The organism is Chryseobacterium sp. CP-77, from assembly GCF_036362765.1.
GTDB lineage: Bacteria > Bacteroidota > Bacteroidia > Flavobacteriales > Weeksellaceae > Chryseobacterium > Chryseobacterium cupriresistens.
In genome coordinates, this window is record NZ_CP143637.1 from 57,672 (window position 1) to 288,357 (window position 230,686).

A 230,686-nucleotide genomic window follows, 5' to 3' on the forward strand; every position below is an offset into this window, starting at 1 on the left:
TTGTAATCAATCTGCACAATCTGAGGGAAATAAAAAATTACTCTTTTAAGAATTTTTCGTAGAAAACCTTGTCCTTCATCTGAATCTTCAGATAATAAGTTCCTTTGGAAAAATCTTCCACTTTTATTGATTTCTGGTTGTTGCTTTTTCTGATGAGTCTTCCCAGGTTATCATATATTTCTAACGTCTGAACTTCTTGCTCTGACGCAATATTCAGGATGTTTTTTGCAGGATTCGGGAATATGGAGAACCTGTCTTTTTTTACAGTTTCAGAAGTATTCAGAACAAGATTATATAAACTTCCGAAATTAAGAATACCATATCCCATCTGATCGGTATGGGAAGGATATAGTGAAGCCGTTTGTCTCAGCTTTGCTCTCATCTGCTCTCTGTTCATCGCTGGAAATGCCTGAATAAGACATGCAACACCGCCGGCAGCAATAGGAGTAGCAATTGAAGTTCCATTCACAATTAAGGTAGCATTATCATAAACGGTTGTCGTACCGGTTCCCTGGGTACTTCCGTCCGGTTTTACCACCCCGAGAGCATTAGGTCCGAAAGAAGAAATAGCTGAAGCATTTCCGGCTGAATCTACAGATCCGATAGAAAATACTTTAGCGTTATCAGCCGGAGTCATAAGGTAATGCCACGGCTGTTGTCCGGCGTTACCGGCAGCGGCAAGGACAAAAATACCCTTTTCAGCAGCAATACCGGCTCCGCGGGCAATGAAGGACGTGTTACCATCCATATTGGCATACGTATAATTGTAACGGCTTTCATCAAAAACATTATATCCCAATGATGAGGTGATAATGTCAACCCCTTTACGGTCTGCTTCCTCAGCTGCCTCAATCCAGTATAGCTCTTCTTCGGGAATTTCTACAGCCGCATTTTCACTGCGGTAAAGATAAAAATCAGCATCCGGTGCCGCTCCTACAAAAACATTCTGTAGATATCCTCCTATAACTCCTAACACAACAGAGCCATGTGTGCTGAGTGAAGTATTATAAATATCTCCGGTTTTGGTAACAAAATCATAGGAAGCTTTGATGTGATTATTGGTCCATAATCTTGCAAAAGCAGTTCCTGTATTCACCGTTGGGAATCCGGCATCAATCACCGCTATGGAAACTCCTGTTCCTGTATAGCCTGCCAGATGAAGCGGGCGGATATTCACCTGGTCTATTTGTCCGGCTCCGGAACCGTAATTAAAATTGGTAAGTGTTTTATTGATGCTGGCATCGTCCTTCCATTTTCCTGGTGTTGTTTTCACAGTAGTAGAGCTGTTTCTAGCAAAACTTTCAACAGATGAAACATAAGTTTGAGCCTGAAGTAATGTTTTTTGTACAGGAGTGGCATTGACTGCCGCACCATTAAGCCATTTTGAATAATCGGTCACAACAAATCCTAGATTTTGAAGATTCTGAAGGTAAGACTGTTCAATAGGGGCATCCTGATCATTAAGCGGAATTCCCAGCGCAGTGCGTCTGTTGAGTGATTTCTGGCTGAGTTCTGACAGCGGATTGGCGTAAAAAGCAGTTTTATTAGGCTTATCCGTGAAGTAAACAAAAACGAGCTCCGTTTGTGCGGAAATGGTTAGGTAACCTGTTAGGAAACAAAAGAGTAAAAGTTTTTTCATAAAATTTATTTGTATAAAGATAAAAACAAAATCAATAAAATTTTTGATAGGATTTTAAATTCCTTATTTTTACAGAAATATTTAGTATATGAAAAAAATTCAGATGGTTGATTTGCAAAGTCAGTATTACAAAATAAAGAATGATGTAGACAATGCAGTTTTGAATGTAATGGATTCTGCGGCATTTATTAACGGTCCTGAAGTAAAGTCTTTCCAGAATGAATTGGAGTCTTATTTAGACGTAAAACATGTGATTCCGTGTGCCAATGGTACAGATGCATTACAGATTGCCCTGATGGCTTTGGACCTGAAAGAAGGAGACGAAATTATCACGGCTGATTTTACTTTTGCTGCAACAGTAGAAGTAATTCATTTGCTTAAATTAAAGTCTGTATTGGTAGATGTAGATTATGATACATTCACAATCTCTACAGAACAGATTAAAAAAGCAATTACGCCCAAAACAAAAGCAATTATTCCGGTACATATTTTCGGACAGTGTGCCAATATGGAAGAAATTTTAAAAATTGCTGAAGAGCATAATTTATATGTTATTGAAGATAATGCCCAGGCAATCGGTTCAGAATATACTTTCTCCGACGGAACAGTAAAACAGGCAGGAACAATGGCAACAGTGGGAACAACTTCTTTCTTTCCTTCCAAAAACCTGGGATGCTACGGAGACGGAGGTGCCATTTTTACCAATAATGATGAATTAGCTCACCGTTTAAGAGGAATTGTAAACCACGGAATGTATGAAAGATATTACCATGACGAGGTAGGGGTAAACTCACGTCTGGACAGCATTCAGGCCGCAGTTTTAAGAAAAAAACTTCCTCACCTGGATTCTTACAACGAAGCAAGAAGAAAAGCAGCAGATTTCTATGATGAAGCATTTGCTGGTCATCCGAATATCCTGACTCCAAAAAGAGCGGAAAACTCTACTCACGTATTCCACCAGTATACGTTAAGAATTCTGAACGGAAAGCGTAATGAGCTTCAGAAGTTTTTATCAGAAAAAGATATTCCTGCAATGATCTATTATCCGGTAGCATTAAGAAAGCAAAAAGCGTACTTCCAGGAAAGTAATGCTGCAGATTTTGTGAATACAGATAAGCTTTTGGATCAGGTAATTTCTTTACCAATGCATACGGAATTAGACGAAGAGCAGCTGAAGTATATTACGGATGCAGTGCTTGAGTTTATGGGATAATTAATGAAAAGAAAGATATTTAAATATAAGCTGGTATACTATATAGCGGTAATAACCAGCTTACTACTTTTTATAATATCTGCATTTTGGATTCTTGATATATTTAATGACTTTAGCCTATTTAAAATATTATTTATTGTTATTTCGTTAGTTATTAATGCATTTGCATTTGTTAATCTGATTGAAAAATATGATAAAGCAATTTTGTTTCTGAATCTCAGTTTATTATTATCCATAATTGTTTTAGGTTATCCTTTATTGTTTGGATTTTTAAACGGATATTCTGTTTTAAAACATTTTACTTTTAGATTGTTAATCATATTTATATTGTGTTTATTAATTGTAAATGTATTTAAGGTGAAAAAAAATGACGGAGTAAAGGAAATAGAACACATAGGAAAACACGAAGATTAAAAAATAAAAATGGCAATACTTGTTACCGGCGGACTTGGATATATTGGTTCTCACACAGTGGTAGAACTTATTAATAACGGCTTTGAAGTGGTTATTGTTGATGATTTATCCAATACAGAAAGGTTTATTTTAAATAATATTGAGGAAATTACGGGTAAGAAACCTGTTTTTTATCCTTTTGATCTGAGAAGAAAAGAGCTTCTTACTCAGGTTTTTGATGCTCACCAGATTGATGGTTGTATCAATTTTGCTGCCTCTAAAGCAGTAGGAGAGAGTCAGATAATACCTGTAGATTATTATGAGAATAATCTGTTTTCCTTGATTAATATTCTTCAGGAATTTAAAACAAGAAAGATCTCCAACTTTATTTTCAGCTCATCATGTACGGTATACGGACAGGCAGATGTAATGCCGATCGATGAAGATACCCCGTTGAAAACCCCTGAAAGTGTCTATGGGAAAACAAAACAAATGGGCGAACAGATCCTTATTGATTTTGCCAAAGCCTATCAAAGTAAAATATCACTGTTAAGGTATTTTAATCCAATCGGAGCACATCCTTCCGGAAAGCTGGGGGAATTGCCAATCGGGATTCCTAATAATTTAGTGCCTTATGTAATGCAGACGGCTTCAGGAGTGCGTGAGAAACTGAATATCTGGGGCGATGATTACCCTACAGAGGATGGAACTGCTGTTCGAGATTATATCTATGTTGTTGACCTGGCAAAAGCGCACGTTGCAGCATTAAAGAAACTGATAGAAGATTCTTCATCTGATGCGGTGATTGATACCTACAACCTGGGAACAGGAAAAGGTTCATCCGTACTGGAGGTGGTAAAAGCATTTGAAAAAGCCAATAATGTAGAAGTGCCCTATCAGATCTGTGCGAGAAGAGAGGGGGATATTACTATAGCATACGCCAACCCCGGAAAAGCAGAGAAAGAACTCAACTGGAAGTCTGAAACGTCTCTGGAAGAGGCTTTGAGAACAGTTTGGGAATGGCAGAAATATCTGAATACCAGAAATTCGTAAATTAGCATTGAGAAATAATTGCATCAAAACAACAATTTAAACGATCATAAAACAAATTACAAAACATTTTCCTGAAGAGTAAGTGTTATCCTAAAACATTGAATTCAGTGAAGCTTTAATTTTAAATTAGTATGAAGACACAGAGAATAGGTATTACATTTTCGTCATTTGACTTATTACATGCGGGTCACATCAAAATGCTTGAAGAAGCTAAAACGGTATGTGACTATTTAATCGTCGGACTTCAAATTGATCCGTCCCACGACCGTCCTACTAAAAATAAGCCAAGCCAGACTATTGTTGAAAGATATATTCAACTGAAAGCTGTGAATGCTGTGGATGAGATCATTCCTTATTACACGGAAGAAGACCTTTTGGATATTCTTAAATCATTTGTAATTGATGTAAGAATCATAGGAGATGATTATATGGACAAAGACTTTACAGGTAAAAAATACTGTGAAGAAAAAGGAATTGAAATTTTTTTCAACAAGAGAGACCATAGGTTTTCCACCAGTGATCTGAGAAGAAGGATCTATGAAGCTGAAAAAGAAAAATATTCGAAAGCAGAACCTGTAAAATAACAGAAATAAAAAATCCCGAAAGTAACTTTCGGGATTTTTGTTGTATTACATTGGGCCGCCTTGTTCTTCGTCGCCTTTTGTATTGGAATTAATATCTTTTTTAATTTTAGGTTTGGCATCAATTTTTTCACCTTGCTTGAATTTATAAGTGAAGGATAAAGCAAATTGTCTTGGCTGCCATTGCATTTCCATTTCTCGGGTAAACTGAGCATTATCGGAGAAGTTTTTCATTTTTCTGGTATTAAAGATATCTCTGATATTGAATCCTATAATTCCATTACCTTTCCAGATGGTCTGGCTTACACCTAAATCTATACCATACATTGCCTTTCTGTTATTCATAGCCGTTTTCTCAGCAGCTCTGTAGAAACTTTGGACTTGAAGACTTAAGTTTTTTGTCGGTTTAAATGTATTGTTAAAACGAATTCTGTATGAGAAGCCGGAACCCGAGAAATCATTTACAGTTCGCGGATTGTCAGGGAATAGGTTAAAGCTTCCTGTATTTTTATATCCGTAAAGGTCAGCAGAAAGCATTATTTTCCACCAGCTGTAAGGATCATAAGTTCCGTTCAGATCCAAACCATAGTTGGTCTCTGTTCCTACGTTGAAAGGAATTGTGTTGACAGCTCCGGTCTCATCGATGTATTGATATCTGTTTTGTTCGTCTTCAGACTTTTTATAATACAAAGTTGGATTAAACGTGATCTTTTTGTTTGAAAGATTGTATCCAATTTCGAAAGAGTTTTCATACGTCGGATTAAGATCTGGGTTTCCTCTGAAGTAGTTTCTGTCATCATCAAAAGACATAAAAGGTATCAGTGAGAAAGCTCTCGGACGGTTAATTCTTCTTGAATAGTTTAACAAGATCTGATTGTTCTTGGCAAGGTCATAGCTTAAAAATACAGATGGGAAGAACTTTGTATAGTTTTTATTAACTTCCGGAGTATTGGCCGGATTTCCGTTAACATCAAAATTCTGAAAGTTAACGTCAATTTTTGAAGTCTCACTTCTTAATCCTAACTGATAAGCAAATTTTTCTCCAATCTTACTTTTAAACTGTGCGTACACTCCAAGAATATTTTCAGAATATACCGTGTTACTTGTAAAATCAAATCTTGTAAAGTAAGGCTGTCCGTTATTACTTTGGTCTACAAAATAATCGTATGTGTTTCTGTTATAATCATAACGTGCTCCGGCTTCTAATTTTGACTTTTCACCTATAGGAAGTTCGTAATCAATTTTTCCAATGAAGGTATCCGTTTTAGAATCTGTACTTACATTATTAATAACATTACCATTAGGCTGTAAAAGATTATTGATAAAAGTTCTCTGTATAATCTGATTGGTTCCGTCTGTCTTATTCGTCTGATAACTTGCAGATGCGGATAATAACTGTCCATTATCTCCAATTTTCTGATCAAGCCCAAGATCAAACTGAGTGGCCAGGTTTTTGTTATTTCCGTAGCTGTTTCTTTCTCTTACAACATCATTTACAGTAGAGGCATCTTTATAAACCCTTTCATTGTAAGCGTTGATTCCGGTTTGATCCGTATCAAAACTTCTGATCATTCCCGAGAAATTAATGGAAGTTTTATCGTTGAAGTCATGAGTAAAACCAGCAGTCACATTATAAGTATCACTTTCTCTGGTTGTTTTACCATTTTGTTGCGAATACTGAGTAAAAGGGAATGCGGTTGAGGCCAGGCTGCTAATATCATCCTTTCTGGTGGTTGTATTCTTCATAGTACTTTCATTCTTCTGATAACCACCTCCGCCATTTAAAAACCAGGTCCAGTTACCTTTTCTCCAGTTTAAGTTAGCGTTAAGGTTGGTTCTTGGAAGATAACCTATAGTTCCGGTTACGCTACCATTGAATCCCATTTTTTTATCCTTTTTAAGAATGATATTCAGAATACCGGCAGTTCCACTTGCCTCAAATTTAGAAGAAGGATTGGTAATTACTTCGATTCTTTCAATTTGATCAGCGGGAATACTTTGTAAAGCATTGGCGCCATCATCTATTCCAAGAAGAGAAGATGGCTTTCCGTTGATAAGAAATTTTACATTTGAATTTCCTCTCATCGAAACTGTTCCGTCCGTATCCACAGACACTGAAGGAACATTGGTTAAAACATCCTGAAGATTTCCTCCTTTGCTCACAATGTCCTGCGAAGGATCATATGTTTTCTTGTCAAGCTCTACTTTATAAGGTTTTGCTGCTGAAGCAGTAATAACAACACCCTGAATTTCTTTTGTTTTGCCATCAACCGTAGAAGAGGGCTCTGCTTCAATAGATAATGCACCGATGTTACCTGCTGTTGCAATATTTTTGCTGACTACACTTTTTTTGTAATCAATAGCTTCCACTGTAATTTCGTAATCGCCGGGCATAAGTTGCAGCTGATACTGTCCTTTTTCATCAGTCAGCACCGCATCACTTAAAGTTTTGTTGGTCTTATTGCTGAAAGTTACAGAAGCGTAAGGAACGGGTTGATTTTTTTTGTTGACAATGATTCCCGAAACTCCAGCCTTCTCCTGTGCAAAAGCCATTGCTGCCGCTGAAAGTACTAATGTAAGTCCTAAAGTTTTTCTGGTGAAAATAGTGACAATTTCTGTCTTATTCTTCATAGGTTATTTTTTTGTATAAGATCGTGAGAGAATAACCCTTAATATTTTGAATATCCATATCAATTTGATAGCCAAAACATTATGGTTGTTTATTGTTTTCTAACTGTATAAGTTTCCTGGTGCTTTCTAAGCTTATTTTATATTTTTCGAGTTAAGCCAATCCTGATAAGCCTTCGCATTTACAGCGTGTTCTTCTGCACTTGCCGTAAACTTGTGGTATCCAAATCTTGCCGGATCAGCACACATAAATATATAATTGTTGTTTTCAGCATTTAAAACAGCATCTATCGAGTTTTTATCCACTACACAGATGGGCCCCGGAGGAATACCTGCATTGGCATAAGTGTTATAAGGTGAAGGTGTCGATAAATGCTTATATAATACTCTTTTTATAGGTTCTTTAAAATTCGTCTGTTTATTAATCGCATAGATCACCGTAGGATCGGACTGAAGCTTCATTCCTTTTCTGTAACGGTTTAAATATAATCCTGCAATGGTTTTCATTTCATCCTTTTTCCCTCCTGATTCTTTATAAACAATGGAAGCTAAAGCATAGATCTGATCTCTTGTAAGCCCGGACTGCTGCTCCTTGTTCTTTCTTTCACTCGTCCAGAAATCATTATACTGATTTTCGAACTTCGCAAAAAATTCTCTCGGACTTACTGTCCAGAAAAAATTATACGTGTCGATGAAAAAATATTTTTTTAAATCTTCAACATTTTTATAGCCTTTCTCCTGTGCCACGGCATCCAGATCATTCACAAAATGTAATGAATCAATTTCCGTTTTTTTGGTCACCTTACCAATCATCTGATACATATCTCCAAAATCCCCGATTCTGTAAGAGTTGGCTGTCTGGTTACCTGCTTTGATCATATTGACAAGGTTTTTATTGCCTGTTCCGCTCTGGATGTGATAACGTCCTGCTTTGAAATTGGTATCAAGACCTTTTTCTTTAGCCACAGCTTCAAAAGATTCCCTGTCTTTAATATAAGGAGCAATAGAATCCAGGATCTGTTTAAAACCTGCTCTATGAGGAATCAGAACATAACCATCTTTTTCTACGTTGTTTCCTAAATATTTATTATAAAATCTCAAACCAAAAAATCCTGCCACTACAAAAACCAGCAGAATGATAATGAGAATAGCTTTTTTCATTCTTAAATGTTGATTAAAAGTTTTTTGTTTTAAAGAAGATCTGTTTTACCTCTAAAAACTTGCTTTGCAGGACCTTCCAGCCAAATATTCTGGAATGCATCACCGCTTTTTTCAGCATATACCTTAAGGTTACCGCCTAAAGTTTTAACTTTTACAGAGGTTAGATTATGTTTTTGCAGAAAAGTTAAAGCGGAAGCTGTAACTCCTGTTCCACAACTGTAAGTTTCGTCCTCAACGCCTCGTTCATAGGTTCTTACAAAAATTTCATTATCTGAAATTTTTTCTACAAAATTCACATTGATTCCTTTTTCTTTATATTTTTCAGAATTTCTGATGCCATATCCTTCGTCATAAACATCATAATCTTTCAGATTGTCTACATATTTTACGTAGTGTGGAGATCCGGTATTCAGCACAAAGTCATTTCCGTCCTGTGAAACGGTGTTTACATTAATCATTTTTAATTTAATGATTCCGTTATGGATTTCAGCTTCATGTTCACCATCTGTCGCAATGAATTTGCATTTGTCTTCAAAGATGTCAAGGAAAAAAGCAAAAGCGACAAGGCATCTTCCTCCGTTTCCACACATCGTACTTTCTCCGCCATCAGAATTGTAGTACACCATTTTGAAGTCATAATGAGGATCGTTTTCCAATAGAATAAGACCGTCAGCACCTATTCCGAAACGTCTGTCGCATAATTTTTCAATACTGTCTTTATCTTTGGTAAACTGCAGATCCCGGTTATCTACCATTACAAAATCATTCCCTGTTCCCTGATATTTATAAAATTCCATATTTTTTTGTTAAATGAAGAAGCAAAATTACTATATTTAAAATAAAAAACGAACAGTGTTAGCTGTTCGTTTTCTTATTTATAATCGTTTTATCTAAAGCCGCCTCCGCTGCTCTGCTGTCTGCTTGAACTGCTGCTTTGGCTGCCTGAACTATTCCTGAATCCACCGCCGGAAGATTCTGATCTGCCGCTGTTACCATTGGAGTTTCTGAACCCGCTGTTATTCTGGTTTCTCTGGCTGTTCTGATTACCATTGTTCTGGTTTCTGAATCCGCTGTTACCATTGGAATTTCTGAACCCGCTGTTATTTTGGTTACCCTGATTGTTTTGATTACCATTATTCTGGTTTCTGAATCCACTGTTGCTGTTGGAGTTTCTGTTGTTATTAAATCCTCCGTTATTGTTGTATGAACCGTTACTGTTCGTTGTACGCGTATTCTGGAATCCGTTTTCAGGTCTCGACGATGAAGAAGATCTTCTTTCTACGTATACTTTTCTTCTGGAGTTATTATAGCTATCATAGTAATAAGGAATACCATTATCATAGTAATAATTAATATTGTTTCTATAATAGTAGCCGTCATTACCCCAATATCCACCACTTCCGTAATATCCTGACGGAGCATAGTAATATCCGTTGTTATAATACGGATCTCCATACCCATAGCTTCCGTTGCTTCCGTATCCGTCGGTATATGCTAAACAAGAGGTTAAACTGGTAATAGCAAAAATACTGAATGCTATTTTAAATAAATTTTTCATGACTTTATTGTACTTTTTTTTCTTTAAAACTTTTTTTCCAATTGACATATCCTAAGATCGCCATTATAGTAAATACCAAATATTGAACCGAAGTGATTCCAAGTCCCTTAAAAATCATCATTGGGATGCAAATCAAATCTCCGATAATCCAGAAAATCCAGCTCTCAATGCGCTGTTTAGCCATCAACCACATGCCCACTAAAAATATTGAAGTTGTGAAAACATCCATCCAGTTGGCCCAATCCAGATGATACAATCCAAAACTGGTTCCTTCCATCGAAAACTGATTATCAATATAAGGTTTATAATAATAGATAAGGGTAACAAGAGCCAGACTCAGTATAAAAAGCAGGCTGGCGTAAATCCACTCTTTTTTGAAGGCCCAGGTAACATCTACATGAATATGATCTTCAGAGTTTCTGGCCCATAAAATCCATCCGTAGATACTCATTACAGTATAATAAACGTTGATCAGGCAGTCCCCGAGTAACCCGAAGTTGAAAAGAATATAAACATAGATCAGCGTAGAAACAATGCCGGTAGGATATACCCAGATATTTTTTTTAATCGAAAAATAAACACTCAGAGTTCCTAAGACGGCACCCGAAGTTTCCAGCATAATCTGTAAAGTATCATAGCCTTCATAGGGCTTTATGAAAAGATCATATAAATTCATACCATCAAAAATAGAGAAATCTTACTTTTTTTAAAGAACTTCGTTACAGTTTATCAAAAAATAGCAATGTTCCTGTAAAGTTTCCCGGTTTTTGAAGATCCAAAGGGAAGCGCTGTCTGATCAAATAATCTGCTTGTTCCTGATTCTAAGGCTATTGTCAAATCATCATCAGAACGATGTAGTTTTTTAACTATAAGCGTCATTATTTATCCCTACAAATATTTTTTTTATAAAACTACGGATTACGGCATATTTGTATTATTACTGACTTCCTGATTTTGTGGATCAAAATCAGAACGGGAAAACTTCATGTCTGTAGAATACTATGAATAAGGTGCTGGTCAGGTTTTTAAAGTCTTTAATGTAAAATAAATGATGAAATTTTAACGATTAACGTGAGAGTTTCTAAATTTTTTATATTTTCGTAAATCCTTAATAAATAAAAAAACATGTCGAAAATTTGGGTTAAAAAGCCACTAAGTGCCTATGAGGCAGATATGAAGAAAAGTGAGCTGAAAAAAGTCCTTGGAAAATGGAGTTTAACAGCAATTGGAGTAGGTGCTATCATCGGTGGTGGAATCTTTGTTCTGACCGGAACAGGAGCCTATTATCATGCAGGGCCAGCACTTGCAATTTCCTTTATTATCGCAGGGATCGCCTGCGTTTTTGCTGCATTATGCTATGCAGAGTTTGCATCCATTATTCCTGTAGAGGGTTCAGCATATGCTTATGCATACGGAACTGTAGGAGAAATTTTTGCGTGGGCCATGGGATGGTGTCTCATCCTCGAGTATGCCATGGCAAGTATGGCCGTTTCCGTGAGCTGGTCCGGATATTTTAATAAATTTTTGAAAATATTTAATATTCATCTCCCTGCTTATCTTACTTCAGATCCTGCAAGTTATACCGGAGACGGATTTTCAATGAACCTGCCTGCATTTATTCTTGTTCTTTTGATTACTGCATTATTGGTAAAAGGAACTAAAGAAGCTGCAGGAGCAAATAACCTGATCGTTTTAATGAAAACTTCAGCGGTTATCTTTGTAATTATCGCCGGAGTATATATCATTTTCTCTAATACAGATCTTTATAATGCTGTAGATGGGGTTAAAAACTGGAAACCTTTTATTCCGGATCCGATAAAGATCAAGAATTCCGAGGGCGATATGGTCTCCGCATATGGTATTAAAGGGATCATTTCCGGAGCAGCAGCTATTTTCTTTGCCTATATCGGTTTTGATGCTGTCTCTACTCAGGCAGGAGAAGCTATTAATCCTAAAAAAGATGTACCTTTCGCCATCATCGCTTCACTATTGATCTGTACAGCTTTATATATCTGTGTATCCCTTGTATTGACAGGGATGATGCATTATACAGATTTTAATCCTGAAGGAAGATATCCGGATGCCATCAAAGCGCCTGTAGCATATGCTTTTGAAATTGCAGGAAAGCACTGGGCGAGTAATATCGTAACGATTGCTGCTACTGTAGGGTTGATTTCTGTTGTAATGGTAATGATGATGGGGCAGTCCAGAATCTTCATCGGTATGGCAAAAGACGGCTTGATTCCTAAATTCTTCGGACAGCTTCACCCAAAAACAAAAACACCTTACAAAGGAATTATCCTGTTGGGAATTGTGGTGGCTTTAATCGCTGCATTTACACCAATTTCTACATTGGCAGATATGACAAGTTTCGGAACCCTGTTTGCATTTACACTGGTTTGTATCGCAGTTTGGGTAATGAGAAAGAAAGAACCTAATCTGATCAGACCTTTCAAAGTTCCTGCTTATAAAATCGTGGTGGCATTAGGGGTAATTATCAACCTATATTTGATCTTTAACCTAAGTGCTCATGCATTGGAACTTTCTGCAGTATGGTTATTCTTAGGAGGTTTGGTATACTTCCTTTACGGAAAATCAAACAGTAAGCTTAACAACCCTGAAAAATATCAGAATCAGGATTAATAATATTATAAACCGCTTCGGCGGTTTTTTTTGTCCCAATATCAGTATATGAAAAAACTTTTTTCCATTTTATTCCTATCCGTAGGTCTTGCCGCGTTTTCCCAGCAGGTAGAAAGCCTTGAAACCATTCTTAATGATAAAATCAGTATCAGAGCGCTGGAATTATATGATAACAAGGTCTGGTACAGCGGTACGGATTCCAAATTCGGGTTTGTAGATCTTAAAGACTATAAAAAACAGAAACAGATCAGGCTGTCTGAGGAAAAACTTCAGTTCAGAACATTAGCCCAGGACAAAACGTCTTTTTATGCAATCAATATTGAAAGTCCGGCACGTTTTTTCAAAATTGATAAAAAAGATCTGAAATCAGAGGTGATTTTTAAAGATACTGCAAAAACAGCGTTTTATGATGCTTTGCATTTCGTGAATGATAAACTTGCCTATACCTTCAGTGACGCAGATAAAGATCACCTGCTTAAACTGGCAGTGTATAAGGATGGGAAATGGAACATGTTTAAAAATAATGTAACGTTAAATGATGGCGAAGCTGCTTTTGCCGCCAGCAATACCAATATTTCATCCTCTAAAAAATACTTATGGATTGCGACTGGAGGAAAAGCTTCAAGAATTTTAAGAATGAATCTGAAAGATGATAAAATAGAAGTGTTCAATACCCCAATCATACAAGGAGAATCTTCTCAGGGAATGTATTCCATAGATTTTTATGAAGACCGTTTCGGAATAGCAGCAGGAGGAGATTATACCAAACAGGATGCTAATATCAATAATATCGCAACCACAATTGATGCCGGCCAGACCTGGCAGATTCAGGCTTCAGGGCAGAACGCAGGATATACAACCTGTGTGAAAATTAAACCGGGATCAAAAGGAAAAGAAATCATTGCCGTAGGAGATAAGCATATCAGCTATTCTTCAGATTTTGGAAAAACATGGACTACAATTTCTGATGAAAAAGGATTCTTTGTCTGCCAGTGGATTGATGCTAATAAAGTGGTTCTTGCAGGAAATAGCAAAATTGCGGTGATGAAATTAAAATTTTAAATATCAGGAATAGAATTTATCACTATTGGCCAAAAGCCTGATCATACGTATTTAGACTCATTATAAAATAGAACCTAATATAATTCATAGGTTAAAATTCATAACTAATGGTTAATTTTGTAAGATGAATTTTAATTATGTTAAATTTCATACCCTTATAAAATTTAATTTTCACAATGAATTCTTTAATAGATAAGTATAATATTCCCGGACCGCGTTACACTTCTTATCCTACCGTTCCGTATTGGGATGAATCAACATTTTCACCGGAAAAATGGAAGGAAACCGTAATCAGGTCTTTTCATGAAAGCAATGCAGAGGAGGGAATTTCTATTTATATCCATTTGCCATTCTGTGAGGCATTGTGTACATTTTGTGCATGCCATAAGCGTATCACCAAACAGCACAGTGTTGAAGTTCCTTATCTTGAAAGTGTTTTAAAAGAATGGAAATTATATCTTGATCTTTTCAGTGAAAGACCTAAACTGAAAGAACTACACCTTGGAGGAGGAACCCCTACGTTCTTCTCTCCTGAAAATTTAAGGACATTGCTGGAAGGTATCTTTTCATCAGTGGATATTGCAGAGCATCCTGAATTTTCTTTTGAGGGACATCCAAACAATACAACGAAAGAACATCTTCAGACTTTATACGACCTTGGTTTCAGAAGAGTGAGCTTTGGAGTTCAGGATTATGATCCTAAAGTTCAGAAAGCCATCAACAGAATCCAGCCTTTTGAAAATGTGAAAAACGTTACGGAATGGGCAAAGGAAATAGGGTACAGAGGAATCAGTCATGATCTGGTTTTCGGATTGCCACACCAGAATTGGGAAGCAATGGAACATACCATCAGAAAAACAATGGAACTGAAGCCGGACAGGTTAGCATTCTATTCTTACGCCCACGTTCCATGGGTGAAAGGTGTCGGACAAAGAGGATTTGATGAAAATGATCTTCCAAGCGGTGAAGAAAAACGCCGTTTGTATGAAGATGGGAAAAAGCTTCTTCAGGATTTAGGATATATTGAGGTTGGGATGGATCACTTCTCTCTTGAGCATGATGATCTGTATCAGTCTCTGATTCATAAAAAACTTCACAGAAATTTCATGGGATATACATCAAGCAAAACCCAGCTGATGGTAGGACTTGGAATGTCTGCTATTTCAGATTCATGGTATGCTTTTGCCCAGAATGTAAAAACAGTGGAAGAATACCAGAAAATGGTTGAAGAAGGTGAAATTCCTGTAGTAAAAGGACATGTTCTGAGCGATGAGGATCTTACGGTAAGAAGACATATTCTGAATCTGATGTGCCAGCTTGAAACCACTTTTGATATCAACAACTCTTTCCCTGAGCTTGAAAATGCACTGGAAATGCTGAAAGAGATGGAAAATGACGGTTTGGTTGAAATCAATGGAACTGAAGTTAAAATCACAGAAGCCGGAAGAGCATTCACAAGGAATGTAGCCATGGTTTTTGACCTGAGAATGATGAGAAATAAACCTGAAACAAGGATTTTCTCCATGACAATATAAGCAAAAGCGGTTCAGTTCTGAACCGCTTTTTTATTGACCCGTGGGCTTATTTTGAACTTGTTTAAATTTTTTTGAAACATTAAGATTGTCGTAAGGTGTTTAGAGTATTAAGATGAGCTTCGCTTTAAGCTTAAAAATCAGAATGATTTATCTTAACTTAACGATGCTTTACTCCTTAAATCCTTCTTAATGGTTTAAAAAATATTCAATGTTTTTGCTTAGTGAAACGCCTTTGCCACCCTTTTTTATAGAATTTAAAAGCCTTAGCGTTTCGTCTGCGCTTAAAACCTGCTATTACTATTTGATAATCAATTTCTGACTATATGATTTCAGTTCCCCGGATTTCAGATTAATATAATACACTCCGGCAGGAATCCCTGAAATATTGATGTCTTTACCATTAGAGACTTTATCCGTTTCCATCACTTTTCTTCCCTCTGCACTGATGATTTCCAGGGTTGCTTTTTTATCTTTCACCCCATCAATGAAAATTTCTTTGGAAGCCGGATTTGGATAAACTTTTATGGTTCCCGGACTACTTTCCTGGGTTCCCAAAGTACCTGTGGTTATTTTAAAAATCTTTCCACTGTTTACGGCAGCTACGTACAATCCTTTTTGGTAATCTTCTCCGAAAGTGGAAAAGTTATTTCCGGAATAAGGAGTTGTCCATGTGATGGCATTATTGCTATCCAGAATTCCGATCTGGGTAGAGCAGTAATCGGCAAAAAAATATTTTCCCTGAAGTGACGGGTACTGCGTTCCTCTGTAGACATAACCACCCGTGATGGAACATTTGCCACCGGAATGGTCGTATACGGCAACCGGGAAGGTCATGGTGGACTGTGCGGCACATCCTGCAGTATTGTACGCATTATTCCCTTCATAACATCGCCAGCCATAATTTAATCCGGCTGTAGTAATGGGCATTTTGTTGATTTCTTCTATGGCTCCCTGCCCAACATCAGCAATCATGGCGTTCCCCGTTGTAAGATCAAACGAAAACTTCCAGGCATTTCTCAGTCCGTAAGCCCAGATCTCGTCTGCACCATCCACTCCGGCTCCTGCAAAAGGATTGTCAGGGGGAATGTTATAGGGGCCTGTAGCATCTACATCTATTCTAAGCATTTTCCCCAGCAGTGAATTTTTGTTTTGAGCATTGTTATTCGGGTCACCACCGCTTCCTCCGTCTCCGGTGATAATCCAGAGTTTTCCGTCAGGGGCAAAATGGATACTTCCTCCATTGTGATTGTCGAATGGCTTGGGAATGTTCAGCAGAATTTTTTCAGAAGCGGGATCCGCTACATCCGGATTTGTTGAACTTACACTGTATCTTGCAACAATAATATTCCCAGAAGGATTGTTGTAGTACACAAAAAAATACCCGTTAGCAGAGTATTGAGGATGAAATGCAAGACCAAGAAGGCCTCTTTCGCCGCCAAAAATAATCTTTGTTCCGATATTGAGGAAATTGGTAGCGTTAATTGTCCCATTGGGTTGAATAATTTTAATGATACCGTTCTGTTGAACCACAAAAAGACGGCTGTCATTGGCATTCGTAATCTCTACAGGACTCGTCAGTCCTGTGGCAAATTCTTCCAAATTAATGCTTTGAGAATTAACAATTAAGGAAGAAAAAATACTGATGCAAAAAAGTAATTTTTTCATAATATTTTGAGAGTTAGTGTGTTGGGAAAGTAAATGAAAATTTTATACCAATCGATTTTGAAGACTTCATTATAATCGTATGAAAAAATTGTTAAATCTTAAATAGAAATCACCACACCAATATATCTGGAAATAAACCATTTCTGTTGTTAAAAATTCATAAAATACAAGAAAATCATTATATTTGCCGACTTAATTTAACGTAGTTATAACAAAATGCAAGGAAAAGGACTTATTACAATTGTCGCTATTGTACTAGGGTTGATTTGCTTAAACGAGCTATTACCAACATGGTACGCCAGCAAAATTGAAAAGCAGGCGACTGCTTTTGCAGGAGACAATCCGGAGAAGTATCAGAAAGAAATCGCAAGACTTTCTAAGGATACTTTGAACTTAGGATTCACAAAACTTTATTACACTAAAGCCAAAGACAAGGAAATGAAACTTGGTCTTGACCTGAAAGGAGGGATCAACGTTCTTTTGGAAATTAACCAAAGAGATCTTGTGAATGATTTAACCAATTATTCTACAAATCCTATCCTTATTGAGGCTTTAAACAAAACTGATGAAGCACAGAAGAATTCTACTAAACCTTATATCGACAACTTCTTCGAGCAGTTCGATGTAATTAACAAAGCTAAAGGTACCAACCTGAAGTTGGCTGATCCGGAAATTTTCGGAAATACAACGCTTACTGAAGTGAAGTACAACACGCCTGATGATCAGGTAAAAAGCATTGTTAAAAGAAAAATCGATGCATCTGTAGGAACCGCTTTCGAGGTAATCAGAACGAGAATTGATAAGCTTGGAGCGATCCAGCCAAACGTTCAGAGAGTACCTGGTACTGCGAGAATTTCTGTAGAAATGCCTGGTATGAAGGACATCGATAAAGTGAAGAAAATGCTTCAGACTTCTGCAAAACTTCAGTTCTGGGAAGTACAGCAGGTTCCTGAAATTGCACCTTATTTCCAGACTTTGACAACTATGGTTGCTACAAAAGGAGATTCTATGGGAGTTGCAAAGAATGTGAACTTCATGAGCCTTTTACAGCTTGACAAATTAAGAACAAATGGTGTTGCCAATGTAAAATTATCCGATACTGCTGTTGTAAACAAAATCTTAAACAGCAAAGTAGGTCAGTCTTTACGTCCAGCTAACATTAAATATACACAGTTTATGTGGGGTTACAAGCCTGAAGCTACCGATACTGAAAGTTTAGTATTGTATGCGATCAGAGGTAACATCAACCAAAAAGCTCCGGTAGACGGTGCTGTAGAAACTGCAAACATCAGCTACGATGAACTAAGCAGAGTAGTGGTAGATATGCAGATGGATTCTAAAGGGGCAAAAGAGTGGAAAACATTAACTGAGAAAAACGTTGGAAAACCAGTTGCCGTAACTCTTGATAACAGAGTATACACAGCTCCTAACGTTGTTAATGCTATCCCTAACGGTAGAACTCAGATCTCTGGTAATTTCTCTCAGGAAGAAGCTAAAGAACTGGTAGACGTGTTAGGTGCCGGTAAATTGCCTGCAGGTGCAAAAGTAGTTCAGGCTACCGTTGTAGGTCCGTCTTTAGGACAAGAGGCTATTGATTCTGGTTTAATGTCGTTCATCATTGCATTTGCGATTATCATTGTTTATATCATTTTCTACTACGGTGGAGCTGGGGTTTACGCGGTAATTGCGATGGTGATCAACTTATTCTATATTTTCGGTATCATGGATTCGGGAGACTTTACGCTTACGCTTCCAGGTATCGCGGGTATCGTTCTTACGATGGCAGTAGCGGTCGATACGAACGTTATCATTTATGAAAGAACCAAAGAAGAATTATTCGCCGGGAAAAGTATTCTTGAAGCTTACAAAGATGGTTTCAAACATGCATTAAATGCGATTATTGACGGTCACACTACGACTTTCCTAACCGCAGTTGTATTGTTCTTCTTCGGAACAGGACCTATCAAAGGTTTTGCATTGACGTTGATGATCGGTATCTTAATGACATTATTCACGTCTGTATTGCTTTCAAGAGTAATGATTTTCTCAAGATTAAATAAAGGAAAAGGACTTTCTGTTTGGACTCCGGCAACGAAGAACCTGTTCAGAAATACATGGATCGATTTCATCGGAAAGAGAAAATATGCTTACATCATTTCTGCTGTTCTTACAGTTGTATGTATTATTTCTATCGCAACACACGGTTTCAAATACGGTATCGACTTTACCGGTGGTAGAAACTATGTCGTTAGATTTGATAAAGATGTAAAAGCTGAAGATGTTGAAGAAAAATTAGTAGCATTATTCAAAACTGAAGATGGTAAAAACTCTTCTGTAGAAGCTAAAACTTTCGGAAACAACAAACAATTAAAGATCTCTACAGATTACCTTATCGAAGACGAATCTTTAAAAGCTGACCAGATTATCGAACAGAAATTATTTGAAGGTTTGAAATCAAACTTACCGGCAGGAACTACATTGAAAGATTTCAAATCTGCTGATAAAGACCACGCAGGAATCATTTCTTCCGAGAAAGTAGGACCTTCGGTTGCTGATGATATCCAGACTCATGGTATCTATGCGGTATTAGCAGCATTAGCAATGATCTTTATTTACATTCTTGTAAGATTTAGAAAATGGCAGTTCTCTCTTGGAGCGGTTGCTGCTCTATTCCACGATGCGGTAATTATTTTAGGAGCCTATTCATTGCTTCACAAATATATGCCGTTCAACATGGAGATCAACCAGGATTTCATCGCTGCTATTCTTACTGTGTTGGGTTACTCGATTAACGATACGGTAATTATCTTTGACAGAATCAGAGAATACCTGAGAGAGAAAAAATCTTTAACATTGGCAGGTCTGTTTGATGACTCTATTTCAAGTACATTGGGTAGAACATTCAACACCTCATTCACTACGATTCTGGTGATCCTTGCGATCTTCATTTTCGGTGGTGATAACTTAAGAGGATTCATGTTTGCGATGTTAATCGGTATTGGATTCGGTACTTACTCATCCATCTTTATTGCGTCTGCAATTGCTTACGACTTCCTTAAAACAGGAAAAGAAGAAGAGGTACATGGAAAATCCACTTCTGCTAAAGAAGAGCTTGCTTCAAAGTAATACAAACTACAATAAATTAGTAAGGGCCGTTTCGAAAGAGACGGCCTTTTTTTAAGTCAAAGTCAGAAAACAATGGTTACCTATCATGATCATGTTGGCTTTACCTTTTTTTAATAATCATATTAACTATTCATATCATAATTTAGAATCATTATTTTTCAGATTTGATTAATTTTGCACCATCATGGAAAATTCAAAGAAAAAAGCGGCTATAGGCTTCATATTTATTACTTTACTGATCGATATTACGGGATGGGGGATTATCATTCCTGTTGTTCCCAAATTAATTGAGGAACTTATTCACGCAGATATCAGTGAGGCAGCAAAATATGGAGGCTGGCTGGGATTTGCCTATGCATTTACCCAATTTATTTTCTCTCCGTTAGTAGGAAACCTCAGTGACAAATACGGACGAAGGCCCATCATTCTGATCTCTCTTTTCGGATTTGCAGTAGATTATATTTTCCTTGCATTGGCACCCACGATCTGGTGGCTGTTTTTAGGAAGAATCATTGCAGGGATTACAGGAGCAAGTGTCACTACGGCCAGTGCTTATATTGCCGATATTTCCACTGATGAAGACCGTGCCAAGAATTTCGGACTGATAGGTGCTGCTTTTGGGCTCGGATTTATCATAGGACCTGTTCTGGGTGGAGTTCTAGGACATTATGGAGCCAGAGTTCCTTTCTATGCCGCAGCAGGTCTTTGTCTGCTTAACTTCTTGTATGGATATTTCATCCTTCCTGAAAGTTTGGATAAAGATAAAAGAAGAGAATTTGATTGGAAACGTGCCAACCCTATTGGTTCATTTAAGTTTTTAGGTAAGCACCCTGAAATTTCAGGTTTGATTGTTTCGTTGATATTGATCTATATTGCAGGCCATGCGGTACAGAGTAACTGGAGCTTCTTTACAATGTATAAATTCAGCTGGACAGAAAGAATGGTAGGAATCTCATTGGGAGTAGTAGGTTTGCTGGTAGGTCTTGTACAGGGCGGGCTTATCAGATATACAACACCCAGGCTGGGCGAGCAGAAAAGTATTTATTACGGATTGGCTTTCTATGCAGTAGGAATGTTGTTGTTTGCCTTTGCTTCAGAAGGCTGGATGATGTTTGTGTTTCTGGTTCCTTACTGTTTAGGAGGAATCTGTGGACCGGCTTTACAATCGGTTATCACGAAAAGTGTTCCCTCTAATGAACAGGGAGAACTTCAGGGAGCATTAACGAGCTTAATGAGTGCTACATCCATTATCGGACCTCCGATGATGACGAACTTGTTTTACTATTTCACGCATGATGAAGCACCGTTCAAATTTTCCGGTGCGCCTTTCTTTTTAGCATTTATTTTAATGGCGGTCAGTGTTGTGATTACGTATTCTGCTTTTCAGAAAAAAAATAAAAATTTAGTTGATGTAACCTCGGAAAAGGATTTTCATAAGTCATAGTTCTATTGATGAGCTATAATTGATTTTCGGGTTATCTTTCAATAATTTTACAAGTCTTTTTTATGTATTTTGAAACAAAAAACCAAATTATGAATACATCAGATCTGGAAAAGTATTTGGAACGGATTCATTTCTCCGGAACTCCTGAATTGAGCATGGAAACATTAAAAAGGATCCATCAGCTCCATCCAAAACATATACCCTTTGAGAATATTGATCCTTATACAGGGACGGTTCCTTCTTTAAAGTTAGATGATGTTTTCAGAAAACTGGTGATCGAATCCAGAGGCGGATATTGCTATGAACAGAATCTGCTTTTAAGTGAAGTTTTGAAAACATTAGGTTTCAATGTAAAGCTTCAGCTTGGAAGGGTAGTGTGGGGAAGACAAGAAGACAGTATGGCGGCACAGACTCATCTTTTACTTATTGTGGATTTTGATGGTGATCAATATGTGGTAGATTGCGGATTTGGAACAGCTACGCTTACTTCACCCATACTTTTAAATAAAGAAGATCAGCAGCAAACACCCAACGGAATATTTAAAATTTCCCACAAGGAAGAAACCTATACACTTTGGATGTGGAAAGAGCAGTGGCTTCCGGTGTACCGGTTTATTCCTGAGCATGTAGAACTTATTGATCTGGATATTTCGAACTGGTATCTGTCTACCCATCCGGATTCCCATTTTAAAAACAGACTGATTCTTTCAAAAGTAGATGAAAATGCCCGCTATACCTATACGGATCACGTGCTGAATATACGCTCCGGCGATGGTGAAAAAGAAGCTGTAAAGATAGAAAATGATGTACAGCTTTATGAAATACTGATGAATACTTTCGGCCTTAAAGAAAATGCAATAGAAGCATTGAAATCTAAAGTCAGAATCTGGTAGAATTTATTAATACAATAAACGGGAAGCTCACTGAGCTTCCCGTTTTGATTAAAATCTGATTTTTATGAAAATAACTATGGATAAAGGGATTTTGTCCCGTTACTTACAATATTGCTGCCCAATCCGGAGAATGACACAGAGAAATTAGTGGAATTAAAGCTTAAAGAACCTGTAGGAGTACAAAGTCCAAGGGCATAACGGCATTGTCCGTAGGCACCTGTTCTTTTTATAATTTTACTCTCACTTTTCGCTTTTCCTAAGCTGATGTACCCCCAATCGCTTACATCTGCATTGGAAACGATGGATCCTGAATAATAAATGGTAATCTTATATCCGGCTTCACCTCGTTTAGAACCCCAAAGCCAATTGGCTGTCCACCACTGTTTATACCATGTAGAAGCTACTTTTGAAGCTTCGCTGTCAGATGTTTCTGAATTTCCCCGGGTATCCATCATCACAAGACCACCGAAGATATTGTCCCAGATAATTCCTGAGTCCCCATAAAAACACAAAGTGGTAAATTTTCCGCTTTTTCCGGTCCATGTTACTTCCATAACTTGAGTGCCCGGTTTTACTTCTTCGGTGATGGCTTCTTTTAATCCCTGTTGTGCAGTTGTCAGATCCTCTCCGGTATACAAATCTCCGATTTTTCCGATTTTTACAGAGGATGGATCCATTATGTTCCCGGAAGCAATGAACTGATTTTTATCCGTAATAAGGCTTTTAGAAAGTTCAACACCCTGTTGGGTCGAAATTTTTCCCAACACCGTTACTCCGGTAATCTGTAAATCATTTTTTAAATAGGTGTCGAGATTTTTGCCGGACTCATTCAACTGATGTTGTACTGCTTCAGGAACCATCTGGGAAGAAGCAGGAGTGATCTCTTTTTTCAGATCGTCTACGGTTACCTTAGCCTGAATGGTTTCCTGCTGGTTCACCTCATTGTTTTCATTCCGGCAGCTTTGAAGTACCAACACCGACAACACGGCAAAAACTTTAAAAGTAGTTACTAGTTTTTTCATAATTAATATTGATTTGGTTGTGTATTATAAATATACATAAATATTAATTAATTCTCACTTTTTTGAATTAAATATTTGTTAATTAATAAGTGGAGGTTGCAGATGTTAGGAGCTAAGTTTGAGAGTTTGAGAGTGGAAGAGTCTGAGGGTTCAGGGTTCTAAGTTTAACTTTGTGGTAACAGGAATAAAAAGAACCCGTCGTAATAACACCAAAACTCGCTACCAAGGAACCTGCACCAAAATAATCGCGAAACCCGCAACCCGTCTACAAAACATTAAACTTTGAACCTTGAATCCTGAACTTCATTATAAAATCTTAAAATTTGTTTAAATTTTTAGTTTACAGTCCATAAATGCAATAATCTTTCGTAATTTTACGCCATGGAATTAAGCATTGGAGAAATGGCACTCATTGCCATTGCAATCGTTGTATTATTCGGTCCGGATAAGCTGCCCCAGATTGCGCGTGACTTAGGTGCAGGCGTAAGAAAGATGCGTGGAGCAGTGGAAGATATTAAAACTGAAATTATGAAAGAAACAGATAATCCTGTTTCGGAAATCAAACGTGAGATTGAGAAGGTAAAAGATGCTGCAAAAGATTTCAATCCGATGAATGATATTCAAAAAGATATTCTGACGGAACCTTCTTCTTCTGTTGCTTCCAATGAGCCGCCAAAACCGAAGCCTGCAGATGATGAGACTTATGAAGGACCTGTAAGCAGATAATCATGGAGGAAATCATTCAGGAAGATAAGAAGGTATTTCTTTACCTTAATAATTTGGGGGATTCATCTTTTGATCAGTTTTGGATGCTGATTTCAAGTACCTGGATCTGGGTACCTCTTTATATTATATTTCTTTATTTTTTATACAAAAACCATCAACTAAGATCATTAGTTTTTATCCTTATATTTCTGGCCATCGGTGCGACGGTTTCTGATCAGCTGGCCAGTGTTTTCAAATATGGTGTAGCAAGGTTGAGACCTTGTCATGATCCTACGCTGGAACATCATATGAGAATCGTGAAATGCGGTGGGCAATATGGTTTTTATTCTGCTCATGCTTCCAATACATTCTTTTTGGCATCCTTTTTAAGTATTTTATTAAAAAATAAGCTTAAATGGTTTCCATATGCTATATTTGTATGGGCTCTGGTGGTTTCCTACAGCCGGATATATTTAGGAGTGCATTTCCCGATAGATATTTTGGTGGGGGCGTTTGTTGGATCTTTATTGGGAGTGATATTTGGTGCACTCGCCAAAAAAGTGATCAACAAACAAACTATAAACTCATGAAAAAAACTTTACCAGCAGTAATTTCCCTCTTTTTCGCTCTTCATTTCTATGCCCAGAATAAAAAACTGGCGGAAGAATGTTTCCAAAAAGCTGATTATAAATGTGCAGAAGAACAATATTTAAAACTGGCCGAAAAAGAACAGATCCAAAAATTTCAATCAGAATATTACGATTATCTGGGAACGGCCCAAAGAAGGCTTGGAAAAACGACTCAGGCTTTTAAGTCTTATGATTCTGCTTTAAAAGCAAACCCTTTGTCAATTTCTGTATATATGAATCTGTCATCGCTTTACAGCCAGAAGGGAAACAAAGTAAAGGCATTGGAATATGTAGAAAAAGGACTCAAAGTAAATCCTGAAACAGCTGATTTGTATCTTACCCGTTCCAAAATTTACGACAGCCAGGGGAAAAAAGATCTTGCCATTAAAGATCTTAATCAGATTCTCACTTTTGCTCCGGACAACATTTTTGCAAAAACAGGGCTTGCCAATCTGAAAAAAAATAATGGTGACCTGGATGGAGCGTTGAAAGATTATAATCAACTTCTTGCTGAAAAACCGGAATCATTACTTTATAATGGAAGATCAGACGTCTATTTTAAAATGAAAAAATATAAGGAAGCGCTGGCAGATGCTAATAAAGCAATTTCCATAGATCCGAAATTTGCCCAGTCTTATGTAAGCAAAGCTATGATTCTGATGGACACTTCCAAACTTAAGGAAGCCTGCGAAAATCTGGATAAAGCAGTGGCTTTAGGCTATGAAAAAGCAGTCCTTACTGATTATAATGCTAAATGTCAAAAAAAAATAAATTAAAAAATATTCTGCCAAATCATTAAATAAATCCACACTAAAACAAATAAAGAGATAGAAAGAGATGTTGAATATTGTTCTTGTAGAGCCCGAAATACCCAATAATACAGGAAATATCGGAAGATTGTGTGTAGGAACCGAAAGCAGATTACACCTGGTTCATCCGTTTGGATTTGTCATTAATGATAAAAACCTGAAACGTTCCGGATTGGACTATTGGGTGCATTTGGATGTTTCTGAGTATGCAGATGTGGATGAATGGATCAGTACAATCCCTGACAGGTCACGGGTTTTTTTAATGAGCTCCCATGCCGAAAAGTCATATCTTGAAACTGATTTTCAGGACGGAGACTGGCTGGTTTTCGGAAAGGAGAGTGTAGGATTGAGTAAAGAGGTTCTGGACCGTTTTGAAAATCATCTGACCATTCCTATGTCTAAACTCATCAGGAGCTTTAATATTGCCAATTCCGTTGCTTTTGTGGTGGGTGAAGCCAAGAGGCAGATCAGTCTGAAATAAAAGAGATTGTTTCGGGAATGTCATTCTGGACACAGACTGAAAGTCTGCGAACGTAGTTCAGAAATGTAATAAAGAATCTCATGCTTCTGTTTGTCAATGAGATTCTTACTTTGTCAGAATTACAAAAAACAATTATTTGACTTTTGAGATAATACCTTTTGTTTTAATCGTTATGATAAGGTTTGCCCTGCAAAATCTGATCAGCGCGATACAGCTGTTCTACAATAAACAGGCGGATCATCTGGTGGGTAAAAGTCATTTTGGATAAAGACATTTTTTCATTGGCTCTGCTATAGATCTCTTCTGCGAAGCCATAAGCGCCTCCGATCAGAATATGTACTTTCTTGACAGAAGAATTCATCCAGGTGTCAATTTTCTGTGAAAACTCGCGGCTGGTAAACTGTTTTCCTTTTTCATCAAGAATCACCACCAGATCGTTTTTGTCGATATGGTTTAAAAATAACTTGGCTTCTTCCTTCTTAAGAAGGTCAGGGGATAGGTTTTTGGCATTTTTCACATCCGGAATTTCTGTAATTTCAAAATTCCAGTGTTTGGGTAAACGGTTGAGATAATAATTGATTAAAGAGGTAATTTCCTTATCATCCGTTTTTCCGATACAAAGTAAGCTGATTCGCATTGTAAGAAGTTTCAGAGGGCAAAGATAGGGCTTCGCAGGGGAAAGTTCAAAGTTCAGGGGTTTAAAGTTTAGAGTTATTGTTGTTGATTGTTTTGCGGGTTATGGGTTACGGGATACGGGATACGGGATACGGGATACGGGATACGGGATACGGGATTAGGTGATAAAGAATTGCAGGTGATTACTTTCTCATTAACTTTAAGCCTTAAACTTTAAACTCTCAAATTCCTGCTACCTGCCACCTATCACCTTATATCTTTTCCCATTTAATTTAATTCCCCTACCTTTGTATAAAGACAAACAGATCGATGAGTGTAAAGGTTCCTAAATTTATTTTAAAGATTCAAGATTTTTTTGACAGCATCCATATTCCTGTTTTGGGAATATCACTTTGGCAGATGTTTCAGATTTATATCTCCGGGATTTTTAAAGGCAAAATAGGGAGAAAAGCGGCGGCTATTTCGTGGAGTTTTACCATAAGTCTGTTTCCGTTTATTCTGTTTTTGCTTTCTGTACTGCCCCATATGCCGCTGTATGATGAGCTTCAGTTTTATATTTTTGATGTGCTGATGCACAATGTTTTTCCATCCAACATGGAAGGCGACGTAAAAGGATACATTGTAAGCAATATCATCCCGAATATGAAAGGAATCAGTAACCTGACGATTCTTCTGGCTCTTGTTTTTGCAACGAACGGTACGTTTTCCCTGATCAACGGATTTAATGAAAATACAGATGAAAAATTAAGCGACGTAAAAGAGTTTATCCTGTCATTTTTTATTACGATAGGCTTTATTACCATCGTTTTTTTAACGCTGTTCGGGGTGTATTATGCCGAGGTCGTGATGAAACTTTTTACGCCCGCTTATGATGTAACCTGGCTGGTAGATAACCTTTCTAAAATTATCGGGTTTGTTTCTTTTCCGCTTTTTTATTTTATACTTCTGACCTTGTTTTACTGGTTGGGCACCGTGAAGATTACAAGGTTCCGACAAGCGGTTCCGGGAGCTATTCTGACTACAGTATTGTTTGTGGTTACAACGTATATTTTTGCCATTTATGTAAAGGATATCGCCCGATATAATGTTCTTTACGGATCCATTGGCAGTATGATTCTACTGATGGTTTGGGTAAATGTCAATGTATATCTCCTTTTATTCGGGAATGAGCTGAATATGGCAATCCGAAAACTCAGAATAGAAAAGCTGCTGTCTGATGAGATAAAGAAAGAGGCCTCAGAATATCATGCTCAGGTTACTGAACCTGACTTTGATAGTGATGAGGAACACAAAAGAAAATTGGAGAACCGGAAGAAAGATTAATTCTCTTCCAGTTCAGGGTTTTCTTTTGAGCTTATGCTCAGTATGGTAAATCCGGCAATAGCAGCAATAAAAGATGCAATAAGAATCGCAAACTTCGCTTCGTCCTGGATCGGAATTTCTCCTTTGAAAGAAAGCAATGCAATAAAAATAGACATGGTAAACCCGATTCCGGCTAACAATCCTACACCAATCATCTGAAGCCAGTTACTGTTTTGAGGCAGGGAACTGAGTTTTAATTTAATAGCAATCAATGAAAACAGATTAATCCCGATCAGTTTACCTAGAACCAGTCCACAGATAATTCCCAGTCCTAAAGTACTTGTAACTCCTGCCACCATCTCACTGGAAAAAGTGATATTCGTATTCGTTAAAGCAAATATTGGCATGATCAGAAAACTTACCGGAATATGAAGCTGATGCTCCAGTTTTTCCAGGGGTGAAATTTCTACATTCGAAGCATTGGTAGGAATGGAGAACGCCAGCAAAACACCTGCGATGGTTGCATGAATTCCGGAATGATGAAGGAAATACCATAAAAACAGTCCCGGAATGATGTAAAATATTGTTTTAGTTACTTTTAAAAAGTTTAAAATAAAAAGTAAGGCTGTTACCCCAAAAGATAGCAGGAGATAGCTCCAGTGAATTTGCTCGGTATAGAAAATAGCAATCACTAGGATCGCTCCCAGATCATCTACAATAGCTAATGCCGCTAAAAATATCTTGATAGAATTGGGAATCTTTTTACCTAGCATCGAAATGATAGCCAGAGAAAAGGCAATATCGGTTGCCATAGGAATTCCCCAGCCATTGCTGTATTCCGTTCCTGTATTGAAAATGCTGTAGATAACAGCGGGAATAAGCATTCCGCCTACTGCTGCAAAAATAGGAAGAGAGGCATTTTTAAAAGAAGAAAGTTCACCTTCTACCAATTCCCGTTTTATTTCAAGGCCAACCAGAAGGAAGAAAACTGCCATCAGACCATCATTGATCCAGATGCTGACAGGATATTCCAATCCAAAAAGATGCGTTCCCACCACTTTGTCTAAAAAATGCTGAAAGTTCTCTGCAGCCGACGAATTGGCAATAAGCAATGAAATAAGGACACAGAAAATAAGAATAATTCCTGAGGACTGACTGTTGTTGAAAAATTTTTTAAAATAAAGAGATAAATTCATGTTTACGATTGTACCCGTCTCACTCTGGAAACACCATTAATATTTTTAAGTTTTTTAAAGGTCTCTTCCAACTGACCTTTATTTTTGACTTCGAGGTTGATATTTCCTGTGAAAACACCATTGTTGGATTCAATAGACATACTTTTCATATCCATCCCCATACTTCCGCTGATGACAGTCGTGATATCATTGATCATCCCCATTCTGTCCAGCCCTTCAATTTCAATTTTTACTCTGTTTTTGAAGCTTTCCGCATTCACCCACTTGGCCGGAATGACACGGTAATCGTACTGTGCCCTCAGATTGATCGCATTCGGACAGTTATCACTGTGTACCTTGATTCCGTCTGAAATCGTTATGAATCCGAAGATTTTGTCTCCCGGAATCACTGTACAACATTTTGCATACGTGTAGTTAAGTTTCTCTTCATCCTTCCCAAACACAATCATGTCCAGGTTTTCCTCTTTCGGCTCGTCAAAATGCAGATTTTTATTGGGCGATTTTCTGAATCTTGAAAGTAAGTTGTTGAATACGTTTTTACTTTCTATATATTTTCTCAGGCTGCTTACATCCAGTTCATTACTTTGGAATTTAAGGAAGAGCTCCTGGGAAGATTTTAAATTAAAGAACTTCTGAAGTTTATTAATTTCGTCATCATTAAAATTGATTTTGGCGTGACGAAGTTTTCGCTGCAGAATTTCTTTTCCTTCTTCTACCAGCTGGTTTTTCTGAGAGTTCAGATAACTTTTAATCTTGGATTTGGCCTTAGAGGTCACAACAAATTCCAGCCAGTCTGATTTAGGTTTCTGGTTCTGAGAAGACAGGATGTCTACCTGATCTCCGTTTTGAAGGATGTAGGAGATAGGAACCAGTTTTCCATTGATCTTGGCACCTAAGCATTTCATTCCCAGATCGGAGTGAACAGAGAAAGCAAAATCCAGAGCGGTAGCATTAGTCGGAAGGATTTTAATTTCTCCTTTTGGCGTAAAGACAAATACTTCTTTGGAATATAAGTTAAGCTTAATATTATCCAGAAGTTCCGAGGTGGAAAGATTCTGCTGCTGTTCCAGTACTTCACGGATCTCGGTTACCCATTTTTCAAAATTTCTGTCATCAGAACTCTGTTTGTAACCTTCTTTGTATTTATAGTGTGCAGCAACCCCTTTCTCAGCAATTTCATCCATTCTTTCGGAACGGATCTGTACTTCAATCCACTTTTTATCAGGGCCTAAAACCGTTAAATGTAAACTTTCATATCCTGTAGAGCGGGGCTGGGTAATCCAGTCACGCATTCTGGAAGGGTTACTGTGGTATACATCCGTAACGATAGAGTAAATTTTCCAGGCCAGGAATTTTTCATTTTTCGCATCCGATTTATAAATAATTCTGATAGCATAGTTATCAAAAACCTCTTCAAAGGAAACTCCCTGTTTCAGCATTTTCCTGTAAATGGAAGAAATAGCTTTCGCGCGGCCTTTGATTTTAAAGTTTAAGCCTTCTTCATGAAGCCTTTCGGATACTTCCTTCTTAAATTCTTCAATGTACCTTTCACGGCTTTCCTTGGCCAGTTCCAATTTCTCCGTGATCTCGTTATAGACTTCGGGATTATTATACTTTAAAGAAAGATCTTCCAGCTCAGATTTGATATTATACAATCCAAGACGGTGAGCCATCGGAGCATAGATATATACTGTTTCCGAAGCAATTTTTTTCTGCTTATCCGGAGCCATGCTTTCCAGAGTCCTCATATTATGGAGACGGTCTGCAATTTTAATCAGAATCACTCTGAAATCCTCAGATAATGTCAGTAAGAGTTTTCTGTAGTTTTCAGACTGCACAGAGATATTCTGGTGGTTCATGATGGAAATTTTCGTCAGTCCATTCACGATATTGGCAATCTTTTCTCCGAATATTTTTTTCAGGTCTTCGTAAGTATAATCAGAATCTTCAATCACATCGTGCAGAAGTGCACAGGCAATAGAAGTAGCACCCAGACCAATCTCTGTTGCTACAATTTTAGCAACAGCAATAGGGTGGTAGATGTAAGGTTCTCCGGATTTTCTCCTTTGATCCTTGTGGGCATCCAGCGCGATATCGAATGCCTTTCGGATGAGCTTATTGTTTTCCTCATCCAATGTTCTGTATGTATTAGAGATCAGGTCCTTATATCTGGCAAGGATCTCTTTATTCTCTTGTTCTAAATCGTAGCTCATTTGTGCACATGCCTATAATTAGACGAAAATACGAAATTTTTTAGTTTTTTCAAACATAAAAGATCCGCAGTATAACACTACGGATCTCCGGCTATTAGATTTTATATCGATTAGAATTTCACTTCAGAATTCATACCGTCACTTGACGTTTTGATTTTAATATCAGGGCTGCTGTGGATTTCAGCTCTGTTTCTTGCATCAATATACCTTTTGATGGTATCATAATTGGTTTCATTGATCTTCATGTTTTCAAATAAATAGGATTTCAATGCTGCATTCTGAATAAATGCATTCCGTGCAAGATCAATCTGATTAAGGTCATTTACGGTAACACTTGCCAGATATTGAGAATTACCGGAACCATCAGTAAGGTATACAATATAATCTGAGTTTTCAAATCCTGAATTTTCCAGATCACTTTCCAGTTTTTTGTAGTCGCTGTGATGACCAAATACTCCAGCTAATATATGTGACATAGTTAATTGGTTTTAAGTTCCCATTAAAGTTACTAATAATTTTCTGATTATCATTGAATTTAAGCCAATATAATTTGTTAATTAATATTTGGTTTTCAATAGATAGGGGTAATGTTTAAGAATAATTATTGAACAGGTGTTTAATTTTAGTGATTGGATAATGTATGTCTTTTTGAAACCTTGATGCCTCTTCCTTTTTGTTTTCCATTTGAAGACAGAAGACCATAAACAAAAAACTTCACAAATTGCGGGTCTTTTTATTATCTGCCACACGAAAGGATTCGTGCGGGAGCGCAGGTGAGGAAGTAAAACGATCTATTGAGATGGCCACGCAACTGGCAGAAGCACTGGAAGTGTCTCTGGATTATCTTGTAGGTTCTACGGATATTCTACTGGATAAAAATATTATCGCTAAAATTTTAGATATACAAAAACTAAAAGAGAACGATAGACAGCATGTCTTCGCTCTCCTAGATGCTTTTCTTAAACAAACTAAATTGCAATCTATTATGTAAAACAAACCCCACCGCATTGCGGTGGGGTTTTTGTTATAATTGTATAGAGTATTAATGTGTAAGCGTCGAGCAATCAGCAGAAGGATTAGAAAATGTAATATCTTCGTATGTATCAGAGAATTTTAATTTTCTATTCATTAAAATTGATTTCATACACCCCGAAATCGGAACTGGTGATAAAAAAGTTATTTCATTTTTTTTGTTTAAAACAATATGCCAATTTTCAAAATCATCATTAATCATTGTTTTCTTTTGATTGAAATTTTCATATTTGGTTTTTTTTAACATTTTCTCTATGCTTTTACACTCATTATCAGGTAGTATAAGTTTATAACCTTCAAATATATAAACATTCTTATATTGAATACCTTCCATAAATTCAGGTTTGAAAAAAGCTACATCAATTGAATATTCACTTTTCTCTTTTGTTTGGTCGTGAAAACTCACTGCTAATATTTCATTCCTATTATCAACTTTTCGTTTTTTAGAAATATATTCTATATATCCTTTGATAATATTATGTAAATCTTGTTTTTTAATAGCACTTTTATTAAATGTAAAAAAGAAAACAAGAGTAATTAAAAGTATTTTTTTCATAGATTTAGATTGATTTATTTTTTCTTTCCTGTATATACTGCTTCATTATAATTATATTTTTACATACCCATCATTTGCACCGTTATTTTTTAGCCATGTATTATAAACATACTTAGATATTGCATTATTGCTTTTTGAACGTCCCTTATCACCACCATCTTTATATGCTACGCCAAATGTTGGATTTCCTTTGTTCCAATTTCCTTCACTAAATCCAGAAGGATAATAATTACTCTCTTCAATGATCTCTAATCCTGCTCCATTTTTAGCATAACTTAATCTAACCTTTCCAAGGTGGTCAGTATAATTATATACATACTTTCCGGTCTCCATATTAAAATATCCATCCGTCGTTGGGAAGAATTTCGATACAGAATTGGTATACCGGAAGCCATCCAGATAATCGGTTGTTTCTGTTCCGAAAACCTTTCTTACCTTCACTCCGTCTGCTCTGTAAATATAATCCGTTACTTTTGAGTTCTGGGTAATCTTTTGTGGTAAATTTAGATAATTATATTGATGGAGGAATATAATTATTTGAACCTGTTTATAAACACAAAAACCACTGCTATTTTGCATTGCAATGGCTTTATTATATGCCATGAGAGACGAGTGAGACGCTCGCGTTAACCGGGTAAATTTATTTAACAATCTCACAAAGTCTGAAGACTTTGCACAGCTGGGATCATTATATATCAATACAGCTTCTTAAGACAAAATAAATCAAAACCTCCGCTGTTGCAGAGGTTCTGATTTATTCGTAGGCACGAGCGAGGGTTACGGCAAATCTTTCGTAACTTTAGAAAGACAAGAGTTTTCCATATAATTTGAAAATAATTGTTCGATATACCAAATAGTTTTTTCAGAACATATATTTTTATTTTCTCCAAATAAAATTATTTCTTGAATTGATTTAATGAATGATTCATCTGAATCCATTTTCAAAAACTTAATATCATTTCCATTTAGGATAAAATAACTATTATTAGAAACACTAGAATTTATATTAACATAACTATAAATTCCTTCTTCCAATTTTTCTTTCTCATTAATACCAAAATATACACTTAACTCACTAACTGCAATGTTTTCAATTTTTTCAGGTTGCAAATTTTCTTCTTTTAAATCCTCTTTCTGCGCAATTTCGGTAACAATTTTACTCTTAATTTCATTTAAATAAAATGTACTTGATATTCTTTTTTCTGGAAATTCACAATTTTTATTAATCAGATCTCTTGGATTTCTATTAAAACTGTAATGTGCTCTAATCAATCTTTTTACATAATCAACAACAATTTCTCTACAATATCTTTGTTCAAATAAATAAATCATTTGTGTTCTCATTGATTCTAAAAAATTCTTGAAAGAATAAATATCTAAAAAAATAATTTTATTTCGCTCGTAAATAAATTTGAATTGAGGACTATGATTTCCTAAATAAAGATCATATATACCATTTCGTAACTTTGTTTCATCAACTTTTCTTTGATAAGTTCCATAAATAGTAAAACCTTTTTTTTGAGAATACGAATTTTGTGTTATATAACCTTTTTGAAAAAGAACTTCTCTAATATTGTTTTCTAATTGAGAAAACGTGGTAATATTTTGAGATTTACAACAAGTAGCTAAAAAGAGTAAGGCAATAATAAAGTACTTATTCATAATTATTTATTTTTAATTTTATTATCTCTCAATTCTTTAAGAATCTGTTCTCCTATAGCTGTTGGCATTGTTTCGCTGTTATTTTTAGCGTCAACAATACCAGTTTCTTCTTGTTTCTTATGTAATTGGTGATTTTTTTCATTTGCATGACCAATCTCGTGACCAAAAGTTGAAGTTGATATATCAAAAGCACTTAAATTTCCCTTCTTCACATTATCTGCCTCGTCAGAATTTAAAACTTTGTCTGGATTTTTAAAGGCATCTTCACTAGATCCCTCATAAATTGTAATCTCAAAACCTACAAGTTTGCCATCTTTCTCAATTGGATGCGTTTCTCCCATTGAAAAAGGGTGGTTTTCTTTACTATATTCTACAGTAGTGGGTAACTTTGAAGTTACTAATTGATCAAATTGTTTGGCACCTGTATTACCTGAATTTTTCAAACCATCTCCATATGCTTTGTCTTTATCAGTAGCAAACTTTGTATACGCTCCTTTTCCATCGTTAGCTTTGGGGTCATAAACTAACTGTCCATTTTTGTTTCGCCAATCATCTGCTTGTCTTCCATCCGGATCAATAAATCTAATAGGATTATTAAACGCATAATTGTAAGGACTGTGTCTTCTCATTTTCTCCGCGAGCGGATCTACGACTCCCCATCTTCCAATATCAGGCATATAGAATCTTGCTCCGTAATCATACATACCCGTCTCTTGGAGCTCCTTCCCATTGTACTTATAATTATAAGGAACTCCTCCAAAAGGAGCAGGAACTATCAGACCCTCCTGATGTTTTAATCCAAAAGGATAATAGTTGTTGGCATCAATAACCTCAAGTCCAGTACCATTATTCTTATAACTCACCCTTACATTTCCTAAATGATCCGTATAATTGTAAATATACTTATTTTCCGTAAAATCATAATACCCTTCGGAAGTCGGTACAAATTTTAATACCGGAACGGTATAAAGAGATGCTGAGGTATCATAGGCATGCCTGTTATCATACTGGAAACCGTCTAGATAATTGGTTTCTATGGACCCATTCATACCGTATGTTTTAGAAACTTTCGTTCCGTCTGCCCTGTAGGTGTAGCTGGTGTTGGAAATACCTATCAACCCTTCGTTAACTGAAATATAACTAGGCAAATTCAGGTAATTATAACTGATCTTCATTTTTTTATCAGGATGATCTGTCATATTTCCATTAAGATTATAAGCCATCGTTCCCTGCAAAGCATTGTATCCTGAACGGTTGTTAATAACCCCTGAAGGAAGAGTAATTTTATCCAGTGTATTACTTTTGTCCCCATTCTGATAATTATAGACCAGATCATCAATCTTCTCTGCAGTAGTTCCTCCTGAAACAGGCCATGAAAATCTTTTTAAGGTTTTAATATTTCCATTGAGATCATAGCTCAGCTCTTCGTTAAAATAATTATTCTGGGCTACAGAAGAATTGGGTTCGGAATATACTCCTTTTAACATCCTGTTTAAAGCATCATACTGATAATTGTATCTTTTCAGCCCTTCATTACTGGAAATATTCCAATCAATCTCAGCAATATTTCCATTAAACCTTCCTGTTGACGTAGTGGTATACACAGGATTGTTATACTTCATTTCATATCCAAATAATTTTCCATTGAGGTTTGCCGGATCATTAACCTTAGTCATCCAGCCCCGGATATTGTATTGATAAGCAATGGTCTGTAATGGAGATGCAGCTGTTCCTCCTACTTTCTTGGATTCCAGCTGGGAAATTTCATTATACTTATTCTGGGCAAGGTATTCAACAGGATTGCTGCCTACCTGATGGGTATGGGTCAGAAGCCTGTTCTGGGGATCATAGGTGAATTTTTCTACAATGGTCTTTTCAGGATCTGCAGCAAGTCTTTTATGATAGGTATTGGTCTGAAGGATAACCCCGGTATAATCAAGCTTATTGTTTACCACAGTATAGCCTCCTAAATGATTGTTGCTTCTTGAACCGATGTTTCTTCCTTTGGTATCATACCAGATAAAGTTCCTTGTCCACTGATCATCTTCTATATTTTTGATATAGGAAGCGGTAAGGAGTCCTTTGGTAGTTTGTTCATTAGCCGGATTGTCCGTAAGAAGAGGCTGGGCAAACACATTGGTCACTGCAGATGAACCCGGAGGATAGGTGTCGTAATAATTGACACTTAGTATCTGGCTAACACTGGAAGGAGTGGAAAGTTTGGTATAATATACAGCCATACCATTTAAGGTAAATCCGGCTGCAGCGGTCCTGGTTTCATATAAATTAGCATTGACATTGGCACTATTTTGCATTGAAGCCCTGCTGGCAGTATTATTTGTAATTCCCGTGTAAACGGTTCTTCCAAATTGGTCATATTTGGTAAAGAGCCATTGTCCTTTTCCTTTAAGCTCAGTATCCTGAGTCAGAATAAGCTGGTCAGCTTTATTATACACCATATATTCCCAGCCTTTACCAGGCAGTTTCTTTTCTATCAGACGATTTCTCCCGTCATATTTATACTGATAGCATAAATCATTCAGTACGGTATTGGGATCTGTTTCTACAGAAGCCTTGGGAGGAATCACATAAGCCAGCTGGTTATAATCATTGTAAACATAATAAGTATCTGCGTTTTCTGTAGCACTGATTACTTTTCTGACCAATACAACCTGTCCCTGCCCGTTTTTAAACTCAATGGTTGGGTTTCCGTCTTCATCGGTAACCGTATTTTTATACAGCTGCCCTGTTCCGTAGGTTCCAGATAAGGTGAGTTGGGAAGTAAAATTGGTATAGTTAAAAGTGGCGGTGTATTTTTTAACCTCGCCATCTGTATTGGCATCATATCCAAACTGTACAGGCTTGTTGTCCCAGGCAGTTCCGACCTGTTTTTGCGCTAAAATACGGTCTAATGGCGAATTTTCCAGAATCTTCTCTGAGTAGATCTTTTCATTGCCATAGGTTGTTGGATAAACCCCCAAAGGACCTGAATAGTAACTTCCGTTGGCTGTAGAAAGCTGCGGAACAGGAAGATAATCTTTCACCTGTCTTCCAAACGGATCATATTCGATATGGGTCACAACATCTCTTCCCAGGGGTGAGGCTTTTACATTAACGATTTGTTTAGGTCTTCCCAATCCGTCAAAATACTGGACTGTTTCCGAGCTTTTAACATTAGCAAGGGTAGGATCTGACAAATACGTCTTTGAGTATACATAATTTTCTGTATTGGTAAGCTGCCCCTGAGCAGTTCCCATGATGAGAATTCCTATTGGAATTAATATTCTTTTCATCGGTTTTAGTTTTTATAGTTGTATTTCATTTCTTTCAGCACTTTGCCATTCACATCAATCACTTTTTCAAGCCGGTTAGCTGAATCATAAACATAGCTTTCAGTAATTCCTGATGGCGGGGTGATGCTTCTTACTCCTACTAAAGGATCATAGGTGTAAGTCGTGATCTGATAACCGGATAATGCGGTATTACTTCTGAAGGTATTCAATGCTGATAAGAAGGTTGTTTCATCATTGTTCACGCCTGCTGATGCATCTGTATTTGAGGCTGTCACAATAGAATCAATGAATGACTGCTGGATATCTGATAATTTAGCTCCTTCTATCTTTGCTATTGGCTGGGTTTGGTTATACCCCCAAATGATGACTGTGGAAAGGCCGTCCTTGGTGGTGTATTGCTGAAGGTTACCTTTACTATCATATTTATCGTAAGTCACTTCGGTAGAAACAACATTCTGTAAATCAGTAGAGACAAAAGAGCTTGGAAGTAAATTCAAAGGGCTGTCATATTTGGTTTCCGTATTTGACACAATTACATTATCTTTTTTTGTTATAGTCTGCAGCGGAATACCTATTATATTGGCGTTTATCAGCTTCTGATTATTTTTCTCATGAGCATAGCTGGAGGTAGTTTCCAAGGTTGTATTATTGGCAAAAGTTGCTTTTTGTTTTATAGGATAGTCTCTGATATTATATGTAACATCTTCAATTGTTTTCAAAGTCTTTCCGTTAAAATATTCTATAGTCTCAGAATGCGTTGGGTTTGCTTTTCCTATAATCTCCTCCACCGGAAGAATACGCATCATGCTGCTAACGTTGCTTCTGTTATCACAAAATACATTTAAGTCCTGGTTTTGTATACAGCCTGCATAATAATTTTCATAGGAATTGAAATGCCCCGCATACAAATACTCTGAGTAAGGCGAATTGATATAGCTTATATTGAGCCCTGTAAGAATCCTTGAATCATAGATATTATATTCTGTATCTTTTTTATACAGACTTACATTCATATTATCCTTTTTTTCATCCTTTGTTAATAATCCCCTTTTGTAATCGTAGTTATCTACAGGAAGAAATGGAGGCAACTCAAAGTTGATATAATGTGAATCAGGATTAGGCTTATCAATAGGTGAAGTGTAAGAATATTCTGTTCTACCTTTATCTGTTTCCGAAACCGTTATATTCTGATATCCCACATCAGAACCCTGTGTTTTCTGAACAGGAAGAAAACTCTAAGATGAATATATTGCAAATTCATTGGCATAAGGGTATTGACAGTATCCTACCGACATTCCCCCACAAGTTGAAACAAATTTATTACCATATCCATACTTATAAGTCAGCAAAGGTTTTGGAAATACCAAGGCACCGCTGCTTTTTCCTGAATCCGCAAATTTGTTATAAGAAAATGTAACTTTCTTTTGAGGAGCAGCATCATTTGGATTGTTATAATAACTGATCATATTAATTCTTATTCCACCTCCGTTAAGCCATTGTTTTTGTACAGGATTTTTGGTCTTAAATGAATAATTAACAATGGCAGTTCCCTGATCATTTGAATTAGTCCATGTAAATTTAAATCTATAAAAATAGCCACCTTCTAAATTAATTTCTTTATCTGTAGTATTTATACCATATGATTGTACCAACTCTTGATTCAGGTTTAATTTTTCTAAGAATAGAAATCCGATATTATCGGCATTGTTTAAAATTTCGCCACTTTCCAGAACTAATATTTTATTCTGAAGAACTTTTCCTAAACTGTAAGTGGCAGAATTAAAAAAGGTACTCTGTAAGGTAACATTATTCATATTACTGTAAGTCCAATTTTCAATATTATCATCAAAATTGGTAATTGGCATTCCCAGATGATCAGATGAATATGTATTGGATCCAAAATCAAAAGTTCTTACGCCTCCTGAAGGAAGTTTCATGCTTTTGAGGATATTCACATTAATACAATCCGGTGAAACGTATTTTGCCAAAAGGGGATTTGCATTAGGACGAGGACAGTTAAACCACCCCCATTGATCTGTTCCCAACTTACGATCCTGTGGATTGGATGTATAATTTAATATATAATCATATTCTTTATTGGAAGAAGAATCAAACTTTGTTACTTGGGAGAGTGTTAATGTTATATTAGGTATATTTTCTCCTACTAAATTATAAGTAAAATTGCTGTAAGATAACTGATATGTTTCCAGTAGTTTTCCTGATACATCAAAAACTTTAACCTTATCTAATTTTTGAAGCTGCTGAGGCAGACTATAGCCTGAATCATTTCTTCCCTGCAGGTATGTAAAATTAATTTTTCCTTTTCCTGGTATTTCGATCTCTTTTAAACTTCGAACAAATGTATTATTTGTTATGGTGTTCGTTTCGTAAGAAGCCGGCATTTGGCTATCGAAAGTTGTTGCAACAGGCAAAGAGTTCGCATCTTCACTTGCCAACTTATTTCTGGTTATATTAGAATAATTTGTATACTGGATCTCAGAAGCAGGATAGTAGTCCAGCTTTACCAATTCTGTGTTGGATGTGTTGGCAACTCTGCTCAGGTGGAAAGCAGTAGTACTTTCACCGGAATCTTTTGAATTGGTTTGATAAGAGTCATAGTATCCTACTTTATTAGATATACTGGATCTTTGAGTTCTCTCTAATACATCAAAAGTAAAACTATTTCCATATTCGTCAAGAATTACAAAAGAAGCCACTTCTAATGCGTTATTAGGGTTGGTAGAGCCTATGGTAATTTTTAGATTATTTTTATCTAACTTTTCAACATATAAATTATTGTCGGATGACTTTTTAATGATAAACCTTCCGGTATAGCCCATGAAATTATATTGGTAAAGATCATACTCAGTATCATAACGGTTAAAAAATAGTGCATCAAATAAAAGTTTTTTATATTGATCCGTATGATATACACCACCTACGGCTAACTCATCCAAATATTTTCTTGTGTAATTAGTATGCGCGCCTGCATAATTATATTCATCATAAAGAATTCCTACTCTTTGCTCCACCCCCTCATAATTACGGTCATCTGCACTCCCTCGTATAGTTTTGGTAATGGTTCCTCCTGCCAATAGGCTCCAGCCTAACCCTTCTTCTCCGGATTTATCAAGAGGTTTTGCATTAAGGGGATGATAATTTAATGAAACGTTCATGGAAATTTTAGAATCATTTGTTGGGATACTTGCAATTGGAATTTTAATATCAGGGATTCCCGTATAGTAGCTTACAGGAACCTCTTCAAATTTCATTAAATTATTGGCAGTGGGAGCAGCCGGATAAATTTGTTTTATATTGTCCATAGGGCTGCTTGCAGAGGTCGGATTTGAAATTGTAACCTGTGAGTGCAAATACTGCATGAAAAATAATGTTAGTATTAAATATTGTTTTCTCATTGTGTTTTATTTCTTAATTAGTTTAGCATTCGCAGTTTTATTTGTATCCGTTTTGATCGTCACCAGATAAGCCCCTTGAACCAAAGCCTGGGTGTTGATCTTAGTCACTCTATTCTTCGTTTTAATACTCTGGAGCTGTCTTCCACTCATATCATACAAAAGAATATCTGCATCCTTGAAATCGAAACCGATTTCTACGTAAGCATAATCAGAGACAGGGTTTGGATAGATCTTGATGTCATATTTTTCAATTAACTGATCAACCTGCTTGTCTCCCAGCTTGACAATCTTCCAGTTTTCTTTGCCCAATTCTTCAGCACTGGTTCCAGCCAGAATAATAGAACCATCTTTGTTGAGTTTTAAATCAGAAAGCCTTTCTTCCTTTTGTCTGGATTCTCCTTTCACATGTTTTCTCCACTGTTCATTTCCGTTTTGGTCAAGATAGAGCATCCAGAATGTTTCATCATCAGTTTCTATTCTTCCTTCTGCCTGAGTATAACCACCCAATAAAATTCCTTTGGATGATTTGTCATCTGCTGAATGAAGAACACTCATTCCCATTAGGATATCTCTGTTTTTAAAATTGTAAGATTTCTGCCACTGTTCATCGCCTCTTTCATTGAGAGCAATCAGCCAAAGATCTGTTCCTTTTTCCAATCCGACAGTTTTGTTTCCCGATCTTTCTGATCTCGATTCCCCGCCAATGATAAAACCATTTGAAGTTAAAGCCAGTGTTCTGATATGATCATCACCTTTTCCTCCAAAGTTCTTTTCCCATTCTACTTTTCCGTTTTTATCGAGTTTTACGATCCAGTAATCACCTTCACCGAAATTTTCAGTTTGTTTCGAGTTTCGGGATACGGGATTCGAGTTTTGAACGTTTGATACAGAACCCGCATCCCGCATCCCGGAACCTTTGTCAGATCCCGAAACACGGACCTCGGAACTCCTCGAATAAATTCCTAATAAAGCTCCTCCGTCTCTCGTTGGAATCATCTTCTCTACTTCGTCCAATCCTTTTCCTCCTAAGATTAATTGGGAAAGTTCTTTTCCGTCTTTATCCAGTTTTGTGATCAAAATATCTTTGGAACCATAGCCTTTTGATGAGTTTTGCACATTTCCTGCAACAAAGAATCCTAAATCGGTAGTTTGGATAACAGCTCTTGCTTCTTCATCAGAAGAACTTCCTAAGGTTTTTTGCCATAGTTCATCTCCGAATTCATTGATTCTGATCAGCCAGATATCTGAGCTTCCTTTGGAATCTTCTTTTTTATCGAATCCTTTTCCTGAATAAGAAGTTCCTGCCAGAAGAAATCCGCCATCCTGCGTGGTAACAGTAGCAGATAAATAATCATGGTTTGGCCCTGAGAAATATTTTTCCCAGATTTCTTGACCCTGTTGATTGAGTTTTACTAAATGAAAATCGTAACAGTTGTTTTGCTTACTGCCTGAAGCTTGTTGCTTATTGCTTTGAATAGAACTTCCTGTGATAAGATACTGCCCGTCGATGGTTGTGGTAACCTGGCTTAGAAAATCCTGGGTAGAGGATTTGATGTCTTTCTGCCATAGCACTTCCTGGGCAGATACGTCCAGAACCATGCACAAAGTAAGTGCACTGAGATAAAACTTTCTCATTCTAATGTTTTTTTGAGTTAGTAATTAGCTTTTTAAAACTTTGCGAATTTAACACTTTTTAATATGCAAAAATCACATTAATGCGATTTAATGTAAAACCTGCTATTAAATGTTTAATTTCCTAATTTATATTTAGTTTTATTTTATTCTGAGGCAAAAATATATACACACAACGACAAAACTTGTCGTAATTTTTTAATTACAAAAATAAAAACAAAAAGCCCCGGAAATAACTCCCAGGGCCCACTATTGGTTAAATAATGATTAATTAAATTCTTTCGTTTTTGATTTCTTCAACAATTTCAGGATTTAAAAGCGTACTGATGTCTCCAAAATTACTGAAGTCACCTTCTGCAATTTTTCTCAGAATTCTACGCATGATCTTTCCGGAACGTGTTTTCGGAAGCCCAGAAACAAACTGTATCTTGTCCAGTTTCGCAATGGGTCCGATCTGATCCGAAATTAACTGATTGATCTCCTTTTTAAGATTTTCCTTATCACGTCCTTCTCCGGTTTCTTTAAGCATTACATAGCCATACAGCGCATTTCCTTTGATGTCATGAGGGTAACCTACAATGGCGGATTCTGCAACAGCCGGGTGCTGGTTGATACTGTCCTCAATAGGTGCTGTCCCAAGGTTGTGCCCTGAAACGATAATTACATCATCTACACGCCCGGTAATTCTGTAATAGCCCACTTCATCCCTCAAAGCTCCGTCTCCTGTAAAATATTTTCCAGGGAAAGCTGTGAAATAAGTTTCTTTATATCTTTGGTGGTCACCCCAGATGGTTCTTGCGATTCCGGGCCATGGAAAACGGATACAAAGATTTCCTGTCACTTGATTTCCTGTGATTTCATTGCGTTTATCATCCATCAGAACAGGTTGTACACCTGGTAAAGGAAGGGTAGCGTAAGTAGGTTTTGTAGGCGTTACAAAAGGAAGCGGTGAAATCATGATTCCTCCTGTTTCCGTTTGCCACCATGTGTCTACAATCGGACATTTTTTCTTCCCGACATGGTCATTGAACCAGTGCCATGCTTCATCATTGATAGGTTCACCTACTGAGCCAATGACCTTCAGAGAACTCAGGTCATGTTTGTCTACCCATTCCGTACTTTCTTTTGCTAAAGAACGGATCGCAGTAGGTGCCGTATAAAACTGAGTAATCTTGTGTTTTTCAATCACTTCCCAGAAACGGTCCGGTTCCGGATAAGTAGGAACTCCTTCAAAAATCACTGTAGTTGCGCCGTTCAGCAGCGGCCCGTAAAGAATATAGGAATGTCCGGTAATCCATCCGATATCTGCTGTACACCAGTAAATATCATTTTCTTTATAGTTGAATACATTTTTAAAAGTATATGCGGTGTACACCATATACCCGGCGCAGGTGTGCAGCATTCCTTTTGGTTTTCCTGTAGATCCGGAAGTATATAAAATGAAAAGAGGATCTTCAGAATCCATAATGACAGTAACGAAATCAGGAGAAGCTTTTTCATACAGATCGGCCATCCAGTAATCTCTTCCTTCTTTCATTTTAATTTCGTTGTGGGTTCTTTTTACAACAAGAACTTTCTCCACGGTCGGCGTTTTTTCCAGCGCATCGTCTACAATGCTTTTCAGATCCAGAACTTTATTACCTCTGTAGCTTCCGTCCGATGTGATGACCATTTTGGCTTCACAGTCATTGACCCTTGAAGCCACTGCTGAAGCTGAGAATCCTGCAAAAATAACAGAATGTACAGCTCCCAGTTTTGCACAGGCAAGCATCGTAATAGCCAGTTCGGGGATCATAGGAAGATAAATGCAGACCCTGTCTCCTTTTTCAATACCCATATCGCGCAAAACATTGGCCGTTTTATTCACCCGGGTGTATAATTCGTTGTAAGAAATATGCTGTGCTTCTTCCTTAGGATCATTGGGTTCCCAGATGATTGCTGTTTTTTCTCCTCTTATGGTAAGATGTCTGTCGAGACAGTTTTTGGTAATATTGAGTTTCGCATTTTTAAACCAGGTGATCTTCGCTTCATTCATGTCGTACTTAACAACCTTGCTCCATCTCTGATACCACACGAAGTTTTGATCTGCAACTTTATCCCAGAATTTTTTAGGATTTTTGATAGACTTCTTATAGTCTTCAAAATATTGTGGTAAATCTTCTATTAAGTAATTTCTCATATCCCTTTTGTTTTTTGAAATTTGAATTTATTATATTTTTAAATTTATGTTTAATTTCCCGTTTAAGCTCTATAAACCTGGATTTTTTCCTGGATTTCCTCAATGATTTTTTCGTCATCAATAGTGGATGGAATCTGAAAATCTTTACCATCCAGCAGTGTCCGGATCAGCTTTCTTAAAATTTTTCCGGATCTCGTTTTGGGTAAACGTTTGACAACCATTACATTTTTTAAAAAAGCAACTGCCCCGATTTTGTTGCGAACCATCTGAACGATGTCTTTTTCAATATCTTCTTCAGAAATCGCCGAGCCGTTTTTCAAAACTACCGTGGCAAAAGGAACCTGTCCTTTTAAATCATCATCAATGCCTACCACTGCACATTCTGCAACATCAGGATGTGAGGAAACAATTTCTTCCATTTCGGAGGTCGAAAGCCTGTGTCCTGCTACATTGATCACGTCATCCACTCTTCCTGTAATGAAAATATAACCATCCTCATCCTGAATAGCTCCATCTCCCGAAAAATAATACCCTTTATACTGAGACAGGTAACTGCTTTCAAAACGGGCGTAGTCTTTCCATATTCCAAGCATGGCGCCAGGTGGGAGGGGAAGTTTGATCACCAGATAACCTTCATGGTGAGGATTGAGTTCGTAACCGTTTTCATCAAATATTTTAATATCATATCCCGGAACAGGTTTTCCTGCAGAGGCCCTTTTGATCTGATAATTTTCATCATGAGTCAACAACCCCAGCATTGGCCAGCCGGATTCTGTCTGCCACCAATGGTCTATTGCCGGAACACCAATATGTTCTGCAAACCAGTCCAAAGTGGCAACATCGCATCTTTCACCAGCGAGAAACTGTTTTTTAAAATGGGTTAAATCGTATTTTTTTACCAGTTCTCCGTTCGGATCTTCTTTTTTAATAGCTCTGATAGCAGTAGGGGCTGTAAACATCACCGAAACTTTATATTCTGAGATAATTCTCCAGAAAGTTCCTGCATCAGGAGTCATGATGGGTTTCCCCTCAAAAATAATAGTCGTGTTTCTGTTGATTAAGGGGCCGTACACAGAAAAGCTATGGCCAACCGCCCATCCGAAGTCTGAAGCGGCCCAATACGTTTCTCCCGGTTCTACACCATAGACATAAGTCATTGAGAATTGTAATGCCGTGGCATAACCTCCTGTATCACGAACGATCCCTTTAGGTTTTCCGGTAGTTCCTGAGGTGTAAAGCAGGTAAAGCGGATGAGTAGATTCTACAGAAACGCAGTCCGCAGGAGCTGATTTTTCTAACAGTTCTTCATAATCAATAAGTCCGTCAAACATCTCATCCTGATTATCTACTAATTTTCTGTTGTATACAACGATATTGTCTACTTTGTCCTGAGCCAGCTCGATTGCTTTTTCTACCAGTGGCAGATAGGGAATTCTCTTTGCAATTTCCACACCGGCCGTGGCTGTGATTAAAACTTTCGGTTTGCAGTCATCAATTCTAACTACAAGCTCATGAGGAGCAAAGCCTCCGAAAACCACATTGTGAATCACCCCGATTCTTGCGCATGCCAGCATGGCAAAAAGTGTCTGAGGAATCATAGGCATATAAATAACAGCTGTGTCTCCTTTTTTTAATCCTAAAGAAACCAATCCTCCTGCCAGCTTTGCTATTTCCTCTTTTGCCTGATGAAATGTGTAGGTTTTCTTCTGATGGGTTACAGGAGAATCATAAACGATTGCAATCTGATCACCAAAACCGTCTTCAATGTGTCTGTCAATGCATAAGTAACACATATTGAGCTTTCCGTCAGAAAACCACTGTGGGTAATCGTTTTCACCATTGGAAAGAATCTGCTGCGGAAATTCAAACCATTGTATTTTCCCGGCCTGTTCCTTCCAGAAGTCTTCTTTGTTTTCTATACTTTGTTTAAATAAGGTATCTGTATTCATATCAATATCAAGGTCAATAGTTGTGTTTAGTGTCTGCGTGTCATTGCGAGCCGCAGGCGAAGCAATCTCTTAAAACATCTCCTCAATCTGCTGCATCAGTTTCTTAATCGAGTAGGGTTTTGTAACGTAAGCGTCAGCTCCCATTTCCAATCCTTTTTCAATATCTCTTGGATTGTTTTTGGCACTCAGAAAGATGACTTTAGTATCCTTTAGTTTTTCGTCCTGCTTAATGAGATCGAGCGTGCTGTAGCCGTCCAGATTGGGCATCATGATATCGAGAAGAATCACATCCGGAACCATGGTTTTCAGAAAGTCAAGGACTTCCATTCCGTCACGGGCAATATAAACATCATATCCGTTTTTCTTAAAACTGTATTCCAACGACATCAATATTTTGTGTTCGTCATCTGCAATAATTATCTTTCTCATAAGAAGGTTTTAATGGTGTTCAACTTCATCTGTAATCTCTTTTTTAGTTTTTTTGGGAATGTTGATGGTGAAAGTTACGCCCAGTCCGCTGTTTTCTGCTTTTATACTTCCTCCGTGTGCCTCTACAATTTTTTTGGAAATGGCCAGTCCCAGTCCGCTTCCTGTAGGCTTTAATATGTTTTGGTTTTTTGATTGATAAAATTTATCAAAAATCATTTCCAGATCCTCTTCCGGGATATGCTTTCCCGTATTGAAAATGGTAATGATCAGCTGCTGGTCTTTTTCAAACAATTTGGTCTGAATGGTGCCGTGTTCTTCCGTAAATTTTAAGGCGTTTCCCCAGATATTCTGAAACAGCTGAATCATTCTTGCTTCATCATATTCAAATATAGACTGATTCAGGAGATTAACTTCACTCAAATGAATATTTTTCTGCTGTATCAGGTGAAGAAGCGGATTCAATGCTTTTTTATACGTGTCAACAATATTGTTTTCCTGAATATGCAAAGAGATTTCACCATGCTGCAGTTTGTCCAGATAAAGAATATCATTGATGATTTCGCTTAATCTGTCGGATTCTGTGATGATGTTGTTTAAAAACTCCTGTTTGATGTCAAAAGGAATATCATCGTCATCCGCTAAAATTTCTCCTGCTGAACGGATGGCCGTAATCGGAGTTCTTAGCTCATGAGCGACAGAATCCAGAAAATCGTCTTTTTGGCGGTCTTTAATAATCAGACTTTCGTTGGCAGTTCTCAGATCATTAGACAATTTCTGAAGTTCTGCAGACTGTTCGGTAAGCTTTTTATTTAAGCTGATATTTTCCTGTGATTCTTCGAGAATATTTAAAACTTCTTTTAACGATATTTTATCTTCTTTGGTTACTCCTTCAATCAATATTTTTGCGGAAGCTGTACCGATTCTTCCTGCCAAAAGGTTTTCTGAGAATTTGATAAACCTTGAATCGGCAGTCTCAGTATTGGAGTCGATGTTATATTTTAAATTAAAAATCCTTAAGGCCTGTTCCGTTTTATTCTTACCTAAGAAACGTTCCAGAATATTCTGAATGTCTGAAATATAGGCGGTTCCACGCCAGATAAAAGCATTCTCATGATTCTGAATGTACTTATCAATGTCTACGTAAAGCTCAGCAAAGTTTCTTTCGCGGTAATTTCCTTTTGAACTTACGGAAACAATGGTAAACAGGCTTGTATTGACCAGCATCGACCAGAAAAAGATCTGTGGAATTCTTCCTAAATAAGGAATGGTAAAAAAACCGAAAGCATTATACATATCCCTCAAGACCCCTTTAAATTCCTGATTGTACGAAAAATAATACTGGGGAATAATCAGTCCGAAATAGCAGATTACCAATCCGGCTAAAAGTCCTGTAACAGCACCTTTATAACTTCCTCTTCTCCAGAATAAAGCTCCGAAAAATGCAGGTGCCAGCTGTGCAATCACGACAAATGAGATTAATCCTACCGAATCAAGCGAGGTCTTCAGAATGAAATATTTATAGAAGGCAAAAGCCATAATGATCAATGCGAAAATACTGAACTTCCTGATATTGGTGATGATTCTTGTATTTTGCTCCTCGCTTTCAGATTTTAATTTTCCCAGTAATCCGTATGGAATGATGAGATTGTTGGAAAGCATGATGGATAAGGTAATGGCAGAGATAATGATCATGGAAATACATGAGCTCAATCCTCCAAGAAAGACGAATACTGTGATCAAAGTATTGTCGAAATGCTGTGGAATCAGGATAGAGTAGAACTCGGGATTTACTTTCTGTCCGTCAAAAATTAATCTTCCTCCCCAGGCTATCGGGAAAATAAATACAGTGAAGATTAGAAGGTAAAGCGGAAAAAACCAAATAGCTGTTCTGATGTGTTTTTCCTGCCTGTTTTCAACAATGGCAGTGTGGAACTGTCTTGGGAGAATGCAGATCGCTGTTGCAGAAATCATGCAGAGAACCATCCAGTTCAGGGCACCTTCAATTCCGTTGAAGGTGTTTTTTTCTTTAAAGTCTTCAAATTTACTGGCTTTCTCATAAATATCAGAGAAACCATCAAAAACATAATAAATGACAAAAAATCCGAGAATGATAATGAAAAATAGCTTTAAAAAACTCTCCAGAGCAATGGCGGAGATAATTCCAAGCCTTTTTTCTGAAGCATCCACATATCGTGTTCCATAATAAGAAGAAAATAAGGCGATTAAAACTACCACGAAAGTTGCATTATCAGTAAGGATATCTTTCGACATCGGAGTTTCAGTTACCAAATGAAATGTTTCAGAAATAGCTTTGATCTGAAGTCCGATATAAGGAACGATCGCCAGAAGGCAGACTATCGTGATAATGGCACTCAGGCTTCTGCTGTTACCATACCTTAATGAAATGAAATCAGCTAAGCTGCTTATCTTATTGACTCTTGAAATTCTTACAATCCGGGTGTTGATGTATATCCATGCCGGAATAATCATAATAGGTCCAATGTAGATTGGTAAATAGTTTAATCCGCTTGTCGCTGCCACTCCGATACTTCCATAATACGTCCAGGCGGTACAATATACAGCAAGGGATAAAGCATAGATGTATGGATTATTGATCCAAAGCTTGCTTCTTTTCTTCTCTGCCAGGTAGGCAACTAAGAAAAGGAGGGCCAGATAAAACAGAACGACAAAAAATAATGCGAAACTACTCATCATGTCTTTTTACAATTACAAAAGAAATCACAATGGAAATCATCCAGACCACGAACAGGTAAATAAGGATCATAGGATAGCCCAAAATTTCCCTGTCACTGTTGAAAAGCAGTGAAATAGGAATGCTGAAAGCAATCATAAGCCCTACGCTCAGTATGATAAGTTTTTGTTCGTGTCTTTTTTTCATAAATGATTTTTGATAAAAGATAATTGATGAATGACTACATTCATCAATTATCCATATTGCTTTTAAATTTTATTGTCAGAATATTCTCCTTTTAAGGCGTAATAACCGAAAACTGCCATTCCGCCTGAGATAATCGGCATCAGTACAAAAAGAATGATGATGCCAAAAACCAGATCTTCCTGTTTTCCGGAAGTTATTTTTGGGATTCCCAGTACGGTAATTCCGAAGTAACCCACAATTACTGCTATTGCGATCCAGAGAATGCCTAATATTTTTTTTAGTCCGTTCATTTTAGTAGTTTTAAAATTAATAAAAATTTAAGTGATTCAGTACCTAATCGTGAAGATTATTGTTCTTATTTTTAAGATAAAATAATCCGATGACCAAACATACGGCAGCGACTCCAATCGGGTACCAGAGTCCTTCCAGATACCATGTTGCATGTCCTGCTTCTTTTCCTGTGGTTACCAGATAAGTGGCTACTGCCGGAAGAAGTCCTCCAAATACCCCGTTTCCAATGTGATAAGGTAATGACATTGAGGTGTAACGGATTCTCACAGGGAACATTTCAACAAGGAAAGCAGCGATAGGCCCGTAAACCATGGTTACAAAGATCACCTGGATGAAAACAAGGAATACCAGATACCATTTGGTGTTGTCACTTAATTTTAAACTTTGAGAAACTTTGGCTTCCTCCGGTTTTCCATCTTTCATAACAACTCCTGAGGGTGACCAATGAACTACGCTGTCTTTTTTAATTAAAGTTCCGTCCGTATAAAGTGTTTCTTTGTGAAAAGTCACCAGGCTGTCTGTCGCAATATCATTGTGGATTTTCGCCGTTCTTTTTTCTGTAATTCCATTGACTGCAATTGTTTTGTTTTCGAGGTTGACACTCTTAAACATACTGTCGTAAATAGGCCTGTACGCTAAAATAGCGATCAGCATTCCGGTCATCATCACTGCTTTTCTGCCGATTTTGTCAGAAAGCCATCCGAAGAATACAAAGAAAGGTGTTCCTAAAAATAAAGCCGTAGCCATCAATGAATCTACCTGTGCCGATTCTACATTCATGACCTTTTGAAGGAAACTCATGGCATAGAATTGTCCCGTATACCAGATCACACCTTGCCCCATCGCAGCTCCGAATAAAGCAAGCAAAACAAACTTGAAATTGTATTTATTCCCGAAGCTTTCCTTTAAAGGGTTTTTGGATGTTTTACCCTCACTTTTGGCTTTCGCAAAAAGGGGAGATTCTTTCATGTTCTTTCTGATAATATAAGATACGGCCACCATCAGAATGGAGATCCAGAATGGAACTCTCCATCCCCAGGTATCAAATTCTTCTGCAGAAAGAGTGGTCTTGGTGATCAGAATAACGATCAGTGAAATGAAAAGTCCGGCTGTTGCTGTAGTCTGGATCCAGGAGGTCCAGTATCCGCGGCGATGAGGTTGTGCGTATTCTGCGACATACGTGGCAGCGCCTCCGTATTCACCTCCTAAAGCAAGTCCCTGAAGTAATCTTAAAATTAAAACTAAAACCGGTGCCAGAAATCCAATGGTTTCATAACTTGGAATACATCCGATCAGGAAAGTGGAAAATCCCATAATCAGTAACGTAACCAGGAAGGTATATTTTCTTCCGATAAGATCTCCCAGTCTCCCGAAAAATAATGCCCCGAAAGGTCTTACTACAAATCCGGCAGCAAAAGTAGCCAGGGTTGATAAAAATGCGGCAGTAGGATTATCCGCAGGGAAAAATTTGGTGGCTAAAACAACGGCCAGACTTCCAAAGATATAGAAGTCATACCATTCTATCAATGTTCCGAGAGATGAGGCAGTGATCACACTCCAGATGGTGCGGTTTTTCTGCCTGTCGGTCATATTTTCGTAGCTTTCGTGATGATTTTCGCTCATATTGATTAGTTTTTGATGTTAGTGGAATAGGATGTTAATTTGATTTTTTTTAGCCATTAAGGATTTTATGATTAAGTTCATTGCTTTGGGATTATTTCAAAGTTTCATTCTGAATGAAATGTAATGAAGAATCTCATGTAGTTCTGGTTGTTAATAAGATTCTTCCTTCGTCAGAAATCAAAGATTCGACGTAGTCAATGACAAAAAGTCAAATTATTTGAATCTTGAGAAAGTATCCCTGATCTATCTTAATTTATGGTTCTTAATGGTTTAAATTTTATAGGTAGATCTGAAATTGTACAATAAATTCCCCTTTAGAAGAAGGACTTTCCGTAGGATTTGTATAAACAGGTCTTGTTGAATATTGTGTTGTTATTTTTGCGTGATGTCCGTCTATGAACCAGTTGGCGCCTACATCAAACTGTGATGAAGATTTATCGAAAGCCTCAAAGCTTTTGTGGGTATAAGCTGCAAAAGGCTGTATTCTGATCTTTGGCTTTTCTGCCTGACTTGGTAATAGTAAACCCGCCTGAGCGTAGATAATATTACCTGTTCCGATGGTTGGCTGCAGATTTCCTGGCCCTGCAATGGCTTTATTCCCGATGAAATTAGGATCAGAGGCGCCAATATTCATCGTTCCAAGGTTTCTTACATAGTTCGGTCCGAAATTGTAATTATAATATCCGGCATAGGCAGAAACGGCCATTTTGTTTTTTGCCTCACCCAAAGGTATATCTGCAAACGCATCTACCGCGAAAAGAGTGATGTCGTGTTTTTCAATATTTGAATTGATGGAAGTTCTTGTTCCATCAGCCTGATGATAAAAACCTGCGCCTACATTGAAAACTTTCTTTGTTCCAAGGTAAGATCCCACTTTGAAAGGAAGGGTGTTGGATTCTTCATCAAGGAATTGATATTCAACATATCCTGCCTTTGAAAAACTGGGATTTCCGTTATTATCAACAGCGACTGCTTTTGAAGGATCTGTCACATTCACAGGAACGAGGTCCGTAGCAAATGGTTTATTTAAGCTAAAACGGTATTCGAGTTTTCCATATTTTCCTTTGGCAAACATTCCGAGCTGTCTTGCAAACTGATCTGAATTATCAATTAACGGCCATGAGAAAACAGGCGAATCTAATGTAAGGAAGTTAAGCGTGGAAGCCATGGTCATACGGGATAGTCCCATATAATAGTGAAGCCCGGCCCCTAAAGTTAAACTGAATTTTCCCGCTTCTCCAGGTAAAATAACTGCATATTCGTTCCAGGCATCATGAAAAAACAGCTGGGTTTTCTTTCCGTTTCCATAGCCTCCTGTTCCTGAGGTGCCTGAAGCGCCGCCATTGATGAAAGTCTGATTATTAATTCCAAAATGGAGCAGGATCATATACCTCTTAGAGATCTGTGCGTACGTTAATGCACGTAACCTTCTGTTTCCCAGGCTCCATGAGTTGTCAGCAGGTTCACCGCCTACCATGGTTCCGGGGTTCATAGATGTATTTCTTACCCAAAACTGGTCCCATAAAATAAATCTGACGAATTTATCCCCGTTTTGGTTGAGGTTAATTTTTAAGCCACTGCCATAATCAGGAGAACCTTGTGAGTATACGGAACTACTGATTAAAGCTAATCCAATGAATGTAAGTAATTTCTTCATAAATTATCAATTTTTGGCGTTGTTTTTTGTGAATGCCAAATTGTAATTAATAATTTATTTATGAAAATTTAATATATATTAGTGGTAATAGTATAGTTTATGTTGGTGAGGCTTTGAGTTTTGAGGTGAGGGATTCGGGTTTCGGGTTTCGGGGTTTTGTGATTCGGGATGCGGGTTTCGAGGTTCGAGGTTTGGGGTTCGATATTTTAAAAATATAATTTTTTAAAGATTTGATATACAGTTTTTTGCAAGAGTATTTTCACCTCGGTTTTTAAACCTCGTAACTCGCATCCCGAAACCGCGCATCCCGTAACTCGTACCCCGTACTACTTCTTAAACCGTTCCCATTTAATCAGCATATACTTATCAGCAAATTGGGTGATGATAATTCCTGAGTTTTTAATATTCTCTTCATGAGCGATATACTCAATCAGTTCGCTTTGTTTTAATATTTTATAAACAGGATGGAATTCAGAATGGGGAGGTCTTGTGATATTGTATTTTTTAATCCATGAGCTTATGGTAACATGGGAAACCCCGATGATTCTTTCAATTTCACGGTAACTTAAACCTTCCAGATAAAGCTGAAGAGCTTTGGTTACGTAGTAATCGTCAATTTGTTTTCCCAGTTTTTTAACGGTAAAATAATAATTGCAGTCTTTGCAGTGGAACCGCTGTTTATTGTTGATAATGCCGCTTTTTACTATTTTGATACTCTTGCATTTAGGACAGGTTTTTTCCATAACTATATTATTTTAGCAAATATATAATAAATTAGCAAATGTATATTTTTCAATAAAGATAATTTTACCTGTTTAAAATTTTAAAACAAAAAAAATATCTTTTTTATTTGGATTTAAAAGAAATTATATTTTAAATTTGCCAAAAAATTTAGATAAATAAATGGAAATAGAAATTTCCTCATGCGAACATCTAATGTATGTGAGTGAAATACAGCAGGAAATGTACGATTCTGCACAGCGTAGAGGAACGGGTATCGCAAAACGTTCCATAGAATATTTGAGTAAGAAGATTTCAGAAGGCAATGCTGTGGTAGCCACTGAAAACGGTGAGTGGGTAGGTTTCTGTTATATAGAGACCTGGTCGCACGGGAAGTTTGTGGCCAATTCGGGGCTGATTGTGTCACCGAAATTCAGGAACGGGGGAGTAGCGACTCAGATCAAGCAGAAAGTTTTCCAGTTATCTAGAGACAAATATCCGGATGCGAAAGTATTTGGATTAACAACAGGTTTGGCGGTGATGAAAATCAATAGTGATTTGGGATATAAACCCGTGATCTATTCTGAACTGACTCAGGATGAAGAATTCTGGAACGGCTGCAAAAACTGTGTAAACTATGAGATTTTAATGATGAAGGAACGTAAAAACTGTCTGTGTACAGCCATGTTGTTTGTTCCTGAAAACGATAAAAAAAAAGAGGAGGTAGTGAATAATCTGCCTGAAAATAAATATGATGGAATGATTCAGAAAGATTTTGATGAATTTCATATGACCATTAATAAAAATAAAAAGAGTCCAGATGAAAAAGAAAGTCATCTTAGCGTTTAGCGGAGGTTTAGATACTTCCTATTGTGCTAAATATCTTAGTGAAACACTGGGATATGATGTGTATGCTGTTACTGTAAATACCGGAGGTTTTTCAAAAGAAGAGGAAAAAGAACTGGAGAAAAAAGCCTTAAACCTTGGAGTAAAAGAATACAGGTGCGTAGACGCTCAGGAAGATTACTATAATTCATGTGTGAAATATTTGATTTTCGGGAATGTATTGAAAAATAATACGTATCCGCTTTCTGTAAGTGCTGAGCGTACTATTCAGGCGCAGGAAATTGCAAAATATGCCATTGAAGTACAGGCAGATGCTATTGCTCACGGAAGTACAGGAGCTGGGAATGACCAGGTGCGTTTTGATCTGATCTTCCAGGTAATGTGCCCGAATATCGAAATCATTACGCCTATCCGTGATATGGCTTTGTCCCGTGAGGAAGAAATTGAGTTTTTGAAAGAACACGGTTATGAAATGGAATTCCAGAAAGCGCAGTATTCTGTCAATAAAGGCCTTTGGGGAACTTCAGTAGGTGGTAAAGAAACACTGACATCCAGAAATTACCTGCCGGAAGAAGCTTTTCCATCCCAGATTAAAGAAACTCAGCCTTCAGAACTTGAAATTGAGTTTAAAAACGGAGAAGTTATAGCTGTCAATGGAGAAAGCTTTGAGCACTCTGTATATGCCATTCAAAAAATAGAAGAATTGGCTTCAGCATATGGAATTGGCCGTGATATTCATGTAGGTGATACTATTGTTGGAATTAAAGGACGGGTAGGATTTGAAGCAGCTGCAGCATCGGTGATTATCAAAGCACATCATTTATTGGAAAAACATACGCTTTCAAAATATCAGCAAATGATGAAGTCGCAGTTATCCGACTGGTATGGAAACTGGCTTCATGAAGCACTTTTCTTAGATCCTGTCATGAGAAATATTGAGTCTTTCCTGACAGATTCTCAGAAAACAGTAACCGGGAAAGTATTTGTAACTCTTCATCCTTACAGATTTATTTTGAATGGAATTGAATCTGCTCATGATCTGATGTCTGACAAATTCGGAAGCTATGGAGAAGCGAACAGAGCATGGACAGGCAATGATGTGAAAGGATATACTAAGATTGTAAGCAATTCTCTCAATATATACCACCAGATTAACCAGAATATCAACTAGTTCCGCAAGGATGTAATGAAAGGCAGAACAAAAATCTGTCAGAATCAAAATGAAGAAAACAGTAGGAATAATTGGTGCCAACGGTTATACAGGCAGCGAGCTGATACGCTTACTGGCTTTTCATCCCCATGTGACATTGAGTTTTTTATATAGTCGTTCGAATTCGGGAACAAAAATTTCAGATCTGTACCCGGATTTAACGACGGTTTGTGAAATGGTTTTGACGGATAAATCTGAAGACGTAGATATTCTTTTTCTGTGTCTTCCGCATAAAGAAAGTCAAAACTGGTTAACTCAAAACCCTGTCAAAGATGAAACGCTGGTGATTGATCTTGGAAACGATTTTCGTTTAGAAGGAAATTTCGGAAAAAGAGATTTTATTTACGGATTGCCTGAAATTAATAAAAAACAACTAACGGGTGCTAAGAGTATTGCCAACCCGGGATGTTTTGCTACGGCTATTCAGTTGGCCTTGCTGCCATTGGCGGAAAAAGGAGTGTTGAATGAAGTCTTTACCACAGGGATTACGGGTTCTACAGGAGCCGGGCAGTCTCTGCAGGCAACGACTCATTTTACCTGGAGAAATGATAATGTATCAGCTTATAAAACCTTAACACATCAACATGTGGATGAGATTTTACAACAGCTGATTTCATTCAATAATAAAGAAGTAAACCTGAACTTTGTTCCTTGGAGAGGAGATTTTGCAAGAGGGATTTTTACAAGTTCCACCATGAAGACGGATCTGGAGCTGGAGGAAATAGAACAGTTGTATCAGGATTTTTATGCAGAGGAGCCTTTTGTTACAGTAAGCAGGAAGGCAGTGGATTTAAAGCAGGTTGTCAATACCAATCGCTGTGTGATTCAAATCGAAAAGAGTGGAAATGTGGTCGTTATTCACTCAGCGATTGACAATTTGTTGAAAGGTGCTTCGGGGCAGGCCGTACAGAATATGAATCTGGCTATGAACTGGGAAGAAAATGCAGGATTAAACCTGAAACCGATAGCATTTTAAATTGACGGTAAGTAATTGAGAATTTTAACAGAAAGTAAATCCGACTTAGGGAAAATGGAGCGTTAAGAAAATTAATTCTATGAACGTTAAGAAAATTCTACTGTTCGAAGTGCGAGGAAAATAGAGAACCGAAGAACCAATTCGGATTTCGCACAAGTTTTAGAATTTTTAGTGAATAGAACTAATTTTTAGCGGAAGTTTCCAGGTCTTGAACTTTTGTTTCTTTTGTTTTAAGACAAAAGAAAAATAAAAAATAAAAAAATGAATTTATTCAACGTATATCCATTATTCAACATCAATCCGGTAAAAGCTCAGGGATCTTTTCTTTGGGACGATAAGGGAGAACAATATCTTGATTTTTACGGAGGTCATGCTGTAATCTCTATCGGGCACAACCATCCACACTATCAGAATAAGCTGAAAGATCAGCTTGAAAAAATTTCCTTCTATTCCAATTCTGTTCAGAATGAATTACAGACTGAACTGGCAGAAAAATTAGGAAAGCTTTCAGGATATGAAGATTATAACCTTTTCCTGTGTAATTCCGGAGCAGAAGCGAATGAAAATGCATTGAAGCTGGCTTCTTTTCATAACGGGAAAAGCAAAGTGCTTTACTTTTCAGGTTCATTCCACGGCAGAACTTCTGCAGCGGTTTCAGTGACTGATAATCCGAAAATTGTAGCTCCGGTTAATTTTTCTGAAAGATTTATCAAATCAGAATGGAATGATGTACAACAGCTTGAAGAAACCTTTGAAAAATATGGAAATGAAATCTCTTCTGTGATCATCGAGGGAATTCAGGGAGTAGGAGGTATTATGATTCCGACACCGGAATTTTTATCTAAAATCAAAGAACTGTGTGAAAAATATGATACTGTTCTTATTTTGGATGAAGTGCAGTCCGGATACGGGCGAAGCGGATATTTCTTTGCGCATCAGGAATTTGGTGTAGAAGCAGATATTATTACGACGGCTAAAGGAATGGGAAATGGCTTCCCTGTGGGTGGAGTTTTGATCCATCCTAAATTCCAGGCAAGCAACGGTTTGCTGGGAACGACATTTGGAGGAAACCACCTTGCCTGTGCCGCTTCTATTGCTGTTCTGGATGTTATGAAAGATGAAAATCTTATCGAAAATGCGCAGAAAATGGGTGAGTATATTGAAAATGAAATTAAAGATTTACCACATATTAAATCCATCCGAAGGAAAGGATTGATGATCGGAATAGAACTCGACAGAGACTGTTCAGAAGTAAGGAAAGAGCTCCTTTTTGATCATCATATTTTCACAGGAAACTCTAATGATAAAACCGTGTTGAGGATTCTTCCGGCACTGAATATCAAAAAAGAGGAAACGGATCTTTTCATCAATGCTTTGAAAGCAGTGCTTGGAAATATTTAAACCATAAAAGTCACAAAAGAATTTAAACACTTAAGTGATTTTAAGAAAATACTAAAGGCTTAAGAAGTGCACTTAAGTTTTCGAAAATCTTTGATTTTCTTCCTATGTGAGCTTATATATTTTCAAAATAATCAACTTTTAAAACTTAAGTGTTCTAAAGTGTTTTAGTAAAAACTTTTGTGCCTTTTGTGGTTAGATCAACAATCAATGTGTAAACACAATCTTTAAAATCAATTCAAAATGAAAAAATTTACCTCTGTAAGTGATGTAGAAAACTTACAGGAAATCATAAAAAAAGCTTTACAGATAAAAGCAGACCCCCTTACTGAAACAGAAAAAGGAAAGGGAAAAACAATCGGACTTGTATTTTTAAATTCAAGTTTAAGAACCCGTCTGAGCAGTCAGATTGCAGCTCAGAATCTTGGGTTGAATGTATTGACGTTAAACGCAGCACAGGAAGCCTGGAATCTTGAATTTGCTGATGGAGCGGTAATGAACGGCGACACGGTAGAACATATCAAAGACGCTATTGAAGTTTTAAATCAATATTGTGATATCATTGCGGTACGTTGTTTTGCAGGGATGAAGAGCAAAGAAGATGATGTGAATGAAAGCATATTAAGCCAGTTTGAAAAGCATGCAAAAGTACCTGTCATTTCTCTGGAATCAGCTACACGCCATCCTTTACAAAGTCTTGCAGACTGCATCACCATTACAGAAAACTGGAAAAAAGACCATAAACCAAAAGTAGTATTAACATGGGCGCCGCACATCAAGCCTATCGCTCATGCTGTTGGAAATTCTTTCGCAGAATGGATGCAGGAAATGGATGTGGAATTGGTGATTGCTAATCCCGAAGGGTATGATTTAGATAAAAACTTTACCAAAGATGTGAAAGTAATCCATGATCAGGATGAAGCTTTGAAAGATGCAGACTTTATCTATGTGAAGAACTGGTCTTCTTTTGATGATTATGCTGCAATGCCCGAAGTGAAGGGAAACTGGATGCTGACGAATGAAAAATTAGCCCATACCAATAATGCGAAAGTAATGCACTGCCTTCCGGTTCGCCGTAATGTAGAATTGAGTGATGAGGTGATGGATGGAGACCATTCTATCATATATCAGCAGGCAAAAAACCGGATTTTCTCAGCACAAGCCGTATTCAGTGAAATTTTAGATGAATTAAAAGCTTAAAATAATCCTTGTTAAGGTTCAAAACCTTGACAAGGATAGAAAAGATCAAGTATCCCAAAATGTTTACAATGAAAGAAAAGTTATACATCATAAAAATTGGCGGAGCTTTAATAGATGATGAGGAATTATTAAACCAATTTTTAGAACAGTTTTCTGAAATTACTGAAAAGAAAATCCTTGTTCATGGCGGTGGCAAGTTGGCAACAACGCTGGCTGATAAACTGGGCATTGAACAGAAAATGATCAATGGCAGGAGGATTACGGATAAAGAAACTTTGGACATTGTAACGATGGTGTATGCGGGAGGAATTAATAAAAATATTGTTGAAAAGCTGCAGCAGAAAAAATGCAATGCCATAGGATTCTCGGGGGCAGACGGAAATTTAATTAAAGCTAAGAAAAGAGAACATCCTGAAATCGATTTTGGATTTGTGGGGGATATTACAAAAAAAAGTGTGAACAGGAAGCTCGTATCAAAATTAATCAAGCTGGATCTTGTTCCTGTGTTTTCTGCGATTACCCACGACAGAAAAGGAAATCTTTTCAATACCAATGCTGATACCATTGCCTCTGTGATGGCTCAGGCTTTGTCTGAGAAATATGAAGTTGAACTGTTGTATTGTTTTGATAAAGAAGGTGTTTTAGGAGATGTAAACGATCCGGAATCTGTGATCAAAACTGTCAATGAAGAAGAATTCACGGTATTAAAAGAAGAAGGAAAACTTCATAAAGGGATTTTACCCAAACTTGAAAATGCTCTTGGAGCGATAAAAAATAATGTAAATAAAGTGTTTCTGATTAAAGAAACAGAACTGAAAAACCATATAGAAAATCATCATGCAGGAACTGAAATCTGTTTATAATAAAGAAGAACTGTTGAATAACGCGGTCGGATTGCTTAAAAATTTGATTGAGATTCCTTCATTCAGTAAAGATGAATTCAATACGTCGGTAGAGATTGAAAATTTTTTCAAAAAACATCAGATTCCTACCAAACGTTTTAAAAACAATATCTGGGCGGTGAACAAACACTTTGATGTGTTTAAGCCTTCTGTTTTACTGAATACCCATCATGATACGGTAAAGCCTAATAAAGCTTATACACTTGATCCATTTGTACCGATCGAAAAAGAAGGTAAACTGTTCGGATTGGGTAGCAATGATGCAGGAGCTTCTCTGGTTTCTATGGCACAGGTTTTTTTACATTTTTATGATAAAGAAGATTTAAAATATAATTTAGTTATTGCTTTGACGGCAGAGGAGGAGATTTCAGGATTTGATGGAATCGAAGCCTTATTTCCGCAGCTACCCAACGTAGAACTCGCCATTGTAGGAGAACCCACGCAGATGAACCTGGCGATTGCAGAAAAAGGACTTCTTGTGATTGATGGAGAAATGAAAGGTACTCCTTCTCACGCCGCTCATCCTAATGATGATAACTCAATTGTAAAATGTATGCAGGATCTGCAGAATATTCTTTCCTTTAAATTTCCGAAGGTTTCAGAATATCTGGGCGAAGTTAAAGTGACTTTATCAGGAATCCATGCAGGAGTACAGCATAATGTGGTTCCGGAATCGTGCAATTTTACATTGGATGTGAGGGTAACGGATGAATATTCCAATCATGAAGCATTTGAAATCATCCAGTCTCAGATGAAATCTACATTGACGGCAAGATCGTTCAGGCTGAATTCCTCCAAGATTGAAATGGATCATCCGTTTGTAAAAGCAGGAATTGAAATCGGAAGGACAACCTACGGTTCTCCTACTTCCTCAGATCAGGCGATTATTCCATGTACATCAGTGAAAATAGGTCCTGGAGACAGCAGGCGCTCTCACACAGCAGATGAATTTATCTATATCCATGAAATAGAAGAAGGAATAGAAATCTACATCAGCATTTTAGAAAAAGTGTTATAAAAATGGAAGATGGGTGTAGGAAGAGGGAAGTTATTGCAGTATGTTATTAGCTTCCTGCCTCCAGCCTCAGGCTTTCAGCTCAATATATGTTTTGACTCCGTCCGGCAGGCTCTAGAAGTTCAGTTTTTAATAAGATTTATGCAAAAAGAAAATTAAAAATGAAAGCTTTACATAAGGAAATGTTTTTTTATAGTTATTAGTAATAAGGATTGCCTTGCCGGGCATGTCAAAACCAACAAATATTTAAATCAAATATTATCATGAAAAAAATATGGCAGAAGGATGACCTTGCCACCAATATATTAGTCAATCAATTTACAGTCGGTAAAGATCTTGACTTCGACGAGCGTTTAGCCAAATATGACGTTAAAGGTTCTATGGCACATTGTAAAATGCTGGCAGAAACCGGCATTATTACAAAAGAAGAATCAGAGCAGATGTTATCTGTTTTAAGTAGTATTTTAAATCAAATTGAGGATGGGACTTTTGAAATTGATAAAGAAGCTGAGGATATCCATTCTCAGGTAGAAGCGATCCTGATTGAAGAATTAGGAGATACGGGAAAGAAAATCCATACGGCACGATCAAGAAATGATCAGGTTTTACTGGATATCAAACTGTATTTATTGGATGAAATCCGTGAAATTACAGCCCTTACAGACGAGTTTTTTCAGATTTTAATTCAGCTGGCAGATCAGCATAAAAATGTTCTGCTTCCGGGATACACCCATTTCCAGATTGCGATGCCTTCATCATTTGGGTTGTGGTTCGGAGCTTATGCAGAAGCGCTTTTGGATGATGTGGAAATGCTGTTTTCAGTGAAGAATATCATTAATAAAAATCCACTGGGATCAGCTGCTGGTTATGGTTCGTCTTTTCCGATCAATCGTGAAAGTACCACCTATAACTTAGGCTTCCAGTCCATGAATTACAATTCTGTTTACGCTCAGATGACCCGTGGAAAGTCAGAAAAAATGCTGGCCATGGCGATGGCTACTTTAGCGGGAACGCTTGGCAAGTTCGCTTATGATGTATGTCTTTATCTGAGCCAGAACTTTGATTTTATCAGCTTTCCAAAAGAATTTACTACGGGAAGCAGTATCATGCCGCACAAAAAAAATCCGGATATCTTTGAGCTGGTTCGTGCACGATGCAACAGAATTCAGTCACTTCCAAACGAACTGATCCTTCTAACAAGCAATCTGCCTTCAGGATATCACAGAGATGTACAGCTGACAAAAGAAATTCTTTTCCCGGCGATAGATTCTTTAAAGGAATGTCTGGAAATCTTAAGCTATACTTTACCGAATATTAAGGTGAAAGACGGGATTCTGGAGGACGAGAAATACAAATACCTTTTCAGTGTGGAAAAGATCAATGAAGAGGTGAAAAGCGGAAGTTCTTTCCGTGATGCTTATGTAAAAGTAGGGCAGGAGATTGAAAACAATACGTTTGAATTTGAACCCGGCAACCTTGAACATACCCATCAGGGAAGTATAGGAAATCTTTGTCTGGATAAAATAGAATATCAGTTCAATAAACTGAAAAATAAATTATTGGGTTAGAATCTAAGCCATTAGGATCATCAAAACTTAGGCAAAAATCAGTAGAATTTCTAAAATTATTTTAGCCTGCTGTCTTTTCGTTGTGGAAGCCTTAATCTTAAATCTTATCTGCTTAAGTGATCTTAATGGTTGGATTTTACTCTGCTCTTTGAATTTGATGATTGATAAATTGAACCATTAAGGTAGTTGAAGATTTCAAGGTTAATTAAGGAAATCTGCTGCATAAAATTTTATCGGAGATAAAATCTTTGCTCCTTATTACATAAAGTTTATAAATTTCTTTTGCGTCTTTGCGTTTTCTAACAAAATAAGAGATTATAAAAATCGAAAAATGTTGGTATACGCAAAGGCGCAAGGAATTGTATGATAAATATTACTTTTAAGACACAAGAAAATCCAAAGATTTTCAGCAAGTGAAATAGAAATAAATAATGAGTTTAAAATAGAAGGATTATTCCAGATCAATTTTGAATTTGGTAGATTTTTTTACCTCATGAAGGACAATGGAACTGTGGTACTGCCCGATATTGGGAATGTTTGAAATAACATTAACCGCAAATTCGTTATAAGAATTGATGTCCTTGGCAATAATCTTCAACATATAGTCGTACTCTCCGGAAAGGCTGATGATTTCCTGTACTTCATCATATTTTCCGATATGGTTCTCAAAAGTTTCCAAAACTTTCTTGGATTGTTCCTTGAGACGGACATTACAATAGACTACAATATTTAACCCCAGTTTTTCACGGTTTAAAAGTCCCACATACTTCTGAATGATCCCCTGCTTCTCCAGTTGTTTGATTCGCTCATACGTAGGAGTAAAGGTAAGACCTATCTTTTCGGAAATTTCTTTAACCGATAGCGTAGAGTCTTCCTGAATAATGCTGAGAATCATTTTGTCTTTTAAATCCATAGAATAAATTTGAGTGTTAACAAAAATATTAATTTTAAATGAGAATAAGGAAAGACTGAAGTTTTTAATTTATTTTAAACATAATTTTTGCCAGTTCATAAAATTGTTGTATCTTTGCACCTAATGAATAAAAAAGCATTTATATCATTAGATTTACCGGGCGAAAGCGCCCTTTACGATATTTATTGTTATTAGCGAAGATTGTTGTCTTCGCTTTTTTTATGCCCAAAAATTAGAATTATGTTTACGATTACAGAACTAAGCACCGAGAGAATCAACAGTATACTGACAGAAGCACTGGCTTTTGCAAACGGTAAAACTGCTAAAATTGAAGGAGAAGTTTTTTGCTCAAATCTTTTCTTCGAAGACAGTACAAGAACGAAAACAAGTTTTGATCTTGCAGAAAGAAAACTGGGACTTCAGGTAGTTCCTTTTGATGCATCACACAGTTCGGTAAACAAAGGTGAGAGTCTTTATGACACCGTAAAGACTATTGAAAGTATAGGAGTAAACCTTGTAGTGATCCGCGATAAGAAAGACAGATACTTCGAAGAACTGAAAAATATTAACATTCCGGTGATCAACGGAGGAGACGGAACAGGAAACCACCCTTCACAATGTATGCTGGATTTGCTGACTATTTATCAGGAATTCGGAAAGTTTGAAGGATTGAAAGTAGGAATTGTAGGAGATGTAAAACACAGCCGCGTAGCAAACTCAAATGCAGAGGCACTACGAAGACTGGGAGCAAAAGTTTACTTCTCAGGACCGGAACAGTGGTTTGACGAGGGAGCCCTGATCAACGGAACTTATATGTCGGTAGATGAACTGATCGGCGAAGTGGATGTGTTAATGCTATTAAGAATCCAGCACGAAAGACACGATTCCGCAATGAGTTTCACCGCTTCAGAATACCATAAAAGATATGGTCTGACGAAAGAAAGAGAAAAGGCCATGAAAAAAGAAGCAATCATCATGCATCCCGCTCCCATCAACAGAGGAGTGGAAATAGATTCGGATCTTGTAGAATGCGAAAGATCAAGAGTCTTCAAACAAATGCAAAACGGAGTATTCGCAAGAATGGCCATCTTAAAAGGAGCATTGGAAAGCAAAGGGTATACTTTCAAATAAGAGCCAAGGTGAAAGTAAGAAGTAAAAAGGTAAAGAGCCCTGTAAGGGCGACCTGTTAATGACGTATAATAAAATAATAAGAGATAAAAGTTTAAAATGAAGAAAAAATTAATACTGGAGTCCGGTGAAGTGTTTCATGGAGAAGGTTTCGGAGCAGAATTGGAAACTGCAGGGGAAGTAGTTTTCAATACCGGAATGACAGGGTATCAGGAATTGATTTCTGACCCATCGTATTGCGGTCAGATAGTTTGTATGACCTATCCGCTTATCGGGAATTATGGTATTAACCGTGATGATTATGAAAGTATCGAGCCGGCAATCAAAGGACTTATCGTAAAAGAACTTTGCGATCTTCCTTCCAACTTCCGTACTCAGATCACTTTAGATGAATTATTTAAAAAGAAAAACCTTTCAGGAATTTCAGGAATCGACACCAGAAGACTGACAAGAGTTCTTCGTAACCATGGAGTGGTAAAAGGAAAAATTGTAAATGCTGATGCTGATGAAACAGCAGTAGCTTCTGAATTGAAATCAACAACTTTCCCTACCAATCAGGTTGAGGAGGTTTCTACAAAAACACCTTATGCTAATCCAAACAGAGGTTTCAAAGTAGTATTGGTAGACTTCGGTGCCAAGCTGGGAATTATCAGAGAATTGTCTCAGAGAAACTGTGACATCATCGTGGTTTCTCAGGATACCACAGCAGAAGAAATCCTGTTGATGAATCCTGACGGAATTATGTTGTCAAACGGTCCTGGTGACCCTGAAGATGTACCCCATGCTTTAGACATGATCAGAGGATTATTAGGAAAAGTCCCAATCTTCGGAATCTGCTTAGGACACCAGTTAATTGGTCTTGCTTGTGGAGCAAAAACTTTCAAACTGAAATTCGGACACAGAGGAGGAAACCACCCGGTATTGGATCTGGAGAAAAATACAGTAGCCATTACTTCTCAAAACCACGGATATGCGGTAGATCAGGAAAGTTTAAAAGGAACAGACCTTATCGAAACGCACATCGCCCTGAATGACAGAACCAACGAAGGATTAAAACACAAAATCCACCCTTGTTTCTCCGTTCAGTATCACCCTGAAGCAAGCCCGGGTCCTGAAGATGCAAACTACCTGTTTGATGAGTTCATTCAAATGATGGAGGACTTTAAGAAATAAGAGAGACTTCAGATATTAGACATCAGATAGCAGACTTTATCATGCATAATTTTGAAAAATTGGTCTTTTGGCAGAAATCTATTGAACTTGCAAAACAGGTTTATATCATTTGTGCGGAGTTACCTAAAGATGAAAAGTTTGGTTTGATTTCTCAAATTAAAAGATCTGTAATCTCTATTCCTTCAAATATAGCTGAAGGTGCAGGAAGAAATAATGATAGAGAATTTTATCATTTTCTCGGTATAGCAAATGCATCCTCCTTTGAGTTACAGACCCAGTTAATTTTAACTAGAGAATTAAATTTACTTGAAGCAGAAAAAGTTAATGGTTTAATATCAAATCTAAATGAAATTCAAAGAATGATTTATACATTCAAATCTAATTTAAAAAAGTAAATCAACCTGTTGGAAGTCTGAAATCTGACATCTAACATCTGGTATCTAAAAAAAGAAAAATGGCAAAACGTACAGATATAAAAACAATTTTAGTAATCGGTTCAGGACCTATCATCATCGGTCAGGCAGCTGAATTTGATTACGCAGGAACGCAGGCTTGTCTGTCTCTTAAAGAAGAAGGCTACAAGGTAATTTTGATCAACTCGAACCCTGCAACGATCATGACGGATGTGGAAATCGCTGATAAAGTATATATCGAGCCGATTTCATTACAGTTTGTAAGCCACATCATCAGAAAAGAACGTCCGGATGCTTTATTACCAACTCTTGGAGGGCAGACAGGTCTGAATATGGCGGTAGAACTGGAGAAATCAGGAATTCTTGAAGAGTGCAAAGTGGAAGTATTGGGAACAAAACTTTCTGCCATCAACAGAGCAGAAGACAGAGACCTTTTCCGTGAGCTGATGAGAGAACTGAACGAGCCGGTACCGGAATCTGATATCGTCAATACGGTAGAAGGAGCGCTTGCTTTCGCAGATGAAATCGGATATCCTGTAATTGTTCGTCCTGCCTTTACAATGGGAGGAACCGGAGGTGGTATCGCTTCCACAGAAGCTGAATTGAAAGAAATCGCTGAATTGGGATTAAAGCACAGCCCGGTTACACAGTGTCTTATTGAAAAATCAATCGCAGGTTTCAAAGAAATTGAATACGAAGTAATGCGTGATGCAAACGACAACGCCATTGTGGTTTGTAACATGGAAAATATAGACCCGGTAGGTGTTCATACAGGAGATTCAATCGTAGTAGCACCTTCTCAGACGCTTTCAGACAGAGAATATCAGTTACTGAGAAATGCTTCACTGAAAATCATCAGAGCATTAGGAATTGAAGGTGGATGTAACGTACAGTTAGCTTTAGATCCGCATTCATTCGATTACTATATCATCGAAGTAAACCCTAGAGTTTCCCGTTCATCAGCGTTAGCAAGTAAAGCAACAGGTTACCCGATTGCAAAGATTGCTGCGAAGATCGCAGTTGGATTAACTCTGGATGAAATCATGAACCCGGTAACAGGAAAAACATACGCATGTTTTGAGCCGGCTCTTGACTATGTGGTAACGAAATTCCCAAGATTCCCATTCGATAAATTCGAAACGGCAGACAGAAGACTTTCTACTCAGATGAAAGCTACCGGAGAAGTAATGGCGATCGGAAGAAACCTGGAAGAATCTTTACAAAAAGCGATCCGTTCATTAGAAACAGGAATCAAACATTTAGGATTAAAAACAAAGCAGGCTCAGGCACTTACTGCTGAAGAAATCGAAAGAAGAATCAGAGTATGTGATGACGAAAGATTATTCATCATCGGGGATGCTTTAAGAAGAGGTTACGACTGGGAGCAGATTGTAGAATGGAGTAAAATCGACAAGTTCTTTATCTGGAAACTGAAAAAACTGGTTGACTTCGAAAAAGTAATCGCTGACAACAAATTTGATAAAGAAACCCTGATTGAAGCTAAGAGATTAGGTTTCGCAGACATCAATATCGCTGTTCTTTGGGATGTAAAAGAGCGTGAGGTTTTCAACTTCAGAAAAGAAAACGGAATCATGCCGGTTTACAAAATGGTAGACACTTGTGCCGCTGAGTTTGAAAGTGAAACACCTTACTTCTATGGAACCTACGAAGAAGAAAACGAAAGTGTTGTTTCAGATAAAGAAAAAATCATTGTACTAGGTTCAGGACCTATCAGAATCGGACAAGGTGTTGAGTTTGATTACGCAACCGTTCACTCAGTATGGGCAATCAAAGAAATGGGGTACGAAGCGATTATCATCAACAACAACCCTGAGACAGTTTCTACAGACTTCTCAATTTCAGATAAACTTTACTTCGAGCCGCTTACAGAAGAAGATGTGATGAACATCATCGAGCTTGAAAAGCCTAAAGGAGTAGTGGTACAGTTCGGAGGGCAGACAGCGATCAACCTTGCAGATAAACTAGCCGCTCACGGAGTACAGATCTTAGGAACTTCATTAGAAGATCTTGACAGAGCTGAAAACAGAGATAAATTCGAAAAAGCACTTCAGGAGCTTGGAATTCCTCAGCCAAAAGGAAGAACTTCAACTTCCAAAGAAGAAGCGATAAAAATTGCCAACGAAATCGGATATCCGGTATTGGTTCGTCCAAGCTATGTTCTTGGAGGTAGAGCAATGGAAATTGTATACGCTGAAACAGAATTGGCTCACTACATGGAGCACGCAGTAGATGCGAGTCCTGAACACCCTGTTTTGGTAGACAAGTACATGGTAGGAAAAGAAATCGAAGTAGATGCCATCTGCGACGGTGAAACGGTAGTGATCCCGGGAATTATGGAGCACATCGAAAGAGCAGGGGTTCACTCCGGAGACTCTATCGCAGTGTATCCGCCGCAAAATATCTCTCAGAGCGAGATAGATACTTTGGTAGACTACACTCAGAGACTGGCAAAAGGATTAAACGTTATCGGATTAATGAATATCCAGTATGTTCTTTTCGAAGGAAATGTTTATGTAATTGAAGTAAATCCACGTTCTTCAAGAACAGTTCCTTTCTTATCTAAAATCACAGAGGTTCCTATGGCGAACCTTGCAACAAAGGCAATCTTAGGACAAAAACTGAAAGATTTAGGTTACGAAAACGGATTGGTTCCAAACAAAGAAGGCGTATTTGTAAAAGTACCCGTATTCTCTTTCTCTAAATTAACGAAAGTTGATATCTCTTTAGGCCCTGAAATGAAGTCTACAGGAGAAGTTATGGGGAAAGATACAACCCTTGAAAAAGCATTGTACAAAGGATTGGTTGCAGCAGGAAGAAAAGTTCCTATGCACGGATCTATCCTGTTCACAGTGGCAGATAAGCACAAAGATGAAGCAGCAGCTCTTGCCGCAAGATTCCATGAAGTAGGATTCAGAATCTGGGCTACAGAAGGTACTGCGAAGTTCTTCGAAGAAAAAGGAATCCCTTGCAAAATCGGATACAAAATAGGAGAGGAAGATGTAAACCTTATCGACCTGATCCAGAAAGGAAAAGTTCAGTATGTTGTGAATACCACTACAAAAGGTAAGCAGGCAGAAAGAGACGGATTCCAGATCAGAAGAATGAGTGTGGAAAACGGTGTTCCTTGTTTAACTTCAATGGATACGGTAGAAGCCATCTTAAAAGTAATCGAAAGCATGAGCTTCAAAATGGAGACGATGTAATTTCGAGCTATAATAAATATTAAAATCCCACAAGTTTTCTTGTGGGATTTTTTTATCAATTAATCCAGGAAAAATAAAGGATTCTGTTTACTTTTGCAAAAGCCATTTAAACTTCAGTACAATGAATATAAAATCAATTACGATAGGATTTCTATGTTGTATTTTCGTAGCAGTGCTTTCAGGATGTTCCTGGATAACTGATTTCTATATTCAAAACCTGACTGACTCCAAAAAAATAATTAAGATCAATTACAGTTATCCCATCTCAAAAGCAATTGATAATGAAGCCGACAGCTTTGCATTTAATTATGAAAGTGGAATATTGTCACCTCGGTCTTTCTATAAAATCAAAAATCCAAAGTCTCTTGAAAAAATAGAAGTGAAAGACTCTTCCATTGTCCTTGAACTTTATCCAAATTCAACAACAAAAATTTACACAAGCCATAATGGAAGCTGGAGATATAGGATTAAAAGTGTTGAGATTAATGGAACCATTTTTTATCCTTCAGAATTAATAAATAAAAGCAGATATATCAGTAAGAGTTATGTTTATAAAATTAATTAAAAGTTTACTATGAATTTTTATTTGAAAATAAAACAGACTTTTCTAAAAAGCGTAGTAGCGTTTATACTTATTATTGGTTTTCAGGCCAAAGCTCAAAAATCCCAGTTTAATATTATTGGAAACTGGGAATCCATTGATTACTGGAAGAGTAAAGGCAAAGCAGGCTTTACAAAAGATGGATATGTATCTATTACAATTAACGGGGAAGAAATTGACGGCAAGAATTTTATCATCCACGGAGGTCCTAATAATGGACAAAAGGGTGAACTCAAATATAAAATTGATATGGAAAAGACACCAATTCATATTGATTTTATTGCACTAAAAGATAATCAGGAAAAAGGAAGACTGCTAGGAATTATTGTTCCTATTAACGATTCAAAATTCCTTATGCTGATCAACATGAATGGGAAACGGCCTGAAAGTATAGATCATAATGAAACAATGACACTTACAAAGATTGAATAAAATTGATCTGAAAACAATTCAAACCTCATAGATTTCAAAAATCTATGAGGTTTTTTTTAGTCCCTATTAAAAATGTTTGTAGATCAATATAAAATCTATATTTTCGGATGAGGTAACCCATAATATATTAATGATCTTAAAAATATGTCGAGATTAATTTTGCTTCTCTTTTTTCTAACCTCTTTAATTTCCTGCAATGGAGATCTTAAAGAGTTTAAACTATTGAGGTATTCAGATAAAAATAAAAAATATGAATTTGAAATTTGGGAAAGAAATTATGGTCAAAATGACTCTTTAGATTTTGTAAAGACCTATTTCAGAGTTATTAATTCTGAAAACCAGATAATAAATAAGAACAATACGGAATTTTTATTTTATAATAATCAGCATAAAATTGATGAATTAATCTCTGTTTATCATCGAGGTTGGAGAACTCATATTCTATCCTATAAGTATCTTTATACCACTAATGGTAAACTTAATTTTGTAATACAAAGAGACGATAACAAAACTGACACTATTGAGCATTATTTATATAATCATTTCAATCAATTAATCGAAAAGAGAAATGGTCTTTATAAAGTAAAGTATACTTATGAAAAAGATAAATTGATTGAAGTCACTGAATTTGAAAATGATGAAGTTTCCAAGCATTCAAAATTTATTTATGATGACAGAAGAAATAAATCAATTGAAAACTGGGTTTTTAGTGGTGATCAAAAAATGAGAACTTATTTTAAGTACAATTCTAAAAACAAATTAATAAGTAAAAGAGACAGTTCTATAACCGTTCATGGCAATCCTAATGAATATGTTGAATTCCTTACGCTATATCAATATAACCACAACGATTCTTTAGTAGAAGAAAAAAACTTTGGAAGAGTTCTCAGTGAAAAAGATTTTAAATATCGTGGAAAAACAACGTATGAGTATAAAAAACTGTGACGTTAAAGCATTGAAATATTTTCAACGATGTAACCAAGTTTAACAACCAATGAAGAATGGATAAAAAAGCAATACAAATTTTACTCAACACTATAAAAACTTCCCAGAACGAAAGTGTAAGGGATTGGTTTTATTGGGAAACCTATATGCAGTATATCTCCGAAGATGATTTTGAGTATGCAAAGAAACAGTCTGTAATGTATGATCAGGAAGACATAAGCCATGATGAAATTTGCAGGAGAATTAAAAGTGCTGTGGCTGGTATTGAAAAGCAGAAAGTTGTGGATGCTTTCGTATATAGTTTAAGTACCAGGCAATTAGAATATCGTTCATTTTTATCCAGCTATTGTATTGCAGAAAGTCTGGAAGAACATAGCTTTACGCCAAGCCCGGAACCTAATGAAGACATCTGTGCCATATGCGGGCTTCATACCTTTGAGTTTGAAGATCCTATCGAATTCAATACCATCAATTATTTCAAATACAAGGATGGATGTTGTTTTGATAATTTAATTCAGGTTTTATTTGATGTAGAACAGTTTCCAAAACTTCCGGTCGTTAAACCCATCGAAAATGACTACAGGATTCTTAATGAACTGAAAGAAATTATTGAAACATCAGAACCCGGCGACAGAATTTCTCAACTTAAAAAGAGAATCGCCAAAACAGTAAAATCAAATGATGAAGAACGATTAGGATTGTTGGAAATTTTAGGAGTTATCGGAATTTTACATGATGATACTCATTTTGGGTATGCAGATCAATATGTTACCTATCCGGAAAGAGAACACAGACCCATTAGGAATGATGATGTTGGTTATCCCGCAAGATGGTGGCAGGGAAAATTTGGAATTGATGATGAGAAATGGAAGTACTGGTTTGAAAGCAATTAAGTGATTTTTTATCATGCTATCGTACATTTAAAAGCAAATTTTCAATACAAAAAACAGGGTTAAAATGAATTCGGAAGTGTTTTTATCGGATTAGCTTAAAAGTAGATTATGTTTGCCGAATTATTTATAAATTAGAGCGTTAAAATTCAAGCTGTTAATATTATTTAAAAACTAATACAATTCCACCAAATCAAAATATAACCATGGCAGAATATTACGCAAAATCAAGCAATTCTTTAACTTTTGAAATCACAAAAGAGGAAAAATTAATTGGGAAACTTGCCTACACAAGTTGGTTTAAATTTAATGCTGTCATTGAAATTGCAGATGGTAAAATCTATCAGGTGGAGCCGAAAGGTTTTTGGGGAACTACGATTGAGCTTAAAGACCATGAAAGGGTACTTCTTAAATTCAGAATGAACTGGAACGGGGAAATTGTGGTGCAAACTTATTTTGACGGCGTGAAAAATGGTTATCTTTTTAAACACAGAGGCATTTTTAAAGAATCATTTGTCCTTACAGATCAGGACGGCATCGAGCTGATGATTATAAAACCCCACCTGAAATGGACGTCTATGAATTACGAATACCAGATCACCACCTCTGATGCCTATGAAACCTTTCCGGAAAAAGAAATCGTTTTAATTAATGCACTGCATTGCGCCAATTACTATATGTCGATGATGGCAGCTGCGGTGGTGTAAACTAAAGAAGTACTTTAGTATATACTTAGCCCTATTAAAGTGTCTTACATACCCATTTCTCCCTTGCAGAAACGTAGTGAGGATATTATTTATTTCTTATTAATAATAAAGCTATACCTTTAACAAACTTAAATAAATAAATAAATAAATGATAATATCTGAAAATATATTGCTGCAGAATGGTGGAGAGGTTTTAGACTTTCACTCTAACGATCTTATCTTTAAACAGGATACACGTGCAAAGCATTACTTGCAAATAATAAAAGGGACTGTTAAAATGAATACCACCAATTGCGGTGGCAAAGAATTTTTGTACGGTTTACCTTTTGATGGCCATTGCATTGCTGAATCCTACATGTTTTGTGACAAAAAGTACCCGTTTAACGCTACTGCTACTTCAAAATGTGAAATAATAAGGTTGGAAAAAGATAAATTCCTTGATTTAATGAGCAAAACACCAGCTCTTTTGCTGAATGTTTTTGCCTATAGTGCAGAAAGGATTCATTACAAAAATCTGCTGCTTTCAACCTTAGATATGACCAGTTCCTTAGAACGGTTAACCCTTCTACTGAATTATATTAAAGAATTTTATATGCTTGATAATCTTAAGCCCTTTATTATTCCTTTTACAAGACAGCAGCTGGCTTCATTATCAGGTCTTTGCCTTGAGACCATTATCAGGACTGTAAAAAAAATGGAGTCTCTCAAATTACTGGTTATTGTTAATGGAAAAATTTCTTACTAGATATTGAGGATATCCACTCAATAGAAGGAGGATGATGCATATAAGGGTTTCTGATTTTTCAGAAATCCTTTATTTATGGGGTATTTCATTAAGTAAGTTTTATGATTTGTATCATGTTTTTATTTAGAATTAATAAAAATAAGGTAGTTTTGCAGAACTAACTTAATTATAAACATGAAAAAAACTATTATTTCTGCAGCTCTGTTAGCCGTAACGATGCTGAGTGCCCAGGAAACGGATACCATTAAAGTGGCTGAAATCCAGTCTGTATCACTCCAGGGAACTCACAATTACAGAACCAAAAAATCTGAATCTATCGCAAGACTTCCTCTTGAAAACCTTGAAAATCCCACTGTTTATAACCTTGTTCCCAAAGAAATCATCAGTGAAATGGGAGCAATGGACTTCAATACAGCCATGGCTTCTGCTCCGGGAGTTGTTGTCAGCAACAGTGTCAATGACAGTGGAAACGATATTTTCATGAGAAGTTTCAGTTCCAATGCCAGTTTCAGAAACGGATTGATTCAAAACCCAAGGGTACAATCCGAGATCGCTAATATCGAGAGAGTAGAAGTAATAAAAGGCCCATCCGGAACTTTATTCGGAGGAACATTAGCCAATTATGGCGGTGTGGTGAATATCGTTACGAAAAAACCACAGGAAAATTTCGGAGGAATTATCAATTATACCACTGGAAGCTGGGGAATGAACAGAATCACAGCCGATGTAAACACCCCTTTGAACAAAGAAAAAACAGCATTGGCAAGATTCAATGTGGCAGCCTATTCTCAGGATTCTTTCCAGGATGCAGGGTATAATAAAGGACTATTTTTCTCAGGAAGTGTTTTGTACAAAGTAAGCGACAAAACCACGGTGACACTTGATACCGAGTTCCATGCTCCGGATAAAACATTGAATGCCTATGTAAGAAATTCAGAAAAGCTGACCTTACACTCTATGAAAGACCTGGAAGTGGCTTACAAAAGAGCATTCACAAGTAATGACATCGGTTCCAAAAGAACCAATTTTGTAACAATGGCTGAGGTTACCCATAAATTCAATGATCAATGGACGTCAAGAACATCTTACCAAAGAGGAGAAGCCAATGAAAATGAGTCGATCTTTTTGGTGTTAAGATATCTGAATAATAATCAGGTAGAAAGAATGATCCGTCCTTTTGACAGCTTTAAAGTGACCACAGATAATATCCAGCAGAATTTCACAGGAGATTTTAAAATAGCAGGTCTTCGAAACCGTCTGGTAGTGGGAATAGATTACTTCCAGCAAAGAACAAAATATCAGTTTCCATATTATGAAGCCAATGGATACAGTAATGTTTTCATGCCTTATGACAAGGTAAATCTTGACAGCTCTTCTCCATGGGATCCTATCTCAAGAAACAAATTCATGAATAAGGAAAGAAAATCCACAGAATCTGATATCACAACATTCAGAACGATAAGCGGTTATATTTCCAATGTTTTGAATGTCACAGATAACTTACTGGTAATGGCCAGTTTGAGAGTAGACCACTATAAAAATGATGACACAGTAGTAAACGGTGTAGAGATTTCTACCAAAAACGGATATCCTGAAAATAAAGTGACCGGATACAGCCAGACCCAGTTTTCACCAAAATTCGGATTGGTGTATGAAATTGTAAAAGATCAGATCTCATTCTTTGCCAATTATGTGAACGGATTTAAAAACTATGCACCATCATTGAATGAAGTAGGTGTTTTGACAAAATGGGATCCTGAGCAGGGAAATCAGATTGAAACTGGTTTTAAAGTAGATCTTTTCCATAAAAAATTACTGACAACCGTAAGCTATTATAATATTAATGTTAAAAATAGACTGGTTGCAGATCCGGGCGGAATAGGAAGTATTCAGGATGGGAATATCAAAAGTCAGGGACTGGAAATAGGGATCATTGCCAACCCTTTTAGAGGATGGAATATCGTTGCCGGATATGGTTATAACGATAATAAGTATGATGACCGGAGCAAAGACAGCGGAAAAAGAATCGCCTGGACTCCAAAACATGTAGCCAATCTATGGACAAGCTATAAAATCATGGACGGAGCTTATGAAGGACTTGGTTTCGGGGCCGGATTTAATTTTGTAGACCAAACCTATATCAATATTGTTAACCATTTTCTAGCTCCTTCTTACACTACTGTAGGTGCAACCATTTTCTACGACAAGAAAAAATACAGAATCGGTCTGAAAATGAATAATGCTCTGAATGAAAACTACTGGAACTTCTACGGACAGCCACAGAAGCCTAGAGAAATCCTTGCCAATTTTGCATTCAAATTTTAATACCTGAAAACAAAAAATATCAACGAAAATATAAGGATGAAAACCGCAAAGGTGCAACACTTAGATTTATAATACTCCCTATTTCTGAAGCCTTCAAATATGCTAAAGTAAACGGCAGCAGGAATAACTCTTTTCACTTTACATACACGCCATTATAAACTCTATTGCGCCTTTGCATTTTCTGCTCTTATATTTTGAATAGATAAAAAACAGATATGGAGAATAAAAAAACTAATCCTAAAAAAAAGCAGGGTAAATCCCTCACCAAAAGGATCACCGGCTGGCTGCATCTGTGGCTGGGGCTGGTTTCGGGAATCATTGTTCTTACAGTGACTCTTTCAGGAACGGTATTTGTCTTTTGTGACGAAATCATTGATCTGTGCGGCGGAAGCGCAAAATATGTCCAGGCTCCGGCTCATACTAAAAAAATGACCCCTGAAGAATTGCTTGTTCAGTTTCACCAGCAGGTTCCGGACAGAAAAGCGTTCTATTTTGATACATACAAAGATGCTGACAGAACCTTCAGAGTAGCTTCAGCAACGAAACCGCCTAAAAACAAAAATGCGGACAAAGCAGAAAAATCAAAGAAAAAAGAGCGTGGACCAAGAGGTGTATTTGCCTATCATTATCTCAACCCTTACACCGGAAAAGTAATCGGTTCTACAAAAAGCTATGAGTTTTTCTATATTGTGGCCCATATTCATGCGCAATTACTGGCTGGGAAGTTCGGGAAAACGGTAGTTGGCGTTGCTTCCATCATATTTTTTATCCAGCTCATCGGCGGACTGATTCTCTGGTGGCCTAAAAAATGGAACAAAACCACAAGAACAACCGCTTTTAAAATCAAATCCGGAACAAAATGGCGCAGGAAAAACTATGATTTTCATAATGTTTTTGGATTTTATTCATTGCTTCCTGCAGTGTTTATTACTATTACCGGACTGATCATGGCATACAAGATCTTAACCGATCTTACCCAGCAGGCCTTCGGAGGGGCTGTGGATGCCCATACCATTGCAGAAAAATATGAACCCAAGTTTGAGCCGGAGAAAAAAGCTCTGACCTATACTGATTTTGTTGATAGAAAATTCAAAGAATTTCCTGATGCAAAACAGTTCAGAATGAGTATTCCGAGAAATGATTCCGCAACGGTCTATCATGTGGTGGCCGCTCAGTTTATTGGTCTGAAAAGCCTTATCAACGGGAAAAGAATGGAAACCAACAAATACACCGGAAAGGAAATTGATTATCCTGAAGAAGTACAGAGGCATGAAGCGATTGAGCATATGAATTTTGACCTTCATGTAGGGTATTGGGGCGGAATGTTTGGTAAAATATTCACCTTCATTATCGGAATCATCTGTACAAGTCTGCCGGTTACCGGATTCCTGATCTGGTGGGGCAGAAGAAACAAATCGCCCAAAAAAAATAAAGAAATTAAGAACATTCATCAACACAGAAAAGATTCACACCATGAACAATTGGTTTAAAATTATTGCCCTCTCATTACTTTTAGTATTTACCTCCGGAAAAGCTCAGGACAAACTGATGATAGGAGAGAAACAAAACCTATTTTCAAAAGTTTTAAACGAAAACAGAGAAATCTGGATACATCTTCCTAAAACCTATAACGACAATACTATCAATCCTGCAAAATACCCGGTGATCTATCTTCTGGATGGAGAAATCAATTTTGAATATTACACAGGATTAACGGATTTCATTGCCAGAACTCCTTATGCAGATATTCCGGAATGTATTGTTGTCGGGATTAAAAACACAGAAAGAACAAGAGATCTTACCCCGACAAAGTCTCAAAAGAAAAGTCCTGTAAACCCTAATATCACTCTTTTTGCAGATAGTGGCGGAAGTGAAGACTTTCTGAAATTCATGCAGGAAGAATTGAAGCCGTTCGTTAATAAAAACTACAGAACACAGGATTATTCCGTGTTGGTAGGGCACTCTTTCGGAGGATTGTTTGCCATTAATACCTTCCTTTTACATCCGGATTATTTCAATGCTTATGTTGCGAATGATCCCAGTTTATGGTGGGACAATAAAGTAACCATCAAAAGAACGAAAGAGTATCTGGAAAAAAATAAAAACTTTCCTGCAAAAAAATCTTTGTATGTTTCTCAGGCAGACAATGAAGAACAGCAGAAAAACTGGAACTCCGATATGACTCAGGCTATTGAAGAATTTAAAGGCATGATAGAAAAAAACGGATCTTTGAACTATAAACATCGCTTTTTTGAAGGGGAAACCCACGGAACTGTTTCCTATCCCGGAAATTATGAAGCCTTGAAATTTATATTTAAAGGTTTCAGAACGGATATAAAACAGTTAGCTAAAAATCCCAAACTGCTTGAAGAAGAGTATCAAAAGTTTTCCGAAAAACTGGGAGTAGAATTTATCCCTTCAGAAACTTATCTGAATGTAGTCATCAAATTCATGAAGAGTAATGGTTTTAAAGAGTCCGAAACTTATTTTATGAATCTGAAAGACAAGTATTATCCTGAGAAATAATGCACTGAAAAAAAACCAAATCCGTTTACCAACAGATTTGGTTTTTTTATATCTTGATTCTAAAGTAAGCTTTGGCTAAAGCAGATTTATTCTAAAAAACGATCCGCACAGTTTATCATTCCGATTTCTTTTATTTAGATGATAAGAGTATAGATTCCTACGGAATGGACAACTGAGTGTATAATGGATTATTCCGGTAGAAATCTGAATAATTTTTCAGTGAATTAATGCCTGTTATCACAATTAATCGGGAAATCCTTCTCCTTTTGATCTAAAAAGCTGATGGAAGGACAACCAAAAGACTGTGCCATGAATCCAAAAATAACAGGAGGCTTTCCTTTGAACAGGTGGCCGGTATATTGGAAAACATTGGCTTCATCAGCATCTATTCCATACAGAGGAAGAAACTCTCCGCCATCACTTCCAGCAAGACTGAATGTTTTCTCCGCCATTTTTTCTTCGCGTTCATTGATGGCTACAAGTCTGCGTTCTGTGATATTCCCTTCTTCAAGATAATCCTGCAGGTAATAGGTCAGATTTTCATACTGTGCCTGGTAGGTTTTTCCCGGGGTAAGCTTTGATGGACTGAAATATTTTTTTGCAATAGCGGCATCAGCTTTTTGCCATTTCACAGCTTTCATTTTATGATCTACGAAAGGATTTTTATTCCCAAAATACGCGATGGCATTAATGTAACGGTCGTAGTCTGTTGTCTTTTGATGAGTGGCTACCTGAAACCCCATCATGTAAGAGTCCGGATCTAAATCTTCATCATCTGAATAAGGACTTAAATAAGCCACGGCCTTTAATTGGCTGACAGGCATTTTTTGAAGATGATTAGATCCATACTCATAGATGTACAAAGAATCATTTTCTTTGAGATGAATTCCATCAAGCAGTTTTTTTCTGCTCGGAGCATCCAGTTCAAAATGCTGGCGTTCCTCATAAGTCATCTGCTTCCGGTTTTTCATAATAGCTTCCGGTACAGGCTGTACTCCTTTATAGATATCCGAAACAGAAATGAAAATATCAATATCGGAATCTTTTTCTGCGGATGAAATGACAGACAGACTGAAAATATTAAAATCTGTATAATCTATTTTCTCTTCAGTTTTTACTGTTTTTACAGAATCATTTGTTGTTTTTATTTCTGTAGCCACTGTTTTTTTCTCTTCTTTCTTACAGCTGACGATAGCCAATGGCAAAAGTAAAAGAGCAGCGGCAGTTTTGGGTTTCATGATTTTTTTTAGCATTAAAGTGTTTATCATAGTCTAATTCATTTTGTAATAAGGTTCCGAAAAGTATTTGCTGGGTTTGATATAAGCCATTTTCCTTTCTGCATCAAAGATCCAGATAAACCTGCGGAGCATATCAGCACCGAGATAACTTACATTTTGTGTTTTCAGTTCCCCGGAGAAAAATCCTACGGAAACATCTTTAAATACACTGTTTCCCAACTTGAAATACGGCAAAACCGCTTGTTTGGTAGTTAAAGTTTTACCTTCAGAGTTCCTGAGGGTTTTCTCTCCTGTTATCTTCAGTTTTTTTTCAAGATGTTGTTTTTCAGCGAATTCGTTGCTGTAGAGTATTGCTCCCGAAAATCCGGATTGCAAAACAAAATAGGTTTCCTGCTGCGGTCCGTCATCCATAATATTATCTGCTGCAAGATAAAAGCCCTCATGATCCTGAATAATGTTAATGGGTTGATAATCTTTCAGATCCGGCATTTTGTCGTAGATCACAAACTGGTTGTTATCATAATCAATTTTAAAGGCTTTCCCTTCAAAAATTCCGGTTCCGATTTTTCCGTCCGCTTCATGACCTGTCAGCTGATTGTCAAAAAAACGCACATTTTCCTGGACGATCTTTCCGATCTCAACAGTATTATTATCGCTGATTTCTTCTTTATTAAAAATAAGATGACCTGCTTTGCGCTTGCTGTCGGGAGAAATTGAATAATCCTTCATGGCGATCTGAAACATCAGATCCAGAGAATCCTTTTTGTTGACAAGGGTCTTTACAATGATATTATTGTGTTTTGTGATCCGGAAGGGGATGGTCTGCTGTGCTTTCATACCATACAATCCGGCAGAAAGCAGTATGAAAAGTACTGTTCTTTTGAGCATTATCAGTGATTAGTGTTTTAAAACTTTAAAATTACCTATTATCTTTGGAAAAGCAAATAATAAAATGAAATGGTTGAAAAATTGCTTCAGAGCGGAATCCATTGGGAAAAGAAAGCATTCAGACGGAATGAGTTTCTGAAGATTTCAGGCAGTACAGATACCTCTATTTATTTTATAGAAAAGGGAAGTGTCCGGATCTTTATGATGGATGAAGATGAAGAAAGGATCATTCGTTTCGGATACACAGGAAATATTATTGTCAGCCTGGATTCCTTTTTGTCGGGAAAGCCTTCGGAACTTTACATTCAGGCGATTAAGAAAACAACGGTGAAAGTAGCTTCCAAAAAGGATTTCTATGCATTTATACAATCAAATGAAGAACACATGAAATTCTGGATGAGTGTTCTGGAAGATCTTGTACTACAACAGCTTGAAAGAGAAAAAGATCTGCTGATCAATGCTCCCGGAGAACGTTTTGAAAGAGTTTTAAAACGAAGCCCAAAGCTATTTCAGGAAGTTCCCAATAAATATATCGCCAATTATCTGAGAATGTCACCGGAAACCTTGTCCAGACTGAAAAAATCTTGAGTTCAGTCAAGATTTAAGAACAACCAGATCAGCATATTTGCATAAAAAACGTAATGAAAATTTCAACCTCAGAATTACTGGATGAATTAAAAAACAGGACAAAGCAGCATTTAGAGTTTGCTGAAATGTTGTCTTCAAAGACGGAACATGATCTGAATTTCAGAACTTCCGCAGACAGCTGGAGTACCTTGGAATGTCTGGAACATCTCAACCGCTATGGAAACTTTTATATTCCTGAAATCAACCGCACTATTTCTTCAGCAAAGAAGTCTTCTCAACTCTATTTTAAACCCGGAATTCTTGGAAATTATTTTGCTAAAAGTATGCTTCCCAAAGAGAAATTGAATACAATGAAAACGCTTAAACCCATGAATCCTATCCACAGCAATCTGGATAAAAGGGTAGTGGAAACATTCATAAAACAGCAGCAGAAAATGCTTGAGTTACTGGAAGAAGCACAATATATTGATCTGGAAAAAACAAAAACAAGTATTAGTATTTCAAAGCTGATCAAACTGAAGCTGGGAGATACTTTTCGTTTTGTTATTTATCACAATCAAAGGCATGTTGAACAGATAAAAAGAATTTTAACGGATTAAAAACAAGTTATGACTTCCAAAAAGCTTACTTTTAAACTAATGGAAATGATACACAAAAAAAATATATCAACTCCTTTGGGTGAAATGATCGCCTGTGCCGTGGATCAGGGAATTTGTCTGCTTGAATTTACAGACCGGAAGAATATCGAAAAACAGCTGAAGGCACTGTCAAAAGTTTTAAAAGCGGATATTGTAGAAAGAGAACATTTTCATTTTGTACAGCTGGAGAAGGAACTGAAAGAATATTTTGAGGGAAGAAGAACCCGTTTTGAAGTTCCGTTGTTTACCACGGGAACAGAATTTCAGGAGAAGGTCTGGCAGTTGCTGCGTGAAATTCCGATGGGAGAGATAAGAACCTACAAGCAGCAGTCAGAAATACTGGGAAACCCTAAAGCGATACGTGCCGTAGGAACAGCCAACGGAATCAATAAAATTGCGATTTTGATTCCCTGTCATCGTGTGATAGGCTCAAACGGTGAATTGGTTGGATATGCCGGTGGAATCTGGAGAAAACAAAAACTGCTGGAGCTTGAAAAGGCCATCTTATTTTAAACCAAAATTTACATTCGGAGAATTATAAAAAATAGGTGTCCATTTTTCGGTTGTAGAACAGGCAGTAATCTTTCTACTTTTGAATAAAAAAATTATGATCAGTTTTAAACAGTTACATCATGGTGAAGAACCGTTACTTTTGGGTAATGTATGGAATGTAGAAAGCGCAAAGGCATATGAAAAGCTGGGGTATAAAGCATTGGCAACCTCAAGTTCGGCAGTCGCGCTGAGTTTGGGATATGAAGATGGAGAGCAGATGACCTTTGAAGAATATTTTTATATTATCAAGAGGATCAGAGCTTCCGTTTCAATTCCTCTGTCGGTAGATCTGGAATCCGGATATGGTCTTGAAAATGATATGGTAGTTTCGAATATCCTGAAACTTATAGAAATTGGAATATCAGGGATTAATATCGAAGATACCAATGTTATTGACGGAATACGAGAACTGGTAAACAGAGATGTTTTCTATGAAAAATTAAAAGATATTTTTATCAAATTAGGAGAAAACAGAGGTAAGGTATTTATTAATGTACGCACAGATCCTTTTTTACTGAATATTGAAAATGCGCTGGAGGAAACTTTAGAGAGAATTAAACTGTGTGAAGAACTTAAAGCCGATGGCGTTTTCATTCCGGGCATGACAGCTGAAAACGACATCAGAACCATTACAGAAGCTACTTTTCTTCCCGTGAATGTTATGGCTCTTGCTGATTTACCCGATTTTGATACGCTTAAAGCATTAGGTGTAAAAAGAGTTACTTCAGGTGCTTTTATGTACAGACATATTTACAGGGAGCTTGAAAAAGCAAGTCAGAAAATTACAAACGTAAGAAGTTTTTCACCTCTTTTTATTTCATGATGGAACTTACAGAAAAAATAATGTACGAGGCATCTTATATCAAAGATGTTTCATTTGAAGGGATATTCTGGATGGGCGTAAAAACCACAGGGATATTCTGCAGACCGACCTGCACCGCAAGGAAACCGAAATTTGAAAATGTAGAATTTTTTTCCAATACCAAAGATGCAATGCTCAAAGGATATCGCCCATGTAAAGTGTGCAGACCTTTGGAAAATCTCAACGCTACTCCTCCATATATCAAAGATTTATTGAAAGAAATTGCCGACGACCCCGCGTTAAAGCTTAAAGATTATGATCTTGTAAAAAGAGGATTGGAACCCGCAACAGTCCGAAGATGGTTTCTGAAACACCATGGGATTACGTTTCATGCTTTCCAGAGAATGTCAAAACTCAATACAGCATTTAAAAAACTTCAACAGGGAGAATCGGTTACAGAGGTAGCATTTGACACAGGATATGAAAGTCTGAGCGGTTTTAATGAGAGTTTTAAAAATATTTTTGGAGTATCACCTAAGAATAATTCCATGGAAAAGATCATTGATCTGAAGAGAATAGAAACCATGCTGGGAACAATGATAGCCTGTGCCGATGAACATGGAATCTGTCTTTTAGAGTTTTCCGACAGAAAAGCACTTCCGACAGAATTAAAAAGTGTTGCGGAATATTTTAAAGCAAATATTATACAAGGGGAAAATCCTCATTTTGTTACGCTGGAAGAAGAATTGAAAGAGTATTTTGAAGGAAAAAGAACCGCATTTACAGTTCCTATTTCCCCTGTAGGAACAGCTTTTCAGAAAGAAGTCTGGACTATTCTTCAGGAAATTCCTTATGGTGCAACAAGAAGCTATCAGGAACAGGCAGATAGTATGGGAAATCCTAAATCCGTAAGAGCTGTAGCCAATGCGAATGGTCTGAATAAGATATCTATTATCATCCCTTGTCATCGCGTAATTGGCAGCAACGGACAATTAACGGGCTATGGAGGTGGAATCTGGAGAAAACAAAAGCTGTTGGAATTGGAAAAAGCTATTTTATTTTAGAATATATATAAAATATCCTTATATTTCGGAATTTATAATAAACCTGCCCACTTTTTATGAAATCAAAAATTCCGGATATCTTGATTTTTTCCAGACTGATTATTGGATTTGTCATCGTTTATTTAAGCTTTATTAAAGTAGAAAATTATCAGACAATTGCTGTTGTTCTTTTATCCATAGGCTTACTGACTGATATCTTTGATGGGATTATAGCAAGATATCTCGATGTCTCCACTCAGAAACTCAGACGTCTGGATTCTTCGGTTGATCAGATATTTTTTATATCAGTGGGAGTGGCTACGTATATCCAGTGCCCTGTTTTCTTTGAAACCAATGTTTACAAAATAAGTATTCTTGCAGGGGCTGAAGCTCTTATTTACGTGGTAAGCTTTTTAAAATTCAGAAAAGAAGTTGCTACCCATTCTATTGGTGCCAAGATCTGGGCTTTATTGCTTTTTGGAACATTGGTACAGGTAATTTTAGAATGCCGGTCCGTCGTTCTGTTTAATCTTTGCTTCTGGGTAGGGCTGCTAACCAGGGCAGAAATTATTGCTATTCTTTTATTATTAAAAACATGGACAAATGATGTTCCTTCTGTTTTTCATTCAATACAACTTAGAAAAGGGAAAACTATTAAGAAAAGTAAAATTTTTAATAGTTGATTATTTACTTTTTAAAAGGATTTGGTTAAAAATACCCGCATAGAAAAATATCGGTAAAACAAATTTTAACGAAGTTTATGAAAGCTATTTCGCTCTGAATTTTGTAATTTTAAACAAAAATTTACACGTGAAAAAGTTACTAGCAGCAGTTTGCATTTCAGTTTCAGCATTCAGTTTTGCTCAGGATTATTCTGTGCCGGCAGCAAGTCCGCGCCAGAAGGTTGAGCAGCAGTTTTCAATGTCTAAAATTACCATTGATTATGGAAGACCGGGAGTGAAGGGACGTAAGATTTTCGGAGAACTGGTTCCTTATGGCCAGGTTTGGAGAGCAGGAGCTAACTCGTCTACGAAAATTACTTTCGGGCAGGCCGTTAACTTCGGAGGAAAAACAGTACCTGCAGGAACTTACGGTTTATTTATCGTTCCTACAGAAAAAGAGTGGAAAGTAATCCTGAATAAAGATTTCCAGCAATGGGGAGCGTATACGTATGATCCTAAGCAGGATGTAGTAGACGTTACGGTACCGGTGAATAAATTGACAGATAAACAGGAATGGTTTGAAATCACTTTAAATCCTACAGATGAAAACTCAGGAAACCTGGTGATCAAATGGGATATGGCTCAGGCGGAAGTTCCTTTGAAACCATCCAAATTAGACACTGTCATCAAGATTTCCGACAAGTTGAAAGAAATCAAGAAAATAGAATCAGACTCTACTAAAAAAGGCTAAGCAATGAATTTTTCTGTTCAACCTGTTTTAGAGAATGAAGAATTTCAATTAATCCCCTTACAGCAAGGGGATTTTGAATCTTTATATGAAGTAGCTTCCGATCCTAAAGTATGGGAACAGCATCCCAACAAAGATCGTTACAAGAGAGAAGTTTTCGAAAACTTTTTCAAAGGAGCTATGGAAAGTAAGGGTGCTTTCAAAATTATGGAGAAAGCAACCGGAGATGTACTGGGAAGCAGCCGTTATTATGATTTTAATGAGGAGGAGAACCATATTTTCATCGGCTACACTTTCTACGGAACAAAATCATGGGGAAAAGGAATTAATCCTCAGGTTAAAAAGCTGATGCTGGATTATATCTTCCGGTTTGTAGATAAGGTTCATTTTCATATCGGAAAAGAGAATTTCCGTTCGCAGACCGCTTTGGAAAGACTGGGAGGACAAAAAATAGCTGAAGAAGAAGTGGCTTATTTTGCAGAACCTACAAGAACCAATTTCGTATATGAAATTAAAAAAGAAGATTGGGTATGAAAAAATACAAAATCCAGCAGTCACCATTTATCGTTCCCACAACAGATGGAAAACTGATTGAAGAACATTGGGGAAATTCTACAGGGAATTCTACTATTTCTATTGCTCACATGGTAGCCCCTCCGGATTGGAGTGAGCCCCACCAGACTCCTGAATTTGATGAATTCACCTACATTATTTCAGGAAAAAAGCAATTTGAAATAGACGGAGAAATTGTTACATTGGAAAAAGGACAAAGTATCCTTATTGAAAAAGGAGCTAGAATCCGTTACAGCAATCCGTTTTCAGAACCTTGCGAATATCTTGCCATCTGCCTTCCTGCATTTTCTATGGAGCTGGTGCACAGGGAAGAAGAAGGTGTAGACTAAAAAAGCTGTTAAAAATAGAAAAAAGCAAATCTGCATACCAGTGGGTTTGCTTTTTTTATGCCCAATTTTCAAAAGACGATGCAACTTTATGGTATTGAGTCTTTTGAGACCAGATTTCAGGATGAAGGTACTGAAAACATTTGTCAATACTATATTTTTTAAAATATTTGCTCTGATTGATAGTACTGATTTTTGAATTATTTTGTAAGTTCGCGGACTTAAAAAAAATGAACAACTAAGATCTATGAAAAACAAATTATCAATTGTGCTGTCCCTGAGTATTGCGCTTTCTACCACTTCATGTGCAACCATTTTTACAGGAACTCAGGATCCAATAGCTTTTACTTCAAACCCTGAAGGGGCAAAAGTGTTTCACAAGGGAATAGAAAAATGTACAACACCTTGTACAACCAAAATTCTAAGAGGTTTGGGTAAGCAGATGGTTACATTTGAAAAAGAAGGATTCGAGAAGAAAGAAGTGAAGCTGACAAAAACTTTTAATGCCGTGACTTTACTGAATATTATTCTTGGAGGAGCAATAGGAGTGGGAATTGATGCTGCAACAGGTTCTCTTACCAAATATTCTCCCAAAAAATATGACGTGGAGCTTCAGGCTAAACCGTAATTAAGCTAACACTATAAAAGTAAAAAGGCAAATTCATTGATTCACGAATTTGCCTTTTTTATGTTTATTTCAAAATTTCTTTCAGGAACAGTAATGTGTGGTTCCATGCTCTTTTAGCCATTGTCGGATTATAATCCGGTGATTTCGGATCTGTGAAAGTATGTTTGGAATGGGCATACGTGATGATCTGCCAGTCGGCATTTCCATCGTTCATTTCTTTGATGAGGTTATTGTAATCTTCAGGCGTCACGCTTTTATCATCTGCCGGATTTTCAACAAGAATTTTAGCCGTCAAAGTTTCATTTTTTCTGCTCTGATCTCTGCCCAGGCTTCCGTGGATAGAAACAACACCCGCTACAGGAAGATGGCCTCTTGCCGATTCCAATGCTCCTGTACCGCCGAAACAGTAGCCGATTACCGCTACCTTATCAGAAATTGCTCCGTTTTTCTTCAGTTGTTCCAACGCCAGCGAAATTCTTTTCTGGTACTCCTGGTAATTCTGTTTGTAATACCCTGAGCTTTTTGCAGCAGATTCGTTATCTGCAGGAATTTTTCCTTCACCGTAAATATCAGCGATAAAAGCAATATACCCTTGCTTTTCGAGTTCAATAGCAGCTGCTTTAGCTTCTTCGTCTATACCTTTCCAGGCTGGGAGAATCAGTACTCCGGGAAGTTTTTTTCCTGCATTGGAAGTGATGAGACCATTAAGTTTCTGGGGACCGTCCTGGTAGGAAACAGGTTTAAGTTTTTGACTGAAAAGGGTTCCTGAAGCCATAATCATTGCGGTTAATAAGATGGAACGTATCATATTTTGTAATTTATTTTAATATAAACTACACTAATCCTTTCACAAATACAACCAATAACAATTGTGCAATTCGTGTAAAAATTTGTGATATTAGTGTTGAAAAGAAATCTTATCGAAATTAATAAAAATAACCCAGAAAGAATATTAATAGAATATTTTTTAAATCCTTTTCAGAAATTATCTGATGTGATAAGCCTTACTCAGGTCTGTAAAACTGATACTGTCCGTCTTCATAATAAGCATTGATGTGCTGCAAACCGTTTGTTAAAATAATTTCCCTGGCACCGATAATAGAATTGTATCGGGCAGTCTGTTCAAAAGTTTTTTCCGTTAATTTGATCTGGGGAGCTTTACATTCAATCAGAATTATAGGTTCTGTTTTTTCGGTAACCAGAAGGTCAATCCTTTTGGTAAGACCATTCAGGATAATTTTTTTTTCGGTAATCAGAGCCGATGTGGAGTAGGATTTTACAGTAAGATAATAATGTACCCAGTGTTGTCTGACCCATTCCTCAGGAGTGAGCAGAAGATAAGTTTTGCGGACCAAATCATAAATAAAAAACTTATCTTTGTCTTTCTTGAATTTAAAATCAAAAGTTTCCTGAAAATTCAGTTTTGGAAGTTCCATTAATAAGATGAAAGAATTAGATTTAATCCTCAAAAATATTAAAAATAAAGAAGTTTTACCTATTTATTTTTTCCACGGAGAAGAAGCTTACTTCATTGATGTCGCTGTAAAGGCTCTTGAACATAACTTTTTGGAAGAAGATGAAAAAGCTTTTAACCAAACAGTTACTTACGGAAAAGATACTTCTTATCAGGAAGTTCTTTCCCTGGCAAGACAGTTTCCGATGATGGGAGACAAGCAGGTGATTATTGTGAAAGAAGCTCAGGATTTACGATTCAATGAAGAGGAAAACAGAATTCTGGAATCCTATGTAGAGAACCCGGTGCCTTCAACGGTATTAGTTTTTGCCCATAAACACAAAAAACTGGACAGCAGAAAAAAAGCGGCCAAAGCTCTGGATAAAGCCAAAGCCCTTTTCCTTAGCGAATCTGTAAAGGAAAGCAACTTACCGAAATGGATTTCGGATGAATGTGCAAAGCTTAAAATCAATACAGCTCCCAATATTTCCCATCTACTGGCAGAATATCTGGGAAATGACCTGTCCAGAATTGCCAACGAGCTGAACAAGCTGAAGATGATCCTTAAAGAAGGAGAAATCCTTGATGGAACTATCGTTGAGAATCACATCGGGATCAGCAAAGAATATAATATTTTTGAGCTCCAGAAGGCGTTAGGAACTAAAAATGCCAATGCAGCTTTTAAAATTGCCCATTTTATGGGTAAAAACCCGAAGAATAATCCTTTTGTCATGATGCTGGCAAGCCTTTACAATTATTTTTCAAATGTTATTATTTATCAGACGATGGCGGGGCAATCTCCACAGACGATTGCTTCACAGATGGGAGTGAACCCTTATTTTATCAAAGACTACGCGGAAAGTGCCAGGCTTTATCCTCTGAAGCATGCCACAAGAGTGATTTCTATTCTTCGTGAATTCGATATGAAAGGGAAAGGACTGGGAGCGGTGAATATGGGAGAAGCTGAGCTGATCCGGGAACTTGTGTATAAGATCATCAATGTAGATAAGATTAAGATGAAGGTGTGAGGCGAGTTGCGAGATGCGAGATGCGAGGTAGCGAGTTGCGTGATGCGAGGTAGCGTGTTGCGGGATAGTGAGATTCGGGATATGATGGATAAAGGACATTAAAAAGTTTTAAATTTTCTGCCAATCTAAATTCCGTAACACAATAACCCGCATCCCGAAATCCCGAATCCCGCACCTCGCTACCCCGAATCCCGAATCCCGAACCCCGGAACTCACCCCACAACAGTTACCATCGAAATACAACATATCAGATATTGACAAGTATCATTAAAATAACTTTAAAAAGAAATTAAAAATTCCGAAATTAGCGGTCTAATTCAAATTAAATCTTTTCGAACAAAGCAAATTATGGAGCAAAACATTTTAGATTGTGTGATCGTTGGATCTGGGCCTTCTGGTTTCACAGCTGCTATCTACGCAGCAAGAGCAGACTTAAAACCTGAATTGTATACAGGTTTGGAGCCGGGCGGACAATTAACAACCACTACTGAAGTGGATAACTTCCCAGGGTATCCAGCCGGGATTACAGGTCCTGAAATGATGATGGATCTGCAAAAACAGGCAGAAAGATTTGATACCAAAGTTCATTACGAAATGATCACCAAAGCTGAATTCTCCAAAGAAGCAGGCGGTGTTCACAAATTATATGCAGGAAACAAAGAGATCCTAGCCAGAACAGTTATTATCTCTACAGGAGCTACAGCAAAGTATTTAGGTCTTGAAGATGAGAAAAAATATGCAGGAGGCGGTGTATCAGCTTGTGCTACGTGTGATGGTTTCTTCTACAGAGGAAAAGACGTGGTAGTAGTAGGCGCAGGAGATACAGCAGCTGAAGAGGCTACTTACCTTGCCAAACTTTGTAAAAAAGTAACGCTGTTGGTGAGAAAAGATGTTTTCAGAGCGTCAAAAGCAATGGTTCACAGAGTGGAAAATACGCCGAATATCGAAGTGAAATTCCACCATGAATTAATCGGGATTGAAGGAGAAAACAGCCTTGTAGAAAGAGCGGTAATCATCAACAATCAGACTCAGGAGAAATCTACAGTGGATGTGGAAGGGATTTTTATCGCCATCGGTCACAAACCCAATACAGATATCTTTGTGGGGCAGGTAGATCTTGATGAAAACGGATATATCGTGACTGAAAAAGGGTCTTCAAGAACCAATCTTCCGGGTGTATTTGCTGCGGGAGATGTTCAGGATCATATCTACAGACAGGCTATTACAGCTGCGGGAAGCGGATGTATGGCGGCAATGGATGCAGAGAAATATTTAGCTGAATTACACGGATAGTATTCAGTATTATACAATATAAAGCGTACCCACCGGGTGCGCTTTTTTGTTCCTATATCCCTGAGTTTTATTGGGTAATCGTAACGTCGCAAAGTTTTTTTCACTTTATGTATAATTTTAAAGCGTATGAATACTTCGACTTCGCTCAATATGAGATTTTCACCAAAGAATATATGTTATCAATTTTATCGGAGATAAAATCTTCCTATGTTTGTATAAGTTATAATTTTCCTTATCTCAATTATTATCTTAGCAATAAAGTGAATAAGGATGAGAGTTGAATAAAAATCCAATAGTTCAAAGAAACATATTCGGCGCAAGAAATCACCTCATCCTTTTTTATCTTTTAGAGTCAGAACAGAATGTAAGGAATTAAAAACAACTTTTAATATCCAGAATATCCAATTAGGAGAAAAGACGAAGGAAGATTCCTCACTTAAACAGAATAAAATATGAGAGTATTAAAACAAGTGGCAGGTATAGATGTAGCTCAACAAGAATTAGTAGTTACTTTAGGTTTTCTATATGAAGATCAGACTATAAAATTTATAGCTTATAAGGTATTTACAAATACAGATACAGGAATCCAATTATTGATTAATTGGGTTGAAAAACAAATTGTTGAAGGGCTGGAAATTCACTATATTATGGAAGCCACAGGGATTTATCATCAAAAATTTGCTTATTATCTGGCTGACAATAACAAAAATGTCTATATCGTTTTGCCTAATAAAATAAGCAGTTATATAAGAACTCTTGATATTAAAACGATAACTGATAAGAGTTGTTCTCAGGCTATTACTCAGTTCGGTCTTGAAAGAAAATTAAGTGTCTGGAAAAAGCCTGATCAGACTTATAATGAGCTGCAACAGCTGACCAGAGAGCGAGATCAAATTGTTCAGGAGCGGAGTGTAATAAAAAATCAACTCCATGCGGAAACTGTTCAAGCTCGTCCTCATTTAAAAAGTATAGAAAGAATGCAAGCTCGCCTGAATTTACTCAACGCTCAAGAAAAAGAAATAAAGAAAGATATCGATACTATTATCAATACTAATGCTGTAGTAAAACAATCGATAGAACGACTTACAACGATACCTGGAGTTGGTGTTTTAACTGCCGCTACTGTTTTGGGAGAGACCAATGGTTTTGAACTGATTAGAAATAAGTCTCAATTATCAAGTTATGCGGGTTTAGACGTTAGGGAAAAGCAATCTGGAACATCAGTAAAAGGTAAATCACGAATATCCAAAAAAGGAAATAGAAGCTTAAGAAAATGTTTGTTTTTACCTGCTCTAACAATTGTGAAGTGGGATGATAATTTTAAAGAAATTTACATAAGGCTGACCTCAAAACATGGAATAAAAATGAAGGCTCTAGTAGCGATCCAAAGAAAAATATTAGAATTGATCTATATTCTTTTTAAAAATGAAACGGTCTATGACAGTAAGTATAAATCAAAAAATAGCGTGAAAACTGAGATAGTATAGCACGCTACAGAGTCTAGCTCTGGGCCGACTTAAGAAACAAATTTACAAAAAAATAAATTTTATTTGCAGGTTAACACAGAATCTTGCGACTTACAACAGTATTTTTTAATATTACTTGCGCCTTTGCGCTTACAACATTCAACATTTCTCCATACCCAATATTCGATAAGAAATTAGATAAATAGCTTTATTTTCCAGAAATATTTCCAAAATCCTCATGACCATCTATATAACAACTGAAGACGTACACATTCCCTTCCTTTGGAGGGGTGTCAAAAATTCTTTGAATTTTTGACGGGGTGGTTAAAACTATACAATTGAGTAAAAGTGATAGATAAGTTATTATGATCATCTTGTTTTGCGTAAAGTAAAATCCCTAAATTAGCCCATAATCAAAAACAAAATGGAAACAAAAGTCATAAAAGTTAAACACGTTACCGGAACCTATATCATTGAAGTTCCCAATGGAGCCCTTAATGACATGAAAACACAGCTGGACAAATGCCTTAACGATGAACAGGGTGCTATTGTAGTAAAGGGAGAAGATGGAGATCAGTTTGTATATCCGTCCGATTTTTTAAAAAACAGTTTTATTTCCATTGTTGATCGGGAATAGGGAAGATTTTTAAAAAATAATTCCCCTGATTCCTAGTCTATTATTAAGTTTTGTTAAAATTTGTGTGGGAAAAGTTTTGCAGAAATTAAAAATCGTTCTATATTTGCACCACTGAAAACAACGGTATAGCCGGAGTTTAGGGAGAGTTGGCAGAGTGGTCGATTGCGGCAGTCTTGAAAACTGTTGACTGTAACAGGTCCGGGGGTTCGAATCCCTCACTCTCCGCAAGATGCGCAAACGTAAGTTTTCAAAAAGCATCAAAAAATATTTAAATCCTGCAAAATCAATGATTTGCAGGATTTTTTATTTATTGCAATTGCTGTAATTTTCAAAAATACTCCAAAAGTTTGTGGCAATTGAGTGGCAATTTTTAAATTGATCGAAAATTGCCATAGAAAGCAGCCTCAAAAAGCTGTAAAAATGCATTTAAACAATGTGTAATGAACACGTTGCAAATCTAAACATCTTGATTCAAGGAACTTTTAGTTTGACATTTATAACCTTAAAAAATGTTGAATTATGTTAGTAGAACAAAGCTATGGGCTCACTTTCTTTTTAAAGAGCTCAAAAAATGAAAAGATCCGCCATATTTATGTGCGGATAACTGTAGATGGTATTCCAAAAGAAACCTCTACGAAAAGAAAATGGTATCCCAACCGATGGGATCAGAAAGAAGGCAAAGCTGTGGGTACGAAAGAAGATGCAAAGATTATTAACCTTTTCCTGGAATCTTTAATGACTAAGATTAACAGCCACAGAACTGAGCTTATGAACAATGGTATTCCCATTACCTCTATTGATCTTATAAACTTCATAAACGGAAAATATAAACCAAGAAATAAGGTTCTTGAAGAATTTCAGGAACATAATGATGAGATGGGTAAATTGGTAGAGACCGGAGAATATGCCAAAGGTACACATGACCGTTATATCACCGCAAGGTCCCATGTTCAAGAATTTATCAAGTATCAATATAATAAAGAAGACATAGAGTTCAGAGCACTGAATTACGAATTTGTAAAGGATTATGATTTGTACTTAAAAACAGTAAGGAAATGTTCTAACAATACTTCATTGAAGTATATTAGCAATTTTAAGAAAATAGTATTAAGAGCTGTTGCAAAAGAAATTATTCCTAAAGATCCGTTTAAGCTATTTATTGGAAAGAAAACCAAGGTTAAAAAGAAGCCGCTGACAAAAGCTGAACTAAAACGAATTGAAGAAAAAGAATTTAGCTCAGAAAGATTGTCGGTAGTGCGGGATATCTTTGTTTTTCAGTGTTACACAGGACTGTCCTATATAGATGCTTTCCAACTCAAATGGGAAGATATTAAAGAAGCTAATGATGGAAGTGCCTGGATTATGTCCAGCAGGCAAAAATCAAAATCTGACACTGATATCCCACTCTTGCCTAAAGCGTTGGAAATTATATCGAAATATAAAGATAATCCATTATGCATAAAAAGAGGCACCGTATTGCCGGGTCGCTCAAATCAGAAAAATGAATGAGTATCTAAAGGAGATAGCGGTTTTATGTAATGTTAATGTAATACTTAATACTCATAAAGCACGACGTACCTTTGCCAGTACAGTTACCTTAAACAACGGTGTATCAATACACGTTGTTAAAGAAATGCTGGGTCATCATTCAGTGAAACAGACAGAGGATTATGCAATCACTGAACAGGAATCAATTGCTAGAGAAATGAAAAATCTTGAAGCCAAGCTAAGTGGTAAGAATAATTTCAATAGGGATCTGGTTAAACTTCTCGAAAAGCTCGAAAAAGAATTCCATGATTTAAAAAATACTCGGAACGCTTATTCAGAACTTTTTCTTGAAGAGAGATGTAATGCTTTTGAAAATATGCTCATTCAGGCGAAGGCTATTATTTAATAGAAACAATCCCCTCAATGCATAAAGTTTTGAGGGGATTGTTTTTCTGTGTCACCTTTTCTGTATAGACAGAATTTCTACTGTGCTGCGATAATCTGGATGATAAGATGGAATGTACTTAATGTATCCAAACTGCTGAAGCTGCTTAAAATATTTATGATAACTGGTTATTGTAGTGATATGCGAAAACTCCATAAGCTTTCTCCTGCTCACTCTGATAATCCATTTTTCATTTTGCTTGCAAGCAAGGCGGGCAATTGCCGTTAACAAAGCAATATGCCAAACATTCAATTTTGGATCACTTTGAATTTCATCAAGGAAATCAAACCAGTGCTGTATATCATTCCTTTTCATAATCAAATAGATGTTGAAGGTCGTCACAATTGTAATAATACGAGCCCAATAATTTCTTGAATCGAATTTTGCCAGTGATCCTGAGATTTTGTAATGTCGAAGCAGAAATATTCAGTTTTCTGCGAATTACCTTACTCCGCATCCAGCCAAATTCTTCATCCTCTCTTGAATTAGCTAGCTTAGATTTTAGTAGGTTCTCAATATCCGAAACTATTAGGTTTCTTAATGCTGTTAAATCATTTTTCGTTATTGTATCCATTTTTATAAATTTTGATTTAATTCAAAATTTAAACTTTGGATTTACAGATATTCTAAAAGAGGAAGTTACAGGCATATTTTTTCTTTGTATTTCTTATTGCCTGTGCAGGAAATTTAGAAAAGTGAGTTTTAAGTAGTCCAAGATGAACAAATGTCGAACCAGTTAGTTGCTGATTTGGAAATGTTGGCAGAATTAAATTCCTGATCTAAGTAAATTTTTTCTACTATTAATAAGCTTATATTAAGATTATTTCCCGTTGTAATATGTCATAAATAATTCGGTAGTATTTTGAGATTTTATAAGTGATCAGAGCTGATCACTTTATTTTTTCTTTTTATTTTCTCAAAATCTCATATCATAAAACAAAGTTTCATAAATTTATAGAGTATGAGTTTAATATAACAAAATATGAAAATAGGATATGCCCGGGTTTCAACCAAAGACCAAAATTTAGATTTGCAAATTGAAGCATTAGAAAAAGCAGGATGCGAGAGAATTTTTCAGGAGAAAATTTCTGGTGCATCAAAGAATCGTCCCGAACTTGATAAGATGATTGAGCAATTTAGAGAAGGTGATGAATTGTATGTTTGGAGATTGGACAGATTAGGTAGAAGTTTAAAAAACATTATTGATCTTGTATTAAGTCTAAGTGATAAAGGAATTATAATAAAAGGTCTTGTAGATGGAGTAGATACATCGACAATTAATGGGCGTCTATTTTTAAATCTTATGGCTTCTTTGGCTGAATACGAAAGAGAATTAATCAGAGAGAGAACTAATGCTGGATTGCAATCTGCAAGAGCAAGAGGAAGACTTGGGGGAAGACCTAAGGGGTATACTGCAGAAACAATTTCAAAGCTACTACTTCTACGTTCAATTTATAAAGATCCTACACTACGTCCGGAAGATATATACAAGCCATTTGGATTAACCAGAGCAACATTTTACAGATATGCTAAGATTTTAGACAATAATACCGATGAAGAAATAAAAAAGATGGGAGTTAAAAAGTAAATATTATAAAAATAATACTCTAACTAAAAATTTCTTTTTTTGTCATTTACGGTATGCCGTAATTTGTTATCAGATAGAATATTTATCTTTGAATTCTATATTCTTATAAGAAATAATTATTACATTAGTGAAAAAATAAGTGTCTGTATAACAGTGCATATAAATAATTTTATGACAAAGCTAAATGTCATATTGAACCAAAATAAAAACTAAATGCCAGAAAAGAGAAATCCTTTATTTGAAGCTCAAAGAGAAAAATCCGGTTCAACAACTTTGAGTAAGTATTTATTTCAATATCATTGGGCTTTATATAAAATAATTACAGAACACAGTAATATTCCCGAATATGCTGTTTTTCTTGAATTACATGAAGATGTTATAATATGTAATTCTTTAGATGCTAATAAAGCAAAGTTTGATTTTAATCAAGTCAAAACAACAAATGTTACATTTAACACTAACCAACTCGTAAAAAGTAAAAAGAATGGAAGTTCTGTTTTAGGAAAACTTGTAAAAAGTGGTTCTGAAAAGCCATTTACAAAGTATATTAATAAAATAAACTTGATAGCAGTTAAAGACTATGGATTAGAATTAAAAAAAGAAGGCGCTACACTTAAAACAATTACTAAAGACGACTTGTCAACAAAACAGTTAGATGAATTAGAGCTCGAACTAAAAAAAGAAATAGGTGTAAATGGGCTTCCCGATAATTTACAGTTTATTGTTACAAATCTTCCTGAGACAAATTATCAATTAATAACAATTGGAGCGATTGCCGAATTAATTAATTCTCTCTTTCCACATTCTTATACAGACGCTAAAAATATTTATACCACACTTATAGATGAGTTAATTCGAAAAGGAAAAGAAACATATGATTTCACACTTTGGGAAGAAGTTCTCAAAAACAAAGCACTAACTTCTGTACAAGTAGTAAATGTAATCGCCCAATTTACAAATATTAAGAATGAATCAAATATTGATATAGAGTTCAATGATATCTGTAAAGAACTTAACTTAAAGACTGTTCAATCAAAGCAACTACGACAACAGTTTAATAGATATAGAACACAAAAATTAAGTAATAGAAGCACACTGCAGTTGGACACAACAAAAAATGTAATTAAGCTGATAAATGAAAACTTCTCTAACGGAGTAACTGACATCAAAGATTTAATAAATAATGTTAGTAAATCACTGCCTCAAAATATCAAAAAGCAGTTCACAAACGAACAAGAAACAACATCTGCAATTATATGTGAATTTATAATGATGAACTAATGAATAAAGAAAATTTTAAAATACTAATTAGAAACCTTAGAACAAAGAAAAATGCAAAGCTTAAAATTCAGTCGTCTTCTAGTACTATCGAATTCCGAAAAATTAGCAAATCAATTCGAGTTCAGCAAAACACTGAATCTGATAACGGCAACTGATAACAGTGTTGGTAAATCTACGTTGTTAAAATTGATTTTCTGGACTTTTGGCTGTGAACCGGAGTTTGATACTAGTTGGAAATCAAAAGATTGCACAACTTTAGTGGAGTTTGAGATTTCTAATAAGTTATATAAACTTAAGAGGTATAAAAATCAGGTTACTTTACTTGCACCAAATTCTAAGGCTGTATCTTATGAAAAGATAACTGGAGATTTTTCTAAAGACATTGCTGACCTGCTTCAGTTTAGAGCTTTACTACCTAATCAGAGTACTAACGAACTTGAAATCCCACCCCCAGCATATTATTTCATCCCATTTTATATCGACCAAAAAAGAAGTTGGTCTACTGCTTGGAACAATTTTGAAAATTTAGGACAATATAGAAATTGGAAGGAAACAATTGTTAAATATCACATAGGACTTTTAACTGCAGAACATTTTGAAATTGAGATTGAAAAATCAGAAAAAAAGTTTAGTCAAAATATCGTAAAAAAAGAAATTGATAAAATTGAAACAGCTATTGATATTGTTTCTAATTACATCCCTGAACCATTAACTACTGTAACTACTGTTGATCAATTAGAAATACTTACAGAGAATATTAAAAATGATTTACTTAATTTGCAAGAAGAACAAGAACAGCTGCTTGAAAATTTAGCTCTTAACAATGCAGAATTATCACATCTAAATCATCAAAAAGAGATTACAGAGAAAATTATTGTGGAGTTAGATTCTGATTATCGATTTACTGTCGAAAATATTCCTGATGACGAAATAGAATGTCCACTATGTGGTACAATGCACGAAAATTCTATCGTTAATAGAGCATCAATCCTAGTTGACAAATCGCAGGCAGAAATACAATTATTCGAAATAGGAAAAGCACTCGATAAGTTCGAAAACAAAATTTCTGCTAATAATAATAAGCTAAATGAAGTTAAAAATAGAATTGATGAAATTAACTCAAAATACATCATCGAAGACAGAAATGAAAATAAAATAAATTTCAATCAAATAATCGAAAGTATTGCAGGTAATGCAATAAAACAAAATGTTGAGAAAACAAAAATTGAAAAAGTAAATCAGGTTCATGAAATTGAAAATGAAATAAAAAATCTAAAAAGAGAGCAAAAAGAGCTTGTAACGAAAGAAATTATAGAAGATAGAAATGATACTTTTATCTCTCTCTTTACGGATTATCTTAGTGAGCTCGCTTACGATTCAATCAATTTATCTGAAATAAATTCTCCGTTAGACTATAATAAAGTAATTAGGGAAGGCGGAGCTGCTGAAGGAACAAGAGGAATTCTTGCATATTATCTGTCAGTATATAAAATGGTTGAAAAATATCAAAACGAAGTTCTTGCTCCATTGGTAATTGATACTCCAAATCAACAAGAACAATCAGGAAAAAATTATGAAAAAATTGTAAAACTTTTATTGAATAAGTTTGGAAATGGGCAGGTAATAATAAGTGCTATGGAAAACGATTATTTAAAACCATTAAAATTAAAATCTAAAGTTATTACACTGAATTCTGCACGACTACTAATTAAAAAAGATTACGAAAAGATAAAGAAAGAATTAGATTCAATATAAGCACGGCAATAAAAATAAACCATTCGATGAAATATAAAAAGCTACTCTATGTAACATCTTTTCTATACTTAATAGTGTTTCTTTTGTGTTTTATTTTAATACAAATAGAAGTGAGAAATACATATATTGATATTATTTACTCAGCGGTTATCTTATCAACTATGGTTACTATTGTAGCTTTATATTTTAATCTAATACTAAAGCTAAAAGATAAATCTAAAAAAATAATCAAATGCAAGAAAAGCAAATACTTATAGATTATTTATCTCAATCAAAAAACAGTATGATACCAAATAATCTCAAATAACGATCTTACGGCCATCTAATTGCAAAAGACCTTGTTCTGCCATTTTCTTGATAGATCTGATTACCGTTTCAACTCTCAACCCAGTTAAATTAGCAATTTGTTGTCTTGTGTATGGTATGATGCATTTGCTCCCCTGTAACTTAGATTGTGTTGATTTTAAGAATTCCAAAATATTTTTAATTTTAACTTGAGGATCGGTACTAGACATTGTTAACAACATCATGTACTTATGAAATAATCTGCTTGAAAGCAAATGAAATATCTCCAACATTACATCATTATTTTCATTTAACAGTTTTTTGAAATCCTCTTTTGGTAATTTTATTATTTCGCAATCTTCCCTGGCAATTCCATTCATAGGGTAGGGCTGATCGATGAAAAGAAGAGATTCGCCAAAACTTTGACCATCAGAAACAATATTGTGCGTAAACTCTTTACCATCATCGAGGTAATTATTCAATTCAACTGTTCCGTGCACTATTTGATAATAGAATAAAGGCACGGCGCCCTCTGAGAAAATTACATCTTTAGAATTGTAATTTTGACATATCGCACCATATGAGAATAAGAGATCTTTACTAATTATCATATTACAAATTTTTAAAATTTTATAATTCTTCCTTTAGTGAAATTGGTATTACTTCCCATATCAAAAAGAAAGCCAATTTATTAGTAAATGAACGTAAATAAACAATTATAAATATAATATTTTATAAATTATTGATTAATAAATAATAATTAGAGTTTATAACTTGAGTCATAATACTCGTAGTTCTTATAAAGTAAATTTGATATACCATAATAGTTGTACAATCTCTATGTACAGTTGGCTCTCCCCTAAAGGGAGAGTTTTTGCTAAAAAACCTTTCATATAGGAGACTAAGTTAGTTTTAGTCATAAGGATGAATCCTTTCATAAATGTTTTGATTCTTTAATATATCCAATTCTACCATTACCTTGTTCTTGGAGCTACTAATGAATAAGTGGTCAAATTGTATATTTGAATTTCTAAATAAGGATATTGTTAAGATATTTTAACCTCCTTTAGTCCTGGGTGGTTTTTTATGATTATGCTCCTTTTAGACATTATCAAAATTTTAAAAATTTGATGAATATTATGAATTAATTTAATTTGTGGTTATCAAATCTAACAGTTAGATTATTGAGATTTATTATAATAACTATAATGAAAATTAATCTCGTAAAACGATTACATGAAAATATTAGGATTAATTTTAATTTCATATTTGATGGGAATTGTAACCCAAAGAATAATTAGCTATTACAATTACAAAAAAGAGAGTAAAAAATCTTTAGAAGGTCTAAAAGATCTACAAAAACGTTTGGAGGAAAATATTAGGCAGGTTGAAACAAGTACGTTTGATGGAGTAATCACCTTAATTACAGGAGAAAAAATTGAAAGTGAATTTTTTCATAGAATTTCTGATGATGTTTTTATTGATAGAAAGAACAAAACTGAATTTATTCGAGATAAAATTGTGAGTATAAAATATATTGATGATAGAAGAAAGCATTAATCTCAAAAAAAACCATCTTGAGGTTAACTAAATTATACACAGTAAATTTTGTAATTTTGGTAAATGATAGAAAAAACACCAGAATTTAATCAAGACCTTTACAGTTCTATTGCAAAAATTATTGTTGATGCCAAAGACCAAGTTTATAGAAACAGTAATACTATATTGCTGAAAATGTATTGGGAGATTGGGCAGCTTATTATTGAGGATGAACAAAATGGTGAACTTCGTGCGAAGTATGGAAAGTCAGTCTTAAAGAATCTTGCTAATCATCTATCATTGGAATTTGGAAAGGGATTTAATGAAAGAAATCTTAATAACATGCGAGCTTTTTTCATTGCATTTCCAATTTGGAACGCAGTGCGTACCGAATTGAGCTGGACTCACTACCGAATTATTAGTAGAATTGAAAATCCTGAACACCGAATACAGTATATAGAACATTCTATTGAAGGAAACTGGAATACCAGGACACTTCAAAGAAACATTGACAGCCAGTATTTAGGTAGATTAGTAAAATTTCCGGAAGCAGAAAACAAAGAAATATCCAATTATATTAAAGACCCCTACATATTTGAATTCTTAGGACTTCCTTCAGACATATCACAAACTGAAACTCAAATAGAATCAGCTCTAATTACACACCTTCAGCAATTTTTAATGGAGTTAGGGAAAGGGTTTGCGTTTGTTGCCAGACAGCAGCATATCGTTACTGATACTTCAGATTTCTATATAGATCTGGTATTTTACAACTATTACCTTAAATGCTTTGTGCTTGTAGATCTTAAAACTCATAAGCTGACTCACGAAGCCATTGGGCAAATGGATATGTATGTAAGAATGTATAATGATCTGAAGAAAGGAGTTGATGACAATCCCACAATAGGAATTATTTTATGTACCGAAAAAGATGAAACGGTAGTGAAATACTCCGTAATGTCAGAAAATGAGAAGCTATTCGCAAGCAAATACAGAACATATCTTCCTGACGAAAAAGAACTGAAGAATTTGATAGAGGCAGACAGAGTGAAATTTGAGCTAGACAATCAAAAAAAATAAAAATACCCAACATAAATACCTGCTTAAAATCTCAAAAAACGATTTGATTTGAGATTGCAATTCGGATATTGAGTGGGGGTATTTTGCTTTTTATAATACTAAGCTATTCAACATTATTATAAAAATGGTTTATAGTAAAGAAATTTAATTAAAAAGGATCGTTATACTTCCTTAAACGTGATATATTTTTAAATACAATAAAACTATATTTGCTGACTGTCCTATAGTTATCGTAGACACAATGCAATTTCAATATTAAAAATTAATGACCAGTAAAATTTACAATGGAAAAAAGGAAGGTACCCGCATCAGTCTTGTTGAATCAGTTATGGGAGAGAAAGCCGTTTTCAACTATCGGAATCAACTTTATTGTATCAGCTATAATTGTAGCTATCTTAGTATTTATCATCTTTTTTGCAAATAAAGAAACATATGAGACTTACGATTATCAAAAAATAAATAAAGATGGTGCAGCAACAAAAGCTGTTATTGTCGATATTGAAAAATCTGACATAGTATTTAACGGAGAGGTCGTATATATCCTTACTTATAAATATAATGCGAACCGTAAAGTTATAACTGACCGTTTTAAAACAAGTACCTCTGATGGTAATACACCTTTATTTAAAATCGGTCAGGAAATTGAAATAAAATATTTGAGGAACCAATCGTTAATTCAGAACAGCAAACCTTTTGTGTTTTCTCCTTTGTATATCATTATTATTTTGTCTGTATTTTTAGTTTTGGGGATTATATTTTTACTTATAGCGCTCTTGCCCTCTCTTAGAGATTACAAGCTTTATAAATTAGGCATTGTCAAAGAAGCTGAGATTATTTCACTTCAAGTTGAGGCTAATATAAGATCAAATGGACCAATGGTAATTTACAGATCCGGACTTCAAAGGATAATCGTTCATTATTTTTTTTAGGGAAAAAATGGTAAAAATGTTATCGGTCAGTCAATGACCACAGACTATTCCATTATTAAAAAAAGTCCTCAGGAGATAAGATAAAAATTTTCGTTTCAGAAGATGATGAAAATACGTCATGCATCATACCTGACCTACATGCAATGAAAAATAACTGGAACATTTAAAATTAACAATATACTTCTTCTGATTTTTGCAGATATTTTAATGGTGCTTAACTGCAACTTTAAGTGTTATCGGTTTAAGGTTATATTTATGCATTACATAAATTATTATATTAAAGAATTAAGTTAAAAGTATATTATACCATCAACAACTCTAAGATTACCATTCTTTTCCATTTGTTTGACGGATCTTATTACTGTTTCGACCCGTAATCCAGTAAGGTTAGCAACCTGTTGACGCTTCAAAGTAACTCTATATGAAAACTGTGTTTTGTCAGTTTGATTTACTTTTAAAAGATTAAAGAAAGTAGTAAGCTTCATTATAGGGCTTTGACTGAACAAAATTCGGCTAAGGATATATTTTCGTTGCATCTGCTCTGAAAGGTTATAAATTATATTAATTGCCAAAACAAGGCTCTTTTCCAGCATGATCTGAAAATCCACCTTTGATATTATTAGAATTTTACAGTCTGTCAATGCAACTGCATTGACAGGATAGTCTTTCCCACTAAATATTGAAAAACCAATAATATCTTCTCCCGCTCCTAAGAGATTATGGAGCATTTCTTTATTAGTGTTTTCTAGGCTATTTAACTTAACTTTACCTTCAATTATTTGAAAATAGCTTTCCGGAATTGCACCTTCGGCAAAGATATAGTCTCCTATTTTATAATTTTGAATGTAGGCCCCTGCTGTTTGCAATATAGCTTCTTCTATCATAATATGTTAGAATTTTGGTATTAAATTTACTTAAGTATTTAATAAGTATTTATGATTGATCTCACAATATCAACACTCTGTTGAAATATTATAATGACCTTTAAATAAGTATTATTGGCTCAATTTGTTTTGGATTAATAGCCTTTGGTTATATGAATCATATCAATTAGCATGCTTATCGGTATTATGTCTCAAAACAATATTAAGAACTCCGATAAAAAATGAAAAGTAATAAATTACTGTATATTCTTCATGGGAAAATACATTGTTTAATGTTGTAATTTCATAGGACATGTCTCAAAAATTATATTTTTATGGCTTAATATTTGTATGTATATAGTGCCAATTTTTACTAGGATTTTCTGCACATCATTACAAAAGCAACAATATGATTATAAATGAAAATCTTCTAATAGGGCATGGTGCCCAGTATGTAGAATACGAAATAAATCAAACTATATTTGAAGAAGGAAGTACGCCGAAATTCTACTATCAGATTGTTGAAGGAATAGTAGAACTTAACAATTATCAAGAAGAGGGCAAAGAATTCACTCACAATATTTTATCATCCGGACAATGTTTTGGAGAATCATTATTGTTTAATGAAAAACCTTATCCGATGGCAGCTGTTGCTCAAACACCTTGCAAAATATTAAGATTGTCAAAAAGCATTTTTCTTAATTTATTACAACAAAATACTGAGGCATCGCTAAATATGTTCAAATGTCTTGCTGACAGACTTTATTACAAATATATTATGTTGTTCAACATTTCATCAAATAATCCTTCACAGCAGTTAAAAACTTTAATGGATTATTATCACGATTATAACTTTAGTGATGCTCATAAGTCGAATAAAATCCCGCTCACAAGAAGACAGTTAACTAACCTTACTGGATTACGGGTTGAGACGGTTATTAGAACTGTTAAGAAAATGGAAAAAGACCATATATTAAAAATTGAAAACGGAAAAATTTATTACTAATAACTACATCTCATCAATTTAGCAAAAATGAATATTCAATATCTTGAATCATAGTAAAGTATTCTCAAAAACGATAACTTATGAAAATTATAGGACAATATGAAATTGAAGAAATTGAGAAAGTTTTTAATAGTATAAATGATTTAAAGAATTATAAAATTGATAGTGAGCTGTATGGGTATTTTCTCCATGATATTTATGAGAAAGATTTTTGGAATTATGTACAAAATATTGATCCTAAACTTTGCAACGAGTATAGAGATTTAAATTCTGGAGATGACAGCTATGAAATGATGCATATTCGCCAGAAAGCTCAGCAAAAATATTCAGAAAAATTTCATGAAATTAGAGATAAATTCTATTTAGTAAACGGGCAAATTTACTCTTATAAGTACATTGGTGAATATAATATTGGACACGTAATAGAAATTACGGAGTATGAAATTAAAGATGTCCATTACTTACTAAATTCTTTAGCTAGTGATATGAATGAACAGAAGAATAGGAATTTATTGCAAAGAATTTTAAACAAATAAGTGCAGAAGAATTAATGTCATTGGAAGTCTACCGTGCTTGAAGGAGATTCATTTGACCTGTAAATATTTTAGCTTTGTATTAGAAAATAGCTTCAAAAACAATTAATTATATTTTTGGAAAGTTTTTTCCAGATAATCAAGTTCATAGTGTTTCCTGCACCTTACCTATTACCTACTTGTTTTGATAAAACATGATGCATTTGGTAATTAATCTCAGTTAAATTTCATTATCATCTACTTTTAATTTTATCTGATAAGCTCTTAAATAAATTTTCATCTTAGTCACACTTATGAATCAACGAATCAAAATATTTCATATTTTGAAGTTACTATATTTCATTACATGGTGAAATTTAACATTTGAAATGGAAAAATTCACAGAATAATGATTAAATTTACATTACACTTAATCAACAATTTAGACTTACAGAAGGACTAACCACAAAATTTATTAATTATGAAAAAAAAAATCTTTCCTATTGTAGTGGTAACTGTTATCTCTACAATACAACTGAAAGCGCAGGTAGGTATTAATACCACATCTCCACAATCTACCTTAGACATTATTGCAAAAAATAGCACTGGTACATCTACCAATATAGATGGACTTTTAATTCCAAGAGTAGACAGACTAAGAGCTCAAAGCATGACTTCTGCTCCAGTTTCTACAATGATTTATGTACAGAATGTGAATAATGGAGCACAAGCAGGAACCGCTATAAATATAGATTCTATTGGCTACTATTATTTTGACGGAACCGTCTGGGCAAAGCTGAATTCGAATTCGAATATAAATATTTATAATTCAAACGGTGCACTTTCTGGTAACAGGATCGTTTCTCAGCAAAACTATAGGCTTACTTTTGATACAAATCAGATAAATGGTTTTTCCGTAGCTGGAAATAATTTTTCTGTCGATGGAGCCAATAACAGGTTAGGTTTTGGAACTTCAAGCCCGATAGGTAAAATAGATATCGTTTCGGATAATGCTGGGGGTGGCGGTGGCAATGATATATATTTTAATGGTTTTGGAACTTCGACTGCTCCTGGTTTTTTTCTGGGTAGTGCTAGAGGAACTGCTGCTAATCCAGCCAATCTCATTAACGGTGATGTGATAGGGGGAATATATTTTAGTCCAAGAATAGGCGGTAATTTTACTCTTACTAATTCTTCGAACATTACTTCTACCTATTTAGGTGATGGTACAACCAACCTAACTGATTTGAAGCTTTCAACTTCTGGAATTAATAGGTTAACAATAAATGAATTAGGTAATATCGGTATTGGCACTACTCTTCCAACGACCATACTAGATGTTAACGGAGATGCGAGAATACGGACTTTGCCGACAGGTACATCGACAGATAATGTAATTACTACGGATGCTAATGGAAATTTAAGACAGATTACTGCAGCAACTTTAGGATCAACAAACAATTGGAGTAAAACGGGAAATGCAGGAACGATACCTGCTACCAATTTCATAGGGACTACAGACTCTCAGGATTTTGTAACGCGTACAAATAATACCGAAAAAATGAGAGTAACTTCAGCAGGAAACGTGGGTATAGGCACTGCTACTCCAGAAGGAAAACTTGTATTAGTATCAACACCGTCTACTCAAGCGTTAATTGCCAGGACAAGTACTCTAACTACAAACCAGTTTTTACAAGGAACCATTACTGACGGTACTATTACCAATGCGTGGGGGATTCAAAATAATAATGATGCTGTATTTTTCGGATCCAGTTCCGCTTCAAATTTAAGTTTACGAACAGCAATGATAAATAGGCTTTTCATTGAAAATGCTACAGGAAATATAGGGATTGCAAATAATGCTCCAACCAATACTCTAGATGTAAATGGTGGGGCAAGAGTACGTAATTTACCTACTGGTGCAGCTGCAGATAATGTTATCACAGCTGATGCAAATGGGAACTTAAGACAAATCGTAGCAGCAACCTTTGGTGCAACAAATAATTGGAGCAAAATCGGTAACGCGGGAACTACACCTGCTACTAATTTTATCGGAACCACAGATGCTCAAGATTTTGTTACCCGCACCAATAATACGGAAAGGATAAGGGTAACATCAGCTGGTAACGTTGGAGTTGGTACAAGTACACCTACCGCTGCATTTCATTTAGTAACCACAACAGCAGGAGGAATGATTAGTGAAAGAGCTACCGCTGGATCCGGCACAGGATCGCCTGCATATCTTGTGTTAAGAAGAAATAAAGCAGCAACTCCTACCGGTAATGCTGCCGTAATAAGCGGTGATGGTTTAGGGGCTGTTTCCTTTGTAGGTAATAATGGAGCTGGGTTTACCTCCGACGTAATAAATGGAGTTTCTATGGTATATTCGGAAGCTACTGAAACATTTAGTGCTACAGCCGCAGGATCCCGTTTGGAGTTCAGAACAGTACCAAACGGAACATTAACAAATGTGACCCGTATGAGAATTGAACAAGACGGTAAAGTAGGAATAGGGGTTCAGGCAACAACCGGAAGGCTTACAGTTGGCGGGAGTGGTGCGGGTAGTACACCTATGCTATCATTGACTAATACAAATGTAACAGGAAATCCTACTTTAAATATCTATCCGGGATATACTTCAAACGGGTCTTCTATTGTTGAAGGTAATCAATATGCTGTTGTTTTTGATCAGGATCCCGGGACTTCAGCGGGTACGACTCAGTCATTATATGATTTTCATGGGCAGCTTCGCGCTGTTTCCACGTCCAGCCTTTCAGATAGAAGAATCAAGGAGGATATCACCGAAATGAAGCAATATGGTTTAAAAGAAGTGCTAAAAATGCAGCCTCACAATTACATTCTGAAAAAGTCTAAAAATAGAGATATTGGGTTTATAGCGCAGGAATTAAAAGCTATTGTTCCTGAACTTGTCCAAGGAACAGAAAGTGAAAACTCTTTGCTTTCTGTCGATTACTCTAAAGTCTGTCTGATTCTTGTCAATGCTATAAAAGAGCAGCAAAAAACTATTGAGGATCAGCAGAAGATGATTAAGACTCTGCAGACGGATGTTATGGGCTTAAAAGGAAAAAAATAATTTTTTTAACTAGTTTATTATGAGCCTATATACTTTATTTCTAAGAAAATTAAGAATTTACTATTTGTCACAAATTATATTATGTTATTAAAGTCTGCAGCTAGATTTAGGATCATCCATTTGGAGCTGTAATGAAAATATGCTTGTTTATACGGTAGATCTATTTTAAAATCCACTAGAAAAATTTGTCGGTGAAGCATCCACAGTTTATATATAAAGAATGTTAACCATTCTTCCAACACAAAATATCATGAGTATGTCACAAAAAATAATTCTTCTTATAGAAAGTGATACAGTATTGATAGAGATCATACAATTAATTTTTCAAGAATATAGTTATCAGATTAAAGTAGAACAATTTTCTGCTGATATTATCAATAAAGTTAATTTTATAAAACCCGATATAATATTGATTGATTCACATGTTTCTGGTAAACATTTGACAATTACAACACATCTTTTAAAGCAACATAGGTGTTTTTATAAAATCCCGATAATTATAATGAGTACAGATCTTCAAGTAGAAAAATTAGCTGTTGCTGCAGGAGCAGATGACTTTCTGACTAAACCATTTAATATCTGTGAATTTGAAGATAAAGTACTAAAATATCTTAATCAACACGATCTATCTTTTTATATAAACACTTAATTGTAAATGTATGAATATGATTATATGTAGTAATATTTTACTTCAAAATGACGGAGAAATTGTAAGCTATCAGCGTGGTAATATTATCTTTAAAGAGAATACTGATCCAAAATATTATTTTCAAATTAAATCGGGAACTGTCAAATTAAATACTATTACTTGTGACGGAAAAGAATATTTATATGGTTTACCTTTTCAGGGGCATTGTATAGCTGAATCATATGTTTTTTCTCAAAAAAAATATCCGTTTAATGCAATAGCGGTTACCAACTGCGAAGTTATAAGATTAATAAAAAGTAAATTTCTTGATTTAATGAAACATAATCCACAGCTTTTAATGGATGTTTTTGCTTACAGTTCTGACAGAACTCATTATAAGAATTTGATGCTTTCTACATTAGGCGTAACAAATTCCATGGAACGATTAATAAAATTATTAGATTACATCAAAGATTTATATAGGCCTGGAAGTAAAGAACCATTTATTATTCCTTTTACTAGGCAACAATTAGCATGCTTATCAGGATTATGTCTCGAAACAATAATCAGAACTGTGAAAAAAATGGAAAGTAATAAATTACTGTATATTCTTCATGGGAAAATACATTATTAAAGTGTTGTAGTTTTATATAGTAAGCCTCAAAAAAGATGATAACAAATTTACCAATCTATAAACTTTTGTGAAAACTAAATTATATAAACGGTAATTTATATTATATCTGTTTTCTTATAGAATAACAGCAATTTATATAAGTCCACAACTCTTATAAAGTGTTGTGGGCTTTCTATTTTCTAATAGATGTAGTTAACTTACTACATGAACTTCTATTTCCTACTACAAGGAAACTTTTATAGTTACAGTAATTTTGTATTGTTCAAAAGTGCACAACTAAATAAGAATAAAAATAAATAATACGATCATGACAAAACACTGGTACGGTTGACTTTACTTACTACAACAGACTTATAAGTAAACTTTTTTCATATTAATATTTTGTGATTTGGTGTTTCGAAGGCTTCCAACGGGGAGTCTTTGATTTTGTATGTATTGATACTAATATAGAGAAATTCAAAATCCGGGAATAAGTATCGATCAGCTATAAGGTAGAATCTATGTTTTGGTTATTAAAGTCTAATTAATACATCACCAAACATTCGGTAAATTATTAAGCAGTTCAATATCTTTTTAAAGTTACAAAATCTCAAAAAATGATAATGAAAAGAAAAAAATATCTTCATATATAGCTATAAAGCTTTGTTTGATACAAAACTCTTTACGTTAGCTTCTGTAATGAAAGTTGCAACCATAATAAGGCTTCCTCCTATAAGTAAGCGCCAAGTTAAATTTTCATCCAAGATAAAATAAGAAGCAATTGCAGCGAATACCGGTTCAAAGAGGTATATAATTGCTACTTTTTCGGCAGTAATGTATTTTTGGGACATATTTGAAACTGAATACATAAATGCGGTAGAAAAAATTGAGCAGTAAAAAATGCCGGTCCAGAAATTGTTGTTTTTTGGCAGCCACTCGGAAGAACTAGTGAATATTGATATAATAAACATAATTAATGCAGCAGTAACAAACATTGGGACTAATGTTTCTATAATATTATTTCTTTTTGTAAATTTCTCAACTTGTATCATATAGTAAGAAAATCCTATTGTTCCAATTAAAACGTAAACATCTCCGATATTTACTGAAAATTGCGCAGTTATGGAAATTATGGCTAATCCCATTAGCGCCAGTGTTGCGGAAAACCAAATTTTAGACTCAATAGTGGTCTTATAAAAGATTGTTTTTAAGACTGGAATAATTATTACGCACATGCCTGCTACAAAAGCACATTGTGAGGCTGAAGGATGTTTAAGAATTCCCAAAGTCTGAAAATGGATTCCGAAAGTTAGTGGCATGGCTAATCCTATACCTGCTACAATAGAATGTATTTTAGCATTTTTCAATTGTTTATAGAAAATTATACTTATTGCGGCTGCTGCTAAAAGAAACCTGTAAAATAAAAACACAGATGGAGCATTATTTCCGACTGACATTTTAGTGACAGGAAAAGAAATTCCCCAGAATGCAGTTCCTAGAATTAAAAGAATGAGATATTTATTTTTCTTTTCCATAATTTTTTATATTGGATGATTTTCAAATCGGTTTACTGGTTAAATTTGCCAGACTACTAATTAATCTGCGTAATGGATATACAACAACTCAAATATTTTCTTGCTTTGGCCGAAGAACTTCATTTTTGGAATACTTCAGCCAAAATGAATATCACACAATCCGCATTAAGCCGTCAGATCCAGTCTTTAGAAAATGAGTTGCGAGTACAATTGTTTTACCGTGACAAACGAAATGTTAAACTTACGCCCGCAGGAAAATTCTTGCAGGAAAAATGGAGTGAAGAAGTAAGCCGAATGGACTCCTTCCAGCAAATGGCACGTCAGATCCATTTGGGTGAATCCGGAATGCTCAGAATAGCACATCCTGATTCCATTTCATCGTCTGTCATACCAGATTTTGTCAAAAAGATTTCTGTTACTTTTCCGAAACTTACCCTGGAACTCGTTCAGCTGACAAATGAGACCCAGGAAGATTATCTTAAAAACTATAAGATCGATCTGGCGTTTTCCCGGGATAAAAACCGCTCTCCGGTTATTGATGAGAAAAACCTGGCTTCCGAAGATCTATGTCTTGTGGTTCCTGAGCATCATCATTTCAAAACTTTAGAAGAAATTTCTACAGAAACATTGAAGCATGAAAGGTTTATGCTGACAACAGGGCATGACAGCAGCAGCTACAATATGCTGGTTCAGGAGGTGATAAAATCGTATCATATCAGCCTTGATTCATACATCCGCTGCGAGTTCGGATCAACAATCATTTCACTAATTAAAAGTGGATTGGGTATTTCCATCATGCCTCAATCCTATCAGTTTCATCAAAATAGTGGAATCCGTTTTATACCGCTTCCTTTTGTTACTGATCTTTATATTCAGTGGCGAAAAGACGATCCCAATCCGATTCTTAACAATATTCTGGCGTTGGTTTAAATTTGATTTCTTAAATCCAGTTTCATCATGATATCGGTTTGTTCTTCCTCCCCAAGTCTGAAAATATGTTTGTCAAATTCCTTAAAACCATTTTTCCTGTAAAATGCGATCGCTCGGTCATTCTTTTCCCATACACCCAGCCAGATATAATGGACTTGCTTTTGTACTGCAATTTCCAAGGCTTTTTGATAAAGAACCTGTCCGACTTTTTTGCCATGAAACTCTTTAAGCACATAAATTCGCTCGATCTCAAGTGCGTTGTCAAGCTTATCTTCAGTTTGGGATAATCCCATGTTAAGCTTTAAATATCCGATAACTTCATTATCAAGTTCGGCAAAATAAAATTCAGAGTTTTGATCATTAAGTTCTGTAAATAGTTTCTCTTTAGAAAAACTTTTTTCAAGATATATATTCATACTCTCCTGAGTATTATCTTCTGAAAAAGTTTCAAAAAATGTTTTTTTACTAATTTCCTGTAAAGGAACTATTTCGTTTTCTGCAATTTGTCTTAGAATAATTTCCATTTTTTTATATTTTCCACTCGTAATTAATCCATTCATTATTCTCCTCTGCACCAAGACGCTTATAAAATTTTTGTCCAGCTTCATTCCATGGGGCAACCGTCCATTTAATTTGTTTACAATCATTTTTTTGTGCTTCTATCTTTAAAGCATTCATTAATTGTTCTCCAATTCTATGACCCCTGTACTTTTCATCAACATAAAGTTCTTTCATATAAATCGCCGGTCTATTTTGTGCAGTATAGGGAAGAAAATAGTATACGAGCATTCCTGCAATTATGTCTTTATCAGCAGCTATTAGACAATAGAAATCAGGCGGATTTTTACGAAAACCGCTCGCTTTTACAATTTCCGGAGTGATCGCAAAACTATCAATATAATTTTCAAAGACTGCCAGTTGCTCCATTAAAATCCATATTTTTTCGCTATCAGATTCTAAGGCTTTTCTTATAATAATATTTTTATCCATTTTTACTTTTTATAGTTACAAAATTACAGTATAGATTAATGCAAAGAAATGCTAATTTTTTATTAATTGATTCAAATAACGCATTAGTTGCATATGTCTAAAAATTTTTAAATTAAAATAAAAACATAATAAAATAGTATATTGCTGTAATTTATTTTACAGAGAAATAATAGTCTCAAAAAACGATGAGTTCCAAAATTTTATTTTTATTTTTATGTAAAACTTATAATTATGGAACGTTTTTTACAGTTTAACTACTTGGAACGCCCTGGCATTCGTAGAACGGCATACTTAACCCCTCCTCATTTTCCTTCTACTCCTGTAACTAATACAGGTACAGACGATCCTCAGTTGATGATTATTAGAGATGATGGTTCTAAAGGAGGACCACATGAAAAACTAACATATTTAGGAACAGACGGCCGAATCTGGTTTTGCACTGTACATGCCGAATATCAACATACCAGACACCAAGTCAAAATCTGGCTTGAGGATGAAGCAGAAGACGGTGAGGAACATGATGATAGTATTAGATTTGCGATAGTAGATTGGAATGGTATTCATCGAGAACTTGAAATTGATGAATGGACAGATAACGATAAGGCTCCCGGATTCCACGTATGGAAGTGATTCGGATGTTCATTAATTTCTATAGAGAGCATTTTTATCATACTGAAAACCATTCTGATATAAAAAACTCAAAAACGATCCCATGGCAGCATCTCTTAAATTTTTAAATAAAAATAGAAAATTTAATTAGTGGCATATCAATTATTTTAATACCAGTTTCTGTTATTTCAGTTTTATTGCTATTACTAAAAAAATGAAAGTGATTAATCTCAAAAAACTATATAAACATGGTGATCTACGAAATTGAAGAAACAGGATTAGGTATGAATGATGATAGGTTAATGAATCAACTTGATAAAAATATTGTACCTAACTATAATAGCTATTTTGGTGAAGAGTATCATGTTTCTGTTACTTTACAAGATGATACATATCTTCCTTGCGTAGCTCTTAGGCACTTGGGAAAAGCAATTGATTTATTATATGATGAATTACACAAACCTGTAAATATAGGAATAACTAGTAGAAGAGCTCTTAACCAAGAAGATGTTCAACGCGATAAAATTGAAAATCTACTTCAGGGTAATATAATACATTTATCAGACATAAAGAAAATTGAAAAGTGCAAATTTTCTTTTCCTGAAATGTTTTTAAAGAGACTAAAATTTCAACCTACTAATTTCTTTCTTGCTAAATTTAAGGATGGTAGTTTTGAAAATTTCAGGTCTAATATGGGATTATTTTACGAATTACCAGAGGATAAAAATTTTGAAGAAATCCAGGAGGTTTATGATTCTGAATTAATTTTAAAAAATGGTAATATTATTAAATTAAAAAATTTGTCTGATTGGGGAAATAATCAAAGTCTATTAAAAAAAATATATGTGAACAAACCCTATTTTTGTTGCTATTTTGGTGGCACATGGAATGAAAAAGACTTTAATGATAAATTAAAAAAAGTTCGAAAAAATTTTAAATAGATGCGTACTATTAGGGTTTTATAATGAGGATAAAACTTTAATGATTTTATAATTATCTCAAAAAACGATCGACTATAAATGAAAACTTATCTTAAAAGAAATTATCAATCTGCTAGTTTATTCCCTATAAATCAAAAAATTGTAGGATGGGACTTATTACCAATAGAAGGAAAAGGTTTAGTTGCAAAATTTACCGGAAGCGATAGATATGCGCATATAGAATTAATTATGCAGAAGTCCGATATTGATTATGGATCTGAAGTTTTATGGAACATAAGTGAAAATCAAATTCCTTACAACTTTGGACATAGATCAATTGTAGATGAAACATTAACATTTTTTACAAATTATGTTTCAGGAATAAAAGGAAAAACAACTTTTCTGAAATTTGAAATAACAAATATTGGAATTCATGTTGTGGACACTCGACCAGAGCACTTTGAAGAAGCTACGATGAAAGCTATAGTTAATTGTTTTGACAAAACTATCAATCCGTTTAATGGTGATTTAGCCACAAGAATTTCAAAACAGACTTTGGAATATAGTCGCCAACATAAACTTGGATTTTTAAAAAATGAAATAATAGAATCACTTAAGATTGATAATATTTCAGAAATTTTCGCGAAAATCTTCAGTAGCGAGAATATAGATTTACGAATGCTTAATGGAGCTAATTTTAATGTTTATATGAATGATAGTTTCGAAAAAAGAAAAGTATTGTTAGAGGCATCAGATATAGAAACCTTAAAAAAATTTGATGCCATAAATGATTGGGAAAATATTACGGATATTGGAAAGGCTCATATTGCAAAAATTTTAAAAGACCAATACGATATGAGTTACCATTTCAATATTAAATTTGAAGATTTTAATAAATGAGAAAAATCCCTAAAACTGCCTAACAATGGTTTTGCAAAATTGCTGTTGTTTAGTCCAGCCGAGCAAACTCAATTTTAATTTCCGCAACTCCCGCAAAGCCAAAGGACTTTGCTATTGCTATTAAAATCTCAAAAAACGATAACATGGATACAAGAAATATTTCTACGACATATACATTTGATGAAGAAAATATTTGTTATGACTGTCGCAATCTCATAAAAAAAGATAGGTTTTATCCTGCACATAAAAATTTAGTTTTAGATAATGTTGTATATAGTAAAATGATTACCGGTCAGGAAGATGAGTTTTATTACACTTGTAAAATTTGTCCTACAATTTGGAGGCATGAGACTGGAAAAGGAGGTTTTGGTTGGCAATTAACTAAATTAAATTCTAACAAGTAAAGTAATCTCAAAAATGATTAAATAACGTAATGACAGAAAACTACATACAATACGCCGGCGGCTATCAGAAAGACAATATTGATGAATTGGATATAGTAAAAGCTATACATGACATTCAATTAATGGATGACGAACATGGAGCCTTTTGGGTTTCAGTTATAACCGATGATGAAAATGTAATTGAAGTAAATAAAGATTTATCACTTTTTGTAATTTTTAAAGGACAACAAACTAATTATCAGGCTAAAAACTGGAACGAAGTTACAGAACTTTATAAGCTATTATTGAGTGAAAAATTCGATGAAATAACAGAGAAAGTAAAATAAAAACAAATAAATCTCAAAAAACGATATTTTTATGGCTTAATATTTGTATGTATATAGTGCCAATTTTTACTAGGATTTTCTGCACATCATTACAAAAGCAACAATATGATTATAAATGAAAATCTTCTAATAGGGCATGGTGCCCAGTATGTAGAATACGAAATAAATCAAACTATATTTGAAGAAGGAAGTACGCCGAAATTCTACTATCAGATTGTTGAAGGAATAGTAGAACTTAACAATTATCAAGAAGAGGGCAAAGAATTCACTCACAATATTTTATCATCCGGACAATGTTTTGGAGAATCATTATTGTTTAATGAAAAACCTTATCCGATGGCAGCTGTTGCTCAAACACCTTGCAAAATATTAAGATTGTCAAAAAGCATTTTTCTTAATTTATTACAACAAAATACTGAGGCATCGCTAAATATGTTCAAATGTCTTGCTGACAGACTTTATTACAAATGTATTATGTTGTTCAACATTTCATCACATAATCCTTCACAGCAGTTAAAAACTTTAATGGATTATTATCACGATTATAACTTTAGTGATGCTCATAAGTCGAATAAAATCCCGCTCACAAGAAGACAGTTAGCTAACCTTACTGGATTAAGGGTTGAGACGGTTATTAGAACTGTTAAGAAAATGGAAAAAGACCATATATTAAAAATTGAAAACGGAAAAATTTATTACTAATAACTACATCTCATCAATTTAGCAAAAATGAATATTCAATATCTTGAATCATAGTAAAGTATTCTCAAAAACGATAACGTATGAAAATTATAGGACAATATGAAATTGAAGAAATTGAGAAAGTTTTTAATAGTATAAATGATTTAAAGAATTATAAAATTGATAGTGAGCTGTATGGGTATTTTCTCCATGATATTTATGAGAAAGATTTTTGGAATTATGTACAAAATATTGATCCTAAACTTTGCAACGAGTATAGAGATTTAAATTCTGGAGATGACAGCTATGAAATGATGCATATTCGCCAGAAAGCTCAGCAAAAATATTCAGAAAAATTTCATGAAATTAGAGATAAATTCTATTTAGTAAACGGGCAAATTTACTCTTATAAGTACATTGGTGAATATAATATTGGACACGTAATAGAAATTACGGAGTATGAAATTAAAGATGTCCATTACTTACTAAATTCTTTAGCTAGTGATATGAATGAACAGAAGAATAGGAATTTATTGCAAAGAATTTTAAACAAATAAGTGCAGAAGAATTAATGTCATTGGAAATCTACCGTGCTTGAAGGAGATTCATTTGACCTGTAAATATTTTAGCTTTGTATTAGAAAATAGCTTCAAAAACAATTAATTATATTTTTGGAAAGTTTTTTCCAGATAATCAAGTTCATAGTGTTTCCTGCACCTTACCTATTACCTACTTGTTTTGATAAAACATGATGCATTTGGTAATTAATCTCAGTTAAATTTCATTATCATCTACTTTTAATTTTATCTGATAAGCTCTTAAATAAATTTTCATCTTAGTCACACTTATGAATCAACGAATCAAAATATTTCATATTTTGAAGTTACTATATTTCATTACATGGTGAAATTTAACATTTGAAATGGAAAAATTCACAGAATAATGATTAAATTTACATTACACTTAATCAACAATTTAGACTTACAGAAGGACTAACCACAAAATTTATTAATTATGAAAAAAAAAATCTTTCCTATTGTAGTGGTAACTGTTATCTCTACAATACAACTGAAAGCGCAGGTAGGTATTAATACCACATCTCCACAATCTACCTTAGACATTATTGCAAAAAATAGCACTGGTACATCTACCAATATAGATGGACTTTTAATTCCAAGAGTAGACAGACTAAGAGCTCAAAGCATGACTTCTGCTCCAGTTTCTACAATGATTTATGTACAGAATGTGAATAATGGAGCACAAGCAGGAACCGCTATAAATATAGATTCTATTGGCTACTATTATTTTGACGGAACCGTCTGGGCAAAGCTGAATTCGAATTCGAATATAAATATTTATAATTCAAACGGTGCACTTTCTGGTAACAGGATCGTTTCTCAGCAAAACTATAGGCTTACTTTTGATACAAATCAGATAAATGGTTTTTCCGTAGCTGGAAATAATTTTTCTGTCGATGGAGCCAATAACAGGTTAGGTTTTGGAACTTCAAGCCCGATAGGTAAAATAGATATCGTTTCGGATAATGCTGGGGGTGGCGGTGGCAATGATATATATTTCAATGGTTTTGGAACTTCGACTGCTCCTGGTTTTTTTCTGGGTAGTGCTAGAGGAACTGCTGCTAATCCAGCCAATCTCATTAACGGTGATGTGATAGGGGGAATATATTTTAGTCCAAGAATAGGCGGTAATTTTACTCTTACTAATTCTTCGAACATTACTTCTACCTATTTAGGTGATGGTACAACCAACCTAACTGATTTGAAGCTTTCAACTTCTGGAATTAATAGGTTAACAATAAATGAATTAGGTAATATCGGTATTGGCACTACTCTTCCAACGACCATACTAGATGTTAACGGAGATGCGAGAATACGGACTTTGCCGACAGGTACATCGACAGATAATGTAATTACTACGGATGCTAATGGAAATTTAAGACAGATTACTGCAGCAACTTTAGGATCAACAAACAATTGGAGTAAAACGGGAAATGCAGGAACGATACCTGCTACCAATTTCATAGGGACTACAGACTCTCAGGATTTTGTAACGCGTACAAATAATACCGAAAAAATGAGAGTAACTTCAGCAGGAAACGTGGGTATAGGCACTGCTACTCCAGAAGGAAAACTTGTATTAGTATCAACACCGTCTACTCAAGCGTTAATTGCCAGGACAAGTACTCTAACTACAAACCAGTTTTTACAAGGAACCATTACTGACGGTACTATTACCAATGCGTGGGGGATTCAAAATAATAATGATGCTGTATTTTTCGGATCCAGTTCCGCTTCAAATTTAAGTTTACGAACAGCAATGATAAATAGGCTTTTCATTGAAAATGCTACAGGAAATATAGGGATTGCAAATAATGCTCCAACCAATACTCTAGATGTAAATGGTGGGGCAAGAGTACGTAATTTACCTACTGGTGCAGCTTCAGATAATGTTATCACAGCTGATGCAAATGGGAACTTAAGACAAATCGTAGCAGCAACCTTTGGTGCAACAAATAATTGGAGCAAAATCGGTAACGCGGGAACTACACCTGCTACTAACTTTATCGGAACCACAGATGCTCAAGATTTTGTTACCCGCACCAATAATACGGAAAGGATAAGGGTAACATCAGCTGGTAACGTTGGAGTTGGTACAAGTACACCTACCGCTGCATTTCATTTAGTAACCACAACAGCAGGAGGAATGATTAGTGAAAGAGCTACCGCTGGATCCGGCACAGGATCGCCTGCATATCTTGTGTTAAGAAGAAATAAAGCAGCAACTCCTACCGGTAATGCTGCCGTAATAAGCGGTGATGGTTTAGGGGCTGTTTCCTTTGTAGGTAATAATGGAGCTGGGTTTACCTCCGACGTAATAAATGGGGTTTCTATGGTATATTCGGAAGCTACTGAAACATTTAGTGCTACAGCCGCAGGATCCCGTTTGGAGTTCAGAACAGTACCAAACGGAACTTTAACAAATGTGACCCGTATGAGAATTGAACAAGACGGTAAAGTAGGAATTGGGGTTCAGGCAACAACCGGAAGGCTTACAGTTAGCGGGAGTGGTGCGGGTAGTACACCTATGCTATCATTGACTAATACAAATGTAACAGGAAATCCTACTTTAAATATCTATCCGGGATATACTTCAAACGGGTCTTCTATTGTTGAAGGTAATCAATATGCTGTTGTTTTTGATCAGGATCCCGGGACTTCAGCGGGTACGACTCAGTCATTATATGATTTTCATGGGCAGCTTCGCGCTGTTTCCACGTCCAGCCTTTCAGATAGAAGAATCAAGGAGGATATCACCGAAATGAAGCAATATGGTTTAAAAGAAGTGCTAAAAATGCAGCCTCACAATTACATTCTGAAAAAGTCTAAAAATAGAGATATTGGGTTTATAGCGCAGGAATTAAAAGCTATTGTTCCTGAACTTGTCCAAGGAACAGAAAGTGAAAACTCTTTGCTTTCTGTCGATTATTCTAAAGTCTGTCTGATTCTTGTCAATGCTATAAAAGAACAGCAAAAAACTATTGAGGATCAGCAGAAGATGATTAAGACTCTGCGGACGGATGTTATGGGCTTAAAAGGAAAAAAATAATTTTTTTAACTAGTTTATTATGAACCTATATACTTTATTTCTAAGAAAATTAAGAATTTACTATTTGTCACAAATTATATTATGTTATTAAAGTCTGCAGCTAGATTTAGGATCATCCATTTGGAGCTGTAATGAAAATATGCTTGTTTACACGGTAGATCTATTTTAAAATCCACTAGAAAAATTTGTCGGTGAAGCATCCACAGTTTATATATAAAGAATGTTAACCATTCTTCCAACACAAAATATCATGAGTATGTCACAAAAAATAATTCTTCTTATAGAAAGTGATACAGTATTGATAGAGATCATACAATTAATTTTTCCAGAATATAGTTATCAGATTAAAGTAGAACAATTTTCTGCTGATATTATCAATAAAGTTAATTTTATAAAACCCGATATAATATTGATTGATTCACATGTTTCTGGTAAACATTTGACAATTACAACACATCTTTTAAAGCAACATAGGTGTTTTTATAAAATCCCGATAATTATAATGAGTACAGATCTTCAAGTAGAAAAATTAGCTGTTGCTGCAGGAGCAGATGACTTTCTGACTAAACCATTTAATATCTGTGAATTTGAAGATAAAGTACTAAAATATCTTAATCAACACGATCTATCTTTTTAAATAAACACTTAATTGTAAATGTATGAATATGATTATATGTAGTAATATTTTACTTCAAAATGACGGAGAAATTGTAAGCTATCAGCGTGGTAATATTATCTTTAAAGAGAATACTGATCCAAAATATTATTTTCAAATTAAATCGGGAACTGTCAAATTAAATACTATTACTTGTGACGGAAAAGAATATTTATATGGTTTACCTTTTCAGGGGCATTGTATAGCTGAATCATATGTTTTTTCTCAAAAAAAATATCCGTTTAATGCAATAGCGGTTACCAACTGCGAAGTTATAAGATTAATAAAAAGTAAATTTCTTGATTTAATGAAACATAATCCACAGCTTTTAATGGATGTTTTTGCTTACAGTTCTGACAGAACTCATTATAAGAATTTGATGCTTTCTACATTAGGCGTAACAAATTCCATGGAACGATTAATAAAATTATTAGATTACATCAAAGATTTATATAGGCCTGGAAGTAAAGAACCATTTATTATTCCTTTTACTAGGCAACAATTAGCATGCTTATCAGGATTATGTCTCGAAACAATAATCAGAACTGTGAAAAAAATGGAAAGTAATAAATTACTGTATATTCTTCATGGGAAAATACATTATTAAAGTGTTGTAGTTTTATATAGTAAGCCTCAAAAAAGATGATAACAAATTTACCAATCTATAAACTTTTGTGAAAACTAAATTATATAAACGGTAATTTATATTATATCTGTTTTCTTATAGAATAACAGCAATTTATATAAGTCCACAACTCTTATAAAGTGTTGTGGGCTTTCTATTTTCTAATAGATGTAGTTAACTTACTACATGAACTTCTATTTCCTACTACAAGGAAACTTTTATAGTTACAGTAATTTTGTATTGTTCAAAAGTGCACAACTAAATAAGAATAAAAATAAATAATACGATCATGACAAAACACTGGTACGGTTGACTTTACTTACTACAACAGACTTATAAGTAAACTTTTTTCATATTAATATTTTGTGATTTGGTATTTCGAAGGCTTCCAACGGGGAGTCTTTGATTTTGTATGTATTGATACTAATATAGAGAAATTCAAAATCCGGGAATAAGTATCGATCAGCTATAAGGTAGAATCTATGTTTTGGTTATTAAAGTCTAATTAATACATCACCAAACATTCGGTAAATTATTAAGCAGTTCAATATCTTTTTAAAGTTACAAAATCTCAAAAAATGATTGCTTTTGAGCTTCGGAAGAAAGTTTGCAAAAACTATATCCAGTGGTAAGGTTTGTCCTTTCTATTTAGATAGCAATACATTTCTTCTTTTTTAAGTTCGGGGAAGAATTTCAGGGCTTTTTCGATAGCATAATTGGGCAGAAAGTAAATTTCGTCACGGATAGCAGTGACTACTTTTTCATATCCGTAAAAACGGATGATCTCATCAATCTCCTGTTGACCTCCACGTTCTACAATTCGGGCAATAATGGTCTTATAGGCTTGCATAAAGTCCATTGCATCAATGTCAAAATCCCAGAAAAAAACTCGGTCGAGATTTGGAATTTTATTTATTTTTGCTCTTGATTCCATACTATAAATATACGATTTTTCAGCTTTACATTATGTATTTCAGCGTCTAAATCCTCTGCTTTTTTTAGGAGATTCTTGCCTTTCTCCGAATTTTAGCAATGGATCATTGACCGCTTTTTTTAATCGCTCACTCATCGTATCCATATCAACTTTCTTTCCTTTCAGTATATTCACTTTTGCATCCATCTCTATGTTGTCATGGTACAATAAAGCGTATGAAGCCATTACAGGGTTGCCATTGTATTTGTTTTGATAAGATTCCAGATAAATCTTAAGCGGATTGTGTTCCAAGAGAAAATGCATATCGATGAAATCTTTTATCCGTGTACCATTTTGAAAAATAGCATGAAGTTTCATCGCTCCTATATCCTCTAGTGATACTAACCTTACACCTTCCTTTTTCTCAAAAGCTTTTTGTAATGGATATTGATGTGCTAGAATATCGACCTTGACCTCACCTATATCAAGCAGGATTGTATTGCTAAATATATCCCTTACCTTCACCGTAGGATGTTTGCCTGTCAAATGTTTTAGCAGGGCTTGCTCATCAAACTCTTTAGTGGAGAACAGGTCTATATCGATGCTCAATCTATGACCGATTTGAAGGCTCAAAGAAGTTCCTCCAACGAGATTAAAATCTTTTAGTATTTCATCTTTCATCAACCTTTGGAGAAGTTCCCACATTTCCTTACTGACAGTTTCCTTATGGAGCATAATTTCATTTTTCAGAAAATTAATCCTGAAAATGAGGTATGTCTGTACAATGGCAGTGCGAGGAACTATTTGGCTTCGATTGTCAATGAAAATCAAAATTAGAAGCCTTTTATTGATGCAGATATTAAGGATTGAGCTTAAAAATTTTTCTGTTGTAGCGAAGTAAGTATATACCTATTTTTAGAAACTCACCTTTTAGGAGGAAACCTTAAAGTAGGTTTGTGCTTTTTAAACCATTAATCGAAATTAAGGGTACTTTGTGAAAAGTAATTTATTTTAAATTTTGTTTTAAGAACAAATCTATTGTTTATTAAAAATGCGTGCGATTTTACAACTACACGGAGAAGTTAGGAGCTCATTCGCAACTTTGAAAGTCCTTACGTCCTAACAAAGTTGCTGCTTCGCTCTGTGAGACTTTTTAAATTAGTATGAGATTTTGTTTTAGTATATGAATATGATTTTAATTGATAATTCTCTTTTTTAGGAGGACAAAACAATATTAGTTGAATGCAGTTTTCTATATCTTTTGTTTCAATAAGCAGCACATATCGAGAGTAAAATTATATATACATTTTTTCTTTTACACTTGTGTAGTAGTAAAATTTATTATTAATGCGACATTGTTTGACGTCATGCTGATATAGCTTTGTACTATGATACAATTTACTTAAGCAATACAACATATATTAATAAAAATTCATGAAAATATGGGTTTTTTACGGAGTATGCATATGAAGTATTAGCTATATTTTTACACGTCAATTACACAATCTATGAGAAAAATTTATCAGTGTGCATTTATGGTATGCACAATCCTGAGCATATCTGCTCAGGAAGTGATATGGCAGAAAGACATCCCATCCTCTACCCAGGATTTTCTAAGCCAGGTTACCACAACTATTGATCAGCAGTATTTGATCACAGGAAGCTCTATACAGTCTAAAAGCCAATCGCCAGCAGCCAGCAGCCAAGAGCAAAACTACGGTTACGATTTTCATCTTATCAAATTGAACCAGCAAGGAGAAGAAGTATGGGAAAAATACTTTTCCGGGCAGAATCATGATTATCTGTCTGCAACTGTTACCACACAGGATGGTGGATTTCTTTTGGCTGGCACCAGCTATTCTTCCAAAGGTTTAGATAAAAAAGATGATTCCAAAGGAGGATCGGATATCTGGCTAATCAGAATCAATGAATTTGGCGACGAATTATGGCAAAAAACATTGGGAACTTCTTCAGATGAAGAAGCAAGAGCGGTGATCCAAACCACCGATTTAGGATTCTTTGTTGCTGGTAATGTACAAAACGCTGCAAAGGGTTATGGCTCCAAAGATGTCTTGATCACGCGACTCGACAAAGACGGAAAAGAACTTTCACAATTGATCTTAGGAGGAAAAGGTTTGGATGAAGTAGAGAAGATGATTCCAACGAAAGATGGCGGAGCATTACTGGGAATGTATTCCAGGAGTTCTGAAGTAAAGGCTGAAAGCGGGAAGCTGGAGGCTGGAAGTGGTGTGAAGATCGACTCTTATTCCAAAGTCAGCAGCAACTTCGGTGAAGGCGATTACTGGATTGTAAAGCTTGACAAAAACGGAAAAGTGGAATGGGAAAAGAACTTCGGAGGAAAAGGTGATGATCATTTGAGAACCCTGGCCCTAACGTCAACTGGCTTCATCATTGGTGGAGAATCCAGATCGGAAAGATCAGGAAACAAAACTGTCGGATTAGAAGAAGGAACAGACCTTTGGCTGATTGCTTTAAATGAAAAAGGCGAAGAGCAGTGGCAGAAATCTTACAATTTTGGAAACCGTGACATCCTGATGGGAATGAGTGTAATAAGCGGGAAGCAGGAAGATGGAAGCGGGAAATCTAAAGGCATTCTGCTGGGAGGCTTTACCCAGGCAGAAGGAAGAATAGAAACCGATGATGAAACCTTCTGGATGTTATACCTTGGCCAGAATGGAAATGAACAGTGGAGAAAATATGTCAAAGGTGAATCCAGAAAGAAGGAAGAAAGACTTTCCGATTTAAAGCTGAACAGAGATGGTTCTATTGTTTTAGCAGGAACCAGTGCAGAAGAGCTGGGTAAAGAAAACTGGAAGATTGTAAAGCTGGGTGACAAACAGGTAGACCAGTTAATTGAAAAATATGATATCAAAATCTATCCGAATCCAGTATCAGATTATGCTTACGTGGAAATTGGCTTTGATTTCAAAGAGGCTGATATTCTGTTGTATGATATGAGCGGAAGACAGCTTCAAAACATTAAAACAAAGAATAAAGTGACTAAGATTAATACCCAGGCTTTGATTCAGGGGGCTTATCTGGTGGCGATAAAAACGGATACTAATAAAAAGGCGAATCCTAAATTAATTAAAAAATAAACATGAAGAAAAATAAAATATTATTACTGGTTTTTTATATTGCCAGCCAATATTACTGGGCACAAGATAAAAATTACGTTCAGGGAATTGTTCCACAAACCCCAGAGGTGAGTGCTTTATTTAAAAATTTTGAAACTCCGGTTTCTTTAAACACAGGTGTGCCTAACATATCAATTCCAATATACACCATAAAAGAAGGAGATATAGATTTCAACCTTAGTTTGTCTTACAACAGCAGCGGAGTTACCGTGGGAGAAAGATCAACATGGGTAGGTTTGGGTTGGAATTTACCTATCTCAACGCTAGCCAGAAATGTAAGACAAGTTCCCGATGACCTTTCTTATGGTTTTTTTTATGAGCAGCAATACACTGTTAAAAATGTATACGCAATTCGAAATTCTCAAACTCCGGAACAGCAAACATTGTGTGATGAAATTTGTATTAAACATCAACAGGGTATTTTAGACCTTGAATCGGATGATTACAGATTGACCCTTCCTGATGGGAAAAGTATTTCTTTTATGGTAAATCAGGAAAGAAGTGCAGAAAATCCGATTGGTCAGATTGTTCAATTTCCCGAATCAGACTATAAAATAAAATATAATCAAACCGATGGAAGCTGGCTGGTAACAAACCCGTCAGGGTATCAATATGTGTATGAAAAAGGAAACATTATTTATTTGTCTCATACTTATTCTATCGGAGGAGGTTCAATAGGTACTCCGCCAATAGGAGGAACAACCAGCTATAACAGTACATGGATACTTTCTAAAATTATAAGCCCCACCAATAGGGTATTAAATTTTGAATATGATTCCATTAATTATGACGACTGTGACTTAGTGAATCAAACCAAAACAATTGTTACTGAAGGCGGAAATAATTCCAGAAACGAGGTTTTTACCAACTATGGAAGAACAAAAGGAACTAATACTTTTATCAAAAGAATTTATGGTGATTTCGGAGAAGTTCTCTTTAATAAAAGTGAAAGGCAGGATTATGCTACCTATGGAAGAAAGCTAGATAATATTGAAATTAAAAATAACAATAATGTTATCAATAAAATAGAGCTTCAGTATGACTATATGACGAGCAGTGTTCCTTCTCCGGTATATTCCTGCAACAGGTATGAGCCGAATGATAATATCGCTAAAAGATTACGCTTAAATAAGGTGCTTTTTGCCAGCAATACGGATAAGCCTTACAGTTATCAGTTGAAATATAACAGCCAGTTACTTCCCCACAGATTCTCTTATGCCCGCGACTGGTGGGGCTATTATAATGGACAGATTAACAATCAGGGATTAACGCCAAGTATTGATCTTGTTCTGGAAGAACAAAACAAAAGAGATGTAAATCAGGAATCTACCAAAGCTGGTATATTGGAGGAAATTGTATATCCCACTGGTGGAAAAACTAAATTTACTTTTGAAAATAACAAGGGAATTGATCATATTAACTCTGTAGGTAGAGGTAATGAATTTCATGACATTACGCCTTATATAATCCAATACAAACATTTTTCTACCAATGAAAACACTTCACAACAACTCAACAAGACCTATACATCTCCTATTGCCATTACAACTTCGGATCTTACCGGTTATCAGTATCTTAATTTGCAAATAGATGCCCAGACTACCAAATGTATCTATGAAGATGGTAATTTACCGGAGCGTGGGAGCTGTTCTATTTACTATTCTGTGATCAATGGTAATAATGAAGTTATTGTTCCGAGATTGTTGTTACGTAATATTTCTAAAATGGCACAAATCCCTCTAAATAAACTTACTGCAGCCAATAACGCATTGAAGGTAGAAGTCTACTCAGGAACACAAAGTAGTTTGCCGGGAATGCAGTATTTCAATTATAATCAGGATGAAGCTATAGTTAGTCTGCGTTGGAAGGAACTTGACAATACATTGGCAAAAAAGACAGATGCAGGTTTTGAAGTTCCCTTCGGAGGGTTAAGAATTAAAAAAATTGAAAATTATTCTTCTGACAATACACTATCATTGATAAAAGAATACTCTTATAAAAGTGATGCGGGGATAGAATCTGGGATTTCCAATTTTGAGATGGACTTTTTGCAATCAGGGAAAAACAGAATTTTTGTAGCTTCTCAAAGCAGGTTTCCTATGCAAAACAATAGTAGTACTTCTATACAGTATTTAAAAACAGATGAAATTCAAACTAACTTCCAAACCAATGAACAAATAAAAGTATCTCATTCTTTCCAGAATAATAATAGGTTGGGAGCTTTTTTAGGGTCATGTTTATTTATTAAACCTACTGGTGAAGCTCATCTTTCTTCAGCAACTGTACCTTGCTATGAACATCCTTTAAATAATAAAGAAGTCCGTACAGTATCTAATGTATTTACAGAAGATAAATACGAATATAGCTCCAATTTTCCTACAGCTGTTGAAGAGCAAAAAAAACCTAAAAGAATCTATGGACTCGATTATGACAGGGTATTGAAACCTCAGGATTTTACCTATGTAAAGTATGAGCCGAGTTTTTTATTTTCACAAACCTATTTAGGCGTTCAGTTCTTTTATTACGACTTTAATAATTTTGAAGAACTTCCAAAAGAATTTACCAATACTAAAACTGAAATCCTGAATGGTGCCAACCTGGTAACTAAAAATCAGTACAGCTATTCCAATCCAAACCATTACCAGTTAACATCAGCCAAAACTGAGCATCCTGATCATACTGTTCAGGAAACCACCTACAGCTATGCCCATGAGAAAAACAATCAGCTGATGATTGATAAAAACATGGTGGGTATTCCACTGGAAACTAAAACCCAGGAAACAACAAACGGCATCACCAAAGTAATCTCCCGTGAAGAAACTATCTATCCCACTGCCCTGCCTCATGCGGTTACCGGAAATTTAGTACTACCGTTATCTGAATATTCTTATGATAACCTAAGCCCTACCATTTCCTCTAAGGAAGTTACCTATGAAAAATATGATGAAAAAGGAAATATCCTTCAGTATAGGGAGAAAGATGGTACCCCAGTAAGTATTGTCTGGGGTTACAATAAAACAAAGCCGATTGCCAAAGTTGTAGGCTCTACCTATAGCCAGATCGAAGGCATGATCGGTACTCTCGTAACGAAATCCAATGAAGATGCAGCTGATCCAACCAAAGAAGCTGAACTCTTGCTGGCCCTTGATGCATTTCAGCCGGCAGGAATGGTAACCAAATACACTTATGATCCTTTGGTGGGAGTCACTACCATTACTCCACCATCTGGAGTTAGAGAGCTGTATATCTATGATACTGCCAACCGTCTGAAACAGGTTCAGGTAAGGGAAAGAGACAACACCGGGACCTACAGCTATAAAGTGGTGAAAGAATTCAAGTACAACTTCAAGCCGTAAACACAATGAGAAAAATACAACTATTAGGTCTGCTGTTTACAGCGATGACGACCTATGCACAAAGTGACACAGAGAATTATATACAATCCAAAACCTGTTTAAATGGTGATTGCAGTAAGAAAACGGAAACCATCACCTATTTTGACGGATTGGGAAGACCCAAGCAGATCATTAGTGTAAAAGCAACCACTACGGGAAAGGATCTGGTGACCCCCATTACCTATGATGGATTTGGAAGACAGGATAAGGATATCCTTCCTGTTCCGGCTAATACCCTTAATTCAGCAATCCATACCGGAATTGTGAATGAGAGTACGGCTAATTCTTATTATGGAACGGCTAATGCCTACACAGAAAAGCAGATAGAAAATTCTCCATTGGACAGGATACTGCAGGTGGCCCAGCCGGGTGATCCGTGGAAGATGAGCAGCGGACATACCCAGAAGTACAAATATGAAACAAACCTGGGGAGCGAGGTAAAGAAATTTATCACCACTACCACAACCGGTACGGTAGGAACTGATAACAAAACCGTTTCCTCTGTATCGATAGTACCGGGCAGTGAGTTTTATGCCGCAGGAACCTTATATAAAAATACGGTAACTGATGAAGACGGAACTCCTGTAACAGAGTTCCGGAATGGACGCGGTGAGACGGTGCTGGTACGCAGGACGGATGGAACACAAAATATTGACACCTATTATGTTTACAATGAATACGGGCAAAAAGCATTTGTGATTCCTGCGCTGGCAGTAAAGAAAATTGAACAGAATAATAATGTGGTTACCACCGATATTGTCAATAGCCTTTGTTACCAGTACCGCTACGATGGCCAGGACAGGCAGGTGGAAAAAAGGCTGCCGGGAAGGGATGATTGGGAATCTGTAGTGTATGATGCCGCTGATCGCCCAGTCCTTACCCAGGATGTAAACCTGAAAAATAAAGGACAATGGCTGCTGACCAAATATGATGCCTTTGGCCGTGTTGCATATACGGGACTTGTTTCCGGTGGGGACAGAGCCTCAATGCAATCCCAGCTTGCCACACAGGTGGTAAGTGAAACGCCTTCTGATACGGGATTTAGTAAAAATGGGATTATGGTATATTATACCAACAATTTCCTGTCAGCTTTTACTACCGTGCTTACAGTTAATTACTATGACTCTTATCCAAGGGATACCAGAGAATTTCCGCCGGCAAAAATCCTTGAGCAGTACGTTATCAATGAAGACAAGGCTCTTAACAGCGGCGTTTCTACAAAAGGTCTTCCCACAGCATCTTATGTAAAAAACATTGAGGATGACAACTGGACCAAAACCTATTTCTATTACAACACCAAAGGCGGAAAAGTTGCGGAGAAAAGCTGGAACCATTTAGGAGGTTATACCAAAAAGGAATTCAAGCTTGATTTCACAGGTGCTGTAGATGAAAGCTATACCTATCATAAGAAAGGAAGTGCAGATGCAGAAGTGGTGATCAAAGAAACGTTTGTATATGATGATCAGAAAAGACTGCTGAAACATTATCATAAGGTGAACAGTCAAAGTGAAGAACTGCTGGCGGAAAACACTTATAATGAGCTGGGACAGCTGATCAACAAAAAGACAGGGAATACAACAGGTACCCCTTTGCAGTCCATAGATCAGAGCTACAATATCAGAGGATGGATTACTAAAGTGAATGATCCAGCCAACCTAAACGGGAAGCTTTTTGCTTATGAGATCAAATACCATAATCCTGTGTATTCCACAGTTTCTACAGGAAAATATAATGGGAATATTGCAGAAATAGACTGGCAGGCAGCAGATGGCAGACCGTTTAGAAGATATAATTATCAGTATGACGGATTAAACAGGTTAAAAAGCGGAATCTATTCTGAACCTAATGCGACAGTTCCACAGAATAATTATTTTAATGAAACCCTTACCTATGATGTAAACGGTAACATCCAGACTCTGAAGAGAAACAGGCAATTAGAAGGAGTTGGAGCACAACAGATGGATGACCTTAGCTATGTTTATTCTGGCAACAGGCTTACAACAATAAGTGATGCTTCAGGAAATTATGCAGGTTATCCGAGTACACTAGGAAGTCCGTTTACATACGACGGTAACGGAAATATGACAAGCCATTTGGATAAAGGCATGTTACAGATTGATTATAATTACCTCAATCTTCCCAACTTTATAAAATTTGACAAACAATACGTCTCTCATGATTGGCTGAATACTTATTATGTCAATACAAAGTACTTATTTAATGCAAATGGGATTAAGCTGGCTAAAATCCATACCTATGGCTCAGGAAGAACCAATTTAGAAACCATCGACAAAACTGATTATCTGTATGGATTTCAGTATGCCAATGATGTACTAAGTTTCGTACCTACTTCAGAAGGGTACTTTGATTTCGTTCAGAATAAGTATATTTACAACTACACAGATCAGGTAGGAAATATCAGACTGGCGTACTATAAAGATGCTTCCGGAGTTCTGAAAGTAGATAGATCCAACCATTATTACCCTTTTGGATTAGAGTTTGGAGGAGAGGTAAATGCTGCTAATTCAATATCTCCAAGCTATAAATACTCCACACAGGGACAAGAGAAACAAACAGAAACTGGCTGGAGTTCTTATAAGTGGCGGAATTATGATTCTGCGATGGCGAGGTTCTTTAATGTTGACCCATTAAGTGAACAATACGCCTATCAGTCACATTACAATTTCTCTGAAAACAGAGTTATTGATGGTAGAGAACTGGAAGGTCTTGAGTTTGTGCCACTACCAATATATGCACCTGGCGCCGTGGCAGCTCCACCTCCATACTCAGGAAAAACGGGAGCAGGTTCTTCCATTTATGAAACAGCGAAGAGTAATGCTATTAATAATTATAATGGATTATTAAGAGTTATTGGTACTCAGATAAATGTTGCTGCTGCAGTTGGTTCTACGGGATTAGTGATTGCAAAGAGAGTTCTGAATAGTGAGGGAGAAAGCAAGGGAAATAAGGAAAATGGAAGGGCTGAAAATGGTAAGAAAGAAGATGGAAAGACAAAAGTAGGAACTATACCTAAACCACCAAAGGGAAAAGGAACTGTACCAAAGTCAGAAAGAGATAAGAAGAGAGTTTGGACAAAAAAAGAAAAAGAAACGATGTTAGAAAATCAAAATGGAGAGTGCCCGCAATGTGGAGAGAAAAAAACTGTAGATGAAGTAGATGGTCATCATATAGATAGACATGCAGACGGAGGCCGGACTGACATGGAAAATGGGGCTGCAGTATGCAAACCTTGTCATAAAGAATTACATAAATAAATATACAAATGAGTACAAAAGAGAATTTTTTACTTAAAATTAAAAATAATATTGAAAGAGATAACTTTCACATTACTGTAGTGCAAACAAGTGAAAATCCAAGGTATGCATATACAATTGGAAATTTAGAAAAGTTACAATTTGAATTAATAGTGGCAGGAAATGAAAACTATCTCTATAAAGATCTTTTAAAGATTTTTAATTCAATTGTTCCTAAACTCAGCAAAAATATAAATCTCGAAGGAATTTCTCTAGAAATAGAGGGGTTTGGAACATTTAGATTTAGGGAAGTCCACAAATCATGGAGTGAGTTAATGATGCTTGGAGTTTATGACTATTATAAAATTGAAACTTTTCCTGCATATCAAATTTTACCTGATAATGGTCATTACACATTTGATATTCCCGATATGTCGAAAGAATGGGATGTCAACAATATTATCTGGAAGTGGTTGGATGATAGGGTTAAGTGGGATTTGGGTGTACCTAAGGATTCTCAAGTAACAACTGAAGTAGCAGCTTTATTTGGTAAAAAAGTGACTGAAGTAACAAGATGGGAAGAAAATGAATGGGAAGCATTTACTCAAAGTGGTGAAGATGTAGATAAAAATAATTTAAGAGTTGTTCCAATAGCTACGTTAATAGGAATTGATGATTCATTGAAACCTATCTTAAAGTTGAATATTGAGGATGGGTTATGGAGAGAAGATGGTGAATCGGAATGGAATAGTTGGGACTAGGCACATATAACGTTAAAGTATTTTGATATTAATTTATGGTATTGTTTCCAATACCATAAATTTAAAAAATATAATTATAGAAAAAAATTATGTCTCAACAAGCTTCTGAAGAAAACAAAAAGCTTTCTAACTATATTACAAATATTGTTGGTATTAATAAAATAATTGATCGTCATTATGACAATGACGAAAAGAGTTTTTTCGATATTTTCACCTGTGATGATCCTCTTTATCCTGGAATAAAATTTTGTGGTACGATAGGAGTATCTGATCACCCCAATAAAATTGAAATGAATGATAATAGCTTTAAAGACATTCCAATAGAGCTTTTAATTGGTGGATACAGAGAATTCAGCATGTTGCCAAATATTCTATCCACAACAGGATTTTATATTACTAATAATGGGTGGGAATGCCAACCAGGATCAGTATTTATGAGAATCGTTGAAATGTACTTTGAAACTTCTGAAATGAAACATATTATGTTTATATCACCATTTTTGTGGGAGGATAAATTGCACCCGCTAAAACTTGAAACAAAAACTGTACATTGGCTTTTGTGCATCCCTATTTCTGATGAAGAACTCGAATATAAAATGGAAAATGGTACATCAGCATTAGAAGACATATTTCAGGAAAAAGATATTGACATATTTGATCTTAATAGAAAATCGGCTATTTAATAGCAAAATTCAAAATGCCACACTAATGCTTTTGTGTGGCATTTTGCTGAAATTAGTGATTAAATAATTAACTAAAAATATGATACTACATAAAGGAATTGAAATTAATGTAATTAATAACACTTATTTGGAAGCTAAAGGACTACATTTTTATTTAGATAAGGAAATTAGAGTTGCCATTGGTGATCATCAATCAGAAAACTATGTGGATGTTATTAAATACATTATAGATTATATTGTAGATAGTAAACCGATCATTTCTGAAAACCAAAATATTGGTTATTATTCATGGCTTTTACAATTTAGGTTGGATGGAGATAATTGCTATGATCTATATGAAGCAAACTCAGACGGTAGTGGCTTTAATAAAGGTTGTGATACGGCAATTTCAGTTGTTAGGCAACAAAGTGAAATTTGTTGGGAACAAAATCTTATTCCTCTTTTTCCAAACTTCAACCAGTCAGTGGTTATATCAGATGGTGTTTATGAAGGAAAGGATATTGAAGGTATCAGATATGACTCGCCTCAAGATGAGACTGGATGGTACCTTATCACTGATGATTATAATGGCGATATTAAATCATTGAAAATGGTTCACTTTTATCATGTTGCTTTTGCTCGTCATGATATTATGAAATATTTGGCTATACCACCTGGATATAGATTTTTAATGGGAAATGGTAATATTCAGATAGCAAAAGATGAAGATGAATAATATCGATAAAGTTTTTCAACATGCAAGACTTAATCAAATAGAAGATCTAAAAAAAGAAGTTAATTCGAGTAATGCCAATGATTTTATAAACGAGTATGATGAAAATCTTCTTCATGAAGCAATTTCATTTGAAGCAATTGATATTGTAAAGTTTTTACTAAGTTGTCAGATAGATATTAATCACTCTGATCAAAATGGAAAAACTCCATTACATTTTAGCGCTGCTCATAATGATTTTGAATCAACTAAATTATTATTAGGCAATGAGCTTATCGAAATCAATAAGAATGATAAATATGGTAATAATCCACTTTGGGTTGCTGTTTTTAATGCAAGGGGTTACCATGATATTGTGAAATTATTAAAAGATTTTGGTGCAGATTCAAATTCGAAAAATAACAATAATAAATCTCCTTTAGACTTTGCGAAGCAAATTGGAGATGATGAAATGATTGAAATTCTTAATAGCTAATAATGAATCAAAAAGAAATAGATAATGTAATCCTTTTGGAGCCATTAGAAAGATACAAATATGTTATCAAAAAAATTGCGGATTGGGAGATATTTTACACCCTTGTTGATAAAGAAGGAGAATACGTATTATCTAAAATAGAAGATAAAACACTATTCCCAATATGGAGTGCGGAGGAGTTTGCAAAATTATGTATGATTTCTGAATGGGAAGACACAAGAATTAAAAAGTTAGATCTTGATGATTTGGAAAACGAGATAATTGATTTTATAGCAGATTCAAACTACTTAATTAATGTTTTTCCAGTATATGATAGAACTGGGTTTGTTGTGACTTTGACTGAATTTGCAAAAGATCTAAATGAAGAATTGAAGAACTATCAATAAATGCCTAAAGAAGGTTTTCTTTATTTAATATGAATAGTAAAGAAAAGTGAGAACTTTTCTAATATATTTTGATAGAAATATTTGTTGTGGATTTAGGGTATTGGAAACAATACCCTAAATTTTAATAAAGCACTTTACCGACCAGGTAGGAAAAATCAGACTGGGTATTTCAGAATTACACATTATGACGGATAATCCATATTGGACTTTCAAAAATGACGAGCTTGCAAAATCAAAAGTCTTGGCTAAAGAACTGAATATTGATGAAACTGATTTCAGTAATATTCAGCATTGGTTTGACTTGTTACTCTTGAAGCATGAGGAGGCAACTAGCGATAGGGAAGAACAATTAAGCATTGAAAAAGAATTAGAAACCAAATTTTACGAACTGATCTCATCAGAAATTACCAGGAAGAGTTATAAATATATTCTTCCGAAATTGTTGAATTATAATAATGTCTTTAATGGTGCTTTTTTAAAGTCATTGTATGTAGCAAGGATTGGCGCTTTACTTGAAGATAATTTGATTTCGAAATTTGTTAAGGATAGAATGATAGTCTATTCTCCCGAAGATTTTTTACAAGTTACCATATATCTTAGAGACAACTATTTTATTTCACCTAATAGTAATTTTTTGGAGGACATTCTCAAAATAGAAACTGTTCGTGGAATTATTAAGGAGGCTTCTGTCAGTATTAAGTTTGAAGCCTTGAAAAATATATTGCACATCATATATCAGAAAGGCTTCCACCACGACATTATCTGTTTTAAAAAGATTCTAAAATTGGTTTCATTTGCAGATGTTGAGTTAATTGACTATTTGAAGGGATTTCGAGTGGAGAATAAGCAGGGCTGCTATAAGATTATTAATGATCTCTTGAATTTGAAAATAACGGAAGATCTCTGGAAAGACTTTGAAATTAAAGTCCAGCTGATTAATTTTTTCGATTCGGCCAGAAGTGCTAACCCTAGCCCCGCTTGGAATAGAAAATTTCAGGAAGTGTTAGGCATTATAGATGAAAATAAGCTTTTGCAGGTTGTACAGACTGTTTTGGAAAATGATGATTGCCATATTTATCAAATCGATTATGGGGCGGAATGGAGCGATGATATATCAAAGCGATTTTTGAAATCAGCGAAATGGATAAAAGAAGGAATCCAAAATTAAACCATAGCTTTTTCCTACCAGGTTGGAACTTGTAAGAAAGAAAATTCCGTGAAAAACCGGATGTTGGTTTGGGGTTTTTACTATGTACTATTTTGGAAGTAAGAAATATTTTTGCTCAACAGAAAATTTGTAGAAAGTTTAACTGTTTAGAAATTGAATTTTCTCGAAACTTATTATTAGTTTTCATAGAAAAAAAATGGATGTGACTTACCAAATGACTAGAGTATAAGTCATTTGGTTTTTCATTATTGCAGTCTACATTTGGGAAACCTCTTTATTATTGGCAGAGAGTGATAGTTTCTCTTTATCTGTGCAATTTCACGATTATTATAATATTTGAAAATGAATTACGAAGAATATAGTAAGCAAAGATTAGACAGCTTAGTTGGGGCCCAGGAGAAGTTCAAGGAAATTTATAAAATCGATTCCTATGCAAATTGGTTTTATGATAGTGAGTTTGAACTTTTAAGGTTGTATAACGATGAGAATGATGAAGTGTATTTTAAATACATTCCTGTAGGAACCTACTCTTTAAAATCAAAAACCTGGATGTGGAGCTGGTTTAACAATTATTCTATTGAAAAGGATAAAACTGAACTTCTGGTAGTAAAGGAATTTGGCATTGAAAATAATTATGAAAAACTCTACAAAGGAACCTTCCCAAGTGATGAGTATGATGGGTGGGAATTATCTTCCATTTGTTTTGATTTTTTAAAAGGTATTGGTGTGTATAAAGTCAATACTGATGATTTAGAACAATACCTATTAGTCATCAATGTTCTTGATGAACAATCATCAGAAGTAAGAATGTTCAAGCAAAAGAAAGTTGATTGTGGAAGTCATGGATACTCGAGACCTGCATTTGTATGCCAGCATTTAAATCTTGAAACACCAAAAGGTTTCGAAGAGGCATTTGATACTTACAAAGGGATGGAACTATCAGGAGATGATGATTTCCAAGCATGGTGCAGTGAATGTGAAAAGATAAGGGTTACATACGATGGCTGGAATGAAAAGTCGGAGAAATTTGCGAAAATTAAACTTATTTGTGAGAACTGTTATTTTGAATTGAAAGAATTCAATAAAAATCCTAGCTGAATAATTTATAGAGGTGAAATCTATTTTATAAGCACATGAAAAATCTTGAAGAAAAATTTTGGTTGTGGTTTTCAGAAAACCACGGCCACATATATTCAAATATTGGGGACACAAGTTTTCAGAAAGAAATATTTGAAAGTATTAATGTACAATTAAACAAAATTGATGAAAATCTGACTTTTGAATTTAGCCCAATTCGCGAAAATGGGGTCAGGGAATTTTCAATTTCTGCAGATGGCATGGAGGAATCGTTTCCTAATGTAAGGAAATTAATAAAGTTGAGTCCCAATTTAGAAAACTGGAAGTTTAATGCTTTTAGACAGCGAATGCCAAATGATAATTATGTAATCAATTATGATGGCTATACGATAGGGTATGATGACATCTATTACAGGTATTCTACCTCAAACAACGAACTGGGAATCGAATTAAATATAAGGAATTATGATGAATCGGGGAAAATGCAAAATGCTATTTATATTCTGCTTGATGGACTTTTAGGAGAATACGACGTTACAATGACTATCGATTGGATTGATTGGAAAAAACTGGATGAGAACGAAATGAAGAGCTTGCAAAAGTTAGTAAAACTACGTGACCTGGTAGATGCATGGAAGAAATAATCAAAAGTAGATAATGATATTTTTGGAACCATGTGAATTAGTAAATATAGAAAGATAAGTCTAAAAAAAAAATTTTATAAGCGTATTATATGAAAAAACATTTACTTGGCCTATGTGTAGTTATTGGAGCTATGTCGTTTGCTCAATCTACAGACGGCCCAAGATTCGGAGTTAAAGCTGGGGGGAACCTTTCTAGTTTTACAGGAAGTGATTCGAAATCTAAAATCGGATTTTATGCTGGGGCTTTTGTTAATATCCCTTTATCTGATGCATTCAGTATTCAACCTGAAGTTGTTTACAGCCAACAGGGGGCAAAAGCAAAAGACGATTACGAAATGGCAACGTATACAGTAAAGAATATGCAGCAAACCCTTGTTTATATCAATGTTCCCGTAATGGTCCAATATAATGCTACTCCCGAATTTTATCTGGAAGCAGGCCCTGAGTTTGGGCTCCTTGTCAATGCCCAGGCGAAAGGAGATATTAATGGCAGTACCTATAAGGCCAATAATAAAGATACTATGAAAACCTTTAATTTTGGAGCAGGGATTGGACTAGGATATAGATTTATTCCAAACTTAGGAGTGAGTGTCCGCTATATTGCCGGCTTAACTAAAATTCTAAAAGATGAATTTGGGGATTCTTCAAAAAATACAAATATCCAATTGGGTCTGAATTATTCTTTTTAAGAAATAGAAAATTCTAACCTTTATAGAACATTGAGACAAGGTTCTATTTGATGAAGTTCATTTTTTAGTAATAAAATAAAATCCGTATCAACTTGATACGGATTATTTTTATTAAGTCAATGAGTGAAAATCGAAGCCCAATAAGTCTTATTATCTAAAGATAGTGATAGTGTGGAGTATTTTATTGCTGTGAAAACATCTATCAATTTTAAGGCAGTTAAAACAAATTCCGAAGCGCATAATTTCAGAAGAAAAACTTTTGATTACATAAAAAAAGATCTTACGGAAAAAAATGAATATTGGGTAGAAAGTAAAATTTCGGATAGACTAAAATCAATAGAAGTATACTGTAAGGAAAAATCAGGAAGGAAATTACAGAAAAATGCAATACCTATTCGTGAAGCTGTAGTTGTAATTAAAGAAAATACAACGATGCGGGATCTGCATAAGCTCTCTAAAAGGTTTGAAGAAGAACTAAGAATAAGAATTTTTCAAATTGCCATTCATAAAGATGAAGGTCATTATGATAAGGATTCTAGAGAATGGAAACCTAACTGTCATGCTCATTTAGTGGCAGACTGGCAAGATTTAGAAACAGGGAAAACGTTGAAACACCAATCCTTTCATTATTCAAAAATGCAGGACATTACTGCTGAATGCTTGGAAATGGAGAGAGGTGTTTCATGCTCTAAAGGAAGACTGGAAGCCATTGAATTTAAAATCCAAAAAAAGGAAAATGAGCTTGTGTTATTAAATAATAAGATAGCTCGAATGAAGGCAGAGCTCAAATCTAAAAAGTTTGCAGATCTTATTGTAAAGGAAAATGACTTTTTAGGTTTTAGCAGGATCAAAACAGATAAAACGATTGAAAACTATGAAAGAGTTTTTAAATCATACAATACAGAACTGCTTAAAAATAAAGAAATTCTTCAATCCAAAATTAAAATCATTACTGAGCTTAAGCAAAAGAATATAGACTTGACCAAAGAAGTTTCTCTATTAAAAAACAAGCTTTACAGCATACTGTCTAATATTACAGTATATACCAATGAAAAGGATGCTTATTTTAATTCTGTAAAGGATACGATTATAAAAGCAATCCAATTTGAAAAGTTCAAACAGCCGAAGTTATTTGATACTACCAAAGAGAAACTTATAGCAATAGTTGATCGTATTTGTAAAAAAGTTTCTGAAGAAAATAATATTCCTTTTTCATCACTGGAGGAGATTTTTAAAAATCCTGACAGCAGCTTAGAAATCTTTTCATTACTGAACATTGGTGATCATAGAATACAATATATTAATGAAGATATCCCGGTTCAGCAAAAAAGAAAAAAGATAAAGAGGTCATAAGAAGGACTGCAAAAATTCATAAAAGAAAACAAAGGTATTGTTCCAGATTTTTAAAAAGACAAGCTCAGGTCCAAAGGATATGACAAAAAATCTCCACCTTGCAGGTCGTATTTTTCATCATAAACTTGCTTTTTAAAAACTTCCATAATGAATTTTTGATTTCTTTTTTTTCTTTTTTCTTTTGAAAATTGTAAACAGTTGTTTTGAAGAGATCTTCATCAAACTCTTCCTTTTGTTCAAGTAAAGAAAATTGTTTTTGATTAAAATTATCACCTAAGTCATAAGCTAAGATTTCCTTCTTTGTTTCCAATATTTCTCTAAAGCGTTTATGCTTTTTCCCTGATGTATTTCTATTGCATATTATACCTATAAAAAAAGAGCCCACGCCGTTGTATATACTATTAAGTATTTAGTGAGTGCTTATCAACCTCACCCTACGGGTGTACAAGCACCCTCATATTTTTTAGCTATCCAATGATTAATTCGATGCCAGCTTTTTCTGCTTTATATTTTATCTTAGTCTGCAACTGATAATAACTCCAGTTGCGAAGTACAAATTCCTGATCTTTTGCAATACCTATTTTGTCTTTCTGATTTTTAAGAATAAGTGTACCTGCCTGCTGCTGGATGCAGAAATCGATAAGTTTCCGGCTGTACACATGAAGTCGATGACTGACATACCGACTCTCCAGATTTTCTGTTCTATAAAGTGCCTTTTGTTTGCGTTTGGCTCCTTTAACAGAGCGCGCATAAGCAATACCGGTCTGAATTCTCTTTTGACTTGCCTGGATGGCAAGTCTACGATATAAAAATTCCTCTTTTGAACCAATATTGATTCGGACATTATTAACTTTTACTATTATAGGATGTTCCAGAGACAAGGAAGCCTCAGCAATGACATCAGGCTGTAAATGGTGATTTTCTTTTTCAAATTCAAATACTGCAAGCCAATAGATTTTCCCAGCTTTAAGCTGGATCTGTGATGTACAAAGCTTTATTTCTCCCTTTAAAAGCCGTTCCATTATAAGGCGTTTATCGGAGAAGTCCCTCCCTAAATACGTTTTAACCGGAATAGCAAACATGTTGAAACAAAATGCTTTCTTATCAGGATCATATTTCATTTTGCTGATGCATTTAACCGGAAGCGGAATAGGAATGTCTTTTTTAAAGTTTCTCAAAGACTTTAAGCCCTGCCAGTATCCGGCTTTATTCTTAGAAAAAGTAGATTGAATCGTATTGTTCAGGCTTCCCAGAATATCGATAGGAATCTCTCCTTTGAAACGGTCAAATACCATGCGTGCAGTTGTGCTTGTTTTTGAGCGTGTAAATATTCCCATTTGGTCTTTGTTTACATCGGCCAGTTTGTATTGGATTTCTTCGGTGAAGTAAAAGAAATCCTTAATCATTTCCTGAACATACAGATGGGAAACAATAAAATTAGCCGCTCGGAAACATCGGTTCTGATAACGATATAGTTTTTCCCAAATCTCCTTTTTCTCAATGGGAGGAACATCGATCAGCAACTGAATTTTTCTAGTAAGTGTAATCGTTGATTTTTCCATTTCAAAGAGCGTTTAATGATCTATTATTCTGCTGCAAATATTGATAGGCGTACAGAAATTCCCGGTGGACTTGCTTTTCAGAAAGTTTCAGTTCCTGAGCAATAATCTTGAAAGAAGATTTTTGCTCAAATCTTCTTTTTAATATCTCTAACTGCCGGTCACTGAGTTTATCTGAAAGATCTTTATTATCAGAAGCTTTTTTATTTGGCAGCTCAAAAGAACTTCCTTTAATGATTTTCCGAAGATCATCTATGGCTCTAATCACTTCATTACTTATGGCTGTCACACTGCTCCCCATTACTTCTGCGATTGCTTTATACTGAAAGCCATATTCAAGACAAAGTTCAATTAAGTGTCTTCTTTTGGAGCTTATTACATTTAAAACCCTGTTCACTTCATCAAAATCTTTTTGATCGGACTGCTGACGGAGGAGATGCTCTTGATCTTGCAAGGGATCGTAACCGGCGAGATAATCCTGATAATTCTCAAAACGTTCAAGGGAAGTGGTTAAACGGGCGAATTTATTTTTGGGAGCATTGAAATACGATATACAATCTCTTTTCAAGACAAACCGTAAAAAGCCCAGGATGTGATTAGGAGTTTCAATTGAATCACGGTGTAACCAAAGTTTGAGAAAGGTATCCTGTACGAGTGTCTCTACGACAAATTCGTCCTCAAGCATTTGTCTACCAAGCCACAAAAGAAGTCTTTTGTAACGTGAATGGATATGCTCTAAAGAGGTGGGATTGCCTTTTTTTAGCAGTTCATATAGCTGTTGATCGGAGGGCATTCGGTGCAAAGAGTTTTTCATAAGCAGTGAAATTATTGCTGGAAGGAACTGCTTCGATCAATAAGATGAATTCTTTGCATCAAAACTAACTCAACTACATATTGTCCAAAAGAAAAGGCGTGGAACTCAACTTATTGACTAGAGGTACTGGTATACCCGTGTACGATAAGAGAGCCCACGCCGCGGTCGTGAGCTAATTTACTTATCTTCCCGTACACATAAAATTACCAGTTTTCTAGTCGAGAATCTAAGCAATAGCTTCGATTATTAATATTGAAGTATTGCAAAGTTACCTTTATTGTAACTATTTAGCAAATATAAAACATTTTTCTTTATGTAGGTTAATTCAACTACAATAATTTATTTAAATCTCATCATTTTGTGTATTCAAAGTTGACCGAGATGGATAAATTAGAATTTAGAATTGCATTTGGTAAAAGAGTTGAAATGTTCAGGAAAAAGATGAATTTGAGTTATAGGGAGTTGGCGCAAAAATGTGATGTAGATCATAGCAATATTAGCAAAATAGAAAAAGGAGAGGTAGACCTTAGAATCTCCACTATTCAAGAGTTAGCCAAAGGACTGGATGTGCATCCACAGGAACTATTTGATTTTAAATTAAAGTAAGAAAATTACTCTTGTTTAAAAGGTCATAGATGAACTAAAATACTGTAGACAATTGTGTTTTTTTATTTTGTAATACGGTGAGAGCATTTGGAAAGATTATATTTTAAATTATACATTATTAATAGAATTTTTATATTTGTAATTGGAAACTAAGAGTACTTTAGTCAAGATCCAAGATTTTGCAGATTATAAATATAGAGTAGTGGCAAATTCGTGGCAGTTGTCTGGATTTTATTGTAATTATCCCATATTCAGATAGTTTTTGTTGCCAAGTTCGAATCCCTCACTCTCCGCAAAAAAAGCCTTGAATCATTTGATTCAAGGCTTTTTTATTGCTCATCATTCTAAAGAGCAATTCTGGGATCAGGCGGATCAAGCGCAAAAGTTGGGGTAATGTTAAAAGGCTGCCGCGACAGCTGCTATCTGGAATAAGCAGCTCCGGTAGCATGAATTATTTCAAGTTTTACTGCAGAAAAAATTTACTCGCCACAATCCCAGAAACTAACGAAAATCACCCATCCTGAAACGGTGTTCCATTGCCTCCTTGTTCAAAAAATACAAGCCTCAATGAAATTGAAAAACTTTAATTTTTAAAGTTATAGCAAAAGTTATAATATCCATCCTTATCTATGCTATGATTGCATTTCTGAAAAAGAATATCATTTTCTACTTTATATTAATGCTGAAATTTTTAACAAATAACCGGTGTTTAGTTTATAAGATACAGGAAAATAAAAACCGGAGGTAGAAAAATAACCTCCGGAAAAACACAAAGTTGAAAAAATTACATAGTCCTTAGTAAGGACATAAATAATTTTTTGGAAGCGGGTAGAAACACTATGAAATACCCTCCTGAAAAAAGATTCATTAAAAAGAAATGAAATTATATGTTTGTTTGATCTGCTATATCAAGATTAGATATCCATGTCCAACTATCAATCTATTCCTTCTATGGGGTATAACCAATCTGACATTTGCCAGGAGTGCCTAAACTGTTATTCCATCCACTGCCAGACGGACAGTCATAAGAGAATATAACCAGTTGTCCCGTACTATACCGGTAACATTCATAGTATTTATTATCGCGATCTGCTCCAAACACAAAACGACCTGTTGTAGGTGATCCTATTGTCCTTCCGGCACATGAAACAGACGCAGTACCTGCATTAACATGAAGTATAAGAGTACATGTTCTTCCACCTATATTAATTGCAAAACTTGCATAGCCAATCCCTGAAGGCGTTCCTGTAATTGTGTACGTAAGAGTACTATTTCCATTAGCAAAATTTCCTGCAGCTAATGTTGCTGTGAGACCTGTTACCCCTGTAGAAGCAACAGATTGTCCGTTATGTGATCCTCCGTTTCCACCAGTATAAGAAATTACAGAAGTTACTCCGGATGCAGCGGAACCATGAACTAGGGTGCCGCTATTGGTTGCTCCGGCACAATTTAAACTCGTAATAGTACCTGCTGGAGCAGTGACAGTTCTTGTTAATGTACAAGTTTGCCCTCCGATATTCATTGCAAAACTTGCTGTACCCGCTGTACTTGGTGTTCCTGTGATGGTATAGGTGAGAGTGCCGTTTCCAATAGCAAAGTTTCCGGCTGTTAAAGTTGCAGTAAGTCCTGTCACTCCTGTAGAAGCAATAGTTTGTCCACTATGGGTTCCTCCATTACCGGCCGTGTACGAAATTACAGATGATACTCCGGATGCTGTTGTTCCTCTTGTTAATGTTCCATTATTAGTTGCTCCAGCACAGTTCAAACTGGCAATGGTTCCCGCAGGTATGGTAACAGTTCTTGTTAAAGTACAGGTACGCCCTCCAATGTTAATTGCAAAATTGGCATTACCAGAAGCAGAAGGAGTTCCGGAAATCGTATAAGTAAGATTGCCATTCCCATTAACAAAACTTCCTGCGGCCAATGTCGCTGTAAGACCTGTCACTCCTGTTGAAGCAACAGTCTGTCCGCCATGTGATCCTCCGTTTCCTCCTGTATAAGGAATTACAGATGATACTCCGGATGCTGCAATACCGGGATTCAGAGCTCCGCTATTGCTTGCACTGGTACAAGTAATTCCTGTAATAGAACCGGCTGATGGAGGAGTCGCAGCGCAGGTAGATACCCATTCTGAAGAGTTCCAGAAATCCATACAATTTGTTGTTGTGTTATAAACCATCAAACCTGCAGGTTTGCTCGCAGCCGGAATGGCATTTCTCTGTACTGTGGTCAGTCTTGGAGGAAGAAAGCCTTTATTGGTAGCATTTAACTCCAGAATGGCATTTGCATTGGGAGCTACAGTACCAATTCCCATATTTCCATTGGGAGCCATTGTTGCAACAGTATTCAGAGTCTGTCCGGCATCTCCATAAATACCTACTGCATTTTGTCCCACTTTAAACTGAAGACCGGTTTCTGCTCCCGAAGCATTGATTGAAGGGCCATATGAATTTGTAACATCAAACCAGATATTATCCCAGCTTCCGCTATTAAGAGCATTTCTTAATCCTAACTTTCCACCTACTATATCTACTTTTGCAGCAGGCGCATCACCGGCAATGCCTATTCCTATATTCCCCAGATCCGAAAGTATCATTGCGGGTGCGGAATTTTTTGCAGCTGCTGCATGAAATTGAAGCCTGTTAGAGCTTACTCCCAGTCCATAGAATCTTGTTCCCGCAGTATTGTTATAAACAGCCAGTTTCTTACCTGCCTCATCGTTGATATCTTTTCCAGCAATATCTCCAAGATCAAGTGTATGATTGGGTTCAATAGTTCCTATACCTATTCTATTATTTTCAGCATCTACAGAAAATGTAGATCCATCTACAGAAAATGCATTATTTACACTTCCTGTAAAAGCTAATCTTTTGTCTTCCTGTGTTATGACACGATCAGAGGTAAGAGTTCCATTAGTATTATACATATTGACATCTGGTCTGCTCACTATTTCCGGATTTAGTTTTACCCAAAACATTCCTTCAAAATAATAATAGCCTGCACTATCTATATTGGTTGCTGTACCGGTCTGTGAACCTGTACTGGCATCATCTACATAAATCAATGTGGAAACAGGAGTTCCTGTCATAGACTGTGCCCGTTGGCGATCTACTCTGGGAACAAGTATGCCTTCGGGAGCAGTAGTTGCTCCTTTTGAGTTTTTTGCTGTAATATCAAGTGTTACTTTGGGATCAGGAGTATTCACTCCTACCTGCGCAAAGGTAAAAGCAGATGTTATGAGCGTAATTACTGTAAACGCATTTTTTTTCATTATAAATTTTTTATCCTTAAGTGTAATTAGAATCTTCTAAATGTTTAAAAAATTAACCGGTTTTAAATTTTCTGACATTTTTATTTCTGACTGTGCAAAATTATAGTCATTAGATCATTATACTACTACTACAAGTACACTTCTTTGGTTTAATTTGTTGATTTTAAGACTGTTATTGTTGTGTGTGCGTGCTATTGTAGTAGATGAATTGAATTTATTTTTAATATTTTCTATTATTTTTAAGAATAAAATGATATTTTTATCATTCAGTGAACACAATGGTAAGCAGGACTGATACTTTAAAAATTTTATTGTTTATTTTATTGTTTTCAACTTTAAAATACAAGGCGCAGGATTATTCTTTTTTTCCTGAAACAATAAAAAAAACAGCAGAATATTCGAACCGGGGAGAACTTTCCGGAGCAATGAACTATAATATTAATGCTCTTGGCAAGTATAAAAAACTTAATGATAAAGAAAATATTGCTACGGTATATATTAACATCAGCTATCTTTTATTTCTATTAAACAAAACTGATGAAGGTTTAAAGTACCTGGATCTTGCAAAAGAGGAAATGAAAGGACTTAAAAATCCTCTGCTGGAAGCAAGACTTTATAATGAATATGCTAAAATAAGTACAAGGCTGTCATTAACAGAGCAATCAAATCTGGAGTTTGATAAAGCAATACGATATGCGTTGAAAGTCCCGGACGAAAAACAAAAAAATTACCTCCTTTTTTATAGCTACACCTGGAAACGACTTAACTTTCTTAACAAAAAAGATTCTTTGATCAGTCTTGAAAAGAAGAGTCTGAAGTATATGCCTAGCGGAATTACCTATACCAAAATTGCCGATCGTTTTATACAGGATGGAAAACATCTTGATTCTGCAGACTATTATCTTAAGAAAGCGCTTATTGCGCCTGATAGCAACATTGTTGCAGTTCGTGGACTTATCTGGTTTAGCTATGGAAATCTTTACAATGTCCAAAAGGATCATAAAAAAGCACTGGAATATTATTTAAAATCCCTTCAGACTTTTGAAAAAATAAAATTCAAAGCACAGATAAGAAAGTCCTTTGATTCTCTCTCCAGCACGTATGATTACCTTAATGATCACCAAAGTGCTAATCTTTATTTTAAAAAATACAAACTCATTAATGATACCATAAAAAAGGATGAGAAGAAAGCAGTAAATATTGTAGTAGAAAGGTTAATGCTGGCAAAGGAAAGAGAAGAAAAAAATAAAAGAAACTATTTGTATTTTTTTATTTTTATCATTGTTGGCTTTTCTGTCACTGCTTTTTATGTTGTTAGGAGAAAATATCAAAAAAAACAAAAACAAAAAAATGAACTTATTCAGGAAATGACTTCAGAAACAGATCAACTGAAGAAGAAAGTGGGGGGATCGTACAGAGAGATTATACAGCTGGCAGAATCCAGAAGTCCTTTTTTTCTTACCCGCTTCAAGCAAGTCTATCCCGAATTTTGTGAGAAACTTATTCTTCATTGCCCGGAATTGTCTGAACATGATATTAAATTTTGTGCTTATATTAAATTGAATCTTACCAATAAAGAGATTGTTTTATTTGAAAACATCACGGTTCGGGGCGTAGAAACAAAAAAATACAGGCTTAAAAAGAAATTAAGCCTGTCTGCTGATACCGATCTTAATAAATGGCTCATGGAGCTTTGAAAGTATCGGTTTGTTTTTAATAATTAAAATATAAAGGAATCAGATAAACTTATTTATTACTTGAAAAGTTAATTTAACTTTGTTAGAATAATTTGGTAATTTCTACTTATATTTCCATTATTTGTTATATTTATTATACCTACTGAGGGCATATTCAAAGTATAATTGAAAGCAGTGGTATTCCCTCCATCCTGACAACCAGGATATGACCAGGTAGTTTGTACACTAAATCTATTTACCTGATTAAAAACAGGATTGTTGCTAGCTCCATTTCCTGATGTATGACCTCCTTGGCCGTTGAGTCCATAAAAACTGTTAAGAGGATGATTTGTAACAAAATACTCTGTTGTTGCAATATTATAATCTTTTATAAGAATGGCAAAATAGAAATCAAAGATATAACTCTTTGTAACATTGTAATACCCGTCATCCCAAAAACTACGAGTGATTCAGTGGAGAGGATAACTGTGGAAATCCCTCTACAAACTCTTAATTGGTCAGTTCGATGTACTGCATGGGTTATGATGAAGAAGGGCGGTTGTATAAGGATTGCCGATTTAGACCTTGTAATGTATGGTGATCAGGGGAGAAAGTTTTATTCTGCTTTGAAAGAGTTTTTAACTGAAAATGGAAAAAAAGATACTATTTCTGAGTTAAATGATTTTTATAAACCCTTTATTAAGTAAAATAATATTCATAGTATGTTTTTAAAAATAAAAAATAAATTTGTGAAATTTGACCTTTTAGGAAAAACCAAAGAGGAGGTTCGTGTTTCTATGAAAGAGGAGCTTGTACAGATAAACAGTAATTTATGGAGTTATGAACTCGATGGATCTCGTTTACTAAAGAAAACCGTAATGTACATTGAATTTGAGAATGATAAAGCCTGTCATCTCTCTTTAAGGATAGTGTATAAAAATCCGTTGAAAAAATTGATGTCATGGCGTAGTTAAGGTATCTTACACTTTTCATGCAAGACAACCATCAATTATTCATCTTTTCTTTTAATTCCCGCTTCAAAGTAGAAATCCGCTCATCTTTATCATGATGATGCCAGCCCGGAGCATTGAATATATACCCCAGTTTCGCTTTCCATGTCGGTGCATTCCGGACATCCTTTATCATTTTTCCAAACTCATCAAAGACGATATGAAAAACATTATAAGTATGAATATTATGATAGATTCCGTACTCCGTCGTTTTCTTTTCTTCCGCTTTGTACGTGCCGAAAAGATGATCCCAAATCATCAAAATGCCACCATAGTTATTATCTAAATCCTCAATTTTTCGGGAATGATGCACCCGATGGTTGGATGGAGAATTGAATATTTTATCAAACCACCCTAATTTTCCAATAGCATTGGTATGCGGCCAGAATTGAAAAATCAGGTTAAATTGATGCATCATAGCAATCATAATAGGATGAAAACCAATCATGATAAAAGGGATATACCAAATGTCCCGATATATGATTTCAAACCATCCCTGACGCAATGCAATAGCAAGACTCAAATGAGTAGCCGAATGATGATTGACATGACCTGTCCAGAATAATCTGATTTTATGGCTCAACCGATGATGCCAATAAAAGCCAAAGTCCTGAACAATCATAACCAGTAACCAAAGCCACCAGTGATCTGCATGCCATTGTAAAGTGAAGAATTTATTGAAATCTTTGATCCCGAAAATATTGGTAAGTCTGAAATGATTGTAAATCCAAAAAAAGTAGGATAATGAAATAGCTTTCATCCCAAAGTCTAACATTACTGCCCCTATCCCCAATCCGATACTCGATACATTATCTTTGATGAGTCTTTTGGTGAATACTTTTTGAGGAATCTGATACAAAAATATTTCCCCTACTATCAACAAGATAAACACAGGGGTAAAATAAGTAACAGGATCAGTAAAATCCAATGGACAGAATAGGCCAATACTATGAAAAAAACGGTTATCTATTCTTTTCATAAGTCTTGATTTTATCGGATAATTCTGTTCTTTTTTTCAAGACCAACCACTCCCAGCACCAACATCAACTGGGCTAAAACATAAGTAATCATCACAACAAGTTCTTTCCCGATACTACGCTGTACAAACAGATTAATGGCCAATACAGAATCTGATATTACAAACAAAACAGCTCCCAGGATTAATAATAAAGAATAAGTTCTGATACTGAAATACAGCATCGTAGCAATGGTAATTCCGTAAATCACCACGGGTATCTTCATTTCGTTTAAATAAGGAAATATATAGTAAATAAATGAGCCTAAATAAAGCAAAACAAAGGGAAGCCAACTCCAGACATTTTTCTTTTTAACCCTTAAAAAATAAACGATGTAACAAATATGAGCCAACAAAAAGCTTCCCAAACCGGGCATAAATCCCCATCCAAATAACAAAAACACATCACCCAAAAAGCTCAGAATTAATCCAGACAAAAACCATTGGTTGATCCGACATGTATTTTGTTGAGAATAAGTAAAATAAAACCAGATAATAACAGGTAACAACAGTGGCTTGGTAAAAAACCGCCAGGAACTATGATCCATAGCAATAAATATTAAGTCAAATGCAAAAACAATGGAAAGAAGGACTAATAACAATTTGATATTGAAGGATTTTATCATGGTATTATTTATCTTTTTACTTGTTACAATAGGGATATCCCAGGTTTGCACCAAATTATTCTATATTCGACACTTAGCTCGGATTGTTAAATTACAAATAAAATGAAGATAGAAATACTTTTGAAATGTAAAATACAATGCATTACACTTTAGTTTATTTTATATTGTAGAAATACACTATTATTAGAAATATTATTTAAGCTTATGCGGTTTAATAACATCTTTTCCAAAGTAATTTTCGAATTTTTTGGGAAATTCTTCCTCCTTGAACTTTAGGATTGTATGCCTATTACTAAAAGTATTGAATGTTCTAAGGATCAGTGTTTTGTGTCATAAATTCTGAAAAAATGACAGAAAACCGGAAAAAATTTCATTCGGACTCAAATGGTATTTTTTTTGTAAAATCTTATGTACAGCTGGCCAGCTGACGTGTTTTTAAATGATTGTTAAACTTAATTAAAAATGATTACAATGAATAATCTAATAAGAAGAAACGGAAACAGCAATTTGGGCTTTTCAAATGTCTTTGATGATTTTTTTGGTCGTGAACTTTTTAACTGGGGCAATAACAATTACTCATCTACCAGTACAACCGTACCATCGGTCAATATAAAGGAGAACGGAGAGGCTTATGAAGTTCAGGTTGCAGCACCAGGTATGGATAAAAATGATTTTCAGATCAGGCTGGATGGTAACCTGCTTACCATTTCATCAGCCAAGGAAGATCGTAAAGAGACTAAAGATGAAAACTTCACACGAAGAGAATTCAGTTACCAATCTTTCAAGAGAAGTTTTGAGCTTCCAAAAGATGTTGTGGATCAGGATAATATTAATGCAAAATATGAAAATGGCCTTTTAATGTTAACCATCCCGAAAAAAGAAGATGCGAAGCAGAAACCACCAAGAATGATTGAAATCTCATAGAAATAATTACAAAATTGGCTACCAAAAGAGTAGCCAATTTTTTTATAATTTTTGAAAATGCAGATCAACTTAAATCTTTGAATCAAATGATTCAAGGCCTTTATTATTAATATTGCAGTATTGTATTCTCTTCTCTTACTCTACCCAGAAATGTCCGACAGAATATGTTTGGGCTTTCCCTGCCACAATGACCCTTTCTTTTTTGTTCTCACAATAGAGTTGTCCGCCTCTTTCAGAGATCTGACGGGCAAAAAGCTGATCTTTTCCTAATCTTGATGACCAGAAGGGAATCAGTGAACAGTGTGCAGAACCGGTAACCGGATCTTCAAGAATGGAGGACTGCGGGGTAAAATACCTTGAAACAAAATCACTATCTGTCCCTTCCGAAGTTACAATAACACCGCCCGGATCAAGATTAATAAGATCAAAAACAGATCTTTCAATCCTGATATTTTTTACCTCTTCTTCAGAATCGTATACCAGAACATAATCTCTCGCTTTGAAGACTTCTTTAGGCTGGATATTAAGTGATCTGGATATCGTATCCGGAAGAGTAGAGGCTTCAGGCATTCTGGACGGAAAATCCATATAATACATCCCATCTTTAACATCTACTGTCAGTTCGCCACTTTTGGTTTCAAAAATGATTCTATTGCGCTCATAATTTAAGATGGAAACAAGACAATGGGCAGTAGCAAGAGTAGCGTGGCCGCATAAATCCATCTCTATTTCAGGGGTAAACCATCTCAGGTGAATACGATCTCCATTGTCAATAAAGAAAGCAGTTTCTGCTACCGCATTTTCACGGGCTATTTTTAAAAGGATTTCATTGGGTAACCAGGTTTTTAATGGGACAACACACGCCGGATTTCCATGGAAAACAGATTCTGTAAAAGCATCTATCTGATATAATTCTAACTTCATTATTAATAAAAATTTTCGTTCCCTATAAAGATAATCTATTTTTGAGATAAAGTCCTTATTTGTCCATAATTCCATACAACATTTAATGGTCTCTGATTTATTTTCTTATACAGATAAATATTTATTCCTTCGTTCCCCGATTTATAATAATTTTCCGTGGTAAATAAAATTAAGGCAGTGGAAATTATAAATTGAGTAAGAACTGATATCCATAAAAGAGCATCACTATTTCGGTGATGCTTCTTATTTTGTAATGAGATTAATGATACCATTTCTTTTTCATAAATAAACTTGCTTTTACGAGAAGTATTAATACCGGAACCTCTACCAATGGGCCAATCACCCCTACAAATGCCTGAGGTGAATGAATACCAAAGACTGAGATGGCAACGGCAATAGCCAGTTCAAAATTATTTCCGGTAGCCGTAAAGGCTATGGATGCATTTTTATCATAAGGAATTTTTAATGTTTTATTGATGATAAAACTTACAAAAAACATCAGAACAAAATAGATCACCAAAGGGACTGCTACCTTAATGACATCCATTGGCAATTCCAGTATTTTAGAGCCTTTCAAACTAAACATCAGTACGATGGTAAATAACAGAGCATACAATGTCACAGGAGAAATTTTAGGTGCAAATTTTCTGTTGTACCAGTCTGCTCCTTTTGATTGAATCAGAAAATATCGGGTGAGAAAACCTGCAAGAAAAGGAATTCCAAGGTAGATCAGTACACTTTCCGTAATATCCTGCATAGAAACACTCACCTTAAAGCTTGCAAAACCTAACTGATCGGGAAGGACATTGATAAACAGCCATACCAGGAAGCTATAAGTGAATACCTGAAAGATACTGTTTAAAGCAACCAGCAATGCCGCATATTCTCTGTTTCCTTTAGCGAGGTCATTCCAGACAATCACCATAGCAATACATCTGGCCAGTCCAATAAGGATTAGTCCGGACATATAATCAGGTTCATGTCTTAAAAAAAGAATAGCGAGAACAAACATCAGAACCGGACCAATAATCCAGTTGAGCAATAGAGAAATGCCGATTACTTTTTTATCCCTGAAAGCCAATGGCAGGAGAGTATAATCAACCTTTGCCAGGGGCGGATACATCATCAGAATGAGACCGATGGCCAGAGGAATATTAGTGGTTCCAAGAGACTGTGAATTGATGATATCAGGAATAGCCGGGAAAAAATGCCCCAAAGCAATCCCTGTCCCCATTGCCAGAAAGATCCATAAGGTAAGATAACGGTCTAAAAATTTTAATCTGGGCTGCATGATTATCTTTTGATTTTAGAAAAAACATACAACATTTCTTCTGCAATTTGTAAGCTTCTTTCAGTGTATATTGCTGACTGTTCCGGTGTGTTATCTGAAATCTTTGGATCTTCAAAGGTGATCGGAATTCTTTTTTCCGCACCAGGGATAAAAGGACATCCGTCGTCTGCCTGCGAACAGGTCATAATTGCTGCAAAACCGGATACAGGGTTGAACGGACTGTCATATTTTTTAGAAAAGCCAATGATCGGAAGGCTGTTATCATCATATTTTACAGCATATACAGGATTGGTGGTATCAGCAATACCGAAAACTGAAAAGCCTTGTTCTGCTAAAACTTCTGCAATCTTAGGAAATAATGCCGTTGTCTCCGTTCCCCCGGAATAGCAGTGAACTTCCGGAATGGCAAAGAAAGAAGCCGCTGTCTGTGCCCAAACCTGTGCCAGATGACTTCGTCGTGAATTATGAGTACAGATAAAATTCAGATTAATTTTTTTGCGGTCATCCACCTTTTGCTGGATAAAATGAATCAATGGTGCCAGAATCTCTTTTCTATGACTCTCTATATTTTCCCATTTAAGAGATTGAATCGTTTTTAATAATTTCTGATACATAATTAATAAAAATTAACAGCAGCCGGATCCCGGAGTGCAGGCCGATGTTGGGTTTACAGATAGTTCAGACAGATTTTTCTTTTGTTTTTCAGCAGGAATTCCGCACGCTTCCCTGGCAAGACAGGCTGTTGTTTTATTTTTCAGCACGAAATTTTTTCCGTTAAATTCAAGGTCATATTTACCAATGGTGTCTCCCTGGTATTCAACTTCAATTTCAGAGTCTTCAATTCCAAGTTTTTCTTCGGAAAGCTGAATGATATGAAGTAATTTTCCAGGTTTCAGACGATGTTCATAATCATCAGCATCCCATAGCTGGAAATTAACTACTTTTTCATTTCTGATAACCCCGCCGCAGTCGATGAAATTTTTTGTGATCTGACCCACTTCTGTTACATGGAAATGTTCAGGAACAAAATTTCCGTTTTCTAATTGAAATTCAACATTTTCCAATGCCGGTAGAATTTCTTTGATTTCTGATAGTCTCATAGTAGATTAAAATTGAGTGTTATAATTTTATAATGATATATTGCAATATTACGATGTTTGTGTTCAAAAAAATGCCTTAACAGCATTGTTTTATAGTAACATCCTGATTAAAAAACAGGTTGAATTCATTCTGAAACTGTTTCCATGTACTTTCATTAATGCAGTAACATACAGACTTTCCTTCAATGGAACCTTTGATGATTCCAATATTCTTAAGCTCTTTTAAATGCTGCGAAATGGTGGCCTGTGCCAATCCAAGTTCTTCAACGAGATCATTACAGATACATGCTTTTTGATTAATGATGTACTGTAAAATTGCGATTCTTGCCGGATGTCCCAAAACTTTAAGCAGAGAAGCCAGCTTATTTTGCTCGTCAGTATAAATTTCTGTTTTAGTAACTCCCATTTTATTTAACTTTATATTGCAATATTACGATGATAAATTAATTAGGCAATGAAAAAATTTCATAATTTTAATCATTTACATTTAAATTACTGATTGTCATTGTTTTAAAATTCAATGAATCATGTCTGAAATAAAAAAGATGAAGCCTGTTTTTGCCTCATCTTTTAATTTATTGTTAGGGTAAACTCATCTTTTTGCCTTGTTCGGGGAAAATGTAATTTACTTTTAAAGGATTGTTTTTCAATAATTCCATTTTGATCAATTCAGGATTATCGCCTGTCGGCTTTCTGTGAGTAACCACAATATTAAGGCCTTCAAGGCTGCTCTGTCCGGTCTTTTCTTTAAGTTTACTCAATTCCTCAGTCAGCAGATTAGGAGTAAGGTGCCCAAACAGAAGATGTTCCGGCTGACTGTTGGGGAAGGAAACTTCAATTAATATTGTATTGAGCTGTTTTTTCTTAACAAGTGGAGCTGCCACGTTCCAAAGTTGGTCAAGACGGTCAGATTTTTCTATACGGTCAGCACCTGTATCTCCCAGATAAAGCAGATAATGATTCTCTCTTCTTACCAAAGCAGCACTGCTTTTATAAGGATTTACATGGCTTAGTTCATAGCCGGTTATAAAAAAAGGAGTTTTATGTGCGGGAATTTCAGTTCCTGCCTGCAGTTCATTATAATGGTATTTTCCAAGGATAGGTTTTTGCCCCTGATCAGCAAAATTGATCCAGGTATCCGTGATAAAGTAGTGATTCTGCAGAATCTGAATCACAGGAGCTATCGCAAAAATATCTTTCTTCGAATCGGCCGGAGAATTGATGATCAGCCCTGATAAATGATCCAGGTGGCCGTGAGATACAAAATATCCTTTGATCTGATCTTTTAAAACTGTTTCTGTAGGTCCTTCAAGGCTTTTCATTTCGATTGCTTTCCGGATTCCGGCATTTACCGTACCGGCATCAAGGCAGAGAAATGCATTGTCTTTCGGAGCGCCTACCAGATACGCTGATAAATTGTCTTCCTGTTCACCACCATATATTCCTAAGGGAATTACATCAAAATTCTGTGCCTGGCAAACCATATTCAGAAGAACCAATAAAGAAAGGGCTGTTTTTTTCATAATACGTATAATAGAAAACCATCTTTTTCGGGATGGACAGGGCAAATTTACGCTATTTTTTGACGATGGGCATTCTCTATTAGTAAAGCCTGCTGAAAATCAGCAGACTTTATTTTTAATATCATTTTTACTGAGGTTGTTGCTGTGTTACACAATGTACCATTCCGCCATTGGCAAATAAATTCCGGCAGTCTATACCAACCACCTGTTTGCCAGGATAAAGCTGTTGGATAATATTGTTGGCAACTGCATCGTTAGGGTCGTTATAATTAGGAACCAATACACGGTTATTCGCAATATAATAATTGATATAAGAAGCACGCCCTACATTCTTTCCGTACGTTGTAATTACATCATTTCTTGTTAAAGGTACTTTTACAAAGTGATAGGCAGCTCCGGTTTTTGTGGTTGCATCATACAGTTTATCAATATCTCCGTCCGGTACCTGCCAGTAGGCCAGATCATCAGGACTCATTGTAATAATGGTGGAAGAATTGGCAAACCGGGCAAAACCATCAATGTGCATATCGGTAATATCAAGACCGGCTTTTCCATTCAGCCAGATAAATTTGGTTACTCCGAGGTTTTTAGTAAATATAGCCTCTGCCTGTTGTTGCGTCATTCCCGGATTCCGGTTGTTATTCAGGATAGAACTTTTACAAGCCATCAACACTCCGTTTCCGTCAATTTCCACACTTCCGCCTTCATTGATCATCACTGAGTTAAGATTGATTTTTGGTATATTGGTATCGGCTGCTATTTTAGAAGGTATTACGTTACATTTGCTGTAATCGGCTTTGTTTCCCCAGCCGTTAAATCCCCAGTCCTGAATGAATAACTGCCCGTTCTGGTTTTTTACATAGATAGGACCATTATCTCTTATCCAGAAGTCATCCGTTTGATAAAGCTTAAAATTGATATTGGTAAGGGGAATACCGGCACTGTTTAATAGTCCTGTAATCCGATTTTTTTCTGTCCCGTCATAGGCAATGATATGAACCTTTTCACTTTGTACAAGTTCTTTGGTCATCGCTACCCAGGTGGCATCCAGTCTGTTGCGGTAAGTCACTCCATACTGATACTGATGAGGCCATTGCAGCCAGGTTCCTTCATGTGGAGCTGATTCTTCAGGCATTTTGTAAATAGCTGTTTCCGGATTTGCAGTGCCCGGAATTTCTGATAGCTCTGCAGCAGAACATGAAAATAAAAGAAGAGGTAATAAAGGGAACATAATTTTCTTTTTTTGCATAACTGATCTATTTTTAACAGAGCAAAATTAGATCAGCAAATGTTTTGAAAGTTGTCCTAAATTGACAACTTACTTCAATGGTAATAAAATATAGGTCAACTGTTTTTCCTGGCCGTCTTCATTTTCAGCATGATTTTCATACTTTTCAATGATAGGAGTATGTGAGAATTCAAGATCTGAATTCAAAATCCAGCGGGAATAGATTTTCGTATACGTGTCGTCTATTGTTTCGTAGCTTCCATGATGGATAAAGCGGGCGTATTTCCCTCCAAATATCATTTTTGAAGGAAACTTTTTATTTCCGGATTGAACGGATGAACATGCATCATAGCGGCAGTTGATTTCTGTTTTTATTAATGGTTCATCGGCTATAACTCCAAAATATTCTATCCCTGAGTCAGGGAAATCATTTTCCATGAACTTTTCCCACAGCACTTCAATCTCTTCATTGTTATAACAGGTATTAATGCTCTGATAATATACCTGGACAGGTTTCAGATAAACAATTTCGGGTTCCACCAAGACCTCTGAGGTAACAGGAATGATGGCACCTTCACAAAGGAGTTGTTCTTTACTTTGTCTTGCAGCTTTAGGGGAAATCCCGAAATGTTGTTTAAAAGCTTTGGAAAAGGAAGCGATATTGGCAAAACCAACTTCAATGGCAATGGAGGTAAGATTTTCCTGAGTATAAAGAATGCGTTTATAGCCATTTTCTACTTTTAATCTTTGCTGGAAAGCACCTATTGTCTCCCCACAGCTGTACTTGAAAATGCGCTGGATATTCCGGTAAGAATAATGAGAAATGTCTTCCAGTTCCTTTACAGAAACAGGCTGGTCGTAATTCTTCTCCATGAAATTGATAACTCTGTAAATACAATTCAGGTTGTCTTCCATAAGCATTGAAATTTTTCCGAAACTGGTGATATGAAATAAATTACAAATAAAAGAAATAAAAAAATATCTTGACAATATTGTAATTTAGCTTTCGGTAAAAATAGATTTAAAAAAAATGAATTTTACCGCTCTAAAACGAAAAACCAAGAAATACTATTAAATATGGAAAAAGATTTGTCAGAATTAACGGATCAGGAGCTGATAGAGAAAAAAAGAACTATTGAAGCCAGAAATGTTGTGAATGCTATCATCCTGGGGGTATTGGCTGGAATTGCTATTTATAGTACCATAACCAAAGGGATCAGTTTCACTACTTTTTTACCGATCCTTCTTGCTTTTTTTGTGGCCAACAGCTGGAATAAAGGTAAGAAAGGCTTGAAAAGGGAAATGGACTCCAGAAATGTGAAGTAATGCAGGAATTTAACAGAAAAACAGAAACTGGTGCTGTAGCCTATTTTCGGTATTGCATCAGAAACGGAGATGTAAAAGGAGCATTAAGCTGTTTTCATCCTGAAGCAGTCTACATAGACCGAGATGGAAGAGAGTGGAGAGGGTTTGAGCAGATAGAAAAAGCAATGAATGAGATTTGCCGCTTACAACTGGATATTCAAGGTGGAACTCCACATATCACTGTTGTAAATGATCTGGCGATGTGGCAGGATCAGTGGGAAATAACGGGAACTGCTCCGGATGGACATTCTATTCATATGACAGGCAATACTTCCTGTATCATGAAAAGAAATGAAGAAGGAGAGTGGCTGTGGCTGGTTGACAATCCTTTCGGTTCTGCTGTGCTTAAAAATGACAATCTGGTATAAAGTCTTTCAGAAACAAATAAAAAACCTTCAGATGAACTGAAGGTTTTACTTTTATAATATTTTACTGATTTTAGTTGCGTAAGAATTGGCCGATTCCAGGAGAATCGAAAGTGAATGCATTCTGATTTTCAGATTTATCAATTTTATTGCTGATGGTTAATGCCCATAATACAAGCTCTTTGCAGAAATTCTGATCTTCTCTGCTCAATTCAGAGGCATTTTCTTCCACCACAGTTGTCAAAGGTTCTATCTTGTCAAGTTTAGCATAAAATTCTTCATCCGTATCATTGTAGTTAAGTTCTAAATGATTTTTGTTGAACCATCTGATCAGGTCAGTGTATGGAGTTTTGATTCCTTCTTTTTCCAGTTTTGAAATACGTGGGAACAGGCTTTCAAATTGGGTCATTACCGCTTTATCAATTAATATTTTGGCCACGTAATCTGCTCCTTCCTGTTCTCCTTCATACACCAGTTCGATTTTCCCTGTGATAGATGGTATAATTGACATAAAATCAAGCAGACGTACAGTGGTTCTTTCTGCTCCAGATTCAATTAAACGTAATTTGGCCGCTGCCACTAAATTTTCCATGGCACTGATGGTCAAACGGGCACTGACACCACTTTTGGCATCCACATACTCGCTGATACGGGCGGCAAAAGCCACCTCTTCCAAAAGATCTTTCGCCAGATCAGGAATCTGAATCTGCGCTTTATCTTCAGTAGAAATCAATGCTTCCTGTTCTGTAATTTGTCTGGCAAGTGCTATTGTTTTGGGATAGTGTGTGAAGATCTGAGATCCTATTCTATCTTTCAGCGGCGTTACAATACTTCCTCTGTTGGTATAATCTTCCGGATTGGCGGTAAAGACAAACTGAATATCAAGCGGCATTCTCAGCTGGAATCCACGGATCTGAATATCTCCTTCCTGTAAAATATTAAACAAAGAAACCTGGATTCTTGCCTGCAGATCCGGTAATTCATTTAAAACAAAAATAGAACGGTTGGCACGCGGAATCATTCCATAATGGAGTACCCGTTCGTCGGAATAGGGCAGTTTCAGGGTTGCAGCTTTAATAGGATCAATGTCACCGATTAAGTCAGCCACATTTACATCGGGAGTAGCCAGTTTTTCATAGAAACGGTGAGAACGGTGTACCCATGAAATCGGAGTTTCATCTCCCAGTTCAGCAATCAGATCTTTGGCAAATTTTGAAATGGGCTGAAACGGGCTGTCATTGATTTCAGAACCTTTTACAATAGGCATATATTCATCAAGCAAATTAACCATGCTTCTTGCAATCCTGGTTTTTGCCTGTCCGCGCAGTCCCAGTAAATTGATGTGGTGTCCTGCAAGAATTGCCTTTTTCAGTTGGGGAACAACAGTGTCTTCATAGCCCCAAAGCCCTTCAAATACAGGTCCTTTAGATTTGATTCTGGCAATTAAGTTGGCCTGGATTTCCTCATTAATCGTTTTGTGAGTATAACCGGATTTTTTTAATTCTTTGAATGTAATATCGTTTTTCATTGTCTTGTAATACTATTTATCTGATGAGATTTTTATTTTTAAATAATGTAAAATCTGATCTTTATATTCTTCTTATTCTGTTTTTTTCGTAATCTTCAAAAATCATCTGCCCTAATCCTGAAAGTCCGGTCAGGAACGCCTTTCCTTTATTCTGGGCTGTAAACTCCTCCACGAACTGACGCAGATAAGGATCCTGGGCAATCATGAAAGTCGTGATAGGAATCTTCAGTTTTCTCGCCTGTGCTGCTCTGTTGAAACACTGGTTGACAATCTTTTCATCCAGCCCAAAGCTGTTCATATAAAACTCACCGCTGGGCAGCTGAATACAGCTGGGTTTTCCGTCGGTGATCATAAAAATCTGTTTGTTGGTATTTCTTTTTCTGCGAAGGATGTCCATGGCGAGTTCCAGACCTGCAACGGTATTGGTATGATAAGGACCGACTTTTAAATAGGGAAGGTCTTTGATCTTAATCGGCCATGCCTCGTTTCCAAAAACAATGATATCAATGGAATCTTTCGGATATTTCCGTTTGATCAATTCCACAAGTGCCATGGCCACTTTTTTGGCCGGAGTAATCCGGTCTTCACCATATAAGATCATAGAATGGCTGATATCAATCATCAGAGCAGTACTCATCTGTGCCTTATGTTTGGTTTCCTCTACGATCAGATCTTCCTCTGTGAGACGAAGGTCTGAGATTCCGTTGTTGATCTGTGCATTCTTTAAACTTTCGGTCATGTTCACAGCAGCAAGATCGTCTCCATATTGGAAAGAACGGTTTTCGCCATCACGTTCATCTCCGATTCCTGTTTTATGGGTACGGTGATTTCCGGCTCCGTTTTTCTTGAGTTTCCCAAAGATCTGATCCAGTGCATATTCACGAAGGGCAGCTTCCAGTTTCGGGGTTAATATATTTTTACCTTTTCCACCTCCAGTATTGCCTTCTTCAGGATCTTCTTCCCTGATATAACCTCGTTTTTTCAAATCCTCTTCAAAATCCTGAAGGGTATACTCATCACTGAAAATATCATATTCCTGATCAAGCATGTCCAGCCAGTCGAAGGCTTCTTCAATATCTCCGGAGGTATGGGTAAGCAGATCTTTGAAAACATCAAAGACACGGTCAAAATGTGATAACTCCTCCGGCACATGTTTGCTGAATATAAAGCCTTTTCCCGGATTAAAATTTTTATCTCTCATAAGATGATAAAGCGGTTTTTGCAGTTAATTGCTTTTGAATATTCAGAGAATTCGGTGAATGGTCTGAAGTATTCTTTAATTCCTTTCAAACTGAAAAGTTAGGAAAATATCACCTCATGATTCCCTTAGAAAAATAGAAAATACTAATGATTATGATATGGAATCGAAATATAATTCTGGGCTTTTTTTGCTTCCTGTGAATTTTACATCCTGAACTTTATCAAAGTTTTGTGAGTTTGTAATGTGTTTATTTTCACATGTTTGAATTGTTTTTTTGAATGAAATAAACAGAAAAAGAACATTTTGCCGCAAGCCCGCTTTTTTGCTATTGATCTAAAAAAATAGATTTACATACATAAAACTGAGTGTTGACAAGCCATTTTAATTGTAAAAAGAATTAAATTCTGTCTGTTTTATCAAATATTCATTATTAGTAAGAAGACAAAAATTACTTTAACTTTGCCAGTTAGATAATATATGGCTATTATGAAATTGCTGAAAATAATGCTATATTGTTGAAGACTAATATCTAATGGGCTTATCTGGTCAGGAAATTAATTTAACTGATAAACAAATATGAAAAATAAATTCTTAAATTTTAAATTGAGAAAACTTGTTCATTACTCATTGATCCTTTGTATTTTACTGATACAGGTGATTATTGCCATATTTTTCTACAACGAATTTGTCAACGGGAAAAAGCTGAAGTTTATAAAAGATCAGCTTGAAGAAAGCCGTGCCCTGGGAGGATTAACTGATAATTCCAGAAAAGATTTTATGGATGCACAGGATCATCTTCAGAAATATATGGCTACTCAGAATAACGATGATCTGCAGCTCTATTTCCAGTCGCTGAGAAAACTTAAAACTAATTTTGATAAGATTGGTGAGTATGAAAGTACAAGTCCAAGATTGAAAAAAAATCTGGCTCTTCATAGTCAGGATACCTTAAAGAATGCAAAACTGAAGACATTAATAGACTCAGTGTACCAAACCTCCCTCAATCCACCGGCAAAAATTGAGGACAAACAGTATGAACCTGCCAAGTATAAAAACGATTTTGAAGATTTCAATATTCAGACCCGTACATATGCGGATACCATTAAAAAGAAAGGCTTTTTCGGGCGTTTAAAAGATGCGGTAACAGGGAAAGTAGATGTTCAGAAGGAGAGTACTGTAATCACAATGACCAATAACAAGACTCTGGATATTTCTCAGGTAAAATCCAAAATGGACAATACCCTAAAATCTATGGACAAGCATTACGCTGCCGAAGTAAAAAAGGTTCAGCTGCTTGCGGCCATTAGTCAGAAGAATAATTTACAGTTTTACAGCAATTTCAGTAAGCTGCTGGTATATAGTAATAACTTAATAGAGGTTTACGAAAATGCCATCAAGGATTTTCAATCTGAACTGGAAAAAGAATACAACGACCAAAGTTCTAATAATAACAAGATAAGAACCTATCTGGTATTGGGGCTGATGGTTTTGATGTTTATTGTTTCTATTCTGATTATGTACTTTACAAGAATGGCGTTTATCTATGAACAGAAACTGGATGCTGCCAATAAAGAGATTAAAAAGAATCTTAATTTCAAAAACAGGATTCTGGGAATGTTAAGTCATGACCTGAGGTCTCCTTTGAAAATCATCAATATTTTCATTGACAAAATCCACAGAACTACCGAAGATGAAACGATAAAGGATTATCTTAAATCCATCAAGTTTACCAACAGTACCTTGCTTCTGCAGTCTAATCAGATTCTGGAATATACCAAAAATGAAAATGCTGAAAAAGAGCTTATACAGTCGGTTTTCAATCTTAAAGATGAAATCAGTTCTATTGTAAAGGTCATTACTCCATATCTGGAAACGAGAAACAACAGGTTTGTGGTGACAGACAGAATCCCTGAAAATCTGGTGGTCTATTCGGATAATATCAGAATCAATCAGATTTTTATGAATATTCTTGGTAATGCCAACAAGTTTACGGAAAACGGACAGATTGATCTTGTATTGGCTACAGAATCTCTTGGAGAAAATAAAATTTGCCTGATCACAACAGTAGCAGATACGGGAGTAGGAATATCAGAATCTGATCTTGGTAAAATTTTTGATCCTTATTATCAGGGTATGGTTTCTGATGAAGTAGATAATCTGGGAGCAGGACTTGGACTTAACCTCGTAAAAGAAATTGTAGAGCTTTTTGACGGCAATATATCGGTTGAAAGCAAATTACATAAAGGAACTAAAGTGACATTCAGGATCAATTTAAACAGTAATAATAATGGAAACACCAATACAAAGTAAAGAGATTATATTCCTTCTGGCAGACGATCATAGCATTGTACGCCAGGGAATGGAGATTGTTATCAGCGATATTGTTCCTAACGCCAAAGTTTATCAAACTTCATCCTTACATCAGGTATTGGAACTCATAGAATCGAAAGGAATCGAGATGGCTGTTATTGATGCCCATTTCCCGGATGGAAACAGTCTTCATATTTTACCACAGATGAAAAGCGTAAATCCTGATATTAAAATTTTGATTTTTACAGGACTTGAAGAAGAGCTGCACGGCCTTAAATTCATTAAAGCCGGTGCTGACGGCTACCTGAGTAAACTGAGTGAGGAGGAAGACGTAAGAAAAGCAATTACAACCTTCATCGAAAAGGGAGAGTACTTCTCTGATCTTCTGAGAAACCTGCTGGTACAGTTTGTTTACAATCCGGATCTGATAAGCCCGCTCAACAGTTTAACCAAAAGAGAAATGCAGATTGCAGAACTTTATGCTGAAGGATATGGAAACCTGGAAATTTCAAACAGTCTGAATATCAAACAAAATACAGTAAGCACAATCAAAAAAAATATCTTTGAAAAACTCAAGATTGAAAATATGGTTGAGCTTGTGGACCTTGTCAAAACCCACCATAAACTATAGTGTTTTTTAAGGTAATCTCCACTTCTTATTGTCAGGGTATTATATTTCATCGATAAATATCTATAAGTCGATCGACAAGTATCGATGGGGTTTATAGAAGATTTTATTTGGAAATGTTGTTCCTTTGTAATGTAAAATTTAAGTAATGAAAAACAACTGAGAAATGTTTTTTTAACTTCTTAAGTTTCACACGCAAAAAACAACAAATGATGTAGCTATTTTACAAATAGTAAATGGTAGTTATAGAAACACAAATGATGAAAAATTAATAAACACTGATGAAATTAAAGAAGTGTATGAATAACCTTAAACGGACTTCTTAAAAAAGCCAAATGATCAGAAAAAAACACAAACACATATAGTGAGGTTCAGTTAATAGGTTACAGTACAAACACAAAAAGGAGGCGCGCAGCCTCCTTTTGTGTTTTTTATCAAATGATAAACAAATGTGGCTCTCCATCTCTTATTTTTGTATCAAAAAAGATGTCAGGAGAAAAAGATTTGGCCCTACTGATTCAGAATATGGAACCAGTATTGAATGCCGGAGAATATGTATTTTGTACTGTTGAAACTCTAGCAGCAATACCAGACCTCGAAAAGGTTCTGTTTTTTTTCCGGGAAAATGAAGCCGTTACCATTGTGGTAGAAAAAACAGTAGCAGATGAATGGAATATGAATTACAGCTATATTTCTTCATGGATTACTCTTACAATTCACTCTTCTCTGGAAGCCGTAGGGCTTACTGCAGCTTTTGCCAATGCCCTGAAAAAGGAAAATATCAGCTGTAATGTAGTTGCCGCTTACTTCCATGATCATATTTTTGTAGCCCGGAAAGATGCTGAAAAAGCGATGGATGCCCTGTATGCATTGAGATCAGCTCAGAAGCTGTAAATTATTTTCGAAGAAATTGTATTTCACCTTTTAAAATGTCTATTTGAGTTGCTAAAATGTCCTCTTGATAACGAAATTGAGTGTTCTGCCTGTTTTTGTGTTTTATGTTTGCACCATAATCATACAAAAATAAACAACAATGAAAACAATCAGAAAAGTCTCAGCCTTAAGCTTATTATGTTTAACGCTTTTTACTGTAGTGACAGTCTCCTGTACTGAAGAAAATGAACCTCCCACGACGCAGGAGATACAAAACAGAAACCACCAGAATGCCAAAACCCAATTCATAACCGTTAAAGGAAATGCCATCGCATACCGTGTTTTAGGAAAAGAAGACGGAACTCCTTTGGTTCTCCTTCCGGGATTAGGCGGCTCAATGGATGACTGGGATCCTGCAGTGACGGATGGACTGGCTAAAAACTATAAAGTCATTATATTTGATAACAAAGGAGTCTCTTCCTCAAAAGGAACCACTCCCAATACAGTTCAGGCGATGGCCGACGATGCGGTAGACTTTATTAAGGCTTTGAACCTGACCAAAGTGAATATCATGGGATTTTCTATGGGAGGATTCGTCGCACAGCGAATAGTGCTTACCAATCCCTCACTGATTAATAAAGTGATTTTAACAGGTACAGGCCCTCAGGGAGCCATAGGATTGTCTAATCTGCCCAATATTATTGCCGGAACCGCTGGCTTAAGTCCTGAAGCTTCATTCCTGAAATTTGGTTTTACAGAATCTGCTCAGAGTATTGCGGAAGGAAAAGCTTCTTTTGCAAGAGTTCAGCTTCGTACGACGGACAGAGACCTTCCTTTAAATGATGCAGCCTCCGGTGCCCAGTTTACTGCAGTATTAAGCTGGGCCCAGCCTGATGCTGATGCGCTTACAGAAATAGAGAAGATTAAAAATCCGGTACTGATTGTACATGGTGAAAATGATCTTCCGGTATCTGTTCAGAATGCTAAAAATATGGCTCAGCATTTAGACCATGCAGAGCTGGTGATTTTCCCGGATTCAGGACATGCTTCTTTTTATCAGTATCACGATATATTTGTTGCGAAAGCTACAGAATTCCTAGGAAAATAAATCTGTTCTTAAAAAATTATAACAAGAAGACCCGCTGATGAACAGTGGGTCTTTTTTTACTGATATTAGGATTAGCTGAATTTCTTCACAGCTTCTTCGCTTACCGGAGTAAAAAAGTTAATCATATTGCCATCCGGATCACAGAACAGGAGAGATCTGTTTCCCCAGGGCATCGTGGTCGGCTCCTGAATAATTCGGGAAGTCATACTTTTAATCCTTTCGTATTCTTCGTCAACATTTTTAACCATAAATTCAATAATGGTTGATTTTGTCCCTGCGAAATCTGTAAGACCTTCCGAAAACATCTGCATGGTCCGGGTACTTCCGATAGCGATTGTGATAGAATCAGCAGAGAGTTCTGCAAAATCTTCCGTATACCAGGTGGCAGTTATGTCTGTAACCTGTTCATAAAATGCTACTGTTGCTTTGATGTCTTTACTGATGAGTCTTAATGAGGTAAGTTTCATAAATACTATTTGTTTAAACTAATTTTAAACAAAGGTAACAGGTGTTTATGACAACAGCTTGTCAGTAGAAATCAAGCTCTTTAATCTCAAATATGATTAATAAAAATTAGCGATATGAATTAATCGCTTAATATCAGTAATCTGGATTTTCCTTCCTTCAGATCTGATCAGTTTTTCCTGCTTGAAATCATTGATGATACGGGCTAAGGTTTCTCTTGCAGTTCCCACCATATTGGCAAGATCCACACGGGAAAGGGTAATGAATACTTCATGGTCAGGTGTGTCATTTGATGTATACTTATCATGAAGAATCAGTAAGCTGAGAGCTGCTCTTTCACGGACTGTACGATGGGATAAAACTGCAATAAGGTTCGCCATTACGCTGAATTCATGGCTTAAAGATTTCAGCAGCAGCCTCGAAAGCACTGATGACTGGCTCAGAATATCCAGAAAACTGTCTTTTGAAATAAATGAGATCACAGAATTTTCAAGGGTTGAGGTCGTATCTCCGTAAGATTCATTGCTCAGAATGGCAGAATATCCGAAAAATTCACCGGAACTGTAAATGTAAATAATCTGCTCCCTTCCGTCATTATCTACCTTGTATTTCTTTATTTTACCTTCGTTCAGGTAGTAAACGCCATTGGGTTTCGTTCCGTCAGTAAATATGGGTTCATTTTTACGATAGTTCCTGGTTTTCATAGCTCCTGTAAGAAGATTTTTATCATACTCAGGGAGTTCATCAAAAAGATACTGATTGTTAAAAATAAATTTTGAGATCATAATTTTTCTATACAGGATATTGGATGTACGTTCAGTTTTTAACTTAAATCACATTTTAAACCGATCTAAATCACAAGATTTTTTTCCTGAACGAATTACTTTTACAAAAGTAATGAAATTGATTCTGAAATAAGAAACAGAAGATCTCATAGAGGTCTGGAAGCGTTTTCAGAATCATCATTTATTACTAAAAAATAGGATTTTACGTTAAAGGGGAAATAGTAGATCTATAAAGAACACTGGATAAATATTTAAGCGGACATGTTTTTCACAGTTTGACGCTGACATTTCTAATTATTTTTTTTACTTATTTATTTTATCCGGTTGTTCTTTTCCTGAAGGAGAAGCTCTAATAGAAATTTAAAATGTTCAGACACAGAGGGAAAAACAGAACCTATTTTCACAATCTTAAGCTTGCATCAGTACTTTCATTTGTTGCAGGAATAGTGAATATTGCAGGTGTTTTATCTGTGAAAGTGCTTACTACGAATATAACCGGACATTTTGCCTTCTTTTCTGAAGAAATTCTTCTCGATCATTACAGCAAGGCACTCACTTATTTTATCTTTATTATATGTTTTCTGGGAGGAGCATTTTCATCCAGTTTTATGGTTGAATTTTCGTCCGGACACAAAATGTTCCGTCCGCATCTCATTCCTTTGATCACCGAAATTCTGATTTTAGGTTTTGTGGGAATAACAGGTGACCAAACATTGAAAATCTCAATATCTCCTTATGCAATTGCCGGGCTTTTGCTTTTTGCAATGGGCGTTCAGAACTCACTGGTAACAAGAGTATCACAATCTGTGGTAAGAACCACTCATCTTACGGGCTTATTTACTGATCTGGGAATAGAGCTTTCAAAACTTTTTTTTAAGGAAAGGGAAAACGAAAAGAGGCAGCTTAAAAAGAATATAGCCCTGAAACTGGTGATTATCGCCTGCTTTTTTGCAGGATGTATGATTGGTGGCTTTGTGTACAGCATGATTCAGCTTAAAACACTGCTTGTAACTGCGGGATTGCTCTTTGGCGTAATCAGGTATGATAAGTTCCTGTACCGGTATTACGCTTTAAAAAGGAAATTCAGATAGAAATACAATAAAAAAGGATATTCCGGTGTTGGGAATATCCTTTTTTAATTTATGGTGTTACAGGCTGGATCTCAAAAGTTTCCGTATCTGTTGTGTGGGCTGAAAAATAGCCTAATGCTCCGTTGCTGATATTACTCGGAGGATTAGCTGGAGTAGCAGTTCCGCCGTTGCCGCCCGAAATCTGAAGCAATGCACTGTAATAAGTAAACACATTGGTGTCGATAGACTGCATTTCCACATGAATTTTGTCTCCCGGCACTACTTCATGGTCGCGGCCCTTGTTATCGTCATTGGGAAGAATCAGAGGCTGTTGGTTCGGTAAGCCGTTATTGACATTGTCTGAAAAAGTATTCATGTATTTTTTTGGCAGATCATTAATCGTAAAACTGAAAAGATAACGGTTTCCTAATGGCATAGGGTCTGTAAAGAGTGGCAAAAGAGTGTAGGTGGTCTTATCACCAAATTTAAAAGAACTCTGTTCCAGTCCGTCAAAATATACTACCTCAGGCATTGTACTCTGAGCAGTATATTGTTTTCCTTCTGCCTGTATTTTTAATGTATACGTTCTGCCGGGCGTACCTACAAAAGTAGTGGTCTGATACATTCCGTTTCCTGTATAGTGAAGTGTTTCAGTCTGGCCTGTATCATCGCTTAAAACCACCTGGGCTCCGGTTACTGCAGGATACTGATTAGGTTCTGAAAATCCAACGGACTTTGTGATTTTTACAGTATAAGGTCCTGACTGATTGGTTACATTGCCTTCAATAACAATATTCCCGCTCTGATCGTTCAGATCCAGGTCTATTTCCTTTTCACAGGAGGTTAAGGCAAAGAGGGAAACTATGATATAAAAAGTATTTTTCATGAGTTAGAATTTGAAATTATAAGTGATATTAGGGACCCATCGGAATAAAGAGGTCTGCATGGCACGTGTTGTTCCCGGGCGGTCAGGATTGTCTTCAAAATTGATTGTATAAGCATTTTCTCTGCCGTACAGGTTGTAAATACCAAATGTCCATGAACCGCGGAACCGCTTATTGGAACTTGGTTCGTAAGTAGCACTCAGATCCATTCTGTGATATGCAGGCATTCTGTCAGCATTTCTGTTGCTGTACTGGAAGACTGTTTGTCCGTTCAGCTCATATTTTCCGGTAGGGAAGGTAACTGCATTTCCGGTACTGTATACGAATAGCCCTGAAAAACTCCATTTCGGATTAAGCTGATACGTTGCAACGACGGATAAATCGTGGGTTTTATCCATTCTGGCGTTATACCATTCATTATTATTGATTCCGTTGATCTTTCTTTCTGTTTTAGAAAGGGTATAGGAGATCCATCCTGTCAGTTTTCCGCTTTTCTTTTTGGCAATGAGTTCCAGACCGTAGGCTCTCCCTTTTCCGAATAACAGTTCACTTTCTACGTCGGCTCCCGTGTCAAAGCCAATCTGAGCCCCATTTTTAAAGTCGATCTGATTTTTCATGTCTTTGTAATAAACCTCAGCGTTCAATTCATAATTATTGTTGTTGAAGTTTCTGCTGTATCCTAAACTGATCTGATCTGCGATTTCCGGTTTTACCGTATAGCTGCTTCCTATCCACTGATCGGTAGGATTTCCACTGTTGCTGTTACTCAAAAGGTGAAGATTCTGGGTGTTTCTGGAATAACCTCCTTTTACACTGCTCACTTCGTTGATGCGGTAGTTGGCACTGATACGCGGTTCAATATTCACATAGGTCTTCCCGAATTTTCCTTTCTCTAAAAATTTACTGTCGGTTAATACACCATTCTCGTAGGTATTGAATGTATCACCTCCCAGTACACTGAACATGGAAAGCCTTGCTCCATAATTGATGGTCAGCTTTTCCGTTGCTTTATAATCATCATTGATGTAAACAGCATTTTCCCACGAGTATCTCGGATTTCTGGCAAAACTGCTCACGGTGGTACCGGAAGCACTGCTCGGAGTTAAGGTATGATAAATAGACTGCAGACCGAAACGTACAGAATGCTTATTTCCGGCAAACCAGGTAAAATCCTGCTTAAGATTCCAGTCACGGATTTTTGAATTTAAATCAAATACCGTATCATCATTTTTCAGACTGATTTTATAATCATAATTACTGTAAATAAATGAAGTGTTGGAGAATAGCTTACTGCTGATGATGCTGTTCCATCTCAAAGTGGCCGTTGTATTTCCCCAGTCTGTATTGAAAGTATCTCCCAATCCCAGAACATCTCTTCCAAAATACCCGGACAGGTAAATACGGTTGTTTTCGTTGATCTGATAATTGGCTTTCAGATTCAGATCGTAAAAATATAATTTGTTGTCTTTATAATCTTTATTGGCTTTAAGAAAAAGATCCGCATACGTTCTTCTTCCCGAAACAATGAATGATGATTTTTCCTTTTGAATAGGCCCTTCCACACTCAGCCTGCTGCTGATAAGCCCGATTCCTCCGTTGATGTTATAATCTTTGTTGTTTCCGTCCTTCATTTTAACATCCAATACAGAAGAAAGACGTCCTCCGTATTGTGCGGGGCTGTTTCCTTTGATAATGCTGGCATCTTTCAGGGCATCACTGTTGAATGTACTGAAAAAACCAAGAAGGTGAGAAGCATTATAAACAGGAGCTTCATCCAGAAGGATCAGGTTTTGGTCGGTAGCACCTCCTCTTACACTAAACCCGCTGCTTCCTTCACCGTTACTTTTGATCCCGGGTAAAAGCTGTATGGTTTTCATGACATCTTTTTCACCAAAAAGTACAGGAAGTTTCTCTATATTTTTAATACTTAACGTTTCTGCACCCATTTGAGCTGAAGTCAGGTTTTTATCCTTTTTGATGCCCGTTATCACCACCTCATCAATGGCTTTTTCTACAGATTCTGATGGAAGCAGCGGAAGATCAAGTTTTATATTTTGATCTACATTGATCTTCTGCTCAAAATCCTGATATCCCGGGTAGGAAATAATCAGGGTATAATTTCCTTCAGGTAATGAAAGAGAATAAAATCCATATTCGTTGGCAACAACATTGATGCTGGGATCTTCGCTTACTTTTACAGAGACTCCGATGAGCAATTCCCCATTTTTTTTGTCTTTCACGGTTCCACTTACGGAATACGTTTGTTGGGCCATTGCCAGTGTACTGAAGCAGAGCGCAGCGGTGGCAGCGGTAATTTTTAGAAAGGATGTTTGCATTAGTTTATTTTAAAGTAGTAGATCTCTTGTCTATGAGTTAATGTTTTGATACTGTTCAATGAGTTGGATGAATAGGGGATTTGTTACAGGTAACAATTTAATTATGAAATAAATCCATGGGAAAAGCAGACTTCCGGAAATGATAATGGCAAGGATAAAAGAGGACTGTCAGATAAAAAGCAGTATTATGCATAGTATATTAATTTATTGTTGTTTTTTAGTAGATTTTATTGAAAAACAAATTATTAACGACCGTTATTTAATTTTTATTATTATCCGGTATTAAAAAAACACAAATGAGCTTTTATAAGACTGCACGATGCTATCTGCTTCTGATCTGGCTTGGCAGGATATTGAATTTTCGTTTAAATGCTGATGAAAAATGTCTCGGATTTTTATAGCCGATATGGTCAGAAATTTCACTGATATTCAGGTCGCTGTCGAGAAGCATTTTTTTGGCCTGCTCCATTTTGAGATCATTCCAGAATCCGAAAACGGTAGTCCCGAAGAGCTCTTTGAATCCTTTCTTTAAAGTAAATTCGTTGGTTCCTACCAGATGGGCAAGATCATTCAGGGAACTATCTGCATTCAGGTTCTTTACAATATAATCCCTCACAGCGTACATTTTCTCTATATCTTTTTTCTGGAGAGAAGAAGATGAGGATTCACTGTCAACAAACTGTTCAAGCTGCAACAGAAGAAGTTCATTTACTTTAGCTTCAAGATAAATTCGTTTGAAAGTCCCTTTTCTGTTGCAGAGAATGATGTCGTTCAGAATCTGATACATATCATGGGTAATGCGGTTATGCCCGGCCTGTATGAGCGATGAATTCTGCTTATCAATCGAATTTCTGAATATTTCAAACAGTCCAGAATACTCAGGCAGAAATTTTTTAAAGAACTCAGGAGCAAGATTGATTTCGAATACATACATTTCCGGACCTTCGAATTCCATCCTGCCTTCCATATGATGCGCATAAATAATATTGTGCTGGTAGCTGTCAAACACTATTGTTTTTTGGAAGTTACCCGAAATGGCTTTGCTTTTTCCTTGCAGGGTAAAATGCATTTCTACCGAATCAAAATCACTCTCAAGGTGCAATTGAAGCGGTTTATTCAATACAATATTCCCAAAACTGATGTGGACATGGGTAAAGCTTATTTCGTGATAAAAACCATTTCCATAAGGAGGAGTCAGCTGGGTAATGGATTCCTGGATGCCTCCATCATCTAAGAAATAAGAGGAAGGATAATCCCGCTCCATAAGCATTTTTCCAAAGTTTTCATCATATAGCCGTACTGTCATTTCCTTTTGTTTGTTTGAATTTCCTTTTTACGGACTTTTTATTCCGTTTTACAGACCCTTTCTGTTGAATGTTTAGACTAAGTTTGCACAAAGGTAATAATTATTTAGAATCATTCTTAATAATTAAATTGCTTTTAAATAAAAGAAAGAAATAATGAAACGATGTACATCTTATATACAATTAATTATTAAAAATTATGAAATATTCAGGTAAAATAAACTGGTCTTTTGCTGCAGCAATAGCAGTGTCACTATGTTGGATTATTGGTGATATTTATGTTGCCGGATTTGATCCGGATCCATCAGATTATCCTTTGTTTTCAAAAACCTATGCAGATCAGGTAAATCTGGAATTTGCAACTTTAATGCTGGAAGGTTCCACTCCAAGGCTGATGTTTGGAGCTTTGATTGGTGCTCTTACCGGGCCTTTACTGCTTCCTGCCACGTGGCTGGTGTATCAGTTTTTCAAAGACACTCAAAAATGGTATGCAGTCTTTGTGTATTGGATCCTACTGGCAGGGGCGGTTTTATCACCTTTAGGACATGCCGGATTTTTCTATGTGGGGGAGATTTATAAAGCAGTTTATCATACAGACTCAGCCTCTCACCCTTATCTTCTGGAGATGGGAAGAGGTTTCATGAAAATGCTGAACATTGCCTGGGGAGCAGCCATTGGTGTACTGGCAGTGGGATGGATTTCCTTTGCTGTTTGTATTCTTTTCAATAAAACCCTGTTGCCGGGGTGGATGGCTCTGCTGACACCATTTGCGCTTACTTTGTTTATCATTCCTATAAAAAATCTTTTACCGCTTCCTTTTTCAGGATGGGTAGGAGGTGCCATATTCAATATTGCCTATCTGACATTTTTCAGTTCACTGCTTTTCTTTTTCAGAAAGAAATTGCTGAACAGGATTTAGCTATAAAAAATATAACCATGATCTAAACTTGAAATAAATGGAGAGGAAAGCCTTTAAATCTTAGAATTTAAAGGCTTTTTTACATTAAAAACTATCTTTTTGGGAATATTGATCGGAATATTAACCTTATATTGGCTGGGAATTAAGCGGAAGAATATGGAAAATCTGAAAATTTGGTTAAGAAAAAATGCTTCTACGGCAGTACTTACCGTATTGTTTATTATCGTTTTGGTGAATAAAGATGCAAAGGCATGGCTGATGAGGCAGGTGGCTTCCACCGGAATTCTCAATTCCAGCATATCAGAACCACAAAAAAAACAGAATAATGCAGCCAAAGTTTCCTATGCCGGATGGATGCTGAAAAATGAAGAAGGAAAAATTGTAGATACTTCTGCTTTACAGAACAAAGTGGTCTTTATTAACTTTTGGGCATCGTGGTGCCCTCCGTGCCGTGCCGAGTTTCCGTCTGTTCAGAAACTGTATGACCGGTACAAAAGCAATCCCGATATGGTATTTCTTACAGTGAACCTTGATGATACTCCTGCTCCTGGGAAATCTTATTTAAAGGAAAAAGGCTTTACAGTTCCTTTTCTTACACCGGCTGGAAATATACCTGATGTATTGTATAGCGGCTCTCTGCCCACAACGGTGGTACTGGATAAAAAAGGAGAAATACGCCTGCATCATAAAGGAGTGGCGGATTATAGTAAAGATTCATTTTATAAACAGATTGACGAATTGTTGAAAGAAAAGCCATAATTTTTAATAATGATGATTCCCTTTATACTGCCTGCTGTTACCGCAATAGAAACTGAAATTCTTAAAGAAAAAAGCGCCGTGCAGAACTTTCCAAAAGTTATAGCTTTTCCTTTTTCTGAAAACTATAAAAGGCTGGTTACTCAAATAAAAACAACAGAAATATCTTCTGAAACCATTCTGTACAATTCAGTGGATGCAGTCAATGAAAATAAAGAATTTAACTTGCCGGAGTACTGGTGTTTTGCTGGCAACGGACAAGGTGACCGATGGTTTCTGGACAGGGATCAGAAGGTTTTTTTCTATGATCATGATGATGACGGGAAGCTGAAGCCGATGCATATTGATTTTGAAGAATGGCTGCAAATGGCATTCATTATCCGTCAGCTGGATGGCTGTTTTGATCAATATGACCATATCCCGGAGCCGGTTCGTCAGGAGTTTTATAAAGCCCTGAATACCATTCATCCTACATTAAGTGATTTGTATCCGTTTACATTGTAACGGTGGTTTCTACCCATAATAATCTGAAGGTTTTTTCTTACATTTATCTATACCAATTACAACATCCAAAGATCTTATGAATATTCAACTCTTTTCAAAAAATGCTTTAGTAGGAGGGGCAACCCAGGGAATCGGTGCCGGAATTGCCATTGAACTGGCAAAATGCGGTGCTAATGTTACCGTTATGGCCCGCAACGAAGCCAAACTTAAAGACTTTGTTTCATCTCTGCCGGTCATCAATACTGATCAGAACCATGGATATCTGGTAGCAGATTTTTCAGATTTTGAAAGTTATAAGAAAATTATAGCAGAATTTTTTACTAATCATTCTGTAGATATTCTGGTGAATAATACCAACGGTCCGGAACCCGGCCTGGCAGCTGATAAAAACCCGGATGATTATCAGAAAGCATTTGATCTTCTTTTTAAAACCGTTTGTGAAACAACATTGCTGGCTTTGCCTCATATGATCCAACAGAAAAAAGGGCGTATTATTAATGTTTCTTCTCTTTCAGTAAAAGAACCGATCGGTAATCTGGCCTTGTCCAATTCTATCCGTTCAGCAGTAATTGCGTGGGCCAAAACGCTTTCCAACGAAATTGCACAACATAACATCACCATAAATAATGTCTTAACAGGATACTTCGATACTGAAAGAATTCAAAAACTGGTAGCTCATGAAGCGCAGCAAAGTGGCAATTCTGAAGAAGAAATAAAAAAGGCGAGGGAAAATAAGATTCCGATGAAAAGATTCGGACAGCCTGAGGAATATGGTCATCTCGTGGCTTTTCTGGCTTCGGAGTATTCAAATTATCTTACCGGAACAAGTATTCCTTTGGATGGAGGATTGAATAATACGTATTAAAAATTTACCATTTAAGAAATATAAATTCTTTTAAACCGCAAAAGTCACAAAAGTTTTTGAATTTGTTTCTAAGCTTTCTATCTTGAGTGTTAAAGTACATTTAAGTTATTTGAAATATTTGCTTTACTTCTTCTTATATGAACTTTTTGCAGCAATGTTTTTAAACTTAATTAGACTACGCCAAGACTTTTATGACTTTTGTGGTTTGAGAATAAAACAAGGTAAATGTAATAAACCCTTTGTTTCAGTTGTCATATACATATTGGAAAATATGATATGAAAAACTGGTCTTTTAAAAAATGGAACACCGTACTGGGATGGTTCCTTTTCGCTATTGCGCTTATTACTTATCTTTCAACGATAGAACATTCTTTGAGTTTCTGGGACTGCGGAGAATATATCTCTTCAGCTGTAAAGCTGGAGGTAACGCATGCCCCGGGAGCCGCTTTATTCCAGATTGTGGGAGCGGCAGCGAGTATTTTTGCATTGGGAAATACTGAAAATTATGCTGTGGTGATCAATGCCATGTCGGCGTTATTCAGTGCATTTACCATTCTGTTGCTGTTCTGGACGATCACCCATTTTTTAAGACGGCTTTTGCATAAAGACTTTGAAGAGATTACAAAACATCAGGAAATCTCTATCCTTTTTGCCGGAGCTATCGGGGCCTTATGCTTTACCTTTTCAGATACCTTTTGGTTTTCGGCTGTAGAAGGTGAGGTGTACGCAATGGCTTCACTGTTTATTGCGTTGCTGGTATGGCTCATCACGAAATGGGAAAACGAATATAAAGCTATTGACAGTGAGAGATGGATCATCCTTATTTTCTTTATCACAGGGCTTTCCGTAGGAGTACATATGATGTGTATGCTGGCTGTTCCGGCCATATGCCTGGTGTATTACGCCCGTAATTATACCTTTTCCTGGAAAAGTTTTATCATCGCCAATCTTGTTACTTTGGGAATTCTTGCCTTCGTGTTCAAGATTATTTTCCCTTTGATTATGACCCTCTTTGGACAGCTTGAAATTTTCTTTGTGAACGGTTTAGGACTTCCTTTTCATTCAGGGACAATTGCAGCGTTTGTTCTTATGTCCGTAATAAGTTATCTCCTGATTCAATATGCCAGAAAAACCAAAAAGAAAGTATATCAGACTGTGGTTTTATCCCTTGTCTATATGATCATTGGTTTTTCCTGCTGGCTGGTGATTCCCATCAGAGCCAATGCGAATCCACCGATGAACCTTAATGATCCGGATACGGCTATCGGAATGAGAGATTATTACAACAGAGTTCAATATGGTGACTGGCCTACCATTTACGGAGAAAATTATACCACATTCCTTGATAAAAACGGGTTGGAAAAAGATGAAGACGGAAGTTACAAAAGAGACATCACCGGAGATATTTATGAAAAAGATGAAAAAACCGGAACTTACAGAAAAACCGGAGAAAGATTCAACTATGTTTTTAATAAATCTCACATCAGCTTTATGCCAAGGATGTTTAATAAAGATAAAGAGGTGGTGGCAAATTACATTTCCTTGTATGGAGCTCCGGATTTTACCTTTAATTATGATAATGAAGATGTGGCAGACAATCCCGAAGCCCATCGTATTTTTGATGAACTGAGAGCAAAATATGAAGGAGATTCTATTACGGCAGAAGACTATCTGAAAGTAAAACCATATGATCTGATTAAGGTACAGCGCCCTTCATTTGCTCAGAATATGGATTATTTTATTTCTTTCCAGAACGGATACTACTTCGTGCGATACCTTATGTGGAATTTTGTTGGAAGACAAAACGATCTTCAGGGACATATGGAAAATACCAATGGGAACTGGATCTCAGGGTTTTCCTTTATTGATAATGCTCTGTTGGGTGATCAGGATCATATGCCTGCCCGGTTTAAAAACGAAAGTACCGTAAAGTTTTTCTTTTTACCATTGATTCTGGGGTTGATTGGTTTCTTTTTCCAGTTAAACAGAGACTTTGGAAGATTTTATGCCATTCTTTCACTGTTTATTCTGACCAGTGTGGGAATTGTTTTTTATACCGGAGTAAAACCTTTTGAAGTACGGGAAAGAGATTACGCTATGGTAGGTTCATTCTATGCCTTTGCCGTGTGGATCGGTTTGGGTGCGGGAGCCATCCTTTGGCTGATCCAGTCTAAGATTAAATCCAATGCAGCCAGCATAATGCTGGGAGCTGTATTGCTGGGAATTCCTTTTATGATGGGATTCCAGAATTATACTTCCCATGACAGAAGCAAAAAAACGGCAGCCCGCGATTATGCCTATTCATTATTACGTTCACTGCCTAAAGATGACATCATTTTTATTTATGGTGATAATGATACTTTTCCGGTATGGGCTATTCAGGAAACAGAAAGATTCAGGGATGATGTGAAAACCGTCAATTTTACCCTTTTATCCACTCCATGGAATATTGATCAGGTGAAAAGAAGAACCTATAATGCTATGGGAATTCCGGGTGAATTAACGCATGAGGAATATAGAGATGGCGTCAATGATCAGGTCTATCTGATGAAAAAAGAAGATTGGGAAGGACTTTTCCAAATGCTGAAAGAACAGGGAACGCCGGACACGGCTTTCAAGGAATACAGAAAATACCTGACTCAGGATTCAATGACCCTGAAGGATGCTATGAAATTCCTGAAACTCCAATCGTCCGAAAAAGATGAACTGCTGAAAATATACTTTGGCGAAAAGCAGTATGAAAAATACAATATTATTCCTGTCAGTAAATTTATCCTTCCCGTCAATAAAGAAAATGCTGTAAAAGCAGGCATTATTAATCAGTCTGATCTTCCGGATGCTGTGGATCACATTATGATCAATTATGAAGCAAATACTCTTTACAAAGGCAATCTGATGATGCTGGATATGCTGGCCAATTTTGACTGGAAGCGCCCGGTTAGTTTCTCTTCAGGCGGAATGTACGACAGTGAAAATATTTTTTATCTGGATGAATATCTTCAGTTTGACGGTTTCAGCTACAGACTGGTTCCCATTCATACGCCTCAGGGGCCTGATGGAGACAAAGGAAGGGTAGATGCCCAATCTCTTTATCAGGTGGTGAAAAATTTCAGATGGGGAAATTTTAAAGATCTGAGTATTTATTATGATGAAACAGCTACATCAAATATTTTGGGCTACAGAATGTCGGTGAGCAGGGCTGTATCTGCACTTGTGGCGGGCGGGCAGAGAGCGAAAGCTCTGGAGCTGCTGGAACTGGCTGAAAAAGAAATCCCTGCTGAAAAATATAATGATCCGCGTTCACTGAGTGCAATGGTTACCGGATATATTATTGCCGGACAGGAGCAGAAGGGGCTTCAGCTGGCAGAAAATCTCAAAAAAGGAATATTTGAAGAATATGATTATTATCAAAGTCTTGCTCCTTCATTTAAAGCAATGGCAAAAAGACAGATGATGTCAAAACCGATGGAATATGCATTGGTGGTCTCAGCTGTTACGGAAGGCTATAAAAAGACCGGGCAAAATGAAAAAGCACATGCGTATCTTTTAAAAGCAATGGAGCCTATCGACAAAAAATTCAATATCTTCATAAAAGGTCTGCAGCAGATGGGTAAAGAAAAAGCAATAAAAGAGTCTGAAAATGTACGCCAGATTGCTCCCTTTTATCAGTATCTGTTTAATGTTATGGAACCTTTTGATTCCACCTATTCCAGAAAAAAAGAAATTGAAATCACCAATGCGATGATGAAAGTGACACAGTAAAACTTAAATAAAAGCCTTTAAATATTGAATTTAAAGGCTTTTTTAATGTAAATCAGAATGAATAGAACCTCATTTTATCAACGCAAAGCTTTATCTGTAATTCTTATGATTGTAAGAGAGCAAAGAGGTTTGATCAATTTCATTGATCATTTTTATGCGGATGTATTACCATAACGCTTCATCTGCGACAAAGTCGCTCTTCTTCGCTTCCTTAATTAGACTTCATGATAATATTCCTTTGAGATAAAAATTAAAGTGATTAAAAGATAATCAAACTTCATCAATTCAAAAGTTAATGAGGTTTAAATAATCCTACTATCTTTTTTCTTTCAACGACCAGCCAAATTTTAAACCGATAATGAAAATGACTAAAAGCAGTTCACCAGCAGCCAGCAAAATATCTCCCGGCACACGCATCCATCTCAGAAAATGCATCATGTCCGTCTGCATAAATTCCGCAGAACGTGCATACCAGTAACCTTCTTTTATAGAGGCAACAGACTGCATGATGCCTATGGGAAGAAGACTGATGGTTACCATCACCAATAATCCGATATTAATCATCCAGAAAGCCCAGCCAATTAATTTATCATTCCACTGACGGTCTGGATAAAGCCCTCTCAACACAAACATCATCAATCCGATTCCCAGAATCCCGTAAACTCCGAACAAAGCGGCATGCCCATGTACGGCAGTGGTATTCAGTCCCTGAATATAGTACAATGCAATAGGAGGGTTGATGGCAAATCCAAATATTCCGGCACCAAGAAAATTCCAGAAACACATGGCAATGAAACAGTAGATTGGCCATTTGTAAGCCTGAATCCATGGGGTTGATTTACTCAGTTGATAATTCTGGTAGGCTTCATACCCTATCAGAACAAGCGGTACTATTTCAAGCGCACTGAAAGTAGCTCCTAAAGCAAGTACTGCGGTTGGAGTAGCACTGAAATATAAATGATGGAATGTCCCCAGAATTCCTCCGCCAAGAAAGATAATAGTAGAAAATAAAACAGCACTGGTGGCAGATTTCAGCCTTAATAATCCCAGCCTTGTAAATAAAAAGGCAGCGACTACCGTTGCGAAAACTTCAAAAAAACCTTCTACCCAAAGGTGAACGACCCACCATCTCCAATATTCGGCAATCGCCATATGAGTTTGTCTTCCATACATTAATCCTGCTCCATAAAATAAGGCAATGGCTACGGATGAAAGGGTAAATAAGGTCAGCAGATGTCGGTCTCCATCTTTACGTTTCAAAGCAGGAAGCAATGCTCTGACCATTAAAATCAACCAGAGAATAAGCCCGATAAGCAGTAAGATCTGCCATATTCTTCCCAGTTCTACATATTCATATCCCTGATGTCCCCAAAGAAAATTATCTACCAGGCCAAGCTTTTGCATTACGCCAAGCCATTGTCCTGTTAATGACCCCAGGACAACAATCAATAAAGCTCCGAATAATATATTCACTCCCAGTTTCTGGTATTTCGGCTCATGCCCTGAAACTGCGGGCGCTATGTAAAGTCCTGTGGCCAGCCATGAGGTGGCGATCCAGAATATCGCAAGTTGTACGTGCCAGCTTCTGGAAACCGACTGTGGTAAAAACTGGTCAAGGGGAATCCCATAAAATCCGCTTCCTTCCACACCATAATGGGCGGTAACTACACCGGCAAGCATTTGAACAAGGATCAGCAGTGCAACCACCCAAATATATTTCAACGTGGCTTTCATAGAAGGGGTAGGTTTCATATTTCGAAGTGGATCTTCCAGCGGCAGAGCTTCACTGATTTCTTCCTCTTTGTTTCTGGCATGATAAAATACCAAAAGGCCTACAGAACCTAATAAAAGTAATATACTGAACCCTGACCATAAATGCAGTGAAGGAGGAGGTACGTTTCCTACCGATTCATCATGAGGCCAGTTATTGGTATAGGTCACATCATCTCCCGGTCTTTCTGTGATGCATACCCATGTGCTCCATGCAAAGAAGGTATTCATTTTAGCCATTCTTCCGGTGTCTTTGATGGTATTCTCAAGAATAGCGTATTGATCCCGGAGTTTCGCCATGGAAGCATCATTCATGAATAATTTTGAATAATACTGTGCAAGCTGTTTCTGCACTTCAGCCCGTTCCGGGGAGAAAACAATTTCATTTTTACTTTCATTAAAAGTATTGGTACGAAGTTCTTTTTTCAGCAATACCTGATATTTGGCCTGTTCTTCATCCGCAAGTTCTTTGTAAACTTTACCATCCTTTTTCGCCAGTTCATCAAGCAGCAGAACAGATTCCCGGTGAAGGTAATCAGCCGTCCAGTCCGGAGCAATATAGGCACCATGTCCCCAGATACTTCCTACGGTTTGTCCACCAATAGACTGCCAGACGTTCTGTCCGTCTTTAATATCCTGTGCCGTAGCAATCACCGTTCCGTCGGTACTGACTACTTTACCTGGGATGGGTGGGATTTTTCTGTAAATCTCAGTTCCGTAGAAGATAAGAACAGCAAACGAAGCAATCATTACTACAGCAAGCCCTATCCAAAGTTTTTTAGGTGTCATTCTGTATTAATTTTTAAGATTCAACGGCAAATTCTTTCTCCATTCGGATCGCTTTGGGGAAAAGGATATTGTTCTCAAGGTGGATGTGTTGATGCAGGTCATTTTCAAAATCCTGAAGCATGGCAAAAGCTACTTTATAGGTATTGCAGGCATCAGCAGGCGGAAGATATTCGTTGGTAATTTCTGCAATCCTTCTGAAGCGGTCACCTTCTATGGTGTGATCATGTTCCATCATATGAACCGGATTTTCTACGGTTCCAAAATGAGTCTTTGGAAGAGAACCTCCGGATATTTTAGCCTTCACCATATTTTTAACAAACGGAAACAGAATAAGTTCTTCTTTTTTCATATGAGCAGCCAGGTCGTGTGCTGATTCATTAAATAAAGAATTGATTTCAAAAAGTTCTGGATGTCTTCCTCCATGCACTTTGCACAGTTTATCAAGAAATGCCTGCAAAACAGGAGTTTTTTCTTCTACATAGCGGTGATGGGTTTTCTCAATATAATCTGTCAGAAGATCCAGAGGCCAGCTGTTGAAATCGACTGAATTACCTTCATTTTTTGGTAGCGCTTCCAGTTCTTCATAAATTTTTTCAGGAGCAAGTTTCTTACTACTGCATGCCTCTTCAATGGTTCTTCCGCCTTTACAGCAGAAATCAATACCGTGTCTTTTAAAAATTGCGGCTGTTCTGAAATCTTCAGCCACCATATTTCCTATAAAGTCTGTCCTTGTATTCATAATATAATACTTTTTTGTCTTTTATTATTTTAAAATTTTTTAATTACTTTTTAAGAGATAAGATATATTTTACCATCTGTCGGGCATTCTCTTTACTCAATCCTGCATGAGGAGTCATGGGGATTTCGCCCCAATTGCCTTTGCCACCGTCAATGATTTTTTGTGCCAGCATATCGAGATCAGCAACCGAATATTTTGCGGCAACTTCCTGATAAGAAGGACCGATTAATTTTGAATCTATTTTGTGACAGGTAAGGCAATCTGTTCCTTCAATTAACTTCAATCCTTCGTGCTTAGGCCCATCATTGGAAGCTGAAACTTCAGGAGCTGTTTCTACTGGCTGTGGTTGGACAACCTGTTGTTCAGAATAGGGTTCAGCCTTTGGAATGGGAGTTGTTTTCGGTTTGGAACAGCAAAATAATAATGTAGTTAAAGTCAATGCAATAATGGTATTTTGAACGAGTGTTTTCATAAAGAGTACTGTTATTATTGAACTGTATTTCTTTTAAATTGTAAAATGATTGCTGTGGTGAGCATTAATGCTTTCGCGGTTTCAGCATAAATAAAATAGTCGTGTAATGGAGTAGGAGGTAATGCTTTTCCAGATGAAAGTAAATCGACCCGGGAATCAAGTATTAGCAGCAGCCAGAATTGTTCTATAGCAAGTATGGAAAATAGAATAATCAGGATTATAAAATCAATTTTCGTATAATTTTTCCGACTGACGGACATCAATATCAGTATTACAAGAAGAAATCCCCATTGCATTTTTGAAGAAAGTCCAAACATGATTTTTCCTAAACCTAACGCTGTCGGAAGGGTAATACCCGGAACCTGAAACTTCATTGGTGTCTCCAGAAAACTGATGGTGATAAACATTCCGGTCATCAGACAGAGCAACATCAATACGAAAGGATTTTTGAGTTCTAGTTTCATTCTGATTTATTTAATATTAAAAGATCTTTTTATCTTTTATTTGTTTAAATTTTTTTAAGTCTTCAAATGAGTAAGCTGTAAGTCCAGATTATCAACAAACATTTGAATTTTTGAGGTTTCAAGCATGATGCGCAGATCCTGTCGGATACTTTTGAACTGGTCATGAAGTGGGCAAGGATGCGTTTCTGAACACTGATCAAGACCAAGTCCGCAACCGGTAAAAAGCTTGTCTCCGTCTATTTCTCTTACAATATCTGCAATGGAAGTATTCAGATTTTTATGATCCATATAGAAACCGCCATTCGGACCTTTGGCAGATTGTACGAATCCTTTTCTGCTCAGATCCTGCAAAATTTTAGCAATAAAATGCTCCGGAGAATGGATGCTTTTTGAAATGTCCTTAATTCCGACCCTGCTGTCATTTTTAGACTGCTGGGCAATATAAATTAAGGCTCTTAAAGCATATTCGCACGTTTTTGAAAACATTTCACTGAGTTTTATTGGACAAATATAGAAAGATATTTTTAATAAAAGATAAATTAGTCTTTTATTTTTTTGAAATCTGATGAAGATCATCTGTGAGCGGTTTATCCCATCATGTTTTGAGTTGCTTTATTGCTCTTTCTCAAATCTGACGGTCTCGATTGGGTAAATTCATGGAAAGTATCGCTAAAGGCGCTGATAGAGCTGTAGCCTACATCATCAGCAATTTCATTGATGGGTTTGTCTGTATTTAAGAGCAGTTCAATGGCTTTGATGATTCTTAATGTTTTTAAGTACTGGAGAAAAGAAATATCCATATCTGCTTTGAACAGGCGCGACAAAGAGCGTTCACTCAACCCAAATCTGCTGCTGACACTAGCCAGAGTCAATTTTTCCCCGATATTCCATTCGAGATAAGATACGATTTTCATCATCTGTTTGTTATGAGTGGCAGGGAGAATAATGGGTAATGGCTGCTGATGGGTCTTGGGAAGAATTTTTTTTAATGCTACCAGAAATTCAAAATTTTCATCTTTTGCCGTTACATGCTTTTCATCCCAGATTTCAGAATATTTGATCATCTGGATCAGAAGTTCCGAAGCCGGATAAATTCCCAGTCTGCTGTAGAAGGGATCTGAGACATCATCATGAGCATAGAAATAAAGAGAACGGAGAACTGTGGCTGTGTGTCCGATCTCTAAAATATGTTCCATTCCCTGCGGAATCCAGAAGAAATGTCTTGCCGGAACCACATAAGTCCTGTTGTCGATCGTAATATAGGCGATACCACCTTCTACATAGCTCAGCTGTCCCTTTGTATGCTTGTGAAAAGGAATCAGTTTTTCAGATTTTTCGTGCATGACAAATACACTTTTATCATCTTTATCAATGTCCGGAAGCGCAGCAATTAATCCCATAAAAAATTTAAAATCCCAATAAGAATACAAATATAATCATTTGGCCGGAATCATGTAAAAGTTGACTATTTTAGATAAATAAAATTTCCGGATTGCCAATAAATTTGCAGTGCAATAATTCAAAAATTCAAATGAAAATTTATGTCGCCGGATTGCTGATGTTTGGAGTTTTCTCCATCGTATCAGCGCAGACCGGCAGTCCAGCAAAGGATACCATACGACTCTCCCTGAAGGAAGCATGGCAGAAAGCGGAGGAAAACAGCCGCCATATCAGAATCAATACCATCAACGTAGACATTGCCGAAGCCGAAGTAAAAGACGCTAAAAGAGAGCGCCTCCCGGAAATAGAAGTTAAAGGTTCTGCAGAAAAAGCTTCCAACATTCCTATCTATGAAAACGGAATCTTTTCAAAACCAACCCAGCATGAAGTTATTCATACGCTTTACAGAGCCGGAGCAGATTTTTACCTGAATATTTATAACGGAAATAAGCTGAATCTTAAGATTAAGGAAAATCAAACGCTTCAGAAAATTAAGGATATCCAAAAAGAACAGTCCGTTTCAGATATTCACTACAAAACAGCAGCGCTTTATCTGGAATTACAGAAAACCTTAATCTTCAAGGATCTTATCAAGCAGGATATTGCTGATCAGAAAACACAATTGAAAGAAATACAGACTCTTTATAAAAACGGAGTGGTTTTGAAAAGTGATGTTTTAAGGATTGAACTTGAACTTTCAAAACGAAAAATGGCGCTGGTGACCATAGAAAATGATATTCTCATCGCCATGCAGAAACTGAATATCATTCTTGGAATTCCTGATGAACAGATCGTTATCCCTGAAGCACCGTTTAATCAGTGGAATGAAAATACAACGTACAACGAATACCTCAAACTGGCATTGAATCATTCCTTTGATTACCACGTTTCTGAACAGCAGACAGCGCTGAGTATCATCAAACTGAAACAGGTAAAAGCGAATGTAAGGCCTAAAATAGGGATGTATGGCGAATTTTATTATGCCAATCCACAGATTTTTCTTTATCCGTACAATCCATATTGGTATTCATTGGGGATTGTGGGAATTAAAGCTTCATTTTCCATCTCTTCCCTTTACCACAATACCCATAAGGTAAAGGCAGCCCAGCTGGAGTTTGAAAAAGAAGAGGAAGTGCACAGGGATACTGAAGATAAAGTAAGACAGCAGGTGAAAGAAGCTTATCTGCGTTACCAGGAAGCTTTGGAGCAGATAAAAGTGGCAGAAGCCAATGTCGCTCAGGCAAAGGAAAATGCACGTATTATCAAAAATACTTACTTCAGCCAGACTTCCCTTATTACAGAACTGCTGGATGCAGATATACAGCTGCTTCAGACAAAATTTGAACTGGAAGCGGCTAAAATTATGGCACAGAACAATTATTATTTATTACAAAATATTACAGGCGTTTTATAAAACAATGAAAAAAAAATATACTCCCACCGATAGAATGATCACGAAGATCACAGGATGGATTTCAGTTGTAATCGTTGCTGCACTTGCAGTGTGGGGCGGGTTTACCTTAAAAAATTATTATGCCTATGAGCAGACCAATGATGCGCAGGTTCAGGAATATGTAAATCCTATTATTTCAAGAGCCGGAGGATTTATTGTTGCCGTAAAATTTGAGGAAAATCAGGAAGTAAAAAAGGGCGATACCCTTTTAATCATTGATAACCGTGAATATGTCCTTCAGGAAAAGCAGACTCAGGCAGCCCTTCAGAAAGCCCGTGCCCAACTGAGAGTATTGGAAAGTACTACAGGAACTACAGAAAAGGAAGCTGCCGCAGCGATGGCTCAGGTGGATGCCAATAAAGCAAAAGTCTGGAAACAGCAGCTTGATTATAACAGGTATAAAAAGCTGTATGATGAAGAATCTGCTACCAGACAGCGCCTTGAAGATGTGAAAGCAACACTGGATGTCAACGAAAGTGATTATAAATCTTCACAGGATAATTATGCAGCTTCTGTATCCAGGATTAATGATATACGGGCAGAAAAAGCCGTGGTTTTGGCAGAAATTGCAAGACTGGAAGCATTGCTGGACCGTCACAAACTGGATGTAAGTTATACAGCTGTCACTGCTGCTTATGATGGAAGAATGGGACGACGAACCGTAGAAGTAGGCCAGATGATTGATGCCGGAGAAACGCTGGCATTCATTGTCAATAATGAAACTGATAAATGGGTAGTGGCTAATTATAAAGAAACTCAGATCAGGGATATGCATATCGGCGATCATGTGAAAATTGTTGCAGATTCTTATCCGGACAAGGAATTCCAGGGAACGATTATTTCCCTTTCTCCTGCAACAGGTTCAAGTTTTTCATTGCTTCCACCGGATAACTCTACCGGAAATTACGTGAAAATTGTACAGCGTATTCCTGTAAGAATCAGAGTAGATGGACAAAGAAGTCAGATTGATGTTCTGAAAGTAGGAATGAACGTGAATGTTTACGCTGATAAAAAGCATTCCAATGGCTAAAAGACAAATGCCTTATTTCAAAAAATGGGCTCCGGAATGGTTGGTGAAGATTATTCTTTTTTCAATGACACTTCCGGGAATCATTATCTTTTTTCTGCCATTGTCTAATGTGAATGCTGCAGCCGGATATTATGGATGTGAACCAGCGGATATCCAGTTTTCAGTAGCCTTGTTTTATGCAGGGTATGTAGGTTTTTATAGCCTGGAAAGACGATTTTTCAGCTTTCTGGCTGCAAAAGAATATTTTCTTCTTTTTACCACACTGCAAATTCTGGCCTGCCTGGCCTGCTATTCTACCCGTGAAATTTATATCCTGTTTCCGGTGCGTTTTATGCAGGGAATGTTATTTGCCGGGAATGTAAACCTTTCACTAACCCTTATTTTCACCCGGCTGAGTAGTGAAAGAGCAAGGGAAATCAGCTTTTCAGTGTTTTTCGGGATCTTAATTTGTGCTTTACCATTTAATAACCTGATTACTGCCGACCTCATAGATTCGTATAATTTTAATATCGTCTATAAAACTGCCATCTTCTCCTATCTTCCGGGACTTATTTTCCTCACCCTGGCAATGAGTAACTACAGAACTCATGCAAGATTTCATCTCTATAAACTCGACTGGCAGAGTTTTGGACTGTTCAGTACGATGCTGGTGCTCATAGGATATATAAGCATTTTCGGGCAGGAATATTATTGGCTGGAAGACAGCCGTATTTTAGGAAGCGTCATTGGAATTATTGTCCTGGGTGGAATATCTGTATTCCGTCAGCAAGCCATTAAAAGGCCTTATATTGATCTGCGTGTTTTCAGATACCGGAATTTTAAAGTAGGTCTGCTGATTCTTTTTGTCATGTATATATGCAGGTTTGCTTCAGGAATTGTCAATAATTATTTTGCATCGGAGCTGAAGCTGGACCCATTCCATATATCCTATATTAATATTTTCAATCTTGCAGGATTGGTTATTGGAGTCATTATTGCCTGCTGTATGGTTTTGCAGAAGAAAAACATACGGTATATCTGGGGACCGGGGTTTTTAATGCTGCTCATTTTTCATGCGGTCATGTATTATTCTTTTGATGTTCAGGCTGATGAGTTTAATTACTATATCCCGTTATTTATTCAGGGATTGGGTGTGGGATTGATTATGGTTCCGACGATTATCTTTATTATTTCGTCAGTTCCTGCAGCCATTGGCCCTTCCGCTGCGGCAACAGCCTTAGCAATACGGTATCTCGGATTTTGTATCAGTATTGCCCTGATCAATTTTTTTGAACTGTTTGAGAAAAGCCGCCATTATAATGCTTTTCAGGATCATTTAAGTGCTGTAGATCCGGAAGTTAAAAGCTTTCTCCATCAGCAGACTGCTAAGCTTATTGCTCGAGGAATGCCGGAAGATAAGGCTGTTAAAGCTGCCAATAAGCTATTGATTGGCAGAATGAATGTTCAGGATCATGTCCGTTTTGCGATGGATTATTATGAAATGATGGTGTGGCTTCTTGCCGCCTCACTGTTATTGATTTTCCTTTTCCCATATCTTAACCGTACTGCTCTTTATTTAAAATCACGCAGATTATCTCCTGCGTAAAGAGAATTTTAATGTTAATCATCGAAAAAGTATAGCTTGTCAGCTAATTTTATAGTAGAGTGCTGAGACTGTCTGATAAGGCAGTCTCTTTTATTTTAATAAAGGATAATAATTACTTCTGGCTGGAATTGTATGTTTTTTGTCATTGCAGACAAAATCCTTTCTCTCTACATTTGTACTCATACAGAACGAGATATGAAGAAAGAAGGGCGAAAAACAGGAATTAAAAATATAGTGCTTTTAGCATTGCCAGAGGTACAGCTGCTTGATATTGCCGGACCATGGGATGTTTTTACATCAGCAAACCGTTTTTTAAATGATAAACAGGATTCCGGTTATCATGTGTATCTGGTATCAGGAACTTCGGAAAAAATAATATATTCAGGTTCAGGAATGTCTTTATCATGCAGCCATACTATTTATGATATTGATTTTCCTGTAGACACTTTACTGGTGGCAGGTACCACGTTGAGTGTGCTGGATGAGGTCAATCCGGACATTTATCACTACCTTCAAAATATAGCTCCCGACGTGAGACGAATGGGATCTGTCTGTGTAGGAGCGTTCATCCTTGCCAAAGCGGGTCTGCTGGATGGCAAACAGGTAACGACTCACTGGAAATTTGCAGATACTTTACAGAAATCTTACCCAAAATTGAATGTGAATATTAATCCTTTCTTTATCCGTGACAGGCCAATTTATACTTCAGGAGGTGTTTCTTCAGGGATGGATCTTGCATTGGCTCTATTGGAAGAAGACTTTGGAAAACCTTTGGCGGCCGAAGTTGCCGGTCATCTCGTCCTCTATCTAAAAAGATCCGGAGCACAGTCTCAGTTTGGAAATGCATTGCCGGAATATGAAATAATGTCTCCTTTTACAAAACAAATCCGCGATTTATTGAAAGATAAACTTGGAGAAGCTATTACGGTGGAGTATATGGCAGAGTTCCTGAACATGAGTGTCCGTAACTTTTCCAGGGTATTTGTAAAAGAGTCAGGAATGACTCCCGGCAGATTTCTCGAAAAAATGAGGCTGGATCAGGCTAAAAATATGCTTGAATATACTGATATGAGTATCGACATGGTAGCGGATAAATGCGGATTTAGTAATGCTGTTTCTCTCAGCCGTTTATTTCTTAAAAACATTTCCCTCTCTCCGGCACAGTACAGGAAGGCATTCAAGACTACAGAATAATAGCTTTTTCTTATTGATTTTACATAAAACTGGCAATCATCAATTGTCAGCAGAGAAGACTTGTGCCATGATCTGAAAATAATAATCTTAAATAATAAAATTATGAATCACGTACAAAACAACAAGACAATGAATGTAGCATTTTTAATCTATGATCAGGTTGAAGCCCTTGATTTAAATGGTCCTTTAGATGTTTTTGTTAAAGCGAATGTCCTGCAGCCCGGAAGCTACAATTGCTTTACAGTTGGGAAAACAAAAGATCCGGTATATATGGAGGCGAACACAATGGCTCTTATTCCTATCTACGATATCCATACATGTCCTCAGCCGGATATGATTGTCGTTCCGGGAGCAAATCCTGAATACATTATGAAATATATTCAGGACAGGGATTTTCGGGAAACTGTCCTGAAATGGGTTGAAAATCATTATGATGCAGGAACAGTTGTATTTACGGTATGTACCGGAAGTATGCTTCTGTCAGGGACAGAAATGCTTGCTGATTATAATGTTACTACCCATCATATGCTGTTGGATGCCCTTGAACAGCATAATCCGGAAACTAATGTAATCAGGAATGTACGGTATATTGACCAGGGCAGCCTGATAACTACGGCAGGTATCACAGCCGGGATAGATGCCGCTCTTTATCTGGTTGGAAAACACATCGGACAGAAAACGGTGAACACTATTATAGAGATTTTTGAATATCAGAATGCAAAATCTGGAAACTTAGCGTAAAAGAGAATCTGTTGATTTGCAAATTTCGCCGATCGCAGATCGGCGAAATTTATATTTTAGATTGAAGGTCTACTGACGAAAACTGAGTACTTTAATACAAAGAGGAATGAAACCAATTGAAACCGCAATATAAACAGCAACCCGAATATAGTTAAGGGTTTTCCAAAGTGAAATTCTGGTTATGATTTCCTGTGAAACGGAAGGGGCGGATGCCAAGTTCTGAAACTGTATAATGTTTGGAGCAAAAAAAGCCAATGTCCAGGCTCTTACAGCTACGTGAATAATGAGTAAAATCAAAAGCCAGTTCCTTACCGGATCTATTTTCCAGCAAAAAGCAATCGCAAGGATAAAGGTTATTTCATGCAAAGAGTGAAGGATGATCCAGAAAAACTTCAGGCTTACTCCATTTCCGTCCTGAAGCAGCTTCAATGTATCGGGTGGGGAAGAAGCCCATTTGGGTACAAAGAGGAGCGTTTCGAAAATCTGTGCCCCGTTCATAAGAAAATAAAGTAATGTTGTAATGCAAAGCCAGATTTCTGCGCGGGTTATATAAGTAGCAGTTAAACTTTCCATGGTCTTGTATTGATTTATGGGGTATTTAAATGATCTGTTGTTTCTTTCATAAGAAGGGTAGCTTCCCTGAAATAACGTTCAATAGTTTCTATTTCCTTTTTAGAAAAAGTGGAAACGAGTTTCATGGTTTTTTGCTGCAGCTCTTCAAAAATAGGACCGAGTAATTTCATGCTCTTTTCTGTATTCGGGATGATCATTACTTTTCTGCGGTCTTCTTTGATGAACTGTCTTTTAAGAAGTTCTTTTTTTTCCAGACGGTCAATTAAACCTGTAACAGCGCCGGTTGTAAGACCTGTCAGCTTAGATATTTCACCCGCTGTTATGGATTCGTATTGCAGAATAAGTCCCAGATATTTATGATCAGTGCTGGAAAGCCCTGCTTTTCTGGCAATGGCCTCATGCATAAAGATTGAAGCGTCAGAATAGGCTCTGCTGGCTTCACGGAATTTTTGTATATTATTTTTAGTCATGAATTAAATTATTTTGTAATTATCTTAGTTGCTAAGATATTATTGTTTTTTGATTTATCAAAACAAATTTTTTACTCAAAAAATGATATTATCCGCCAGCTACTATTATTGCTGGGAATTTGAATTAAAAAAAATAACAACGTAATTAATTTATAAACAGGTGTTTGACTTTTTTGATGCAAATTTTATAATAAAAAAGCTTTGAAAAATTTGGATTTAAAGAGGGTTTTCCTATCTTTGCAGTCCCTTAAACAAAGGGATTTACTTAAAAAAGTAAGTGGCCGACTCGGTAGCTCAGCTGGTAGAGCAATACACTTTTAATGTATGGGTCCTGGGTTCGAATCCCAGCCGGGTCACAATCTTAAAGATGCAAAAATAAAGCATCAGAAAAATACAAAAAAAACCTGCAAATTATTTTTGCAGGTTTTTTTATTTATAGTGTTTGCTATAATGTTTCAAATGGCCGGTTATTATAAATTTGAATTAACTGATCCGTTTGATTGTTCTCGTTCTATTGCCATTGAAGTCAGCAATATCTTTACTCTTCATTTTTGGGTTTAAAGTTTCTCCCTACTCCCTGACGGAGAAATGTAATTTTTCCTTGTACTTTTTTTGCTTTTTCAAGGACCTCCAATGCTTTTGTTCTTTCGTTAACTTTGCCAGCGTGTGTTATATTGTCCTGACGTTCATTTTTTTTCATGTATCAATATAGTGAATTTATTTGACAAAAACAAATTATTGATAATAAGGATGTTTCAAATTTTAAAAAAATAAAATTGATTTACTGATCGGACCACGGGTAACAAAGGATTTACTGCAATTCTCAATTTTTTATTGAAGCTTTTGATTCGTTTTTGAGATTTATAGTAAGAACCTGCTCAGATAGGTGAAATTTTTGTGTCTGATATTGTAAAAGTTAGCGAAAGCACAGGCATAAAATGTCCGGGAAGTATTGTAAATAAAGAAAAAGTTTCTATCTTTGCAGTCCCTTACAGAAAGGGATTTACTTGAAAAAGTAAGTGGCCGACTCGGTAGCTCAGCTGGTAGAGCAATACACTTTTAATGTATGGGTCCTGGGTTCGAATCCCAGCCGGGTCACTTATGAGGACAAATCATTTTATTAATGGTTTGTCCTTTTTATTTTTCGTTATTTGTTGTCTGTCAAATGTATGTTGCAACCCGAAGCTATTCAATGATATTTTAATAAAAAAAGCATCCATAACGAACAGTATACAACCGATATAAATAGCAATTTTTGTTTTTATATCGGTTGTATATTGTAATGCTATTGTGGTCCAATATCTACTTTTTTACGTTGCCGGATCTTCCCTGCGTATTGTGCGCACTGTCTGAAACTGCTGCATTGATATTGCCTGTGCCGTTACCCGTATTATTATTGCTCGTTTTTCTTCCCCCAACGTGATTTTTTGTATTAATACTATCATTACCCGTTGTAATGTCTTGAGTATCCCTGACCGCAGATGCTGTTGTATCAGAATAATTTCTTTGCGTGTTGACTGAATCGGCAACGGGGGTGCTACTTGTTGTGTCCTTCTTTTTACAGGCCAGAATCATAAAACCGGCTGCTGCTATTGATAAAACTAATGTTTTCATAGGATTTTGTTTTGTGTATAGAGTGAAGCCAAATTTCGGTATTTAACCCTGACAGTGATATGAGCAGAATCATAATGGAGATTTAAAGGTGTATTAGTGAACTAATGTCGTTTTTTATTGCCGTTAAATGCTGGTCAAAATGTAAAAAGTTGAAATAAAAACAAAAAATAGTTTATTTATAAACTTATATAAGTATATTTGTGTACTAATTTGTTTGATATGAATTTTGAACTTATAAAATCAGTGGTGGAACTCGTTCAGCAATTTATGGAACAAAATGAAGGTAAGGCTCTATATAGCAATGATCTTCATGGTTTTACAGAATGGATCAATGCTGCTCATCAGCAGGATCTTGGAAATCCTGACTGGATAGGGAAGGAATCAGGAAGAAGTTCAGATAGTATTATTAATACTTTGCTGATCAGAATGAACAGATATGCAAAGTCTTATTCAAGATCAGCAGTCGGAAGTTCAGTTTTTTCCAGTCAGGATGACTTCATTTATCTTATCAGTTTGAAGAACATGGGAGCGATGTCAAAAATGGAACTTATAAAGCATAATGTACATGAGAAATCTTCAGGTATACTTGTTATTAACCGGTTGCTCCATAATGGCTGGATTGAACAGGCAGTTTCTCCAAAAGATAAAAGAACAAAAAATATACAGATAACAGAGAAAGGGCTTGCGATACTGGATGAACATATGGAGGAAATCCGCAGGGCTTCCAGGGCTGTCGTAGGAAATCTTACACATGCTGAACAAATGCTTCTTATTGCAGTACTTTCCAAATTAGATGAATTTCATGATTCTTTTTACCGTATGAATCTGGAAACAAGGGATCTGCTGAACACCGTATATAAAAAGTTAAACTGATTGCGTAGTGAAAATGTCTTTAAACAACTGTTAAAAAAATGACGATGAGTACTGAAAAATCAAGAAAAAGAATAGCGGTAATAGGTTCAGGGTTCTCCGGGCTCTCTGCGGCTGCTTATGCGGCAAAGGCCGGAAATGAAGTGCATGTTTTTGAAAAACATAATCAGCCGGGAGGGCGTGCGAGGCAATTTAAAACGGAAGAAGGCTATGTTTTTGATATGGGGCCGAGCTGGTATTGGATGCCTGATATTATCGAAGGTTTTTTCAGCGATTTCAACTGTAAAGCAGCTGATTATTTTAAACTGGTATCCTTAGACCCTCAGTTTGAAATGGTTTTTTCAGAAGAAAAGATTTCAGTTCCTGAAAAAAATGCAGACATTCGTGAGTTATTTGAAAATACAGAGGCCGGATCGGGTAAAAAGTATGATCAATTTATGCAGTCTGCCCGGTTTAAATACGAGGTCGGGATGAAAGACTTTGTGACAAAGCCCTGTTACAGCTGGCTGGAATTTGCTTCATTAAAAATAGCGGGCAGTGCATTGAAGCTTGATCTTCTGAGTAATTTCAGGAAATATGTTTCAGGATATTTTTCTGACCCGAAACTCAGATCTCTGATGGAATTTCCGGTGATATTTCTGGGTGCTTCGCCCCGTGATATTCCGGCACTTTACAGCCTTATGAATTATGGAGGATATGTGTTGGGAACAAAATACCCTATGGGAGGTTTTTATCAGCTTGTTATGGCCATGAAGGACGTAGCGGAAAAGCAGGGAGTGACTTTTCATTTTAATCAGGATGTTCAGAAGCTGAATACAGAAGACGGGAAAGTAGTGTCAGTAACGGCTGGGGATAAAGACTATGAATTTGATGCAGTTATTGCCTCATCAGATTACCACCATACCGAAACACTAATTCCTAAATCTATGAGGAACTATAATGATGCCTACTGGAAGACCAAAACCTTTGCTCCTTCATGCCTGATCTATTACCTCGGAATCAAAGGAAAAATCTCTGATTTAAAACACCATACCCTGTTCTTTGAAAATGAGCTTGATAATCATATAGACTGTATTTATGTCAATAAAAAATGGCCTTCGAAACCCCTTTTTTATGCGTGCTGTCCTTCAAAAACAGATCCCGCTGTAGCTCCGGAAGGCTGTGAAAATCTCTTTTTACTATTGCCTCTGTCACCAGGAATACACGATGAGGAAGCTGTAAGAGAAAAATACCTCAAGGAAATGCTTGAAAGAATCGAAAAGCATACAGGAGAAAATGATCTTATTTCCAGAATTGAATACAAAAGAAGCTATTGTGTAAGTGACTTCATTTCGGATTATAATGCTTATGAGGGGAATGCTTATGGACTGTCCAATACTTTATCGCAGACTGCTGTCCTGAAACCTAAAATAAGAAACAAAAAGATCAGTAATCTTTTTTATACCGGGCAGTTAACGGTTCCCGGGCCTGGAGTTCCTCCATCTGTTATCTCCGGGAAGATTGTTGCGCAAGAGGTTAATAAACTAAAATAAAATAATATGAAAAAGTTGTTTGATGAATTGTCTTACGAGGTCAGTAAGTGCACCACTCAAAAATACAGTACCAGTTTTTCATTAGGGATATTGGCTCTGAAGCCTTCTATAAGACCTGCTATTTATGCTGTTTATGGGTATGTACGCCTTGCGGATGAAATTGTTGATAGCTTTCATGGATATGATAAAGAAAAGCTGTTGAAAAGATTAAAAGCAGAAACGTACGATGCATTACAGCAGGGAATATCACTCAATCCTATCTTGCATTCGTTTCAGGAAACCGTGCGTCAGTATGATATCAATATTCAATTGATCGACCAGTTTCTGCACAGCATGGAAATGGATCTGCAAAAAATAGATTATAATTCTGATCTCTATAATGAATATATCTACGGCTCTGCTGAAGTAGTAGGACTTATGTGTCTGCAGATATTTACAGGAGGTGATAAGCAGCAATTTGAAAAACTTAAACCATTTGCTATGAAACTGGGTTCCGCTTTTCAAAAGGTTAATTTTTTACGTGATCTGAAAGATGATTACCAGATTTTGGGCAGAACTTATTTTCCCTCATTGAATATGTCTGTCTTTGATAATACTGTTAAAGCTCAGATTGAAAAAGAAATTGAAGAAGAATTCAGAGAAGCATTGCAGGGAATCAAGAAGCTGCCAGGTTCTTCTCTTTTTGGAGTATATCTCGCATACAGGTACTATCTGTCATTATTTGAAAAAATAAAGAAAACAAGTTCCCAGCATATTTTGCAGCAAAGAATCAGGATTGCCAATTCGCAGAAATTATTGGTTGCATTTAAAAGTTATATAAGATACAAATCTGCTTATTTCTGATCACTCATTTGTTTGGAAGATGGTTTAGAATTTAATTCAATAAAAAAATAACGATGTACAGATTATATAGAGAACAATATTTGAATTGTGATATGGAGACCGCGTGGAAATTCTTTTCCTCTCCTCATAATTTATCTGAAATAACACCTAAAAGTATGAATTTTGTGGTGCTTTCAGATATACAGGACGAACCTATTTTTGAAGGAATGGAAATAGATTATACCGTCTCTCCGGTATTGGGAATCCCGATGAAATGGAAAACGATTATCAGCCAGGTAAAAGAAGGCAGAAGCTTTACAGACTTTCAGAAAGAAGGGCCTTATAGGCACTGGAACCATTTTCATGAGTTCATTCCCGATGAGAAGGGTGTCTTAATGAAAGATACTGTATTTTATGAACTTCCTTTGGGAATTCTTGGAAGAGTTGCTCATCGTTTATTTGTTAAAGAAAAGCTCAAAAACATTTTCGATTTCAGATACAGCGTTCTGAATGATCTTTTTAACCGCAAACATCATTAACATGAATTTCCTGATCGTTTTACTTGTTTTTATTTCCATGGAAGGAGCCACATGGCTTATTCACAGGTATATTATGCACGGTTTTCTATGGAATCTGCATAAGGACCATCATGATCATAGCAACGATGGAAAACTTGAAAGAAATGATCTGTTCTTTTTCATTTTTGCCAGCCCTGCTATTGCTTTGTTATATGCAGGAGTAAGGCAGGAATTCAGTTATCTGTTTTTTGTCGGTTTGGGCATAAGCCTTTACGGGATGGCCTATTTCTTTGTTCATGATATTTTTATTCATCAGAGAGCAAAAGTTTTTACCAAAACAAAGAATCCGTATTTCCTTGCCATCAGGCGTGCCCATAAACAGCACCACAAACATTTGGGGAAAGAAAAAGGAGAGTGCTTCGGCTTTTTGTGGGTTCCTATGATTTATTTTAAAATGTATTTCAATAAAAAATGATGCAATACACTTACATACTGATCAATTTTTTCACCGTCATCATCTGCTTTTTGGCTTCTTTTGACCGTAGGATACAGTTTAATAAACTTTTCCTGAAGTTTTTCCTGTCGTCCACTATTGTAGCAGTTCCTTTTATCCTATGGGATATATGGTTTACCGGAAAAGGAGTGTGGTGGTTTGATGATCGTTACACATTAGGATTTAAGATAGCAGGGCTTCCTCTTGAAGAATGGCTGTTCTTTTACTGTATTCCTTTTGCCTGTGTTTTTACATACTACTGCCTGGAAAAATTTTTTACATTCAATCGGGCAGACCTCTTTAATAATCTGATTGTTTTTACCTCAGTTATTGTTCTCAGTGTTGTGGGACTTCTTTACTACGACAGGATCTATACTTTGCTGACCATCATTGTAACAGTGCTTACGCTTTTTTATCTGCATTTTATTGCCAAAAAAGAATGGATCGGTAAAGCAAGTTTTGTATATCTGGTTTTGATGCCCGGATTTTTTGCTGTGAATGGAATCCTGACGGGATCTTTTATTCCGTCACCTGTTGTAAACTACAATCCTGCTGACTTTTTAGGCGTCAGAATGGGGACTATTCCTGTTGAAGATGCTGTTTATGGTTACAGTCAGTTTTTACTCAATATTTATTTCTTTAAAAAAATAACTAAAAATGAAAAATAGAATCATTCTTACATTATTACTAAGCTTCGGGCTGTTAAACAGCCTGACTTCCTGTTCTTCGATGCCCGAAAAAGCGCAGCCTGTTGGTCAGTTTGATGTGAACCGGTATCTGGGAACATGGTACGAGATTGCCAGATTCGATTATAGATTTGAAAAAGACCTTGATAATGCAATCGCTCAGTACAGCCTTACTGAAGACGGAAATGTAAACGTAGTCAACAGTGGATATAATTTTAAAAAGAATAAATGGGTTTCTGCCAATGGTACTGCTAAATTCAGAGGAGAAAAAAATGTGGCCGCTCTGAAAGTGAGTTTTTTCGGACCTTTTTATGCCGGATATAATGTAGTTGCTCTGGAAGAGTACAAATATGCACTGATTGCAGGAAAAAATCTGGACTATCTCTGGATTCTTTCCCGTGAAAAAACCATTCCTGAAAACATAAAGCAGAAATTTATCAGCAAGGCGCAGGAAATAGGGTATGATACCTCTAAACTCATCTGGGTGAAGCAGGATAAGAAAAGTCCTTTTGATAAGTAAATTCCCAAATTTAATTAAAATCGAAACGTATGCTTAGAATACAGGCTCAATCAGGAATACCTACAGATTACGGACTATTCACTATATATGCATTCTCGGAAAATGAAGAAGACTGGAGCCCGCATTTGGTTCTGGTAGCAGAAAATACAGATTATGATAAGACTGTTAATGTCCGTTTTCATTCTGAGTGTATTACTGGAGAAGTTTTTCATTCTAAAAAATGTGAATGCGGTCAGCAGCTTGATGCGGCAATGAAATATATGTCTGAAAAAGGAGGAATGATCATTTATCTCCGCCAGGAGGGAAGGAATATTGGGATCATCAATAAGCTGAAAGCATATGCACTTCAGGAACAAGGATTAGATACTGTTGAAGCTAATCTCAGACTTGGTTTGCCCGCTGACGGAAGAAATTTTGATGTGGCAGTGGAAATGCTGAATCTGCTGGATGTGAAAGAAATCAATCTGTTAACCAATAATCCTGACAAGATTAAATCTGTTGAGAACAGCAGCATCATTCTCAAAAGCAGGATTCCTTTGGAAATTGATTCCAATGAGATGAATGCAGGCTATCTTGTTAAAAAGAAAGACTATTTTGGTCATTTTTTAGAAAAAATATAATGGACTTCAGACAGGCGGAATATTTATTGATCTGTTTAATCCAATAATTATGGAAAAAATACTGCTTACAGGTGCTACCGGTTATATCGGTAGAAGAATGATCAGCGTGATTGCCGCGCAGGGATATAAAGTCGTTTGCTGCTGCAGGGATACCGGTCGTTTTACAAGAGATATGGATATCGACGAACAGCTCATTGAAGTTATTGAAGTTGATTTTCTAAAGCCGGAAACACTTAAAAATATTCCCGAAGATATTGCAGGAGCTTACTATCTGATGCATTCCATGAGTAATACTGCTGATTATGAAGACTCGGAAAAAAAATGTGCCGCCAACTTTTCGGGTTATATTGAAAAGACCCAATGTAAACATATCGTTTATCTTTCGGGACTGGTGAATGAAAAAGAGCTGTCAAAGCATTTGAATTCAAGATACGAAGTTGAAAAAATTCTGATGGACTGCAGGGTTCCCGCGACAGTTCTTCGCGCAGGAATTATCATCGGGTCAGGAAGTGCATCATTTGAAATTATAAGGGATCTCGTTGAAAAACTGCCCGTCATGGTAGCTCCCAAATGGCTGTATACCCAATGTCAGCCAATAGGAATTGCCAACGTGCTCGATTTCCTGATTTTTGTTTTGTTTAAAGAAGCTGCTTATCAGAAAAATTTTGACATTGGATGTGATGATGTATTGACTTACAAAGATATGCTGTTGCAGTTTGCAAAAGTAAGAGGCCTTAAAAGAACGATTTTTACTTTGCCTGTAATGACGCCGAGACTTTCTTCTTACTGGCTCTATTTTATTACTTCAACCTCTTATAATCTGGCCAAAGCATTGGTAGGAAGCATGAAAGTAGAAGTAGTCTGCCGTCCTGAAAGTCTTGCTGAGATCAAATTAATTACCGGTGTGCAGCCTTTTTCATATGATACAGCACTAAAGAGAACCCTTGCAAAAATTCAGGCCAATGAAATCATTTCCAGCTGGAAAGACAGTTTCATCAGCAGCCGTAATGATTCAACCTTGAAAGAATACCGGGATGTACCGAAATACGGTTGTTTTACGGATCTCCGGAGTGAAGAGTATGATGACAGGGAAGCCTGTATGAGCCGGGTTTTTCAGTTAGGAGGAGATTATGGCTGGTATGGGCAGGATCTTTGGAAAATAAGGGGATTTCTGGATAAGCTTGTTGGCGGCCCCGGATTGAGAAGGGGACGCAGGCATCCTTCAGACCTTAAAGATGGAGATGCTTTAGACTTCTGGCGCGTTTTATATGCTGACCGTAAAGAAGGAAAACTTATATTATTTGCCGAAATGAAGCTGCCAGGAGAAGCCTGGCTGATGTTTAAAATTTACAGAAATAAGATCTGGCAAAAAGCTGTTTTTCGTCCAAAAGGTCTTTGGGGAAGATTGTACTGGTTGATGGTGCTGCCATTTCATGGTTTTATATTCAAAGGAATGATCAGAACCCTCAGTGGAAAGAAAAAATAAAGTTCTTTCCTGTTTAATTTTAAGAATATTTTAACATAATGTCTGTTTTTTAGGCATGAACATTGTTTATTTATATACCAAATACTTAAATATTATATTATGAATAATTCAGATTACAACAAAGCAGAAAATGCAGTAGACCAAACAGAAAACTCTTTAAAAAATGCAGCTGATAATGCGAAGTGGAAGATCAGTGAACTGGCGGATAAAGCTAAAGATTATATCAACGAAAAAAGGAATAATGATGAGGAAGCAACTCAGGAAGACTGGCTGGATAGGGTGAAATCAAACGTTTCAGATGCATGGGAAGATATTAAGGACAAGGCAGATGAAGCATGGGAAAGTACGAAGGATGCCGCTGAAGATGTGAAGGCAGAATGGAGAAAAAAAACAAATTAAGGTTAGTTTAAGCAGATGGCCGGAATCTAAAAAATTCGGCCATCTGTTTTATTTATTGTTTATTTATAATCTATTTTTAAAATTCTGAAGGGTTGATGAATAAGAGCTCATGCATAATCAGTATAAAATCCTGCGGCCTTCCAGCTTTATAGTTTTATTATGCACCATCTTTTTTATCGTTCTGATCACCGTTTCAACTCTCAGTCCTGTAAGATCAGCAATTTGCTGGCGGGTAAGTTCTATGGGAAAACACTGCTGGCAGTCTTCGTCATGATAACTTTTCAGATAATCCATTACACCTTTCAGCCGTTGGATAGGATCTGCTAATGCCAGATTGCGGACCATCAGATTGTTATAATAGAGTCTTTGTGATAAGCACATATTCATTTCAAGGGATATGTCAGGATTTCTTGTAAGCATTTCCATGAAATGATCCTTAGGCATCCTTATAATTTCTGTGTCCTGTAAACTGATGGCGTTGGTAGGATAAAGTTTATCAATAAAAAGAAGCGGATCTCCAAAACTTTGATTTTTACCCAATATATTATGAATAAATTCTTTTCCGTTTTCAGTAAAGGTGTTCAGCTTTACTTTTCCGCTGATAATCTGAAAATAATATTGTGAATAATCACCTTCTTTGAAAATAAACTCTTTAGCCTTATAGATGACTTTCGCACCCCCGAACGAGTAAAGGATCTCGTGATCAATGTTCATACAGCTTATTGTTTTTTTCATAATTATTAATTTTCTGAAAATTAGAGAGATTTTTTAAAAATATTGTAAATAATTTCAATCATTATGCCATTGTTGTTTTTCGTGAAAAATGTGGTATGAAATCCTTATGCATAAACCTTTAAAAATTACTGTTTTCTCAAATATTGTGAGTATTTTTGAGGCTAAAGTATCCGTAACTAATTATTGATTTAACTTCTATGATTTTAATTGTTGATGACAACCAAAGTAATCTTTATTCGCTTCAAAAATTACTTGAATCTAAAGATTTCCAGGTTGAAACGGCCAGCTCCGGTGAAGAGGCTCTTGGCAAAGCATTGAAAAATGACTATGCCTTAATTATTTTAGATGTTCAGATGCCTGATATGGATGGCTTTGAAGTTGCAGAAACACTTGCAGACTACAGTAAAACCAAAGATGTTCCTATTATATTTTTATCCGCTGTTAATACCGATAAAAAATTCATTACCCAAGGTTACGCTTCCGGTGGTAAAGACTACGTGACGAAGCCTGTGGATCCTGAAATTCTTCTGCTTAAAGTAAAAACTTTTTATAATCTCCAGGAACAGAGTATTGCTATGAGAAAAACACAGCAGAATCTGGAACTTGAAGTCAAAGGAAGACGGGAATCTCAGGTGACGATGAAATCCAAGATAGATCATTTTCATCTTATGCTGGAGTCTCTTCCACAGATTGCATTTACTCTGAATGAAGAAGGTGCGGTTGATTTTGTTAATGGTAAATGGTATCAATATTCAGACAATGAACAGAATTTCCCGGAAACACATCCTGATGATCATAATATAAGCGAAGAACTGGAAAGATGCAGAAAAAAAGGAAAAGCTCTTGAATTGGAAATCAGAATTAAAAATGTTATTTCAGGGCATTACCGTTATCATTTGCTTAGAGTAACCCCTGTATATGATGAACACCGTATTAAAAACTGGGTGGGAACATTTACCGATATTGACGATCAGAAAAAAGTGGAAAAAGAAAAAGATGAATTCTTAAGTATTGCAAGCCACGAATTAAAAACTCCTTTAACCAGTATTAAAGCCTATGTTCAGCTATTGGAAAGGAAGCTGAAACTTGATAAAGACAGCTCAGAAGCAGGATTTGTTACAAAAGTTCAGGGCCAGATTGAAAAGCTGAATACACTCATCACGGATCTTCTTGATGTTTCGAAAATTGAAAACGGAAAACTGAAAATCAATAAAAAGCCGGTGAATCTGGAAAATGTGATCAGTAATGCGATTGAGACCATAAAACAAACCCATGAACGCCAGGTGAAAATTGAACGCCATGGGGTAAAACCTGATATTTTAATTCCCCTGGATGAAATCCGTATCGAGCAGGTACTGATTAATTTTCTCACCAATGCGATCAAATATTCCCCTCATAATAACCAGGTGATTGTAACCACCTTTGTGGATCAGGAAGCTCAGGAAGTGAGAGTGAATGTTACAGATTTTGGAATCGGAATTCCTGACTTTAAACAGGAGGCCGTATTCAAGAAATTCTATCGTGTGGAAGAATCTTCACTGCAGTTTCAGGGAATGGGAATCGGGCTGTTTATTTGCTCCGAAATCATCAAACAGCACCATGGAAGCGTCGGGGTTTCCAGTATCGTAGATGAAGGATCTACGTTTTATTTTACCTTACCATTAAATTAATTTTCATGCCGAAAAAAATTATACGAAATCTTCAGTTTGGAATAGGTCTTTCACTTTTGATATTGATAGCCAGTTCGATAGCTTCATACTGGAGTATTCAGAATCAAATGAATCACCGTGAGAGTCTTTCCAAAAGCAGGCGTTCTGTAACGGCTGTTAAGGATGTTCTGGTAGCTTTGCTGGATGCTGAAACAGGAAACAGGGGCTATCAGCTGACCGGAAGAGAAGATTTTCTCGAACCCTATAAACGCGGATTAAGAGAATACTCCAAAGCGCTGGTGCTTGCAGAATCACTTGGGGTCCAGGATAAAAATCAACAGGAAAGACTTGCCGGATTAAAAGTGGCGGTGAGCCAGGTGATGGATAACCTGAAAAATCTGGTGGAAAACAGACGGAAGGGTATTGTGATGACCCAGCAGCAAATCGTTACCGGTAAAGCTTATATGGATGAGTGCCGTAAAATTGTAAAAGATTTTGTGCAGTATGAAGAAAGCCAGGTTGAAATCAAAAACAAAGATTTAACACGCTCATCAGAAACGACCGTTCTTTTTATTGTTTTTTCTGCACTGGCTGCGGTAGTTGTGACCACATTTTTCTATTTTAAAATGAGGGCAGATCTTATCAGGAGAGATGAGCTGGAAAAAATGCTGAGGGATAAAGATCAGGAAATGACACGCCGTGTAAGTGCTATTCAAAAAATTGCGAACAGAGTAGCCAATGGTGATTACAGCGAGAAAGCTGTAGATAACGCAGAGGATGACCTTGGGGATCTTGTAGAATCCCTGAATCACATGACCGAATCTCTTAAAACATCTTTTGAAAAAATTAATAAAAGCGACTGGCGCCAGAAAGGTCTTGCTTTACTGAATGAATCCCTTGTCGGAAATAAATCAGTAAAAGAAGTTGCCGGCAGGGCTTTACATCAGTTGATTGAATACGGAAACTGTATCAACGGTTCATTATATCTTTTTGACGAAGGTGTCCTGAAGCTCAACAAAGCATTTGGTCTGGAAGCCAATATGAAACAGACTTTTGAGCCAGGTGAAGGAATGGTGGGCCAGGCTTTCATGAATGCTAAAACACAGGTATACAATAATCTTCATGAAGATGATTTTGTAGTAACCTTTGCCAGCAGTACCATTAAGATCTATGGCATCATTCTGATACCGGTCTTTGCAGACGGCCATGCGATAGGAGTTCTGGAATTAGGATCTACCTCTAATTTTGAAGAAGACAGAATCAGCTATTTTGAAGAATGCTGCATCAATATAGGAATAGCCCTGAATGCGGCAAAAGGAAGAGAAAAAGAACAGCAGCTGCTGGAAGAAACCCAGGCACAGTCTGAAGAATTGCAGGTACAACATTCTGAGCTTGAAAACCTTAATACTGAACTGGAAGCACAGACACAGAAGCTTCAGGCCTCAGAAGAAGAGCTCAAAGTACAGCAGGAAGAGCTGATGCAGGCCAATGCAGAGCTTGAGGAACGCTCACGATTGCTGGAAGAAAAGAATCATTTGATTGCTGAACGTAATAATGAGATTCAGAAAAAAGTAGAGGAACTGGCACTCAGCACCAAATACAAGTCTGAATTTTTAGCCAATATGTCTCATGAACTGCGTACACCGCTTAATTCAATCCTTCTGTTATCGCGGTTAATGGCAGAAAATCCGGATGAAAACCTTAACGAAGACCAGGTGGAATCTGCCAAAGTTATTCAAAGTTCAGGAACAAGCTTATTAACGTTAATAGATGAAATTCTTGACCTGGCCAAAATAGAATCCGGTAAGATGACCCTGGAATATCAGGAAGTGGTTATTGAAGAAATTGTAAAAGATCTGAAGAGTTTATTTAATCCTGTATTTCAGGAAAAAGCCCTTCCTTTCAATATCGAAATTGATTCGGACGTGAAGCCCGTTATTGAAAGCGACCGCCTCCGCATAGATCAGGTATTAAGAAATCTGCTGTCCAATGCTTTAAAGTTTACAACAAAAGGAAGCATCAGTTTATTGATCAAAAAGCATTCTGAAAAACCTGATTTTATTATATTTTCTGTAAAGGATACCGGTGTCGGAATAGCTGAGGATAAGCAGAAAATTATCTTTGAAGCATTCCAGCAGGCTGACGGATCTACAAAAAGAAAATTTGGAGGTACAGGTCTGGGACTTTCTATAAGCCGTGAAATTGCAAGACTTTTAGGAGGTGAGCTTGTTCTGAAAAGTGAACTCAATAAAGGAAGTGAATTCAGCTTTATTATTCCTGTGCATCAGGTTACTGAAGTTGTTTATTCCGAAACGGATCAGGATCTGGTGGAAATTATACGGGAAGATGTTGAAGAAATTCAGAATATCCTTGATGAAGGAGAAACTGTTAAAAAGAATACGTTGGAAATTCCTGAAGATGTGGAGGACGACAGAGAGAATATTCAGGAAGGGGACAAAATCATCCTTATCATTGAAGATGATACCAATTTTGCAAAAGCTTTATTGAAATATGCCCGCTTACAGAACTATAAAGGGGTAGTGGTCGTAAGAGGAGATTACGGTCTTTCGGCGGCTCAGAAATATCATCCGCATGCTATTTTACTGGATATTCAGCTTCCTGTAAAAGATGGCTGGGAAGTCATGGACGAGTTGAAGTCTGATCCTCAGGTAAAACATATTCCGGTACATATGATGTCTGCCCTGCATGTGAAAAAAGAAAGCCTGATGAAAGGAGCGGTAGATTTTATCAATAAGCCAGTGGCTCTGGATAGAATGACGGATGTATTCAGGAAAATTGAAGAAGCATTACAAAAAGGACCTCAAAAAGTTTTAATTGTCGAAGAAAATGCCAAACATGCCAGCGCATTGTCTTATTTCCTTAGTAATTTTAATATTTCCTTATCTGTGGAACATAATGTGGAGGATAGTGTAAAAGCACTTACTTCAGACCTTATTGACTGTGTGATTCTGGATATCGGAAGCACGAAAGCCAATGATTATCACGTCATAGAATCAATCAAAAGCTATGAAGGACTGGAAAATCTACCGATCATTATTTTTACGGAACATCATTTGTCTAAAGAAGAAGAACTGAAAATAAAGCAATATGCAGATTCTATTGTTGTAAAAACTGCACATTCCTATCAAAGAGTTTTAGATGAGGTTGGTTTATTCTTACATTTGGTGGAGGAAAAAAACAGTTCGGCCGAAGGTAATACAGGCAGAATGCTGGGTTCTTTAACAGAAGTCCTGAGTGGTAAAAAAGTACTCATTACTGATGATGATGTCCGCAATATTTTTTCTTTAACCAAAGCCCTGGAAAAATATAAAGTTGAGGTCATTGTAGCGATGGATGGAAAACATGCTTTGGAGCAAATCAGCCACAATCCGGATATCGATGTTATTCTGATGGATATGATGATGCCGGAAATGGATGGCTATGAGACAATAAAGGAAATAAGAAAAATGCCGGCATTTAAAAAACTGCCTATTATAGCTATTACTGCTAAATCAATGATCGGAGAAAGGGAGAAATGTATTACAGCAGGAGCTTCGGACTACATTTCAAAACCAGTCGATATAGATCAGCTATTATCACTCCTTCGTGTTTGGTTGTATGAAAGTTAAACAGATAAAATTCTGATGAATAAGAAAATTTTAATCGTGGATGATGACCCACGCAATATATTTGCTTTAAAACTAACCCTTAAAGCCCGTGGATATACAGTGGAATCATCTACAATGGCACAGGATGCCCTGGAAATGATCAAGTCTGATCCTCAGTTTTCCGTTGTTCTTATGGACATGATGATGCCTGGCATAGACGGATATGAAGCTGTAAGAATGATAAGGGATACTCAGGAAATAAAACATGTTCCGGTGATTGCTGTCACAGCACAGGCAATGCCCGAAGACCGCCAGAAATGTCTGGAAGCCGGAGCCGATGATTACGTAACAAAACCCATTGATGTGGATCTTTTAATAACGGCAATAGAAAAACTTTCATAGATGCTGGAACCAAGTATCATAAAAGATGAAGAAGTAGAATATCTCATCAGAGATGTGTATGACAGGTATGGCTATGACTTTTCGGGTTATAGCAGGGCTTCATTTAAAAGAAGAGTTAACCGTATATGTCTTTTAGACAGGTTTACCAGTTTTGCAGAGCTCAGATACACTGTGATGAATGATACAGAGTACTTAAAACGTTTTGTAGAAGAAGTTACAGTAAATGTTACGGAAATGTTCCGGGATCCTTCTTTTTTTAAAGCACTGAGGGATAATATATTGCCTCAGTTGGGAACCTATCCGCTCATCAGGGTGTGGATTGCAGGATGTTCAACAGGAGAAGAAGCATATTCTATAGCCATTCTGCTGAAAGAAGCCGGTCTTTACAGTAAGTCTCTGATTTATGGAACCGATTTGAACCCCGCTGTTCTTGAAACAGCCAGAGCTGGTATTTTCCCTTTGCAGCAGATGAAGTTGTATTCGGAAAACTACATGCTTTCAGGCGGATTAAAAGACTTTTCGGATTATTATACTGCCAATTATGATAGTGTACGATTTGATAAAAGCTTACAGGAAAAACTGATTTTATCAACACATAACCTTGTGTCAGACAGCTCTTTCAATAGTTTTCAGTTGATTGTGTGCAGGAATGTACTGATTTATTTCGACAGAGAACTTCAGGAAAGGGTATTCAGACTTTTTGATAACAGCCTGGAAAATTTAGGTTTTCTCGCATTGGGAGCAAAAGAAACCCTTCGGTTTTCTGCTATCGACAAAAATTACCATCAGGTTGAAGATCAGAAAATCTGGAAAAAAATTGATCACCACTAGTAATGAGCGGAATGAAACCACAAACCAATACAGAGTTAATTGTTATCGGCGGATCAGCAGGAAGTTTACAGGTCATCCTAGAAATGATCAAAAACCTGGATCATACCATCCCTGTTCCCATTGTACTGGTGATGCATCGTAAAGCTCAATCGGGAGATATTCTGCGTACTTTACTGCAGCAGTTTACCAAAATACCTGTCATAGAGGTTGAAGATAAAACTGAAGTTCATGATAACACCATATATATTGTTCCCGCAGACTATCATTTGTTGTTTGAGAACACAAAATGGATGTCATTGGACAGCTCGGAAAAAATGAATTATTCCCGTCCCTCTATAGATGTTACTTTCAGGTCTGCAGCAGAAATTTATGGGGAAAATCTGATTGGTATCCTTTTATCGGGAGCTAATGCCGATGGAGTAGAAGGACTAAGCTATATTAAAAAAAATAACGGGCAGGTATGGATTCAGGATCCGGAAACAGCAGAAGTGGAATTTATGCCGAAACATGCCATAGAAGAAATTGAATATGATTTAATTATCACGCCCGCCGGTTTAGCGGATTATATAAAACAATTATAATATTTCAGAATAGAATAATCTACATAATATGAGTAAAAAGAAGATTTTAATTTTTGATGATGAAGCGGCTATCTTAGAAGTGATCACCATCATATTTGAAGAAAACGGGTATGATGTCAAAATCTCAGAGACTTCACACGATATCCTTGAGAAAGTGGCAGACTATCAGCCGGATGTTATTCTGATGGATAACTGGATTCCTAAAATAGGAGGGGTAGAAGCGACAAAACTTCTCAAAAGCACCGAGGAATTTAAACATATTCCTGTCATTTATGTTACAGCCAATAATGATATTGTTGCTTTGGCCTCAGAAGCAAAAGCTGATGATTATGTCTCAAAACCTTTTAATCTTGATGATCTGGAAGCAATGGTTGCGAAACATTTGAAAGAACAGGTATAATATCCGGTTACATTAAAAAATAAAAGAGGCTGTCTCAAAAGGTAAATTAACGCTCTGAGAATTTCCTAAATGACAAAAGTTGTCAGGCAGGAGTCCGAGAGAGGGGGGACTTTTGAGACAGCCTCTTTATTCTTTGTCCAGTGCTCTGATGATCTGTCCCTTTGTTAAAGAGTGGGTATTCACATCATGGATGAGAGAAGCCAATAAAAGGTACAGCTCAGGATTTCCCATGACAGCATCTGAAAATGTTTTCACCAGAATTAATTTTCGGGAAACAATATTTTGGGCAGTAATATACTCACTGCTGACATTGATTTCTATATTCAACTCCTTTTTTATAGTTAAACTGAAGTATTTATCAATAAAATTTTTATCTCTTACCAAATCTATTGGTTCAGTTTCTATATGATCCATACGCTTATTTTACTCCTGTTTATTTTCCAACAATTATTATACCGTGTTACATCGTAATACCACAGAACGGATGATCGGAAAATTTTGATTATCAAAATGATCAGATTATCATTTCTTTTTATTCCAGGTTTGGATAAGATAAAAAGCAGGGTATTATACAGGAAATACCCGTTCACTACTGTTCACAGAATCTATTTCTATTTGCTTTAACCTTGCTTATATATGAGGTGAATTTAGTATATTTGTAAACTATTTAACAGAAATGAATTACACGCTTATTAAAGATTATATAGACCTGCTGGAAGAGTTTGAAACTGAAGTCAGTAATAGCCCAGAGTCTTATCCGGTAACTATTCAGGGCTTTAAAGCATGGATTTCTGGTAAAGGGAATATGGAAGAACATCACCCTGAAGAGCCCTACTGGGAAGGCAAGGAGAACGGAAGAACGCCGGAGAGTGCCATCAGTACATTACTTGTTCATCTTAACCGGTATGCAAAAACCTATTCAAAGTCTGCCATCTCACATTCTGAATTTTCTACTCAGGAAGATTTTATTTATCTGATTAATCTTAAAGCTTTTGGGGAAATGACAAAAATGGCGCTTATCAAAAAAAATATCCATGATAAGCCGGTAGGGATGCTTATTATTGCCAGGCTTTTGCGCCAGGGACTTATAGAACAGACAGATTCTGATGTAGATAAACGCAGTAAATTAATCCGTATTACCGAAAGAGGATTAAAGGTCCTGGAAAATCAAATGGAAAAAATCCGCCAGGCTACCAATATCGTTGCCGGAAATCTCAACCACTACGAGAAAATGGAACTGATCCGTATTCTTAATAAGCTGGATCGCTTTCATTATCCTATTTTTTCGCGGAACATCAATCCTGATGAGCTGATCAATACGGTGTATGATGAGTATGTATTTAAGGGTTCTTAATATTTAAAAGTGATAGTTAACCGAACCTTATTTTTATAATTAATTCCTTTATTCACCTTAATAAAATTACTGGATCTGATGTGTGATTTGCAAGAAAATAAAGACCAAACAGACTGCGGGATGAGTAATGTATTTGAAAATTATCTGTCCTCAGCAGGAGGATTATCACCCGATGAAGTCAATTTTTCTTTGCACTTCTTCAAACCGGTTCACTTAAAAAAGGGTGATTTTTTTATTCATGAAGATGAAATCTGCCGTTATATTGGATTTATTGCCAGTGGTGCTGTAAAAGCATATGCTACCGACAAAGAAGGTAAGGAAAATATTACCTGCTTCAAGTTTGAAAATGAATTTGTCACCTCGTTTTCCGGGTTTATAGCGCAGGAGAAATCCGGAAAAAGCTTCAGGGCTGTAGAAGATAGCATAATCTATAGCATAAGTTATCAAGACTATCAGCTGCTGCTGGAAAAGGTGGCTGCTCTGAACGGAGTTACAAAATCGGTGATAGAGCAGGAGTATATTCAAAAGGAACGTTATCTTCTGAATTACAATAATAAATCCGCCGTAGACAAATACCGTCATGTCTTATCTTATGAACCGATGCTCGTAAAACGGATATCGACGCAGGATCTGGCTTCATACCTTGGAATCACACAGCGATCACTTACCCGGGCGAAGGGACAAATCCACAGACCCGGCATATTATAGGACAAATGTCCTTATACCCTACTGATCGGCAATGTAGATTTGCAGAAAAAAAATTATGCTACGTCAAATTGCTCCTGAAGTATTCCATATTCCACTCATGCCGCGAAACAGTATCAATTGCTATATTATTGAAGGTGTTCTGGTAGACTCGGGAATACGAAGTTCGTACACAACCATAAAGAAAATCCTGCAGAAATTCCCTGTCCATCAACATGTACTAACCCATGCCCATGCAGACCACCAGGGCTGCAGCGATCATATATGTGCAGAGTTCAATATACCCCTGCTCTGCCATCCCAATGAAGTTTTCAGGACTGAAACAGGTCTCGTAACCAACGACTATCCGGCTCCGCAGCATTGGCTGGCAAAGCTTCAGCAGAAATACTGGGCGGGTCAGGGACATCAAGTAGGGCAGACCATAGTTGAAAACGATAAAATCGGAAATTTTCAGGTAATAGAAACCCCAGGACATGCGGGAGGTCATATTTCCTTGTTCCGCGAGCAGGATGGATTACTGATCATTGGGGATGCCGCTACCAATATGAACCTGCTTACGACAGTGCCGGGACTTCGGCTTCCTCCCAATATGTTCACCACAGATCAGCAGCGCAATATCAAATCGCTTCAGAAACTGGCAGAATTGAATCCGGCTACTATCTGCTTTGGTCACGGACCGGTCTTACGAAATACAGATCGACAGTTTGAGAAATTTGTAAGGACTTTAAAAAATGATCAGAGTTAAATGGTTTAAAGAAAACCGTTTAACTTTTCTACCACATTAGCCCAAAGCCTGTCTTTCATATTTTTTTTGAAAAAACCGAAATGATCAATTTTTTTCAATCCTAATTCCGAAGGAACTAATTTTGTGAAGCTGATCTCTTTTTTACTGTCAATGTGCTGCCAGTATGTTTCTGTGTTCTTCTGGCTTGAAATGGTATCATCCGTAGTCCAGAATAAATGGATGGGGAACGTATAATTCTTGAAATGCCCTACAGGTACACTTCTACCATAAAATTGAGCATCGAAAAAATAATCTCTCTTTTCAAGCCAGGTACGCCACTCAAACACTACATTCCTGGGCAGGTTTTCCATTAACCCAAAGGTTTTGGCTTTCACATAGCCTGTCATGAAAACACTTACCGGTGCAAAAATGTAAAAATAGAAATAAGCCTTCATCCTGTAATAAGGAGGCATATTCCTGTAATAACCTGCTGATACCGCAAAATTGACCATTCCTTTTACATTCTCCAGGTTTTTCATAAATCCTATTTGCTGTCCACCGGCACTGTGCCCGACAATCATAAACGGAAGATCAGGAAACCTGTTATTCAGAAAATTTTTGATGGCGGGCATATCTTTGACTCCATAATCTGAAAAAGTAAACTCGCAGGATCTCAGATTGCAGGAAGAAGAATCTCCGCTTCCTCTGTAATCCCAAAGGCAGCACAGAAAATCATGTTCAGCAAGATAGGTGAGGAAAGACAGATAAAATTCTTTTCTAGTTGCGGTGCCGCAGTTAAACTGGATCACGGCCTTCGGATGTTCCGGAATAAGAAGAATACCTTTAAGCTTTACACCGTCTTCACATACTGTTTCAAAATTTTCCGTTTTCATGTTTCGATTTAACTTAAAAAATTAATGATACGTTATAAATTAAACTGTATCCATTTTCTCTGTTAAATTTAATAAATACCCTGATTCCTTTATCATATTTAACTATGCAGTACTAGGTTTCTGTATCATGATTTTGAAAGTTATCCAGCTTTTATTCAGGTGTATATTTCATGACAATATAATTACCGGGATCTTCGGCAGAAGTATTTTTTACTTCCAGAAATCCTGTTTTTCTATATAAATTGTACGCTTTGTCATTTCCGGGTGTAACTTCCAGGAAAATTTCAATATCATTAAACTGTCTGCCTGCTTCATGAATAACAGCTTCAATTAATCCCTGACCAATATTCTTTCCCTGGAACTCTCTTTTTATATACATTTGGTAAAGAGTACCTGAGTTTTCGTCACTTTTAACAAAAGCACAGATGCCTATCAGCAAATCATTTGAGAATGCACCCACTACAAATTTTCCAAAAGTCTGTTCTTCAATGTCGTTTTCCATCTGAAATTTTTCAATTTTACTGGCTTCCTGATAGGTTGCGCAAAATGACTCAGGAAACTGTTCCAGGCTCTCCAGACGGATGGCCCGATATGCTTTACTTTCTTCAGGAAGAAGTTGGCGATAGCTGATATTCATACTGATAAGATTTTTCATAAGATCAATATACAAATATGGAGATAATTTTGTTTGTCAAAATAATTTATCAAAAATTATAAAACAAGCTTATCTTCTTGTAACAAATTTCGTTTCAGGTAGTCTTATTAAAATAAAGCATATACTTTTTGACAGAAAGTTCATAAAAGCAGTCTTTAAATGGTAAAAAGTGTTTGCTTAAATGAGAAATATTACAATATTTTATCTGAATGTTACATTTTTGCGAAATAACCTGTTTATTTCACAATGAACATGATAATTTATGTATATTTATAACACTGATTGGGGAATAATATTAGAATAACGATAGAAAATTATCAACTTATTTTTAAGTAAGTGAATAGGTAGATATGTAGATATACAGGGAAAAGTGGTGCTGATGGGAAAAATTAATGTAATCATTTTTAAAAATAAAACGATCCACTCAAAGGCTATCAAAGAGATAATAGCCTTTACAATCTTCATGGGGCTGATTCTGGTTATGTTTTCATGTCATCAGGAAACTGATAATACAGACCGGGAAAATTTTGATGTATCTCTGTTGACCCAAAGCTCCGACCTTCAGTTGTCTGGTGAATATGAGGCTTTTGTTAAGCTTAATAAGGAATACCTGAAGAAAGCGGCAAAAATAAAATATACAGCAGGAAAAGGTCTCTGCTATCTGAATATGGCAGGCGTAAATGTTTCTGCTGGAAATTATGAAAAAGCCCGGTTTTTTTTCAATAAAGCAGAAAAAGATCTGATCAATTCCGGAAATGCTTACCATAAGGCAGCATTCTATGATGATTACAGTCTCTATTATTCTCATCTTAAATTAAACGATAAGGCTATAGAATGCAATAACAAAGCATTTTATTTTCTCAAACAGGCCGGAAAAACGAAGCTTAGCCAAAAACTTCTACCCAGACTTTATGTAAACAAAGGAATTTACTATGCATGGAAAGGATGGCTGGGAACTTCTCTGAAATGCTTTACAAAAGCAAATGTGTTGGAAAATTCGGCGTACACCAATTGTATGGTGGCACAGTACTATTTATTTACCCATAAACCTGATTCTGCCGGCATATACATCAGCAAAGCAGATGAAAAAATGATCAGTCAGAAAACTACAGATGTGGAATCTCTTTGGGTATATTATACAATGGGATACTACTATAATGAAATTGAAAATAGCGAACAGGCTGAAAAAGCATTAAAAAAAGCACTGGAGATTAATATCAAGACAAGACGGACCTATTCTTCACATATCAAAGAAGTTTATAAATCACTTGCAGAATTATATAAGAAAAAAAATGACGGAGGGAAAGCCTATTTTTATCTGAAGAAATATATGGAGGAGGAGGGAAGGTTTGATGCAGAACGATTTGCCGTTATGAATAAAGCTACCGAAGATTTTATTTCGGAAATGAAGCAGGAATCGGACTGGCATAAAAATGATCTTCCGTTGTTTATTGCACTGTCTATCACAGTACTTACTGTGTCAGGAGTATATGTACGGAAAATGATTAACAGATTACAAAAGAAGAAGAATACATTAAAAGAACAAACCGACGCACTTAAAAATCACGTTCAGACAAAACAGCTTCAGGAGGTGACTGAACTTGCGAAAAGAAATGATTCTTCTTTCTTGCTGAAATTTAAAGAGCTCTTTCCTGAATTTATTAAATCGCTGCTGGCGATCAATCCGGATCTTGAAAATTCAGAACTGGCTTTCTGTGCAATGCTGAAATTACGTTTTTCATCCAAAGAGATTGCAGATTATACTTTTGTACAGCATAAATCTGTTCAACAAAAGAAATACAGGATCAGAAAAAGACTGAATATTCCCGGAGAAACAGATATTTACGACTTTTTTGAAAACCTGGCGGAATAAAAAGTACATCACAATAAAAGCAGAATGATTCTGTTTTATGAAAAGATTTATTGTTGATCTTAGCAGAAATAACCATTGAAAATTTTAAAATTATACAGACTGTTTTTCTCCGGATAGATCATTTTTAATCATAATATATACATGAATTTAGCTTAATTAGAGAGACATATGATGCGTATTTTTCTTTTTGTGTTACTTTTTGTTTTAGTTTCGTGCCATTCCCATTCAAAGAAAGAGGCTGAAAAGAAATTTGACGTTGCTTTACTGAGACAGAATGAAAAGTTAAGGCTTGGTGGAGAATATGATTCACTCATTAGTCTTAATAAAAGATATTACAAACAGGCCGATGAAATGAATTATCAGGATGGGAAGGCACTATGCTATATCAATCTGGCAGAACTTAATATATCGCTTGAAAACTTCCAGAAGGCGCAGATTCTTTTTGATAATGCAAAGGAAATTCTGGATGATTCGGAAGACAACCTGCACAAAGCAAGATTTTACAACGTGTATGGCCGCTTCAATGTAGAGCTTAGAAGGCTTGATAAAGCTTTTCAGTATAATAATGAAGCAATGAGTCTTATCAGGAAAAGTGATCATTCCCCGCTTAAAGACGATATCCTTTTCAGTATTTATTTCAGACAGGCTATTTATCTTGTTCAAAAAAAGGAATACCAAAAAGCACTGGGGTATTTTCATAAAGCAAAACGGCTGGACGATACCGGTCTTGCAGATTGTGCAATAAGCGATTATGTCTATATGCATAAAGACAAAGATTCTGCATATAAGTATATAACCATTGCTTATAATAAAGCCAATCTAAGAGGTAAAGAAGATGGAATAGCCCTCTATGCCAATACCATTTTGGGGGAATATTTTCTTTATGATAAACAATATGATAAGGCGGAACAGGCTCTCATCAAAGCATTGAAAATCAATGATAAAACAAAACGTATCTATGTTTATTATGGCAAGTATATCTATAACGATCTCAGAATGTTATATGAACGTACCGGAGATAAAGAGAAGGCCTATTTTTATTTGAAAGCCTATACAGAGGCTTTCGACAGAACCAATACCTCTTTGCTGGCTACCATTAATCAGGATATGGAGTCTTTTATTACAGTCACCCAACAGGATGCGGATCACCATAAAAGCAAAATATACTGGATTATTTCCCTGTCGTTTTTAGGGCTTTGCCTGCTGGGGGTATATGCCTGGAGAATTAGTATTGCCTTGAGAAAACGAAAAAAAATTCTTGCCCGGGAAGCTGAAAATCTGAAAATAAGAATGAATGACAATAAGCAGGAGGAAATTATAGAACTTGGTAAAAAGAATGATCCTGAGTTCCTGGATCGTTTTAAAGAAACCTATCCCGAGTTTATCCCTCAGCTTTTTATGATTAACCCCAATCTTGAAAATTCCGAACTGGTTTTCTGTGCAATGCTGAAATTACATTTTTCTTCTAAAGAAATAGCAAACTATACGATGGTTCAGCATAGAAGTATTCAGCAGAAAAAATACAGGATCAGAAAAAAATTGAATATTCCCGGGGATACAGATATTTATCATTTCTTTGATACCTTACAATAATCCAAAAAAAAACTGTCTGATTCATCAGGTCAGACAGTACTCGAAATATTCTCTTTTCACCACCCGGTTTTTTTTTAGTGGTCTCAGTGCTCAAATATGAAAATTTTTGACGGAAACATGAAAAAATACGATACTACACGGATACTACATGTTATATTTTTGATTTTAAATATCTGATATTTAAATAATTATTATATTTTCTTAATTTATTAATCCTTTCATGAAAAACAGCAGTAGTTCTTTGGAAGTTTCTCCTTTTTTATACTGTATTCCTGATTATTTCTCTTTTTTTCTTCCTCTTTTTAGTTGATTTTCAATATGTTTTTTCATCCGTTTTTTAGGTTAGAATTGTATTCATTCTTACTTATAAAAAACAGAATTTAGCAAGACAAAATCGAGTGTAAAATGTAATTGACTGATAATTAATTAATTGTAAGTCCTGATGTATACGAGTAGTATCATTTATTTTTGTTTTTTATTGGGAATATACAAGTTTTGTGAAGTGATTTGTTGTGAATTTTTCATCATTGATTTCATTTTGTTGAACTTATGATAATACTTAAGTGGATTGATCAGAATCCAAAATGATCTTTTGATAAAAATGAGCTACCTATACTCATACAACCAAAGTAATTTTAAATAAATCTATGAAAAAAAGAATTTTATTCGTTTGTGCATTAGCATCTTGTTTTACGGTTTTCAATGCTCAGAGATGGGAATCTGTCTCACAGAAAACTTCACAGATAAGAGAAGGAGTAGAAGTACAACATTCTTATAGAGTGGATCTGAAATCTCTTCGCGAAATGCTGAGAAATGCTGAAGAAACCGGGAAAGGAGCAACATCAGTTATTATTTCTTTACCCACGGTTGAAGGGAAGATTGAAAAGTTTGCTGTCTATAGCAATCCGGTTATTGATAAATCCCTGGCCGAAAGATATCAGCTTGGGTCATATGTAGGAGTGGGCGTAGATGATCCGTCTAAATATTTGAGATTCAGTACCTCTCCCTATGATATGCAGTCTATGATCATTAAAAATGGTATTTTTCAGTTTATAGAACCAATAAGTGCTGATAAACAGACTTACGGCGTATTCTATAAATCAAAGAATGAAGGAGAGCACGGCTTTACATGTGATACAGGAGAACATGATTTTAAGAGTATTAATAAATTGGTAGAGAATGGTAAAAAAATGCTTTCCGGAGTGGGGATTGCCAGCAGACCTACCAATACAAAATACAGAGATTTTAGAATGGCATTGTCCGTTACAGGAGAATACAGCCAATATCAGTTAACAGCGGCAGGAACTCCGGCCAATGCGACCGACGACGTAAAAAAAGGCGTTGTACTGGCCGCCATGAATAATACCATGACCCGCATAAACGGGGTTTTTGAACGGGATTTCGGAGCCCATTTAACGGTTCAGAATATTCCGGATATCATCTATCTTGATCCGGCAACAGATCCTTATACAGGGAATTTGAATCTCCAGCTGCAACAAACCCTTACCTCTGTAGTGGGAAATGCCAACTATGATATCGGCCATGTTCTTAATCAGAATGCTGAGAGAAGCGGAAACGCAGGAGGAATCGGAATTGTCTGCATCGATCCGGCGACTAATACTGAAATAAAAAAAGGCTCCGCTTACACCCAGGGACCTGTTCCGGTGGGGGAAGTTTTTGATTTTACGGCAGCCCATGAAATGGGACATCAGTTGGGAGCTAATCACACATTTTCAAATACTTCTGTCACAGATGCCAATCAGGGTGCCAATGTAGAGCCTGGAGGCGGTACTACTATTATGGGCTATGCCGGGATTACCTATGATAATGTTCAGGCTAATGCTGACGGATATTTTCATTATAAATCCATTGATCAGGTATTAACTAATTTAGAAAGTAAAGTTAATTGCGGAGCCTCTCAAAACATTATCAACAATACTGCTCCCGCCATTAATCCTTTAGCTGCTTATAGTATTCCTAAAGGAACTGCTTATTATCTTGAAGCTTCAGCTACAGATGCTGAAAATGATTCTGTGAACTATACCTGGGAACAGAATGACAGTACTGATGAATTTTCTACCATTTCCGGCGACAGCGGATGGGGATACAATCCAAAAGGAGCTTTGGCAAGATCAGTTCCCGGAACAGCAAACGGAAGAAGGTATTTTCCCAACTTTGCAAGTGTGATGAATGGAATCCTGACAGACAAACAGAGATGGGAAACAGTATCATATATCCCGCGAACATTGAACTATGCGGTAACGGTACGGGATCTGAACGCTCAGCGTCCCATGGTTTCAAGCTCAACAACTACAGTGACTGTAGGGAATGACGGGCCATTCAAATTCAACGGACTGACCACATCTTCAGTATTGTATAATGATGCACTAAACACAATCTATTGGGAGGTTGCCAATACAAATGCAGCCCCTTATAATACAGCGAGCGTGAAAATAGATTATACTACAGATAACGGTGCAACCTGGACAAATCTTGTCGCTTCAACTCCAAACACCGGAACCTATAGTGTACAAATGCCGGGTAATATAAGCGGAGCAGTAAAATTAAGAGTGTCAGCAATAGGAAATATCTTTTATGCAGTGTCTCCTGCTGTTACTGTGGGAAGTGCACCTACTTCGGCTGCATCAGCACCTACAGGAGTTTCCACGATAGATACTGAGGTTTTCAAAACAACAGCAAGGGTATCCTGGAATAGTGTTCCCGGAGCTGCTTACTCTGTTAATTACAGAAAAGCAGGAACAGCCACCTGGTCTAATGTTGCTAGCCAGGCAAATTCTGTAGTTCTGAATAATTTAGAAGATGAAACCAATTACGAAGTTCAGGTAGCAGCTGTGGTAAATTCAGTTCCCGGAACTTTCTCTAATAATTATACATTTAAAACAAAAGGATTAAAGACAGGAGTTGATTACTGCCTTTTAAATTCAGGTTCACCTTATGTAGGAGCCATCTTAAAAGTTACCGTTGCGAATCTTGATTTTAGTGATCTTACAGCAAAATCCTATAAAGATTTAAGCGAAGATCTTACTAAAGTTGTTAATTTGACACAAGGAAGTACCTATATGCTTACGCCTAGAATAGGGAATCTGTTGCAAAACGGAATGCCGGTAAATCTATCTGCCTGGATTGATTATAATAGAAACGGAGTATTTGAATCTACAGAAAGGGTGGGACAGACTTCAGCGACAACAAATGCAGGTAATATAGCGTTGCCTGGTTTTAACTTCACCGTTCCTGCTACCACTTACTCCGGAGATAAGGTGTTAAGAATGAGGATGGTTGGTAAATTCGCAACGAGTGCCCTGAACAGCGTATGTGGTGAGTTGGCAAGCCAGGCTGGAGGTATTATGGATCTTCCTGTGAAAATTACCGCGAGTACACTTGCTGTGAGAGAAACGGTAGATACAAAATCATCAGAGGTATCTGTTTATCCTAATCCTGCAGATACATTTGTAGAAGTGAAAAACCTTAAAGGTAAAGGCGACTATAAAATCTACAGTGCGGATGGAAGACTTGTTCAGGAAGGTAAGATTGACGGAAAGATCAATGTAGCTTCTCTGGTAAAAGGAATGTATGTGATTACAATAAAAGATGACAAAAATACTTATAATACCAAATTGATCAAGAAATAACACATATGAACCTCCGCACCCGGATCTAAAAGCGGAGAGAAAAAGAATTTATTAAACTAAAAAAAGGCTGTCTCTGTATTGGAGGCAGCCTTTTGTTTTACTTTGATGTCAAATGACCGTTAAAAAAATCGAGCATGATGGTTAATGATTTTTCAGAATGCATCCGTTCTCCGTTTTGCAGGGATTCTTTTGTGGCAGCAGCAGCTCTCTTACGCATGTGGTGTTCGTAGGCGGAAATAGCTTCCTTTACAGTAGTATAATTGTTATCTGTTAAATGTTCGCTCAGTTCCAGGGCATCCAGCATCGCCATATTGGCGCCTTCTCCTGCAAAAGGAGGCATCACATGTGCTGCGTCACCAATCAGAGTCAGGTTAGGCTGTGTTTCCCAGGTCTGATCCAAGGGCATAGAGTAAATCAGGCGTGGAATAAAAGGAGTTATTGCATTTTCAAACAATTCTTCCCAGATAGAAGCCCATTCGGAATATTCTGTTTTGAACCATTTCAGCATCTGCGCTTGATCGGAAAAATCAAGACCGCTGGCGGAAGGCCAGTTTTCATCGGCTTTAAAGCTTGCATAGAACCCGAGATCTCCATTGCCTTTTTGTCCCATTAAAATATTTTGAGAATTTCCGAATGCCATTATTTTTCCCCCTTTGATCAAAGTATCAATCTGAGGTGCATTTTCTTTTGCAACATTTCCTTCCAGCATTATGATTCCTGAATAAACAGGTTTATTATTATTGAGATAAGGACGGATTTTAGAATTGGCACCATCTGAAGCAATGACAATGTCAGCGTACACTGACTTCCCGTTTTTAAAATGAAGCAGCCAGCCTTCATTCTGTGGTTCCATAGAAAGAAAATGACTGTCCCAGATTACCGTTTCAGGATGCAAAGATTCTAACAGCATATTTCGTAACGGGCCTCGGTCTATTTCAGGACGGAAATGTTCATGACCAAAATCCTCTTCAGGTTTCGTTTCGTGATCATTAAAAAATATTTCTGCCTTTTCATTCATGATCAGTGTTCTGTCTGCTCCGGGACGGAAAACCTGTTTAAACTCTTCCAGAAGTTCCGCTTTACGGATGGCTGCCAAACCTGAATCTTCATGCATATCGAGTGGAGAACCCTTTACGCGTGCATTTTTGTTGAAGTCTCTTTCATATACTTTTACATCTGCACCTTTCAATTGTAAAAGTCTTGCCAGTGTAAGTCCTGCCGGACCGCCACCAACGATTGCTATTGATTTATTGTCTATCAGCATTGTTGATTTAAATTTTACATGGCAAATTTATCTTCCTTTCAACACGGATAATAGTACAAATCGGTCGTTTTCATTTCTGGATAATTCTTTGGGAGCAACCCCGGAAAATTTCTTTACTTCTTTGATGAAATGGTTCTGGTCTGTATAATTGAGTTCCGGGAAAAGCCTCCCTTGGGCAATATGTTCCAATGATGCTCTGAAACGTAAAATAGTAGAGTAGGCTTTTAATGACAGGCCAAGTTGTTTGGTAAAGTACCGGTTAATCTGTCTGCTGCTCCAGCCTGTTTTTTCAGAAAGTTCCTGCACGCTCATTTCTCCTTTTGAGGCATATACCAGCTCAAAAAGTTTTCGTTTTCTTTCATCTACTTTCAGTGGGAGCAGTTCTTTTATTTTTTGGGTTGCTTTCGTACAGCAATGGCTGAAATCCTTTATATCATAGGCTTTAAAATTCCAGAAATCAGGAGAAAGCTCTTTTCCGATATTCAATAAATCAGCAATGGAGGTATTCAGAATGTATTCAACTGCAAGAGGTTTGAAACTTACAACAAAAGTAGTCATACGGGGAGCTATAAACCTTTGCTCAGGATAGGTTTCCAATCCGAGAAGCGTAACATGAAAAGGTTCTGAAGCCGACTGTGAAAAAAATAAATCAATTCTTCCATCCGGAATGATAACCACTTCCTTAGCTTCATCCGAAAGGTTCTGAAAAGTGCCCAGATTTTCAACGAAATCTGCAATCTCTTTATCAGGTTCGATGAAAAGGTAAGTGAAGTCATTCTCCATAGTAATGTCTTATGTCTTTTAAAGAAGAAAATTACAAAATACATCTGATCTATTAAAAAAGAATATAGTTTATTTAATAGGTTATAAATGCTATTTTTGTCGGGAGAGATTTAAAAACAAATATGCTGCAGCTTTTATTTTATGAACAAATCATCACTTAATGCCTACTTCCATTCCTTATTCAGTATCCAAGCTGAAGTAGTTGAAAAAATTACTGAAAAATTCAGTCATTTTGAGGTAAAAGCAAATACTGTTTTGCTGGATAAAGATACGATCAGTACCAAAACCTACTTCCTGGAAAAAGGCTATGTGCGGTCTTATATCCTGAATGAAGATAATGAGGAGATTACCACCAATATTTATACAGCTCCCTGCTTCGTTAATGATTTTCTGTCTTTTTTCAGACAGCAGCCTACCAAAGAAATATATCAGACGATCACCGAATGTGTCTTTTGGGAGACCGGATTGGAAAACGTACAGCATAATTTTCATAATATTCCTGAATTCAGAGAGTTCAGCAGGCTTCTTTTTGTTCTTAATTATTATACGATCCATGACCGGCTCATCGAAATGGCGAGTCAGAAGGCTTCCACGAGATATTTTAACCTGATGAAAAAAGATCCCGATATTTTTCAGCATGTTCCTTTGAAGGTGATTGCTTCTTACCTTGGGATCAAGGACAGTTCCCTGAGCAGGATCAGAAGGGATATTCATAAATTGTAATTTCTTTTCATTTGTCAAGTGATAGTTCAGGAATCATCGCTCATCTTTGCTTAAAAATAATTTCATGAACAAAAAACATATTGTTGTAGTAGGATTAGGTGGTGTAGGCGGTTATTTTGGATTTAAAATAAATCAGAATAATGAAACCACGGAAAAATATACCATTTCTTTTGTTGCCCGTGGAGCAACGTATGAGAAAGTGAAAGAAAACGGCTTGACTTTGTTATCTCCCGAGCATTCCAATTCTCAGACCCGTCCTGATGATATCCTGCAGAATATCAGTGAGATCAAAAATCCTGACCTGGTTTTGATCTGTGTAAAAGAGTACGATCTTGAAAATGTCTGTAAACAGTTGCAGGAAGTTATTAATAAAGATACTGTATTGCTTCCGATGATGAACGGAGCAGATATTTATGACAGAATCCGTAAAATAATTCCGGAACACACTATTCTTCCAACCTGTATCTACGTAGCTTCCCATATTAAAGAAAGAGGAGTAGTGGAACATAAAGGAAAAGCCGGAAAAATGATTGTGGGAAGAGATCCTGAGCATTTTTCTGCCCCTGTAGAATGGATTACAGAGCTATTGAGTGAAAGTAAAATCGACTTTGATTTTAAAGATAATTCATTATCAGATATCTGGACGAAATTTATTTTTATTGCCAGCTTCGGATTGGTAACAGCAAAGCATAATTCATCTATTGGAACTGTATGTACCGATGAACAGCAGCAGAAAGAAGCGGCTGAAATTATGAAAGAAATCAAACAGATCGCTGATAAGAAAGGAATCTATCTTCAGGAAGATATCATCGCTAAAACATTTGAAAAAGCCTCAACATTTCCTTTTGAGACTCCAACTTCCTTACAGCTTGATATTAATTCCGGAAAAAAGGATAATGAGCTGGAATTGTTTGCAGGTGCTGTATTGAAATATGGCGCTGAAACAGCTGTAGAAACTCCTTTTACTCAAAAAATTTACACCGAGATTAAAGAAAAAATAAGTGTATGCGAAAGCTGATGGGAAAGAAAATATAAGAAGGCGGGCTAAAGCCCGCCTCCATTGAAAATTAAATATAAAAGATACAAATTTTTTAGTCGCTTTCTTGCTTCATAGCGTTTATCAGACGACTCAATCGGGTACTTAGGCACTGTGCATAAATTTTTGCCGGTTTAATAATATTTCTTCAGTTTCCCGATGATCAGGGTCATCTACACAGCAGTCTACAGGGCATACCGCCTTACATTGAGGTTCCTCATGAAACCCTTTACACTCCGTACATTTTCCGGATACAATATAATACACTTCATCCGAGACTGCCTGATGATAAGCATCGGCATCACCTTCCGTACCGTCAGGAAATATGATATGTCCTGAAAGTTTGGTTTTGTCTTTCCAGCGCCAGTCAATAGCACCTTCGTAAATGGCTGAGTTGGGGCATTCCGGTTCGCAGGCTCCACAGTTGATACAGGCATCTGTTATTTTTATAGCCATATTGTTTGAATTTAAAGGGTTTAAAAAAGGGATTTCGTCAACGTTGAACAGTTCGGAAATCCCCGCTAAACTTAATTACAGCAGTTCAACACTGTTCTTTGAAAATAAGCAGCATAAAGTGTGCTATTTTTTATTTTAAATCATTAATATGCAGTGATTTCTGCCAGTACTTAGTCAATAATGGTTATTTTTTTAGAAGCTGCAATGCTGATAAGCTTATCAAACTTACCGGAATACAGATCCGAAATCTGAGAGGGTTGTTCTGCCTTAAATAATGAAGACCTGACAATCGGAACACTGAATGGCAACGGCCAGGCACGCAATGATTTGGCTATAGAATCCATGGCGTTAATTCCCTGCATGGCCTGGAGACCATCAGCCCAGCATACCAGCCCTACAGTTTTATCTGTGAGATAAGGCTCGTACCGGTTGGCGGTTACTTCAAGCCAGTCCAGACAGTTTTTCATTACTCCCGGAATGCTGCCGTGATAAAGCGGAGCCAGCCAGATATGCAGATCAGCATCTGTAAACATTTGAGCCATACGCTCTACGGCCAAAGGAGTTTTGGTAAGTGTGACATCGAATAGAGGAATGCCGGAGTCAGCAAGTGTAAAAATATCAGTCTGAATTCCCAACATTTTCAGGTGTTCAGAAAAATAATCCGAAATCAGTCCGGAAGTAGATAAGGTTCTTCTTTCCAGCGATCCGTTGAATATGATTGCTTTCATTTTTTAATGTTTAAAAATTACTTTGGGTAACCCTATTTCACCATACATCAGTGTTTTTACCAGCGGTTTCAGTAATCCTGCTGCTAATAAATACAATGAAGGATCATGATGAGTACTTGCGCGGACAACCACTTTCTGATTTTTATACTGTTTCAGATCAGCATAGATGAGACGGCGTTTCCATAGATCCAGCAGAACAGTTTCTGCATTGTTTAAATCAGCATAAGAAGCGTAAGGAGACAATTTTTCCATAATCAGCATATAAGCCCAGGGTGGAATAATAGCATCCGTAGAACAGATGATCGCTACTGCTTTTTCATTGTAAACAGAAAAATCCACCGCAGCAATTGATTCTTTAAATTCTTTCTCCTTAACAATCATTCCCATAAAAAGATGTTCTTTGATATCCAGTTCTACAATGTCCGTAGTAGGTTTGTAATCTGAAAGGTCAAGAGCAATAATGCCTGAAGCCTTTGCTTTATTGATAAAATTTTCCTCAGTCATAATTCGTTTACTTTCAGTATTATTTATCTTACTTTTGACAAGGCTTCTTCATATTTTCCTTCA

213 protein-coding genes, 3 tRNA genes and 1 pseudogene (1 of these 217 running past the window's edge) are annotated in these 230,686 nt (G+C 36.2%); 136 read left to right on the forward strand and 81 right to left on the reverse strand.

What is annotated here, in order from left to right; translation table 11 throughout:
- Nucleotides 1-37: 37 nt before the first annotated feature.
- Nucleotides 38-1,639 (reverse strand): S8/S53 family peptidase, encoded by a 1,602-nt coding sequence (locus V0410_RS00235; protein WP_330745814.1) that lies wholly within the window; start codon nt 1,637-1,639, stop codon nt 38-40.
- An 88-nt stretch (nt 1,640-1,727) separates the two neighbouring features.
- Here V0410_RS00235 and V0410_RS00240 point away from each other — a divergent pair, with 88 nt between their 5' ends.
- The 4 genes from V0410_RS00240 (at nt 1,728) to V0410_RS00255 (ending at nt 4,882) form a co-directional block, all read left to right on the forward strand.
- Nucleotides 1,728-2,852 carry a DegT/DnrJ/EryC1/StrS family aminotransferase gene (locus V0410_RS00240; protein ID WP_330745815.1) on the forward strand — a complete coding sequence of 375 codons (1,125 nt, stop codon included), beginning with the start codon at nt 1,728-1,730 and terminating at the stop codon, nt 2,850-2,852.
- A 3-nt stretch (nt 2,853-2,855) separates the two neighbouring features.
- A complete protein-coding gene (locus V0410_RS00245) occupies nt 2,856-3,266 on the forward strand; it encodes a hypothetical protein (RefSeq protein ID WP_330745816.1) in 411 nt (136 codons plus the stop codon).
- Nucleotides 3,267-3,275: 9 nt separating this feature from the next.
- A complete protein-coding gene (galE, locus tag V0410_RS00250; protein WP_330745817.1) occupies nt 3,276-4,298 on the forward strand; it encodes a UDP-glucose 4-epimerase GalE in 1,023 nt (340 codons plus the stop codon).
- A 131-nt stretch (nt 4,299-4,429) separates the two neighbouring features.
- On the forward strand, nt 4,430-4,882 hold the full coding sequence (locus V0410_RS00255) for an adenylyltransferase/cytidyltransferase family protein (RefSeq protein WP_110009329.1): 453 nt from the start codon (nt 4,430-4,432) through the stop codon (nt 4,880-4,882).
- Between the two features lie 45 nt (nt 4,883-4,927).
- On the opposite strand, the gene V0410_RS00260 is transcribed toward V0410_RS00255, so the two are convergent.
- The 5 genes from V0410_RS00260 to pnuC all read right to left on the reverse strand — a co-directional run bounded on the left by V0410_RS00260 (nt 4,928) and on the right by pnuC (nt 10,902).
- Nucleotides 4,928-7,510: a TonB-dependent receptor domain-containing protein gene (locus tag V0410_RS00260; RefSeq protein WP_330745818.1), complete on the reverse strand. Its 2,583-nt coding sequence runs from the start codon at nt 7,508-7,510 to the stop codon at nt 4,928-4,930.
- Nucleotides 7,511-7,642: 132 nt separating this feature from the next.
- Nucleotides 7,643-8,668 carry an endolytic transglycosylase MltG gene (gene mltG, locus V0410_RS00265; RefSeq protein WP_110011140.1) on the reverse strand — a complete coding sequence of 342 codons (1,026 nt, stop codon included), beginning with the start codon at nt 8,666-8,668 and terminating at the stop codon, nt 7,643-7,645.
- Between the two features lie 29 nt (nt 8,669-8,697).
- The gene (gene dapF, locus V0410_RS00270; protein ID WP_330745819.1) at nt 8,698-9,465 is read right to left on the reverse strand and encodes a diaminopimelate epimerase; all 768 of its coding nucleotides are present in this window, start codon (nt 9,463-9,465) and stop codon (nt 8,698-8,700) included.
- 89 nt (nt 9,466-9,554) lie between these two features.
- The gene (locus V0410_RS00275) at nt 9,555-10,226 is read right to left on the reverse strand and encodes a hypothetical protein (protein WP_330745820.1); all 672 of its coding nucleotides are present in this window, start codon (nt 10,224-10,226) and stop codon (nt 9,555-9,557) included.
- Nucleotides 10,227-10,230: 4 nt separating this feature from the next.
- Nucleotides 10,231-10,902, reverse strand: coding sequence for a nicotinamide riboside transporter PnuC (gene pnuC, locus V0410_RS00280; RefSeq protein WP_330745821.1), 672 nt, complete (start codon nt 10,900-10,902; stop codon nt 10,231-10,233).
- Between the two features lie 449 nt (nt 10,903-11,351).
- On the opposite strand from pnuC, the gene V0410_RS00285 reads away from it, so the two are divergent.
- From V0410_RS00285 to hemN, 3 genes are all read left to right on the forward strand, one after another.
- Nucleotides 11,352-12,869 carry an amino acid permease gene (locus V0410_RS00285; protein WP_110011136.1) on the forward strand — a complete coding sequence of 506 codons (1,518 nt, stop codon included), beginning with the start codon at nt 11,352-11,354 and terminating at the stop codon, nt 12,867-12,869.
- A 48-nt stretch (nt 12,870-12,917) separates the two neighbouring features.
- Entirely contained in the window at nt 12,918-13,931 is a 1,014-nt protein-coding gene (locus V0410_RS00290) for a WD40/YVTN/BNR-like repeat-containing protein (RefSeq protein WP_330745822.1), read from the forward strand.
- A 176-nt stretch (nt 13,932-14,107) separates the two neighbouring features.
- The gene (hemN, locus tag V0410_RS00295) at nt 14,108-15,466 is read left to right on the forward strand and encodes an oxygen-independent coproporphyrinogen III oxidase (RefSeq protein WP_330745823.1); all 1,359 of its coding nucleotides are present in this window, start codon (nt 14,108-14,110) and stop codon (nt 15,464-15,466) included.
- 297 nt (nt 15,467-15,763) lie between these two features.
- Here the strand turns inward: hemN and V0410_RS00300 are convergent, their stop codons facing one another.
- On the reverse strand, nt 15,764-17,131 hold the full coding sequence (locus V0410_RS00300; protein ID WP_330745824.1) for a PQQ-dependent sugar dehydrogenase: 1,368 nt from the start codon (nt 17,129-17,131) through the stop codon (nt 15,764-15,766).
- Nucleotides 17,132-17,347: 216 nt separating this feature from the next.
- Between V0410_RS00300 and secD the strand changes: the two genes are divergently transcribed.
- The 3 genes from secD (at nt 17,348) to V0410_RS00315 (ending at nt 22,594) form a co-directional block, all read left to right on the forward strand.
- Nucleotides 17,348-20,257 (forward strand): protein translocase subunit SecD, encoded by a 2,910-nt coding sequence (gene secD / locus V0410_RS00305; RefSeq protein WP_330745825.1) that lies wholly within the window; start codon nt 17,348-17,350, stop codon nt 20,255-20,257.
- A 184-nt stretch (nt 20,258-20,441) separates the two neighbouring features.
- Entirely contained in the window at nt 20,442-21,701 is a 1,260-nt protein-coding gene (locus tag V0410_RS00310) for a TCR/Tet family MFS transporter (protein ID WP_110011131.1), read from the forward strand.
- 89 nt (nt 21,702-21,790) lie between these two features.
- A complete protein-coding gene (locus V0410_RS00315) occupies nt 21,791-22,594 on the forward strand; it encodes an arylamine N-acetyltransferase family protein (RefSeq protein WP_330745826.1) in 804 nt (267 codons plus the stop codon).
- Nucleotides 22,595-22,668: 74 nt separating this feature from the next.
- Here the strand turns inward: V0410_RS00315 and V0410_RS00320 are convergent, their stop codons facing one another.
- Nucleotides 22,669-23,616, reverse strand: coding sequence for a hypothetical protein (locus V0410_RS00320; protein ID WP_330745827.1), 948 nt, complete (start codon nt 23,614-23,616; stop codon nt 22,669-22,671).
- Between the two features lie 381 nt (nt 23,617-23,997).
- Here V0410_RS00320 and V0410_RS00325 point away from each other — a divergent pair, with 381 nt between their 5' ends.
- The 4 genes from V0410_RS00325 (at nt 23,998) to V0410_RS00340 (ending at nt 26,240) form a co-directional block, all read left to right on the forward strand.
- Nucleotides 23,998-24,342: a Sec-independent protein translocase subunit TatA/TatB gene (locus V0410_RS00325; RefSeq protein WP_110011128.1), complete on the forward strand. Its 345-nt coding sequence runs from the start codon at nt 23,998-24,000 to the stop codon at nt 24,340-24,342.
- Between the two features lie 2 nt (nt 24,343-24,344).
- Nucleotides 24,345-24,911 (forward strand): phosphatase PAP2 family protein, encoded by a 567-nt coding sequence (locus tag V0410_RS00330; protein WP_110011127.1) that lies wholly within the window; start codon nt 24,345-24,347, stop codon nt 24,909-24,911.
- A complete protein-coding gene (locus V0410_RS00335) occupies nt 24,908-25,726 on the forward strand; it encodes a tetratricopeptide repeat protein (RefSeq protein WP_330745828.1) in 819 nt (272 codons plus the stop codon). Before V0410_RS00330 ends, V0410_RS00335 begins: the two co-directional genes overlap by 4 nt.
- A gap of 61 nt (nt 25,727-25,787) precedes the next feature.
- A complete protein-coding gene (locus tag V0410_RS00340; protein ID WP_202843859.1) occupies nt 25,788-26,240 on the forward strand; it encodes a tRNA (cytidine(34)-2'-O)-methyltransferase in 453 nt (150 codons plus the stop codon).
- A gap of 163 nt (nt 26,241-26,403) precedes the next feature.
- Here V0410_RS00340 and V0410_RS00345 read toward each other — a convergent pair whose 3' ends face one another.
- Nucleotides 26,404-26,877 (reverse strand): 23S rRNA (pseudouridine(1915)-N(3))-methyltransferase RlmH, encoded by a 474-nt coding sequence (locus V0410_RS00345; RefSeq protein WP_110011124.1) that lies wholly within the window; start codon nt 26,875-26,877, stop codon nt 26,404-26,406.
- A gap of 308 nt (nt 26,878-27,185) precedes the next feature.
- Between V0410_RS00345 and V0410_RS00350 the strand changes: the two genes are divergently transcribed.
- Nucleotides 27,186-28,199: a YihY/virulence factor BrkB family protein gene (locus V0410_RS00350; RefSeq protein ID WP_110011123.1), complete on the forward strand. Its 1,014-nt coding sequence runs from the start codon at nt 27,186-27,188 to the stop codon at nt 28,197-28,199.
- Here V0410_RS00350 and nhaA read toward each other — a convergent pair.
- The 3 genes from nhaA to V0410_RS00365 all read right to left on the reverse strand — a co-directional run bounded on the left by nhaA (nt 28,196) and on the right by V0410_RS00365 (nt 32,063).
- The gene (gene nhaA, locus V0410_RS00355; RefSeq protein WP_110011122.1) at nt 28,196-29,374 is read right to left on the reverse strand and encodes a Na+/H+ antiporter NhaA; all 1,179 of its coding nucleotides are present in this window, start codon (nt 29,372-29,374) and stop codon (nt 28,196-28,198) included. The genes V0410_RS00350 and nhaA overlap by 4 nt on opposite strands.
- A gap of 2 nt (nt 29,375-29,376) precedes the next feature.
- A complete protein-coding gene (locus tag V0410_RS00360; protein WP_110011121.1) occupies nt 29,377-31,587 on the reverse strand; it encodes a RelA/SpoT family protein in 2,211 nt (736 codons plus the stop codon).
- Between the two features lie 110 nt (nt 31,588-31,697).
- Nucleotides 31,698-32,063, reverse strand: a complete 366-nt coding sequence (locus V0410_RS00365; protein WP_330745829.1) for a hypothetical protein — start codon at nt 32,061-32,063, stop codon at nt 31,698-31,700.
- Between the two features lie 323 nt (nt 32,064-32,386).
- Between V0410_RS00365 and V0410_RS00370 the strand changes: the two genes are divergently transcribed.
- Nucleotides 32,387-32,578: a hypothetical protein gene (locus tag V0410_RS00370; protein WP_330745830.1), complete on the forward strand. Its 192-nt coding sequence runs from the start codon at nt 32,387-32,389 to the stop codon at nt 32,576-32,578.
- A gap of 51 nt (nt 32,579-32,629) precedes the next feature.
- Here V0410_RS00370 and V0410_RS00375 read toward each other — a convergent pair whose 3' ends face one another.
- From V0410_RS00375 to V0410_RS00450, 16 genes are all read right to left on the reverse strand, one after another.
- A complete protein-coding gene (locus V0410_RS00375) occupies nt 32,630-33,175 on the reverse strand; it encodes a hypothetical protein (RefSeq protein ID WP_330745831.1) in 546 nt (181 codons plus the stop codon).
- Nucleotides 33,176-33,226: 51 nt separating this feature from the next.
- A complete protein-coding gene (locus V0410_RS00380; protein ID WP_330745832.1) occupies nt 33,227-33,778 on the reverse strand; it encodes a hypothetical protein in 552 nt (183 codons plus the stop codon).
- Between the two features lie 174 nt (nt 33,779-33,952).
- Entirely contained in the window at nt 33,953-34,837 is an 885-nt protein-coding gene (locus V0410_RS00385; RefSeq protein WP_330745833.1) for a hypothetical protein, read from the reverse strand.
- A 2-nt stretch (nt 34,838-34,839) separates the two neighbouring features.
- A complete protein-coding gene (locus tag V0410_RS00390) occupies nt 34,840-38,130 on the reverse strand; it encodes a DUF6443 domain-containing protein (RefSeq protein ID WP_330745834.1) in 3,291 nt (1,096 codons plus the stop codon).
- Between the two features lie 5 nt (nt 38,131-38,135).
- On the reverse strand, nt 38,136-39,329 hold the full coding sequence (locus V0410_RS00395) for a hypothetical protein (RefSeq protein WP_330745835.1): 1,194 nt from the start codon (nt 39,327-39,329) through the stop codon (nt 38,136-38,138).
- 36 nt (nt 39,330-39,365) lie between these two features.
- On the reverse strand, nt 39,366-41,510 hold the full coding sequence (locus tag V0410_RS00400) for a hypothetical protein (RefSeq protein ID WP_330745836.1): 2,145 nt from the start codon (nt 41,508-41,510) through the stop codon (nt 39,366-39,368).
- Between the two features lie 42 nt (nt 41,511-41,552).
- Entirely contained in the window at nt 41,553-43,181 is a 1,629-nt protein-coding gene (locus V0410_RS00405; RefSeq protein ID WP_330745837.1) for a T9SS type A sorting domain-containing protein, read from the reverse strand.
- A gap of 268 nt (nt 43,182-43,449) precedes the next feature.
- Nucleotides 43,450-45,357, reverse strand: coding sequence for an acetate--CoA ligase (acs, locus tag V0410_RS00410; RefSeq protein WP_330745838.1), 1,908 nt, complete (start codon nt 45,355-45,357; stop codon nt 43,450-43,452).
- A gap of 62 nt (nt 45,358-45,419) precedes the next feature.
- Nucleotides 45,420-47,306: an AMP-binding protein gene (locus tag V0410_RS00415; protein WP_330745839.1), complete on the reverse strand. Its 1,887-nt coding sequence runs from the start codon at nt 47,304-47,306 to the stop codon at nt 45,420-45,422.
- Nucleotides 47,307-47,375: 69 nt separating this feature from the next.
- Nucleotides 47,376-47,735 (reverse strand): response regulator transcription factor, encoded by a 360-nt coding sequence (locus V0410_RS00420; protein WP_110011117.1) that lies wholly within the window; start codon nt 47,733-47,735, stop codon nt 47,376-47,378.
- 9 nt (nt 47,736-47,744) lie between these two features.
- Nucleotides 47,745-50,447, reverse strand: a complete 2,703-nt coding sequence (locus V0410_RS00425; RefSeq protein WP_442879204.1) for an ATP-binding protein — start codon at nt 50,445-50,447, stop codon at nt 47,745-47,747.
- Nucleotides 50,440-50,634 carry a hypothetical protein gene (locus V0410_RS00430; protein WP_330745841.1) on the reverse strand — a complete coding sequence of 65 codons (195 nt, stop codon included), beginning with the start codon at nt 50,632-50,634 and terminating at the stop codon, nt 50,440-50,442. The genes V0410_RS00425 and V0410_RS00430 overlap by 8 nt, the downstream gene beginning before the upstream one ends.
- A 62-nt stretch (nt 50,635-50,696) precedes the next feature.
- Entirely contained in the window at nt 50,697-50,924 is a 228-nt protein-coding gene (locus V0410_RS00435) for a DUF6814 family protein (RefSeq protein WP_330745842.1), read from the reverse strand.
- A gap of 43 nt (nt 50,925-50,967) precedes the next feature.
- Entirely contained in the window at nt 50,968-52,548 is a 1,581-nt protein-coding gene (locus V0410_RS00440) for an MFS transporter (protein ID WP_330745843.1), read from the reverse strand.
- Nucleotides 52,549-52,825: 277 nt separating this feature from the next.
- Nucleotides 52,826-54,205 (reverse strand): porin, encoded by a 1,380-nt coding sequence (locus V0410_RS00445; RefSeq protein WP_330745844.1) that lies wholly within the window; start codon nt 54,203-54,205, stop codon nt 52,826-52,828.
- Between the two features lie 326 nt (nt 54,206-54,531).
- Nucleotides 54,532-54,948: an IS1/IS1595 family N-terminal zinc-binding domain-containing protein gene (locus V0410_RS00450; RefSeq protein WP_330745845.1), complete on the reverse strand. Its 417-nt coding sequence runs from the start codon at nt 54,946-54,948 to the stop codon at nt 54,532-54,534.
- A 160-nt stretch (nt 54,949-55,108) separates the two neighbouring features.
- On the opposite strand from V0410_RS00450, the gene V0410_RS00455 reads away from it, so the two are divergent.
- From V0410_RS00455 to argH, 8 genes are all read left to right on the forward strand, one after another.
- On the forward strand, nt 55,109-55,774 hold the full coding sequence (locus V0410_RS00455) for a GNAT family N-acetyltransferase (protein ID WP_330745846.1): 666 nt from the start codon (nt 55,109-55,111) through the stop codon (nt 55,772-55,774).
- Nucleotides 55,746-56,942, forward strand: coding sequence for an argininosuccinate synthase (gene argG, locus V0410_RS00460; protein WP_330745847.1), 1,197 nt, complete (start codon nt 55,746-55,748; stop codon nt 56,940-56,942). Before V0410_RS00455 ends, argG begins: the two co-directional genes overlap by 29 nt.
- Before the next feature lie 49 nt (nt 56,943-56,991).
- Nucleotides 56,992-57,957: an N-acetyl-gamma-glutamyl-phosphate reductase gene (gene argC / locus V0410_RS00465; RefSeq protein WP_330745849.1), complete on the forward strand. Its 966-nt coding sequence runs from the start codon at nt 56,992-56,994 to the stop codon at nt 57,955-57,957.
- 261 nt (nt 57,958-58,218) lie between these two features.
- Nucleotides 58,219-59,358 carry an aspartate aminotransferase family protein gene (locus V0410_RS00470; protein ID WP_330745850.1) on the forward strand — a complete coding sequence of 380 codons (1,140 nt, stop codon included), beginning with the start codon at nt 58,219-58,221 and terminating at the stop codon, nt 59,356-59,358.
- A 240-nt stretch (nt 59,359-59,598) separates the two neighbouring features.
- Nucleotides 59,599-60,555, forward strand: a complete 957-nt coding sequence (locus V0410_RS00475; protein ID WP_330745851.1) for an N-acetylornithine carbamoyltransferase — start codon at nt 59,599-59,601, stop codon at nt 60,553-60,555.
- A 68-nt stretch (nt 60,556-60,623) separates the two neighbouring features.
- The gene (argB, locus tag V0410_RS00480; protein ID WP_330745852.1) at nt 60,624-61,418 is read left to right on the forward strand and encodes an acetylglutamate kinase; all 795 of its coding nucleotides are present in this window, start codon (nt 60,624-60,626) and stop codon (nt 61,416-61,418) included.
- Nucleotides 61,393-62,475, forward strand: a complete 1,083-nt coding sequence (locus tag V0410_RS00485; RefSeq protein ID WP_330745853.1) for a M20 family metallo-hydrolase — start codon at nt 61,393-61,395, stop codon at nt 62,473-62,475. The genes argB and V0410_RS00485 overlap by 26 nt, the downstream gene beginning before the upstream one ends.
- Nucleotides 62,476-62,735: 260 nt before the next feature.
- Nucleotides 62,736-64,040 (forward strand): argininosuccinate lyase, encoded by a 1,305-nt coding sequence (gene argH / locus V0410_RS00490; RefSeq protein ID WP_330745854.1) that lies wholly within the window; start codon nt 62,736-62,738, stop codon nt 64,038-64,040.
- 451 nt (nt 64,041-64,491) lie between these two features.
- Here argH and V0410_RS00495 read toward each other — a convergent pair whose 3' ends face one another.
- A complete protein-coding gene (locus V0410_RS00495) occupies nt 64,492-64,953 on the reverse strand; it encodes an Lrp/AsnC family transcriptional regulator (protein WP_002980286.1) in 462 nt (153 codons plus the stop codon).
- A 240-nt stretch (nt 64,954-65,193) separates the two neighbouring features.
- On the opposite strand from V0410_RS00495, the gene V0410_RS00500 reads away from it, so the two are divergent.
- From V0410_RS00500 to V0410_RS00560, 13 genes are all read left to right on the forward strand, one after another.
- Nucleotides 65,194-66,084: an aspartate carbamoyltransferase catalytic subunit gene (locus V0410_RS00500; protein WP_110011104.1), complete on the forward strand. Its 891-nt coding sequence runs from the start codon at nt 65,194-65,196 to the stop codon at nt 66,082-66,084.
- Nucleotides 66,085-66,180: 96 nt separating this feature from the next.
- Nucleotides 66,181-67,254, forward strand: coding sequence for a carbamoyl phosphate synthase small subunit (locus tag V0410_RS00505; RefSeq protein WP_121487400.1), 1,074 nt, complete (start codon nt 66,181-66,183; stop codon nt 67,252-67,254).
- A gap of 41 nt (nt 67,255-67,295) precedes the next feature.
- Nucleotides 67,296-67,649 carry a four helix bundle protein gene (locus V0410_RS00510; protein WP_062670677.1) on the forward strand — a complete coding sequence of 118 codons (354 nt, stop codon included), beginning with the start codon at nt 67,296-67,298 and terminating at the stop codon, nt 67,647-67,649.
- 59 nt (nt 67,650-67,708) lie between these two features.
- Nucleotides 67,709-70,891, forward strand: a complete 3,183-nt coding sequence (gene carB, locus V0410_RS00515; protein ID WP_227941688.1) for a carbamoyl-phosphate synthase large subunit — start codon at nt 67,709-67,711, stop codon at nt 70,889-70,891.
- Nucleotides 70,892-71,012: 121 nt separating this feature from the next.
- Entirely contained in the window at nt 71,013-71,456 is a 444-nt protein-coding gene (locus V0410_RS00520; protein WP_330745855.1) for a hypothetical protein, read from the forward strand.
- 9 nt (nt 71,457-71,465) lie between these two features.
- The gene (locus V0410_RS00525; RefSeq protein WP_330745856.1) at nt 71,466-71,924 is read left to right on the forward strand and encodes a hypothetical protein; all 459 of its coding nucleotides are present in this window, start codon (nt 71,466-71,468) and stop codon (nt 71,922-71,924) included.
- 144 nt (nt 71,925-72,068) lie between these two features.
- Nucleotides 72,069-72,869, forward strand: coding sequence for a hypothetical protein (locus V0410_RS00530; RefSeq protein ID WP_330745857.1), 801 nt, complete (start codon nt 72,069-72,071; stop codon nt 72,867-72,869).
- Between the two features lie 56 nt (nt 72,870-72,925).
- Nucleotides 72,926-73,762, forward strand: a complete 837-nt coding sequence (locus V0410_RS00535; RefSeq protein WP_330745858.1) for a hypothetical protein — start codon at nt 72,926-72,928, stop codon at nt 73,760-73,762.
- A gap of 203 nt (nt 73,763-73,965) precedes the next feature.
- Nucleotides 73,966-74,466 carry a hypothetical protein gene (locus V0410_RS00540; RefSeq protein WP_330745859.1) on the forward strand — a complete coding sequence of 167 codons (501 nt, stop codon included), beginning with the start codon at nt 73,966-73,968 and terminating at the stop codon, nt 74,464-74,466.
- 148 nt (nt 74,467-74,614) lie between these two features.
- Nucleotides 74,615-75,211: a Crp/Fnr family transcriptional regulator gene (locus V0410_RS00545; RefSeq protein WP_330745860.1), complete on the forward strand. Its 597-nt coding sequence runs from the start codon at nt 74,615-74,617 to the stop codon at nt 75,209-75,211.
- Between the two features lie 174 nt (nt 75,212-75,385).
- The gene (locus V0410_RS00550) at nt 75,386-77,536 is read left to right on the forward strand and encodes a TonB-dependent siderophore receptor (protein WP_330745861.1); all 2,151 of its coding nucleotides are present in this window, start codon (nt 75,386-75,388) and stop codon (nt 77,534-77,536) included.
- A 215-nt stretch (nt 77,537-77,751) separates the two neighbouring features.
- The gene (locus V0410_RS00555) at nt 77,752-79,026 is read left to right on the forward strand and encodes a PepSY-associated TM helix domain-containing protein (RefSeq protein ID WP_330745862.1); all 1,275 of its coding nucleotides are present in this window, start codon (nt 77,752-77,754) and stop codon (nt 79,024-79,026) included.
- Nucleotides 79,010-80,062, forward strand: coding sequence for an alpha/beta hydrolase (locus V0410_RS00560; protein ID WP_330745863.1), 1,053 nt, complete (start codon nt 79,010-79,012; stop codon nt 80,060-80,062). The genes V0410_RS00555 and V0410_RS00560 overlap by 17 nt, the downstream gene beginning before the upstream one ends.
- Nucleotides 80,063-80,286: 224 nt before the next feature.
- Here the strand turns inward: V0410_RS00560 and V0410_RS00565 are convergent, their stop codons facing one another.
- Entirely contained in the window at nt 80,287-81,300 is a 1,014-nt protein-coding gene (locus tag V0410_RS00565) for a hypothetical protein (protein ID WP_330745864.1), read from the reverse strand.
- A gap of 33 nt (nt 81,301-81,333) precedes the next feature.
- Nucleotides 81,334-82,188, reverse strand: coding sequence for a hypothetical protein (locus V0410_RS00570; RefSeq protein WP_330745865.1), 855 nt, complete (start codon nt 82,186-82,188; stop codon nt 81,334-81,336).
- Between the two features lie 69 nt (nt 82,189-82,257).
- Here V0410_RS00570 and V0410_RS00575 point away from each other — a divergent pair, with 69 nt between their 5' ends.
- The 10 genes from V0410_RS00575 (at nt 82,258) to V0410_RS00620 (ending at nt 88,748) form a co-directional block, all read left to right on the forward strand.
- On the forward strand, nt 82,258-82,776 hold the full coding sequence (locus tag V0410_RS00575) for a Crp/Fnr family transcriptional regulator (protein WP_330745866.1): 519 nt from the start codon (nt 82,258-82,260) through the stop codon (nt 82,774-82,776).
- 53 nt (nt 82,777-82,829) lie between these two features.
- Nucleotides 82,830-83,375: a DinB family protein gene (locus tag V0410_RS00580; protein WP_330745867.1), complete on the forward strand. Its 546-nt coding sequence runs from the start codon at nt 82,830-82,832 to the stop codon at nt 83,373-83,375.
- A 45-nt stretch (nt 83,376-83,420) separates the two neighbouring features.
- The gene (locus V0410_RS00585) at nt 83,421-83,927 is read left to right on the forward strand and encodes a methylated-DNA--[protein]-cysteine S-methyltransferase (protein ID WP_330745868.1); all 507 of its coding nucleotides are present in this window, start codon (nt 83,421-83,423) and stop codon (nt 83,925-83,927) included.
- Nucleotides 83,928-84,021: 94 nt separating this feature from the next.
- A complete protein-coding gene (locus V0410_RS00590) occupies nt 84,022-84,789 on the forward strand; it encodes an isocitrate lyase/PEP mutase family protein (protein WP_330745869.1) in 768 nt (255 codons plus the stop codon).
- Nucleotides 84,786-85,832, forward strand: a complete 1,047-nt coding sequence (locus tag V0410_RS00595; protein WP_330745870.1) for a bifunctional transcriptional activator/DNA repair enzyme AdaA — start codon at nt 84,786-84,788, stop codon at nt 85,830-85,832. The genes V0410_RS00590 and V0410_RS00595 overlap by 4 nt, the downstream gene beginning before the upstream one ends.
- 56 nt (nt 85,833-85,888) lie before the next feature.
- On the forward strand, nt 85,889-86,494 hold the full coding sequence (locus V0410_RS00600; RefSeq protein WP_330745871.1) for a CDP-alcohol phosphatidyltransferase family protein: 606 nt from the start codon (nt 85,889-85,891) through the stop codon (nt 86,492-86,494).
- Nucleotides 86,495-86,621: 127 nt separating this feature from the next.
- On the forward strand, nt 86,622-87,224 hold the full coding sequence (locus V0410_RS00605) for a DUF2911 domain-containing protein (RefSeq protein ID WP_062670647.1): 603 nt from the start codon (nt 86,622-86,624) through the stop codon (nt 87,222-87,224).
- Between the two features lie 3 nt (nt 87,225-87,227).
- Nucleotides 87,228-87,755, forward strand: coding sequence for a GNAT family N-acetyltransferase (locus V0410_RS00610; RefSeq protein ID WP_330745872.1), 528 nt, complete (start codon nt 87,228-87,230; stop codon nt 87,753-87,755).
- Entirely contained in the window at nt 87,752-88,123 is a 372-nt protein-coding gene (locus V0410_RS00615) for a cupin domain-containing protein (RefSeq protein WP_330745873.1), read from the forward strand. Before V0410_RS00610 ends, V0410_RS00615 begins: the two co-directional genes overlap by 4 nt.
- Nucleotides 88,124-88,367: 244 nt before the next feature.
- Entirely contained in the window at nt 88,368-88,748 is a 381-nt protein-coding gene (locus V0410_RS00620) for a PEGA domain-containing protein (RefSeq protein ID WP_330745874.1), read from the forward strand.
- A gap of 64 nt (nt 88,749-88,812) precedes the next feature.
- Here V0410_RS00620 and V0410_RS00625 read toward each other — a convergent pair whose 3' ends face one another.
- Together V0410_RS00625 and V0410_RS00630 are read right to left on the reverse strand one after the other, a co-directional pair.
- On the reverse strand, nt 88,813-89,556 hold the full coding sequence (locus V0410_RS00625; RefSeq protein WP_330745875.1) for a dienelactone hydrolase family protein: 744 nt from the start codon (nt 89,554-89,556) through the stop codon (nt 88,813-88,815).
- A 196-nt stretch (nt 89,557-89,752) separates the two neighbouring features.
- Nucleotides 89,753-90,184 (reverse strand): type I restriction enzyme HsdR N-terminal domain-containing protein, encoded by a 432-nt coding sequence (locus tag V0410_RS00630; RefSeq protein WP_110011083.1) that lies wholly within the window; start codon nt 90,182-90,184, stop codon nt 89,753-89,755.
- Between the two features lie 7 nt (nt 90,185-90,191).
- On the opposite strand from V0410_RS00630, the gene holA reads away from it, so the two are divergent.
- The 6 genes and pseudogenes from holA (at nt 90,192) to V0410_RS00660 (ending at nt 96,519) form a co-directional block, all read left to right on the forward strand.
- Nucleotides 90,192-91,229, forward strand: a complete 1,038-nt coding sequence (gene holA / locus V0410_RS00635; RefSeq protein WP_330745876.1) for a DNA polymerase III subunit delta — start codon at nt 90,192-90,194, stop codon at nt 91,227-91,229.
- Nucleotides 91,230-91,577: 348 nt separating this feature from the next.
- Entirely contained in the window at nt 91,578-92,522 is a 945-nt protein-coding gene (gene trxB / locus V0410_RS00640; RefSeq protein WP_110011081.1) for a thioredoxin-disulfide reductase, read from the forward strand.
- Between the two features lie 452 nt (nt 92,523-92,974).
- The gene (locus tag V0410_RS00645) at nt 92,975-94,009 is read left to right on the forward strand and encodes an IS110 family transposase (RefSeq protein ID WP_330742961.1); all 1,035 of its coding nucleotides are present in this window, start codon (nt 92,975-92,977) and stop codon (nt 94,007-94,009) included.
- Nucleotides 94,010-94,412: 403 nt separating this feature from the next.
- Nucleotides 94,413-94,625: a hypothetical protein gene (locus V0410_RS00650; protein WP_047431802.1), complete on the forward strand. Its 213-nt coding sequence runs from the start codon at nt 94,413-94,415 to the stop codon at nt 94,623-94,625.
- A 140-nt stretch (nt 94,626-94,765) separates the two neighbouring features.
- A tRNA-Ser gene (locus tag V0410_RS00655) sits at nt 94,766-94,850 on the forward strand.
- Between the two features lie 294 nt (nt 94,851-95,144).
- Nucleotides 95,145-96,519, forward strand: a pseudogene (locus V0410_RS00660) (site-specific integrase).
- A gap of 51 nt (nt 96,520-96,570) precedes the next feature.
- On the opposite strand, the gene V0410_RS00670 reads toward V0410_RS00660, so the two are convergent.
- A complete protein-coding gene (locus tag V0410_RS00670) occupies nt 96,571-96,873 on the reverse strand; it encodes a hypothetical protein (RefSeq protein WP_330745880.1) in 303 nt (100 codons plus the stop codon).
- A 667-nt stretch (nt 96,874-97,540) separates the two neighbouring features.
- On the opposite strand from V0410_RS00670, the gene V0410_RS00675 reads away from it, so the two are divergent.
- From V0410_RS00675 to V0410_RS00685, 3 genes are all read left to right on the forward strand, one after another.
- On the forward strand, nt 97,541-98,146 hold the full coding sequence (locus V0410_RS00675) for a recombinase family protein (RefSeq protein WP_330745881.1): 606 nt from the start codon (nt 97,541-97,543) through the stop codon (nt 98,144-98,146).
- A 213-nt stretch (nt 98,147-98,359) separates the two neighbouring features.
- Complete coding sequence (locus V0410_RS00680) at nt 98,360-99,427, forward strand: dsDNA nuclease domain-containing protein (RefSeq protein WP_330745882.1); 1,068 nt, start codon at nt 98,360-98,362, stop codon at nt 99,425-99,427.
- 51 nt (nt 99,428-99,478) lie between these two features.
- Nucleotides 99,479-101,182, forward strand: coding sequence for a hypothetical protein (locus V0410_RS00685; protein WP_330745883.1), 1,704 nt, complete (start codon nt 99,479-99,481; stop codon nt 101,180-101,182).
- 299 nt (nt 101,183-101,481) lie between these two features.
- Here the strand turns inward: V0410_RS00685 and V0410_RS00690 are convergent, their stop codons facing one another.
- Complete coding sequence (locus V0410_RS00690; RefSeq protein ID WP_330745884.1) at nt 101,482-102,078, reverse strand: Crp/Fnr family transcriptional regulator; 597 nt, start codon at nt 102,076-102,078, stop codon at nt 101,482-101,484.
- Nucleotides 102,079-102,703: 625 nt separating this feature from the next.
- On the opposite strand from V0410_RS00690, the gene V0410_RS00695 reads away from it, so the two are divergent.
- The 3 genes from V0410_RS00695 (at nt 102,704) to V0410_RS00705 (ending at nt 105,015) form a co-directional block, all read left to right on the forward strand.
- Complete coding sequence (locus V0410_RS00695; RefSeq protein WP_330745885.1) at nt 102,704-103,027, forward strand: hypothetical protein; 324 nt, start codon at nt 102,704-102,706, stop codon at nt 103,025-103,027.
- 63 nt (nt 103,028-103,090) lie between these two features.
- On the forward strand, nt 103,091-104,086 hold the full coding sequence (locus tag V0410_RS00700; protein WP_330745886.1) for a PDDEXK nuclease domain-containing protein: 996 nt from the start codon (nt 103,091-103,093) through the stop codon (nt 104,084-104,086).
- Between the two features lie 284 nt (nt 104,087-104,370).
- Nucleotides 104,371-105,015, forward strand: a complete 645-nt coding sequence (locus V0410_RS00705; protein ID WP_330745887.1) for a DUF3592 domain-containing protein — start codon at nt 104,371-104,373, stop codon at nt 105,013-105,015.
- Nucleotides 105,016-105,305: 290 nt separating this feature from the next.
- Here V0410_RS00705 and V0410_RS00710 read toward each other — a convergent pair whose 3' ends face one another.
- Nucleotides 105,306-105,899: a Crp/Fnr family transcriptional regulator gene (locus V0410_RS00710; protein WP_330745888.1), complete on the reverse strand. Its 594-nt coding sequence runs from the start codon at nt 105,897-105,899 to the stop codon at nt 105,306-105,308.
- A 388-nt stretch (nt 105,900-106,287) separates the two neighbouring features.
- Between V0410_RS00710 and V0410_RS00715 the strand changes: the two genes are divergently transcribed.
- The 5 genes from V0410_RS00715 (at nt 106,288) to V0410_RS00735 (ending at nt 111,752) form a co-directional block, all read left to right on the forward strand.
- The gene (locus tag V0410_RS00715; protein ID WP_330745889.1) at nt 106,288-106,884 is read left to right on the forward strand and encodes a Crp/Fnr family transcriptional regulator; all 597 of its coding nucleotides are present in this window, start codon (nt 106,288-106,290) and stop codon (nt 106,882-106,884) included.
- 80 nt (nt 106,885-106,964) lie between these two features.
- Entirely contained in the window at nt 106,965-107,420 is a 456-nt protein-coding gene (locus V0410_RS00720) for a hypothetical protein (RefSeq protein ID WP_330745890.1), read from the forward strand.
- A 457-nt stretch (nt 107,421-107,877) separates the two neighbouring features.
- The gene (locus V0410_RS00725; RefSeq protein ID WP_330745891.1) at nt 107,878-110,490 is read left to right on the forward strand and encodes a tail fiber domain-containing protein; all 2,613 of its coding nucleotides are present in this window, start codon (nt 107,878-107,880) and stop codon (nt 110,488-110,490) included.
- A gap of 256 nt (nt 110,491-110,746) precedes the next feature.
- On the forward strand, nt 110,747-111,139 hold the full coding sequence (locus V0410_RS00730; protein ID WP_330745892.1) for a response regulator: 393 nt from the start codon (nt 110,747-110,749) through the stop codon (nt 111,137-111,139).
- 10 nt (nt 111,140-111,149) lie between these two features.
- A complete protein-coding gene (locus V0410_RS00735; protein ID WP_330745893.1) occupies nt 111,150-111,752 on the forward strand; it encodes a Crp/Fnr family transcriptional regulator in 603 nt (200 codons plus the stop codon).
- A 632-nt stretch (nt 111,753-112,384) separates the two neighbouring features.
- Here V0410_RS00735 and V0410_RS00740 read toward each other — a convergent pair.
- Nucleotides 112,385-113,266, reverse strand: coding sequence for a DMT family transporter (locus V0410_RS00740; RefSeq protein WP_330745894.1), 882 nt, complete (start codon nt 113,264-113,266; stop codon nt 112,385-112,387).
- 72 nt (nt 113,267-113,338) lie between these two features.
- On the opposite strand from V0410_RS00740, the gene V0410_RS00745 reads away from it, so the two are divergent.
- Nucleotides 113,339-114,196, forward strand: coding sequence for a LysR family transcriptional regulator (locus tag V0410_RS00745; RefSeq protein ID WP_330745895.1), 858 nt, complete (start codon nt 113,339-113,341; stop codon nt 114,194-114,196).
- On the opposite strand, the gene V0410_RS00750 is transcribed toward V0410_RS00745, so the two are convergent.
- Entirely contained in the window at nt 114,193-114,720 is a 528-nt protein-coding gene (locus V0410_RS00750; RefSeq protein WP_330745896.1) for a GNAT family N-acetyltransferase, read from the reverse strand. The two genes, V0410_RS00745 and V0410_RS00750, sit on opposite strands and share 4 nt — an antisense overlap.
- A 4-nt stretch (nt 114,721-114,724) precedes the next feature.
- Nucleotides 114,725-115,186 carry a GNAT family N-acetyltransferase gene (locus V0410_RS00755; RefSeq protein ID WP_330745897.1) on the reverse strand — a complete coding sequence of 154 codons (462 nt, stop codon included), beginning with the start codon at nt 115,184-115,186 and terminating at the stop codon, nt 114,725-114,727.
- Nucleotides 115,187-115,417: 231 nt separating this feature from the next.
- On the opposite strand from V0410_RS00755, the gene V0410_RS00760 reads away from it, so the two are divergent.
- From V0410_RS00760 to V0410_RS00805, 10 genes are all read left to right on the forward strand, one after another.
- Complete coding sequence (locus V0410_RS00760; RefSeq protein WP_330745898.1) at nt 115,418-115,816, forward strand: hypothetical protein; 399 nt, start codon at nt 115,418-115,420, stop codon at nt 115,814-115,816.
- Nucleotides 115,817-116,043: 227 nt separating this feature from the next.
- On the forward strand, nt 116,044-116,736 hold the full coding sequence (locus V0410_RS00765; RefSeq protein WP_330745899.1) for a hypothetical protein: 693 nt from the start codon (nt 116,044-116,046) through the stop codon (nt 116,734-116,736).
- 78 nt (nt 116,737-116,814) lie between these two features.
- Complete coding sequence (locus V0410_RS00770) at nt 116,815-117,615, forward strand: hypothetical protein (RefSeq protein ID WP_142017835.1); 801 nt, start codon at nt 116,815-116,817, stop codon at nt 117,613-117,615.
- 143 nt (nt 117,616-117,758) lie between these two features.
- On the forward strand, nt 117,759-118,019 hold the full coding sequence (locus V0410_RS00775; protein ID WP_330745900.1) for a hypothetical protein: 261 nt from the start codon (nt 117,759-117,761) through the stop codon (nt 118,017-118,019).
- Between the two features lie 29 nt (nt 118,020-118,048).
- On the forward strand, nt 118,049-118,345 hold the full coding sequence (locus V0410_RS00780; RefSeq protein WP_330745901.1) for a hypothetical protein: 297 nt from the start codon (nt 118,049-118,051) through the stop codon (nt 118,343-118,345).
- A 105-nt stretch (nt 118,346-118,450) separates the two neighbouring features.
- Nucleotides 118,451-119,047 carry a Crp/Fnr family transcriptional regulator gene (locus V0410_RS00785; RefSeq protein WP_330745902.1) on the forward strand — a complete coding sequence of 199 codons (597 nt, stop codon included), beginning with the start codon at nt 118,451-118,453 and terminating at the stop codon, nt 119,045-119,047.
- A gap of 80 nt (nt 119,048-119,127) precedes the next feature.
- Nucleotides 119,128-119,583 carry a hypothetical protein gene (locus tag V0410_RS00790; RefSeq protein WP_330745890.1) on the forward strand — a complete coding sequence of 152 codons (456 nt, stop codon included), beginning with the start codon at nt 119,128-119,130 and terminating at the stop codon, nt 119,581-119,583.
- 457 nt (nt 119,584-120,040) lie between these two features.
- On the forward strand, nt 120,041-122,653 hold the full coding sequence (locus tag V0410_RS00795) for a tail fiber domain-containing protein (protein ID WP_330745903.1): 2,613 nt from the start codon (nt 120,041-120,043) through the stop codon (nt 122,651-122,653).
- Between the two features lie 256 nt (nt 122,654-122,909).
- Nucleotides 122,910-123,290, forward strand: a complete 381-nt coding sequence (locus V0410_RS00800; protein WP_330745904.1) for a response regulator — start codon at nt 122,910-122,912, stop codon at nt 123,288-123,290.
- A 22-nt stretch (nt 123,291-123,312) separates the two neighbouring features.
- Complete coding sequence (locus V0410_RS00805) at nt 123,313-123,915, forward strand: Crp/Fnr family transcriptional regulator (RefSeq protein ID WP_330745893.1); 603 nt, start codon at nt 123,313-123,315, stop codon at nt 123,913-123,915.
- Between the two features lie 634 nt (nt 123,916-124,549).
- On the opposite strand, the gene V0410_RS00810 is transcribed toward V0410_RS00805, so the two are convergent.
- Both V0410_RS00810 and V0410_RS00815 read right to left on the reverse strand, forming a co-directional pair.
- Complete coding sequence (locus tag V0410_RS00810; RefSeq protein ID WP_209787185.1) at nt 124,550-124,867, reverse strand: DUF6922 domain-containing protein; 318 nt, start codon at nt 124,865-124,867, stop codon at nt 124,550-124,552.
- Nucleotides 124,868-124,906: 39 nt separating this feature from the next.
- Nucleotides 124,907-125,581, reverse strand: a complete 675-nt coding sequence (locus V0410_RS00815; protein WP_330745905.1) for a nucleotidyl transferase AbiEii/AbiGii toxin family protein — start codon at nt 125,579-125,581, stop codon at nt 124,907-124,909.
- 773 nt (nt 125,582-126,354) lie between these two features.
- Between V0410_RS00815 and V0410_RS00820 the strand changes: the two genes are divergently transcribed.
- The 13 genes from V0410_RS00820 (at nt 126,355) to V0410_RS00880 (ending at nt 142,601) form a co-directional block, all read left to right on the forward strand.
- Entirely contained in the window at nt 126,355-127,965 is a 1,611-nt protein-coding gene (locus V0410_RS00820; protein WP_330745906.1) for a T9SS type A sorting domain-containing protein, read from the forward strand.
- A 2-nt stretch (nt 127,966-127,967) separates the two neighbouring features.
- Nucleotides 127,968-131,360, forward strand: a complete 3,393-nt coding sequence (locus tag V0410_RS00825) for a hypothetical protein (protein WP_330745907.1) — start codon at nt 127,968-127,970, stop codon at nt 131,358-131,360.
- A 5-nt stretch (nt 131,361-131,365) separates the two neighbouring features.
- A complete protein-coding gene (locus V0410_RS00830) occupies nt 131,366-134,674 on the forward strand; it encodes a DUF6443 domain-containing protein (protein WP_330745908.1) in 3,309 nt (1,102 codons plus the stop codon).
- Between the two features lie 8 nt (nt 134,675-134,682).
- Entirely contained in the window at nt 134,683-135,414 is a 732-nt protein-coding gene (locus V0410_RS00835; RefSeq protein WP_330745909.1) for a DUF4262 domain-containing protein, read from the forward strand.
- Between the two features lie 89 nt (nt 135,415-135,503).
- Nucleotides 135,504-136,097: a suppressor of fused domain protein gene (locus V0410_RS00840; RefSeq protein ID WP_330745910.1), complete on the forward strand. Its 594-nt coding sequence runs from the start codon at nt 135,504-135,506 to the stop codon at nt 136,095-136,097.
- A 79-nt stretch (nt 136,098-136,176) separates the two neighbouring features.
- Entirely contained in the window at nt 136,177-136,812 is a 636-nt protein-coding gene (locus V0410_RS00845) for an immunity protein Imm33 domain-containing protein (RefSeq protein WP_330745911.1), read from the forward strand.
- Complete coding sequence (locus V0410_RS00850) at nt 136,805-137,284, forward strand: ankyrin repeat domain-containing protein (RefSeq protein WP_330745912.1); 480 nt, start codon at nt 136,805-136,807, stop codon at nt 137,282-137,284. The genes V0410_RS00845 and V0410_RS00850 overlap by 8 nt, the downstream gene beginning before the upstream one ends.
- Nucleotides 137,285-137,286: 2 nt before the next feature.
- A complete protein-coding gene (locus V0410_RS00855; protein WP_330745913.1) occupies nt 137,287-137,670 on the forward strand; it encodes a DUF2750 domain-containing protein in 384 nt (127 codons plus the stop codon).
- 184 nt (nt 137,671-137,854) lie between these two features.
- A complete protein-coding gene (locus V0410_RS00860; protein WP_330745914.1) occupies nt 137,855-138,838 on the forward strand; it encodes a hypothetical protein in 984 nt (327 codons plus the stop codon).
- 342 nt (nt 138,839-139,180) lie between these two features.
- Complete coding sequence (locus tag V0410_RS00865) at nt 139,181-139,936, forward strand: DUF6882 domain-containing protein (protein ID WP_330745915.1); 756 nt, start codon at nt 139,181-139,183, stop codon at nt 139,934-139,936.
- Between the two features lie 35 nt (nt 139,937-139,971).
- A complete protein-coding gene (locus tag V0410_RS00870) occupies nt 139,972-140,559 on the forward strand; it encodes a hypothetical protein (protein ID WP_330745916.1) in 588 nt (195 codons plus the stop codon).
- 89 nt (nt 140,560-140,648) lie between these two features.
- Nucleotides 140,649-141,248, forward strand: coding sequence for a porin family protein (locus tag V0410_RS00875; protein ID WP_330745917.1), 600 nt, complete (start codon nt 140,649-140,651; stop codon nt 141,246-141,248).
- 171 nt (nt 141,249-141,419) lie between these two features.
- A complete protein-coding gene (locus V0410_RS00880; protein WP_330745918.1) occupies nt 141,420-142,601 on the forward strand; it encodes a hypothetical protein in 1,182 nt (393 codons plus the stop codon).
- A gap of 467 nt (nt 142,602-143,068) precedes the next feature.
- Here the strand turns inward: V0410_RS00880 and V0410_RS00885 are convergent, their stop codons facing one another.
- Complete coding sequence (locus V0410_RS00885) at nt 143,069-144,163, reverse strand: hypothetical protein (protein WP_330745919.1); 1,095 nt, start codon at nt 144,161-144,163, stop codon at nt 143,069-143,071.
- Nucleotide 144,164: 1 nt separating this feature from the next.
- Nucleotides 144,165-144,974 (reverse strand): sigma-70 family RNA polymerase sigma factor, encoded by an 810-nt coding sequence (locus V0410_RS00890; protein WP_330745920.1) that lies wholly within the window; start codon nt 144,972-144,974, stop codon nt 144,165-144,167.
- Nucleotides 144,975-145,355: 381 nt separating this feature from the next.
- Between V0410_RS00890 and V0410_RS00895 the strand changes: the two genes are divergently transcribed.
- The gene (locus V0410_RS00895; protein ID WP_311229282.1) at nt 145,356-145,580 is read left to right on the forward strand and encodes a helix-turn-helix domain-containing protein; all 225 of its coding nucleotides are present in this window, start codon (nt 145,356-145,358) and stop codon (nt 145,578-145,580) included.
- 949 nt (nt 145,581-146,529) lie between these two features.
- On the opposite strand, the gene V0410_RS00900 is transcribed toward V0410_RS00895, so the two are convergent.
- Entirely contained in the window at nt 146,530-148,851 is a 2,322-nt protein-coding gene (locus V0410_RS00900; protein ID WP_330745921.1) for a beta strand repeat-containing protein, read from the reverse strand.
- Nucleotides 148,852-149,129: 278 nt separating this feature from the next.
- On the opposite strand from V0410_RS00900, the gene V0410_RS00905 reads away from it, so the two are divergent.
- From V0410_RS00905 to V0410_RS00915, 3 genes are all read left to right on the forward strand, one after another.
- A complete protein-coding gene (locus V0410_RS00905) occupies nt 149,130-150,548 on the forward strand; it encodes a transcriptional regulator (RefSeq protein WP_330745922.1) in 1,419 nt (472 codons plus the stop codon).
- A gap of 452 nt (nt 150,549-151,000) precedes the next feature.
- Nucleotides 151,001-151,234 carry a hypothetical protein gene (locus tag V0410_RS00910; RefSeq protein WP_330745923.1) on the forward strand — a complete coding sequence of 78 codons (234 nt, stop codon included), beginning with the start codon at nt 151,001-151,003 and terminating at the stop codon, nt 151,232-151,234.
- 15 nt (nt 151,235-151,249) lie between these two features.
- Nucleotides 151,250-151,501: a hypothetical protein gene (locus tag V0410_RS00915; RefSeq protein WP_330745924.1), complete on the forward strand. Its 252-nt coding sequence runs from the start codon at nt 151,250-151,252 to the stop codon at nt 151,499-151,501.
- Between the two features lie 31 nt (nt 151,502-151,532).
- Here the strand turns inward: V0410_RS00915 and V0410_RS00920 are convergent, their stop codons facing one another.
- Entirely contained in the window at nt 151,533-152,516 is a 984-nt protein-coding gene (locus V0410_RS00920) for a sterol desaturase family protein (RefSeq protein ID WP_330745925.1), read from the reverse strand.
- Between the two features lie 11 nt (nt 152,517-152,527).
- Complete coding sequence (locus V0410_RS00925; RefSeq protein WP_330745926.1) at nt 152,528-153,178, reverse strand: lysoplasmalogenase; 651 nt, start codon at nt 153,176-153,178, stop codon at nt 152,528-152,530.
- A 471-nt stretch (nt 153,179-153,649) separates the two neighbouring features.
- Here V0410_RS00925 and V0410_RS00930 point away from each other — a divergent pair, with 471 nt between their 5' ends.
- Entirely contained in the window at nt 153,650-154,102 is a 453-nt protein-coding gene (locus tag V0410_RS00930; protein WP_110009804.1) for an Hsp20/alpha crystallin family protein, read from the forward strand.
- Nucleotides 154,103-154,237: 135 nt separating this feature from the next.
- On the opposite strand, the gene V0410_RS00935 is transcribed toward V0410_RS00930, so the two are convergent.
- The 8 genes from V0410_RS00935 to V0410_RS00970 form a co-directional block, all read right to left on the reverse strand.
- On the reverse strand, nt 154,238-155,026 hold the full coding sequence (locus V0410_RS00935; RefSeq protein ID WP_330745927.1) for a PhzF family phenazine biosynthesis protein: 789 nt from the start codon (nt 155,024-155,026) through the stop codon (nt 154,238-154,240).
- Nucleotides 155,027-155,285: 259 nt separating this feature from the next.
- Entirely contained in the window at nt 155,286-156,317 is a 1,032-nt protein-coding gene (arsB, locus tag V0410_RS00940; RefSeq protein WP_330745928.1) for an ACR3 family arsenite efflux transporter, read from the reverse strand.
- 2 nt (nt 156,318-156,319) lie between these two features.
- Nucleotides 156,320-156,931, reverse strand: coding sequence for an arsenate-mycothiol transferase ArsC (locus V0410_RS00945; RefSeq protein WP_330745929.1), 612 nt, complete (start codon nt 156,929-156,931; stop codon nt 156,320-156,322).
- A gap of 12 nt (nt 156,932-156,943) precedes the next feature.
- Entirely contained in the window at nt 156,944-157,417 is a 474-nt protein-coding gene (locus tag V0410_RS00950) for a DUF6428 family protein (RefSeq protein ID WP_227941639.1), read from the reverse strand.
- A 76-nt stretch (nt 157,418-157,493) separates the two neighbouring features.
- A complete protein-coding gene (locus tag V0410_RS00955; RefSeq protein WP_137904257.1) occupies nt 157,494-157,823 on the reverse strand; it encodes an ArsR/SmtB family transcription factor in 330 nt (109 codons plus the stop codon).
- A 175-nt stretch (nt 157,824-157,998) separates the two neighbouring features.
- Nucleotides 157,999-158,940, reverse strand: coding sequence for a 3',5'-cyclic-nucleotide phosphodiesterase (locus V0410_RS00960; RefSeq protein WP_330745931.1), 942 nt, complete (start codon nt 158,938-158,940; stop codon nt 157,999-158,001).
- 127 nt (nt 158,941-159,067) lie between these two features.
- Nucleotides 159,068-160,171: an agmatine deiminase family protein gene (locus V0410_RS00965; protein ID WP_330745932.1), complete on the reverse strand. Its 1,104-nt coding sequence runs from the start codon at nt 160,169-160,171 to the stop codon at nt 159,068-159,070.
- An 87-nt stretch (nt 160,172-160,258) separates the two neighbouring features.
- Complete coding sequence (locus tag V0410_RS00970; protein WP_330745933.1) at nt 160,259-161,083, reverse strand: AraC family transcriptional regulator; 825 nt, start codon at nt 161,081-161,083, stop codon at nt 160,259-160,261.
- A gap of 162 nt (nt 161,084-161,245) precedes the next feature.
- Here V0410_RS00970 and V0410_RS00975 point away from each other — a divergent pair, with 162 nt between their 5' ends.
- Both V0410_RS00975 and V0410_RS00980 read left to right on the forward strand, forming a co-directional pair.
- The gene (locus tag V0410_RS00975; RefSeq protein ID WP_110009680.1) at nt 161,246-161,494 is read left to right on the forward strand and encodes an FUSC family protein; all 249 of its coding nucleotides are present in this window, start codon (nt 161,246-161,248) and stop codon (nt 161,492-161,494) included.
- The gene (locus tag V0410_RS00980) at nt 161,494-161,901 is read left to right on the forward strand and encodes a YybH family protein (protein ID WP_330745934.1); all 408 of its coding nucleotides are present in this window, start codon (nt 161,494-161,496) and stop codon (nt 161,899-161,901) included. Before V0410_RS00975 ends, V0410_RS00980 begins: the two co-directional genes overlap by 1 nt.
- 70 nt (nt 161,902-161,971) lie before the next feature.
- On the opposite strand, the gene V0410_RS00985 is transcribed toward V0410_RS00980, so the two are convergent.
- On the reverse strand, nt 161,972-163,426 hold the full coding sequence (locus tag V0410_RS00985) for a sigma 54-interacting transcriptional regulator (protein ID WP_330745935.1): 1,455 nt from the start codon (nt 163,424-163,426) through the stop codon (nt 161,972-161,974).
- Between the two features lie 61 nt (nt 163,427-163,487).
- On the reverse strand, nt 163,488-164,627 hold the full coding sequence (locus V0410_RS00990) for a vWA domain-containing protein (RefSeq protein ID WP_330745936.1): 1,140 nt from the start codon (nt 164,625-164,627) through the stop codon (nt 163,488-163,490).
- 576 nt (nt 164,628-165,203) lie between these two features.
- Between V0410_RS00990 and V0410_RS00995 the strand changes: the two genes are divergently transcribed.
- The 4 genes from V0410_RS00995 (at nt 165,204) to V0410_RS01010 (ending at nt 169,546) form a co-directional block, all read left to right on the forward strand.
- Entirely contained in the window at nt 165,204-166,937 is a 1,734-nt protein-coding gene (locus tag V0410_RS00995) for a sensor histidine kinase (protein ID WP_330745937.1), read from the forward strand.
- A complete protein-coding gene (locus V0410_RS01000) occupies nt 166,915-167,568 on the forward strand; it encodes a response regulator transcription factor (RefSeq protein ID WP_330745938.1) in 654 nt (217 codons plus the stop codon). The genes V0410_RS00995 and V0410_RS01000 overlap by 23 nt, the downstream gene beginning before the upstream one ends.
- A 483-nt stretch (nt 167,569-168,051) precedes the next feature.
- Nucleotides 168,052-168,459: an ACT domain-containing protein gene (locus V0410_RS01005; protein WP_330745939.1), complete on the forward strand. Its 408-nt coding sequence runs from the start codon at nt 168,052-168,054 to the stop codon at nt 168,457-168,459.
- A 139-nt stretch (nt 168,460-168,598) separates the two neighbouring features.
- A complete protein-coding gene (locus V0410_RS01010) occupies nt 168,599-169,546 on the forward strand; it encodes an alpha/beta fold hydrolase (protein ID WP_330745940.1) in 948 nt (315 codons plus the stop codon).
- Nucleotides 169,547-169,617: 71 nt separating this feature from the next.
- Here the strand turns inward: V0410_RS01010 and V0410_RS01015 are convergent, their stop codons facing one another.
- Complete coding sequence (locus V0410_RS01015; RefSeq protein WP_330745941.1) at nt 169,618-170,013, reverse strand: VOC family protein; 396 nt, start codon at nt 170,011-170,013, stop codon at nt 169,618-169,620.
- A gap of 96 nt (nt 170,014-170,109) precedes the next feature.
- Nucleotides 170,110-170,796: a Crp/Fnr family transcriptional regulator gene (locus V0410_RS01020; protein ID WP_202843153.1), complete on the reverse strand. Its 687-nt coding sequence runs from the start codon at nt 170,794-170,796 to the stop codon at nt 170,110-170,112.
- Nucleotides 170,797-171,161: 365 nt separating this feature from the next.
- On the opposite strand from V0410_RS01020, the gene V0410_RS01025 reads away from it, so the two are divergent.
- Entirely contained in the window at nt 171,162-171,887 is a 726-nt protein-coding gene (locus tag V0410_RS01025; protein WP_227941628.1) for a YoaK family protein, read from the forward strand.
- A gap of 49 nt (nt 171,888-171,936) precedes the next feature.
- On the opposite strand, the gene V0410_RS01030 is transcribed toward V0410_RS01025, so the two are convergent.
- The 3 genes from V0410_RS01030 to V0410_RS01040 form a co-directional block, all read right to left on the reverse strand.
- Nucleotides 171,937-172,752, reverse strand: a complete 816-nt coding sequence (locus V0410_RS01030) for a DUF4249 domain-containing protein (protein WP_330745942.1) — start codon at nt 172,750-172,752, stop codon at nt 171,937-171,939.
- Between the two features lie 3 nt (nt 172,753-172,755).
- Nucleotides 172,756-175,086 (reverse strand): TonB-dependent receptor, encoded by a 2,331-nt coding sequence (locus V0410_RS01035; RefSeq protein ID WP_330745943.1) that lies wholly within the window; start codon nt 175,084-175,086, stop codon nt 172,756-172,758.
- Nucleotides 175,087-175,408: 322 nt separating this feature from the next.
- Nucleotides 175,409-176,392: a helix-turn-helix transcriptional regulator gene (locus V0410_RS01040; protein WP_330745944.1), complete on the reverse strand. Its 984-nt coding sequence runs from the start codon at nt 176,390-176,392 to the stop codon at nt 175,409-175,411.
- A gap of 197 nt (nt 176,393-176,589) precedes the next feature.
- On the opposite strand from V0410_RS01040, the gene V0410_RS01045 reads away from it, so the two are divergent.
- The 5 genes from V0410_RS01045 to V0410_RS01065 all read left to right on the forward strand — a co-directional run bounded on the left by V0410_RS01045 (nt 176,590) and on the right by V0410_RS01065 (nt 183,196).
- A complete protein-coding gene (locus V0410_RS01045; protein ID WP_330745945.1) occupies nt 176,590-177,309 on the forward strand; it encodes a DUF6796 family protein in 720 nt (239 codons plus the stop codon).
- 156 nt (nt 177,310-177,465) lie between these two features.
- Entirely contained in the window at nt 177,466-178,068 is a 603-nt protein-coding gene (locus tag V0410_RS01050; protein ID WP_330745946.1) for a TlpA family protein disulfide reductase, read from the forward strand.
- Nucleotides 178,069-178,077: 9 nt separating this feature from the next.
- A complete protein-coding gene (locus V0410_RS01055; protein WP_330745947.1) occupies nt 178,078-178,569 on the forward strand; it encodes a hypothetical protein in 492 nt (163 codons plus the stop codon).
- Between the two features lie 76 nt (nt 178,570-178,645).
- On the forward strand, nt 178,646-179,434 hold the full coding sequence (locus tag V0410_RS01060) for an SDR family oxidoreductase (protein WP_330745948.1): 789 nt from the start codon (nt 178,646-178,648) through the stop codon (nt 179,432-179,434).
- A 276-nt stretch (nt 179,435-179,710) separates the two neighbouring features.
- Entirely contained in the window at nt 179,711-183,196 is a 3,486-nt protein-coding gene (locus V0410_RS01065; protein WP_330745949.1) for a glycosyltransferase family 117 protein, read from the forward strand.
- A gap of 315 nt (nt 183,197-183,511) precedes the next feature.
- Here the strand turns inward: V0410_RS01065 and V0410_RS01070 are convergent, their stop codons facing one another.
- The 6 genes from V0410_RS01070 to V0410_RS01095 form a co-directional block, all read right to left on the reverse strand.
- The gene (locus V0410_RS01070; RefSeq protein ID WP_330745950.1) at nt 183,512-185,755 is read right to left on the reverse strand and encodes a nitric-oxide reductase large subunit; all 2,244 of its coding nucleotides are present in this window, start codon (nt 185,753-185,755) and stop codon (nt 183,512-183,514) included.
- 13 nt (nt 185,756-185,768) lie between these two features.
- A complete protein-coding gene (ric, locus tag V0410_RS01075; protein ID WP_330745951.1) occupies nt 185,769-186,494 on the reverse strand; it encodes an iron-sulfur cluster repair di-iron protein in 726 nt (241 codons plus the stop codon).
- Nucleotides 186,495-186,537: 43 nt separating this feature from the next.
- The gene (locus V0410_RS01080) at nt 186,538-186,966 is read right to left on the reverse strand and encodes a c-type cytochrome (RefSeq protein ID WP_330745952.1); all 429 of its coding nucleotides are present in this window, start codon (nt 186,964-186,966) and stop codon (nt 186,538-186,540) included.
- Nucleotides 186,967-186,980: 14 nt separating this feature from the next.
- Nucleotides 186,981-187,430: a hypothetical protein gene (locus tag V0410_RS01085; protein WP_330745953.1), complete on the reverse strand. Its 450-nt coding sequence runs from the start codon at nt 187,428-187,430 to the stop codon at nt 186,981-186,983.
- A 54-nt stretch (nt 187,431-187,484) separates the two neighbouring features.
- Nucleotides 187,485-187,916, reverse strand: coding sequence for an RrF2 family transcriptional regulator (locus V0410_RS01090; RefSeq protein ID WP_136521649.1), 432 nt, complete (start codon nt 187,914-187,916; stop codon nt 187,485-187,487).
- 101 nt (nt 187,917-188,017) lie between these two features.
- Nucleotides 188,018-188,830, reverse strand: coding sequence for an AraC family transcriptional regulator (locus tag V0410_RS01095; RefSeq protein ID WP_330745954.1), 813 nt, complete (start codon nt 188,828-188,830; stop codon nt 188,018-188,020).
- 131 nt (nt 188,831-188,961) lie between these two features.
- Between V0410_RS01095 and V0410_RS01100 the strand changes: the two genes are divergently transcribed.
- The 5 genes from V0410_RS01100 to V0410_RS01120 all read left to right on the forward strand — a co-directional run bounded on the left by V0410_RS01100 (nt 188,962) and on the right by V0410_RS01120 (nt 194,873).
- Nucleotides 188,962-190,284, forward strand: a complete 1,323-nt coding sequence (locus tag V0410_RS01100) for a TolC family protein (RefSeq protein WP_330745955.1) — start codon at nt 188,962-188,964, stop codon at nt 190,282-190,284.
- A 4-nt stretch (nt 190,285-190,288) separates the two neighbouring features.
- Entirely contained in the window at nt 190,289-191,353 is a 1,065-nt protein-coding gene (locus V0410_RS01105) for an HlyD family secretion protein (RefSeq protein WP_330745956.1), read from the forward strand.
- Complete coding sequence (locus V0410_RS01110; protein WP_330745957.1) at nt 191,346-192,938, forward strand: beta-carotene 15,15'-monooxygenase; 1,593 nt, start codon at nt 191,346-191,348, stop codon at nt 192,936-192,938. The genes V0410_RS01105 and V0410_RS01110 overlap by 8 nt, the downstream gene beginning before the upstream one ends.
- A 195-nt stretch (nt 192,939-193,133) precedes the next feature.
- A complete protein-coding gene (locus V0410_RS01115) occupies nt 193,134-194,132 on the forward strand; it encodes a GlxA family transcriptional regulator (protein WP_330745958.1) in 999 nt (332 codons plus the stop codon).
- A 102-nt stretch (nt 194,133-194,234) separates the two neighbouring features.
- Complete coding sequence (locus V0410_RS01120) at nt 194,235-194,873, forward strand: DJ-1/PfpI family protein (protein ID WP_330745959.1); 639 nt, start codon at nt 194,235-194,237, stop codon at nt 194,871-194,873.
- A gap of 69 nt (nt 194,874-194,942) precedes the next feature.
- Here the strand turns inward: V0410_RS01120 and V0410_RS01125 are convergent, their stop codons facing one another.
- Complete coding sequence (locus tag V0410_RS01125) at nt 194,943-195,446, reverse strand: transposase (RefSeq protein WP_330745960.1); 504 nt, start codon at nt 195,444-195,446, stop codon at nt 194,943-194,945.
- A 14-nt stretch (nt 195,447-195,460) separates the two neighbouring features.
- The gene (locus V0410_RS01130) at nt 195,461-195,916 is read right to left on the reverse strand and encodes a MarR family winged helix-turn-helix transcriptional regulator (RefSeq protein ID WP_330745961.1); all 456 of its coding nucleotides are present in this window, start codon (nt 195,914-195,916) and stop codon (nt 195,461-195,463) included.
- 283 nt (nt 195,917-196,199) lie between these two features.
- On the opposite strand from V0410_RS01130, the gene V0410_RS01135 reads away from it, so the two are divergent.
- A tRNA-Lys gene (locus V0410_RS01135) sits at nt 196,200-196,272 on the forward strand.
- Between the two features lie 182 nt (nt 196,273-196,454).
- Here the strand turns inward: V0410_RS01135 and V0410_RS01140 are convergent.
- The gene (locus V0410_RS01140; RefSeq protein WP_171006229.1) at nt 196,455-196,616 is read right to left on the reverse strand and encodes a hypothetical protein; all 162 of its coding nucleotides are present in this window, start codon (nt 196,614-196,616) and stop codon (nt 196,455-196,457) included.
- 325 nt (nt 196,617-196,941) lie between these two features.
- Between V0410_RS01140 and V0410_RS01145 the strand changes: the two genes are divergently transcribed.
- A tRNA-Lys gene (locus V0410_RS01145) sits at nt 196,942-197,014 on the forward strand.
- Nucleotides 197,015-197,218: 204 nt separating this feature from the next.
- Here V0410_RS01145 and V0410_RS01150 read toward each other — a convergent pair.
- The gene (locus V0410_RS01150; RefSeq protein WP_330745962.1) at nt 197,219-197,530 is read right to left on the reverse strand and encodes a hypothetical protein; all 312 of its coding nucleotides are present in this window, start codon (nt 197,528-197,530) and stop codon (nt 197,219-197,221) included.
- A 219-nt stretch (nt 197,531-197,749) separates the two neighbouring features.
- Here V0410_RS01150 and V0410_RS01155 point away from each other — a divergent pair, with 219 nt between their 5' ends.
- From V0410_RS01155 to V0410_RS01200, 10 genes are all read left to right on the forward strand, one after another.
- Complete coding sequence (locus tag V0410_RS01155) at nt 197,750-198,403, forward strand: MarR family winged helix-turn-helix transcriptional regulator (RefSeq protein WP_330745963.1); 654 nt, start codon at nt 197,750-197,752, stop codon at nt 198,401-198,403.
- A 44-nt stretch (nt 198,404-198,447) separates the two neighbouring features.
- Nucleotides 198,448-199,932, forward strand: coding sequence for a phytoene desaturase family protein (locus V0410_RS01160; protein ID WP_330745964.1), 1,485 nt, complete (start codon nt 198,448-198,450; stop codon nt 199,930-199,932).
- 6 nt (nt 199,933-199,938) lie between these two features.
- Nucleotides 199,939-200,775, forward strand: a complete 837-nt coding sequence (locus V0410_RS01165; protein ID WP_330745965.1) for a phytoene/squalene synthase family protein — start codon at nt 199,939-199,941, stop codon at nt 200,773-200,775.
- Nucleotides 200,776-200,828: 53 nt separating this feature from the next.
- Entirely contained in the window at nt 200,829-201,293 is a 465-nt protein-coding gene (locus V0410_RS01170; protein WP_330745966.1) for an SRPBCC family protein, read from the forward strand.
- Between the two features lies 1 nt (nt 201,294).
- On the forward strand, nt 201,295-201,747 hold the full coding sequence (locus V0410_RS01175; protein WP_110009708.1) for a sterol desaturase family protein: 453 nt from the start codon (nt 201,295-201,297) through the stop codon (nt 201,745-201,747).
- A complete protein-coding gene (locus tag V0410_RS01180) occupies nt 201,744-202,433 on the forward strand; it encodes a lycopene cyclase domain-containing protein (RefSeq protein ID WP_330745967.1) in 690 nt (229 codons plus the stop codon). Before V0410_RS01175 ends, V0410_RS01180 begins: the two co-directional genes overlap by 4 nt.
- Nucleotides 202,423-202,971: a lipocalin family protein gene (locus tag V0410_RS01185; RefSeq protein WP_330745968.1), complete on the forward strand. Its 549-nt coding sequence runs from the start codon at nt 202,423-202,425 to the stop codon at nt 202,969-202,971. Before V0410_RS01180 ends, V0410_RS01185 begins: the two co-directional genes overlap by 11 nt.
- 29 nt (nt 202,972-203,000) lie before the next feature.
- Nucleotides 203,001-203,591: a GTP cyclohydrolase II gene (gene ribA / locus V0410_RS01190; RefSeq protein WP_330745969.1), complete on the forward strand. Its 591-nt coding sequence runs from the start codon at nt 203,001-203,003 to the stop codon at nt 203,589-203,591.
- Between the two features lie 49 nt (nt 203,592-203,640).
- Nucleotides 203,641-205,077: an SDR family oxidoreductase gene (locus V0410_RS01195; protein ID WP_330745970.1), complete on the forward strand. Its 1,437-nt coding sequence runs from the start codon at nt 203,641-203,643 to the stop codon at nt 205,075-205,077.
- A 99-nt stretch (nt 205,078-205,176) separates the two neighbouring features.
- Entirely contained in the window at nt 205,177-205,476 is a 300-nt protein-coding gene (locus V0410_RS01200) for a hypothetical protein (protein ID WP_330745971.1), read from the forward strand.
- Nucleotides 205,477-205,593: 117 nt separating this feature from the next.
- Here V0410_RS01200 and V0410_RS01205 read toward each other — a convergent pair whose 3' ends face one another.
- Nucleotides 205,594-206,211, reverse strand: coding sequence for a Crp/Fnr family transcriptional regulator (locus V0410_RS01205; RefSeq protein WP_330745972.1), 618 nt, complete (start codon nt 206,209-206,211; stop codon nt 205,594-205,596).
- Between the two features lie 197 nt (nt 206,212-206,408).
- On the opposite strand from V0410_RS01205, the gene V0410_RS01210 reads away from it, so the two are divergent.
- Genes V0410_RS01210 through V0410_RS01235 form a run of 6 tightly spaced genes read left to right on the forward strand, consistent with a single transcriptional unit; the run spans nt 206,409 to nt 213,682 of the window.
- Nucleotides 206,409-207,881, forward strand: coding sequence for a hybrid sensor histidine kinase/response regulator (locus tag V0410_RS01210; RefSeq protein WP_330745973.1), 1,473 nt, complete (start codon nt 206,409-206,411; stop codon nt 207,879-207,881).
- A 5-nt stretch (nt 207,882-207,886) separates the two neighbouring features.
- Complete coding sequence (locus V0410_RS01215; protein WP_330745974.1) at nt 207,887-211,489, forward strand: response regulator; 3,603 nt, start codon at nt 207,887-207,889, stop codon at nt 211,487-211,489.
- A 15-nt stretch (nt 211,490-211,504) separates the two neighbouring features.
- Nucleotides 211,505-211,870, forward strand: coding sequence for a response regulator (locus tag V0410_RS01220; protein WP_330745975.1), 366 nt, complete (start codon nt 211,505-211,507; stop codon nt 211,868-211,870).
- A complete protein-coding gene (locus V0410_RS01225) occupies nt 211,871-212,701 on the forward strand; it encodes a CheR family methyltransferase (protein ID WP_110009717.1) in 831 nt (276 codons plus the stop codon).
- A 2-nt stretch (nt 212,702-212,703) separates the two neighbouring features.
- Nucleotides 212,704-213,282 carry a chemotaxis protein CheB gene (locus V0410_RS01230; protein ID WP_330745976.1) on the forward strand — a complete coding sequence of 193 codons (579 nt, stop codon included), beginning with the start codon at nt 212,704-212,706 and terminating at the stop codon, nt 213,280-213,282.
- 28 nt (nt 213,283-213,310) lie between these two features.
- A complete protein-coding gene (locus V0410_RS01235) occupies nt 213,311-213,682 on the forward strand; it encodes a response regulator (RefSeq protein WP_047422842.1) in 372 nt (123 codons plus the stop codon).
- A gap of 126 nt (nt 213,683-213,808) precedes the next feature.
- Here the strand turns inward: V0410_RS01235 and V0410_RS01240 are convergent, their stop codons facing one another.
- Nucleotides 213,809-214,096, reverse strand: coding sequence for a hypothetical protein (locus tag V0410_RS01240; protein ID WP_330745977.1), 288 nt, complete (start codon nt 214,094-214,096; stop codon nt 213,809-213,811).
- A 262-nt stretch (nt 214,097-214,358) separates the two neighbouring features.
- Between V0410_RS01240 and V0410_RS01245 the strand changes: the two genes are divergently transcribed.
- The 3 genes from V0410_RS01245 to V0410_RS01255 all read left to right on the forward strand — a co-directional run bounded on the left by V0410_RS01245 (nt 214,359) and on the right by V0410_RS01255 (nt 216,486).
- Nucleotides 214,359-215,036: a MarR family winged helix-turn-helix transcriptional regulator gene (locus tag V0410_RS01245; RefSeq protein ID WP_330745978.1), complete on the forward strand. Its 678-nt coding sequence runs from the start codon at nt 214,359-214,361 to the stop codon at nt 215,034-215,036.
- A gap of 120 nt (nt 215,037-215,156) precedes the next feature.
- A complete protein-coding gene (locus V0410_RS01250; protein ID WP_330745979.1) occupies nt 215,157-215,744 on the forward strand; it encodes a Crp/Fnr family transcriptional regulator in 588 nt (195 codons plus the stop codon).
- A 55-nt stretch (nt 215,745-215,799) separates the two neighbouring features.
- Nucleotides 215,800-216,486, forward strand: coding sequence for an MBL fold metallo-hydrolase (locus tag V0410_RS01255; RefSeq protein WP_330745980.1), 687 nt, complete (start codon nt 215,800-215,802; stop codon nt 216,484-216,486).
- 5 nt (nt 216,487-216,491) lie between these two features.
- Here V0410_RS01255 and V0410_RS01260 read toward each other — a convergent pair whose 3' ends face one another.
- Entirely contained in the window at nt 216,492-217,358 is an 867-nt protein-coding gene (locus V0410_RS01260; RefSeq protein ID WP_330745981.1) for an alpha/beta hydrolase family protein, read from the reverse strand.
- A gap of 151 nt (nt 217,359-217,509) precedes the next feature.
- Entirely contained in the window at nt 217,510-218,013 is a 504-nt protein-coding gene (locus tag V0410_RS01265) for a GNAT family N-acetyltransferase (RefSeq protein ID WP_330745982.1), read from the reverse strand.
- Nucleotides 218,014-218,392: 379 nt separating this feature from the next.
- Here V0410_RS01265 and V0410_RS01270 point away from each other — a divergent pair, with 379 nt between their 5' ends.
- The 3 genes from V0410_RS01270 to V0410_RS01280 all read left to right on the forward strand — a co-directional run bounded on the left by V0410_RS01270 (nt 218,393) and on the right by V0410_RS01280 (nt 225,129).
- Nucleotides 218,393-219,886: a tetratricopeptide repeat protein gene (locus V0410_RS01270; RefSeq protein ID WP_330745983.1), complete on the forward strand. Its 1,494-nt coding sequence runs from the start codon at nt 218,393-218,395 to the stop codon at nt 219,884-219,886.
- Nucleotides 219,887-220,054: 168 nt separating this feature from the next.
- Nucleotides 220,055-221,479: a tetratricopeptide repeat protein gene (locus V0410_RS01275; RefSeq protein WP_330745984.1), complete on the forward strand. Its 1,425-nt coding sequence runs from the start codon at nt 220,055-220,057 to the stop codon at nt 221,477-221,479.
- Nucleotides 221,480-222,126: 647 nt separating this feature from the next.
- Complete coding sequence (locus V0410_RS01280; RefSeq protein WP_330745985.1) at nt 222,127-225,129, forward strand: reprolysin-like metallopeptidase; 3,003 nt, start codon at nt 222,127-222,129, stop codon at nt 225,127-225,129.
- A 97-nt stretch (nt 225,130-225,226) separates the two neighbouring features.
- Here the strand turns inward: V0410_RS01280 and V0410_RS01285 are convergent, their stop codons facing one another.
- Both V0410_RS01285 and V0410_RS01290 read right to left on the reverse strand, forming a co-directional pair.
- Nucleotides 225,227-226,393, reverse strand: coding sequence for an FAD-dependent oxidoreductase (locus tag V0410_RS01285; RefSeq protein WP_330745986.1), 1,167 nt, complete (start codon nt 226,391-226,393; stop codon nt 225,227-225,229).
- Nucleotides 226,394-226,420: 27 nt separating this feature from the next.
- Entirely contained in the window at nt 226,421-227,176 is a 756-nt protein-coding gene (locus tag V0410_RS01290; protein ID WP_330745987.1) for a helix-turn-helix domain-containing protein, read from the reverse strand.
- A 141-nt stretch (nt 227,177-227,317) separates the two neighbouring features.
- On the opposite strand from V0410_RS01290, the gene V0410_RS01295 reads away from it, so the two are divergent.
- Complete coding sequence (locus V0410_RS01295) at nt 227,318-227,899, forward strand: Crp/Fnr family transcriptional regulator (protein ID WP_110009727.1); 582 nt, start codon at nt 227,318-227,320, stop codon at nt 227,897-227,899.
- Between the two features lie 64 nt (nt 227,900-227,963).
- Nucleotides 227,964-228,917, forward strand: coding sequence for a ketopantoate reductase family protein (locus V0410_RS01300; protein WP_330745988.1), 954 nt, complete (start codon nt 227,964-227,966; stop codon nt 228,915-228,917).
- Nucleotides 228,918-229,040: 123 nt separating this feature from the next.
- On the opposite strand, the gene V0410_RS01305 is transcribed toward V0410_RS01300, so the two are convergent.
- From V0410_RS01305 to V0410_RS01320, 4 genes are all read right to left on the reverse strand, one after another.
- Nucleotides 229,041-229,391, reverse strand: a complete 351-nt coding sequence (locus V0410_RS01305; RefSeq protein WP_110009729.1) for a 4Fe-4S dicluster domain-containing protein — start codon at nt 229,389-229,391, stop codon at nt 229,041-229,043.
- Between the two features lie 170 nt (nt 229,392-229,561).
- Nucleotides 229,562-230,119 carry an NADPH-dependent FMN reductase gene (locus V0410_RS01310; protein WP_330745989.1) on the reverse strand — a complete coding sequence of 186 codons (558 nt, stop codon included), beginning with the start codon at nt 230,117-230,119 and terminating at the stop codon, nt 229,562-229,564.
- 3 nt (nt 230,120-230,122) lie between these two features.
- The gene (locus V0410_RS01315) at nt 230,123-230,623 is read right to left on the reverse strand and encodes a DUF2480 family protein (protein WP_330745990.1); all 501 of its coding nucleotides are present in this window, start codon (nt 230,621-230,623) and stop codon (nt 230,123-230,125) included.
- Between the two features lie 23 nt (nt 230,624-230,646).
- Nucleotides 230,647-230,686, reverse strand: partial view of a superoxide dismutase gene (locus V0410_RS01320; protein ID WP_330745991.1) — the 3' end only. 587 nt of this gene lie beyond the right edge of the window; only the last 40 of its 627 coding nucleotides appear in the window; its start codon lies off the right edge, out of view — the gene reads right to left on this strand; the stop codon is at nt 230,647-230,649.

Bases quoted from the DNA above. Each gene is read 5' to 3' on its own strand.
- V0410_RS00335 (WP_330745828.1), top strand. From the start codon at position 24,908: ATGAAAAAAACTTTACCAGCAGTAATTTCCCTCTTTTTCGCTCTTCAT.
- V0410_RS00955 (WP_137904257.1), bottom strand. From the start codon at position 157,823: ATGGGAGTTACTAAAACAGAAATTTATACTGACGAGCAAAATAAGCTG.
- V0410_RS01020 (WP_202843153.1), bottom strand. From the start codon at position 170,796: ATGATCTCAAAATTTATTTTTAACAATCAGTATCTTTTTGATGAACTC.
- argC (WP_330745849.1), top strand. From the start codon at position 56,992: ATGAAGAAAACAGTAGGAATAATTGGTGCCAACGGTTATACAGGCAGC.
- V0410_RS01225 (WP_110009717.1), top strand. From the start codon at position 211,871: ATGCTGGAACCAAGTATCATAAAAGATGAAGAAGTAGAATATCTCATC.
- V0410_RS00290 (WP_330745822.1), top strand. From the start codon at position 12,918: ATGAAAAAACTTTTTTCCATTTTATTCCTATCCGTAGGTCTTGCCGCG.
- V0410_RS00735 (WP_330745893.1), top strand. From the start codon at position 111,150: ATGAATATGATTATATGTAGTAATATTTTACTTCAAAATGACGGAGAA.
- V0410_RS01260 (WP_330745981.1), bottom strand. From the start codon at position 217,358: ATGAAAACGGAAAATTTTGAAACAGTATGTGAAGACGGTGTAAAGCTT.
- V0410_RS01305 (WP_110009729.1), bottom strand. From the start codon at position 229,391: ATGGCTATAAAAATAACAGATGCCTGTATCAACTGTGGAGCCTGCGAA.
- V0410_RS00710 (WP_330745888.1), bottom strand. From the start codon at position 105,899: ATGATAGAAGAAGCTATATTGCAAACAGCAGGGGCCTACATTCAAAAT.
- V0410_RS00705 (WP_330745887.1), top strand. From the start codon at position 104,371: ATGGAAAAAAGGAAGGTACCCGCATCAGTCTTGTTGAATCAGTTATGG.
- V0410_RS00455 (WP_330745846.1), top strand. From the start codon at position 55,109: ATGGAAATAGAAATTTCCTCATGCGAACATCTAATGTATGTGAGTGAA.
- V0410_RS00430 (WP_330745841.1), bottom strand. From the start codon at position 50,634: ATGAAAAAAAGACACGAACAAAAACTTATCATACTGAGCGTAGGGCTT.
- V0410_RS01240 (WP_330745977.1), bottom strand. From the start codon at position 214,096: ATGGATCATATAGAAACTGAACCAATAGATTTGGTAAGAGATAAAAAT.
- V0410_RS01180 (WP_330745967.1), top strand. From the start codon at position 201,744: ATGATGCAATACACTTACATACTGATCAATTTTTTCACCGTCATCATC.
- V0410_RS00310 (WP_110011131.1), top strand. From the start codon at position 20,442: ATGGAAAATTCAAAGAAAAAAGCGGCTATAGGCTTCATATTTATTACT.
- V0410_RS00950 (WP_227941639.1), bottom strand. From the start codon at position 157,417: ATGAGACTATCAGAAATCAAAGAAATTCTACCGGCATTGGAAAATGTT.
- V0410_RS01270 (WP_330745983.1), top strand. From the start codon at position 218,393: ATGGGAAAAATTAATGTAATCATTTTTAAAAATAAAACGATCCACTCA.
- galE (WP_330745817.1), top strand. From the start codon at position 3,276: ATGGCAATACTTGTTACCGGCGGACTTGGATATATTGGTTCTCACACA.
- V0410_RS01015 (WP_330745941.1), bottom strand. From the start codon at position 170,013: ATGAAACTTACCTCATTAAGACTCATCAGTAAAGACATCAAAGCAACA.
- V0410_RS01315 (WP_330745990.1), bottom strand. From the start codon at position 230,623: ATGACTGAGGAAAATTTTATCAATAAAGCAAAGGCTTCAGGCATTATT.
- V0410_RS01130 (WP_330745961.1), bottom strand. From the start codon at position 195,916: ATGACTAAAAATAATATACAAAAATTCCGTGAAGCCAGCAGAGCCTAT.
- V0410_RS00450 (WP_330745845.1), bottom strand. From the start codon at position 54,948: ATGGAAAAAACCTGTCCTAAATGCAAGAGTATCAAAATAGTAAAAAGC.
- V0410_RS00505 (WP_121487400.1), top strand. From the start codon at position 66,181: ATGAAGAAAAAATTAATACTGGAGTCCGGTGAAGTGTTTCATGGAGAA.
- V0410_RS00805 (WP_330745893.1), top strand. From the start codon at position 123,313: ATGAATATGATTATATGTAGTAATATTTTACTTCAAAATGACGGAGAA.
- V0410_RS00380 (WP_330745832.1), bottom strand. From the start codon at position 33,778: ATGGCATATAATAAAGCCATTGCAATGCAAAATAGCAGTGGTTTTTGT.
- V0410_RS01195 (WP_330745970.1), top strand. From the start codon at position 203,641: ATGGAAAAAATACTGCTTACAGGTGCTACCGGTTATATCGGTAGAAGA.
- V0410_RS00255 (WP_110009329.1), top strand. From the start codon at position 4,430: ATGAAGACACAGAGAATAGGTATTACATTTTCGTCATTTGACTTATTA.
- acs (WP_330745838.1), bottom strand. From the start codon at position 45,357: ATGAGAAATTACTTAATAGAAGATTTACCACAATATTTTGAAGACTAT.
- V0410_RS00405 (WP_330745837.1), bottom strand. From the start codon at position 43,181: ATGAGAAAGTTTTATCTCAGTGCACTTACTTTGTGCATGGTTCTGGAC.
- V0410_RS00995 (WP_330745937.1), top strand. From the start codon at position 165,204: ATGAAAAATAAATTCTTAAATTTTAAATTGAGAAAACTTGTTCATTAC.
- V0410_RS00375 (WP_330745831.1), bottom strand. From the start codon at position 33,175: ATGAAAAAAATACTTTTAATTACTCTTGTTTTCTTTTTTACATTTAAT.
- V0410_RS00645 (WP_330742961.1), top strand. From the start codon at position 92,975: ATGAGAGTATTAAAACAAGTGGCAGGTATAGATGTAGCTCAACAAGAA.
- V0410_RS01275 (WP_330745984.1), top strand. From the start codon at position 220,055: ATGATGCGTATTTTTCTTTTTGTGTTACTTTTTGTTTTAGTTTCGTGC.
- V0410_RS00565 (WP_330745864.1), bottom strand. From the start codon at position 81,300: ATGAAACCCAAAACTGCCGCTGCTCTTTTACTTTTGCCATTGGCTATC.
- V0410_RS00330 (WP_110011127.1), top strand. From the start codon at position 24,345: ATGGAGGAAATCATTCAGGAAGATAAGAAGGTATTTCTTTACCTTAAT.
- V0410_RS00745 (WP_330745895.1), top strand. From the start codon at position 113,339: ATGGATATACAACAACTCAAATATTTTCTTGCTTTGGCCGAAGAACTT.
- V0410_RS00595 (WP_330745870.1), top strand. From the start codon at position 84,786: ATGATGGAACTTACAGAAAAAATAATGTACGAGGCATCTTATATCAAA.
- V0410_RS01120 (WP_330745959.1), top strand. From the start codon at position 194,235: ATGAATCACGTACAAAACAACAAGACAATGAATGTAGCATTTTTAATC.
- V0410_RS00990 (WP_330745936.1), bottom strand. From the start codon at position 164,627: ATGAGAGATAAAAATTTTAATCCGGGAAAAGGCTTTATATTCAGCAAA.
- V0410_RS00975 (WP_110009680.1), top strand. From the start codon at position 161,246: ATGGAAAAAGATTTGTCAGAATTAACGGATCAGGAGCTGATAGAGAAA.
- V0410_RS00370 (WP_330745830.1), top strand. From the start codon at position 32,387: ATGGCCACGCAACTGGCAGAAGCACTGGAAGTGTCTCTGGATTATCTT.
- V0410_RS01250 (WP_330745979.1), top strand. From the start codon at position 215,157: ATGAGTAATGTATTTGAAAATTATCTGTCCTCAGCAGGAGGATTATCA.
- V0410_RS00560 (WP_330745863.1), top strand. From the start codon at position 79,010: ATGAACAATTGGTTTAAAATTATTGCCCTCTCATTACTTTTAGTATTT.
- V0410_RS00275 (WP_330745820.1), bottom strand. From the start codon at position 10,226: ATGAAAAATTTATTTAAAATAGCATTCAGTATTTTTGCTATTACCAGT.
- V0410_RS00670 (WP_330745880.1), bottom strand. From the start codon at position 96,873: ATGAAAAGGAATGATATACAGCACTGGTTTGATTTCCTTGATGAAATT.
- V0410_RS00315 (WP_330745826.1), top strand. From the start codon at position 21,791: ATGAATACATCAGATCTGGAAAAGTATTTGGAACGGATTCATTTCTCC.
- V0410_RS00935 (WP_330745927.1), bottom strand. From the start codon at position 155,026: ATGAAGTTAGAATTATATCAGATAGATGCTTTTACAGAATCTGTTTTC.
- V0410_RS00920 (WP_330745925.1), bottom strand. From the start codon at position 152,516: ATGAAAAGAATAGATAACCGTTTTTTTCATAGTATTGGCCTATTCTGT.
- V0410_RS00865 (WP_330745915.1), top strand. From the start codon at position 139,181: ATGAATTACGAAGAATATAGTAAGCAAAGATTAGACAGCTTAGTTGGG.
- V0410_RS00985 (WP_330745935.1), bottom strand. From the start codon at position 163,426: ATGAAAAACGATATTACATTCAAAGAATTAAAAAAATCCGGTTATACT.
- V0410_RS00620 (WP_330745874.1), top strand. From the start codon at position 88,368: ATGAAAAACAAATTATCAATTGTGCTGTCCCTGAGTATTGCGCTTTCT.
- V0410_RS01235 (WP_047422842.1), top strand. From the start codon at position 213,311: ATGAGTAAAAAGAAGATTTTAATTTTTGATGATGAAGCGGCTATCTTA.
- V0410_RS01200 (WP_330745971.1), top strand. From the start codon at position 205,177: ATGAATAATTCAGATTACAACAAAGCAGAAAATGCAGTAGACCAAACA.
- V0410_RS00420 (WP_110011117.1), bottom strand. From the start codon at position 47,735: ATGAGAAAGATAATTATTGCAGATGACGAACACAAAATATTGATGTCG.
- V0410_RS00810 (WP_209787185.1), bottom strand. From the start codon at position 124,867: ATGGAATCAAGAGCAAAAATAAATAAAATTCCAAATCTCGACCGAGTT.
- V0410_RS01070 (WP_330745950.1), bottom strand. From the start codon at position 185,755: ATGACACCTAAAAAACTTTGGATAGGGCTTGCTGTAGTAATGATTGCT.
- V0410_RS01255 (WP_330745980.1), top strand. From the start codon at position 215,800: ATGCTACGTCAAATTGCTCCTGAAGTATTCCATATTCCACTCATGCCG.
- V0410_RS00435 (WP_330745842.1), bottom strand. From the start codon at position 50,924: ATGAACGGACTAAAAAAAATATTAGGCATTCTCTGGATCGCAATAGCA.
- V0410_RS00415 (WP_330745839.1), bottom strand. From the start codon at position 47,306: ATGAATACAGATACCTTATTTAAACAAAGTATAGAAAACAAAGAAGAC.
- V0410_RS00970 (WP_330745933.1), bottom strand. From the start codon at position 161,083: ATGGAAGACAACCTGAATTGTATTTACAGAGTTATCAATTTCATGGAG.
- V0410_RS01210 (WP_330745973.1), top strand. From the start codon at position 206,409: ATGATTTTAATTGTTGATGACAACCAAAGTAATCTTTATTCGCTTCAA.
- V0410_RS01265 (WP_330745982.1), bottom strand. From the start codon at position 218,013: ATGAAAAATCTTATCAGTATGAATATCAGCTATCGCCAACTTCTTCCT.
- argH (WP_330745854.1), top strand. From the start codon at position 62,736: ATGAAAAAAATATGGCAGAAGGATGACCTTGCCACCAATATATTAGTC.
- argG (WP_330745847.1), top strand. From the start codon at position 55,746: ATGAAAAAGAAAGTCATCTTAGCGTTTAGCGGAGGTTTAGATACTTCC.
- V0410_RS00780 (WP_330745901.1), top strand. From the start codon at position 118,049: ATGACAGAAAACTACATACAATACGCCGGCGGCTATCAGAAAGACAAT.
- V0410_RS01065 (WP_330745949.1), top strand. From the start codon at position 179,711: ATGAAAAACTGGTCTTTTAAAAAATGGAACACCGTACTGGGATGGTTC.
- V0410_RS01310 (WP_330745989.1), bottom strand. From the start codon at position 230,119: ATGAAAGCAATCATATTCAACGGATCGCTGGAAAGAAGAACCTTATCT.
- V0410_RS00540 (WP_330745859.1), top strand. From the start codon at position 73,966: ATGGCAGAATATTACGCAAAATCAAGCAATTCTTTAACTTTTGAAATC.
- V0410_RS00690 (WP_330745884.1), bottom strand. From the start codon at position 102,078: ATGATAATTAGTAAAGATCTCTTATTCTCATATGGTGCGATATGTCAA.
- V0410_RS01280 (WP_330745985.1), top strand. From the start codon at position 222,127: ATGAAAAAAAGAATTTTATTCGTTTGTGCATTAGCATCTTGTTTTACG.
- V0410_RS00485 (WP_330745853.1), top strand. From the start codon at position 61,393: ATGCAGGAACTGAAATCTGTTTATAATAAAGAAGAACTGTTGAATAAC.
- V0410_RS01115 (WP_330745958.1), top strand. From the start codon at position 193,134: ATGAAGAAAGAAGGGCGAAAAACAGGAATTAAAAATATAGTGCTTTTA.
- V0410_RS00345 (WP_110011124.1), bottom strand. From the start codon at position 26,877: ATGCGAATCAGCTTACTTTGTATCGGAAAAACGGATGATAAGGAAATT.
- V0410_RS00850 (WP_330745912.1), top strand. From the start codon at position 136,805: ATGAATAATATCGATAAAGTTTTTCAACATGCAAGACTTAATCAAATA.
- V0410_RS00675 (WP_330745881.1), top strand. From the start codon at position 97,541: ATGAAAATAGGATATGCCCGGGTTTCAACCAAAGACCAAAATTTAGAT.
- arsB (WP_330745928.1), bottom strand. From the start codon at position 156,317: ATGCAGCCCAGATTAAAATTTTTAGACCGTTATCTTACCTTATGGATC.
- V0410_RS00750 (WP_330745896.1), bottom strand. From the start codon at position 114,720: ATGGAAATTATTCTAAGACAAATTGCAGAAAACGAAATAGTTCCTTTA.
- V0410_RS00960 (WP_330745931.1), bottom strand. From the start codon at position 158,940: ATGAAAAAAACAGCCCTTTCTTTATTGGTTCTTCTGAATATGGTTTGC.
- V0410_RS00785 (WP_330745902.1), top strand. From the start codon at position 118,451: ATGATTATAAATGAAAATCTTCTAATAGGGCATGGTGCCCAGTATGTA.
- V0410_RS01000 (WP_330745938.1), top strand. From the start codon at position 166,915: ATGGAAACACCAATACAAAGTAAAGAGATTATATTCCTTCTGGCAGAC.
- V0410_RS00325 (WP_110011128.1), top strand. From the start codon at position 23,998: ATGGAATTAAGCATTGGAGAAATGGCACTCATTGCCATTGCAATCGTT.
- V0410_RS01140 (WP_171006229.1), bottom strand. From the start codon at position 196,616: ATGAAAAAAAATGAACGTCAGGACAATATAACACACGCTGGCAAAGTT.
- V0410_RS00555 (WP_330745862.1), top strand. From the start codon at position 77,752: ATGGAGAATAAAAAAACTAATCCTAAAAAAAAGCAGGGTAAATCCCTC.
- V0410_RS00400 (WP_330745836.1), bottom strand. From the start codon at position 41,510: ATGCAGTATTTGCACTCACAGGTTACAATTTCAAATCCGACCTCTGCA.
- V0410_RS00885 (WP_330745919.1), bottom strand. From the start codon at position 144,163: ATGGAAAAATCAACGATTACACTTACTAGAAAAATTCAGTTGCTGATC.
- V0410_RS00965 (WP_330745932.1), bottom strand. From the start codon at position 160,171: ATGTTCCCTTTATTACCTCTTCTTTTATTTTCATGTTCTGCTGCAGAG.
- mltG (WP_110011140.1), bottom strand. From the start codon at position 8,668: ATGAAAAAAGCTATTCTCATTATCATTCTGCTGGTTTTTGTAGTGGCA.
- V0410_RS01110 (WP_330745957.1), top strand. From the start codon at position 191,346: ATGGCTAAAAGACAAATGCCTTATTTCAAAAAATGGGCTCCGGAATGG.
- V0410_RS00365 (WP_330745829.1), bottom strand. From the start codon at position 32,063: ATGTCACATATATTAGCTGGAGTATTTGGTCATCACAGCGACTACAAA.
- V0410_RS00925 (WP_330745926.1), bottom strand. From the start codon at position 153,178: ATGATAAAATCCTTCAATATCAAATTGTTATTAGTCCTTCTTTCCATT.
- trxB (WP_110011081.1), top strand. From the start codon at position 91,578: ATGGAGCAAAACATTTTAGATTGTGTGATCGTTGGATCTGGGCCTTCT.
- V0410_RS01220 (WP_330745975.1), top strand. From the start codon at position 211,505: ATGAATAAGAAAATTTTAATCGTGGATGATGACCCACGCAATATATTT.
- V0410_RS00425 (WP_442879204.1), bottom strand. From the start codon at position 50,447: ATGAGTAGTTTCGCATTATTTTTTGTCGTTCTGTTTTATCTGGCCCTC.
- V0410_RS01045 (WP_330745945.1), top strand. From the start codon at position 176,590: ATGAAATATTCAGGTAAAATAAACTGGTCTTTTGCTGCAGCAATAGCA.
- V0410_RS00775 (WP_330745900.1), top strand. From the start codon at position 117,759: ATGGATACAAGAAATATTTCTACGACATATACATTTGATGAAGAAAAT.
- V0410_RS00495 (WP_002980286.1), bottom strand. From the start codon at position 64,953: ATGGATTTAAAAGACAAAATGATTCTCAGCATTATTCAGGAAGACTCT.
- V0410_RS00650 (WP_047431802.1), top strand. From the start codon at position 94,413: ATGGAAACAAAAGTCATAAAAGTTAAACACGTTACCGGAACCTATATC.
- V0410_RS00610 (WP_330745872.1), top strand. From the start codon at position 87,228: ATGAATTTTTCTGTTCAACCTGTTTTAGAGAATGAAGAATTTCAATTA.
- V0410_RS00730 (WP_330745892.1), top strand. From the start codon at position 110,747: ATGTCACAAAAAATAATTCTTCTTATAGAAAGTGATACAGTATTGATA.
- V0410_RS00695 (WP_330745885.1), top strand. From the start codon at position 102,704: ATGAAAATATTAGGATTAATTTTAATTTCATATTTGATGGGAATTGTA.
- V0410_RS00500 (WP_110011104.1), top strand. From the start codon at position 65,194: ATGTTTACGATTACAGAACTAAGCACCGAGAGAATCAACAGTATACTG.
- V0410_RS01175 (WP_110009708.1), top strand. From the start codon at position 201,295: ATGAATTTCCTGATCGTTTTACTTGTTTTTATTTCCATGGAAGGAGCC.
- V0410_RS00575 (WP_330745866.1), top strand. From the start codon at position 82,258: ATGGTTGAAAAATTGCTTCAGAGCGGAATCCATTGGGAAAAGAAAGCA.
- V0410_RS01025 (WP_227941628.1), top strand. From the start codon at position 171,162: ATGTTCAGACACAGAGGGAAAAACAGAACCTATTTTCACAATCTTAAG.
- V0410_RS00385 (WP_330745833.1), bottom strand. From the start codon at position 34,837: ATGAATAAGTACTTTATTATTGCCTTACTCTTTTTAGCTACTTGTTGT.
- V0410_RS00440 (WP_330745843.1), bottom strand. From the start codon at position 52,548: ATGAGCGAAAATCATCACGAAAGCTACGAAAATATGACCGACAGGCAG.
- holA (WP_330745876.1), top strand. From the start codon at position 90,192: ATGAAAGAATTAGATTTAATCCTCAAAAATATTAAAAATAAAGAAGTT.
- V0410_RS00795 (WP_330745903.1), top strand. From the start codon at position 120,041: ATGAAAAAAAAAATCTTTCCTATTGTAGTGGTAACTGTTATCTCTACA.
- V0410_RS00235 (WP_330745814.1), bottom strand. From the start codon at position 1,639: ATGAAAAAACTTTTACTCTTTTGTTTCCTAACAGGTTACCTAACCATT.
- V0410_RS00720 (WP_330745890.1), top strand. From the start codon at position 106,965: ATGAAAATTATAGGACAATATGAAATTGAAGAAATTGAGAAAGTTTTT.
- V0410_RS01285 (WP_330745986.1), bottom strand. From the start codon at position 226,393: ATGCTGATAGACAATAAATCAATAGCAATCGTTGGTGGCGGTCCGGCA.
- ribA (WP_330745969.1), top strand. From the start codon at position 203,001: ATGCTTAGAATACAGGCTCAATCAGGAATACCTACAGATTACGGACTA.
- V0410_RS00715 (WP_330745889.1), top strand. From the start codon at position 106,288: ATGATTATAAATGAAAATCTTCTAATAGGGCATGGTGCCCAGTATGTA.
- V0410_RS01170 (WP_330745966.1), top strand. From the start codon at position 200,829: ATGTACAGATTATATAGAGAACAATATTTGAATTGTGATATGGAGACC.
- V0410_RS00800 (WP_330745904.1), top strand. From the start codon at position 122,910: ATGTCACAAAAAATAATTCTTCTTATAGAAAGTGATACAGTATTGATA.
- V0410_RS01215 (WP_330745974.1), top strand. From the start codon at position 207,887: ATGCCGAAAAAAATTATACGAAATCTTCAGTTTGGAATAGGTCTTTCA.
- V0410_RS00700 (WP_330745886.1), top strand. From the start codon at position 103,091: ATGATAGAAAAAACACCAGAATTTAATCAAGACCTTTACAGTTCTATT.
- V0410_RS01245 (WP_330745978.1), top strand. From the start codon at position 214,359: ATGAATTACACGCTTATTAAAGATTATATAGACCTGCTGGAAGAGTTT.
- V0410_RS01160 (WP_330745964.1), top strand. From the start codon at position 198,448: ATGAGTACTGAAAAATCAAGAAAAAGAATAGCGGTAATAGGTTCAGGG.
- V0410_RS00770 (WP_142017835.1), top strand. From the start codon at position 116,815: ATGAAAACTTATCTTAAAAGAAATTATCAATCTGCTAGTTTATTCCCT.
- secD (WP_330745825.1), top strand. From the start codon at position 17,348: ATGCAAGGAAAAGGACTTATTACAATTGTCGCTATTGTACTAGGGTTG.
- V0410_RS00840 (WP_330745910.1), top strand. From the start codon at position 135,504: ATGTCTCAACAAGCTTCTGAAGAAAACAAAAAGCTTTCTAACTATATT.
- V0410_RS01125 (WP_330745960.1), bottom strand. From the start codon at position 195,446: ATGGAAAGTTTAACTGCTACTTATATAACCCGCGCAGAAATCTGGCTT.
- V0410_RS00285 (WP_110011136.1), top strand. From the start codon at position 11,352: ATGTCGAAAATTTGGGTTAAAAAGCCACTAAGTGCCTATGAGGCAGAT.
- V0410_RS00390 (WP_330745834.1), bottom strand. From the start codon at position 38,130: ATGAAAAGAATATTAATTCCAATAGGAATTCTCATCATGGGAACTGCT.
- ric (WP_330745951.1), bottom strand. From the start codon at position 186,494: ATGAATACAAGGACAGACTTTATAGGAAATATGGTGGCTGAAGATTTC.
- V0410_RS01155 (WP_330745963.1), top strand. From the start codon at position 197,750: ATGAATTTTGAACTTATAAAATCAGTGGTGGAACTCGTTCAGCAATTT.
- V0410_RS00615 (WP_330745873.1), top strand. From the start codon at position 87,752: ATGAAAAAATACAAAATCCAGCAGTCACCATTTATCGTTCCCACAACA.
- V0410_RS00685 (WP_330745883.1), top strand. From the start codon at position 99,479: ATGCAAAGCTTAAAATTCAGTCGTCTTCTAGTACTATCGAATTCCGAA.
- V0410_RS00600 (WP_330745871.1), top strand. From the start codon at position 85,889: ATGAAATCAAAAATTCCGGATATCTTGATTTTTTCCAGACTGATTATT.
- V0410_RS01090 (WP_136521649.1), bottom strand. From the start codon at position 187,916: ATGTTTTCAAAAACGTGCGAATATGCTTTAAGAGCCTTAATTTATATT.
- V0410_RS00820 (WP_330745906.1), top strand. From the start codon at position 126,355: ATGAGAAAAATTTATCAGTGTGCATTTATGGTATGCACAATCCTGAGC.
- V0410_RS00520 (WP_330745855.1), top strand. From the start codon at position 71,013: ATGAATATAAAATCAATTACGATAGGATTTCTATGTTGTATTTTCGTA.
- V0410_RS01035 (WP_330745943.1), bottom strand. From the start codon at position 175,086: ATGCAAACATCCTTTCTAAAAATTACCGCTGCCACCGCTGCGCTCTGC.
- V0410_RS00545 (WP_330745860.1), top strand. From the start codon at position 74,615: ATGATAATATCTGAAAATATATTGCTGCAGAATGGTGGAGAGGTTTTA.
- V0410_RS00890 (WP_330745920.1), bottom strand. From the start codon at position 144,974: ATGAAAAACTCTTTGCACCGAATGCCCTCCGATCAACAGCTATATGAA.
- hemN (WP_330745823.1), top strand. From the start codon at position 14,108: ATGAATTCTTTAATAGATAAGTATAATATTCCCGGACCGCGTTACACT.
- V0410_RS00760 (WP_330745898.1), top strand. From the start codon at position 115,418: ATGGAACGTTTTTTACAGTTTAACTACTTGGAACGCCCTGGCATTCGT.
- V0410_RS01050 (WP_330745946.1), top strand. From the start codon at position 177,466: ATGGAAAATCTGAAAATTTGGTTAAGAAAAAATGCTTCTACGGCAGTA.
- V0410_RS00570 (WP_330745865.1), bottom strand. From the start codon at position 82,188: ATGCTCAAAAGAACAGTACTTTTCATACTGCTTTCTGCCGGATTGTAT.
- V0410_RS01095 (WP_330745954.1), bottom strand. From the start codon at position 188,830: ATGGGATTAATTGCTGCGCTTCCGGACATTGATAAAGATGATAAAAGT.
- V0410_RS00475 (WP_330745851.1), top strand. From the start codon at position 59,599: ATGAAAAAATTTACCTCTGTAAGTGATGTAGAAAACTTACAGGAAATC.
- V0410_RS01010 (WP_330745940.1), top strand. From the start codon at position 168,599: ATGAAAACAATCAGAAAAGTCTCAGCCTTAAGCTTATTATGTTTAACG.
- V0410_RS01080 (WP_330745952.1), bottom strand. From the start codon at position 186,966: ATGAAAACACTCGTTCAAAATACCATTATTGCATTGACTTTAACTACA.
- V0410_RS00240 (WP_330745815.1), top strand. From the start codon at position 1,728: ATGAAAAAAATTCAGATGGTTGATTTGCAAAGTCAGTATTACAAAATA.
- V0410_RS00550 (WP_330745861.1), top strand. From the start codon at position 75,386: ATGAAAAAAACTATTATTTCTGCAGCTCTGTTAGCCGTAACGATGCTG.
- V0410_RS01290 (WP_330745987.1), bottom strand. From the start codon at position 227,176: ATGGAGAATGACTTCACTTACCTTTTCATCGAACCTGATAAAGAGATT.
- argB (WP_330745852.1), top strand. From the start codon at position 60,624: ATGAAAGAAAAGTTATACATCATAAAAATTGGCGGAGCTTTAATAGAT.
- V0410_RS01060 (WP_330745948.1), top strand. From the start codon at position 178,646: ATGAATATTCAACTCTTTTCAAAAAATGCTTTAGTAGGAGGGGCAACC.
- V0410_RS01165 (WP_330745965.1), top strand. From the start codon at position 199,939: ATGAAAAAGTTGTTTGATGAATTGTCTTACGAGGTCAGTAAGTGCACC.
- V0410_RS00725 (WP_330745891.1), top strand. From the start codon at position 107,878: ATGAAAAAAAAAATCTTTCCTATTGTAGTGGTAACTGTTATCTCTACA.
- V0410_RS00755 (WP_330745897.1), bottom strand. From the start codon at position 115,186: ATGGATAAAAATATTATTATAAGAAAAGCCTTAGAATCTGATAGCGAA.
- V0410_RS00845 (WP_330745911.1), top strand. From the start codon at position 136,177: ATGATACTACATAAAGGAATTGAAATTAATGTAATTAATAACACTTAT.
- V0410_RS00915 (WP_330745924.1), top strand. From the start codon at position 151,250: ATGTTTTTAAAAATAAAAAATAAATTTGTGAAATTTGACCTTTTAGGA.
- V0410_RS00245 (WP_330745816.1), top strand. From the start codon at position 2,856: ATGAAAAGAAAGATATTTAAATATAAGCTGGTATACTATATAGCGGTA.
- V0410_RS00870 (WP_330745916.1), top strand. From the start codon at position 139,972: ATGAAAAATCTTGAAGAAAAATTTTGGTTGTGGTTTTCAGAAAACCAC.
- V0410_RS00340 (WP_202843859.1), top strand. From the start codon at position 25,788: ATGTTGAATATTGTTCTTGTAGAGCCCGAAATACCCAATAATACAGGA.
- V0410_RS00825 (WP_330745907.1), top strand. From the start codon at position 127,968: ATGAAGAAAAATAAAATATTATTACTGGTTTTTTATATTGCCAGCCAA.
- V0410_RS00320 (WP_330745827.1), bottom strand. From the start codon at position 23,616: ATGAAAAAACTAGTAACTACTTTTAAAGTTTTTGCCGTGTTGTCGGTG.
- V0410_RS00895 (WP_311229282.1), top strand. From the start codon at position 145,356: ATGGATAAATTAGAATTTAGAATTGCATTTGGTAAAAGAGTTGAAATG.
- V0410_RS01295 (WP_110009727.1), top strand. From the start codon at position 227,318: ATGAACAAATCATCACTTAATGCCTACTTCCATTCCTTATTCAGTATC.
- V0410_RS00470 (WP_330745850.1), top strand. From the start codon at position 58,219: ATGAATTTATTCAACGTATATCCATTATTCAACATCAATCCGGTAAAA.
- V0410_RS00980 (WP_330745934.1), top strand. From the start codon at position 161,494: ATGCAGGAATTTAACAGAAAAACAGAAACTGGTGCTGTAGCCTATTTT.
- dapF (WP_330745819.1), bottom strand. From the start codon at position 9,465: ATGGAATTTTATAAATATCAGGGAACAGGGAATGATTTTGTAATGGTA.
- V0410_RS00680 (WP_330745882.1), top strand. From the start codon at position 98,360: ATGCCAGAAAAGAGAAATCCTTTATTTGAAGCTCAAAGAGAAAAATCC.
- V0410_RS00360 (WP_110011121.1), bottom strand. From the start codon at position 31,587: ATGAGCTACGATTTAGAACAAGAGAATAAAGAGATCCTTGCCAGATAT.
- V0410_RS00530 (WP_330745857.1), top strand. From the start codon at position 72,069: ATGTCGAGATTAATTTTGCTTCTCTTTTTTCTAACCTCTTTAATTTCC.
- V0410_RS00765 (WP_330745899.1), top strand. From the start codon at position 116,044: ATGGTGATCTACGAAATTGAAGAAACAGGATTAGGTATGAATGATGAT.
- V0410_RS00835 (WP_330745909.1), top strand. From the start codon at position 134,683: ATGAGTACAAAAGAGAATTTTTTACTTAAAATTAAAAATAATATTGAA.
- V0410_RS00300 (WP_330745824.1), bottom strand. From the start codon at position 17,131: ATGAAAAAATTACTTTTTTGCATCAGTATTTTTTCTTCCTTAATTGTT.
- V0410_RS00535 (WP_330745858.1), top strand. From the start codon at position 72,926: ATGGATAAAAAAGCAATACAAATTTTACTCAACACTATAAAAACTTCC.
- V0410_RS00625 (WP_330745875.1), bottom strand. From the start codon at position 89,556: ATGATACGTTCCATCTTATTAACCGCAATGATTATGGCTTCAGGAACC.
- V0410_RS01230 (WP_330745976.1), top strand. From the start codon at position 212,704: ATGAGCGGAATGAAACCACAAACCAATACAGAGTTAATTGTTATCGGC.
- V0410_RS00875 (WP_330745917.1), top strand. From the start codon at position 140,649: ATGAAAAAACATTTACTTGGCCTATGTGTAGTTATTGGAGCTATGTCG.
- V0410_RS01105 (WP_330745956.1), top strand. From the start codon at position 190,289: ATGAAAAAAAAATATACTCCCACCGATAGAATGATCACGAAGATCACA.
- V0410_RS00855 (WP_330745913.1), top strand. From the start codon at position 137,287: ATGAATCAAAAAGAAATAGATAATGTAATCCTTTTGGAGCCATTAGAA.
- V0410_RS00900 (WP_330745921.1), bottom strand. From the start codon at position 148,851: ATGAAAAAAAATGCGTTTACAGTAATTACGCTCATAACATCTGCTTTT.
- nhaA (WP_110011122.1), bottom strand. From the start codon at position 29,374: ATGAATTTATCTCTTTATTTTAAAAAATTTTTCAACAACAGTCAGTCC.
- V0410_RS01300 (WP_330745988.1), top strand. From the start codon at position 227,964: ATGAACAAAAAACATATTGTTGTAGTAGGATTAGGTGGTGTAGGCGGT.
- V0410_RS01185 (WP_330745968.1), top strand. From the start codon at position 202,423: ATGAAAAATAGAATCATTCTTACATTATTACTAAGCTTCGGGCTGTTA.
- V0410_RS00445 (WP_330745844.1), bottom strand. From the start codon at position 54,205: ATGAAGAAATTACTTACATTCATTGGATTAGCTTTAATCAGTAGTTCC.
- V0410_RS00580 (WP_330745867.1), top strand. From the start codon at position 82,830: ATGAAAATTTCAACCTCAGAATTACTGGATGAATTAAAAAACAGGACA.
- V0410_RS01040 (WP_330745944.1), bottom strand. From the start codon at position 176,392: ATGACAGTACGGCTATATGATGAAAACTTTGGAAAAATGCTTATGGAG.
- V0410_RS00630 (WP_110011083.1), bottom strand. From the start codon at position 90,184: ATGGAACTTCCAAAACTGAATTTTCAGGAAACTTTTGATTTTAAATTC.
- V0410_RS00815 (WP_330745905.1), bottom strand. From the start codon at position 125,581: ATGCTCCATAAGGAAACTGTCAGTAAGGAAATGTGGGAACTTCTCCAA.
- V0410_RS00510 (WP_062670677.1), top strand. From the start codon at position 67,296: ATGCATAATTTTGAAAAATTGGTCTTTTGGCAGAAATCTATTGAACTT.
- V0410_RS00260 (WP_330745818.1), bottom strand. From the start codon at position 7,510: ATGAAGAATAAGACAGAAATTGTCACTATTTTCACCAGAAAAACTTTA.
- V0410_RS00790 (WP_330745890.1), top strand. From the start codon at position 119,128: ATGAAAATTATAGGACAATATGAAATTGAAGAAATTGAGAAAGTTTTT.
- V0410_RS00740 (WP_330745894.1), bottom strand. From the start codon at position 113,266: ATGGAAAAGAAAAATAAATATCTCATTCTTTTAATTCTAGGAACTGCA.
- V0410_RS00585 (WP_330745868.1), top strand. From the start codon at position 83,421: ATGATACACAAAAAAAATATATCAACTCCTTTGGGTGAAATGATCGCC.
- V0410_RS00930 (WP_110009804.1), top strand. From the start codon at position 153,650: ATGAATAATCTAATAAGAAGAAACGGAAACAGCAATTTGGGCTTTTCA.
- V0410_RS00350 (WP_110011123.1), top strand. From the start codon at position 27,186: ATGAGTGTAAAGGTTCCTAAATTTATTTTAAAGATTCAAGATTTTTTT.
- V0410_RS00945 (WP_330745929.1), bottom strand. From the start codon at position 156,931: ATGTATCAGAAATTATTAAAAACGATTCAATCTCTTAAATGGGAAAAT.
- V0410_RS00590 (WP_330745869.1), top strand. From the start codon at position 84,022: ATGATCAGTTTTAAACAGTTACATCATGGTGAAGAACCGTTACTTTTG.
- pnuC (WP_330745821.1), bottom strand. From the start codon at position 10,902: ATGAATTTATATGATCTTTTCATAAAGCCCTATGAAGGCTATGATACT.
- carB (WP_227941688.1), top strand. From the start codon at position 67,709: ATGGCAAAACGTACAGATATAAAAACAATTTTAGTAATCGGTTCAGGA.
- V0410_RS00525 (WP_330745856.1), top strand. From the start codon at position 71,466: ATGAATTTTTATTTGAAAATAAAACAGACTTTTCTAAAAAGCGTAGTA.
- V0410_RS01005 (WP_330745939.1), top strand. From the start codon at position 168,052: ATGTCAGGAGAAAAAGATTTGGCCCTACTGATTCAGAATATGGAACCA.
- V0410_RS00905 (WP_330745922.1), top strand. From the start codon at position 149,130: ATGGTAAGCAGGACTGATACTTTAAAAATTTTATTGTTTATTTTATTG.
- V0410_RS01055 (WP_330745947.1), top strand. From the start codon at position 178,078: ATGATGATTCCCTTTATACTGCCTGCTGTTACCGCAATAGAAACTGAA.
- V0410_RS01030 (WP_330745942.1), bottom strand. From the start codon at position 172,752: ATGAAAAATACTTTTTATATCATAGTTTCCCTCTTTGCCTTAACCTCC.
- V0410_RS01150 (WP_330745962.1), bottom strand. From the start codon at position 197,530: ATGAAAACATTAGTTTTATCAATAGCAGCAGCCGGTTTTATGATTCTG.
- V0410_RS00860 (WP_330745914.1), top strand. From the start codon at position 137,855: ATGACGGATAATCCATATTGGACTTTCAAAAATGACGAGCTTGCAAAA.
- V0410_RS01100 (WP_330745955.1), top strand. From the start codon at position 188,962: ATGAAAATTTATGTCGCCGGATTGCTGATGTTTGGAGTTTTCTCCATC.
- V0410_RS01205 (WP_330745972.1), bottom strand. From the start codon at position 206,211: ATGAAAAAAACAATAAGCTGTATGAACATTGATCACGAGATCCTTTAC.
- V0410_RS00830 (WP_330745908.1), top strand. From the start codon at position 131,366: ATGAGAAAAATACAACTATTAGGTCTGCTGTTTACAGCGATGACGACC.
- V0410_RS01085 (WP_330745953.1), bottom strand. From the start codon at position 187,430: ATGAAACTAGAACTCAAAAATCCTTTCGTATTGATGTTGCTCTGTCTG.